The organism is Flexivirga aerilata (assembly GCF_013002715.1).
GTDB lineage: Bacteria > Actinomycetota > Actinomycetes > Actinomycetales > Dermatophilaceae > Flexivirga > Flexivirga aerilata.
Window position 1 is genome coordinate 622083 of the sequence record NZ_JABENB010000001.1, and the last position, 228485, is coordinate 850567.

Below are 228485 nucleotides of genomic sequence, written 5' to 3' on the forward strand. Positions count from 1 at the left end.
GGACCTCGGCGTGAACTTCCTCGACACCGCCGACATGTATGCCGCGGGCGCCAACGAGCAACTGCTCGCGAAAGTGCTGGCCGACCGGCGCGAGGAGGTGGTGCTGGCGACGAAGTTCGGGATCACCACGGGTCCCGACGGGATGCCGAACGGCACGAACGGCTCTGCGTCATACGTGAAGGAGAGTGCGGAGGGGTCGCTGCGACGCCTGGGCGTCGACACGATCGACCTCTACTACCTGCACCGGGTCGACCCGCAGGTGCCGATCGAGGAGACGGTCGGTGCGATGGCGGAGCTGGTGACCGCCGGAAAGGTGCGCCACCTGGGCCTTTCCGAGGCGTCGGCGGAGTCCTTGCGCCGGGCGAGCGCGGTGCACCCGATCGCGGCGCTCCAGTCGGAGTGGTCGATCTTCAGCCGCGACATCGAGGCCGAGGACGTGCCGGCCGCGCGTGAGCTGGGGGTCGCGATCGTGCCCTACAGCCCGCTCGGCCGCGGCCTGCTGACCGGCTCCGCGGCGGCGGCGACACCGGGCAGTGGCGACTTCCGCAGCACTCTGCCCCGCTGGCAGGGCGACAACCTGACCGCGAATCTCGCTCTGGTGGCACGCATTCGGCAGATCGCGGACGACCTGGACGCCACCCCCGGGCAGGTCGCGCTGGCCTGGCTGCTCGCCCAGGGCGACGACGTCGTGCCGATCCCGGGCACCAAGCGCCGCACCTACCTGCGCGAGAACGCCGCCGCCACCACGCTCGCCCTGCCGGCCGACGTGATCGCCGAGTTGTCGGCGATGCAGGCAACCGGCGACCGCTACCCCGACATGTCCTGGGTCGCCGGCGACTCCGCGCGCGCCTGAGACGCGCCTGAGACTCCGCGCGCCTGAGCGCTGCACTCCCGCGCCTCTCACCGAGAGGCACACTCCCGCATCGAGGGGTACACACATTTCGGCCCAGCGTCTGTACCTCTCGATGCGCGGGTGGGCCTGTCGGCGCATCGCCTTCGCCGGGCAGCGCCGGCAGCCGCGTCGACCCGAGTGATGCTCAGGCCTGCAGCAACTCGGTGACCACGGTGACGTCGTGGAACGGCACGTCCCCGGTCGGCAGGTGCTGCACGCGCTCGTGGCCCTTGCCGGCGACCACGACGACATCACCCGGGCGTGCCTCGGCGAGCGCGGCGGCGATGGCGGCGCGACGGTCGAGCACGACCTGGGTGTTCGCGGGGTCGGCGCCGGCGAAGACCTCGTCGGCGATCTGCTGCGGGTCCTCGTGGTAGGCGTCGTCGGTGGTGACGATCGCGGAGTCGGCGAGTTCCGAGGCGACCGCGCCCATCTTGGGTCGCTTGGCGGCGTCGCGGGCGCCGGCTGCGCCATACACACAGATGAGGCGGCCGCCGGCAGCCACTTCCCGGGCCACCTCGAGCACCAGCCGCAGGCCGACGTCGGTGTGCGCGTAGTCGACGACGACCTCGAAGCCACGGTCGACGGCCGCGGGCACACGCTCGAATCGCCCTGGCACCTGGGCCATTTCGCGCACCGCACTCACAAGAGTCTCGGGCGGCATGCCCATCTCGAGGGCGATGCCTGCCGCACCGGCCACGTTGTGCACGTTGTAGTCACCGAGCAGCGGGATGGTCAGCGTGAGGCGACCGTGGCCGGGAGTGTCCAGCTCGAAGACCGTGCTCGTGCCCTCGGTGCGCTCCCCGCTGATCCGGTATGCCGCGTCGTCCGCGGTCCCGAAGCCGAGGCTGCCCTCGATCTCCCCCACCAGCCGGCGGCCCCAGTCGTCGTCGACGTTGGCGAGCTTGGGCCCGGCGGTCCATTCGAAGAGCCTGCGCTTGGTGAGGTAGTAGTCCTCCATCGTGCCGTGCAGGTCGAGGTGATCGCGCGTTAGGTTGGTGAAAAGCGCTGCGGCATAACGGGTTCCGTCAACACGATGCAGGTGTATGCCGTGGGAGCTCGTCTCGAGCACCACGTGCTGCACCCCCGCGTCCCGCATCCGCGCGAGGTTGGCCTGCACCTGGGTCGCCTCGCCCGTGGTGCGGATCGCCGCCTCATGCTCGGAGCCGACGATGATCTCCGCCGTGGTCATCAGACCCGTGGCCTGTTCGCCATACGCAGCGCTCAGGATCGCGTGCAGCACATAGGAACTCGTGGTCTTGCCGTTGGTGCCGGTGATCCCGTAGACGGTCAGGTCGTGCGACGGATGCCCGGCGAGCTCGGTCGCGAGCGCCGCTAGCGCCACCCGGTCGCTCGGCACGACCGCGGTCGGCGCACCGTCGGCCGGCTCCTCGGCGACGATCAGCGCCGCCCCCTTCTCGAGCGCCTGGGGCACGAAGTCGGCGCCGCGGGAGGTGAAGCCGTTGATCGCCACGAACGCGCCGCCGGGCACGACCGCCCGGGAGTCGTGGGTGACCGCGACGATCGGTGCGGGCAGCGGCGGGACGTCGACGCCGAGCACACGGGCGACGGTTTGCTGGTCCAGGGGCACCGCAGGAGCGTACCCGCGCGCGACGCGATCCACGCGCCGGGGCACGCCGCTCGATGACCCCTACGATGACCCCTTCTATCGATATCTAACACCAACCACATACATCGTTAGAAGCGCCGATCGACGATGAGCGACCAGACTGTCGGGCGTGCCCACTCCCGCCATCCTCTGGCTGCGCCGCGACCTGCGTCGCCACGACCATCCCGCCCTCGGGGCAGCAACCGCCGCCGCGGGCCGCGCCGGCGTGCTGCCCGTCTTCGTGATCGACCCGACCCTGTGGGAGGGCTGCGGCCCGGTGCGCCGGCGCTGGCTCGCCGACACCCTCCGCGTCACCTCCGCCCTGTATGACGACAAGCTCGCGATCCGGGTCGGCGACCCCCGGGACGTGTTGCCCGCGCTCGCGGCCGAGACCGGCGCCGGCAGCGTGCACGTCACCCGGGAGACCACTCCCTTCGGCGCGCGGCGGGACGCCGAGGTGGCCGAGCGGCTGCGCTCGGCGGGCGTCGACTTCACCGCGACCGGCACGCCCTATGCGATCGGCCCGGGCATCGTGCGCACCCAGGGCGGCACCCCCTTCCAGGTCTTCACGCCCTTCAGCCGCGCCTGGCGCGACCACGGCCGGCCGGCACCCGCGCAGGACCCGAAGCCCACCCTGCACGATGCCGGCAGCCACCCCCACGCCGACGAACTCCTCTCTGCCGCAACGGAGTTCGAGCTCGCCGAGCCGCTCCCCGATGCCGGGGAGCCGGGCGCGCTGGCCAGGTGGTCGGACTTCCTCGAACGACTCGACGACTACGACACCGACCGCGACCGGCCGGACCTGGACGGCACGTCGCGACTCTCGCCATACCTCAAACTGGGCGCGATCCACCCGCGCACACTGCTGGCCGACCTCGCCGGGAGGCAGGGGCCCGGCGCGGAGAAGTTCGAGACGGAGCTGGCCTGGCGGGAGTTCTACGCCGACGTGCTGCACCACCACCCGCGGTCGGCCTGGCACGACCTGCGCGACGGCCTCGCCGTGCTCGCCTACGACGATCCGGGCGAGCAGGTCGACGCGTGGCGGGCCGGGCGCACCGGCTTCCCGATCGTCGACGCAGGCATGCGCCAACTGGCCCGCACCGGCTGGATGGCCGGGCGGGTGCGGATGATCACCGCGAGCTTCCTCACCAAGGACCTGCACGTGTGGTGGCCGGTCGGCGCACGGCACTTCCTGGACCACCTGATCGACGGGGACCTCGCCTCCAACAACCACGGCTGGCAATGGGTCGCCGGCACCGGCACGGACGCCGCGCCCTACTTCCGGGTCTTCAACCCGATCACCCAGGGCATCCGCTTCGACCCCGACGGCGCCTACGTGCGGCGCTGGGTGCCCGAGCTCGCGCACCTGCCGGGCCGCGCCGCACACGAGCCGTGGAAGCACGACGACGGCTACGACCACGGCTATCCGGAGCCGATCGTCGACCACGCCGCCGAACGCCGCGAGGCGCTCGCCCGGTATGACGCGGCGAAGCGCTCGCCTCAGCCGCGCAACCCCAGATAGTCCGTCATCAGCAGCAACTGCTGCCGCCACAGGTCGTCCTTGTGCTCGAACGCGCCCTGGAACCGCCCGAACAGGTCGAAACTCAGCGCCCCGAAGAGCTGCTCCCAGGCGATCAGGCCACGCAACAGCAGCGCCTCCGGCACGTCGTCTGAGCCGAGCGCGGCGAGCACCCCCCGCAGCTCGACGGCTACCGGCCCACCGATCTCGACGTCGGGCACGGAGCGCCCGGCGGCCACCGCGTCGCCGAGGATCGTCACCATCGTGACCACCGGCCGGCTCGCCGGCTCGATCGTCGCGGGCGGTGCGGCATACCCGGGGACGGGACTGCCGTAGAGCAGTGCGTACTCGTGCGGGTGCGCCACGGCCCAGCCGCGGATGCCGTCGGCGAGCGCGATCCAGCGCCCGGCGAAGTCGTCCCGCGGGGCGGTCGCCTCGGCAGCGTCCGCGGCGTCGGCGAGCGCCTCGTAGGCGTCCACGATCAGCGCGGTGAGCAGCGCGTCGCGGCTGTCGAAGTAGCGGTAGACCGCGGAGGACACCATGCCCACGTCGCGGGCGACCGCGCGCAGCGACAGGTCGGCACCGTGCTCGGCGAGGTGCCGGCGGGCGACGTCCTTGATGCGCGCCGTCGTCTCGACACGGGCCCGGGCACGGATCCCGGTGGCTCGTGCGTTCGTCATACGCGACACCGTGCCACAGCACTGGCTGAGCACGCCGCCCAGCTGGCGACCGTTTATCTCAAGTCGGTAGCGATGACGGAGATCCGACGAAACGCGCCGTACTCTGGCGGGCGGCAGTTCACCAGTGCTCGGACAGCGCCGTCCGGCCGGTGAGCCCGACCACGCAAGCCCGACCACGGAAGCACGATGACGAACGATGAGATGGCCGCCCGCGGCGTGCCGGCGCAGCCGACCTATGTGCTGAGCGTCCGCAGCGACGCCGACGGCACCGAGTCGGGCTGGCTGGACGGCGAACGCGTCATGGTGCCGCCCGGCGTCGGCCTCCACCGCGCGCTGATCCAGGCCGCACGCCGGCGCGCCGACGTCGACCTGCCCGGACAGACCGTGCGCGTGGTCGGCACCACGCCGGACGGCCGCAGCTTCCACATGGCCATCGACCCGGACGGACGCGCCTTCGAGGTGCCCGCGCCGCAGCAGCCGTATGCCGAGCCGGGTCCCTCCCAACCGGGTCTCTCCCAGCCGAAACCCTCCCGGCCTGTGGCCGCCGAACCCGAGTCCGCACCCGAGCCGGAACCCGACCCCGACGCCCGCCCCGGCCGGCCACCGGCCGCCACACCACGTCCTGGTGCGGTCTCGGCGTTCACGCCGATGCAGCCCGAGGCCGAGCAGCCGGTCCCCGACGATGTGTCCCACGTCGCCGAACTGCGCGAGATCGACGGCAAACTGGTCGGCGTCGTCGACGACGACCGCCTCACGCTGATGCCCGGCGACGACCCCTACGAGCAGTTGCTGCGCGCGGCCCGGCGCAAGGCCGACACCCACGCCGCCGGCGAGACCGTGCGGGTGGTCGGCCGCACCCCCGACGGCCGGGTCTGGCACATCGCGCTCGCGCCGGACGGGACGCCGCGCATCGTGCCGCCGATCGGCGGGCAGCCGGCGCCGACGACATCGGCGCCCGTGACACCAGCGAGCCCGACACCAACGACCCCGACGCCAACGACCCCGACGCCAACGAGCCCGGCAGCACCGACCCCCACAGCAGCAACCCCGGCAGCCGCGACCACGCCACTGCCGGCCACGGCGGCACTGACGCCGGCCGAGCAGGAGCCGCTGACCGACGAGGCCGGCCGCGTCATACCGACCACCACGACGCACGCCTCGACCGCGCACGACTACCGCCCGGACACCACCGAGTCGATCCCCCGCGAGCCGGACGAGAACACCGCGCAACCCGCCTCGGCAGAAGCTGATGCCCGAGTCTCCCGTCGCGGCCTGCTCGTCGGCGGGGCCGGCGCCGGGGTGCTGGTGCTCGGCGGCGTCGCGGCCTTCCTCGCCACCCGCGGCGACGACAAGCCCAAGCCGACGCCGGCCCCGACCGGCACGGCCATGCCCGCGGGGGTCAACGCCCCCGCGGGCCTGCCCAACAGCTATCTCTGGTCGGTCGTCGGCATGTCCGACGTCGCGCCGGAGATCGTGGTCAACGGCAACCAGCTCGTCTGCACCACCAATAACGACGCGACCGGCGGCATACAGCTGGTGTCTCTCGAGGCCGCGACCGGCAAACAGCAGTGGAAGTCGGACCTGCCGGTGGACGCGGTCGTCACCCGCGGCCCGGCGCAGGCCACGATCGACGGGGTGCAGTCGGTCGTCGTCGTCACCCAGTCGCAGATCCTCGCCTGGCCGATGACCGGCGGCAACCCCAAGACCTGGCCGGTCGAACAGAACTGGAGCACGTCGATCCTGCGCAGCGGCGTCATCCTGACCAAGCCGAGCGACAAGGCGAGCGCCTTCGTGCTGCACGGCGGCCAGATCACCCAGCGCGCGCTGCCCGACACCGCCAACCCGGTGGCGCTGCTGCCGGACGGCACGATGGTCGCCACCAACGCCCGGGGCCAGGTATGGCGGGTCACCGACGCCAGGACCGCCCCGAAGCCGACCACCCTGGCCGCTCCCGCGGGCAGCAGCCCCGGCACGTTCGTGGCGGCGACGGCGAGCCAGCTGATCACCGCGTTCGTGCCGACTGACGACCCGCAGGCGTCGATGCTGCGGTCGTTCGCGTTGCCGACCCTGCAGCCGCGGATCACCACCAGGCCGTTCCGGCCGGCGATCTTCCCGACCAACTTCATGCTCGCGCCCGATCAGAGCTGGGCGGTCGCCGGCAACGCCTGGGTGGACATGACCAACGGCCAGTCCCACGTCATCGCCGCGCAGTGGTCGCCGATCGCGGTCTCGCAGTACAACTCCTGGAGCAAATCCGGCGACAACGTGCTGACCGCGGACAGCAAGGGCAAGTCGCTCGGCGCGGCCGTCGAGCGCGGCGGCCAGGTGGCGCTGCCGCACGGCGGCACCGACAAGCTCGCCTACTGCGTCGCGTCGGTCGGCAGTGACACCACGATGTATGCCGTGCCGCTCACCCGCTGACGCAGACGCGCTGACCCGCTGACCCGCTGACCACCGTCCTCCCACCCCCGGCGAGTGACGGCTCCCTCGCCGACTGACCCCGCGATCGGACCGTCACTCGTCGAGGGAGCCGTCAGTCGACGAGAGGGCGCCCGGGACAATGGCCGGGTGCTGACCGTCCTGCTGCTGGTGGTCGCGGTGCTGCTCACCTGGCCGGTGCCGCGGCTGCTGCCTCGGCTGCACGCGCTGGAGCGGGTGCCGGGGCCGGCTCTCGTGCTGTGGCAGGCGGTTTCGCTCTCGGCGGTGTTCGCCGCGATCTGCCTCGCCCCGCTCGCCGTGCTGCAGGTGGTGCGCGACGGGCCGGCGATCCCGCACCCGGCCGCCAACCTGCCGATGCTCGTGCTCGGCCTCGCGATCTCCGGGCTCGTGCTCGGCCGGCTCCTCGTGCAGGGCCACCGCATCGGCCGCAACCTGCGCACCGCACGCCGCGAACACGCCGAGCTCGTCGACGTGCTCGGTGAGCCCGCCCTCCCGGTCGCCGCGGGCGGGCACGGACCGCTCACCGTGCTGGCCCACCCGACGCCGACCGCCTATTGCATCCCGGGCCGCCGCACCCGGGTAGTGCTCACCGACGGCACGATCCGGGCGCTGCCGGACGACGAACTCGCGGCCGTCCTCGCCCACGAACGCGCCCACCTGCGGCACCGGCACGATCTGGTGCTGGAGTTCTTCACCGTCCTGCACACGGCAGTGCCGCGCGCGGTGCGCAGCGACCGCGGGCTCGTCGAGGTCCGGTTGCTGATCGAGCTACTCGCCGACCGTATGGCGGCGCGCGCGGTCGGCCCGGTGCCGGTCGCGCGAGCGCTGGTCGAGCTGGCCGGTGGTGCTCACCCGGACGCGACGCTCGGCGTGGGTGGCGGCGCCGGCGGCGTCAGCACGGCAGGCCGCCGCCTGGAGTTGCTGGCCGATCCCCGCCCGCACCGGTTGCTCGCCGCGGCGACACTCGCGGCCGCGGCGCTCGTCATCGTCATACCCGGTGCGCTGGCGTGGGGCGCGCTGTTGGGTGCCGGCTGACCGACGCCGGCGATCAGGCCCAGATCGAGCACAGATCAGGCACAGCTCAAGCGCGGTTGCGCCGCTCGACCTCGTCGAGCCCCGCGCGCAGCGCGTCACGGTCCTCGGCCGAGGCGTCCTCCAGGAAGTGCAGCAGCACCGCGCGGCGGTCGTCCGGGGTGAGGGAGTCCAGCCCTGCATGCAGGGTGTCGGCGGTCAGCTGTTCGCGGGAGGCCGCCGGCCGGTAGTGCCAGGCGCGGCCCACGCGCTCACGACTCACCAGCTGCTTCTTGGAGAGCCGATCGAGCACGGTCATCACCGTCGTGTAGGCGAGGTCGCGGCCGGCGAGTCGCTCCTGCACCTCGCGCACGGACAGCGAGCCGTCGGTCGGCAGCTGCCACAACTGATCCATCACGGCGCTCTCCAGCTCGCCCAGCGAGGGCATCGGTCGCCGCTTCACGACGTCACCGTAGCCGGTGTCATTGCGGCGCCCGCGGGCTGGATGGCGACGACTCGGTCAGCGCCGAATTCGCCTGTCGCCTGGTGTGTTACGGCGATCACAGTCGCGCCTTCGGTCGCTGCGTGCAGGTCGCGCATGACCGCGCGGGCAGTGGGCGAGTCCAGGTGCGCGACCGGCTCGTCGAGCAACACCACCGGGCGGCCGGAGACGATCGCGCGGGCGATCGCGAACCGGGCACGCTCGCCACCGCTCAGGCTGCGCTCCGGCCCGACCTCGGTGTCGAGGCCCACGGGCAGCCCGGCCAGCCACCGGCCGAGCCCGGCGTCGACCAGAGCGGTGCCGAGCTGCGCGTCCGTCGCGTCCGGCCGCGCGAGCAGCAGGTTGGCGCGGACGGTGCCGGTGAAGACGTGTGGCTCGTCGTCGACGAGCGCGATGGCCGAGCGCACCGGGGTGAGACCGAGCAGGCGCACGTCCTCGGTGCCGAAGCGGTAGCTGCCGCCGGTCGGGTCGAGGTGCCGGGCGAGCACCGCCAACAGGGTCGACTTGCCGGCGCCGTTCGGTCCGGTGACCGCGACTCGCTCCCCCGGGTCGACCCGCAGCTCGTCAACCCGCAGATCCTCGGCATCGCCGTCCCATGACGCCCGAATCCCCTTCAGTGCCAACGCCGGTCGTGCCGGTATGACGTCGGCGTCCGCCGCGGACGGCAGCGGGTGCACCGCCGGCTCCTGGTCCGTCAGCGCCTCCAGCCTGGCCCGCGCGTGCCGGCCGCGAGCCGCCGCACCGACCGCGTCCGGCAGGGTGCCGAGCAGGTCGGCGAGCGCGAGCGGACCGAGCACGAGCAGCGCGGCGACGGGCGCGTTGATACGCCCCGCGTCATACGCGACTGCGGCGACGACGGCCATCACGACCGCGGCGGCGCCGGTCAGCAGGGTGCTCAGCCCGATGCCGACAGCCCGGCCCCGAGCCTGGCGTCCGGCGGCGGAAATTGCCGCGCCTTCGGCGTCGCCGAGCTCTCGCAGGTAGCCACCCTCGGCCGAAATCGCTTGTATGGCAGGCAGGTTCGACACGATCAGCTGCGTCGCGCGGTTGACGTCGCCGCGGGCCCGCAGGGCGCGGCGCTGCCCGTCATACTCCAGGCGGTGATCGAGCAGGGCGATGGCACACCCGGCCGCCACGACCGCGGCGAGCACGAGACCGCCGACCGGCAGCAGCGCGGTGGCGACGCCGACGGCGAGCAGTGAGGTCAGCGCGGCGCCGAGCAGCGGCACGATCGCGCGCACCTGCACGTCGACCTCGTCGTCCAGGTCGCCCACCGCACCGGTCAGCACGTCGGCCCGGCGGCGCCGGCCCAGCCGGGCCGGAGTGAGCGGGATAAGGCGGGCGAAGAGCGCGGCCCGGCGCCGTGTGAGGTCGCCGAGTGCGGCGTCGTGCGACCGGATGCGTTCGTAGTAGCGCAGGACCGGCCGGCCGATGCCGAAGGCCCGCACGCAAACGATCGCGACGAGCAGGCTGAGCACCGGGGGCCGGGTGCTCGCCTGCACGATCAGCCAGCCGGAGGTCGCGGTGAGCGCGACCCCGCAGGTGGAGGCGAGCGCACCAACGACGGCCGCGCGCAGCACGCCCGGCGCGGGGCGCCACAGCGATCCGCGCGCGGTCTGCGGTTGCGCTCCGTCCGGTTGCGTGACGGCGGTGACGGCCGGGGGCGCGGCGGGCGATGTCGGGGCCGGCAGTGCGGCGGTGGCCAGCACGTCGCGCGGCGACAACTCCACGACGTCGGTCGCGAGCGCCTGCAACGACTCGCTGTGCGTCGCGACCACGACGATGCGATCGGCGGCCAGGCGCGTGATCAGCTCGTGCGCCGCGGCCGTGGACGCCGCGTCCAGGTGCGCCGTCGGCTCGTCGAGCAGTATGACGGGGGCCCCGGCCAGCTCGGCCCGCACGAGCGCGAGCAGCGCCCGCTGACCGGCCGACAGCCCGAATCCGTCGTCACCGAGCGGGGTTTCGAGCCCGAGCGGCAACTCCCGCAACGGCGCCGGCAGCCAGCCAGTGCCGGCCGGGACGTCACCCACGCCTTCGGCGGCGGTCAGGTTGTCGCGCAGCGTGCCCGGTGCGACGAAGGGACGCTGGGTGACGTAATGGACTCGCCCGGGACGGGAGACGGTGCCGTCCGTCGGGCGGCGGGTGCCGGCGAGCAGCTCCAGCAGGGTGGTCTTGCCGGCACCGGACGGGCCGCGCAACACCGTGAGCCCGGTGCCGAACCGGTGAGTCAGGTCGTCGATGACCGGCGTCGTGGCGCCCGGGTAGCGGTAACCGGCGGCGGTCAGCTGCAGCGCCCGCCGGCCAGTGTCCGCGGCTGCTGAGTGTGCAGCTGCTGGGTCGGCTGCTGCTGCGTCAGCGGGTGCTGGGTCGGCTGCTGCGCCACCGGATCCGACCAGCAGGTCATCGAGCGCCTGCGCCCCGTCGGCCGCCGAGTGAAACTCCTGACCGACCCGGCGGATCGGCCAATACGCCTCCGGTGCAAGCAAGATCGCGACCAGCCCGACCTGCAGGTCGATGCCGCCGTGTACCAGCCGCAGGCCGACCGCGACCGCGACGATCGCCACCGAGATGGTGGCGAGCAGCTCGAGCGCGGCCGAGCTGAGAAATGCGGTGCGCAGCGTGCGCACGGTCGCCCGCCGGTGCCGCTCCCCCACCGCGCGCACCACGCCGACCTGGTGCTCGGCCCGCTGGTAGCCGACCAGCGTCGGCAGCCCACGCATGACGTCGAGGAAATGCCCTGTCAGCCGGTCGGATTCGTGCTGCTTGCGAGCGGTCTCGTCCTGCGTGTGCTGCCCGATCAGCGCGGCGAAGAGCGGCAGCAACGGCAGGGTGAGCAGCACGATCAGCGCGCTGACCCAGTCGGTCACGGCCAGCGCGATCAGCGCGAGCACTGGCACCACCGACGCCGACACGAGTGTCGGCAGGTAGCGGGACACGTAGGGTTCGACCGCCGCCGCGCCGCCGGTCGCCCGGGCGAGCATCTGCTGCTCGGCGGGCCGGTCGTCCGCCGGAGCGCGCAGCCAGGCGGTCACGGCGCGCCGCCGGAGCAGTGCCGCAACCCGCGAAGCCGCCCAGGCGGCAACGCGTTCCGCCATACCGGCCGCGAGGCCGCGCGCACCGAAGAGCGCGACGACCGCAACCGCGGGCGCGACGAGCGACTCGTGCCGCACCACCGCGACGACCAGGGCGGCCACCGCGAAGGCCTGCGCGACGGCGAGGGCCCCCTGGACGACCCCCAGCGCGCCGAGCACGGCCAGCGGCCGCCGCGCGCCGGGTTCGGCGCGCAGCAGCCGCGGATCGAACGGCCTCATGCGTGCTGCTGTGCCTCGACCGGGCCCAGCGGGTCGCCCTGCGGCTCGATGTTGGCTGGCGACAGGCGCTTCCGGAAAACCCAGTAGTTCCAGGCGCTGTAGAGGAGCGTGATCGGCAGGAACACCACGGCCGCCCCGGTCATGATCTGCAGCGTCAGGTGGGTGCTGGCCGCCTCGTGCACCGACAGGCTGTATGCCGGGTTGGTGGTGCTCGGCATGACATCCGGGTAGACGGCCAGGAAGTAGGTCGCCGCGGTCAGCCCGATGGCGAAGAACGTGCCGAGGAAGGCCCAGCCGTCCCGGCCGGCGCGGTCGGCAATGGCCGACGAGCCGAGCGCGACCAGCGCGACCACCGAGGCCGCCCAGGACCAGGCGGTGCCGGTGTGCACGTTGGTCCAGATGAGCAGCACGGCCAGCAGCACCCACGCGATCGCCCCGAAGCGACCGGCGAATTTCCTTGCCGCTTCCCGGATCTCACCGGTCGTCTTGAGCGCGAGGAAGAACGCGCCGTGGGTGAGCGACATTGCGACGAACGTGATGCCGCCCAGGATGCTCATCGGGTTGAGCAGGCTGAAGAAGTTGCCGGTGAAGTCGCCCTGGGCGTTGATCGGGACGCCGTGCACCAGGTTGGTGAGGGCGATGCCGACCAGCAGCGGCGCGAGCAGCGAGCCGCCGATGATCGCCGCGTCCCACGAGCCGCGCCACCGGGCGCTGTCCCGCTTGTAGCGGTATTCGAGGCCCATGTTGCGCAGGATCAGCACGACCAGCAACACCAGCATCGCCAGGTAGAAGCCGCTGAACATCGTTGCGTACCAAGCCGGGAAGGCCGCGAACATCGCACCGGCAGCGGTGATCAGCCACACCTCGTTGCCGTCCCAGAACGGTCCGATGGTGGTCAGCATGAGCCGGCGCTTGTCATTGGTCTCGGCCTCGGTCTCGCCGCGGCCGATCACCGCGAGCAACATGCCGACACCGAAGTCGAAGCCCTCCAGGATCAGGTACCCCGACCAGAGGAAGGCGATCGCGATGAACCAGAGCGTCTCAAGAGACATGGTGAATCTCCTGGTTTCTCAGTAGGAGAAGGCCAACGGCTCGTCCTCGGCCGTCTGCTTCGTCGGGTGGTAGGAGTCGGCGCCGCGGCGCGTGTAGTCGAGGAAGAGCTTGACCTCGACGACGGCCAGCGCGGCATACAGCACGGTGAAGACGACCATGGAGGTGAGCACCGCGCCGGCGGAGTTGCCGGACACTCCGGTGGCGGTCGTCATGACGCCGTAGACCAGCCACGGCTGCCGTCCCGTCTCGGTGAAGATCCAGCCGAAACTGTTGCCCAGCAACGGAAGGAACGGGGTGGCGATCGCCGCCCAGACCATCCAGCGCGGGATCGTGTCGCGGCCCTTGCGGGTGAACCAGAGGGCGAGGACCGCGACGCCGCAGGCGGCCATGCCGACGCCGATCATCAGCCGGAACGACCAGTAGGCGAGCGGGATGTTCGGGGTGAACACCGCGTCCGGCGGCTGCACGTAGCGCAGCGGCTCCTGCCTGGCCTGCGCCTCCTGGGTGATCTGCGCGGGCAACTCACGTTTGAGGTCGTTGATGCCCTCGACCTTGCCCTGGAACGAGCCGGTGCCGAGGAAGCTCAGCAGACACGGGACGGTGATCGCGTAGCGCTCCTGCTCACCGTTGAGCGACCCGATGGTGAAGATCGAGAACTCCGCGCAGCTGTCGCGGGTGGTGTAAAGCGCTTCTGCCGCAGCCATTTTCATCGGCTGCACCTCGGTCATCACCTTGCCCTGCGCGTCGCCGGTGATCGCGACGCCGGCACCGGCGATCAGGGTGACGACCGCACCGACCCGCGCGGCCTTGCGATACATCCCGCGGTCATGCGGGTGCTTGCGCATCAGCCACAGGCCGATGCCGAGCACCACCGCGCCGCCGACCAGGTAGGCCGAGGTCAGCACGTGCGGGAAGGCGACCATCTGCACCTTGTTGGTCAGCACCGCCATGAAGTCGGTGAGCTCCGCGCGGCCGGACTGCGGGTTGTAGCGCCAGCCGACCGGGTGCTGCATGAAGGAGTTGGCCGCGAGGATGAAGTATGCCGAGAGCACCGTGCCGATGTGCACGATCCAGATGCAGGCGACGTGGATCTTCTCGGGCAGCCGGCCCCAGCCGAAGAGCCAGAGGCCGAGGAAGGTCGACTCCAGGAAGAAGGCGAGCAGCGCCTCGAAGGCCAGCGGCGCGCCGAAGATGTCTCCGACGAACTTGCTGTATGCCGACCAGTTCATCCCGAACTGGAACTCCTGCACGATGCCGGTGACCAGGCCGAGCGCGAAGTTGATCGTGAACAACTTGCCGAAAAACTTTGCCAGCCGGAGTAATTCGGGCGTGCGCTTGACGAGGTACCACGTGTGCAGTCCGGCGACGATCGCCGACAGCCCGATGGTGATCGGCACGAACAGGAAGTGGTACACGGTCGTGATGGCGAACTGCCATCGCGCCAGATCCAAGGCGTCCACGCTGGCTCCTTTCATCTACTACTGGTCGTCGTAGTAGATGCTACTACCCGCAGTAGTAGTGCGGGTGCGCACGGGCCTGAAATGGTTCGCGAACGCGCGGCGCGCCCGGGCCGGCGGGCGGCCCGGGCACGCTGCGAAGGTGAGCCGGGGCGCGGCTCCCGTCATACGGCTCTAGAGCACGTCGTGCCCCGGGTGCGGCTCGGACGGGACGGTGCCGAGCTTGCCGGCCTGGAAGTCCTCGAACGCCTGCACCAGCTCGTCGCGGGTGTTCATCACGAACGGCCCGTATGCCGCAACCGGCTCGCGGATCGGCCGGCCGCCCATGATGTAGAGCTCGAGACTCGGGCTGCGCGACTCCTGGTTGTCGTCGGCGGCGAACTCGATGACGTCGCCGGCGCCGAAGACCGCGAGCTGACCGGACTCGATCGGGCGTCGCTCGGCGCCGACGCTGCCGCGGCCGGCGAGCGCGTAGACGAGTGCGTTGAAGTCCTTGCGCCAGGGCAGCTGCACCCGCGCGCCGGGCGCGACGGTCGCGTGGAGCACCGAGATCGGCGTGTGGGTGATGCCGGGTCCGGCGTGGCCGTCGACCTCACCGGCGATGACGCGCAGCAGGGCGCCGCCGTCGGTGCTCGACAGCAGGGACACCTCGCGGCCGCGGATGTCCTGGTAGCGCGGGTCGGACATCTTCTGGGTGCTCGGGAGGTTGACCCACAGCTGAAGTCCGTGGAAGAGACCGCCGGACATGACCAGCTGCTCCGGCGGCTTCTCGATGTGCAGCAGCCCGGAGCCGGCGGTCATCCACTGGGTGTCGCCGTCGGTGATGCTGCCACCGCCGCCGTGGCTGTCCTGGTGCTCGAAGACGCCGTCGATCATGTAGGTGACGGTCTCGAAGCCGCGGTGCGGGTGCCAGGGAGTGCCCTTGGGCTCGCCCGGGGCGTACTCGACCTCACCCATCTGGTCCATGTGGATGAACGGGTCGAGGTCGGCCATCGAAACACCGGCGAAGGCACGCCGCACGGGGAAGCCCTCGCCCTCGAAACCCTTGGGGGCGGTGGTGATCGAGCGCACGCGCCGATCGACTGCGGTCAGCGCGGGCGTCGACACGCGGGGCAGGGTCAGGATGTTCTCGACTGTGACAGCAGGCATGTCCGTCCCAACTTCTTTCAGATTTTAATTATTCCCGAAGCTCCCCGAGCAATCGCGTGAAGACGCGGTCCAGGACCGCCAGCTCGTCGTCGGACAGGTCGTCGAGGAAGAGGCTGCGCACCAGCGCCAGGTGCGGGCGGCCGGCCTTCTGGAACGCCCGGTGCCCCTCCGCGGTGATACACGCCCAGTTGACCCGGGCATCGTGCTCGTCGCGCTGCCGGCTCACCCAGCCGCGCCGCTCCAGCACGCCCACCTGGTACGTGAGTCGGCTGCTGGAGAAAACCATGGCCCGGGCCAGGTCGCCCATCCGCATCCGGCCATCGGCCTGCACGAGGAGTAGCAGCAGGTGGTATTCGAACAACGACATCCCCGCGTCGGCGCGCAACTCGTCGTCCAGCCGGGTCTGCAGCAGGATGCTGGACTCGAAGTACGACCGCCAGGTGCGGGTGCGCGACTGTGCCATCGGACACCAGCCTAACTTCAAATTTGAGGGTTAACCTGTATGTCGTGACGTCTCTCGAGCGCCTGGAAGCGCGCGAGGTGCCGCTCGGCGGCCTTCGCGCGATCTTCGTGCAGCGGACCCTGCCGCACCGCGACCGCACACTCGTCGGCGCGTGGTGCTTCGCCGATCACTTCGGCCCGTCGACGACCCCGATGGACGTGCCACCGCACCCACACTGCGGATTGCAAACGGTGACCTGGCTTTTCGAGGGCGAGGTCGAGCACCGCGACAGTGCGGGCAACACGCAGATCGTGCGTCCGGGCGAGGTCAACCTGATGACCGCGGGCAACGGCATCAGCCACTCGGAGGTGTCGCGCGCGGAGTCGCTACGCGGCGTGCAGCTGTGGGTGGCCCAGCCGGATGCGAGCCGCGAGGCCGACAACGGCTTCGACCATTTCGTCACCGCGGCCACCGAGTTGCCGGTGCTGGCCGGCGGGGCGACGGCCCGCGTGTTCGTGGGATCGCTCTGCGGTGCGTCGTCGCCGGTGCGCACGTTCAGCCCGCTCGTCGCCGCGGAGTTGCAGCTCGACCCCCGCACCGTGCTCGACCTGGAGGTCGACCCGGATTTCGAGCACGGCGTGATCGTCGACGACGGCGAGGTCACGCTCGCGCCGGGTGATGCGAGCGAGGACGAGGCGCTGCTGCTGGAGCGGACCGAGCTCGGCGTGGTCGAGACCGGTCAGACGCTGCTGCGGCTGACCTCGGGCGACGACAGTGCCCGGGTGATCCTGATCGGCGGCACGCCGCTCGACGAGGACATCATGATGTGGTGGAGCTTCGTGGCTCGCACGCACGAGGAGATCGTCGCTGCTCGTGACGAATGGCAAGCAGACACAGGGCGTTTCGGCACGGTCGAGGGGTATGTCGGCGAGGTCGCCCGCATCCCCGCACCCGACCTGCCCGCGGTGCGCCTGAAGCCGCGCAAGGGCCGCCGGCGTTCGGCGTGATCTCGATACGGCCAGCCCCGTTGTGCTGGTCGAGTAGCCGGCCGCCGGCGAGCCTGCGAGCCGACGGCCGCCGCTGCGCTGGTCGAGTAGCCGGGCGCCGGCGAGCCTGCGAGCCGACGGCCGGCGTATCGAGACCCCCGCCATACCTCCCAAGCCAGCCGGCCACCGGGATTCGGCTGATCTCGATACGGCCAGCCCGGCTCGCACGCTCGCCGCGCTGCCCTACTCGATCAGCATCGGGAACGGCCGAGCAGCTGACAGGCGCCGTTGCGCTGGTCGAGTAGCTGACAGGCGCCCGTTGCGCTGGTCGAGTAGCCGGCCGCCGGCGAGCCTGCGAGCCGACGGCCGGCGTATCGAGACCCCCGCCATACGTCTCAGGTCAGCCGGTGCTCCGGCGACTTGGTTTGCTCCGGGTCGCGTTGTGCGAGGCCACCGATCGCGTCGTCGATGCGGCGCATGGTCTCCTCGTCCAGTTTCACGCCCGAGGCCTTGACGTTGTCGGTGACCTGCTCGGGGCGGGAGGCGCCGATGATCGCGCTGGCGACGTTCTTGTTCTGCAGGACCCACGCGACCGCGAGCTGGGCCATCGTGAGGCCGAGGTCCTGCGCGATCGGCGCGAGTTTCTGCACGCCGGTGAGGGTTTCGTCGCTCATGAAGCGGGAGATCATGTCGGCGCCACCCTTCTCGTCCGTGGCGCGGCTCCCGGCGGGCGGCTGCTCGCCCGGCTTGTACTTCCCGGTCAGGATGCCCTGGGCGACCGGTGACCAGACGATCTGGGAAATGCCGAGCTCCTCACTGGTCGGCACGACCTTCTCCTCGATGACCCGCCAGAGCATCGAGTACTGCGGCTGGTTCGAGATCAGCTGGAAACCAAGGTCTTTCGCCAGCGCGTGCCCGGCCTTGAGCTGATCGGCGGTCCACTCGCTGACCCCGACATACAGCACCTTGCCCTGCCTGACGAGGTCGGCGAAGGCCTGCATCGTCTCCTCGAGCGGGGTCTCGTAGTCGTAGCGGTGCGCCTGGTAGAGGTCGACGTGGTCGGTGCGCAACCTGCGAAGGGAGCCTTCGATCGACTCCATGATGTGTTTGCGGGACAGGCCGGTGTCGTTGGGGCCCTTGGGGCCGGTCGGGAAGTAGACCTTGGTGAAGATCTCCACGCTCTCCCGCCGCTCGCCGGCGAGTGCGCCGCCGAGCACGGTCTCGGCGGCGGTGTTGGCGTAGACATCGGCGGTGTCGAAGGTGGTGATGCCGGCGTCGAGCGCTGCGCGCACCGAGCGCACCGCCTGCTCGTTCTCCACCTGCGACCCGTGGGTCAGCCAGTTGCCGTAGGTGATCTCAGAGATTTTCAGACCTGAGTTGCCGAGGTATCGAAAGTCCATGCGTCGCACGTTACGCCGACGAGTGCGTCGATCGATCGTTGGCGTCCGCCGCTTCAGCGGTGGGCGGTCACAAATCGCACGTCTGCGTTGAACCGCGCTGTCAATGGGTCGAATTCGTGGCCGTATCCGTCCGCGACCGCAGTCGCCGACTGCGCCTCGGGTCGCCATCCGTGGTCGGCGAGCCACTTCGCAGGGTCGATGCGTTGACCCGTCGCGACCAACCGTCCGAGGTCGACGCCGACCGCCTCGCTCAGGTGAGTGAGTGCGGGGTCGCGCAGCTGGGCGCCGAGGTCAGCGAAGTCTTCGATCGCAAGGTGGGAGGAGCCCGGTGCCGCGAAGGTGTCGACCGACTCCAGCAGGGCACGCTGAGTGTCGGTCGGCAGGTAGGCGAGCGGGCCCTCGGCGAGCCAGGCTGACGGGAGCCGTGGGTCGAAACCGGCCGCCAGCAGTGCGCTCGGCCAGTCGTCGCGCAGGTCGGCCGGCACCGGGCGGCGCTCGCTGGCGGGCGTTGCGGCATACCGGTCGAAGACGAGGTCCTTGAAGTCCAGGACGCGGGGCAGGTCGATTTCGTACACCGTCGTGCCGCGCGGCCAGCGCAGTCGGTGGGCGCGGCTATCGAGTCCGGCAGCAACGATCACCACGTGGCGGATGCCGGTGTCGGCGGCGGCCAGCAGGACTTGGTCGAAGAATCGGGTCCGCACTCCGTGGTAGGCGGCCATCATCTGCCAGGTCGCGGCGAGGGAGGCGGCGCGTGAAGCGTCGGGCGGGGCGGCTGTTTCGGGCGCGGCCAGTGGTCTGGTCGGCAGCGGTTTCGGTGCTCGCGCCGCCTGCACGAACCGCTCCGCCCACGGGTCGTCGATGAGCCGGTCCGGACGATGCGACGCGATGGCTCGCGCTGCGGCCACGGCGAGTGCGGTGATGCCGACTCCGCTGACGATGTCCCACTCGTCGGGCTCGCTCCGCGTCATAGCTCGATGGTGCCGCGCTCAGCTATGCGGCGGCGTGGGTGTGGCTGGGCATGCGGCCGGGGGTGAGCTCCCAGGTGACGCCGTCGGGGCCGACTCGTGCCATGAACCCGCGGCGATGCACTTCCTGGTGATGCCGGCAGCACAGCATCGCCGAATTGGTCAGGCTGGTTTCTCCGCCGGCCCACCACGGGATCACATGATGGACCTCGCAGAAACCTGGTGGTCGATCACACCCGGGGAACGTGCACCCGCCATCGCGTATGAGCACAGCCGCGCGTAAACCCTTGGTGACCAGGCGTTCTCGCCGGCCCACATCCATCGGCTGACTCGGCCCACCGAGGACCGCGGGGATCAGATCGGCATCGCAGGCTGCCCTTCGGGCGGCTCCGGCGTCGAGGACGTCCCCGCCCGGGGTGGTCGCCGCGCCGATGCCGTCGGTCAGCGACGTGAGGTCCATGGTCAGCAGGATGGTGGCCGCCGACCCGACGGGTGCGACCTCACCGGCGGCAACCTTCGCGCCTGCAGTAATCAGCTCCATCAGCGCGTCCGCCCGGCGCTTGCCCGGAGTGCGTTCATCCCGCAAGGATTTGCCAGTGCCTTTGCCGCCCGACTCGCTGGCCCCGGTCGCGCCGCCCGCGTCGCCCGATCCGGCGAGACTGGAACCGCCGGCCTCGGCGGTGGCAGGCCGTGGTGCGGATCCTGCGGTGATCGCCGCCTTGAGCACGGCAGCATTGGCGGGCGCGAGTTCGGCCACGAGCCGGGTCATCCCGGTGGCAGTCGTACCCCACGTCAGCGTTTCGACCTGTTCGAGTTTCGCGTCCTGCACGGAGAGTGCTTCGGTGGCGTAAGTGGCGAGGATCTTCCGGGTCAATGCCTGCACACCCTTGGCGCCGAGTGCCGGGTCGAGTTGCAGGAACCACGCCAGCACTTCACCCCGGTCCGCCGAAGGGATGACCGGCGCGACCTTGTCCGCGTTGGTCAACGCGGCCCGCGCGGTCGACACCGTGCACGATCCACGTGCGACCGCGGCGGCGATGACCGCGTTCTTCCGCTCCCGGCACGCCTCGGCCACCACCGCGATCGACTTCGCCTCGCCCGGTTCGATCGGCACCCCGGACGCTTCGGCGTGACGGCATACCCACTGCGTCGTGTTTGCGGCCGTCGAGCCCGCGACCGTGCCCCGGTCCACCGCATCCGCAGTGACCACCGCAGCCACCTGCGCCGACCGCCCATGCAACCGCAGCAGCACCTGCGTCAACGACTCCACCTGCGCATCCCCGAGTTGATGGATCAGGGCAGGCAGCTCGTCAACGACCGCTACCAATGCCTCCAACTCCTGCAGAGCAGCTTGCCCACGACCCGGCTCAACCGGCACCAATGCCGCCCCGGCAGGCGCGCCCGGACACTCCGGCAACGGCACCGCAGAATCGAGAGACATGGCCCGAATCTCCTTCCGCCGCGGTGGTTTTCGTCGTGCTATCAGAATACCGCCAATCACCCCGGCTGTACATATGTTCGACACAAATACCTAGGCGTCACTTTGTCGCACGACATCGGAATGGCCCGCGGGCACAGCTACCCGGCGCACGTCGCCGCGGCCGGGGAAGGATCCTCGGGAGCACAGCCGTCCGCCTCGGCCAGCTCCTTGCGTCACCGCGCCACGAATTTGACGCCACCGGGCGCGGCCGGTCGCGAAGACGACTCTCAGGACGCCTGCGCGTCGGCGAACTCCAGGATCGGGTCGTGGTGATTGTGCTCGTACGCCTTGGCTTTCGTCTTCGCTGTCAGCGCGGCCCACTGCGCGGGAATGGTGTCGAAGCCGAACTTCCCGCGGGCTTCCGCCGGGGTGTAGACGACCTTCTCGACCGGGTCGATGTCGCGGAAGACGGGCGTCAGCACCGGACGCGTGCGGGGTGACAGGAAACCGATGACGGCGAGCTTCACGCGCGGGCTCCAGTTGGCCACGCGCACAACGGGTTTCGTCGCCGCGGTGACCACCGCATCGGTGACTCGGCTCTGCGGAGTGCCGCCGAGATCACGCGTCCAGCGCGGGAAGGTCGAGATGACCGCGCGGCTGATGAAGGCGTTGATCGTCCAGCGGATCGCGTAGGGCACGGAGTGCGGGATCGAGTGCAGCTCCATATTGGCGAGGAACTGGAACATGTCGCGCGCCAGCTCGGATCCGACCAGCTGCGGGCGGTAGTCCTCGAAGTATTGCGGGACGCCTTCCCGACTGCGCGGCACGCGCTCGGGGTCGATGGTCTGGAACTCGGCAGCGATCGCACACTCCCGCCAGTAGCGCGACTCCTCCTCGGCGGACAGCTTGCCCGGGCCGAAGCGCTCGTAGGTGTAAAGGATCGAGTGCCACGCGGTCAGGTGGATCCACAGCTGCGACTCGGGATCGTTGGCGTCATACCGCCTCCCGGTCACCGGGTCGGTGCCGATCGCCCGGGAGTGCACCTTGACGAGGATCTCAGACGCCTTGAGCACCGACTCCGCATCGCCGAAGATCACCGTCGCGAAGTACTGCAGGGTGCGGTCGTAACGGAGCGGGGTGCGCTGCTTGATCTGGCCGCTCTCCTGCACCGAGGCGACAGGCAGCGGGTCGAGCTCCTCGATCGTCACCGCACGGGAGAAGCCCAGCCAGAACGACGTCGGATAGGACCACACCTTCCCAGGACGCCGAGTCCGGCCCGAAGAAGTCCCAATCCTGCTGCTGCGCAGGTTTTTTCGCGTGCCGGGGGCGGCGCAGTCGGTGGGCGAGCGCGACGGGTCGTCGCATGATGATCTCCAGGGGTCGGCGCATCCAGCGTGACGCACCTTACACCGCCTGCTTTACAAAATGAAGGTGTTTGTAAAGTGACTCGGGCCCAAGCCGGTCAGCGCACCCGCGCCGGCAGGCTTTCCCAACCGCGCAACACCCGGGTCGGCCGCCGGTGCGCACCGGGCAGCAACTCGACTTCCGCAATCCGGTCATAGAGCGCCCGCAGACCGACCTCGCCCTCCATGCGCGCGAGCGCGGCACCGAGGCAGAAGTGGCGTCCGGCGGAGAACGACACGTGGTCACGCGCATTCTCCCGTCGTACGTCGAAGCGATCCGGCTCGGCAAAGACCTTCGGATCGCGGTTGGCCCCGGCGAGGACGGTCATGATCACCTGCTGGTCCTTGACCGGGACGCCGGCGATCGTGGAGTCCCGCACGACCTGCCGTCCGGTGAGCAGCACCGGCGGCGCGATGCGCAGCACCTCGTCGACGGCATTCGGCCAGAGCTGCGGCTCCGCACGCAGCGTCGCCAACTGCTCGGGATGCTCGTCGAAAAGCCGAATCGCGTTGCCCAGCAAGTTGACCGTCGTCTCGAAGCCGGCCGCGAGGACCAGCCCGGCCGTCGACTTCAGCTCCTTCTCGGTGAGCTGCTGGCCCTCGTCACTGGCCCGCACCAACTGGCTGAAGAGATCGTCACCGGGCTCGCGCCGCAGCCGCCCGAGATGTTCACCGAGCCAAGCGTCGAAGTCGTCCAACGCCGTTTCGACAGTGCGTAATTCGCGCCAGCCGAGTCCCATGTCGAGACTCGCGGCCGCGGCGGTGCCCATCTCGAGCACGTGCTGCCGATCGCTCTCCGGCACTCCGAGGATCTCGGCGATGACCTGCACCGGCAGCTGCGCGCAATAGGCCTCGACCAGGTCGACCTCACGGCCGGCCGGGATCGCGTCGAGCAACTCGGCGGCGAGCTTCTCGGTGCGGTCGCGCAACTGGTCCACCGCGCGCACCGTGAAGACCTTGGTCACCAGTTTGCGGTAGCGCGTGTGGTCCGGGGGCTCGGTCGCCAGCATCGACGGCGGTTCCACCGGATGTATGCCGGCACGCGCCGCCCAGTTGAGCGCGCGGGTCAGCATGCTCTCGTCGCCCAGGCCGATGCCCGCGCGAACGTCGTTGCTGGACAACACTTCTCGCACTGCAGCGTGATCGACCGTGGCATAGCCGATCCGGGATCGGGCCATCGGTCCCTCGGCCCGGATCTCCTCGAAGAGCGGGACGAGCTCGTCGGTGGAGTGCGTCTTGGCGCGCGTGGCCAGTTGCCCCTGCAGGTCGCCGCGTCGCGCCCCGAGCCGCATGAGCGTGCCGGGCAGGGCGTGCCCGATGCCCCAGCGAACGCTGCGGCGTACCTCGTCGATCGCGGTCATCAGATCTCCCAGCTTTACGACAGGTGTAGTTACCCGATTCAGGTTAGGTGATCTGGGTCACGACCGCCAGAGGGATCAGGATCCGGCGGCCCTCAGCTCGTCCTGCACGACCCACTTGTGGTTCTTCATCGTCATGCCGTTCATGTCGTAATCGACGACATACACCGGCTCGGTGGTGGACCCGGCGATTGTTGCCTTCGCGCCGTCCATGCCGGGCATGTGATCGGTGGCGAGGGTGACCTGCGTGCCGTCGGCGAGACGCTTGCCGCCGGCACCCTTGACCTCCTGCTGCACGACCCACTTGTGGTCCTTGACCGGCGCGCCACCGGTCGTGGGCGTGTAGTTCACGGCATAGGTCGTCGTCGCGTAGACGCCGACGACCTTGGCCTTGGCGTTCTTCATGCCCGGCATGTGGTCGGCGGTGAGCACGACCTCGCTGCCCACCGGAAACTCAGGATTGACAGCGGCTTTCATCCCGGCGGGCGCAGGCCCACCGTCCATCTCGTGGTGCATCCCTGACATCCCAGATTTCCCGGTCATGCCCGCCGCCGACGACGCGGACGTCGGTGCCGAGGCCGCGCCACCACCTCCGTCGCTCGAACATCCCGCGACGGCCAGCACCCCGGCAACACTCGCGATCGCACCAAACTTCGACCAGGTGGTCCTACGCACAGCAACTCCTCGGATCGTCGGACGGACCATCCGTGTATACCACTTACCCCTATGGGGTATGCCGGGAGCCGCTCGCATCCGGATGAGCGCCCGCGCCATACCCCGTGGGGCCGACGCTTCAGGCGCGACGACGGCCCGCGGTCGCGATGTCGGCGAGTCCGACCAGCAGCGACGCGCCGACGAAGGCGGCGACACTGATCAGCCCGTGCACGAGAGCGGTGGAGAAATCGGGCCGGCCGCCGGCCGCGAGGACGCCGTAGAAGACGCTTCCGGTGATCGCGATGCCGGCCGCCGAGCCGATGCGCTGACCCGTCTGCAGCACGCCACCGGCGACGCCGGCCTGCCGGACCGGCACCTCGGAGACAGTGAGCGTGAGGTTGGGGCTGATCACCAGGCCGCTGCTGAGACCGCCGATCAGCATCGGCAGCGCGCCCGCCCAGCCGAGGTCGCTGCCGTGCACCTGGTGCGCGACGATCGCGAGGGCGATCGTGCCGACGAGGATGCCGACCAGACCGACGACCACGAGCGGCCGCCCATACCTGGTCACCAGGCGGCCGCCGAGGGCCGCGGCGACTGCCGACCCGACCGCGAACGGCGTTGCCGCAAGCCCGGATTCGAGCGCGCTGTAGCCGAGCCCCTCCTGCAAGGTCTGCGCGTAGATGAAGAAGATCCCGGTGAAACCGGCGAAGTAGAGCGTGCCGAGCGCGACACCCATCGAGAAGCTCGAGCGTGTGAAGAGACGGAAGTCGACCACCGGCACGTGACCGGCGGCGGCATGGCGCCGCTCCCACCAGATGAAGGCACCGAGCATCAGCGCGGCCGCCGGGAAGAGCAGCAGGCGCAGGTTGGATTGCCACGACTCCTGCTCGATGAACGGCAGGATCACCAGCAGCACGGCCAGACCGAGCAGCACGACGCCGACCGGGTCGAGGTCGTCACGGGAGGCCTCGCCGCGCAGCCTCTTGTGGTGCGGCACCCAGCGCAGGGCCAGCAGGATCGCGAGCGCACCGATCGGCAGGTTGACGAAAAACACCGAACGCCAACCGTTCTCGGTGCCGAACACCTGGATCAGCACACCGCCCGCCAGCGGACCGATCGCCGTGGAGATGCCGACCGTCGCCCCGAAGAGACCGAACGCCTTGGCCCGCTCGGCGCCCTGGAACATCGACTGGATCAGTCCGCTGATCGTCGGGCTGACCAGTCCCCCACCCAGGCCCTGTATGACGCGGCCCGCGACCAAAAGGGTTGCGTTGGGGGCAAACCCGCACGCCGCGCTGGCCAGGGTGAAGACCGCCAGCCCGATGATCAGCGTCGGCCGCCGGCCGCGCGCGTCGCCGATGCGGCCGGCCGGCACGAGCAGCAACCCGAAGGCCAGCGCGTAGCCGGACACCACCCAGGAGAGGGCGTTCGGCCCGGCGCCGAGTCCTGCACGGATGCTCGGCAGCGCGACGTTGACGATGCTCACGTCGAGCAGGGTCATGAACCCGGCGACGAGGCAGACGGCGAGCGCCCGCCAGCGGTTGGGATCGGCGTGCCCGGTCGGTGTTCCCTGCGCGATGGTCATCGATCGACAGCCTATGACGGGCCGTCGCGCGGGGATCGCGCTCCTGCCGAAGCCCTGCCGGGCGACTGGCCCGGCCGGCGGTCAGCGCAGCTTGCGCACCCGGTGCTTCAGCTGCAGCACCCGCAGGTAGCCGGGGATCGCCACGAGCAGCACACCGGCGAGGAACGCCGCGACCAGCGCGACCGCGAGGGAGACGGTGCCCTCCCAGCCGAAGAAGCTGATCGTCGTGCTCGCGGAGTTCTGCGCCACGAAGATCAGCACGACGATCAGCAGGATGGCCGCGATCGCCAGGCCGGCGACGAAACCGCCGTGACCGCCGCGCTCGACCGGGCGCTCGTCGCGGACATCGCGGGTGTCACGCACATCGCGGGTGTCGCGGACGTCGCGGGTGTCGCGGCCGGCCAGGCGCTCGTCGGCACGGACGCGGTCGGCGTGCTGGGGATCGTTGTCGTAAGGGGCGGACATTGCCGAATTCCTTTCGTGTGCAACGCGGGTCAGATCTTTGGGGGCACCTTAACCAGGGATGCTCAGCGGTCGCGGGAACCGGCCCAATCGGGGTCGGTCGGGCGTGGCGCGAGCGGGTCGTCCGTCTGCTCAGGGTCACCGGTGCCGCCGGCGTCACCCCTGGCCCGGCGCAGCGCGTCGTCGAGCGTGGTGAGTGCGTGCCCCTCCGGCAGCAGGTCGGTGAGGAAGTCGTCCTCGTGGACGACCATGTCGTGGTGCAGGCTCTCCACCAGGGCCTCGACCGTCGGCGCGGGCACGTCGGTGATCAGGCCGGTGAGTTTGCCGACGACCGCGGTAGGCACCAGCGGCACCTTCAGCTGTTTGCGGTCGATGCCGGCGACGGCGGCAAACCGGTCGAGCAACTGGGCGTAGGTGAGCACCTCCGGACCGCCGATGTCGTAGGAGCGCGAATTGCCCTCGACCGACAGCGCGCCCACCAGTGCCCCGAGCGCGTCGTCGACGGCGATCGGCTGCACCCGGGAGTCCATCCACGTCGGAATCGCTTGCACGGGAAGGCGTTCGGAGACCTGCCGGACGATCTCGTATGACGTGGAAGCACTCCCCAACAGGATCGCGGCGCGGAGCGCGACGGTGTGGATCCCGGAGTCGGTCAGGATCTGTTCCACCTCACGACGCGAGGTGATGTGGTCGGACAGCTCGTCGGGGTCGTCGACGTCGGGGACGATGCCCGACAGGTAGATCAGCCGCTCGACCCCGGCAGCCCGCGCCGCCTGCGCCATGATCTGCGCGCTCTGCCGGTCCTTGGCGACGAAGTCGTCGCCGCCCATTCCGTGGATCAGGTAGTAGACGGCGCCGACGCCGTCGATGGCAGCGGCGACCGAGTCGGGGTCGAGGGCGTCCATCCGGACGATCTCGACCTGGTCGGACCACGGGAAGCGCTCGGCGTCCTCGTCGGGCAGGAAGGCGGCGCGCACCTGGTGGCCCTGCTCGAGCAGGTAGGGGATGAGTCGTCCACCCACATAGCCGCTCGCACCGGTCACCAGCACGCGCTGACGCGTCGGGGTAGTCACATCGAGCAAGCTACGGCACGGCGACAGCTCATGCCTCACCCGAACGGATGGCGTCGGACCCGTTGGCGGTGTGCCACAGTGACCGCGTGGCTCCGTTGGTCGAATCCGTGGCTCGCTGGGCGCTCCGTGCCCGCCCGGCGGCACACCTGCGCCGGGCGCGCTGGGCCAGCGCGGCAACCATCGCCGTCGGGACGCCGGTGCTGCGCACTGCGATCACCAGCCCCGCCGGTGGCCCGAAATTCCGGCGCTGGTCGCTCGTGCTCGCCGCGACCTGGTCGGCGGGCGCCGTCGCCGGGTCTCCCCGCCTGCTGTCGCGCCTGATCCGGCCGAACAGCCTGACCACGTCGGTCGTGCAGCCTGCCCTCATCGGCGCCGGCGCTGTCGCCGTCTTCTCCACCGGCGCAGTCGTGACCACCCGGATTCCGTTGCTACGAGACGAGATTCGAGCCGTTGTCGACCATGCGCGCCACGGCTCTCTCCCCGTGGTCATCGGGCTGGCACTGATCACCGGCGCCACCGAGGAGCTCTTCTTCCGTGGCCCCCTCTATGACGCGGTCGACGTGCGCGGTCTGCACCCGGTGGCCACGAGCACCGCGATCTACACGCTCGTCACCTGTGCCACCGGCAACCCGATGCTGGTCTTCGCCGCGTCGGTGCTCGGCACGATCACCGCTCTCGACCGCCGCGCGACCGGCGACGTCGTGGGCCCGGTCGTCATACATCTCACCTGGACGACGGGGATGTTGCTGGTGCTGCCGCCCATGGTGCATCGCTTCGATCGGTCGCCGGGCCGGCACCGGCCCGGGCATGCGGCACCACCATCGGGGTCCCCGTCTCCGGATCCGGTATGACGGTGCTCGCGAGCTCGAACACCTCCTGCACGAGGCCCGCGGTGAGCACCTCGCCCGGAGCGCCCTGCGCGACGACCTCCCCGGCCCTCATCACGACCAGCTGATCGGCGTAGCGCGCAGCCTGGTTGAGGTCGTGCAGCACCGCGACCACGGTGATGCCCAGGTCGCGCAGGTCACGGCACAGGTCGAGCACCTCATATTGGTGCGCGACGTCGAGGTAGGTCGTCGGTTCGTCGAGCAGCAGCACCGGGGTGCGCTGGGCGACCACCATGGCGAGCCACACGCGCTGCCGCTGCCCTCCGGACAGCTCGGCGACCGGACGCGCCGCGAGGCCCGCGACGCCGGCCCGTTCCATCGCGCCGTGCACCGCCTCGTCGTCGTCGGGCGACCACTGCCGCAGCAGCGAGTGATAGGGAAAACGCCCACGCCCCACCAGATCTCGCACGGTGATCTGCTCCGGGACGACCGGCGTCTGCGGCAGCATCGCGACGATCCGCGCCGCCTCCTTCGTCTTGTATGACGATGCCGGCCGCCCGCCCAGCAGCACCTGCCCGGAGGTCGGGGTCAGCACGCGGCCGAGCGCCTTGAGCAGCGTCGACTTGCCACAGCCGTTGGGGCCGATCACGGCGGTCACGGCAGCGTCCGGCAGGTCGATGGTCAAGTCGCGGCACACCACCCGGTTGCCGTAGGAGAGCGTGAGGTCCCGCGCGGCCAGCCTGTTCATGCGCTTCCCTTCTTCCATTCCTTCACGAGCAGGGCACCGAGGTAGACGCCGCCGAGCGCGGCGGTGAGGATGCCGACGGGCAGGTCGCCGAGCCAGCCCGCCTGCTGCACCCACAGGTCGGCTCCGGCGAGGATCACCGCGCCGGTCAGCGCCGAAATCACTACTGCGCCTTGTGGTCCGCCGACCAGCCGGCGGGCGATCTGCGGCGCGGTGAGCGCGACGAAAGCGATCGGCCCGGCGGCGCTGACCGCTGCGGCGCACAGCGCGACCGCGATCAGGATGGCGAGACTGCGCGTCGCGCCCGCGCGCGCTCCGAGCGAGTCGGTCATGGCGTCGCCGAGCTCCATGAGCCGCAGACGCGGGCCGAGCGCGAGCGCGCACGGCAGCAGCACGAGGCATGCCCACCCGACGAACTGCGCCTGCCCCCAGGTGCGCGCGGAGAGCGTGCCGGCGAGATAGCCTGCCAGCGAAAGGGATTCGTCCTGGTCCTTGATCATGACGACGTATTGGATGAAGGCCGTCGCCATCGCCGAGACGCCGACCCCCGCCAGGATGATGCGGCTGGGCACCGCGAAGCCGCTGCCGGTCGACAGATAGACCAGGCCCGCGGCGGCCGCAGCTCCGGCGAATGCGCCGACTCCCAGCGGTAGCAACGGGATCCATAGCGTTGCCACGACGGCTCCTGCGCCGGCGCCCGCCGTCATACCGACGACATCGGGGCTGGCCAGTGGGTTGCGGGTGCCGGACTGGAAGAGCAGGCCGGAGACGCCGAGCGCCGCGCCGGCGCCGATCGCCACGGACAGGCGCGGCCCGCGCAGCTCCTCAAAGACGAACTTCTCCTTGCCGTCGGCATGCCCGCTGAGCGCAGTCCACAACTCCCCCAACGGTATGCCGAGCCGACCCATCGTCAGGCTGAGCACTGCCAGGACGAGCAGCAGCGCCAGCGTGCACACGCCGACCAGGACGGCACGCGGGCGCACGTGCAGGACGAGCCGGCCCGGCATACCGACGCGACGGGTGGACAGCCCGTTGGCGGCGCTCACGACGACTCACCCGCCGTGCGGCGCACCAGCCACAGCAACACGGGCGCTCCGACGAAGGCCGTGACCACCCCGACCTGCAGCTCCTGCGGACGCAGCAGCAGGCGACCGGCGACGTCGGCCACCAGGAGCAGGCTCGGCCCGATGAGCAGTGCCGCGGGCAGCTGCCACCGGTGATCCGGGCCCACGACGGCCCGGGCCAGATGCGGCACGGCAAGACCGACGAAGGCGATCGGGCCGGCGGCGGAGGTGGCGGCCGCGGACAGCACCGTGGCCGCGGCGATGCCCGCCCAGCGGGTCACCGCCGGATTGGAGCCGAGCGACATCGCCATCTCCTCGCCCAGCGCGAGCGCGTTGAGCGACGTGGCGAGCAGGCCCGCGACCACCAGTCCGACGACCGCCCAGGGCAGGATCTCGACGACGTCTGCACCACCGCCGGCGAGCGAGCCGACGGCCCAATAGCGATAGTCGTCAAAGGCATTCGGGTGCGTGAGGGTGATCGCCTGGATGACCGCCGTCAGCACAGCGGTCACCACCGCGCCGGAGAGCACGAGCCGCACCGGCACCACCCCGCGGCGCCCGGACCCCATCGTGGTCATGATCAGCATGGCCAGGAACGCGCCGGGCAGCGCCGCCCAGGTGGGGCTGCCCGGCAGGTGCAGGAAGGCCGTCGAGACGACGATGCCGGTGGCGGCACCGGCGTTGACACCGAGCAGCCCCGGGTCGCCGAGGGGGTTGCGGGACAGACCCTGCATCACCACGCCGGCGACGGCCAGGCATGCGCCGACCAGGAGCCCGAGGACGGTGCGTGGGACGCGGCTGCCGAGCACGTCGCGCACGTGCTCGGGTCCGCCGCCACCGGCCGCGGTCCAGATCTGCCCGAACGACAAGGCTTTCGAGCCGACGGCGAGGCTGAGCAGCACCGCGACGAACAGCAGCCCGAGGAGTGCGGTGAGTGCGACGGGGGCGGGCACGCGCCACGGCAGGAAGCCCGTGGCCGGGGCTTCCTGCCGGGTGAGCGTGCGGGTGTCAGCCAACCTTCGCGATGGCCGCGTCGATCATCGGCGGGTAACGCTTGATCACCCACGGCACGGTGAGGGGGTTGATCATCGAGGAAGCCGTGACGAATGACGGGTCGTCGCTGGTCACCACCGAGCCCCGTTTGACGGCAGGGATTTTCGCGTAGAGCGGCTGCGCCTCGATGCTCTTCTTGGTCTTGGCGTCGGAGTAGAAGGTGAACATCAGGTCGGCGCTCGAGATCTTGTCGGCGTTCTCCAGGCCGATGACGGCGGAGTCGGTGCCGTCCTTCTCCTTCAAGGTCTTCACGACCGGGTCGACCTTGAGTCCCATCTTCGACAGCATCGCCGAGCGCTGCTCGGTCGGCAGGAAGACGCCGAGCGTGCCCGGTCCGTCGGTGTAGGTGTAGACGAAGCTGGTGTCGGCATACTTCGGGTGCTGCTTGGCGACGCCGGCGAGTTGGCTGTCGATCGTGCCGATCAGGCTCTTGGCCTTCTCCGGCTCACCGAGCGCCTTGCCGATGGTGGTGATCTGCTGATCCCAGTCGGTGCTCCACGCCTTGTCGGGGTAGGCCACCGTCGGCGCGATGTCCTTGAGCTTGTCGTATTGCGCCTGGGTGATGCCCGACCACGGGGCGAGGATCACGTCGGGGTCGAGCTCGAGGATCGACTCGATGTCGAGCTCGGTGCCGCCGGTGAACTGCTTCGGCAGCGTGCCGTTCTTCGCCTTGACCGCGTCGTAGATCCAGGGCAGGTAGCCGGTCTTCGGGTCGCTGCCCCACGGGTAGGACTCGATGCCGACCGGCGTCACGCCGAGCGCGATCGCGGTCTCGGCCGAGCCCTGCCCGAGGGTGACCACCCGCTTCGGCTTCGCTGCGATCGTGGCGTCGCCGAGCGCGCTCTTGATCGTGACGGGCGTGAACGACGCGCCGTTGCCGGCGGATCCGGCGGCCGATGCGCCGGCGCTCCCCCCGGATGACGAGCCGCAGGCGGTGAGTCCGCAGGCGATGAGCGCGGCGGTGCCGGCGAGGAGGGCGCGACGAGATGTACGAGCATGCAGCGGTGACATGTAGGTAAGGCTAACCTCACACGTCGCCCTCGCGGAAGCGGGTGCCCGTCAGGCGTCCTGCGGCCAGGTCTTTGCGACGAGGGTGAGCACGTCATACGTCGCTACGGGGTCACCGTCGGCGTTGCTCACGACCGCGTCCCACCGCACCTCGCCGTAGTCGGCACTGAGCCGCGGGGTGATCTGCTTGACCGACAGCGTCACCGCGATGCTGTCGCCGGCCTTCACCGGGGTGAGGAAGCGCAGGTTGTCGACGCCGAAGTTGGCGAGCACGGGTCCCGGGTGCGGCTCGACGAAGAGGCCTGCGGCGAGCGAGACGACGAGGTAGCCGTGGGCGACGATGCCACCGAAGAGCGGGTTGGCGGCGGCTGCCTCGGGGTCGGTGTGCGCATAGAAGGTGTCGCCGGTGAAGTCGGCGAAGGTGGCGATGTCCTCCCGCGTCACCTCTCGGGCGTCGCTGCTGATCGTGTCGCCGATCTTCAACTCCGCCAGGCTCTTTCGGAAGGGATGTATGCCGTCTTCGCGCCGCTGAGCACCGGTGGTCCAGCGACCGCCGATCGCGGTGACCATGTCGGGCGACCCCTGGATCGCGGTGCGCTGCATGTGGTGCAGCACCCCGCGGATGCCGCCGAGCTCCTCGCCGCCGCCCGCGCGACCGGGGCCGCCGTGCACCAGCATCGGCAACGGCGACCCGTGCCCGGTCGATTCGCCGGCGTCGTCCCGGTCGAGCACCAGGATGCGGCCGTGCCACGGGGTGAGGCCGAGCACGATCGTGCGCGCGACCTCCGGGTCGTGGGTGATCACCGACCCGGCGAGGCTGCCCTTGCCGCGAGCCGCGAGATCGATTGCCTCGTCAAGGGTTTCGTAACTGATGACGGTGCTGACCGGGCCGAACGGCTCGACGTCGTGCACCTCGCGGGCGCCCTCGTGCGCGCGGAGCAGCACCGGCGAGATGAACGCGCCGGACTCGGCGTCGGCGCCGACCACGTCGACCCGGTCGGGGTCGCCGAAGACGATGTCGGCGGACGTGCGCAGTGCCTCGACGGCCTTGCGCACCTCGTCGCGCTGGGCGAGCGAGGCGAGCGCGCCCATGCGCACGCCGTCGGCGTCCGGCTTGCCGACCGTGACCTTCGCGAGGCGGTCGCTGATCGCGGCGACGACGTCGTCGGCGATCGCGGCCGGCACGATCGCCCGTCGTATGGCGGTGCACTTCTGCCCGGCCTTGACGGTCATCTCGGTGACGACGCCCTTCACGAACAGCTCGAACTCGGGGTCGTCCACGGACACGTCGGTGCCGAGCACCGAGCAGTTGAGCGAGTCGGCCTCGACACCGAGCCGCACTCCCCCGTGCAGCACCGACGGGTGCTGCCGCAGGATGTCGGCGGTGTGCGCGGAGCCGGTGAAGGCGACCGAGTCCTGCGGCCCGAGGTGGTCGAGCAGGTTGCCGGCCGAGCCACTGACCAACTGCAGAGACCCTGCCGGCAGCAGACCGAAGTCGATGATCTGCCGCACGACGGCCTCGGTGAGGTAGGCGGTCTGGCTCGCGGGCTTGACGATGGACGGCAGTCCGGCGAGGAAGGCCGGCGCGAGCTTCTCGAGCATCCCCCAGACGGGAAAGTTGAAGGCGTTGATCTGCACGGCCACTCCGGGTCGCGACACGAAGACGTGCTGACCGACGAAACTGCCTCCCTTTCCTAGAGGTTCGACCGGACCGTCGAGCACGACCTTGCCGTCGGGCAGCTCCCGCGTGCCCTTGCTGGCATAGGCGAACAAGGTGCCGATGCCACCGTCGATGTCGACCATCGAGTCGCGCTGCGTGGCGCCGGTCCGGAAGGACAGATCGTAGAAGGCGTCCTTGACGGCTCGCTCCGAGAGCGCCTTGGCGAGCGCCTTGAGTCGCGCTGCGCGCTCGTGGAAGGTGAGCGCCCGGATCGCCGGTCCCCCGATCTGACGCGCGTAGTCGACCATCGCAGCGAAGTCGAGGCCGGAGCTGGAGACGCGCACGATCTCCTCGCCGGTGCTCGCGTCGAGGAGCGGCACGCCGTCGTCGGGTGCGAACCAACGGCCCGCGACGTAACTCGGCAGGACTGCACTCATGGGAGATCTCCGTTGCGGGTCGGGTGCCTGGCCCGCCATACGGTAATACAGACCGCTCGGTCAGTAAATAGCCAGCTCAGCGCTTGTAGAGCAGGTACTGCCGTCGGGTGCGATCGAACGCGCGCAGTTCGGGCTGCCACGCGGCGACGATCTGAGCCGCGCTGTCGCCGGCGGCGAACATCCGCAGGAAGCGGACCGATCCGGTGAGCAGGTTGATCCAGCGGCCGGCGTCACCGCGCCAATCGAACTCGGCGTAGAGGTCGCGCAAGGTCGTCATCATCGTCGTCGCGGTGCGTATGGCGTCGACCCGCTGCGGATCAGCGATGTGCACCTGAACACCGCCACACACCTTGCCCTCGTTCTTGGAGAACGTCGGATTGAAGTAGGCCTCCCGGAACTCAACCCCCGGCAGTTGCTCGCCCGAAAGTCGTTGCGCCCAGCGGTAATCCACGTATGGCGCACCAATCAACTCGAACGGCCTGGTGGTGCCGCGGCCCTCCGACAGATTGGTCGCCTCGAACATGCCAAGTCCCGGATAGAGCAGGGCAGTGTCCGGCGTCGGCAGGTTGGGTGACGGCATGATCCACGGTGCACCGGTGTCGGCGAACAACTCGCCCGGCGACCAACCCTGCACCTGCACCACGGCCAGGTCCTGCACGGGACGGCCGGCAACCCGCGGCATGAACTCACCGTTGTAGAAGCGGGCCAGCTCACCCGCAGTCATCCCGTGCTGCTGGGCGATCTTGTCCAGGCCGACGCCCGAGGTGAAACCGTCCTTGTCTTCGGCCTCGCCGGCCTGCGCGGTGCCACGGAAACCGTGCTCCGGGCCGAAAACGCCTCCTATCTCGACCTTTCCGGACTCGACCATCACATCGACGATGCTGCGCAGTCCGTCCCGGACCACCCAGGTCGGGTTGGTGATCACGCCAATGCGCTGGCCGGAGAAGACCTTCCAGCCTCCGCCGCGGCGACATCGGCACCGTATCGGAAGCGGCCGCCGTGATCCTTCGTCGCCGGTGCCGCCGTCGCGGGCTGCGTCATACCTCCGATCGAGAGTGCTCCCGCACCGATCGCGGCCGCCCCGAGGAAGCCCCGTCGGCCAAGTCGTCCGTCCCTCTGCTCACTGGAGTTGTCCATGCGCGCGAGCCTGCCGCAGACGGAGACCGAATGGGCCCCTCGCTATCCCTAGACTTAGGGGCCTCGACAACCATTCGGAGGTGCGATGAGTGACGACTTCCGCGTGGGCGACCACGTGCGGTGGAACTCCGAGGCCGGTGAGGTCAGCGGGGTGATCATCGAAAAGCACACACATGACACGGAATACAAGGGTCATCTGCGCCGCTGCAGCCCGGATAACCCACAGTATTCGATCCAGAGCGACAAGACCGATCACATCGCGATGCACAAGGGCAGCGCGTTGCACCGGATCGACTGACCCGCTCCGTATGACGTGAGCTGCTCACACATCTGGACGATCGGGCACTGGACTCAGCCGATCCCCGCCTTCCTCGCGACGCTGCGCCGGCACGACATCGACCTTGTCGCGGACGTGCGCGCCCAGGCGGGCTCGCGGCGCAGCCCACAGTTCGACAGCGACACCATGGCACAGTGGCTTGCCGATGCCGGCATCGGTTACCTACATCTGCCGACCCTCGGCGGACGACGGCCCCGCCAGGACGTCGACCCCGAAATCAACGCCGGCTGGCAGAACCCCAGCTTCAAGAACTACGCCGACTACACGCTGAGCGACGAATATGCCTCAGGCATAGCAGAACTCATCGACCTGGCGAGCACTCATCGGGTCGCGATCATGTGCGGCGAACCCATGCCGTGGCGTTGTCATCGGTCCCTGATCGCGAATACGCTCGCCGCCGCCGGCTGGACCGTGCACGACCTGATGCCCGACGGCTCGAGTCGTGACCACGAGCTCGGCGCCTGGGGTGCGACGCCGGTCGTCGGCGCGGACGGACGGATCACCTATCCGGCGTAGCCACGCTCAATCGACCACCGGCACGGTGAGCTTCGAGCCGAGCACGTGGAGCACATGATGTGAAGTGCGCGCAGTCTCGGACGTGCCGACCGGCTCGCCGGTGCCGAGGTTGCGAGCGACGATGGGGTGGGCGCCGCTGCTGACCTGAAGCCGGATCGCGTGTCCGGCGCGGAAGCAGTGCGCGGTGGGCGCCAGCGTCAACCGGATGGTTGCGGCGCCGTCCCCTTCGTCCAGCGGACTGCTCGGACAGCGCCGGATGAGGCCGTCGGTGATGTTCCGCGATCTACCTCGCGGCGACACGTCGCACAACCGAACGAAGTAGTCGACGTCCGCGAGGTCGGAGGCGATTCGCAACTCGACCTCGACGGTGCCGATGACCGTGTGATCGCTGGTCATGGGTGGGCTTGTCCAGATCAGCACATCGTCACGTTGCTCGCGTATGCGCTGGTCCTTCGCGGCTCCGTTGAACGAATTCAGGGTCCTGCCACCGCAATTGGGCGTCGGGTCCAGCGGGTTGTAGTCGTAGGTGGTCGTGGCATCGTGCGACGGTGGCTGCAACCGCAGCCTTTCGTCCCCGTGCAGGAACCACGTCTGACCCGCGAACGGTGGCGGCCACTGTGAGTACTCCCGACGTTCGCCAGAGCCCATCACTTGCACGGTGAAACACGTCTCCGGCTCGGGTGCTGGCTCCGAACCCAGTCTCGCCCGTGCGAAGTCGAGCCACTGCCTGATCGTCTCGGCAGCCAGCCCAGGGCTGCTGTGCTGCCAGGGTCCGACCGCCATCCGCACCGGGACTCCGGCTGCCTGCAACGCAACGACGTCCCGCAGCTGTGCCTCGAGGAAGAGGTCATACCAGCCGGAGGTCATCACCAGTGGGCGCATTCCCTCAAGCGCCGGGGTGAAATCCAACGGCCGCCACCACGGATCGTCGGCATCGGGGTGCGCCAACCAGTCCTGATAGCAGTCGATTTGGTGACCCACCAACTTGCGGTCAGCCCCGCCGATCGGCAGGACGGAAGCTGCCCGTCGGACGAGCGGCGCGGTGATCGTGAAGCCGCGCGCCAGCCGCAGCCAACGGTTGGTCTCCTGATGCTCGATGCCGTAGAGCCAGGTCAGCGCGGTGTCGAGACTGAACGCGCCGCGCGGATAGATCACTCCGTCATACATGCTGCGGGTGGTGACCGCCATGCAGTAGCCCACGACCCACTCCGGCGCGTCAGACGCGACTGCCCACTGCGTGATCCCGGAGTAGCTGGCGCCGGCGAGCACCGCGGCGCCGGGGAACCATGGCTGTTGCTCGATCCAGCCAAGGGTGTCCCGCCCGTCACCTGCCTCGTCGACGAAGGGCGCCCAGGTGCCTTCGGAGCCGAATGTGCCGCGACAGCTGACGACGAGCATCTGCATGCCGCGTTCGGCGAAGAGGGCGGCCTCGCGCGGCTCGGGATAGCGGCCGTATGGCGTGCGGCAGATCACCAGCGGTGCTCGCTCATCATCGACCGGATACCAGCGATCGGCGAGCAGGACGGCGCCGTCGCGCATCGGGATGCGTAGGTCACGCTCGGTGCGGATCGCATTCTCGGCCGCCGGCAGACCCAACCGGCTTGCGAATCGGTCCCTCAGCCACGACATGCGCACATCATGCGCCCGCCGATCCACTTTGCAAAGTGCTTTAGGTGAAACTCTTGACACGCCGCCGCCGGGCGCGTCACATTGGGGGCACTGTGGCCCCGGTCACATCCTTCAGAGCAGCAGGGAGGTCGGCAGATGTCGACACGACTCGTTCACCGCCGGACAGTGTTGGTCGCCGCTGCCGGCCTCGCGGCATCCATGACAGTCGCCGCTTGCACGAGCAGCGGCAGCACCTCGGGGGGCGCGAGCGGGAGCGGTGCCGGCAAGGTTGGCGACACTCTCACCGTCGCGGTCCAGGCTCCGGCCACCGGGATGAACCCGGCCACCGTGGACACCGCGTTCGTCACCTATACGACGCTCGCCTACGAACCGCTCATCTATCGGGACTCCTCCGGCAAGCTGCAACCGGCGCTGGCTTCGGAGTGGAAGCTGGCCGACGGCAACACCACGATGAACATCACCCTGCGCTCGGGCGTCAAGTTCGCCGACGGCGACCCGGTGACTGCCGACGCGGTCAAGAAGTCACTGGAATACATCAAGGGCGCCAAGTCCAACCAGGCGCAGTATCTCGCGACGGTCTCGTCGATCACTGTCACCGATCCGACCCACCTGACGATCAAACTGAGCGCACCGAACCCAATGCTGCCGAACATGCTCACCCAGGACTACGGCGTCGGCGAGATCATCAGCCCAAAGGGCCTGTCGAAGATCGGCTCCCTGACCACGGGAAGCCAGAGTGCCGGTGCGGGCGCGTATATCTACGACCCGAAGGCCAGTGTGCCTGGTGACCACTACGCATACACCGCCAATCCGAACTACTACGCCAAATCTGAGCGACAGCACTACAAAAAGATCGTCGTCAAGGTGATGACGAACCCGCAGGCAGCGTTGAACGCGTTGAAAACAAAGCAGGTTCAGGTTGCGGCAGGCGACTTCAGCACGGCCAAGCAGGCCAAGGCGGCAAGCCTCGACGTCAGCTGGGTGCCATTCGTCTGGGCCGGGCTGAACCTGATCGATCGCGGTGGCCAGGTGAGCAAGCCGCTCGGCGACGTCCGGGTCCGGCAAGCCATCAACTACGCGATCGACCGCAAGTCGATCACCTCCGCGCTACTCGGTGACTACGGGATCCCGACGGACCAGCCCTCGGTCAAGGGCATGGACGGATACTCCGAAAAGGCTGCAGGACGCTACCCGTTCGACCCCGCCAAGGCCAAGCAATTGCTTGCCCAGGCCGGCTATCCGAACGGTTTCGACCTGCCGGTGCTGTCGGTCCACTTCGCCGGAATCGACTCGCTGACCGAGGCACTGGTGCCCCAACTTGCCAAGGTGGGCATCCGGCTCAAGCCCAACTACGTCTCCGACTCTCAGTCGTACATCACCGGGGCAACCAACAAGAAGTGGCCGGCGGTCGCTGTCGGATACGGCTCCCAGCCGATGTACATCATGGGGCAGGGCCTCTTCCTGCCGCAGGCCAAGGTGTTCAACGGTTTCGCAACCAAGTCCCCGGAGCTGATTTCGCTCTACGACAAGGCAGCGGCCGCTGCTCCCGCCGACCGCGGCAAGCTCAACGTGCAGATGGAGGACTGGCTGGTCGAGAACGCCTGGTTCGCGCCGGTCGCGCACACCCCGGTCTTCTATTACTCACAGCCGACGATCGGCGGTGTGCAGGTGAGTGGAGCGTCCCCAGTGGCGACGGTGCTCGACTGGTACGACAAGTAGTTCACGATCAATGCGACGTTTGCTCCTGCGTTGGCTGTTGACCTCCATACCTCTGGTGCTCGCGGTGTCGATGCTGACCTTTGCGCTGACCGCGTTCGTACCCGGTGACGCCGCGCGCAGCATCCTGGGTCCGAATGCGACACCTGAGCTCGTGGCGCAGCTTCGTGCGCAGCTCGGCCTCGACCAGCCGCTGTGGAAGCAGTATTGGAACTGGCTCACCGGAGCCGTCCACGGCGACTTCGGCACGTCGATCGCGTCCGGGTCGAGCGTCGCGTCCGACCTCGGCAGCCGGTTGCCGGTGACGCTCAGCCTGATGATCGGCGCAGTGCTCGTCGCCGGGTTGGTCGGTGTGGGACTCGGTGTGCTCGGTGCGCTACGCGGCGGGTGGTTGGGGAAGGTCGTCGACATCGTGTCACTTGTCGGCGCTGCCGTCCCGAGCTTCTGGTTCGGGCTGATCCTGGTCACCCTGTTCGCGGTTCAGTTCAAGGTCTTTCCAGCGACCGGCTATGTCTCATTCGGAGACGATCCGCGAATGTGGCTGTCGTCATTGGTTCTTCCCGTGCTGACCCTCGGACTGACCAGTAGCGCACCGGTCGCCAAACAGACCCGTGACGGAGTGCGCGGGGAGTTGGAGCGCGACTACGTGATGATGCTGCGTGCACGCGGCACCTCCGAGCGGTCGATCATCTTCCGGCATGTGCTGCGCAACGCAGCAGCGCCAGTGGTCACTGTGCTCGGGCTCGTGCTGATCGCCATGCTCAGCGGCACCGTGCTGGCCGAGACAGTCTTCGTCATGCCCGGCCTGGGCGGGCTGGCCGTGTCGGCGACCCAAGCCCACGACATCCCCGAGATCCAGGGCGTAGCAGTGGTTTTCAGCATCATTGTGGTGATCGTGAACCTGATCGTCGAGTTGCTGTATGCCGCCCTCAACCCGCGGGTGCGCACATGACCGACAACCAATCGAGAGGTTTCGCAGCACGTTTCATGCGCAAGCCGCTGGCCGTCGCATCGCTGGCCTACGTGACGCTGATCGTCATCTGCGTCGTCTTCGCCGGGGTGCTTGCGCCATACGGGCCGGAGGACCAGGACCTCGGCTCCGCACTGTCCGGACCCTCCTCGCAGCATCTGCTCGGCGCGGGCGAGCTCGGCAAGGACGTCCTGAGTCGGATGTTGTACGGCGGCCGAATCACGTTGCTGGGCGTGCTGATCAGCGTCGTTGTCTTCATCGCCGTGGGCGTGCCGGCGGGGATGGTCGCCGGTTACAAAGGCGGCCTGATCGACAAGGTTGTGCTGCGGCTGGCCGACGCGGCATACGCGATCCCGGTCGTGATCATTCTGCTGGTCGTGCTGGCCATCTTCCCCGGCAACGAGAGCATCGCGATGGTGGTCCTCGGACTGCTCGGGGCACCGGGTCTGGCGCGAGTCGTCCGATCGGTCACCCTCGGGGTGCGCGGCGAGCTCTACATCCGTGCCGCGAAGGTCAGCGGCCTCAGCGACGCGGTGATCCTGCGCCGGCACGTGTTGCCGCGACTGGCCGGCCCGGTGATCGTGCAGTTGTCGCTGTTCGGCGCGGCCGCAGTCGGGTTGGAGACCGGGCTCGGCTTCCTGGGCCTGGGCGTCAACCAGGCGACCTGGGGCACCCTCGTCGCGGAAGCATCGACCAACATCGGCAATCAGCCGTGGCTGCTGGTCCCGTCGGGTCTGCTCATCGCCAGTTACATCCTGGCGCTGGGGCTGATCGGTGACGGCGTGCGCGACGCGACCGCGGAGCGCTACTCGCTCACCCGGCCGAGCAAGAACCGCCAGGTGGCGAATGCCCCGGTTGTCACTGGATCAGTCGCTCCCGATCAACGATCCGCCGCCCCGGCGGATGCCCTGTTGTCGGTGCGCAACTTGCACGTCGCCTTCGACATCGACGGCGCGGAGACTGAGGTGGTCACTGGCGTCGGCTTCGACCTGCGGGCCGGGGAGGCGCTCGGCATCGTCGGCGAGTCCGGCAGCGGAAAGACCGTCACGGCGACCGCACTCGTGCGATTGCTGCGCGGATCTGGTCGAATCACCGCAGGCAGTGTGGTTTTCGACGGGACCGACTTGATGGACGCCGACGGCGACACACTTCGCCGCGTGCGTGGCGGGGGCGTCGGCTTCATCGGCCAGGACCCGATCTCCGGACTCGATCCGTCCTTCACGATCGGTGCGCAGATCGCCGAGGTGATCCGCACCCACCGCCGGTGCAGCCGATCACAAGCCAGGGCAGCTGCGCTCGATCTGCTCGGCAGAGTCAAACTGCCTGATCCCGAACGTGCCGCACGCAGCTACGTCCATCAGTTGTCGGGCGGTATGGCGCAGCGCGCGGGCATCGCGGCCGCGCTGGCCGGCGAACCGAGCCTGGTGATCGCCGACGAGCCGACGACGGCACTCGACGTGACCGTCCAGGCGGACATCCTCGACCTGCTGCGCGAGCTGCAGGACTCCGGCGTCGCGGTCATTCTCGTCACGCACGACTGGGGCGTGCTGGCAGACCTCTGCGAGCGGGCAATCGTCATGTATGCCGGGCAAGTCGTCGAAACCGCTTCTGTCCGAATGCTTCTGGACAATCCCGGCCATCCTTACACCGCCGGTCTGCTCGGTGCCAATCCGCAGCACGCGGTCCGCGGCAAACCGTTGCCGTCGATCGAGGGATCGGTGCCGCCGCCGCGCGACTGGCCGACCGGGTGCCGGTTCGCGAGCCGGTGTCCGCTCGTGGTGGCCGCATGCCGCGCCGAGCCCGTCACGCTCGAGCCGGTCGGCTCCGCGCCCGATCATGCGGCGCGGTGCATCCGGCAGGAGGACGTTGTTGCGCCATACCGGACGAGCGAGCGTGTCGTGACGTTGATGAAGGGGGTGTCCCGTGGCGACTGATCCGGCCACACCACTGGTCGACGTCTCCGGGTTGCACGTCAGCTATCCCGGCACCGGTCGGCGACCTGCCGTGCACGCCGTCGACGATGTCTCGTTCACCATCGCGGCCGGTCAGATCGTCGGGTTGGTCGGCGAGTCCGGGTCCGGCAAGTCCAGCATCGGCTCAGTGTTGCTCGGGCTTGTCGAGCCGGACGCCGGGCGCCTCATCTTCGCCGGTCAGGACATCACACGGTCACGGCGTCGGGATCGGCGACTGATTGCGCGGCAGCTCCAGGCGGTCTTTCAGGATCCGTTCGGATCGATGAATCCGACTCTCACCGTTGGCGACACGCTCGCAGAGACACTGCGCTACAACCTCGGTCTGTCCCACGAGCAGATCCACAACCGGCTTGGCGACGCACTGACCGAGGTCGGGCTGGACGAATCGGTGCTGGGTCGCTACCCGGCGCAGTTCTCCGGCGGGCAGCGGCAGCGGCTGGCGATCGCCCGCGCCATCGCCGTCGAACCGTCGTTCCTGATCTGCGACGAGGCGGTGAGTGCGCTCGATCTGTCCGTGCAGGCTCAGGTGCTGAATCTGTTGATGCGACTGCGGACTCGACGCAACCTCAGCTACCTCTTCATCAGCCACGACCTTGCCGTGGTCCGCTATCTCAGCGATCAGATCGTCGTGCTGTATGCCGGGCGCATTGTCGAGCGCGGCCCCGCAGAGATCGTCGGTGAGCGACCCAGCCATCCCTACACGCAGGCGTTGCTCGCCGCCGCTCCGGTCGCCGATCCGGACGAGCAAACGGAGCGACGTGCCCGCCGTACGACGCTGACAGTGCGATCCGAGCGGCCGGCCACCGGGTGCAGTTTTGCTGACCGGTGCCCTTTCGCGATCGACCGCTGCCGGGTCGAACGCCCAGAGCTGATCGCGCACGCCTCCGGCGCCTTTGTCGCGTGCCACCGCGCAGATGAACTCACCGCGACCACGGCGCCGGCGCCCTCGAGTCGGCCATGACGCTGGATGCTGCGGTGCAGGCACACCTCGATGCGGAGCGTGCGGTCGACTGGTCGGCCCTGTCCCCGGCGGCAGCCCGTGCAGAGCTACGGGCCCAGATCGACCGCAACTTCCGTCGTTTCGCGACTCCTCGCGAAGCGCTCCCACTCGAGTCAGAGATCGCGCTGCGACACGCCGGGCGCGTGGTGCGCGTGCGACTCTTCCGGCCCCGCACCGGCACGCTGCCGGTCTCGATGCTCCTGCACGGCGGCGGCTGGACCAGCGGGTCGATCGACGAGCTCGTCACCGTCGCCGAAGCCCGCCACCGCGCGGCCGGTGCTGACGTCGTGGTCGCGACGGTTGACTACGCTCTTGCACCGGAGCACCCCTTCCCGGCAGCTCTGGAAGACGTTCGTGTGGTGGTCGACCACTTGATCGAGCGGGCGCGAGACCTGGACCTCGACATCTCGAACTTCTCGATCGGCGGCAGCTCCGCTGGGGCGAATCTTGCTGCAGCCACGGTGCTTTCGCTGCCGACCACCTTCACCGGGTTGCTGCTCGAGGTGCCCGCGCTGGATCTCACCGGAGCGACGATGCGGGTAGGATTGAGCACGGACCCGCAGCTGCCCGACATCGACGTGGATGCGCTGATCGAGACAGTCCTGGCCTATGTCGGCGACCTGTCGCGCACGACTCTGCCGTCGGTGTCGCCGCTGCTCGCGTCTCAGGTGAGCACATTCCCGTCGACGGTCATCCACACCGCGGCGCTCGATCCGTTGAAGTATGACGGTGCTGCATTTGCCGAACGTCTCACTGCCGCAGGTGTTCCCGTCACCTTGCGCACTTACGACGGAGCGTTGCATGGCTCGGCCATCCTGACCAAAAGCTGGCCGACGGCCGCTCGCTGGCAGGCCGATCTGGTCGCGTCCCTGCGAGCGATCCACCGGGTGCGTGGCAGCGCAGCAGCTTCCGGCGGGACGATGCGAGGATGAACCAGGACGAACGCAAGGCACTCGGCGGACCGCGCACCCCCAAGGACCGGGTCACCATCTACGAGGTCGCGCAGCGCGCCGGAGTCTCCATCGCGACCGTGTCGCACGCGATGAACCGACCGGAGAAGGTCAACGCGGCGACCCGCGATCGCGTCCTGGAAGCCGTCGACGCATTGGGTTTCACACCCAAGGCAAGCGCAGTCTCTTTGGCCCGCAAGGGTGTTGGGCGCATCGGTGTGCTTGCGGCGTTCAGCGCCTACCCGTCCTACCTGACGCGGCTCACGGGGGTGATGGATGCTTGCCGCGATCAGGCGATCGATGTCGTCGTGTACGACGAGGAGCCGCAGCAGGCCGGGACCTCGCCCTGGCTCAGCTCCCTTCCCGCGACGGGCCGACTCGACGGTCTGCTCGTGATGGGAGCCACGATCGAAGGCCGCACTGCGGAGCGTCTTCTCGAGCGTGGACTGCCGACCGTCCTCGTCGACGCGTTCCACCCGTCGTTCACGTCGGTGACGATGGACGATGAACTCGGCGGTTACCTGCTCGGCCAGCATTTGGTCGGTCGTGGCTACCAAACCTTCGGATTCGTCACTCCCGCACCGCCGTCCAGGGATTTCGTATCACCGGGTGAGCACCGCTTGGAGGGACTGACTCGCGCGATCCGAGAGGCCGGACTGCCCACCTCGAAGTCGTCCTGGCTGATCACTGAGGACGATTTTCAGGGTGGCCTCGATGCGGCTGCGGACCTGCTCGAACTCGACGAGTTGCCAGAGGTGATCGTCGCCAATCACGATGCGCTCGCCGCGGGAGTGCTTGGCGGTCTGCGGGCGCGACACGTCGCGGTGCCCGATGACGTCGCGATCGCCGGTTACGACGGCCTGGAGTTGGCTCGCGTCGTCGGTCTGACCACTGTGCGACAGCCCTTCGCGGAGACGGGGCAGATCGCTGCGCAGTTGTTGCTGGAGCAGTTGTCCGCCAAGAAGGCTCGCCCGGTGCAGCACATCAAACTCAGCCCGGAACTCGTGCCGGGGGACACGGCCTGAGGAGGCACGCAGATGGATGGTTCAGCGACAGAGGAGTTCGCCCCCGTCATACGGTCGGTGATCTCACATCCGGCGGATGCTGTCGCGCGTGAGCGTCAGCTTCAGGAGCTAGAGAGGCTGGTGGCCCAGGCGACGGCTGCCGTCACCCCACCGCCAGCGGTGCCCGCGCCTGGGCTTGCTGGCGTGCGTCCGGAGTGGGTCGCCGAGGTCGGTCGGTATCGAGCCATCCACGACGCCGCGGCTTTGGAAGGCGGGCGACTGCTGAGAACCCTGACAAAACAGTCATTTCAGGCTGTCGGTGCTGTCGGTTTCCACAGGATTCCGGTCGCTGGAGGTGTCGTCACCGCGAAGGCGTACCTCCCTCCAGGTGAGGTGCGCGGTCCGCGCCCGGCGGTCCTCCTCCTGCACGGCGGCGCATGGTGGATGGGCGGTGGTGCTGCGGGATTCGAGCTCAACGACTTCCTGTGCCGCGAGCTGTGTGTGGGCGCCGATGCGGTCGTGGTCAACCTCGACTACCGGCTTGCCCCCGAGCATCCCTACCCGACGCAGCGGGACGACGTCGTCGAGGCGATCGGGTGGCTGGCCGACGACCCCGACGGCTTGGGAGTGGACCCGAATCGCCTGGCACTGTTAGGGATTAGTTCGGGAGGCAACCTGTCAGCATCCGCAGCCCGGCTGCTGCGGAACCGCTCGGCACCCCCGCTGGCGCTGCAACTGCTGCTGTGTCCGTCGCTCGACATGTCGATGACGAGCCGGGCCACCCACCTCGATCCGACGTTGCTCGCGGGTGCGGAGCGGCTGCGGGACATGTACCTGCAGGGTCGGGTCGAACCGGAAGACCCGGCTGCCTCGCCCGCGCTCGACTCCGCGTTCGCCGGCCTGCCACCGACGACGATCGTGATCGGCACCGATGACCCACTACGCGACGACGGCCTGCGCTATGCCGCCGGGCTCGCCGCCGCCGGCATACCGGTGACGGTGCACGAGTTCGTGATGACCCACACAGTCGCGACGCCCGAAGTGGCCGCCGACTATGCGGCCACCGTGGTCGCGGCCGCGCGAGACGGCTTGACGTCGTAACCGAGTCCGGCGGGACTCCAGCGCTCCTCCGTCAAAGACACGCAGGCTGGATCGGACTCCACTGATCGATCCAACCCGACAGGACTTCATGCACTCACACCAGACCAGCCGGAGACGTCTGCTCGCCGGGGCCGCCGCGGCGGCCACCGCGGCACCTTTGGACTATGCGGCCGCCACCCGGCAGCACGCGCGCGCGTCGCAACCGGCAGCGAGGTCATCAAGCCGCATGACCGCCGCTACGCCGACTTTCTCCGCGGGAGCAACTACCGCTTCCGCGGAGCGCCGGCTCAGGTGACGTTACCCGCGGACGCGCCGGGCGTGGCTCACGCCGTGCAGGACGCCGTTTCATCGCAATCACGCGTCGCGGTGCGCAGTGGAGGCCATTGTCTGGAAGGCTTCGTCGCCGATCCAGCAGTACGGTCGCTGATCGACATGACCCGGCTGCGTGGCGTGGAGTTCGACGAACGACGCCGGTCGTTCGCGGTAGGCGCGGGCACCGATCTCGGCACTCTGTACGAAATGCTCTTCAAACGATGGGGAGTTACCGTGCCGGGCGGGGTGTGCCCTCAGGTCGGAGCTGGCGGCCATATCAGCGGTGGGGGATACGGCGCGCTGTCACGCAGGTTCGGCTTGGTCGTCGACCACCTCGAAGCCGTCGAAGTCGTGACTGTGGACCACTCGGGTCGGGCTCGCGTCGTGATCGCCGAGGCCGATCCGAGCGGTCGCAATCACGACCTCTGGTGGGCGCACACCGGTGGGGGCGGCGGCAACTTCGGTGTCGTTACTCGGTATTGGTTGCGCGATCCAGCCGCAAGCAGGCTGGCGGCACCAGACGAGCTGCTACCGATCCCGCCCCGGACACTGACCATCCGGCACGCATCGTGGCCGTGGACCGTTCTCGACACAGCAGCCTACGGCCGGGTCGTCGACAACTTCGTCCGCTGGCATGAACAGCACAGCAAGGCGGGCACACCGGAAACCGGGGTGTTCGCGACCTTGTGGCTGAACAGCGTTACCACGGGCGACCTCGTCCTGATCGCCCAGGCCGATGATGCGGCACTGCTCGACGATTTCGTGGCTGCAGTGGGCGATGGCGTGCCCGCCCCCACGGTCACGCCGGACCGCACGCTGCCATGGTGGGATGCGTTCCGCTACAGCAGTTTCGCCGACTTCGGCAGATCGATCGGGCAGCGGATCAAAGACAAATCGTCATACCTGCGCGCTGGCTTCCGTCCCGCGCAGCTCATCGCATTGGTCGACCGACTGGCTGACGGAACCCCCGGGGGAGTAGGGGCAACCGTTCTATTGGCCGGCCACGGCGGCGCGGTGAATCAAATGGCGCCCGCATCACGGGCGATCCCTCATCGCGACTCAGTCGTCAAGGTGCAGTACTCGGTTTCCTGGGCCGACCCGGCGGACGACGCCATACACCTGGACTGGATTCGCCGGCTGTACCGCGATGTATTCGCTTCGACCGGCGGCGTGCCAGTGCCCGATGCAGTCTCGGACGGCGCCTATATCAACTACCCGGACACGGATCTGGCCGATGCTACCTGGAACACCTCAGCGGTCGCGTGGTCGCACCTGTACTACAAGGACAACTACCGTCGGCTGCAGAAGGTGAAGCGCGCGCACGATCCGCTGGACATCTTTCACCACGCGCTCTCGGTGCGCCCCCGGTAAAATCTCTATCGCAAGATTCATGGAATACATCATCTTGCGTTATGTTTGGCGCAAGCGTTGAACTGCCGGGCGAGGTCCCCGGAGCGACAGTGCAACTGCCCATCGGGGGGTCGGATAACCATGGAGGGGCTGGATGGATCATCAGCGGACGCCGATGTCCCGCGCACTCCAATCCTCCGCGACCAGCTTTTGACGCAGTCCGTGGCGCCGCATCCGCACCCGACGTCGCCAACCCAGGACAACGATCCGTGAAACCCGGCAGCCCGAGCACGGCCTGACCGGTTCGGGTGCTCCCCTTGTGAGGAGATCGAATGGTTAACTACCGAGTCCTCGGGCCGCTGACGATCGTCGACGGAGACGTCCACAGCATCCCCTCCGCCACCCGCCAACGACAGTTGCTTGCCCTGTTGTTGCTCAATGCCAACAACTCGGTCCCGGTCGAGACCTGCGTCGCGGAGTTGTGGGAGGACGACCCGCCGAAGACGGCAACCACCACGCTGCAGACGTATGTCCTCCAGTTGCGCCGGATTCTTGCCGCCCTGCCGAGCATCGGCAGTCAGCACGAAGCGAAGAAGCGACTCACGACCCAGCCGGGTAGCTACCAACTGCGACTCGCCGAAGATGACACTGTCGACGCACACACCTTCCGGACCCTGGTCGACAGTGCGCGCACTGCAATCGATCAGCGCAACGACATCTGCGCCGCGGTGTTGCTCCGTCGGGCGCTGGAGTTGTGGGAAGGAGAACCGTTGCTCGGCGTCCAGACCGGCCCGCGCCTGCGGGCCTGGGCAGTCGGCCTGGCGGCCCAACGGCTCACGACGATCGAGCAACGGGTGGAAGCCGATCTGCGGATCGGCATGCACCACGAACTGATCGGTGATCTCAGTTCATTGATCGTCGAGTACCCCACCAACGAGAACCTGCACGCTCAACTGATGATCGCGCTGTACCGGTCGGGTCGGCCGGCCCAGGCGTTGAGCGTGATGGCCCGCCTGCACGACACCTTGGACGTGGAGCTTGGTCTCGACCCATCCCCCCGGATGCGTGACCTGCACCAGGCCGTCCTCAGCTCCAGTCCGACGCTGGATGTCGAGGTTGAGTGGGCGGGCGCACCGCTGTCCCTCAACCTCATGTCAGGCACCCGTCGTACGCCGATCGGTGCGAGTGTGTACGACTGTGAGCCCGCGTTGCGGGAAGCGCTCGCCGGGTGACGACGCGATTGACGCCGGCCCGGGCGTGCGCCCGGGTCGGCGTCACGTGCCGGAGTCACACACCGGCGTTGACCCGCTCCACCAGTTCACGGGGGGTCTCGATCTGCTCGAGGTCATCATCGCTGAGCACGACTCCGTAGTTGCGGGAGATCTGTCCGGCTGTCTCCAGCAGGACAAGCGAGTCATACCCCAGATCGGTGAATGTGGTGTCGGCGAAGTGTTCAGCCGCCTCGAGGTCGGCTTCCCCCGTGGCCTGCCGCAGCAGGGTGACGAGGTTGTCGAGAGTGAATGAGCTCATAGTTGTCGGTCTCCATTTCGGGTTCGGTCGGACAGGTCAGTCGGAGTGGGCGTCCGGCGCGCTGACCACGAGCGCGGCGTTGAATCCGCCGCTCCCCCGCGCCAGCACCAGCGCGTGACGCACGCGGGTCGCGCGCGGTTCGGTCACCAGATCGAGTCCCTCGTGCGGCGGCAGGTGTGTTGCGGCGGGCGGGATCACCGAGGACTCGATGGCCAGCAGCGCGCTCGCAGCGTCGAGCGTGCCCGCGCCGGCCAGCAGTCGGCCGGTCCCCGTCTTGGGGATGCTGATCGGCACGCCGCCCGGTCCGAACAACCCGATGATCGCGGCCGCTTCGGCACGATCGGCCGGGGCGTGGCCGGCAGCGTCCGGGAACACGACATCGATGTCGGTCGTGTCCACCCCGGCGTCGTCGAGCGCCAGCACCGCGGCACGCGACAGGCCATCGGCGACCGGGTCCTCAGGGTCCGGGTCGAAGGTGGCCGCGTAACCGGTGATCGTGCCGAGCACATGCGCACCGCGCGCCGCGGCGTGCTCACTGTCCTCGACGATCAGATAGGCACCTCCCTCGCCTGGCACGTGTCCATCGGCGCTCGCCGCGAACGGGGTGTACGCACTCGCCGGGTCCGCGTCTCGACTCAGCCGGCCGGCGCTCTGGAACCCCGCCCAGCCGAGCGGACACAATCCGCCGTCGACCGCTCCGGCGACGACAACCGGGGTGCCGCCGCGAACCTGGCGGCGCGCCGCGCCGAGCGCATCCAACCCGCCGGCCTGGTCGGTCACCACGGTCGACCCGGGCCCGCGAAGTCCGTGCCTGATCGACACCTGCCCGGTGTTGACTGCGTAGAACCAGGCAAAGGACTGGTAGGCGCTGACGTGCTCGCGCCCGAGCCCCCACAGGTGCTCGAGTTCGCGCTGGCCGAACTCGAAGCCGCCGAGGGTCGAGGCCGTGGAGATACCGATCCCGAACTCGGCGACCGACTCCGCGTGAAGACCACTCGAGGACAGTGCCTCTGACGCTGCGACCAGGGACAGTCGGGTGACGTGATCCGTCTGCGGGAGCAGCCGCGCGGGGATGTGATCCGCCGCGGTGAAACCCGGCACCTCGCCGGCGAGGCCACCGACGTAACCCGAGGCGTCGAACCGCGTCACCGGGTGGATTCCGGACCGGCCCGACGTCGTCGCCTGCCAATACTCCGGAACACCGATGCCCGTCGGTGCGACAACGCCCAGCCCCGTGATGGCACAACCGGCCACTCGGGTGGCGCTCACAGTGCTGCCGCCAGGGGTGAGGACAGCACGGCCGCCGACTGGAATCCACCGAATCCGCTGCCCACGCTGAGCACGGTGTCGACCCGTTGACGGCGAGCGTGCAGCGGCACGTAGTCGAGGTCGAGGGCCGGATCCGGCTGGGTCAGGTTCGCGGTGGGCGGGACCAGGTCGTGGTGGAGCGCAAGAGTTGATGCCACGAGCTCCAGGGCGCCGATCGCGCCAAGAGAGTGCCCGATCATTGACTTGATCGAACTGACCGGCACCTGGTGAGCGTGACGCCCGAGGCTTCGTTTGAAAGCCGCAGTCTCGTGCCGGTCGTTCTGTTTGGTGCTTGAGCCATGAGCGTTGACGTAGTCGACCGTGCTCGGCGCCACGCCAGCCTGGCGCAGGGCCACACCGATCGCCTCCGCCATCTCGATGCCGTCCTCACGTAGACCGGTCATGTGGAAGGCGTTGCACCGCGACGCGAATCCGGAGACCTCGGCGTAAATGGGGGCGCCGCGCCGGAGCGCGTGATCCAGATCCTCGACCACCAGAGCGGCGGCGCCCTCGCCGAGGACCAGGCCGTTGCGTGTCGCGTCGAAGGGCCGGGACGCATGCTCCGGGTCGTCGTTGCGGGGCGTGGTTGCCTTGATTGCATCGAAACAGGCCAGCGTGATCGGCGAGATCGGCGCGTCGGTGCCACCGGTGAGCACCACATCGGCCGAGCCTTCCCGGATCAGGTCGACCGCGTGTCCTACAGCGTCCAGACCCGACGTGCAGCCATCCGAGATCAACGCAACCGGTCCGCGAGCACCGATTGTCCGCGCGAGTTCGGCGACGATGGAGCTCGGCACAAAGTGCTCGTACAACTCGCAGACCGCGCGGTCCGGGTCCACCAACCATCGGCTCCCAGCCTCGCTCAGCACGGTGTACTCGCGTTCCATGCTGGTGGTGCAGCCCACCGCGCTGCCGAAGGCCACCGCGACTCTGGTGCCGTCCAGCTCCGCACCGGACCGATCCGCAGGAGCACCGAGACCACTGTCGTTGATCGCCTCGCCCGCTGCGACCACCGCAAACTGTGTCGCCCGGTCGAGCCGGTCAGCCTGTCGCGGAGTCAGTCCCACCTCGTGCGGCACGAAGTCGACTTCGGCCGCCACCTGCGACCGGAACCCGCTCGCGTCGAAGGAGGTGATCGTGCGAGTGGCCGAACGACCGTCGCTCAACAACTCCCAAAACTGTTTAATGCCAACGCCGCCGGGCGCCACAGCGCCCAGTCCGGTGATGACAGCTCGTCGTGGCATCGGATCTTCACTCGCTTCCGTGGACTGATGTGTGAACTGGCGAGAGGAGTTCGCGCACTGTGCCGAACGCCCGAGCCAGGTGAGTCTCGTCGTCACGGACCCGCGATCGGCCCGAGCTCAGAGGTATGACGGGATGTCGCGCCGCACGAACCTGCGCGTGCGCGCGCACCAGCGTGCTCAGCGTCTGGCCGGGGCCGGCTTCGACGAACAACGGTTCGGGCGTTCGGCCGAGCAGGTCTTCGAGGGCATGCGCAAACAACACCGGCGCCGCCGGTTGGCCGGCCCAGAAAGCCGGATCCATGGCGGTCCGCGGATCCAGTGCTCGCCCGGTGTACGCCGACGTGATCGGGATGTTCGGCGGCTGCAGCGGGAGCGCCGAGAACAACGGCAAGGAGGCGGTGACCGCCCGGCCGAGCACCGAGCTGTGGAACGGGCTGGTCGCCCGCACCGGCCGCCACGTCACCTCATCGTCGGTCAGGGCCTTCGCTACCCGATCCAGCGGGTCTGCGGGACCGGCGAGCATGAGCTGACGAGGACCGTTGACTGCCGCGATCTCCACACCGTCGCCGAGGTATGGCGTGGCAGCCTCCGCAGCAAGGGCCACGGCCAGCATTCCACCGGCGGGAGTATCGGCCAGCAGCGGTATGCGCGCGTCAAGCACCCGGACGGCATCGTCCAACGTGATTGTGCCGGCGAGCGCCGCCGCCGCGAACTCGCCGATGCTGTGGCCGAGGTATTCGTCCGCCGATACTCCGGCCTCCTGCGCTCTGCGGCTCAGCGCGTAGTCGAGCGCGAACAACAGCGGTTGGGACCGCGTGGTGCGGTGGATGTCCGCCGGGTGCGATGTCGCCAACCAGTCCGTCCGGATGCGCCGGCCGTCGTGGAACCGGTCGAGGACGTCGTCCAGCAACGCGGCGAAGAGTGAGTCGCCGCGGTAGAGGTCCACGCACATTCCCGGATATTGCGCCCCCTGTCCGGGGAGCAGAACCACGACGTGACGTTTCGGCATGTGCCGAGGGTGTCCTCCACCCCTCGTGATCGGCTGGAGGATCGCGGCTCGGGTCGTTCACGCTGCCTCCACCGGATGTCCAGCACGCTCGCGGACCGTGGGTGATGGCGGCGAGGCCGCCGCCCATCACCCACGTCGAGAGGCGCCCGATGCAGACCCCCGCCCTGTTCGTGGCGTCGACGGCCGCCAACCTCGGTGCCAGGTTGCGCCTCGCCGACGCCGTCCGCGCCGGGCGGTGTCCACCGCAGGTCGAGTCCAGCACCGGCGTCGTCTCGGTCGCGGTGTCAGATGACCGCAGTGCGGCGGAGTTGGGTGCGCAGTCCGCGGACCGCGCCATGGACCTGGCAGGGTCGACCTGCCCGCCGATCCGCCTGAGCGTGCATGCCGGTGTCGGCTACCAGGGCCACGACCTGTGGGCCACGGCTTCGTACGTGCAGCGGTGCGCGGCACCAGAAGCGAACGCCCCGGCATACGAGATCCGACAGCAGTCGAACGGTGGCCTCGGCGCAGTGCATCTCGCCGCCTGGGCGCTACACGCGGACGCCGAACCGGGTGCGGCGCTGATCTCCACCGCCGACACGTTCGGACCGCCTTCGTTCGATCGGTTTGCCAGCGACACCGGGACCGTCTACGGCGACGCCGGGACCGCCGCAGTGCTGACCAAGGGCGGCGGTTGGGGGCAGATTCTCAGCGTCGCCACCGCGTCGGCACCGCAACTGGAGGGGATGCATCGCGGCCACGACCCTTTCGCGCGGGTGCCCTTCACTCATCGATCTCCGATGGATCTGACGAAACTGCAGCGAGAGTTCGTGGCCGACTTCGGTCTGGCCGGAGTGCTCTCGGCTGTGGTGGCGGGCACCCAGGAGTCCCTCGACCGGGCCTTGAAGGACGCCGGTGTATGTCGGGAGGACATTGCGTGGTGGGTGCTGCCCAACCTCGGCCGACGCCGCCTGGAGGCGGGGTACCTGCGGCCCTGGGAACTCGAGCCCGAGCGCACCACCTGGCCGTGGGGCCGGACGGTGGGGCATCTGGGCGCCGGTGATCAGCTCGCCGGCCTGAACCACCTGGCCGTCGAGGGCCGGCTTCGGCCCGGACAGTTGTGTGTGCTCGCGGGGGTCGGTGCCGGCTTCGGTTGGACCACGGCGGTGGTGCGAATCACGGCAGACCCGATCCGGGCAGCCGAGACGTGACCCGCCGGGCCGACATCGCGTCGCCGAGCCTGGCCGGGGTGTCGCTTCACCTCGGGCGCACCTCGCGGGCGTTGACCACCTGGCAGCGAGACGCGCTCACCGCGAGCGACCACGACCGCGCTGCCCGTTACCGGCGATCGGCCGACGCGTTGCGGTGGGCGTCCCGACGCGCGGTGCTACGACGTCTGCTGGCGGCCCGGGTCGGGACCGCACCGAATCGGCTGGAATTCGGGCGGGCACCGTGCCCACGATGCGGCCGCACATCCCACGGCCGTCCGGTCGTCGTCACCGCGCCCTGGCTGCACTTCAGTGTCTCGGGGTCGGGCGACCACTGGCTCATCGGCATATCCTCCGCGCACGTGTTGGGGGTCGATCTGGAGCGCGCCCGGCCGGTGGATGTCGACGCGATTTCGCGTCTGGCCTGCTCCTCTACCGAACAACGAGTGTTGCGGTTGAGCCCCGGGAGCGGGCTGCGCCTCTGGGTGCGCAAGGAGGCGGCGCTCAAGGCTCGGGGCTGCGGCCTCGGCAGCGGCATACGAACCGTGCTCGAGGACCCCACCCTCAGCGTCGCGGATGTCAACTTCGGACCGACGCTGCTCGCCGCGTGTGCCGTGGTCGCGGCCGACGGCAGTGCTGCGAGGGTCGGTCAGACGGGGTGATTGCCGTGCTTGCGATCCGGCACCGCTCGATGCTTGGTGCGCAGTAGCGTCAGGGCCTCGGCGAGCACGGCACGGGTGTCTGCGGGATCGATGACATCGTCGACGAGCCCGCGTTCCGCAGCGTGGTAGGGCCCCATCAGTTCGCCGCGGTATTCCTCGATCCGGGCACGACGAGTGGCCTCCGGGTCGTCGGCGGCCGCGATCTCCCGCCGGAAAACGATGTTGGCAGCACCCTCGGCACCCATCACGGCCACCTCGTTGGTGGGCCAGGCGAAGGAGAGGTCCGCGCCGATGCCACGAGAGTCCATGACTATGTAGGCACCGCCATACGCCTTGCGAACGATCACCTGGACCCGCGGCACGGTCGCGTTGCAGTAGGCGTACAGCAGCTTCGCGCCGTGACGAATGATGCCCGCATGCTCCTGCGCCACACCTGGCAAGAACCCGGGGACGTCCACGAGACTGACCAGCGGGATGTTGAACGCGTCACACAACGAGACGAAGCGCGCTGCCTTCTCGGAGGCCTGGATGTCGAGGGCTCCCGCGAGAACCAGGGGCTGGTTGGCGACGATGCCCACCACCTGCCCGCGGATTCGACCAAGCACGCACAGCACGTTCTGTGCCCAGTTCTCGTGCAGTTCGAACAGGTCGTCATCATCGACCAACGACCTGACGATCACCCGCATGTCATACGGCAGGCGCGGGTCGGTCGGCACGAGGCGCCGTAGCTCCTCAGCACGCGCCGGCAGCTCCGCGCCCGGCTCCATCATCGGTGGCAGCTCCCGGTTATTCGGGGGCAGGTGGGCCAGCAGGTAGCGCACCTCCTCAAGGCAGGTTGGCTCGTCATCGGTCACGAATGTCGCCACGCCGCTGACTGAGGAGTGCACATCCGCGCCGCCGAGTTCGTCCAACGTCACGGTCTCGCCGGTAACCGCCGCGACGACATCGGGTCCGGTGATGAACATCTGGGAGGTCCCCCGCACGCAGAACACCACATCGGCCAGTGCCGGTGAATAGGCGGCTCCGCCCGCGCACGGACCGACCATGACGCTGATCTGCGGGATGACACCGGAGGCCGCGACCTGCCGCCGGAAGATGCCGCCGTACCCGGCCAGTGCGGTGACTCCTTCTTGAATGCGTGCCCCGCCGCCGTCGTTGATCGCAACGATCGGGCATCCGGTCTCAAGTGCGAGGTCCTGCACCTTGTGGATCTTCTGCGCATGCGCCTCACCCAACGCACCACCGAAAATCCGGGAATCATGCGCGTAGACGAAGGTCCGCTGCCCGTGCACCGTGCCCCACCCAGCCACCACTCCATCAGTCGCCGGTCGGTGCTTCTCCAGGCCGAACCCGGTCGCGCGGTGCCGACGGAACGGCTCGACCTCGTGGAAGCTGCCCTCGTCCAGCAACAGATCCAGGCGCTCCCGGACAGTCAGCTTGCCCTTGGCGCGGTGTCGACGGGTCGCGGCCTGGTCACCCTCGACGATGTCCGTGCGCGCGTCGAACAACTCGCGCAGCCGGTAACCCATCGGGTCGTCGCTCACCTGGTCGTGCGGACCAGCCGCGCCGGGAGGGTGCTGCCTGCCGAAGGTGGCGGCCGAGTCACGCCAGATCGTGCTGGCACGCTCACTTGCGGTCATGCCGACATCGTGGATCGGCTCGCTGGTGGATGCCTCGAAGGCCGCTGCAGCCAGTGGGGTCCGACACGTCCCCTTCCGCCGGCGTTACGGTGATGCGGTGCCGGACACACGCGGGCGGTATGCCGAGAGCCTCCGCAACGACAAGGTGCTGCTGGCCGGTGCCCGACGAGCCGTCGCCCGCCGAGGGGCCGACGTGTCGGTTGCGGACATCGCCGCCGAGTCCGGGCTTGGGGTCGGCAGCATCTACCGCCGGTTCGCCAGCAAGGAAGCGGTCCTGCAGTACCTGTGCACGCTCGCGTTGGAGCAGGTGGCCACCGCCGCCGAACAGGCCCTCGCCATACCGCCGAGCTGGTCCACGTTCGCCGGATTCGTCGAATCGGTGGTCGAATTCGAGCCGGGCTCCCTCGCGACGGTTGCCGCGGTGGTCACGGTGACCGACGACATGTGGTCATCCGCGCTGCGCGTGCGGGCCCTCCTGGCCGACGTTCTGCGTCGGGCGCAAGAGGCGGGGCTAGTGCGTGTCGACATCACCGTGCTGGACCTGCAGGCGATCATCGTGCAGTTGGGACGTCCATCCCCGGGGTTGTCGCCCCAAGCACAGGCCGACGTCCGCAGCCGACTGGTCACAGTCACCCTCGACGGTTTGCGTCCGCAGTCGTACAGCACGTTGCCGGGGGAGCCCCCGACCGAAGCAGGCTTCGACGACATCTGGCGGCCGAGCAGCGACCAACCGGGCAGGTGAACGAGGTGAACGGCGCGGGCTCCTTCGCCTGTCGAGCGATCCTCCAGTGCGGCGAGCCACGCTTGCCCGCATGTCCGTTTTCCGAGCTCGCCCGGTAGTCTCCGCGATCGCCATCACCGGACTCGTCGCGGCGTGCTCGACGGGAAGCGGCAGCGACACCGGCAAAACCGGCCCGGTCAAGCAGGGCGGAACCCTGCGGTACGCGCTGTTCTACGCACCGTCCTGCCTGGACCCCCAACAGGCCGGTGAGGGCCCGGACCTGGGAGTACTGGAGTCGTTGACCGCCCAGCATCCAGAGACCGGGGCGGTCGTGGGCTCGCTCGCGACGAAGTGGACGGTCGACGCGAAAGCGACCACGTTCACCTTCCAACTGCGGCCGGGGGTTACGTTCAGTGACGGAACGGCGCTGACCGCCTCCGTCGTCAAGCAGAACTTCGACACCATCCGCAAACTCGGCTCGACTGCCAGTCACGGTGGGGCATACCTGGCGGCACTGAAGTCGGTCGACACTCCGGGCCCCCGCACCGTCGTCATCCGGTTCACCGAGCCCAATGCGCAGTTCCTGCAGGCCACATCGTCGTCGGCGCTGGCGATACAGAGCCCGGCATCACTGCGGCGTTCCGCGGGTGAGCGTTGTGGCGGCAAAGTCATCGGGACCGGGCCGTTCGTGGTGGACTCCTACCAGCCCAACCAGCGGATCGTGGTACGCAAACGGCCCGCATACAACTGGGCACCGGCCTTCACGGCCCACCGTGGCCCTGCTCGGCTGGACAAGATCGAAGCCACGATCGTCACGAACGACACCACCCGCACCGGCAGTCTGCTGTCGAAACAGTTCGATGTCGTCAGCAAGGTCACGCCGCAGGACGAGCCACGAGTGAGCTCCGCCGGTTACGTGATCCGCAGCCGCACCGACCCCGGCGTGGTGCTCAGCCTATGGCCCAACGAGAAGCGGCCTGTCCTGCGCGACCCGGCGGTTCGGGTGGCGATCTCCAAGGCCATCGATCGCAAGCAACTCGTTGACACGCTCTACACCGAGCACTACAAGCCGGCCACCAGTGTGTTGTCGTCGACAACTCCCGGGTACGTCGATCTGTCCGCCGCGCTGCGATACGACCCCCAGGGCGCGATGCGGGATCTGGACGCGGCCGGTTGGAAGCCAGGCCCGGACGGCATTCGGCGCAAGGATGGTCGGCCGTTGACCGTTGATGTGATCTTCGGCCTCCCGCAGGGCCTGGAACTGGTGCAGCAGCAACTGAAGAAGGTCGGGATCGGGCTCACCCTCCGGCAACTGTCGATCTCCGAACTGCAGGCCCAGTTCGCGTCCGGCAACTACGACTTCTTCCTCGGCAACTCCACCCGCGCGGACCCCGACATACTGCGGACCTTGTTTGGTGGATTCACCCTCAGCGGCGCCGACGCGACGTCGCTGCGCCAGCAGCTGCGTACCCAGGCGGCCACCCTGGAGAAGGCCCCCCGCCAGCGAGCGGTGACCGCTGCGCAACGGGGACTGGTCGACCAGGCGCACGACATCCCGATCACCGAACTGGCGGAAGTCGTCGGCGCGTCGCCCTCAGTGCACGGTCTGGCCTTCGACGCGGACGCGTCGTTGTCCTTCTATGACGCCTGGCTGTCGTGACGACGTTGCCGGACACCAGGACCGCGCGCGCGTCGGCCGCCGCCCGGTCACGGCTTGCGGCGATCGCGCGTCGCGTCGCGCAGGTGCTTTTCGTGTTGTGGGGCGCCTTCACCGGCGCCTTCCTCGCGCTTTACCGGATGCCGAGCGACCCGGTGACGCTGATGCTCGCGCAGCGCTCGGGGGGCAGCACCGTCGTCGATCCGGAGCAGGCCGCACAGCTGCGTGCCGAATACGGTTTCGACCAGCCCGTATGGCGGCAGTACCTCGGACTGCTCGGACGCGCGCTGCACGGCGACCTGGGCCGGTCGGTCCAGACCGGCGAGCCGGTGATCGGGCTGATCGGACAGGCGCTGCCGCAGACGGTGGAGATCGCGGTGTTCGCGCTCATCGTCGCCGTCCCACTCGGCGTGGCGCTGCCCGTCCTCAGCGCGCTGACCGGCAACTCACTGTTGCGCGGACTGTTGGACAGCATCCCGGCGTTCGGGGTCGCCATGCCGTCCTTCTGGGTCGGCATCTTGCTGTTGCAGTTGTTCTCCTTCCACTGGGCGGTGTTCCCCTCCACCGGCAATCAGGGCTTTGCCGCGTTGGTGCTGCCCTCGCTGACCCTGGCAGTGCCGACCGCAGCGGTGCTCGCGCAGATCGTCGGACGCGGGATCCGGGAGAACCTGCGGCGTAATTACGTGGAGCTGGTCCGCGCCAAGGGTGCGGGTCGCGTCCGGGTGGTGCTGCGTCATCTGTTGCGCAACGCAAGCCTGCCCGCTCTCACCGTCACCGGTCTGCTGGTGGCAAATCTCCTGGGCGGCGCAGTGGTGGTGGAGACGGTGTTCGCGCGCGCAGGGCTCGGGCAGCTGACGGTCACGGCGGTGACCAACGAGGATCTACCGGTCATCCTCGGCTTGGTGGTGCTGTCGGCAGCGGTTTACGCAGCCGTGAGTCTGCTTCTCGAGGTGGTCTACCCACTGGTTGATCCTCGCGCGGCGGGGGCGCGGCGGGCAGCGGGTCGGGCATGACGGCCGCGGATCTGCTCACTCGTGCCGACCGCGGCCGCCCCCGTCCGGCGGTGGCCTGGACGGTGCGGTTCCGACGCCCCGGCGTGCTCGTCGCGCTTGCGATCCTGTTGATCGCCGTGGCCTGCGCGTTGGTCCCGTCCTGGTTCACGACGGCCGACCCGATCAACGGTTCGCCGGCAGACCGCCTGCAACCGCCGGGAGCGGCGCACCCGTTCGGCACCGACTATCTCGGCCGGGACCAGCTCTCCCGCGTGGTGCACGGCGCCCGTCTGTCCCTGGAGGCGACCGGGGCCGCGGTCCTCATCGCGGCCGTCGCAGGCGGCCTCATCGGTGTCGTCGCGGGTTATGTCGGCGGTCTGCTGGACTCGCTGCTGATGCGGCTGATGGACGTGCTGCTCGCGATCCCCGGCCTGCTTCTCGCCCTCGCCGTCGTGTCGGCGATCGGGTTCGGCGTGGTGAACGTCGCCGTGGCCGTCGGAGTAGTCAGCGTGGCCGGGTACGCACGGCTGGTGCGATCGCAGGTGCTCGTGGTTCGCGAAGCGGGTTATGTCACTGCTGCCCGAGGCAGCGGTGCGCGTACGGGGCGCATCCTGCTCACCCATGTGCTGCCGAACTCGACCGGACCGCTGATCGCCCTCGCCACAGTCGACATCGGGGCGGTCCTACTCACCGTGTCTGCACTGAGCTTCCTCGGCTTCGGCGCCGCACCACCGACCCCTGAATGGGGTGCGCTGGTTGCCTCCGGACAGCAGTACCTCTACGCCGCATGGTGGCTGACGACCTTCCCGGGATTGGCCATCGCCGCCGTCGTGGTCTCGGCGAACCGGGTCGCCCGCGCACTGGAGGGGCGATGATGGGCGCCCTGCTCGAGGTGGACGGGTTACGCGTGAGCTACCGGAGCCGATCGGCAGAGACCGCGGCGCTGCGCGGTGCGAGTCTGACGGTCGATCGCGGCGAAGTGGTAGCCCTGGTCGGCGAATCCGGTTCGGGTAAGAGCACCCTCGCCCACGCCATACTGCGACTGCTCCCGCCAGGGGGCGTCGTGCTCGCAGGCCGTGTCGACTTCGAGGGTGAGGACGTCCTCGCCCTCGACCGGAAGCGGTTGGGGCGCCTGCTGGGCAGGGGTATGGCGCTGGTCCCGCAGGACGCGGCGACGTTTCTCGACCCGACCAAGCGCATCGGTTGGCAGGTGGCAGAGGTGCGCCGGGTCCACGGTCTGGCCGATCGACGCACGGCGGCGGTCGAGGCGGTCCGGCTGCTGGCGACCGCCGGATTGCCAGACCCCGAAGTGGTCGCCCACCGATACCCGCACGAACTGTCCGGCGGCATGCGTCAACGGGTGCTGATCGCCGTCGCGCTTGCTGGGGAACCGTCGTTGATTATCGCCGACGAGCCAACCAGCTCGCTCGACGTCACGGTGCAAAAGGAGGTGCTGGACCACCTGCAATCGCTCGTGCAGCAGTTGGACATCGCGCTGCTGCTGGTCACTCACGACCTCGAAGTGGCTGCCGAGCGCGCCGACCGCGTCGTGGTGATGCATGCCGGAGAGGTGGTCGAGACCGGCACCGCGAGCGACCTCCTGGCAGCTCCCGCGGAGCCCTACACGCGGGAGCTGGTGGCGGCCGTGCCTCGTTTGACCGACCCACCTCTCGTTTCCCCGGCCGCTGCGGACGACCGGGTGCCCGCGCTCCGGTTGGCGTCGGTGTCCCGCAGCTATTCGTCACCCGGGCGGGGCACGCACCGGGCGGTCGCCGATGTCGATCTCGCCGTTCCATCCGGGCGGTCCGTCGGCCTGGTAGGCGAGTCCGGCAGCGGCAAATCCACCCTTGCGCGCATCGCCGCCCTACTCGACCGGCCCGACGCCGGGTCGGTCGAGCTCGCCGGCGTGGATACCGCACGGCTGCGGCATACGGACCGAAGACGGTTGCGGCGGTCGGTGCAGCTGATCCATCAAAGCCCGCACGACAGCCTCGACCCGCGCTTCACCATCGCGCGCAGCATCGCCGAGCCGTTGCGCGCCTTCGGGATCGGCGAACGGAGTTCGCGACGCGACGCCATACCCGACTTGCTCACCATGGTCGGCCTCGACCCGGGGCTCGGCTCCCGACGGCCCGGTGAGTTGTCCGGCGGACAACTGCAGCGGGTGGCGATCGCGCGTGCCCTGGCGCTGCAACCGTCGCTGCTGATCTGCGACGAACCGGTCTCAGCGCTCGACGTCTCCACGCAGGCTCAGATTCTTCAACTCCTCGCCGGTCTCAACCGCGATCACCGGATCGGCATGGTGTTCGTCTCGCACGACCTCGCCGTGGTGCGCCAGATCTGCACGGATGTTGTGGTGCTGCGGCACGGCACCGTGGTGGAAGCGGGCACGGTCGATGACGTCTTCGGCGCTCCTAGGCACCCCTACACCCGCCGCCTGCTCGACTCGGTGCCGAGGGCGCGGACCGGTGACGGTGTCCGGGCGAGCGCGCCGTGAAGCGGTCCTCCAGGGAGCCTCCACGACCCTCGACGAGCATCGGCCGGGTGGACCCCGCTCACCCCCGATCCGGGAGCCGGCACAGACAACCCCAAGGAGCTGACGAGATGACGGAGAGTTACCGCCCGAAGGTGGCGTTCGTATCCGGCGCCACCAGCGGCATCGGACTGGCGATCGCCCGACGGGTCGCCTCCACCGGCGCAGCGGTGTTCGGTATTGCCAGGCACCAGGAGGCACTCGACCAGGTCGCCGAGGAGTTCGCGACCGACGATCTGCGCTTCGTCGGCCGGGCCGCCGACGTCCGTTCGGTGACCGACCTGGAGTCCGCGGTCGAGAGCGCGGTCGAGCAATTCGGCCGGGTGGACGTGCTGGTCAACAACGCCGGCCGCAGCGGCGGCGGCGAAACCGCCGCCATCGACGACGACCTGTGGACCGATGTCATCGACACCAACCTGACCAGCGTTTTCCGGCTCACCAAACAGGTGCTCACGACCGGCCGCCTGGCCGAGGACGCGGGGCGGATCATCAACATTGCCTCGACCGGTGGCAAACAGGGCGTGGTGTTCGGGGCGCCGTACTCGGCGTCCAAACACGGTGTAGTCGGCTTCACCAAGGCGCTCGGCCTCGAGCTGGCCAAGACCGGGGTGACGGTGAACGCGGTCTGCCCGGGGTATGTCGAGACACCGCTGGCGGAGCGGGTGCGCGCCGGTTATGCCGCGCATTGGGACACCAGCGAGGCTGACGTGCTCGAGCGCTTCAACGCCAAGATCCCGCTGGGGCGGTATTCCACCGCCGACGAGGTCGCCGCCCTGGTCGGCTACCTGCTCACCGATGCCGCTGCCCCCGTCACCGCGCAGGCAATCAACGTCTGCGGCGGACTCGGCAACTACTGATGCACACCAACTCCGTCGACCCAGAGAGAAGCTGATCCACGTGTCCCAGCAGCAGCTCGACCACGTCACCGAGCACCGAATCGGCGTCGCGGCCCCGCCGTCCGCGGTGTATGCCGTCATCGCCGACGCGACCACATGGCCGCATACCTTCGGACCCACGGTGCACGCGATCTCCGAATCCGCCGACGACGGCAGCGAGACCCTGCAACTATGGGCGCTGGCCGGCGGTGAAGTCCGCAACTGGACCTCACGCCGGGTCCACGACCCGGCCGCTCGGACCATCGTCTTCAGCCAGCTCGTCACATCCCCTCCGGTCACCGCGATGACCGGGACCTGGATCGTCGATCCGGTGCAGGGCGACCCGAACACTTCCGCCGTGCGGTTGCTGCACGAGTTCAGCGTCGAGGATGACGATCCCGCGCACGTGGAGTGGGTTGAGACGGCTGTCGAACGCAACAGCACCGACGAACTGCACGCTCTGCGTGTTGCGGCCGAACTCGACGCGAACCAGATCAACGCCACGGTTCACTTCGCCGATTCGGTGACGATCGACGCGCAGGTGGCCGATGTCTTCGCGTTCCTGGACCGGGCCGATGCGTGGGCCGAACACCTGCCGCACGTCGAACGAGTGGGTTTCGACGAGCCGTCTCCCGGAGTGCAATGGCTGACGCTCGACACACGTGCCGAGGACGGCTCGGTGCACACCACCAGCTCTGTCCGAGTGACCTTCCCTGCGACCTCGATCGTCTACAAGCAGACCCAGGTGCCGGCCGTGCTCAGCGCGCACACCGGCGCCTGGACGCTGCGACCGTTGGAGGGTGGTGTCGAGGTGACGTCGAGCCACACGATCGTGGTCGATCCGGACAAGGTCCACCTGCTCGGCGCGGAGGCGACCGTCGCCACCGCTCGCGACTACGTGCAGGCCGCGCTGAGCCGCAACAGCCGAGCGACGCTGGCGGTCGCCAAGGACCGGATCGAGGCGGCCCGTGTCTGAGCCCACCAACCCGCAGGCTGTGCGGACCGCCCAGTTGGAGGCAGAGTGGCAGTTGTTCCGCGCAACGTGGCTGCCGATCATCTCCTCGCCATACGGTCTGCTCTCCCCGACCGCGCTGCATTGGCTGGACGTAGAACCGCAGACCTTCGACGACGTGCCGGGCAGCTGGCGACTGGAGCCGATCGACGGAACTGCGGAGCACCGCATCGTCGTCCGGCTGGACGCCGCGGACGGGATCACGGTCGACGGCGCGCCGGCCGAAGGCGACGTCATCGTGCTCGACCCGGTGAGCGGGTCCCTGCGCGACGTGCGTCATGGGGCTCGCGTGCTGACCCCGACGGTGTTCCCACCGCAGACTGGTCAGCCCGCACAGTATGGCGTGCAGGTCCGCGACCCGGAGGCCACCGCGGAACGGGTGCGCCAGGGGATCCCGACCTACCCTTACGATCCGCGCTGGCGCGGGCCGGCTCATTTCGAACGGTATGACGAGCGCCGTCCGGCGCAACTGCACTCCATTGTCGAGGGTCTGGTGAAGGATCTGAGCCTGTTCGGCGAGGTGCGCTTCGAGCTGCTCGGGCAGCAGCACACCTTGCAGGTCTACGCCGGCCCGCCGCACGAACTGCACATACCGTTTCGGGACGCGACCAACGGGGACACCACATTCGCCGGATCGCGCCTGGTGTTCGCGCCGCGACCCGCCTCCGCGGGCGGCGGAGCCTTCGACTTCGAGATCGACTTCAACAACTCGGTGAACGGGCCGTGCGGGCTCACGCCACACACCACGTGTGCGCTCCCGCCGCCCGGCAATACCCTGCCGATCGCGATCGAGGCCGGCGAACAGCTGCCGCCCTGGATGAAGCAGCCGTCCGACTGGGCGCGCTGAACGAAAGCACCCCGTCGGCTCCACATCAGGATCCGACGGGGTGCTTCGTGGTTCGAGGTCAGCGACGTCCCGGGGCGAGCAGCGCAAACAGTGCAGCAACTGCAGCGATCGCCGCACCGACCGCGAGCGCGGCGGAGTACCCGGCTGCCTGGGCATGCGCGGCGCCACCGGAGGTATGCGCGATGCGATTGGTGCTCACGGTCGCCAGCACAGCGAGCCCGAGTGCGCCACCGAGTTGGCGCGTGGCGTTGATCAGGCCGGATGCCACCCCGGCGCGCTCCGGCGGTAGACCGGAAGTGCCGGCGAGCGTTGCGCAGGTCATGACCAGCCCCTGTCCGACGCCGACCAGAATCGTCGGGCCGAGCACGCCGAGCGCATACGTCGAGGTGTCGCTGAGCAGACCTAGCAGCCCAAGGCCCGCCGCGGTCAGCACCAGGCCGGTGGTGAGCAGCACACGCAGTCCGATCGGCTCGACCAGCCGCGCACCGAATCGCGCGGTCAGCGCCAGGGCGATCGCAAGCGGCAGGTATGCCAGACCGGCGCGGATCGGACTGTAACCCAGCACGCCTTGCAGGTAGAGCGTCAGAAAATAGAACATGCCGAACAGCGCCGCCCCGCTGGCGAACACCAGAACATTGGCGACCCAGACCGGTCGCACCCGGAACAACGAGAAGGACAACAGCGGTTCGGGCGAAAGGCGCACCTGGTCGATCACGAAGAAGATGAGCGCGACCACCGCGACGGCCGCGGTGATCACGGTGCGCGCCGACGTCCATCCGTACTGCTCGGTGCCGATGATCGCGTAGACGAGAGCAGCGGTCCCGACGGTGACCGACAATGCACCAGGCAGGTCGACGTTGCGGGGGCGGCGCAGAGCGGGCAGATCGGTCACGAATTTCACTGCGGCAGCTACCAATACGACGCCGATCGGCACATTGACCAAGAGTATCCATCGCCAGGAGAGCCACTCGGTGAGCACGCCGCCGGCGAGCGCGCCAATGGCCCCGCCGGCCCCGGCGACGGCACCCCAGACGCTGAAGGCGCGCGCTCGCGCTGCCGGGTCGACGAACGTCGTGGCGAGCAAGGTCAAGGTGGCCGGCGCGACCACTGCCGCGGCCAGTCCCTGCACCGCACGCGCCGCGATCAAGGTCTCGGGGTTGGACGCCAGACCTCCGAGCAGGCTGGCGAGGGTGAAGAGGGTGATGCCGATCAGGAATGCCTGCCGCCGACCTCGCAGGTCGGCCAGGCGGCCGCCGGCGAGTAGAAACCCGGCGAACGGCACGGTGTAGGCGTTGACCACCCATTGCAGGTCGGCCGGTGTGAATCCCAGCCCCGACCGGATCGACGGAAGCGCGACGTTCACGATCGACACGTCGAGCACGACCATGAACTGCGCGACGCAGGCGATCGCGAGGATCGCCGCGGTCGGCGCAGCGGTGTCCTTCCCCTCGGGGGTTTGCGTCTGACGGTCGTCGGTGTCGGAGATGGAAGAGCGGCTGGTCGTCATCGCGTCACTGGTCCTTTCGGCTCGAGAATTTGAACGGAATAAAACGCTCCGGTTTGACCATACCGGAGGTTCGGCCGTCCGTCAGCGGGGTCCCGCGCCGCTCCACCGCCCGTCCACCGTTGCTCGAGAACCGGACCGCAGACTCGCATCAGGCCCGGGCCGACCGGCAGCCAACCGACCGCGACGGGAGCGTGATGTCTGCTCAGCTCGACACGCAGCGCCTGGCCGGCACCGCGGCCGCCACAGCTGCCGCCGCCGACCGCAACCGTGCGCTGGACGACCTCGTGGTCCGAGAGATGGTCGATGCGGGGATCACCCGCCACTTCGTGCCGGCTGAGTATGGCGGCACGGCGGGCAGCCACGAAGCGCTCCTCGATGCCGTGCTGGAGGTGTCCTCTCGGTGCGCCTCCGCAGGCTGGGTCGCGTCGGTGCTGGCCTACTCGGCACGCTTCGGCCGGTTCCTGCCACCTGAGGGACAGGCCGAGCTGTGGACGGCCGGACCGGACTCGCTGGTGGCCGGCGCTCTGGTGCCGGGTGGAACTGCCGTGGCAACGGGCGACACGTGGCATGTCGCCGGCCGATGGTCCTACGTCAGTGCGGCACCGTGGGCGCAGTGGGTGTTCGCCTGTGTGAACGATGGCGACGACCCATTGTTCGCGTTGCTCCCCCGAGACCAGTTCCGGGTTGAGACCGACTGGGACACAGTCGGCATGCGGGGCACCGCCAGCCACACGATTGTCGTCGCGGACTCGACGGTGCCGTCCTATCGCACCTTTCGGCGCAGTGTGCTCCTGGCCGGCGCGACCCCCTCCAGGCCAATCGCACCTCTTCGCGCCGTCAGCGGCCTGACGTTCGCTGCCCCGGTCGCCGGCGCCGGCCGAGGCGCTCTCGCAGACCTGCTGGACTCCGCCAAGCGGCCGCCTTCGCCACAGGTCGCGTGGGCAGCCGGCGAGTTGGATGCCGCCGACCTGCTCCTGCGTCGAGCGGCAACCGTTGCCGACCACAGCCAAGACGGCACCGTTCAGCCGGGGCTCGCGGCGCGGTCCCTGCGCGACACGGCGCTCGCTGCTCAGTTCGTCGCTGCCGCGATCGCCCGGATCTCCGCCGCAGCCGGCAGCAGTGGCCAACACGCCGCTCGACCCATCGCCCGTTTCACCCGCGACGTACAGACCGCAGTAACCCACGTCGCGCTCCGCTTCGACACGGCGGCGGCGCCATACCTGAGCTCGCTGCACGAGGCGCCGTACGACACCAAGGAGAGGACGCCATGACCACCGCACCGGCAACCGAGGAAGCAACACCTCAGCACGACCGAGAGCCTCGACGGTATGACGTGGCGATCCTCGGCGGTGGAGTCATCGGGTCGGGTTGGGCCGCGCTACTGCTACCCACCGGCAACCGGGTCACCGTGATCACGCTCCGAGCGGATGGCGACGACCGCCTGCGCGCCGCCATACGGCAACAGATCGCGGCGAGCCCACGGACCGGCAGTTGCGACAACATGGGCCGGCTGACCATCACCCAGTCCCAGGACGCGATCGCCGGGGCGGCTGTCGTCATCGAGGCGGTCTCCGAGGACCTGCAGCTGAAGCAGCAGCTGTTCGCCGACGTCGCCGACCGCGCTCGTGCCGACGCCCTGCTGCTGTCCTCGACCTCGACGCTGCTGCCCGAAGATCTCGGTGCCGCTCTCCCGTCGCCGTCTCGGGTCGTGGTCGCCCACCCGTTCAATCCGGTGCACACCATCCCCCTTGTCGAGGTGGTGACCGGCGAGACCGCCACTGACGACATCACCTCCCGAGCGCGCGACTTCCTCACCGACGTCGGCCTGGTGCCGGTCGCACTCGGCAAACCGATCGCCGGCTTCGTGGCCAATCGGTTGCAGACGGCACTGCTGCGAGAGAGCATCCACCTGATCCAGGAGGGCGTGGCCACTGCCCGCGATATCGACGAGGCGATCACCGAGTCGATCGGTCTGCGGTGGGCGGCGATCGGACCGTTCCTCGCGCTACATCTGGCCGGTGGAACCAACGGGGTGCGCGGTTGGTTCGACCACATCGGGCGCGGCCTCGGCGCCGGATGGACTCAGCTCGGCAACCCCGAGCTCGACGAGCAGACGATCGAGACGGTGATCAGGCAGACCGAGACGGGCTATCCGCAGGATCTCGGCGAGCTGACGGCGTACCGCGACGAGCGGCAATTGCGCATCCTGGCCGCCCGCGGCACCGCCACCCAACACCACCCGGAGGAGAAGCCATGAGTGAGCCGACAACCATGATCAATCCGATCCAGGTCGTGGGCGAGTTGGACCGGTTCCGCGAGATCATCGAATTGATCAGCGACTACATGGCCGACCAGGAGGGTTTCGCCGGGCTGAGGTTCTTCGGGTCGCAACACCACCCGGACCGGTTCTACATGGTGGCGGAGTGGACCTCGCTCGAGGCGCACCAGACCGCGGCCGACAACCGGCCGGCGGAGGTGCTGTCCTGGTTCGCAGAGTTGAAGGACCTCACTCGCGTCGAGCCCGACTTCTTCGCCACCCTGGACGCCCGCGAGCCGCGCTCCACCGCCTGATCGGGATCCCGTCCACGCCTACGCCGCGCTGGCCGGCGGGCCGCCGTTGAAGTCGATGAGCTGACCGAAGACGCTGCCCAGATCGAGTGGCCCACCCGGTTCCAGGCCCTCCAACTCCGCAACCGCGCGCGCCACGTTGGCGACAAGGCGTTCGGCGTCCAGCCATTCGGCAAACGGGTTGGCCTCGACATCACGGGCGAACTGCAACGGGCTCAGTCCGGCGAGGTGACCGGTCTCGGCCAGTCGGGCCACCCAACGGAAATAGGCCAGATTCGCCTCGATGAGTTCCGGGCCGCCCGGGGCTCCATGGCCGGGCACCACGACCTGCGGTCGCCGAGCCAGCAGGTCGGTCAGCACCTCGATCGAGCCACTGACCGAACCCATCATCGCGAACGGCGTCACTCCAGACATCACGACATCACCGGCAAAGAGCACGTCCCGCGCGGGCACCCACGCCACGACGTCACTGCGGGTGTGCGCAGGTGTGCAGGCCTGCAACCGCACGTCGAGCGGGCCGGCTTGCACCGTGAGTTCAGTGGTGAAAGTGACGCTCGGTGCCCGCACCCCGACGTCACCCCAGTCGACGTCGGGGAACAACATGGTCAGCCCGAGACCGTTGGCAATGATGTCATCCCTCGTGCTCTCGTGCGCAATCACCGGGACGGTGCGGGGAAAGAAGACGTTGCCGAACGTGTGGTCGCTGTGGTGATGGGTGTTGACCAACACGTGCAGCCCGCTGGCGGACACCCGGTCTATGGCACGCTGCAACGCGCGGGTCCGCCGTTCGGTCGCTGCCGTGTCGATGACGACCGCGCCTTCTGGACCGGGTATCACGCCGGCGTTGTTGACACACCAGCCCCCGGGAGGCTGGACGAACGCATGGACGCCGTCCGCGACCTCCTGCAGGTGTCCGGGTTCGCTGTCGGTCGGTGTGTTCATCGCGCTATCCCTCGGCTCGGCAGACGTGAGCACATCCTCAATCGACCACCTGGAGGACCTACCGAGACCGAATCGCGCTGCCATCCAGCATGATTCGAGGTTTGCTCCACCTCTCGACGTCACTGTGTCGACGATGAGAGGAAGGTTGCCATGCCCGATACGACGAGGACGCCTGCCGCAACGAGTGCGGACCGCGCAACACTGCGCGCCGAAGTGGACCACTTCTATGCGATCCAGTTGCGGCGACTCGACGCGCGCGATGCTCGCGGTTTCGCCGCGACCTTCGCCCAGGACGGATTCCTGCGACACGAGACTCGCGACGAGGAGGTGGTCGGCGTCGCCGCCATTGCAGACACCATTGAGGAGTCGTTTCGCGGCACCGATGGCTGGGTGGCGCGACATTGGTTCGACAAGCTGCTCATCGAACCCATCGACGACGAGACGGTCCACGTTGACTACTACGCACTTGTCAGCCTCACCGATGCCGGCGGCGAAGTCCGGTTCCTGCCGACATGCACCGTGAAGGACGTCCTCGTCCGCGCGGGCGAGACGTACCTGACCGCGCGAAGGACGATCTACCGGGACACCCCGGGATGATCGTACGTCCGTCAGTGTGCCCGGCCGGCCATCACGCGATGCGGTCCAGATCATCCACGGTGATCTCGTGCTGCAACGGCTCGCCCGATGCGAGGCGACGGACCTCCTCAACTGCTGCGTCGCCGAGTCGCCGCACCTCGCTACCCATCGCTCCGGCGATGTGCGGAGTGACAACGACATTCGGCAGCCGGAAGAGCGGACTGTCCGCCGGCAGTGGCTCGGGATCGGTAACGTCCAGGTAGGAGTCAAGCCGGCCGGTGGTCCGCAGTAGTGCTCGACTTCGAGATCCTCAACATGCCGGACCAGGGGATCATCGGCTGGCCGCACGTCTCCGTCGCGACGCTGCGCAAGAGCTTCGGCTGAGCGCGGCCGGCGCGGGAATCTGCCTGCCACGCTTGCTGTTGAGGCGGTCGATCGGCCACCGCGGCCGCGCCGGAAGTGTTAGGGATGACGCATGCGCCCATATCTCGACAAGGCCGCTCCGGACGTATGGCGCGCCGCCCGCGCCTACTCGGCGTCGGTGCTGACGGAGGCGACCGCGCGGGGGCTGGAGCCGGTCGAGACCGAGCTGATCAAGCTGCGCGCGTCGCAGCTCAACGGCTGCGCGTTCTGTCTGGACCTGCATGCGCGCGAGGCGCGGGCTGCCGGCATACCGCAGCAGCGGCTCGATCTGCTGCCGGCCTGGCGCGAGACGGCGATCTTCACCGAGCGTGAGCGGGCGGTGCTGGCGATCGCGGAGGCCGCGACGCAGCTGCCGCTGAGCGAGGAAAGTCGCGCCGACCTGGCCGGGGCCCTCGCCGTACTCGGTGACGAGGTGTTCGTCGCCGCCGAGTGGGTTGCAGTCACGATCAACACGTTCAACCGGGTGTCGATCCTCAGCGAGCACGCGGTGCAGCCGCGCGGTGCCGACGGACGACTCGCCCGATGAGTTCAGCCCAGCAGTTCAGCTCAAAGTTCAGGTCACAGGTCAGCTCACAAGGAGGAAGCGCATGGCACAGGAACGGTTCGAGGTCCGCAACATCCCGGAGCAGTCGCGGTATGTCCTGATCGACCACGGCGAGGACGGGTCGGCGCAGGACGAGATCGGTGTCGAGCAGTATGTCGACTTCGACGGCGACGCCAAACCCGAGCGAATCCTTTACCACACAGCGGTTTCCGAGGATTACGCCGGACAGGGGCTCGCGTCGGTGCTGGTGCAGACGGTCGTCGACGACGTCATCGCCGGCGGCCGCGAGATCGTCCCCGTCTGCCCGTATGTCGCCAAGTGGCTGCCCAAGCACCCGCAGTATGACGAGCACGTCGTCAAGGTGAAGCCTGCTCACCTCGATGCGGTGCGGGAGGCCGCCCGCTGATCCGGATCGACTGCGCGGGGGCTGTGCCGCGGCTACCGTCGAGAGCATGGACATGCTCAGGGGCGAGCAGATCGCCGCGGCGGAGCTGACCGACTGGCGCAAGCTGGCCCAGGGGCTGCACGCGCGTTACCTGATCGACGGCTTCACTGCCGGCGCGCGATTCGTCACCGCCGTGGGCGAGGCGGGCGACGAGATCGGGCACCACCCGACCGTGCGGATCGGCGACGGGTATGTCGACCTCGAGCTCGTCACCGACGACGCGATCTACCGCGGCGACGACGGCACCGAACTCGTCATCGAATGGGTCACCCAGCAGGATGTCGACCTCGCCCGACGGATCACCGAGATCGCCGCCGAGCACGGGCTGACCGCTGACCCGGCAGCTGTCAGCGAGCTCGAAATCGGTGTGGACACAACCGATTCCACAGCTATCGCCCCGATGTGGGCGGCCTTGCTGACGGGTGACCCCGGGGCGCAGGGGCGAGGCACGCCCGGTGATGAGATCCGCGACCTGACCCGCCGGTTGCCGAACCTGTGGTTCGGCGACTCCGACGGCTCAGCCGCGCAGCGCTTCCACGTCGAGGTCTACGTCGCGCCGGAGGTGGTCGAGCAACGGATCGCCGCCGCGGTCGCAGCCGGCGGGAAGGTCGTCGACGACAGCGAGTCACCAGGTTTGACCGTGATCGCCGATGCCGAGGGCAACCGGGGCGTCATCTGCGCCGACACGTCGGCGCAGCGCGACTAAATGCTGACCGAGGTCAGATCGGCAGTACCTTGACGTCGGTGCCGTGCAGAAGCGACTCCATATCGGGCAGGTCCGCGGTCACGACGATCTGGGGCTCGGGCAGGCCTGCCGCCGTCGCGGCGACCAGCGCGTCGACTGTCAGGTCACGCGCCTTCCTCCGTTGCTTGGCGGCGCCGGCGCGCATGGCACCGGCCCGGAAGCCGATGACGTCGCCGACGTCGATGAACCGGATTGCATTTGCCACGTGCCGGATTCGGGCGTCGCGTTGCGTCCCGTCACCTACCTCGGCGAGGGTTGCCGTGGAGGCGTAGAGCGTCGAGTCTGTACGCCGAGCGACCTCCGTCCACGCCTGCATCCGGCGTTCACCGTGTGCAAGCGCGGACAACGCTTCCGCGTCGAGCAGGATCGACTGCGGCCGGACGATCACGCAGTAAGCCGGCTCATGATGGCGGCGACCTCCGCCTCGTCGACGGGACCGTGCTCTGCGGTCATCTCGGCGAGTAGATCGTCCAGCGCGTCACGTTCCAGTTGGCGTGCAACCGCGTCTGCGACATACGCCGAAAAGCCGCGAGCGCCAACGCGAGAGCGCACGCCTTCGGACGTCTCGGCGGGCATGGTGACGGAGTGCTTCTCGGCCCCGGCTGGAGTGGACATGAGAATTATCCTACTCGAAGTAGGACAAAGGGCGCGTTATGGCCCGACCGAGGTGGCACATTGCCGCCGCGTGATAGCGCACCATTGCTCATGCTCAGAGACGGTTCACGGAGATGTACGGATCGCCTTGGATCGACGCCGCCCGGACCTTGGCTCTCAGCGCGTCGGTGAAATCGAACCGGCCTTCAAGGACCCACGCGAGGTCTGCTCCGTCGAACAGCACGAGCCGGTTCTCCTTCGCCTGTCGGTATCTATCGACTGCAGCCGGTCGGAAGCCCGCCATCGAGATGAACAGACCGCGCGTGGCGTCGATACGACGTTCGACCTTGTCGGCGAATGCTGCGAGGTCTGTTGCCATTGCGACCTCGTCGCGCCAGCGAGCTTCGATGAGGTAGGTGAATGAGTCGAGTGTGATCGCTCCATCGATCTGGTCGGTCTCAGTTTTGTATGAGCCGTGGTAGTCGAGCTCAGCCCACCGGAACAGGGCCGAAAGTAGCTTCTCAAGATCGTAGCCGCGCCGTTGCTTGTCCGCCTGGCGGTGGAGAATCTGGAATGCGTCGTTAAGAGCGGCGAGTTGCTCCCGCTTCGAGGTTGAGTCGGCCGCTTCGGCTGCCGCGGCCTTCCGCCGTTCCGCACGCGCGAGGTCTGCCGGCGTGACGAGGAGCTGCGCTTGTTGGGCCAAGCGGCGTAGCTCGGCGATGCTACGTCGGCCAGCGGCCACATCGGGCACGTTCGGATCAGGCTTGTCGAGGTTGGCTAGGGCGGTGACGAGCCTGTGCTGCACTTTGCGGCCTGAAACCCCGTCACGGTCGAGGTCACCCCAGGTGTTGCGGAAGATCTGGTACTTGGTCAGATCGGAATACCGCTCCGCTCCGTTTTCGCTGACGCCGCAATTGCGTAGGAGTTGCTTGAGGGAACTCTTGTAGTGCAGCGCCGATCCAGCGACTTGCACGGCAGCTTCAAAGACTGAGAGGGGTATCGGCTCCACCGACCCATTCTCCTCGAAGCGACCCCGATGTGGACAGCGCGAGCGTTGCTTTTGGCCGGCTGCGCCCCGGCCGTACATCTAGCCAAGGAGACTTGCGTCTATCCGCCGCCAGTGACACTTCTACGCAGTAGATCGTCATTGCACCGGGTCAAAACCGTTGCTCAGCGCGCGGGGCAGGGACGGTCTCAGGAAACTCGCCATGCGACTCTCAAAATCTCACCGTACTCACGAGTAAGTCTCATCGTGTCGCATGAGCAATGCGAAGGTCGCATCTCTGCTCCCCCAGACAGCGCGTCCAGTCAGCTCACACTCCGCAGATACCTCCCGAAGTGCGGGACCGTGAACGCGATCCGCCCGCGCTCACCGGAGTAGATGAGGCCCTTCTTCAGCAGCGCGTCCCGCGCGGGCGAGAGCGACTGCGGCTTCCGGCCCAAGACCGACGCCACCGCGGAGGTGGGCACCGACTCGACGTCGTCCAGCTCGTCGGCGTCGAGCTCACCCGCGGCGTCGGCCATGGCGCGCAGATATTCGCGCTCGCCGGGAGTCGCTCTCTCATAACGAGATCCGAAGAATCCGACCGCCAGCTCCGCCTCGGCTGCCGGGGCTGCGACCTCGATGTCAGCGGCCGTCACCGGTGAGCCCGGAGCCACGTCCCAGGCGACCTTGCCGTAGGCCTGGATGAAGTAGGGGTAGCCGCCGGTGGCGGCATACATCGCATCGAGCGCGGCCGCCTCGAAGTCGGCCTCCTCGTCACGCGCCGGCGTCTGCAGCGCCTTGTCCGCCGCCTCCCGCGGCAGTCGGTCGATGCGGGAATAGCGAAACAGCCTCTCGCTGTAGGACTTCGACGCCGACAACACCGCCGGCAGGTGCGGCAGTCCGGCGCCCACCACGATCACCGGCAGCGACGCCTGACTGATCTCATGGCACGCCGCGCACAGCGCCGACACGTCGTCGGCGTGCAGATCCTGCATTTCGTCGATGAAGATCGCAATGCCTCGTCCCATGTCGGCCGCCAATCCGCCTGCGTCCGAGAGCAATTCGACCAGGTCGATCTCGATGTCGCCCGAGTCGGCCCGGCCCGAAACAGCCGGTGCGTCGATGCCCGGGCTCCACTTGTCGCGCAGCTTCGCATTGGGACCCGCATCCCGCTGCGCGAACGACTTGATCACGCCGAGCACCTGGTCGACGTCGCCCTGCTGCGAATGCCCCAGCTCGCGCACCGCCTGGTGCAGCGCCGACGACAGCGGCCGGCGCAACCGCTGATCCGGCCGCGCCTCCAGCTTGCCGGTGCCCCACTTCGCCCGAACTGCCGCCGACCGCAACGCATTCAGCAGCACGGTCTTGCCGACACCGCGCAGCCCGGTCAGCACCACCGACCGCTCGGGGCGCCCTTTCGCGATGCGCTCCAGCACCACGTCGAAGGTGCGCAACTCGTCGTCACGGCCGGCCAACTCCGGTGGGCGCTGGCCGGCACCGGGCGCATAGGGATTGCGTATCGGGTCCACGCGAGGACTGTATGGCGCAATCTACGAAAACCCGGATATTTGGCTATCGGAGCACATCGTGTCGCGCGGCCGGTCAGCTCGCCGAGCCCTCGTCACCGACGGTGAGGACCACGCGGAAGCGCGCCTCGCCACTCATCATCCGGTCGTATGCCGCCTGCGCCTGCTCCAGCGGCATCGTCTCGATCGAGGGTCGCACCCCGACCAGCGTGCTGAACGCCATCGTGTCCTGGGAGTCCTGCGACGTGCCCGACGCGTGCCCCTGCACCGCGAGCGAACCCGGGATCAGATCGAACGGCGCAACCTCCATCGGGTCGCCGGACGCCCCGACCACCAGCAGCTCCCCGCGCGGGTGCAGCCCGCCGATCGTCGCCGCCATCGCCGGCGGCGCGGTGACCGTGGCCAGCACGACCTTCGCGCCGCCGAGCTTCTGCAACTCCTTCGCCACGTCCGTCGCGGTTGAGTCGATGTAGTGGTGGGCGCCGAGTTTCCTTGCCAGCGGCTCCTTTTCGGTGCCACGGGCGATCGCCACCGTCTCAAAGCCCATCTTCGCGGCGAACTGCACGCCGAGGTGCCCGAGGCCGCCGATGCCGAGGATCGCGACCAGGTCGCCGGCCCGCGCCACCGAACGGCGCAGCGCGTTGAACGTCGTCACGCCCGCACACATCAGCGGCGCCGCGTCGACCGCCGACAGGTCGTCCGGGATCGACGCCAGCGCCTCCTGGGGCGCGACCAGGTATTCGGCATACCCACCGTCGTAGCTGATCCCGCAGACCTGGCCGTTCACGCACGAGATGAAGTCACCGCGCCGGCACGGGTCACACGTGAAGTCGCAGCCGCCGAACCAGCCGACCCCGACCCGCTGCCCGACCTGCCACGCGGTCACGTCGTCGCCGACGGCGTCGATCACACCCGCGACCTCGTGCCCCGGCGTGCGCGGGAACGAGTTGCCCATCGCGCCCGCCACCGTCAGCGCGTCGGAGTGACACACCCCGCACGCCTGCACCTTCACCCGCACCTGCCGGGCGTCCGGCTCCGGCACCGGCACCTCGCGCAGCTCGAAAGCCGCTCCGCGAGCAGGGACTTGGACTGCCTTCATCGTGGCCATGCCGGCAGGCTACGACACCTGTCGCACCACGAGTCGATCGGTGTATGGCGATCTCTAGCCCTCGTCCGAGAGTGCCCTAGCCCGTCATACAGAGCCGGACGAAGCGGCCCACGTCCGCACTTCTTCAAGACTGGTTAAAGACTCGATCAAGCCCGCCCGCACCGGCGCAGTCCCGTGATCTGCTGTGCGACACCCCAATTCACCACCGTCACGGGAGATCCTCCATGCGCACGTCTGCCCTCGTCGGCACGCTCACCACCGCCGCCACCCTCACGGCCGGCACGATCGCCTTCGCCCAGCCCGCGGCACACGCGGTCGGGCCGACCGTGCCGAGCGACGTCACCCAGGTGCGCGTCAAACACTCGCTGCTCGGCACGCACACCTGGTATCAGCAGCGGGCCGGCGGCCTGCCGGTCGTCGGCGGCTACTACGCCGTGCACGACCTCAAGGGCAAGACCACCACCGACGACCGCCGCGTCGCCGTCAAGAACCTCGCCGTCGGCAAGGGCCGGATCAGCCCGGCCGCCGCCACTCAGGCCGCCGCACCGCACGGCGTCGCCCGCGGGCAACAGCTCGTCGTGCTGCCCGGTGCCACCGCGAAGGTCGCCTACGAGGTGCGCACCACCGGCGGCAAGAAGGTGTATGTCGGGGCATCCGACGGGAAGGTCCTCAAGGTCGTCGACGAGCGCCGCTTCGCCGACGCCACGGGCAAGGTCTTCGACCCGAATCCCGTTGTGTCCGGCCAGAATCAGGCGCTCACGGACAACAACAACGCCGCCTCGGCGGTGCCGGCCTCGGCATACAAGACCGTGACGCTGCAGCGTCTGGACGCCAGCGGTTACCTGCGTGGCAGCTTCGCGACGGTGATCAACAAGACCTCCGGCAGCAATCCGGCGGTCAAGGCAACGAACGGCGCGTTCAACTTCGACCGCAGCCAGCAGGGCTTCGAGCAGGTCAACGCCTACTACGCGATCGATCAGGCGCAGGCCACCATCCAGGGCCTCGGCTTCAACGACGTCAACAACGAGGCGCAGGACCTGTCGGTCGACACCAGCACCGACGACAACTCCTGGTACACCCCGAGCGCCGACACCATCACCTTCGGCACCGGCGGCGTCGACGACGCCGAGGACCAGGAAGTCGTCTGGCACGAATACGGTCACGCCGTGCAGGACGACCAGGTGCCCGGCTTCGGCAGCACCGAGGAGGGCGGCGCGATCGGCGAGGGCTTCGGCGACTACCTGGCGTTCTTCATGTCGCAGCACACCAGCCCGAACACCGCGACCACGCCGTGGGCGTGCGTGATGGACTGGGACAGCACGGCATTCACCACCACGACGCCGCACTGCGTCCGTCGCCTCGACACGGGCAAGACCGTCGCCGACAAGACCGGCGAGGTGCACGACGACGGCGAGATCTGGTCGCGCGCGCTCTTCGACATCGACAAGAACCTCGGCCGGGACAAGGCCGCCAAGGTGATCTTCGAGGGTCAGTTCAGTTACGCGCCGAACGCCGACTTCGCGCAGGCCGCGAATGCCACCGTCTCCGCCGCCCAGGGCCTGTATGGCGCAGCCGACGCCGCGACGGTGAAGGCCGCGTTCCAGGCCCGCGGGATCCTCTGACGCGTCCGGGGGAGCGTTGGTTTCGATACGCGCTCCCCCGCTTCGCTCCTCCGCGCTACTCAACCAGCATGTTCCGGCCACACCCGCTGGTCGAGTAGGCCGAGCCCCCCAGGGCGAGGCCGTATCGAGACCACCGACCGAGCGGGGGAGCGCTGGTTTCGATACGCGCTCCCCCGCTTCGCTCCTCCGCGCTACTCAACCAGCGTGGCCGCTCCTCCGCGCTACTTGGGCCAGCAAGGTCCGTCCACACCCGCTGGTCGAGTAGGCGAGGTCAGCGCAGGACCGAGATCGCGATGCTCAGGATGATGCTGTTGTAGAAGAACGCCAGCACCGAGTGGGTGAGCACGACGTAGCGGGTGCGCCGGTCCTGCACGTTGACGTCGGAGGTCGCGAACGACGTGCCGAGGGTGAACGCGAAGTAGGCGAAGTCGGACTCGTCCGGGTCGTCGGTCTCCGGGAACGCGAGCGTGTGCGGCTGCTGCTGACCCTCGTAGTAGAGCCGGGCGTAGCGGTCGGCATACGCAAATTGCAGGAGCGCCCAACCGGCGAAAACCGCTGGCACTGCGATGATCCGGATCGCGGTGACCAGGTCCGGGTTGACCCCGCCGTCGAAGATCAGCTCGGGTTTGGCGATCAGCAGGCCGCCTGCCATGCCGGTCAGGCTGGCGAGCAGAGCGCTGAGGAAGGCGACCCGGTGGCCGGACACCTGGTGGATCCAGCCGGTTTCGTGCCCGCGGGCGGCTCGCCGCACCGCCAGCCAGCGGGTGACGATGATCGCCAGCGCGAGCACGTCCCAGGCCACCAGGATGATCAGGTTGAGCATGTCGTCGGGCGCAACCGCGAACGCAATCCCGAGCAGCACCAGCACGATCTCGGCAAGTCGCCGGGTGCTGCGCCACCAGACGTCGCGAGGGTCCCTCATGCCGGTCACCGTAGTGCGCGACATGGCCGGCAGGTGAAATCTGCTCACCTGCGCTACCGATGCCAGGGCCGGTGCGCGAGACTCGGAGGGATGGACGAGAAGCAGGCCGCCGACGCACCGGGCCAGGGCGCCCCCAGTGAGACCGCGTATGCCGCGCGCGAGCACACCGCCCACCTCGAGCGCGACCACGGTTTCGACGACGAGCACGACTATGACGAGCACGACGAGCAGGACGAAGACGGCCCGTCGGAGTCGCCGGGGTCCACCGGCTCGACCGGAGCGCGCGCCGCGAAATCCCCTCTGGCGATTGCCAGTTGGGCCGGTGCGCAGGAGATCGAGCTGCCCGACCTGCACGCCGACGTCTGGAAGTCGGGATATCCCTACGACACCAAGATGACCCGCAAGGAGTACGAGCGGATCAAGCGCAGCCTGCAGATCGAGATGCTCAAGATGCAGGCGTGGGTGAAGGAGACCGGGCAGAAGGTCGTCATCGTCTTCGAGGGCCGTGACGCGGCCGGCAAGGGCGGGGCGATCAAGCGCTTCACCGAGCACCTCAACCCTCGTGGCGCGAGCGTCGTCGCGCTCGAAAAGCCCTCGGAACGCGAGCAATCCGAGTGGTACTTCCAGCGGTATGTCGCACACCTGCCCGCGGCCGGAGAGATCGTCTTCTTCGACCGGTCCTGGTACAACCGGGCGGGCGTCGAACGCGTCATGGGCTACTGCACCAACAGCCAGTATCAGGAGTTCATGCGCTCCTGCCCGCAGATCGAGCAGATGTGGGTCAACGCCGGGATCACCCTCATCAAATTCTGGTTCTCGGTCGGCCGCAAGGAGCAGATCGCCCGCTTCGAACGCCGCGCCACCGACCCGGTCAAGCAGTGGAAGCTCAGCCCGACCGACCTCGCCAGCCTGGACAAGTGGGACGCCTACACCCAGGCCAAGGAGGCGATGTTCGCGCACACCGACACCGACTGGGCGCCGTGGACCGTCATCAAGTCCAACGACAAGAAGCGCGGCCGCATCGAGGCGATGCGCTACGTGCTCGACAAGCTCCCCTACCCCGGCAAGGACCGCGCGATCATCGGCTTCCCCGACCCCAAGATCGTCGGGTCCGCCAAGCAGATCCTCGACGAGGGCGAGGACGGCTTCCAGGGCGGATATCGCTCGGGTCGTTGACTATTCGCGCTCGCGGTGCACATCGAGCACCCGCAGCAGCGCCTCCACAGCAGGTATGCCGCGAGCTGCCTGCGTCGACACCACGCTCATCCGCCAACGGAGCTGCGCGGTGAGCGGCCGCACGACCACCCCGGCACCGGTGATCCCCTGATCGGGCACGACCGCGACGCCGAGGCCCGCCCCGACATACTCCGGCACGGTGGCGAGGTCGGGCACCTCGACCACGACGCGACGCCGCAGCTTCCGCTCGCGCAGGTGTCGCTCGACGGCCAGCCGGTTGCCGAATCCGGGTGGCATGTCGACGAACGGCTCGTCGGCGAGGTCGGCCAGCTCGATCCGCGGCCGTCCGGCGAGCCGGTGGTCGCGCGGCAGCACGGCGACGAGTGGGCTGTCGTCGATCACGACCGGCGCCAGGTCGCCGAGCTCCTCGGTCGCGAGCCCGACCAGCCCGACGTCCAGCCGGCCGGCGCGCAGGTCGCGCACGATGTCGGTCGAGCCACGCGGCCGGTGCACCATCGACAGCTGCACGCCCGGATGTTCGCGGTGGAACTCCCCCAGCCGGCCGGGCAGGTCGAGCCAGCCGAGGTTGGAGATCGTGCCCATCCGGATCCGGCCGGTCAGCCCGGAGCCGGACTCCCCCGCGAGCGCGCGCATCCGCTCCTCGCCGTTGATCATCTGCTCGGCCATCGGCAGCAGTTCGGCCCCGAGGGCGGTGAGCTCGACCTTGCGGGTGGACCGGACGAAGACGCTGTAGCGCAGCTCCTTCTCCAGCGCGGCGATGCCGGCGCTGACCGTCGACTGCACCGCGTTGAGCCGCTCGGCTGCCCGGGTGAAGCTGCGCTCCCCCGCGACGGCCACGAAGTACTCCAACTGCCGGGTCTCCATGAGCTCATATTAATCGGCAACACCAATGGATCTATCCATGATTGTTCGTTGGACACGATGAGCAGTGCGGCCGCACCATGGAGGACATGACGGCTACCGCAGGGGCTTCGGCGCACCCCGCAACGAGCCCGGCGCACGGCAGCGCCACGCACCGCCGCGCCTTCTGGCTCGTCGCGGCGGCGTTCGCCGCGACGATGGCGTTCACCACCGTGCCGACCCCGCTCTACTCGCTCTACATGGCGCGCGATCACTTCCCGACCGTGATGGTCACGGTCATCTTCGCGGCCTACGGCTTCGGGGTGATGGCCGGCCTCTTCCTCGGCGGCCACGTCTCGGACTACCTCGGCCGGCGCCGGGTGCTGCTCGCCGCGGTCGCGCTCGAGCTGGTCTCCTGCCTGATCTTCGTGGCCTTCAAGGACGTCGGCCCGCTGCTCGTCGCGCGGTTCATCTGCGGCGTGGGCATCGGCGCGCTGACCTCCACCGCGACCGCGCACCTGGCCGAGCTGCGCGGCATCGGCGCTCCGCACGAGGACGGCCGGCTCGCGAGCGCCGTTGCCAGTGCAGTGAATACGGGCGGCCTCGCGCTCGGCCCGCTGGTCGGCGGCATCCTCGCGCAGTGGCTGCCCGACCCGTTGACGCTGCCGTTCGTCGCGTTCCTGGTCGTGCTCGGACTCGCGGGGGTGATCGCGCTGCTCGCTCCGGAGACGGTCGACCGGCCGGCGCAACTGCCGTCATACCGCCCGCAGCGAGTGAGTGTGGAGCCGCACCGCCGGCACGAGTTCATCGCCGCCGGGCTGGCCGCCGGTGGCGCGTTCTCGGTGATGGGCTTCTTCACCGCGCTCAGCGGCAGCGTGCTCGGGACGGTCATGCACGAACACTCGCTGCTGCTCACCGGCCTGGTCGTCTTCGTCGCGCTCGGTACCTGCTCGCTCGCGCAGGTCGCGCTCTTCGCGGTCAAGCCGCGGCCGAAGCTGCGGGCCGGGCTGGTGCTGATCGTGTCCGGGTTGGTGCTGATCGCGGTCGCCACGCTCGTCGCCTCGCTCTGGCTCCTCTTCGTCGCGGGCGCGATCACCGGCGCCGGCATCGGGCTGGTCTTCGCCTCCAGCATCGCGGCCGCCAACCGGATGGCCGACCCGGCCCGCCGCGGCGAGACCGTCGCCGGGATGTTCCTCGCGGCATACGCCGGCATCACGATCCCGGTCATCCTCTGCGGGGTGCTGCTCACCTGGGTGCCGACCACCACGCTCGTGGTCAGCTTCGCGGCGCTCATCATCGTGGTCGCCGGGGCGTCGACGCTGCGGATGCTGCAGCACACGGACTGACCCACCCGCACCCCACTCCCACCCGCGAGTGACGGCTCCCTCGCCGAGTGACGGCCCCATGCGACCGTCAGTCGTCGAGGGAGCCGTCAGTCGGCGACAGCGGGGGGCGACAAGGGGACGCAGTAGCGCCCGCCTCAGCGCAGGCGGGTGACCTCGAACCGCCCCTGCGGGTGCGCGATCTCGTCCTGCGAGGCGATCAGCTGGATCTCGCGCGTGCCGGCGTCGTGGGTGCGCTCCATGATCGAGTAGACCGAATCCGCAGTGTCGGCAAGCGCTTTCGCCGGCTCCTCGCGCAGCCAGTGCGCCAGGAAGATCGCGGCGGTCGCGTCGCCGGCGCCGGAGACATACATCGGCAGCAGCGGCGTCGTCACCATCCACGCGCCGGCGTCGGTGACGACCGCGAGTTGCACTGAGTCCGCTGGGGTTTGGTCGGTCTGCACCGACGTGACCAGCACCGTGCGCGGCCCGCGCTCGCGCAGCGCGTCGGCCGACTCCAGCAGGTCGGCGACCGTGTGCACCTCGCGGCCGGTCAGGAAGTCCAGCTCGAACTGGTTCGGCGTCACGATGTCCGCCGCGGGAATCACCTTGTCCCGCATGAATTCCGGGATGCCCGGTCGCACGAAGAAGCCGCGACCGACGTCGCCCATCACCGGGTCCGCGCAATAGATCGCCTTCGGATTGGCCGCCTTGACCCGGGCCACGGCGTCGAGGATCACCTCACCGACCCGCTCGCCGCCCTGGTAGCCGGACAGCACCGCGTCGCACTCGCCGAGCACGCCCCGCTCGTCGATGCCGGTGATGACGTCGGCGATCGTCTCGGGGTCGAAGACCGGGCCGCGCCACTCGCCATACCCGGTGTGGTTGGAGAAGTGGACGGTGTAGACCGGCCACACCTCGTAGCCGAGCCGCTGCAGCGGGAAGACCGCCGAGCTGTTGCCCGCATGCCCGTAGGCCACCGACGACTGGATCGACAGGATGTTCAGCACCAGCGCAGTGTATGGCGGCAGCCGCCCCCGGTCAGATGACCTGCGCGTCCCCGGCCTCGGACGTGAGCGGCTTGCCCGCCGCAGCCCACTGCTTCATGCCGCCCTCGACGTTGACCACGTCGAAGCCCTGCTGCGCGAGCCAGGCGACCGCGCGGCCGGATCGGCCGCCGCTGCGGCAGACGATCGGCAACGGGTGCGCCTCGTCCGCCTCGGGCAGCTCGCCGAGGCGAGCAGGCAGATCACCGAGCGGGATGTGGACCGCGGTCGGCGCGTGGCCGGCGTCCCACTCGTCCTGCTCGCGCACGTCCAGCAGGACCGCGTCGTCGGGCAGTTGTTCCGGAGTCGTCGCGTTGCTCATGCCACCATCCTCGCCGAGAGCGAAATCATTTCAGCAGCCGGGACATCCGGCGGTCGGCGAGCGGCTTGCCGCCGGTCTGGCAGGTCGCGCAATACTGCATCGACCGGTTCGCGAAGGACACCTCGCGGATCACGTCGCCGCACACCGGGCACGCCTCGCCGGTGCGGCCATGCACCCGCATGCCGGCGCGCTTGGCGTCCTTCAGGTCCTTCGCCGGCTTGCCCGACGCGGCTGCGATCGCCTCGGTGAGGATGTCGCGCATGGCGTCATACAGCCGGGTCACTTGCTCCTCGTCCAGCGACGCCGCCGCCGCGTATGGCGCGAGTTTCGCCGCGTGCAGCACCTCGTCGGAGTAGGCGTTGCCCACCCCGGCCAGCACCGACTGGTCGCGCAGGAGTCCTTTGATCTGCGTCCGTCGCCCGGCGAGCAGTGCGGCGAAGTCGTCGCGACTGATCTCGAGCGGGTCCGGCCCGAGCGAGGCGATGCCGGGCACCTGCTGCGGATCGGTCACCAGGTAGACCGCGAGCCGCTTCTGCGTGCCGGCCTCGGTCAGGTCGAAGCCGGAGTCGTCGGCAAACCTGCAGCGCAACGCGATCGGCGACTTGCCGGGCCGCAGCACGGTCTGCGGGAGCTTGTCCGACCAGCGCAGCCAGCCGGCGCGGGACAGGTGGAAGACCAGGTGGATGCCGTCGACATCGATGTCGACGAACTTGCCGTGCCGGGTGACGTCGGTGACGCTCAGCCCACCGAGCGCCTGCGGCGCCGGGTCGTAGGTCTTCAGCACCGAGAACGACCCCAGCTCCACGGACGCGACCGGCAGGTCGATGATCCGCGAGCGGAGGACGTCGACAAGACCCTGCACCTCGGGCATCTCAGGCATCGGCGCTCTTCACCTCTTCGGGCTCGATCGGGTTGCCGGCCAACACTTTTCGCACCAGCCGGTGCAGTGTGAAGCCGTCCGGGCCCTCGCAGACCATCACCTGCACCTGCCGCCCGCGGAACTCGTCACGGGCGAGCGGGTGGCCGTGCGACAGCACCTGCTGGGTCGGGGTCAGCTGGCGGATCGCGATGCAGGCGACATGCTCGGGGTGCTCGACCGCGAAGTCCTCGTAGATCACCGGGTCGTGCTGCCCGTCGTCGCCGACCAGCAGCCACCGGATGTTGGGGAACTCCTCGGCGAGCCGCCGCAGCGTCGACTCCTTGTGCGCGCGCCCACTGCGGAACGCGCGATCCTCCGTCGGGCCCCAGTCGGTCAGCAGCATCGGGCCGGCCGGGAAGCCGTGGCGCCGGAAGAAGCGGGTCAGGATCGGCTGGGTGTTCCAGGCGCCGGTCGACAGGTAGATGATCGGGGCACCCGGCTCCCCGGCGAGCAGCGAGCGGAACATCGCCGGCATGCCGGGCACCACCTTGCGGGCGGTCTCCTCCAGCACGAACGTGTTCCACGCGGCGATCATCGGCCGCGGCAGCGCGGTGATCAGGCAGGTGTCGTCGATGTCGCTGACGATCCCGAAGGTCGCGTCCGGGGAGATGATCTGCACCGGCGCCTCGGCCTGCACGTCGCCCACGCCGATGGTCGCGGTGTGCCAGCCGGGCGCGAAGCCGTGGTCGCGCACGTCGACGTCGAGATAGCCGCCGCGGTCGGTCCTCGCCTGCACGGTCGCCGCCCCGCACCTGATCTCGACGTCCACCTCGGGCTGCGGCGCGGAGAAGAAGACCTTGAAGCCGCGCCGGGCCTTGGCCTCCTCGGCGGTCGGGGCCGTCGCGGGCTGCCCGTCGCGGGCGAGCACCACCCGGGCCATGATGCGGGCGAAGCCGACCCCGCCATACCCGGTGAAGGGCATCACCTGCAGCTGCCACCCGCGCTTGCGCAACCGGCGCGCCACGACGGCGTTGAGCGCGTCCTCGGCGCGTGAGGCGGGGTGCGGCTTGGCCATAACCGCCAGACTAGGGCGCGCCGGTGAGAGTCCGGCCGAAGGAGGACAAAACGACTCCGCGCCCGTCGCTCACTCCTGCGGACGTTCGCTCGTGTCGACCACGCGCAGGATGATCTCGGTGGCGCTGCGCAGCGCCGCCCGCTCCTCCGGCGAGAGCCGCTCCAGCTCCGGCGCGAGCGCCCGGGCCCGCGAGGCGCGCAGGCTGGCGAGCATCTGACGGCCTTCGTCGGTCAGCTCGATCAGCGCGACGCGGGCGTCCTTGGAGTCGGTGGATCGCCTTGCCCAGCCTGCGGATTCGACTCGCTGCACCTGAGTGGTCATCGTCGGCTGGCTGCAGTGGTCGGCGACCGCCAGCTCGCCGATGCGGGCCGGTCCGAGGTCGTCGATCAGCGACAGCAGACGCCCCTGGGCCGGCGGGATGCTCAACTCGGCGTGCCGGGTGGCCCAGCGGTTGAGGCGCGCGACCGCTCCGAGCAGTCGCGAGCCGGTCTCATTGACGGAGGTGTCGTTCATGGCCGAATGTTACATAGTTTATCTATGTGCCGTCAACTCTCGGGTGGCGCTGCGCCGTCAGCTCTGCGTCGTGCGCAGCTCGCGCTTGAGAATCTTGCCCGTCGCGCCCTTGGGCAACGCCTCGATGAAGGTGATGGTGCGCGGATACTTGTAGGCCGCGACGCGTTCCTTCACCCAGTCGGTCAACGTGTCAGCCTCGAGATTCGATCCCGGCGCGCGGACCACGTATGCCGCAACCTCCTCGCCGTAGTGCTCGTGGGGTATGCCGATGACCGCGGCCTCGACGACCTCGGGGTGCTCGTAGAGGACTTCCTCGACCTCACGCGGGTAGACGTTGTAGCCGCCGCGGATGATCATGTCCTTGGCCCGGTCGACGATGAAGAAGTAGCCGTCGTCGTCCTTGGTGGCGAGGTCACCGGAGAAGAACCAGCCGTCCCGGATCGCCTCGGCCGTCGCCTCCGGCTTGTTCCAATAGCCCTTCATGATCAGGTCGCCCTTGATGGCGATCTCGCCGACCTCGCCCTCCGGGGTGTCGGAGCCGTCCCGCTCGGCGAGCCGCATCTGGACCCCCTTGAGCGGCACACCGATCGAGCCCACCTTGCGCGGGCGGTCGGGCAGGTTGAAGGACGCGACCGGCGAGGTCTCGGACAGCCCGTAGCCCTCGAGGATCTTGGCGCCGAAGCGCTCCTCGAACTGCCGCATGACCTCACCGGGCAGCGCCGCGCCGCCCGAGCAGCAGGTGCGCAGGGACGCCAGGTCGATCTCGCCGTCGCCGGCGGCCGTCAGCATCGCGTTGTACATCGTCGGGACGCCCTGGAAGATCGTCGCCTTGTCGCGCTGCATGACCTCCAGCACCTTGGCCGGGTCGAAGCGCGGCACCAGCGTGAGCGTCGCGCCGCTCAGCACGCCGGCGTTGAGACCGCAGGTCAGCCCGAAAACGTGAAAGAGCGGCAGGCAGCCCATGATCACGTCGCCCGGCTCGGTGCCGATCAGCTGGTCGACGACCATGTGGCAGTTGTCGTCGAGGTTGTGGTGGGTGAGCTCGGCACCCTTCGGCCGGCCGGTCGTGCCGGAGGTGTAGAGGATGACCGCGGTGTCGTCGGGGGCACGGTCGACCGGCTCCGGGAGCGGGTCGGCGTCACCGACGAGCGCCGCCGGGTTGGCCGGGTCGACCACCTCGAAGTCGACACCTGCCTCCTGCGCGCCGGCCTCGCCGTCGCCCGCCATGCCGAACATGATCGACGCACCGGAGTCGGACAGGTAGTACTCGATCTCCCGCGGCTTGAACAACGGGTTCATCGGTATGACGGTGGCCCCGGCCCAGAGCGCCCCGTAGAAGATCACCGGGAACGTCGGCAGGTTGGGCTGCGACAGCGCGACCCGGTCACCCGGCTTGATGCCGCGCGCGACCAGCTTGCCCGCGAACTTCGCTGCGGCGTCGCGCAACTGGGCATAGGTCAGCTCGAAGTCGTCGAGTTTGATCGCGACCGCGTCGGGGTGCTTCTCCGCGGTCGCTGCAAGGTTGGCCGCCAGATTCGTCATGGCCAAACTGTAAGCGGGATCACTGCGCGGTGGGAGGGCCTTGGGTGAAGTCTGTTACCCGCCGGTCAGTCGGTCCGGTCACCGAGCAGCGGGAAGCGCTCGACGATCTCGTAGCGTGGCCGGCCGCGCGGGCCTTCGCCGAGGTGCGACTCGATCAGCGCGAAATCCGTTGCCTGCCAGGGGCTCCCGTCATACGTGCTGAGGACGTCGAGCCAATCGAGTTGCTGGCCGGGGCGTTTCAGCCGGCTGACGGTCAGGTGCGGGCGAAAGTCCTTGCCGTCCGGGGGCGCACCCGCATGCGCCGCGGTGCGGCGCACGTTGGTCGACAACCGGTGCAGCTCCTCCCGGTCCGCGGCCGATGCGGCGATGTCCAGCCAGAGCACCTTGGCCTGCACCGGGTCCGGGAAGGCACCGGCCCCGTGCAACCGCAACGTCATCGGCGACCGCCGTCGCCCGGCCGCGCGGAGTCCGTCGAGCAGTTCGTCGAGGCGGGCGTCGTTGACCTGCGCCAGGAAGGCCAGCGTGATGTGCCACTGCTCGGGGTCGATCCACGGATGCTCGGCACGGGGCTGCAGGAACTCCGCGAGATCTTCCTTGACCGGCTCGGGCGGCAGCACGGCCGCAAACATGCGCGTCATCGGACTGGCAATGATAGGCGGCCGCTCTCACGGCTGTATGGCGCTCGACACGCTCCCGCGACCGCGACGCAACAACTCGCCGGCCTCGTCCTGACCGACTCCGGCGAGCAGCATCACGATCGCGACCTTGGTGCGGCCACCCGCGGCGTCCAGCGCGCGCGCCGCGGTGTCGTCGTCCACGTCGGTCGCCGCGGCCACCATGCGACGCGCGCGGTCGACGAGCTTGGCGTTGGTGGGCCGCATGTCGACCATGAGGTTGCCGTAGGCCTTGCCGATGCGCACCATCGCCGCGGTCGACAGCATGTTGCAGACCATCTTCTGCGCAGTGCCGGCCTTCAGCCGGGTCGATCCGGTGAGCACCTCCGGCCCGGTCGGCACCTCGATCGCGACCCGCGCCTCGCGGCCGATCGCGGATCCCGGATTGCAGGCAACCGCAACGGTGTGCGCGCCGAGCTCGCGGGCGCGCCGCAGTCCGGCGACCACATAGGGAGTGCGGCCGCTCGCCGCGAGCCCGACGACGGTGTCGCGCGGCCCGACGGCCAGTCGCTCCAGATCGCGTATGGCGGCATCGGTGTCGTCCTCGGCACCCTCGACCGCCTGGACGAACGCCCCGTCCCCGCCGGCGAGCAACGCGGTCACCTGCCCGGGATCGGTGTCGAAGGTCGGCGGGCACTCGACGGCGTCGAGCAGTCCGAGGCGGCCGCTGGTGCCGGCGCCGAGATAGATCAGCCGTCCGCCTTCGCGCAGCGAATCAGCGATCAGCTCAACGGCTTTGGCGATCTCCGGGAGCATCGTGCGCACGGCGGCCGCGACGGTGCCGTCCTCGTCGTTCATCAGCTCGAGCACCTCGTGGGTGCTCATCAGGTCCATGCCGGCGCTGCGCGGGTTGCGTGTCTCGGTGCCCAGATCACCGATGTTCACGAGCGAGTTTCCTTGGAGTTGCGCCCTTTTCGAGTGCGTTGCGGCTGACGGCGTCCGCTGACCGCCTGATGGGTGCGGGCGAGCGCCTCGGTCGCGTCGTCCAGCGCCGTGCGGGCGACGCCGACGAAGAGGAAGTCGACCAGCGCCAGCTGCGCGGTGCGACTGGCGAGCGCGCCAGACCGGAAGCTCGTCTCACGGGCCGCGGTGGTCAGCACGATGTCGGCGTGATCGACGATCGGCGACGTCGCGAAGTTGGTCAGCGCGATCGTCGTGGCACCCGCCTCCTTCGCCGCCGCGAGCGTCTCGACGACGTCCGTCGTGCTCCCCGAGTGCGAGATGCCGATCGCGACGTCATGCTCGCCGAGCAGCACCGCAGCGGTCATCGCCGCGTGAAACTCGTTCCAGGCGAAGGCAATGCGGCCGATGCGGTGCAGCTTGTAACGCAGGTCCTCGGCGACCATGCCGCTCGCCCCGACGCCGAAGACGTCGACCCGGCCGGCACCCGCCACCGCCTGGATCGCCGCGTCCAGCGCCGCGAGATCGAGGTGCTCGGCCGTCTCCTGCAGCGCGCGCACCTCATGGTGCACGATCGTGGCGACGATGTCCTCGGTGGTCGCCGCCTCGTCGAGGTCGGCCGGGGGCTGACGCCGCGGACCGCCGAGTGCCGACTCGCGGGCGGCCGCCCCGGCGAGCGCGAGCCGCAGCTGCGGATAGCCGCCGAAGCCGACGCTGTGGCTGAAGCGCGCCACGGTCGCCACGGAGGTCGAGGCGCTCTCGGCGAGGTCGGTGATCGACAGTTGCGCCGCGGCCGCAGGGTCGCGCAGCACGACCTCGGCGACGCGGTGCTCGGCCGGCTGCAACGACGGCATCGCGGCACGCATCCGCACCAGCACGTCACGCGTCGGATCCGCGGACGACGACTCGCGGGACTGGTCATCCATCGTGCGCCTCCCTCGGCTCTGCGGGGACAGATGTCGACCACTCACAGCTGTCAACGCGGCCACTCTAACCGTCGGATGAAAAGCAACCCACAGTATTGCGACACAAGGCGGAAACGATTCACATACCCTGTGCGCGTGATTCGGGTTCTCGCCGTCGAGGTCGCGCCGATGGCGAGCATCGGTCGCAGCTTCCAGGTGCCGCGTGCGCGGCCCGGCCCGCACGAGCTGCATCCGGCGCCCGGCACGCACGACCTCGACGGCGGCGGCGCGACGTCGTATGTCGCGGCGTCCCGCGTCGTCTCGGACGTTCTTCACCACCGGGACGCCGGGCACAGCGACGTGCTGGCGGTCGCCGCCCGCAGCCCGCTGGAGCCGGAGCGGACCGCGCAGCAGCTGGCGGAGGTGGCCCTCGACCGCGCCGAGGTCGTCGTCGCGGCGTCCGCGGTGGCGGCCCACGCCGGTGCGCTGGCGGGCCGCCCCGGCGCCCTGCTGGTGGCCGGTGCCGGCGCGATCGGGGTCGGCGTCGACGCAGACGGCGGGCTCAAGCTGCGCGACGGCCGTGGTCCGGCGACCGGCGACCTGGGCAGCGCGCACTGGATGGGCCGCCAGGGCCTGCTGCTCGCGATGACCCACGGCGGCGCGCTGGCCGACGCGGCGCAGGCCCGCTTCGGCGAGGAGTGGGAGGGCCTGGCGACCGAGGAGGGCCCGGAGGTGACCGCGCAACGCGTGGACTTCGCATCCGACATCGCCGCAGCCGCGGCGGCCGGCAGTGGAGAGGCCTATCACGTCGTCAGGTCGGCGGCCGCGTTGCTCGGACGGACCCTCGCGGACGCGTCGGTCACCCTCGACCTCGCCGAGGTGCCGTGCGCCATCCGCGGGCGCCTGACCTCCCTCGGACCGACCTTCGTGCGCCAGATCCTCTCCGCCGCAACGTCACTCGACCCGCGACTGCGGCTGGTCGACCCGGAGGGCGACACCCTCGCCGGTGCCGCGCGACTGGCAATCGACCGCTCCACCCCGCACGAGGCCCACGTGGTGCGGCTGCCCGATCGAGCGGCCTCGTGATCGTCGCCGGCGCGATCTCTGGCACCTCGGTCGACGGGATCGACGTCGCAGTGGGCGAATTCGCCGGTGCGGCCGACGGTCGGCTGACCCTGCGCCCACTGGGTGCGCGCACCTTCGACTGGTCGCCGCAGGTGCGGCGCGAGCTGCTCGAGCTGCTGCCACCGGCGGCCACGACCGTCGAGCAGGTATGCCGCCTCGACGTCCTCACCGGCCGCGAGATCGCCGATGCGGTGGCCAGCGCCATCCACGAATTCGCCGGCGGGTCAGCCGATCTCGTGGTCAGCCATGGGCAAACGGTCTTTCACTGGGTGGAGGACGGCCGCGCGCAGGGCGGCCTGCAGCTCGGCCAGCCGGCAGCCATCGTCGAGCGCACCGGTCTGCCCGTGGTCAGCGACGTGCGCAGCCGCGACATCGCCGCGGGCGGTCAGGGTGCGCCGCTCGCGGGCACCCTCGACGTGCTGCTGCTCCAGGCGATGAGCCCCGTCATACCTCGTGCGCTGCTCAACCTCGGGGGCATTGCCAACGTCACCGTCACCGGCGGCGACGGCCCGCTCGCGTTCGACACCGGACCCGCCAACTGCCTGATCGACGCGGCGATCGCGACCGCCACCCGCTCCGAGCAGTCGTATGACGCAGGCGGTCGCCTGGCCGCTACCGGGAGCGTCGACCAGCCGCTGCTGGATCGGCTGCTCGCCGAGCCCTACTACCGGCTGACGCCTCCGAAATCCACTGGGCGAGAGCTGTTTTCGCGTGACTATGTCCCATCCGACACTGGGCTGAGCCTGCCGGACCTGATCGCGACCCTCACCGAGCTCACCGCGGTCACGGTCGCCGACACGCTCCGGCCGCACGGCGTTCGCGAGGTCTATGCCTCCGGGGGCGGCGTGCACAACCCGGCGCTCATGCGCCGGTTGCGACACCATCTCGGTGCGGCCGCGTTGCTCACCAGCGACCGGCTGGGTCTGCCGGTCGACGCGAAGGAGGGCTACCTGATGGCGCTGCTGGGCTACCTCACCTGGCACGGCATCCCCGGCGTGCTGAGCGGCGGGGACGGCGTCCTGACCGGCGCCGGCCGGCCGCGGGTGCTCGGCCGGATCAGCCCTGGTGACGCCCCGCTGCGCCTGCCCGAGCCGGGGGTTCGCCCGCTCGGGCTGCGCGTCGTGCGCTGAGGTCAGTCCACCCTTGCCGGCGCGAAACGCGCTGCGGCGCGGGCATATCCGATGGCGAGCAGCAACAGTCCGGCGAGGACCGCGGTGCTCGCACCGAGCGTCATGCCGAAGCCCGCGGCGAGCGCCAGGATCGCCGGGTGCATCGCCCACAGCGCGCCGGCACCGCGCCCCGGCCCGGTGAGCAGGAGTCCTCCGGAGAGCGGCTCCTTGTGGGCGTAGAGCAGTTGGCTGCCGGCGAGCGCGGCCGCCACCGCCACGCCGTATGCCGCAGCGGCCGCCCCGACGCCGGTCGCCAGGCCGGCAGCGGTCACTGCGACGCACTGCACCACCGCGAGCGGCACCAGGTGCAGGACCGCCTCGTGCTGCCACGGCAGTCCGAGCAGCGACGGCTCGCCGACCGAGGCCGCCTGGTGCTGCAGGCCGCGGGTGAGGCCGGTCGCAGCGAGATGCGCGACCAGGACGAGGACCGGCAGGACGAGAGGCGAGTCGGCAGCAAGGACCGCGTGCGATCCGAGCACCAGCAACGCGGCGAGCTCGGCGAGCGTCCACGCCACGACCGACCAGCCACTGCGCAGCAGACCGGTCAGGTCGGCCAGGACCACGGTCGCCCAGCGTCCGGCTGTCGGGATGCGAGCAGGCTTGCGGCGTAACGCGATCGGGAAGGCCTGCGCCCGCGCGCGCCGCGTGTCGGCGATCAGCAGCGACGAGGTGACCGCCTCCGAGAGGAGCGACTGACGCAGCAGCAGCGCCGCGGGAAGCGCCTCGATCAATGACCCGGACGAGGCACGCAGGCTGGGCACCTGCCCGAAGGCCTGGCCGCGCAGCCATGCCTGCACGATGGCGACGCCGCCGACGATGCCGAGCAGCACACCGGCCGCCAGCGACCACCCCGGTCCGCCGCTCAGCGCGAGACCGGCGGGCACCGCCACCCCCAGGCAGACGCAGCTGACGAGCACCACCAATTGCGCGCCGCGCCAGGCGTCCCGCAGGGTGAGGCGCCGTGGCAGGTCGGTGGCGACGACGAGCTCGATGTGGCCGGGTTCGGGCAGCACCGGGCCGCGCGTGCGGCCGACGCGAAAGGCGATCGCGGCCGCCGCCACGATCAGCGCGAGGATGACGCCGATCGACGCGGCAGGCCGGTGCTCGACCCAGCGGGCGACGCCGGGCCACTGGTCGAAGACGTAGTGCGCCAGCACCGACCCGTAGACGATCCCGAGCAGTCCGGCCAGGTAAGCGCCGAACAGCGCCCCCGACAGTGGGCCGCCCTCTCCGTGGAAGCGCAATTCGTAGGCGTCCGAGAGGCGTTCGCGCTCCTCGGGGGTGCCGAGTCCAGCCCTGGACCGGGAGGGCATCACTGCGCGCCCGGGAAGTGCACGGTGCGTGTGGCGGTCGCCTCCGCGAGCGCCCGGTCGTGGCAGGCCCAGACCACCGAGGCACCGGTCGCGACCCGCTCGCGCAGCACCTCACCGAGCAGCGCGCGCCGTCCCTCGTCGAGACGTTGCTCGGGTTCGTCGAGCACGAGCAACGCCGACGGCCGCAACAGCACCATCGACAGCTCCACGAGTTGCCGCTGACCGGAGGACAGTTCGGCGAGGAAGCGGTTGCCGAAGCGCATGATGTCGAGGCGTTCGAGCACGGTGGCGATGCGCTCACCCGCGCCGTCCCGGTCGCCGCCCCAGGTCTGGTCGATCAGGATGAGGTGGTCGGCGACGGTGAGGTCCCGGTAGCCGGCGACGGGACCGATGAGCGGGGCGATGACGCGTCGGGTGGCCGGGTCGCGCTCGTCGATCGGCCGGCCGTCGAGGGTGATGGAGCCCGCGCTCGGTGTGAGGTTGCCGGTCAGCACCCGCAGGAAGGTGGTCTTGCCGCTGCCGTTCTCACCGGTGATGACGACGTTCTCGGCCGGCGCGACGGTCATGGACGTGGGCGGCAGCATCGTGACCTCGCCGCGGCGGCAGGTCACCTCGTCGGCCGAGATCTGCTGGAAGCCGGGGGTGTTCACGACAGCCAGCCGACGTGATCGTGCAACAGCGCATAGCCCACGAATGCGACGATATCGAGGATCGCGTGGGTGATGATCAGCGGCAGCACCCGCCGCGTGCGCAGGTAGACGGTGCCGAGGATCAGCCCCATCACGATGTTGCCGACGAAGCCGCCGAAGCCCTGATAGAGGTGGTAGCTGCCGCGGATGACGGCGGACACCACGATGATCACCGGCAACCGCCAGCGGGCCTGGGTCCACCGGGTGAAGAGGTAGCCGACCATCACGACTTCCTCGGCGATCGCGTTCTGGATCGCCGAGAGGATGAGGACCGGTGTCGTCCACCAGTATTCGCCGAGGTCGGTGGCGACGACGGTGGTGTTGAAGCCGAGGTCGCGGGCCACGACATACAGCACCAGGCCGGGGACGCCGATGACCGCGGCGAGTCCGGCGCCGAGCAGGAGATCGCGCCCCGGCATACGGCCGTCGACGCCGAGATAGCGCACCGGGGAAGGGATCTGGAGGCCGAGCAGGTAGATCGCGAGCAACGCCGGCACCAGGCCGAGTCCGATGTCGACGACCTGATAGGCGAGGTCGAGCCACGACTGCGTCGACTGGGTGGCGTTGAGGGTCGAGGTCTGCTGATTGAGCGCGGTGGTGGACTCCAGGCGCTTGATGATCGACAGGATCGAGTAGATCGCCGACGCGCCGAGCCCGACGAGCAGCACCAGCACGGTCTCGGTGTTGAGCGTGCGCGGTGACAGCCGCGTCGGCGGCACCTCGAGCGGGCCGCGCCACAGTCTGCGCAACTCGCTGATCACCGCCGGCACCGGGCCATTGAAACACCCCCGCCTACGAATGCCCACGGATCGCACGCGCCCTTCCCGCCCGTATGCCGAGTGGCGCCTCTCCGCCCCGAGTGATGTCGCACGCATCGAGTGACGTCGGTGCAAGGACGTCACTCGACGCGAGCGACGTCAGTCGGCGTGCGCGCACGGGTCGGACGACAAGCGAGCCCGCACCCCAGGTGGGATGCGGGCTCGCTGCGGTGAGCTCTGCGATCAGCGCTTGCGGTGATCCCAGTGCTTGAAGCCGGCCTGCTTGGCGGCGTCCTCGTCGACGAACCAGATCTCGGCGACCGTCGCCTGGTAGCTCGGGCTGTCGCTGGTGTGGAACAGCATCGAGTCGGCGTTGCCCTTGATCGTGTACTCCGCCGACGGTGCGCTGCCGTCCTCACGGGGCGAGGCGGCACCCTTGCCGAACTGCTCCTGGATCGGGTCCGGCTCGGCCGCCGCGGAGGCATCCGCCGGAGCCGGCGTCGCACCCTGAGCAGTCGAACCCTGAGCCGCCGAACCTTGGGCAGTCGAACCCTGAGCAGCCGACGAACCACCGTGCGAGGCATCGGGTTTCGTCTCCGACGCGCGCGAGGTGGCCGCGCCGGTCAGCCCAGCGGCTCCGGCGGCACCGGCTCCGGCAACGCCGGCAGCACCCGCTGCGCCGGCCGCCGGCCCGGCTGCCCCGGTCCGCCCTGCAGCGCCGCTGCCCTTGCCAGCAGCGTCGCCGGACGTGTCGACTGGCTGCGTCGTGTCGAAGTTCTCACCCGACTTCGACGGCCGGCGGTTGTGGTCCCAGCGCTTGAATCCGGCTGCGGTTGCTGCCTGCTCGTCGGTGAACCAGACCTCGGCACGCGTCGCCTTGTAGTAGGGCGAGTCCGCGGTGTGGAACAACATCGAGTCGGCGTTGCCCTTGACGGTGTAGCTGCCCGAGGGAGCGTCACCGCCGTCCTTCGGGGAAGCCGCGCCGAGGCCGTAGCGCTGCGCCATCGGGTCGGACACCGACGAGGACGAGCCGCGCGAGTCACCCGCGGCGCCCTGCGTGGTCGTGTCCGACTTCGCAGCGTCCGACTTCGCGGTCCCGGGCGTGGCGGCACCGGCGGTGTCGCTGTCCCGGCCGCCCGTGGCCGCGGCACCTGCCGCACCCGCGCCCGCAGCACCGGCCGCACCAGCGGCGAGCGGTGCGGCGGACCCGGAGCTGCCAGTCGTCGAGCCACCCGTCGAGCCACCGGTCGGGCCACCAGGCGCCCCGGCAGTCGGCGCGCCGGTCGTCCCGGTCGCGCGGCCGTCGGTCCCGGTCGTCCCGGTCGTCGAACTTCCCGCGACCGGCGCAGCGCCACCGTCGGCCGAACCGGCGGCCCTCTGCTTGTGGTTCCACGCCTTGAACCCGGCGGCCTCGGCCACCGTGACGTCCACGAACCACACCTCGGCGCGGGTCTGCCGGTAGGACGGCGAGGTCTCGTCGTGATAGAGCCCCGAGTCCTCGTTGCCCTTCACCGTGTATGACGAGTCCGGCCCCGCACCATCCGCCTTCGGCGACGCGGCACCCTTGCCGTACTTCGCGGTCAGCGGGTCGCCACCGGCCGCGGACGACCCGGCAGGACCGGAGCCATCGGCGCTGCCCGTGGTGCCGGTGCTACCCGTGCTACCCGTGGTGCCGGTGCCGGCAGTGCCGCTGGGGGCGCCGGCCTGCGGAGCAGCCGTCGTCGAAGCAGCTGCCTGCTGCGCGCGCGACGCCGGAGCACCCGCCGAACCGTCGGTCCTGGCCGCACCCGTGGTGCCGGCACCGCCGGAGTCCCGGCCCGCGACGAACGCCGCGCCGCCGACAGCGGCCGCACCGCCGGCCGCACCCGCGGCTGCCGCACCGGTGGAGCCACCCGTGCCGGCCGTGCCGCTCGTGCCGCTCGACGTGTGCGCCGGGCCGGCCGGGCCGGAGCCGGTCGTGCCGGCGCTGGTCGTGCCAGTGCCGGTCGTCCCTGCCGTGCCGGTCGTCCCGGAACTCGTCGTGCCCGGCGTACCGGTCGACGCAGGAGTGCCCGCCGTGCCGGTCGTCCCACTCACGGCTGTCCCGGCCCCGGTCGTCCCGGTCGTGCCGGTCGCCGAAGTGCCGGCAGTGCTCGCCCCACCGGACGGCGCACTCGTGCCGCGCGAGGCCGCGCCGCCGCGCTTGCTCCGGTCCCAGTGCGCGAAACCGGCTGCGGTTGCTGCGGCTTCGTCCTTGAACCAGACCTCGGGCTGGGTAGCTTCATAACGCGGGCTGTCCGGGGTGTGGAACAGCATCGAGTCGGCGTTGCCCTTGATCGCGTAACCGGCCGGCGCGCTGCCGTCGGCGGTCGGCGACGCGGCACCCGCACCAAAGCGGGCGGCCATCGGGTCGCCCCCGTCCGCGGCGGATCCGGCACCGGCGGCGCCGTCCTTGCCGCCCGACTTCTTGGCGACCTCGTAGCCGGCCACTGCACCGGCTCCGGCGACCGCACCGCCCGCGACGGCGGCACCCGCGCCGCTGCCGGCGCCACGCGTGCCGGACTGGTCAGACTTGTCGGACTTGTCAGTCTTGTCAGTTCCGTCGGACGTGTCCGTCCCGCCGGTCCTGTCCGTCCTGTCAGTCCCGCCGGTCTTATCGGCCGTGCCGGACGCCGGCGCTGTCGTGGACGCGTTGCCCGCCGCACCCGTCGTGCCGACCGCCGGCACCGCGGTGGTCGGCGCGTCGTGGCCGTCCGCGGCCGCACCGGTCTTCGGGTCGGTAGTGCGCGCCGTCGCCGGCGTCGCGGCGGCGCCGCCCACGGTGCCGACGTCCGACTTCTCGACGTCGGTGCGGGCGTTCTGCTTGTCCTCGTGGCGGTGCGCGGCAGCGGCGCCGGCAACCCCGGCCGCACCCGCGGCCGCTCCGGCGAGGCCGACCTTCGCGCCGGTGCTCAGGCCCTCGTCGTCCTTGCGGGCGAGCGCCGGGTCCGGCTTCTTGGCACCGGTCGCCGGCGCATCCGGCTCCGTCGCACGACCCGCGGGCTCGACCGCGCTGGTGCGCTCACTTGCGTCGGCGGTCTTCGACTCGGCAGCCTTCGCGTCGGTCGCCGTACGGTCGGCATCCCGGTCGCGCAGCCGCGCGTCGTCGTCGGCCTTGTCACGGTCGCGCTTGCCGGCCACTGCAGCGGCACCAGCACCGGCCGCAGCGGTGCCGGCCGCGGCTGCGCCGGCGACGTTCCCGCTCACCCCCGAACGGTCGCCCTTGGCCTCGGCGCTGTCGGCCTTGGCAGTGTCGACCTTCGACGTGTCGGCCCTGACGTCGCGCTTGTCAGCGTCGGCCTTCTTAGCGTCTGCCCTGTCAGCGTCGGCCTTGTCACGGTCCCGCTTGCCGGCGAGCGACGCGGCGCCGGCACCGACGGCGGCCGCGCCACCGGCAGCGGCGGCTCCGGTCGCCGCGGTCTTGCCACGTATGCCGCCGCTCTCGCCGCGGCGCTCACGCACCTCGACCTCACGGCTCACCTTGCGCACCACCAGGAACCAGGTGATGAGGAAACCCAGGATCAGGGCCAGCAGGATCCAGATCCACTCTTGCGTGAACAGCCAACCCATCAGGACCGACCTCCTTCGAGAACGTCCTTGAATGCGTCACGTTCATTGGGGAACAACAGATATGCGAGCAGCAGGGCAATCACCGCTCCGACCACGAATGCCACGAGCAACCAGATCCAGGTCTGGAAGAAAAGCCAACCCATTTCAGCCTCCCACCACGGTGATTTCGACGCGACGGTTCTGCGAACGCCCCGCCTCGGTGTTGTTGTCGCCGACCGGGTTCGCCGAGCCGTAACCCTTCGCGCTGAGGTTCGCCTTGTTGTCACCCTTGCCGACCAGGTAGTCGACGACGGACTGTGCGCGGCCCTGCGACAGGGTCTTGTTGAAGGCCTCGGCCCCGGTGTTGTCGGTGTAGCCGCCGACCTGGAACTTGGTGGTCGGGCAGCCCTTGATCAGCTCGGCGACCTTGTCCAGCGTCGGGTCGGTCGCGGTCTGCAGCTTGGTGGAGGCCGTCGCGAACTTCGGCTCGTTGCCCTTCAGCAGGGCGGTCAGGTCGGTGCCGAGCGTCGCGCACTTGTCGGCCGCGCTCGAGGACGCGCTCGGCGCCGGGCTCGACTCGGTGGCCGACGGCGACGTGGCGGAGGGAGCGGGAGCGGCTGCGGCGCCGCCGCCCTTCACGTCGGCGACCCGCACGCCGTCGACACCCTTGGCGAGGCTCTTGGCCTTCGCGGCGTCGGCTCCCGCCGGCAGCGTGATGGTGCCGTCCCGGCCGTCGAACTTCACACCCGCGTCGGACACCCCACCCGCCTTCAGCGCCTCGGTCGTGCGGCCCTTCAGGTCCTTTTCGATCGCGTTGTGCCGCACCAGACCGGTGATCAGCGCGAGCACTGCGGGTACGAGAATCAGGCCGAGCAACCAGGGCAGCCAGGCGGGTTTGCGCACCCGCTTGGTGATCGTCTCGCGACGAACGACAGCGCCGTCCCTGTCGCGACTTTGCGAGGTGTTGCCGTCAGCGGGGTCCATGCGGATCTCCTGTTCAGACAAAGGTGCAAGCCCAGCGGAAACTAGCCGCTTCGTGCCGCGATGGGAATGGCGACAAGCATCCATTCGCCGTTCTTGTCAGCACATTTACCAAACCGTTACCAACACTTGATATCCGGTATGCCGGGTGCTATGCGGCCCTCGTCACGGGCATCCGGCCCGCGCTGCTTAGGCTGTCCGCCGTGCCCGCTCTCTTCCGTCATCCCCGCGTCCACACCGGCGACAACCGGCCCGGCGTCACCGGAATCCTGGTCACCGACGGAGTGATCACCGCGACCGGCGACGCCAACCAACTCGCCGCGCTGCACACCGGCCTCGACGTCGTCGACCTGCCCGGCGAGCTCGTCCTGCCGGGCATGCACGACGCGCACATCCACACCGCGGCGGTGGCCCGGTCACTGGTGGGCCTCGACCTGCGGGCGGCGACGTCGCTGGCGGACGCGCTCGCTCTCGTCCGCGCCCACGTCGACACGATGCCCGACGGGGCGTGGATCTTCGGCGGCCGCTGGGACAGCAACAAGTGGCAGGTGCCGGTCCAGCCGACCGCGGCCGACCTGGACCAGGTGAGCAACGGACACCCGATCGCCCTGTCCAGCATCGACGGCCACACCATGTGGGCCAACACCGAGGCGCTGCGCCTCGCCGGCATCACCGCCGACTGGGCGGACCCGCCGGGCGGTGAGGCCGTCCGCGACGCCGACGGCAACCCCACCGGCATCCTGCGCGAGGAGGCGCAGGGCCCGATCGAATCCCTTTACGAGGGGCCCGCATCCGGCGATCTGGCGAGCCTGTTGCTGCTCGCCCAGGACGAGCTCCTCTCGGTCGGCCTCACCAGCGTGACCGATCTCAACGGTGAGGATGCCCGCGCGGCATACCTGCGCCTCAAGGCCGAGGGCAATCTGAAAATCCGTGTCACCAAAGGCATTCCGCGTGACTCACTCGCTGCCGCGATCGCCGAGGGACGACGCAGTGGCATCGGCGACGACTGGATGCGAGTCGGTGCGGTCAAGCTCTTCAGCGACGGCGCGCTCGGCTCGCGCACCAGCCACATGAGCCGCGACTTCCACGGTTACCCGGGCAACCACGGGATGCCGGTGATGACCACCGCCCAGCTGTATGACGCAGCTCGCACCGCGGTCGACGCCGGCATCGCGGTGGCAACCCACGCGATCGGCGACCAGGCCAACCACCTGGTGCTGGACGTCTACGAGCGCATCCGCGCCGAGACCGGCACCCGGCTGCCGCTCAGCATCGAGCACACGCAGTTTCTGCAGCCGGCCGACGTCGAGCGGCTGGTCCGCCTCGGTGTGACGGCGTCGATGCAGCCGACCCACTGCACCAGCGACATCGCGCTGGTCGACGCCTTGCTGCCGGACACCGACCTCGTCGCCTACGGCTGGCGGAGCCTGATCGACGCCGGGGCGATGGTGGCATTCGGCTCGGATGCGCCTGTGGAGGAAGCGAATCCGTTCTTCGGGCTGCACGCGGCGGTCACCCGGCAGCGGCCGGACGGCACCCCCGACGGGGGCTGGCGGCCGGACGAACGCATCGCGATCGACGAGGCGATTGCGGCATACACCTCCGGATCTGCCCGTCTCGCAGGCGATTTCGACCGCAAGGGTCGCATCACGCCCGGCCGGCTCGCCGACTTCATCGCGGTCGACACGGACATCACCGGTGACGCGGTCGCGACGGATCCGGGCCGCATCCGGGACACCCGGGTCTTGCAGACCGTCGTCGGTGGCCGGACGCGCTGGTCACGGGATTAGCCAGAGCAGCTGGTTCAGCTGAGTGGCATGGTGCGGCCGATGCCGCGCGCGGCGACCTGCAGGGCGGTGACCAGGCGCGCACGGTCACGCCGCAGATTGGGCACCACGACGCCGACCGCGGCGACGACTTCCGGTGCGGCGTCGAACCTTTCGCGCATGATCGGCACCGCCACCGAGCACCCGCCGAGGCTCATCTCCTCGATCGTGGTGGCGAAACCGTCCCGGCGCACCGCCTCGAGCTGCTCGAACAGTCGCGCCGGCTGGGTGATCGTGTATGGCGTGACGCGCCGCAGGTTACGCATCGCCCGGGCGCGGACCTCCTCTGGTGCATGCGCAAGCAGCACCTTGCCAACTCCGGTGGCGTGCAACGGAAGTCGGGTGCCGACCGTGCTCACGATGGGCACCGAGGCATTGCCGGAGAGCCGCTCCAGATAGAGCGCGCGCAACCCATCGCGCACCGCAAGATGGACCGTCGCCCGGGTCGCCGCGTGGATGTCACTGAGGAACGGCCGGGCCAGCTCCCGGATCCCGCGCTCGACGGGCGCGAGCAGGCCGAGGTCCCAGACTGTGCGGCCTACCACGTAACAACCGTCCGGCTCGCGGACCAAAGCCTTGCCCAGCACCAGCTCGGCGACCAACCGGTGGGTGGTGCTGAGCGGCAGCCCGGACCGGTCGGCCAGCTCACTCAGCGACAGCCGAGAGTGCGCGGTGTCGAAGGCGAACAGGACCGCGAGGGCTCGCGACACCACCGTCGCTCCGGGTGCACCGTTGCCCGCCACGCGCCCACCTCTTCCGCTCAGTGGAAGGCTAGCGTGGCCGCGGCTGATCCGAGTTCCTAGGGTGGGCAGATGCTCGCACCCCGCTCCCGACTCGACAGCCAGTCGCAGATCAGCGATGAGATGGCGCAGCGTCACGAGACGACGCGAGCGCCCGACGGGTCGCTGCCCGACTCGACGCTGCTGGACTTCGCGCCCTATCGCAGCTCTGTCCTGCGGCACCCGACGCAGCCGTTGCAGCCGGTCGACCCGGAAGCGGCCGAGCTCTTCGCCCCCTGCTTCGGTAGCACCGACGTGTGGGCCGGCGAGTCCGACCTGACCACTCAGCATCGCGGCGAACCCATCGGCGAGCGGATGGTCGTCACCGGCCGAATCCTGGACAGCGCCGGGCGGCCGGTGCGCCGCCAACTGGTCGAGATCTGGCAGGCCAACTCGGCCGGCCGCTATATCCACCAGAACGATCAGCACCCGGCACCGCTCGATCCCAACTTCAGTGGCATCGGCCGCTGCCTCACCGACGACGACGGCGGCTACCGGTTCACCACGATCCGGCCCGGCCCCTACCCGTGGCGCAATCACCTCAACGCTTGGCGGCCCGCGCACATCCACTTCTCGTTGTTCGGCACCGCATTCACCCAGCGTCTGGTGACGCAGATGTACTTCCCGAACGATCCGCTGCTGTCGCTGGACCCGATCGCGCAGGCGATCCCCGACGACAGTGCCCGCGCGCGGCTCGTCGCGTCATACGACCACGGAGTGACCACCCACGAATGGGCGACCGGCTACCGCTTCGACGTCATCCTCGGCGGCGGTTCGGCGACCCCGCTCGAGTCGCCAGAGGAGCACGATGCTTGAGCCGACCCCGGCCCAGACCGTAGGCCCGTTCTTCCACAACGCGCTGCCGACCAACGGCGGGGCCCAGCTGGTGCCACCGGGGCGCCCCAACCTGGTGCGCCTGCACGGCACGGTGTATGACGGGGCCGGCTCGCCGGTGCCGGACGCCCTGGTAGAGATCCGGCAGGCCGACCGCAGCGGGATCGTGCCTCAGCTGGCCGGATCCCTGCATGCCCGAACGGCTTTCACCGGCTGGGGTCGTGCCGCCACCGACGAGGACGGCCGCTACGAGTTCACCACCGAGGAGCCTGGCGCGGTGGCCGACTCCGCCGCGTTCTTCGCGGTCGCGGTCTTCGCCCGTGGTCTGCTGGACCGGCTCTTCACCCGCGCCTACCTGCCGGACGCACGGGATGGCCTGCTCGCCCAACTGCCCGCCGAGCGCGCCGCCACTCTGCTGACCGTGCGCGAGGTCGACGGCTCACTACGCTTCGACATCCGGTTGCAGGGCGAGCAGGAGACGGTCTTCCTGGAGCACCGGAGCGCGCGGTGAGCGGCCTGCTCTCCCCCGGGTCGCAAGTCGCGGCCGACCTGCTCGGCGACCAGGCGCTCATCGCCGCCCTGCTACAGACGGAGGTCGCCTGGGCGCACGCATTGGCTGCTGCCGGCGCGGTCTCGACCGCGCAGGCCGAGGCGGTCGCCGCCGCGGCAGACACGGTGGTCATCGATCCGCATTCGACCGCCGAATTCACCGCGGCGGCGGGCAATCCCGCGGCGCCGGTAGCGGCGGCCCTGCGGGCGCAGGCGGATGCCGCCGCGCCAGCCGTGCATCGCGGCCTGACCAGCCAGGACGCACTGGACACCGCGCTGATGCTATTGACGCGCAACGCCTTCCGGCAGATCGCGACCGACCTCAGCACGACCGCCGACGCGCTCGCCGACCTCGCCCGCGAGCATCGCGACACGGTCGCCGCTGGTCGGACCCTGACTCAATGGGCGGTGCCGGTCACCGTCGGGCTGCGCGCGGCACAGTGGCTCACCGGTGTGCTCGACGCCCGCCAGCTGATCCTCGACCGCATCGAGGAGTTGCCCGTGCAGTATGGCGGGGCCGCCGGCACCCGGGCCCTGGGTGCACACCTCGCTCCGGGCGAATCCGACGTGCTGCCAACAGAATTCGCCCGCCGGCTGCAGCTGCGCTCACCGCAGCTCCCGTGGCACACCAGGCGCTCTCCGGTGACCGGGGTCGGCGACGCAGCGGTCACCGTCACCGACGCACTCGGGGTGCTCGCCGCCGACGTCGCGCTGCTCGGCAGACCCGAGATCGACGAACTGCGAGAGCGCGGCGCTCCAGGGCACGGCACCTCGTCCACCATGCCGCACAAGCAGAACCCGGTGCGGTCGGTGTTGATTCGCTCGTTGGCGGCACAGACCCCACTGCTGGCGGCACAACTCCACCTGGCCGCCGCCACCGCCGTCGACGAGCGGCCTGACGGCGCATGGCACAGCGAATGGCGCGCGTTCGTTCAACTGCTGGAGTCGACCGTCACCACTGCGTCGCTGGCGGCGCCGCTGGCCACCGGGCTCGAGGTGCACACCGACGCGACAGCCGCCCGCGTCGAGGCCGCCGCGCCAGACCTCACCGCGGAGGGCGGTTCGTCGGTGGGCGACCCCGCGTCATACCTGGGCGATGCGGGACGGTTCGTCGACCTTGTCCTGGAGCGCCATGCCACGGGGACGCGCCCATGATTGAGCTCGCCTTCACCCGGATCTCCGCAGTTGGCGACAGTGGCCGCCTACTGGTCGTCGGCCCGTCGCTCGGCACCAGCGTGCGGGCCCTGTGGTCGGCGGTCGCCGGTCTGCTGGACGACGTCGAGGTGGTCGGCTGGGACCTTCCCGGCCACGGCGGCGGCCCGGTCTCCGCACAGGCGTTCACCATCGAAGATCTTGCGGCAGCTGTCAGTTCATATGCCGGCAGCTCCGCCGCAGGCCGAACGGTCTACTACGCGGGGGTGTCGCTCGGCGGCGCGGTCGGGTTGCAGCTGGCGCTGGCCGGACAGCCGTTCGCGGCGATCGGGGTGTTCGCCTCCGACCTGCGGATCGGGCAGCCCGCCGGCTGGTTCGAGCGGGCCGCGCTGGTGCGCGCCGACGGCACGGCGGCGGTCGTCGCGGGTTCACGAGAGCGGTGGTTCGCCCCCGGGTTCGTCGACCGGGCACCGGGACCCGCCGACCAGTTGCTGGCCGACCTGCCCGAGATCGACCGCGACTCATACGCGTTCGCGTGCGAAGCACTCGCCGGGCACGACCTCACGGCCGCTGCTGCCGGCGGGTTCGCCACCCCGACATTGCTGGTCGCCGGGGAGGCGGACGAGGTCGTCACTCCCGCTGCTGTTCGGGCGACGGCCGAGCTTACCCGAGCACCGCACCTGGTGCTGTCGGGCGTCGGGCACCAGGCCCCGGTCGAGGCTCCGGAACGCACGGCCACCGCCATACAGCATCTGATGGAAGACCCGAGCTGAGCAGGAGTGTGACGATGACCGACACTTACGACGACGGCACGGCGGTGCGCCGCGAGGTACTCGGCGACGCGCACGTCGACCGCGCGATCGCGGCCACGACCGAGTTCACCCACGACTTCCAGGAGTTCATCACCCGCTACGCCTGGGGCAGCGTGTGGACCCGGCCCGGCCTGGACCGTCCCACGCGGTCGGTCGTGACGCTCACCGCCCTGCTCGCTCACGGGCACTGGGAGGAGTTCGCGATGCACGTGCGGGCCGCCCTCCGCAACGGGCTGACCGCGGGAGAGATCGCCGAGGTGATCCTGCACGCGGGCGTCTATTGCGGCGTCTCGGCGGCAAACCGCGCCTTCGCCATCGCTCGAGAAGTGTTGGAGGACGACGAAGTCGACCTGCCCGACATGCCCGACATGCCCGACATGGACGACGCGCATCCGGGCGATCGGACGTGAGCGCCGCGAGCCGGATCGACACCGAGGTCGGGATCATCGGCGCGGGTCCCGCCGGCCTCTTGCTGTCGCACCTGCTGGACCGGGCGAGCATCGACTCGGTCGTGGTCGAGCGACGCACCCGTGCCGAGATCGAGCAGACTCACCGGGCGGGCATCCTCGAGCAGGGGTCGGTGCAGCTGCTGGTCGAAACCGGCGTGAGCAACCGGGTGCTGACCGATGGGCGCGAACATCATGGGATCGACCTGCGCTTCGGCGGCGTCAGTCACCGCCTCGACTTCGGCCAGCTGGTCGACGCGTCCAGCTGGCTCTACCCTCAGACCGACGTCTTCCGTGATCTGGCCGCCGCGCGTGACCGGGACGGCGGGGACGTGCGCTACGGGGTGGCCGACGCTGTCGTGGACGACCCGACCCTGGATCGGCCGACGATCCACACCACCACCGCTGAGGGTGAGCCGCAGGCGATCCGCTGCCGCACGGTGGTCGGCGCCGACGGGGCGCACAGCCAGACCCGGCAGCTGATCGCCGGGCGGGCGCAGTACTTCCGCCAATACCCATTCGCCTGGTTCGGCATCCTCTGCGAGGCACCACCGGCCGCGGCGGAACTCGTCTACTGCCGCTCCGACCGGGGCTTCGCACTGATCTCGCAACGGACCGAGACGCTGCAACGCATGTATTTCCAGTGCGATCCGGCAATCGACGCCAGCACCTGGTCCGACGACCGCATTTGGTCCGAGCTGCAGTCGCGGGTCGCCGGCGAAGACGATTTCCGGCTGCCGGAGGGCCCGATCGTGCAGCGCACGGTGCTGCCCTTCCGCTCATTCGTGTGCGAACCGATGCGGCACGCCAACCTGCTGTTGGTCGGCGACGCGGCGCACACGGTGCCGCCCACCGGTGCCAAGGGCCTCAACCTCGCGCTGGCCGACGCGGCGCTGGCCGCCGACATGCTGACCCGCGCACACCACGGCGACCGGACCGCGCTGGACGGCTACTCCGCCCGGGCGCAGGACCGGGTATGGCGCGCGCAGCACTTCTCCTACTGGATGACCACCTTGCTGCACGACGCGCCGAACGAGCAGGAGTTCGACCGACGCCGGCAGTTGGCCGAGCTGCGCTTGCTGACGCGGTCGGCAGCGGGCGCACGACTGCTCGCGGAGGGTTACACCGGCTGGCCGCACGAACCGCTGACCGACGGCACTCCCTCCGGCGCGGCTCACGCACGAGTTCGGTGGCCCCTTTCACTCAGTGGAAGGTGATGGTGGTCACAGCTACCACGGCCAGGAGACGCTGCTGCCTCATCGAGGAGGCAGCATGACAGCATCCACATCCGTTTCGGCCGCGCCGGGCGCGTGGCGGTCCGGCGCGGGCAACTGGCCCTACATCTTGTGTTGGCTGGCCGTAGCACTCGACGGCTACGACCTGGTGGTGCTGGGTGCCGTCATACCGACCCTCACCCACTCCGGCGATCTCGGCTTCACCAGCGAATCCCTCACGACCGCAGCCACCCTCGGCCTGGCCGGCGTCGGCATCGGTGCGGTACTGACCGGGCCACTGGCCGACCGCTTCGGCCGGCGAAACAACCTGATCGCCAGCATCGCGTGGTTCTCGGTGTTGACGATCGCGCTGGTCTTCGCGCCCAACGTCACAGTCTTCATCGTGCTGCGCTTCCTCGCCGGCCTCGGCCTGGGCGCCTGTCTGCCCACGGCGCTGGCGCTGATCAGCGAACACGCCGGCAATGCCCGCCCGAGCGGAGCGATGACCCGGATGATGACCGGCTACCACGTCGGTGCCGTCATCACGGCACTGCTCGGCCTGTTCGTGATCGACCAATTCGGCTGGCGGGCAATGTTTCTCATCGGCGGTGCGGCCGGCCTGCTCGTCGTGCCGGTGATGTGGGTCAAACTGCCCGAGTCCGAGGCCTACCAGCAGCGCAAACGCGCCGACGCGGTGCGGGTGCGGCCGAGCGAAGTCGTGCGGGGGCGGCTGCTCTGGGTGAGTCTCGGCCTGTGGGTCGCCTCGTTCATGGGCCTGCTCCTGGTCTACGGGCTCAACACCTGGCTGCCCAAGATCATGGAATCGGCCGGGTATTCGGTGCAGGCCGGGATCGGCCTGCTGCTGACCCTCAACCTCGGCGGGGTGCTCGGCCTCCTGATCGCCGGTCGCATCGCCGACGCGCGCGGCCAGAAGCAGACCGTGCTGCTGTGGTTCGGCACCGCGGCGGTCGTGCTCGCGCTGCTGTCGATCAAGCTGCAGGCGTCGGCCCTGGTGTATGCCGCGGTGCTGCTCGCCGGCATCTTCGTCTTCAGCGCACAGGTGCTGGTCTATGCGTGGGTGAGTCAGCTCTACCCGACGGCCGTGCGCGGCACCGCCCTCGGCATGTCCGCGGGTATCGGCCGCATCGGCGCCATCGTCGGCCCGTCGCTCGGTGGTGCGCTGGTCAGCGCGGGGATCGCCTACCCCTGGGGGTTCTACGCGTTCGGCACGGCCGCCGCCATCGCGGTCGGTGCGCTGGCGCTGGTGCCGTCCCGGGTGCCGCATCCCGTCAGCTAGAGCAACTGCCGGTCAGTCCTGGATCCGCCGCCACGGCTTGGCCTGCTCGAGCTGCAGCGCCAGCCGCAGCAGCAGCGACTCGGCGCCGTGGTTGGCGCTGAGCATCGCGCCGATCGGCAGCCCCTGGTCGGTCTGACCGGCCGGCACCGACAGCGCCGGCCCACCCGTCGCGTTGTGCAGCGGGGTGAAGCCCGCGTAGTCGACCAGCCGGCGGAAGTGCTCATCGGCCGGCAGATCCGCCGCGAGATAGCCGAGTTCGGGGGTGGTGTGGGTCAGCACCGGGCTGAGCACGACGTCCGGGCCGCGGGCGAAGGCGACACGCGAGGCGACCGAGGTCGCAAGCAGCCGGCTCAGGTAGACCGGCGCCTTCCAGAGCCGGCGCCGGCCCTGCGCCGCCAGCCCGAGGGTCAGCGGCTCGAGCTTGGCGCGGTCGAAGTCCTTGCCGAACATCGCCGGACCGGCCGCCTGGATGAGCGCCGACAGGAAGCGCCAGTAGTCGACGAAGTCGGACTTGAAGAACTCCGGCACCGGCAACTCGTAGGGCTCGACCTCGTGGCCGAGGGACTCCAGCAGGTGCGCGAGCTCGAGCGTTGCGGTCCGCGTGGGCAGATCGGTCGCCGGGCCGACGGGCGAGTCGAGCAGCAGACCGATGCGCAGCGTGCGGTCGATCGGCCGGTCGACGCCCTCGATCGGCGGCAGCAACCGGTTACGGTGCTGGCGCTGCGCCGCGAGGTAGAACCCGGCCACGTCGCGCACCGAACGCGCGAGCACCGAGTCGGTGACGACCCGCACCGGCATCGCCTCGCCGCCGTCTGTCAGCCGCAGCCGGCCGCGGGTCGGCTTCAGCCCGATCAGGCCGCACGCGGCCGCCGGGATGCGGATCGACCCGCCGCCGTCGTTGCCGTGCGCGATCGGCACGACCCCGGACGCCACCCAGGCCGCCGAACCGCCCGAGCTGCCACCGCTGGAATAGCCCAGATGCCAAGGGTTGTGGGTGTCGCGGGTGACCGTCTCCGTCGTCGCGGTCCAGCCGAACTCCGGCATCGTGGTGGTGCCGATCGGGATGATGCCGGTCGCGCGGAACTGCGCTGCGACCCGGCCGTCCTTCTTCTGCGGCACGGGAGGTACGGCGGCAGACCCCTCCGTCATCGGCATCCCACCGACCCGGATGTTGTCCTTGAATGCCGCTGGCACACCGGCGAATTCGGCATCTCCCGGCTCGGCAGCGCGGTCCCGCGCGCGGGCGAAGTCGTCATACGCCATGGCCTGCAGCTGCGGCTCGAGTCGCTCGGCGCGGGCGATCGCGGCATCGACCGCCTCGCGGGCGCTGATCTGCTTGGTGCGAATGCGTTCGGCGACACCGGTCGCGTCGAGGTCACCCAACGCGTCGTCGGTGAACGCATGCACCCTGGTCGTCGTCTCCTGGGTCGTCACCTACGTCAACGTACCCTCGGCACCCAGTCCGGACCGGGCGGATCACCGAATGTCACGTGGGAGCGCAGGGTCAGCCGACGCCGGCCCCCATCGTGCGGTCGATGTCGGCAAGCGCCGCGTCCCAGGTGCGCACCCGGTCCGCATAGGCGGAAACGCCTGCCAGACCATCGAATTCGATCGCACGGCTCAGCCAGCCGCGCAGCTCCGGAGCGGCGGCACGCAGGAAGGCTGACAGCTGGTCGGGCGGCAACGCGAGGACACGGCGGCAGAAGCGCGCGTTGGGCACGAAGCGCGGCCCGGCAGCGATCGCGAGCAGGTCATCGGGGCCGCCGATCGCCGCCTCGTTGAGCACCGACTCGATCCGTGGCGACCCGGCGAAGCGGTGCGCGTCGACGATGTAGAGGTGGCGCACCTGCGCGACCCCGGCCGACAGCAGGCACTGATCCATCGCCAGCTCATGGGTGCCGGTGACCCGGATGTCGTCCAGCGCGAGCACGAGCGCGCCGCGCACGTCGCGCTCCGGAGTGAGGTTGTCCGCCCCGACGGCCGACCGACGATCGGCGAGCGCCATGCGCGAGTAGTCGCCGTTGCTCACCCCGCGCCGCACGACCCGGAACGCGGTGACGGTGAGATCCGGTCGCAGGGTGCACAGCTGCTGCACGAACGGCGCGAGCAGGCTGTGCGCGGCCGGCGGCACCCGGTCGAACGCCGAGGTCGTGACCCGCACCGGCGCGTCGCCGAGCCTGCGGGCCGCGAGCGCGGCGAGTGCCATGGCGTAGCGGCGGGCGACCGCCGCGTCGCCGTGCTTGAAACGCGAGTAGCCGGTGGCGTCGACGAGTCCGGTGTGCGGCAGGCCGGCATCGCTGGTGAGCCTGGTCAGCCGGATCCGTCGCCGTGGCGTGAGTTGGTGGTCGTGCATCGAGCCCCTCCTTGCATCGCTGCCTGCGACGCCGCGCCGAGCGCGGCCGTTCCCCGCGGATAACCGGCCAGGAAGTCCGGGCCGGTGGCCTGTGCGTAATCGTGGAAGCGAGTCACCAGGTCCGGCGGGCACCGGTCCAGGAACTCGCCGAGCTGCGGGTCGCCGAGCATCCGCTTCAGGAAGCGGATGGTGATCGCGAACTCGCCACGCTCGATGCTCGGCAGCAGATCGGTGATCGACCGCACGCGTGCGTGGTTGAGCGCCGACTCGATGCTCGGGTCGGCGGCGAGGGACTCGTCACAGTCGGCGACGTATGCCGCAACGAGTCGCGCCGCGCCGGCCCCGGCGAGGGCGTCGAGGATCACCTGCTCGGCGAGCCCGGTCACCCGGATGTCGTCGACGACGATCGCGATCGCGTCGTCGATCGGCTCGGTCAGCCGGAAACCGATGCTCTGCAGGTCTTTTCGCCGATCGGCCGCCGACGATGCGGCGTAGTCGATGTGGGTGACCGAGTCCTTGTGCACGTGGACGATGCGGGCCGCGGGCAGGTCCGGGCGCCGCTCGTCGAGCCGTGCCGCCACCACCGCGGCGAGGTGGTAGCAGGCCGGCGGTGCCGCCAGGTAGGCGACCGGCAGCACGATCGGGCGCGGGTCGGTGGCGAGGGACGGGCACTGCTCCAGCAGCGCCTCGGCGAGCTCGTCGCCGAGCGCCCGGATCGACGGCAGGTCGCCGTGCTTCATCAGCGAGTAGGTCGCGGTGTCGAAGTCGTCGCCGGTGCGGGCGTCGACCGGACGCTCGGCGGTGCCGGTGAGCGGGTGTGCGACGACCCGGGTCAGGCCGCTCACGCGATGCCCCGCAATGCGTCGAGCGTCGACTCGCCGTCGGGGCGGACGAGCGCCGCGGACATCCCGGCGGCTTCGGCCCCATGCACGTCGGCGATCGGGTTGTCCCCGACGTGCAGCACCTGCGACGCCGGCACGCCCAGCGTCGAGCACGCCTCGGCGAAGATCTCCGGTCGAGGCTTGGCCACCCCGACCTCGTTGGAGAAGACACCGGGAAGGCCGCCGAAACCGGCCAGTGCCAACAGCTTTCGCATCAGCTCGCCGGGCAGCATGCCGGTGTTGCTGGTCAGCACGACCGGCACCGGCAGCGCCGACACCGCAGCGGGCAGGCCCGGGACCAGTGGCCGCGGCGGGTGCGCGAGCGCGAGCGTCTCCTGGCGGGCCATCAGCTCGGGCGCCCGCTCGGCGACCGCGGCTGCCGTCATACCCAACCGGAGGAGGGTCTGCTCGACCCGGCCGGCGAAGCCGACGTCGACGCCGTCGACGACCACGCGGTCGTCGACGTCGCGGTCGGCCTGCCGCATGGCGGCGTCGAAGACGTCGGTGGCGACGTCAGGGGCGAGCGCGTCGCGCAGCATCGCATTGCGCGCCGGCTTGAAGGCCGGGTCACTGCCGAGCAGCGTGCCCCAGATGTCGAGGCTGACGGCGCTGACGGCAGGTGGCCGCGAAGGAGTCGTCATCGTGGGGCGACCCGTCGGTCTGCCGTCAGACGGCGCTCATCGCGAGCGGTTCGAGGTCGCGCGCGGTGCGGCCGTTGCCGGGGGTGCCGATCGCGGTGAACTGCCAGCCGCCGCCGACGCGCGACACCTTCGCCATCACCAGGGCGGTGTGCGGCCCCGAGCCGGTCAGCTGGAATCGCGCCAGCTCGGTGTCGCCGGACATCGAGTCGACCACCCGGACGAAGGCGTTGTCGACCTCGGTGAAGTTCTCGCCGCTGTAGGAGTTGACCACGAAGACGATGTGTTCGACCGAGCCGTGCACCTGGGACAGGTCGACGACGATCGACTCGTCGTCGCCATCGCCCTCACCGGTCAGGTTGTCGCCGGTGTGCTGGATCGCGCCGTCACCCGAGCGCAGCTTGCCGAAGTAGACGGTGTCGAGCACCCGGCCGCCGCCGATCACGATCGCCGACGCGTCGAGGTCGATGGCCCGCTGCACCTGCTTGCTGCCGCCGAACAGGCCCTTTTTGGTGACCACCTTGGTGTCCCAGCCGAGGCCCATCCGGACCCGGCTCAGCGCGCCGCCGTCGTTCTTGGCCAGGTTGACCGACTGACCTTTGGAGAGATTAATGCTCATGCTCGGGCTCCTTGATCCTCGTTGATCGTGTCGTCGGCCCCCTCGGCCGCGGCGTCACGCTTGTTGGCGGCGATCGAGCTGAGCCAGGCCGCCAGGATGAAGGCGATGCCGACCCCACCGATGACGAACTCGCCGAGTTCATACTTGATGCTGAGGATCAGCATGACGGCGAGCGCACCGATTGCCCAGTGCGCGCCGTGCTCCAGGAAGCGGTATTCGGCGAGCGTGCCCTGGCGGACCAGGTAGATCGTCATCGACCGCACGTAGAGGGCACCGACACCGAGGCCCATCATGATGATCAGCGGGTCGGGGGTGATCGCGAACGCGCCGATGACGCCGTCGAAGGAGAACGTCGCGTCGAGCACCTCGAGGAAGAGGAACATCGAGAGTGCGGCCTTGCCGGCGAGCAGCGCAGTGTGCCCGGTGGAGGAGTGCGCGTCGGCATCCTCGAACTCCCGGTCCATACGCGCCTCGCGCGCCTCCATCATCGAGGACAGGCCGTTGACCGCGAGATAGAGCACGATGCCGAGCAAGCCGGAGAACAGCACGATCGAGCGCATCTGCACCTCGGTGTGCACCGGTGTGGAGTGCACCAGGGTCTCGCTCGCGACCAGCAGGAAGAGGCCGGCGATCACGACGGACAGCACGTCGAGCTTGCCCAGCTTCTGCAGCGGCTTCTCGATCCAGGACAGCCAGGTGATCTCCCGCTCCGGGTCGAACATGAAGTCCAGGAAGAGCAGCAGCAGGAACATGCCACCGAAGGCGGCGATCGCCGGGTGCGCCTCGTTGAGGATGTAGCCGTAGGTGCCCGGCACCGACGGGTCACCCTTCTCCAGGGCGAGGTCGAGCGCCTTCATCGGGCTGATGCCGCCCGAGATCGTCACGATCGCGAACGGGAAGACCAGCCGCATGCCGAAGACCGCGATCAGGATGCCGACCGTCAGGAACATCTTCTGCCAGAACTCGTTGAGCCGCACCAGGTATTTGGCGTTGACCGCGGCGTTGTCGAAGGAGAAGACGATCTCGACCAGGATCAGGATCGCGCAGAGCGTGACACCGGTCCAGCTGTCGTAGAGGAATGCGACGACCAGAACGAGCGCCGTGATGACGAAGTCGATCCGGAAGTGTTTGAGGGCGGTCAAAGTGTGGCTCTTCTCGCGTGACGGCGGGACAAGGGCGATGCGCCGGGCGCGGGCCCGGCGTGTGGTGGGACGAGCGGCGACGTCGCCGAGTTCCCACACGGGAGCCAACGGCGGGGTCGGGACGGGGGTTCCCGATCGTCGTCAGCCGCGGGTCGCCGGTCCGACGGGCTCGGCGACGACCACGCGGTTGCGATCGTAATGACCGGTCGCCCGGTCGAACGTGCCGGTGCAGGTGATGAGCACCAGCCGCAGCGGCACCGCCTGGTCGAAGGGGTCGGCGTCCGCGGTCAGATCGAGCTTGCGGACGTCCCGCACCTCGCGCACCACGAACTCCTGCCGCCCGGCGCCTGCCTCGACCCGCACCCGGTCGCCGCGGTGCGCGGTGAGCAGCGCCGCGAAGACGCCGATGCCACTGGTCGCCGAGTCGATGTGACCGGCCAGCACCACGCTGCCGTATGCCGCGCCCGCCTGCGCGCCCCCGGACCACCAGCCGACGACCCGCGAGTCGTCCGGTGGCAGCAGCACTCCGCCCGCGCCGGGCGCGATCGGCTGCACGCGGGCGCTCGACCCGCTCCGCGCGAGGCGCACCGCGGTCGGTGCGAAGGTCAGCCGTTGCGTGGGCCCGGGCCGGGCGCTCGCCGCGGGCGGGGCGAGCGTCGACGGGGCGGCCGAGGACGGCTGCCCGCCGGTGGCGCCGTCGCGCGCGTCATCCCCGTCGCTCGCGGGCGCCTGCGGGACGGCTGGGGTGAGGGTGCGAGCGGGCCGGTCCGCGCCGCCGGCCGCGACCGGGGCGGACGGGGCTTTCGTCATACCCCCGGAGCCGCAGGCGGTGAGCAGGAGTGCGACGACGAGCGCGGCGAGCCCGCGCACCATCAGGACGAGCGGGTATGACGCAGCTTGCGCCGGGACGCGAGCACGCCCCCGCCGAGCACACCCGCGCCGAGAAGGGCTGCGGTGGCCGCGAATTCACCGGTCGAGGACTGCTGTGACTGCGACTGACGGATCAGCGCCTGCGCCTGACCGCCGTTGCCCGAGTCGACCTTGACCGGCGGCGCGGCGGCGGCACCGGCCAGCGGGAGCACCTGCACGATCGCGTCCATGGTGCCCTTGGCGGCGTCGCCAATCGCGATCACGCGGGTCAGCTTGCCCGCGGCGATGGGCAGCGCGACCGGACCCAGCACCGTCGGACCGGACTTGCCGACCGGGACGATCTGCACCGAGTAGGTCGCGGCGGGGACAGCGAGGGTGAGCTCCTCACCGTTGCCGATGTTGGCGAAGAGCGTCTTGCCGTTGACCTGCACGTCCGCGGCGCCGACGACCGCGTCGTGCGCGACCGTGACCCGGCCGGTGCCCGCCGCCGTCGGGGCCAGGTTGTTGGTGCTGGTGGTCACCGTCGGCGAACCCTTGGCGTCGTTGCGCCGGTGCACGATGACGTCGAGGCTCGTGCCGCGCGTCACGGTGAACGACGCCTTGGTGTCGTCGGCTTCGCCCGGCGCGTCGACGGCGACCTCGTGCTTGCCGGCGCCCAGTTGCAACGGTCCGATGACGGTCTTGCCGGCGGCCTTCGCCGAGACGGTGCGGCCGTCGATGCGCACCGCGGCGTCGACACCGGCGAGACCTTGGACGACGTAGACGGTGCCGTCGCCCGCCGCGGCAGCCGGCGCCGCCGTGGCGCTCGACAACGCGGCGACGATCCCGATGCCCGTGGTGGCGGTCGCGACGGCCGCCGCCCGCAGCAGGTTGGTGCGCATGAATGTTTCCCCTCGCGGATGAATTGGACGGCTGACTAGTCCGACCTCTGGAGAAACTACACCCAGACGGGGCCGAAGTGGCGGCGGATCATTGATTCCGCGAAGATGCCGACCGGAAGCGATATTGGACGGGCGTCCGGAGGGCGGGAGGTGGGAGCGTGCGACAGCACGTGCGGCGTATGACGGGGCTGCTTCTCGCGGCCGCGTGCGCGGCCGCCGCGGTCGCCGCCGGCCGCACCCCGGAGCCGGCGAGTTCGGCACCCGCGTCGGCGAGTTCGGCGCCGGCCACCGCCACCGGCCCCTCCGGCACGACGTCGTCGCCGGACCAGCGTGCCGGCTCCGCCTCGCCCCCGGCCGCCCGGCCGAGCAGCCCGAGCGCCAAGCAGTTCCCGAAGACCGGTCCGGGGCGTTCGGTCCCGGGCAGTTTCGTGGTCGCGTCCCTCGACAGCATGGGTGCGCTGCTGATCTGGCAGCGGGTGCTGCTGCCCGCGCAGGAGACGTCGGTCGAGGTGCAGGTGCCCGACCCGCGCAACCTGCCCGGGCTGGCCGGCCTCGAACCGGTGATCCGTGACGTCCAGGTGCAGGTCGGCGACCAGCCGGTGCTGCTCACCCAACCCCTTCAGATCGGCCGCGCGGTGCGCGTCACGCTGCCCGAGCCGACCCGTTCGATCGCGCTCGGCTACCGGCTGACCGGGGTGGCGCAGCGCAGTTCCCCCGCACCGGTGGGCCGCGCGCTCGTCGGCCTGGCGCCGGCCCGGGTGACCGGATCGGGCACGAGCGGCCCGACCGTCATCGGCGTCACCGGCGCCGGCGTGCTGAGCGCGCAGTGCCCGCAGCAGGGCACCAAGGGCCAGTTCTGCGCCGTCGGCGCGACCGGCAGCTTCCTCACCCTCCCTCTTGCGGCGGAGGACGCCGCCCTGGTCGTGCAGGCCACGCTGCCCGCCCCCAACGGTGGTGCCGGATGATCGCCGGTGTGACCGCGGTGGCAGCCGACGCGGCGACCTCGGGCTTCGGCACCGTGCTGCTCGGCGGCGTCCGGGTGCTCGGCTACCTCGGCTTCGTGCTGCTCATCGGGACGACGTTCTTCCTGACCTGGCTGTGGCCGGAGGGGCGGGTGCTGCCGACCTTCCGGCGGCTCATCGCCCTCGGCACGGCGCTGACCGTGATCGCGACTCTCGTCATACCGATGATCGCGTCGGGGGTCGCCTGGTCGAGTTATGCCGGGCGCGAAGGCGTGTGCGCGTTCGCGCGAATCAGCCTGGTAGCGCTCGGGATCGGCTTCGCCGCCGACGTCAGTGGATCGACCCGGCGGCACCGTCTGGTGATCACCCTCTGGCAGCTGGCGATGATCGAGACCTACGTGCTCAGCTCGGACGCCTGGGGCGGGCAGCTCGCGGCGCTGAAGATCGCCGCGACCACCGGCCACCTGGCCGCGACCGCGGCCTGGCTGGGTGGCCTGCTCGCGCTCGCGTCGGTGCTCATCCCGAGCGACGGGCTCGACGCGCTGCACGACGTGCTGCCGCGCTTCTCAGTCGTGGCGATCGTCAGCGTGATCACCCTCGTGGTGAGCGGCACCCTGCACGCGCTCGCGGTCGCGGGCGGCCTGCACGACCTGATCGACTCGCGCTTCGGCACATCGCTCATGGTCAAGGTCGTGGTCTTCGGCGCGATGCTGCTGCTCGGCAACGTCGGCCGGCAGTATGCCGGGCACGCCGCCCGCCGCAACGCGCTCGAGATCGACGAAACCGCCTCCCCGCACAGCATCCAGGCGCTCGGCGTCGCGATCGGGATGGAGTTCACCCTCGCCGCCGGCGTGCTGGTCGCGACTGCCGTGCTGGTGCAGTTCGCGCCGGGGTGAGGGTGATGGCGGGCGCCCACGCGCATCTCGTAAGCGGAAGTGCGGCTGACGTCACCATCGCTTACGAGACCAGCGGCTGCTCGCCGGTTTCGCGTGCACAGCCCGCGACCGTCGCGACTTCTGCACGCGCCCAGCCCCGAGCGCGTGCACACCCCGCGACCGTCGCGACTTGTGCACGCGCCGACCCCGCCGCGACCCGCCGCGCCCGGACTCAGCCGACCTGCAGGCCGAACTCGGTGATCACGCTCGCCAGACCCCCGGCATACCCCTGACCGATCGCGCGGAACTTCCACTCGGCGCCGTGCCGGTAGAGCTCGCCGAAGATGAGCGCGGTCTCGGTCGAGGCGTCCTCGCCGAGGTCGAAGCGCACGCCTTTGTCGGTGTTGTGCGGGTCGTCGGCGTCGTAGATGCGGATGTAGGCGTCGGCGACCTGGCCGAAGTTCTGCCGGCGCTGGTCGGCCTGATCGATCGACGCGACCACCACGATGCGCGCGACGTCGGGCGACACCTGCCCGAGCGCGACGTTGATCGACTCGTCGTCGCCCTCGCCCTCACCGGTGCGGTTGTCGCCCTGGTGCTGCACCGAGCCGTTGTCGCCGCTGAGGTTGTTGTAGAAGACGAAGTCGAGGTCGCCGCGGACCTTGCCGTTCTCGCCGAGCAGCAGCACGGAGGCGTCCAGGTCGAAGGGCGCGCCGTCGGTGGTGCGCGGGTCCCAGCCGAGCCCGATGACTGCGTTGGTCATGCCGGGCGCGGCCTTCTCGAGGGAGATGTTGCCGCCCTTGCTCAGGCTGACTGCCATGTCGGATTTCCTTTCGTTGGAACGCTTTTCGTCATACAAGCGGGGTGTAGGGGTCGCGCCAGGACAGCTCGCGATAGCCGTATGCCGCAGTCACCTGCTGCAACGTGCCGGAGTAGGGGTCGTGTTCCGCACGCAGCACCAGCCGGCCCTCCACGACGTATGCCGTGAGCAGCGCCTGCGCGCCGAGACTCGGCCCGGCGACCAGTGGCAGCTCGAGCCGCGCGTGCCCGTAGGTGGTGACCGCGACGGTGCCGCCGGGCATCTGCTTGGTGGGGCGGGTCGGCACCGCGAAGATGAGGAAGCGGTTGATCTGCCGGATGTGCCGCAGGTTGACCGCGACCCCGCTGGACGTCGCCCGGAAGATCGGCGAGCGCGGGTCGGGACCCTGCTGAGCGAGCCCGGGCAGCACGAGCGACTCCCGGCCGTCGGAGGTCTCGAAGACCGTGCCGAGCACCACCTCCGACGGGTTCGCGACGGCCACCCGCGCCTCGAGGGCGCCGGCGGCGGACTGCAGGCGGGTGAGTTCGACGACCGGCTCGTGCTCGGACATCAGGCGGCGCTCGTCGGCGCGGATCGTCGGCAGCCCGAGGTCGTGCTTCGGCGGCAGGGTATGCCGGGAGCTGCGCGCCGGCGGGGTGGCTGAGCCCGCCGGGGCGTCCAGGCTGAGCGAGGTGCCGCCCTCGCTGGTCGAGTAAGCCGGAGCGTCAGCCGAACTGCCCAGGTCGAGCGAAGTCTCGCTGGTCTCGCTGGTCGAGTAGGCCGGAGCGCCAGCGGAGGCCGTATCGAGACCACCACCCAAATCCAACGACGTCCCCCCTGATCTCGATACGGGCTCGCCCTGGGGGGCTCGCCCTACTCGATCAGCATCCGTTCCGGGGGCTCGCCCTACTCGATCAGCATCCTCGCTGGTCGAGTAGGCCGGAGCGCCAGCGGAGGCCGTATCGAGACCAGCGGGCTGCGTCATACCGCGCAAGGTGCGCCGCCGCAGGAACGGCAGGTCGGTGCGGGCGCTCATAGCGGAACGCCGAATTCCTTTGCGACACCGGCCAATCCGGCCGAATAGCCGAGGCCCAGCGCGCGGATCTTCCAGTCGCCGTTGTGTTTGTAGAGCTCCACCAGCTTCAGCGCGGTCTCATTGCCGAGGCCGTCGGCGAAGTCGACGGTGGAGATGATCGACGCGCCGCCGTCGAGGTTGAGGAGCCGGACGACGAGGCTGCGCAGCTGGCCGAGGGTGCGACTGCTACCGCCGCCCTCGGACAGGTAGAGCACGAAGACGATCTTGGCGACGTCGTCGGGCACGGCGTCGAGCTCGACCTCGACCTGCTCGTCGTCGCCGCCGAGCGCCTGCTCCAGCTGCGCGGTGGACAGGTCGGCGGAGACCAGCTGGTTGAAGTAGACAACGTGTTCGGGTGAGAGGGCCCGGCCGTCGGCACCGACGAGCACGGTCAGCAGCGCCAGGTTGTCGTCGAGCGACCGCTCGCCGCCGGTGTTCCAGGACACCCCGACGACGACACCCTTGAGGTCGGGCAACTCCCGGCGCAGCGCGATGTTCGCACCCTTGGCCATGGGGCTCACGATGGCTTGTCCTCCCGTGACGTCTCGTCGTATGGCGTCATCACAGGTCGAGTTCCGACCCGCCGAACTTGTCCTGCAGGAACCGTCCGTGCACCTGCAGCGCACTCAGGTCGCGCTGCCGCCCCGCCGCGGCGAGCTCCTCGACGCTGCGCCGCAGCGTGGTCAGCTGCTCGACGAGCGCGTCGGTCGCGGCCGCCTCACCCTGGGGTCCGGCGGCGCGGACCGCACCGACATACGCCCGGATCGAGCCGGGCAGATAGTCGGTCAGCGTGCCGTTGATCGCGACCCGGACCCCGATGTCGAGCCGGGACGCGTCGCCGCCGGTGAGCACCTCACGGATCGTGTCGGTGACCGCGCGGGCCAGCACGACGCCGATCGTCGGCAGGTCGGCGGCGCTGCTGTTGATCTCCAGGACCAGGGACCGCACTTTGGCGAGCAGCGCCTCGACGGAGTCGCTGTCGGCGGCGGCACGCTGCTCCACCGGCGCGACCGCGTGCGCCGCGCGCGACGACCCGTCGGGGTCGAAGAGTCGAGACAGCAATCCCACGTTCGCGACCCTACTCGTGCCTCAGGTATGACGTGGCGCGCCCCGGAGCGGACGCCCACGTCATACGGTCGCTCACTGCTGGCCGGGACGGAGCTGCTGCTGACCGGGTCCCGGCTGGAACGACCCCGCGGTGGTCGCGTCGATGCCCTGCTGGCGCATCGAGCGCTCGAGGTAGGGCTTGGCGCGCTGCACCTGGCCCTCCAGGGCGCCGATGGTTTGGGCCATGGATTGCGTTGCCTGCGAACGGAACTGGTCGATCGCGTCCATGGTCTGGAAGACGTTGTCGAAGGCCGCCTGCAGCTTGTCGATCTCGATCGTGCTGCTCGCCGCCTGCTGGTTGATCTCGGCGCCCTGGGTCTTCAACTGCTGCGAGGTCTGCTCGATCAGGTTGGAGGTGGTGCTGTTGAGCGCGGTGATCTGGTCGAGGACGACCTTCTGCTGGGCGAGCGCCTGGCTGACGATGACCGCGGTGCGCAGTGCCGCGACGGTCGTGGTCTGGGCGCGGTCGACGCCGCGGATCAGCTCCTGGTTGTTCTTGCGCACCAGGTCCAGCGCGAGGTAACCCTGCACCGACACGGCCATCTGGGTCATGATGTCCTGCCGCCGCTGCCGCACCGCGAAGAGCACGTCCGACTTCATGATGTTGGCGTCCTCGGTGCGTCCTGCCGCCTCCAACTCGCCGACCTTGTTGGCGACCGCGGTGTCGAGAGCAGTGGCGAGCTGGTTGTACTCACCGAGCTTCTGCATCGCCTGCCACATGTTGTTGCGCTCGACCTCGATCGAGGCGTTGTCCTTGCGCAACTCGTCCTGACCGGCGGCGAGCGAGCGGATGATCGCGTCCAGGTGGCTCTGCGCCGACTGGTACTTCATGAAGTAGTTCTCGATCTTGTTGCCGCCGGGCAGCCACTTCAGCATCTTCTTGGGGCCCTTGAGGTCGGCCCGGTTGGGGTCGAGATCGGTGATCGTGCGGCGCAGGTCGATCAGCGTGCCGCCGACCTTGCTCTGTGCGGAGTCCTTGCCGGCCTGCGCGGCGGGGCGCTGCAGCATCCGGTTGGACACGTCGGAGGAGCGGCGGATCTCCGTGTCGCCCATGTTGACGATCGAGTTGACCTTCTCGGCGAAGGACGGCGCCTTCATGTCCATCGCGGTCAGCTCATTGACGAACGCCTGCGCCTTCCGGTCCAGCTCGGTCTGCGCTTCGGGCGCGACCGGGATCGCCTGCACGGCCTGCTGCTCCTGGACGACGGCGACCGGCTGCGGCGCCTCGAGCACCAGCGAGGTGTCGTTCGGCGCGGCGACCGGCGGCAGGTTCGGCGCCGGCGGCGGCGCCGTCTGGGTGGGCGGGGCCTGTGTCGGTGGGGCCTGCTGGGGAGCAGGCGCCGGGGGCGCCTGCTGCGGCTGGGGTGCCGGCTGGCCGGGCTGCGGCTGCTGGGGCCCGCCCTGCTGGCCGTTGTTCTGCTGCCACTGGTCGCCGAGCCCGCCGCTCAGGTCGAGGTTGGACATCTCTGCAAGCCTCCTGTTGTCGCTCGCGAACTCCGCCAGAGCGCGTCGCCGCGGCCGTTCCGCGGACCCCCGAGTTCGCTCATCACCTTACGGACCCCCGACGGGGTCGGGAACACCCCGCCGCTGGGACCTGGACCGGCGTATGACGCACGGCCGCTCCACCCGGCTCCAACGTGTGAGGAGCGCGTGGAGTTCACGCGGCTGCCGTCATACGGCTCCGTCAGTGGATGAGCTCCTGCCAGTTCGGCGGCACGGCGCCCTGCGGGCCGGGCACCGGCTGGTCGACCGGGTGCGCGTGCGGCGGCGCCAGCTGCGGCGCGGGCCCGACCTGCTGGGTGGAGTAGTCGAAGGCCCAGTCCTCGCCGGGTTCGAAACTGACGATGATCGGGTGGCCGGTCTCGGCGTTGTGCTGGGTGGCGTGCTGCGACGGGGAGGTGTCGCAGCAGCCGATGTGCCCGCAGGCGGCGCAGCGGCGCAGGTGCACCCACCACCCGCCGGTCGCGAGGCATTCCTGGCAGCCGGTGCCGGACGGCGGCACGTTGGGGTCGATGTCCTCAGCCATGCTTCGACCCTGGCACAAGAGCGGCACCCCCGGGGCGGTCAACGATGGATCTGGCAGCGGATCTGCGGCAGGCCGATCCCCCACGGGGACCTGCAGGAAGGGGTCTCGCGAGAGGCAGCTCTGGGATCATGTCCCCCATGGTCACCCGCGCCGCACCCTCCGACCAGCGCTCGCGCAACGCCCGGCGCTCCGTCGCCGCCCGCGGCGACGGCGGGCGGCTGCGGGAGGAGATCCTGGACGCCGCGATCGCGCTGGTCGAGGAGCTGGACGACCCGTGGCGGCTCTCGCTGCGGGCTGTCGCCCGGGAGGTCGGGGTCGCGGCAACGTCGATCTACCTGCACTTCGACTCACTCGAATCCCTTTTGCAGGCAGTCAAATCGCGGCTGTGGAGTCGCTTCGGCGACGAGATGGTCGAGGCCGACGAGCAGGCCGGCCCCAACCCGTTCGACCGGATCGTCGGCTTCGGCCGGGCCTACGTGCGGTTCGCCGCGGAGCAACCCGGCGCATTCCGCACGCTCTTCGCCACGACCTGGAACCTCGAGCTGCCGCACGGCGACTCGTTCGTCGGGGAGTCGCAGTTCGAGCTGATCGTCGATGCGCTCGCCGAGGTCAGCAGCGACCGCGAGGACGCCGTCCGGCGCGCGACCCAGCTGTGGTGCGGGCTGCACGGGATGGTCGTGCTGCGCACGCCGCTCAGCAGATTTCCCTGAGCCGGACTCCGACCAGCAGCTGGTCGCGCTGGCCCGCCAGTGGGTGACCGCGCCCCCGCCGCACGGCTCCGGCCCGCGGGCTCACCGGTAGCCGGCCGCCTGCAGACCGTAGAGCTCGGCGTAGTGACCGCCCTTGGCCATGAGTTCGGCGTGCGTGCCCTCCTCGGCGACCCGCCCACCCGCGAGCACCACGACACGATCCGCGGACGCCACGGTCGAGAAGCGGTGGGTCACCACGATCGTCACTCCGCCGGCGCGGCTGGTTTCGCGGGCCGCTGCGGCATACCGGTCGAAGAGCGCGTGCTCGGTCGCCGGGTCGAGCGCGGACGTCGGTTCGTCGAGCACCAGCAGCAGCGGCGCCTCCCGCAGCATCGCGCGACCGATCGCGAGGCGCTGCCACTGGCCGCCGGACAGGTCGACGCCGCCCGGCCAGGACGGCCCGAGCTGGGTGTCGAGCCCGGCCGGGAGCGCCCGGAGGACGTCGGAGGCGGCGGCATCCTCGAGCGCGGCGTGGATGGCGTCGTCACCCGGCAGCTCCCCGTCCCGTATGCCGCCCACCCCGATCGACTCGCGCGCGGTCAGCTCCAGCCGCAGGTGGTCCTGGAACGCGCCCGCGCACCGCGCGCGCCAGTCGTCCAGCGAGAGCTCGGTCAGGTCGGTGCCGTCGACCAGCACGCGGCCGTCCGTCACGTCGTACATGCCGGTGAGCAGGCCTATCAACGTTGACTTTCCGGCACCGTTCTCGCCCACGACGGCGACGACCTCGCCCGCCGGCAGGTGCAGGCTCACGTCGCGCAGCGCGTCGCGCTCGGCGCCCGGGTAGCGGAAGGTGACGTGGTCGAGAGTCAGACCATCGGTGAGCGCGGCCGGCGCCGCGGCCGAGCCCGGATGGGCCGCGGTCACGCGCTCGCCATACGCACCGAGCCAGCGGAAGCGCCCGACGGTGCGCAGCGTCTGAGCCAGGAAGTGCACGCCGTGCTGCAGGTTGCTCACCGCCTCCCGCAGCTGCCCGACGACGAGCACGGCGGTCGCGACCCGGCCGGGTCCGACGCGCCCGTCGAGCGCGTCGCGCACCAGCCAGGCGAGCACCGCGACCGACCCCGCGACGTAGACGGCAGTGATCACGGTCTGCAGCACCGATCCGTGGATCACCGCGCGGGTGAACGGTTTTCGCCACTGCCCGGACTGTATGGCGAGCAGCCCGCGCACCAGCCGGCGCGCCCCGAAGACGCGCAGCTCCGACGCGGGCACCGGCGACACCGTCAGATCGGCGAGGTGCTTGCTGCGCCGGCCCGCCTCCGCGGACTCGTCCTCGGCCTGCTGCTCCCACCGCACGGTCGCACGGGCCCCGAAAGACGCGGGCACCGCGATCAGCAGCAACAGCAGGAGGCGCAGGTCGGCGGTCGCGGCGACGACCAGCGTGGTGATCGGCCCGACCAGGTTGTTGACCGTGTTGACGAGTGAGTTGTACGCCATACCAAGGGCGCCCATGCGTTCGCGGAGTGCGTGCATCTGGTCCTGGTATTGCGGGTCCTGCAGGTGATCGAGGGTCGGGGCGCCACCGCTGATCCCGGCGATCTCGGCGTCGAGCCGGTGACCGATCCGCTCGTTGAGCCCGACGCGGGCCTGCACCCCGGCGATGCCGAGCAGCGCGCTGAACGCCTGGCCACCGATCGCGCCGAGCAGGCCGAGGACGAGCAGCGACTGCCGGTGGTCGACCAGGCCGGTGACGGCCAGGCCGACGAAGAGGGGCATGAGGTATTCGAAGACCCGGCCGAGTGCCTCGACGAAGGCGACGACGGTCGCTCCTCGGTTGACCTGCCACGACGTGCGCAGGATCAACGCGATGGACTGCAGGTGATAGCGCATCAGCTGCTCACCTCGACGAATTCGTCGTCACCCGAGGCCTTTTCGAAGCGCGAGGCCTGGAGCCGGAACATCTCTGCGTAGGCTCCCCCGGAGTTGAGCAACTCGTCGTGTGATCCGTCCTGCACCACGCCCTCCGGCCCGAGCACGACGATGCGATCGGCGTGACGCACGCTGGACAGCCGGTGGCTGACGAGGATCGTGGTCACGCCCCGCGTCACCTCCAGGAAGCGGCTGAAGATCTCGGCCTCGGCCCGCACGTCCAGCGCGGCGGTCGGCTCGTCCAGCACCAGCACGCCGGCACCCGCGTCGACCGCGAGGAGGGCACGCGCGATCGCCACCCGCTGCCACTGGCCGCCGGAAAGCTCTGTGCCACCGTCATATCCGGGCTCGAGGATGGTGTCCCAGTCACCGCCGACCCGGCCGAGCACATCGGCGCCGGCGGCGGCGTGCAGGGCGCGGTCGGCTGCCGGCGTGGGATCGCCCGCGGCGTCGGCAGCGGGTTCGGCTCCGGCGTTCGCGGCGAGCAGCGGCAGGGCGACGTTCTCCCGCAGGGTCAGGTGATAGCGGACGAACTCCTGGAAGATCGTCGCGACCTTGCGGCGCGCTGCCTCGTCCGTCGCCGGGTCCCTCCCGTCCACCCGCACCGTGCCGTGGTCCGCCGGATAGAGCCCGCACAGCAGCTTGATCAGCGTCGACTTGCCGACGCCGTTGACGCCGACGATCGCCACGGACTGGCCAGCCGGGACGTGCAGGTCGAGACCGGTGAAGACCGGCTCGGCGCGCGACGGGTAGGTGAAGCCGACGTCGGTGAAGTCGACCGCCACCGCGCCGGTCGCGGGCACGACGGCCGTGGAGTCCGGGTCGTCGTGCAGCGTTGGCGGCAGCCCGTATGACGTCCGCAACTCACGGATCTCGTTCTCGTAGAAGCGCGCCCGGATCGCCTGCACGTTGTAGTCGCCCAGGGGCCCGAGGCCGGCCAGCTGCACCAGCCCCTGCATGACCACGACCAGTGTTGCGGCCGACATCGTGCCGCTCCAGGCGTCGCGGCCGGCCCAGACGTAGCAGGCGGCGAGCAGCACCATCGCCGCTACCGAGCCGGCCAGCGCCGGTCGCAGTGCTTTCGACCGCCGCTGCCAGATGCCGACGAAGGCGGCCGCCCACACCTCGTGGTAGCGGCGCAGGATCCACGGAGTCAGCCCGAAGAGCCGGATCTCCTTGCCGCCGGCACGTTCCAGCGGCAAGGAGCGCAGGTAGTCAGCCTGCCGCCGGCCGAGGCTGCCGTCCTCGACGAGGTCCCGCAGGAGCACGTCCAGGTATGCCGTCCAGGTCACGGCCGTCGCGCGATAGGCGACCAGCGCGATCAGCGCGGCCCACCAGGACCATTGCGCTACGGCGACGAAACCGGCGACGCCGATGCTGCCGTAGCCGATGACCGACCAGACCGCGTTCATCGCATTGACCCCGAACATGCCGCGCAGGTAATCCTCGATATCGCTGAATCGTGCTGCCTTCTCCGGGTTTTCCAGATGCTCGATGCCGTGCGGGGCGAGCGCTGCATCGGCCACGAGCAGCACCTGCTGCCGGCTGAATCGCTCCTGGATGCCCGCGACGACGCTCTCCAGCCAGGCGGCGGCCAGCGGCTCGAGCGCGATGCCCATACCGAGCAGCGCCAGCCAGACCCAGACGTCGCCGGAGCGGTCACCGAGCTGCTGGACGAGCCGCCCGCTGGCGTAGATCGTCAACCAGACACCGACGCCGCGCAGGACGACGAGCAGGACGCCCACCGCGGTCAGCCACGGTGCGGCGTGCCAGGTCATCCGCCAGAAGTGCAGCTGCCATCGGGTCCAGCGCATCAGCCGGCCGACGACGGCCTGCGGCATACGCGATATATCGAGAATCCCCACGAACGAGAAAGCTAGACGGCGACCTACTTCGATCACTACCCCATATTCTGAGTAGGTGCGAGTCACCGATCCGGACATGGTGCGCGCGTTGGTCCGTGACCGCGCTGCCGATTTCCTGGCCCCCTTCATCCACGGCGAGCACTCGGTGTCCGAAGCCGCGGCCAGGCTGGACGAGTCGGTGCAGCGCACGCACTACTGGGTGCGTTCGTTGTATGACGCAGGCGTGCTCGAGATCGCGTCCGAGACGCCGCGCAAGGGCCGGGCGATCAAGCGATACCGAGCGATCGCAACCGAATTCGTCATACCGGCGCAGGCACTGCCCTACGACTACTTCGCACGCGGCATGCACCGGGTGAATGACGAACTCACGCGCGCATTGGTCGCCGCCGCGCCCGCCTGGGTGGTCAGCGGCGATCTGCGGATCCACGCTCCGACACCCGAGCGCGGCACGCGCGCCCTGGGGGACGCCAGCCCCGGCCCACCCAAGGTGCCCGCCCACCAGTCCTCCGCCGGATTACGCCTGACCAGGGCCGACGCGCTGCAGCTGGTCACCGAGATCCGGCAGCTGCAGGACCGCTGGATCGCCCGCAGCGACGACGAGTCAGGAGAGCAGCTCTACCTGGCCAGCTTGTCGTTCGCGCCGATCCCGTCGGACGACTGACTGCGCTGTCGCAGCGCCTCGTGCAGCACGATCGACCCGGCGGTCGCGGCGTTGAGCGAGCTGGCGGTGCCGACCATCGGGATGCTGACGACGCCGTCGACGGCGTCGCGCCAGGCTCGGCTGAGACCGCGGGTCTCGTTGCCGATCACCAGCACCGTCGGACCGGTCAGGTCGACCTTGCGCAGATCGCTCTCGCCGCCCTCATCGGTGCCGTAGATCGTGTATGCCGTGCCTGAATCTCGTTGTGCTGCAACCCAGTCGAGCACTTCAGCGGCCGCACTCACCCGCACCGTCGGCACCGCGAAGATCGAACCGGTGCTGGCTCGCACGGTGCGCGGGTCATAGGGGTCCGCGGCGTGCCCGGACACGACGAGACCCGTGCCGCCGAACGCGTCGATCGACCGCAGCAGCGTGCCGAGGTTGCCCGGTTGCGTGGGCCGGTCGAACACGGTGATCAGCGGGTCCGGCACCGCGAGGCGATCGAGGTCGTCGGGCGGCATCCGGACGATCGCGACCAGCTCGGGAGGTTCGTCGGAGTCGCGTTCGGCGAGCTCGGCGAGCAGGTCCGGCGCGAGCTCGTAGCGGTCGCCCGGAGCGTCCCGCCATACCTGATCGGCCCAGTCGCTCGGCCGGGCGCCGGTCGGGCGCAGCAGAGCCGCGAAGTCCCAACCTTGTTGCAGCGCAATGGAAATCGGCCTCACGCCCTGCACGACGAACTGCGCCGAGCGGTGCCGCTTGGTGCGGTTGTCGAGCAGCGCCTGCCACTGCTGGAAGGTCGCATTACGACTACCGATGCGCTGCACTCGTCCGGTCACCCCGCCATCCTGCTGCATCCGCCGCGGCCGAGTGGGAGGCTGCAGGTATGGCGACCAACCCCGGCGTACCCGATCAGGACGAGGCGACCCTGCGACTGGCGCGCGAGGCGGTGGCCGCCGGCGACCCGACCGGCTGGTTCGAGCCGTTGTATGACGCCGCCAGTCGCGGCGAAGCAGTCGTCCCATGGGCCCGCGGGGGTCCGCATCCGATGCTGCTGGATTGGGCGGAGGACTGGGAGCTCGAGCGCGGGGGGTCGCCCGACGGTGCGGGCAGGTCGGCGATGGTGCCCGGCGTCGGGCCGGGCTGGGACTCGGAGTTGCTGGCGTCATACGGTTATGCCACAACGGGTTTCGACGTTTCGCCGACGGCGGTGCGGGCGGTTCGTGAGGCGCACCCGAAGAGCGCGGTCGACTACCGGGTGGCGGACCTCTTCGAGTTGCCGGCCGAGTGGATCGGCGCCTTCGATCTCGTCGCCGAGGTGATGACCGTGCAGTCGATGCCGCGCGGGCAGGTGCGCGCTCGTGCAACGGCGGCGGTGAGGTCACTGGTTGCGCCCGGCGGGACGCTGCTGGTGATCGGTGTCAACCTGCCCACCGGCACCCCGCTCGACCAAGGGCCGCCCTGGTGCCTCACGCCCGCGGAGATCGAGGCGTTCGCGGCGGATGACGTCGCGCTGCGGCGGATTGTCGAGTCGGAGGACCACGTGCGTTATCGGGCGGAGTTCGTGCGGGCGGAGTAGGGCACGGGGAGCTTCTGACGGTGGTCGAGTAGGGCGAGGGAGCGAAGCCCTCTGGGCTGGTCGAGTAGGGCGGAGGAGCGAAGCGGAGGAGCCCCTATCGAGACCACCCCACGCGGACATAACCCTGGGCGCTGGTCGAGTAGGGCGGAGGAGCGAAGCGGGGGAGCCCGTATCGAGACCACCCCGGGTCGTCCCGCTCGGTGATGGCGCCACGCACCTGATTGTGCTGTGCGACCCCGGGTGGGACCGCGGGACGAGGGACCGCCCTCGCGGCCTCACTCCGCTTCGCTCCGCTAGCGCTCCGCTTCGCTTCATAGGGCCGCTCACGCGGCCCCTCGCCCCGCTCAGTGATCTCGCCACTCACCTGATCGTGCCGACCGCGACCGAACAGATACAGCCCCCTGACGCTGGTCGAGTAGGGCAAAGCAGCGAAGTCCCTTTCGGTGGTCGAGTAGGGCGGAGGAGCGAAGCGGGGGAGCCCGTATCGAGACCACCCACCCCGCCACGCAACACCATCCCACCCACCCTGACAACCTGCCGAATCCCACGAATCACACTGAAAACACTGAACATTCGGCACCTTGAACCCTTCCCAGTTCATTCGAACAGGTGTATGGTATTGGTATGTCGCACCTGCAGCGAGCACTCACCGATCAGGTGATCGCCGCTGCCACCACGAGAGAACTCCTGGAGGCAGCGCAGACGCTGCTGCGCGCCGCGTTCGACAAGGCCCGCGACGACACCGCCAGCGCACGAGGTGATGCGTCGGGTCTCTCAGACGACCAACTCCTCGACCAGGTGCTGGCCACGCAGCGGGTGCAGAACTCCGCCTGGGCCACCCAAACCCTGCGGCTGGAGCAACTCGCGCGGCGTGAATACGACAAGCACCCGGAAAGCCCCGACACGTGGACACCGTTAGAAGTCGGTGCCCGGTTGGGGTGGACCGACCGGCAAACCAGCCTGCGACTGACCCAAGCTGTCGAGAGTGTGCGTCACACGCCGCTGCTGCTCCACCACGCCGGGACCGGCGAGTTGGAGTCGCGGAAGGTGGTCGCGGTCAGCGACGCCCTGGCCGACGCAATCCCCGCAACCGACATACCCGGAGCACCCGGCACACCTGAGGCACCCGATACGGCCGAGGCGGCTGATTGTCCGGGCGACCTCGCCGCGATCGTCGAGGCCGAGATCCTGGCCAGTGCCCCGGAGACATCCACCTCGACGAAACTCCGGCGGCGCACCCAACGTTTGCTGGTGCGGCACGCACCCATCGCAGCCGATCAAGCGGCAACGGCGCGGCGGCGCGACTGCACCAACGTGACCGTCGAACCCCATTGGGAGCCGGGCATGTCCATGCTCACCGCCGTCCTGCCGTCGTTGGACGCGGCGAAAGTCATGGCCGCGGTGAACACCCACGCCCGCGTGCTCCACGGCTCGACTACTGCCAGCAAGAGCCTCGGCGAGTGCCGCGTCGACGCCCTGACGGACCTGCTCCTGTCCGACGCGCAGGTGACCACCGAACTGGTCTTGCACGTCCCCTTCCATGCCGACGCCATCACTGCCGCAAACACGAGCGCCGGAAACGGCGCTGGCGCGGGCGTGACCGAACCGCACGGCCCGCACGACGCCACGGGCACGAGTGACGCGACGGGCACGGATAACAGCACCGGCACGGGTGATGCGACGGGCGCGGGCGGTGGCGTTGGCGTGCTCGACCGGCCGAGCACCATCAACGACCCAGCAGCGAACGGCGCGACACCCGAGACCGTCGGCGCGTGGACGTCGAAGGTGCGACCGCCCGATCCGCCTGAGTACACGCTCTCGCCCCACCGAACAGTCGTCGACCTCGGCAGCTACCGCCCGATCAGTGAGGCCGAACGCCAACTCCAAGCGATGCTCCTCGAAGCCGCACTCCGCACTGGCACCCGGCCACCGCCCGATCCAGCGCCATCGGCGGATCCTGCACACTCCACCGATCCTGCACGCTCCACTGATTCGGTGCGCTCCACTGACCCACCGCGAATCCATCGGCGGGGAATCGTGCCCGTCTTTGCCGAGGACCCAGTGCCGGCGCGCTATCACCTTGGCGACGTCCAGGTGCCCGGCGTCGGCGTCATCCCCGCCGATGCCATCCGCGAACTCACCAGCCTGCTCGGCACCAAGATCACCCGTGCCCTCGTGGATGCCGAGACCGGCACGGTCGCCGAAACCGCCAATCAGACGTACACCCCGGGCGCCCGGTTAGCGCGGTTCGTGCGCGCCCGCGACCAGCACTGCCGGTTCCCCGGCTGCACCCGACCGGCAAAGCTCACCGACCTCGACCACGTCACCGCCTATCCGAACGGGCCGACCGCGGCACACAACCTGCAGTGCCTGTGCCGGCACCACCACCGCGCGAAACACGAAGCCGGCTGGGCCGTCACCATGACCCCCGACGGTGTGTGCGCTTGGACCAGCCCCGCCGGACACACCTACACCACCCAACCCGCCGACTGAAGGACAGCTGATCTCGATACGGCCTCGCCTAGCGGCTCGGCCTACTCGATCAGCATGAGGAAACGGCTCGGCTATTCGACCAGCGTGGCAAGGGCTTGGCCTACTCGAACAGCGTGGAGAGAGGTCGGGCTACTCGAACAGCGTGGGGTGGGGCTCGGCCTACTCGATCAGCGTGAGGACACGGCTCGACCTACTCGAACAGCGGGCAAGCGGCGCCTCGGGCTACTCCGACCAGCACTCGGAGCGGCTCGGCGCCGATCGAAGCGCCGACCGGCCGGCGCTAGTGGGCCGGATGACCTCCGATGAGCACTAGTGAGCCCCGTCAGATGGGGCCACCGACGGAGAAGTCCGCCGCTACGCGCCGCCCGGCCGGCGGCCCTCCATGCCGAAGAGCACGGCGTGATCGCCACTCGCGGCATACTCGATCTGCCGACGCATCCGCGGTGACGTGACGGGCAACTCCGTCACCGGGAACCACCCGACAGCGGTCGACTCCGCGTCACCGATCCGCGCCTCCCCACCGGTCACCCGGCAAAGCACGGTCGTGTCGAGGAACTGGCAGACGTCACCGTTCGGGTAGGTCGTGACCGGCAGCGCGAGCACCCAGACAACCCGCTCGACCACCGCGGACAGGGTTGTCTCCTCACGAATCTCGCGCACCGCGGCAGTGTCGACATCCTCGCCCGGGTCGACGATCCCGGTGACCGGCGTCCACGCGCCGTTGTCGGCCCGGCGCACCAACAGCACCTCCGGCCCGGCCGCGCCGTCCCGCAACACCACCGCCGTCACCCCCGACAGCCAGAGCAGGTCCTGACCGACCTTGTCGCGCAGGCCTTGCAGGTAGGGATCGAGCGGTGCGGTCATCGGGTCCTCTCGGGTCGCGTGCCCACTCCGAACCGCCGGGGTGTGAACCGGACCGGAACGGGTAGGCACCCAGCATGTCTGCCAGTTCGTCCATCCTGCCGATGCCGGACGACCCGTTGCCGCCCGACCCGTTGCCGCAGGACCCGCCCGCGGTCGCACCCCCCGCGACCACCGAGGCGATCCGCGACGCCGCCCGGTCCGCTGCCGACAGCCCCGACCGGGTGGCCGCGGCACTCGATCTCGCCGAGCAGCTCGGCCACACCCTTCCGGTCCCCGGCGACGGACGCACCGCGGAGCTGTGGGGTGCGCTGGCCGTGCTCGGCGAGACCGACCTGACCGTCGCCCGCACCGTCGAGCCCCACCTCGACGCCGCGGCGATCCTCGTGCAGGCCCGTCGGGACGGCTATCTCACCGACGACTTCGACGCCACCGGCAGCTGGGGCGTCTTCGCCGCCGAAGGACCCGGCGGCAGGCTGTGCGCCTCCCGCTCCGCCAGTGGCGACGCCTGGGTGCTCGACGGCCACAAGCCGTGGTGCTCGCTCGCCGACCGACTCGACCGCGCCCTCGTCACCGCCTGGCTGGACGACGACACCCGCGGACTCTTCGCGATCGACCTGCGCGACGAGCGCGTCACGCCGGCTGACGGATCCGGCTGGGTCGCGCACGGCCTGCCGGAGGTGACGAGCGTCGCGATCGAGGCCCGCGGCCTGCCGGCCCGGCCGGTCGGCCCCGCGCACTGGTATCTCGACCGCCCCGGATTTGCCTGGGGCGGCATGGGAGTGGCGGTCATCTGGTTCGGCGCCGCCCGCGCCATCGCCGATCAGGTACGACGACGCCGCCGCGCACCCGACCAAATCGCCCAGCTCCACCTCGGGCAGCTCGACCTGCTGATCTGGTCGGGCGACACGATGCTGCAGGCCGCCGCCACCCAGGTCGACGGCAGCATGGAAACCACGCCGGAGATGCTGGCCCTGCGGGTGCGAGCGCAGTGCGCACAGATCGCCGAGGAAGTGCTCCGCATCGCCGATCACGCGATGGGACCCGCCCCGCTGGCGCTCGACCGCGACTACGCGCAGCGCGTCAGCGATCTGCGCCTCTACGTGCGGCAGCACCATGCCGAGCGGGACCTCGCCGCCCTCGGCGCCGCCGTGCACGCCAGCACCGCGCCGGCCGACCGAGGCGGCCAACCATGACCGCGACCTTCCGGCACGACGAACCCGGCACACCCGCCGCCCACTGGTCGACCGACCCCGACGAGCAGGTCGACTTCGACGGGATCGACCGGGTGCTGGTCGTTGCCGCCCATCCGGACGACGAGAGCCTCGGCGCCGGCGGCCTCATCGCAACCGCCGCAGCGCGCCGGCTGCCGGTCGAGGTGGTGATCCTGACGGCCGGCGAGGGCTCGCATCCGCACTCGTCCACCCACGACCGGTCGATCCTCGCGACGCTGCGCCGGGTGGAGGCCCGCCACGCCGCATCCGCGCTCGGACTGCCCTACGGCGCGGTCACCGTCGGTCAGATCCCGGACGGCGAGGTCCGGCAGGCGTCGGACGAGATCGTCACCGCCCTCGTACGCCGGCTCGGCGACCCACGTGACCCCCGCCGGACGCTGATCGTCGCGCCCTACCGGCACGACGGCCACCCCGACCATGAAGCCGCGGGGCGAGCCGCCGCAATCGCCGCCCACCGCACCGACAGCCAGCTGCTGGAATATCCGATCTGGTTCCGCCACGTCGGGCTGCCGAGCACCCTGCCCGAAGGCAAACTGGTCGGCCTCGACCTCGAAACCGACGCGCACTCAGCCAAATTGGCCGCCATCGCCGCGCACTGCAGCCAGCTCCAACCGTTGTCCAAGGAGCCCGGTGACGAGCCGATCCTGCTGCCGGACTTCCTCGAGCACTTCACCGGTATGACGGAGCTCTTCATCCGGTCGGAGCTCGGGACCGACGACCGCCTCGAGCAACTGCATCGCGACGCCGGCGAACCCTGGGGCGCGGACACCCGCTGGTACGAAGCGCGCAAACGGCAGATCCTGCTGGGCATGCTGCCGCGAGCACGCTTCGCTCGGACCCTCGAAATCGGTTGTTCCACAGGCGTGCTCACTGGCGAGCTCGCCAGGCGCTCCGACGCACTCGAGGCGCTCGACAGCGCACAGACCGCGGTCGCCGCGGCCCGCGCCCGCGTGACCGACGCACACGTGCGCGTCAGATATGGCAGCACCCCGGCCGACCTCCCGGACGGGGAGACCTTCGACCTCGTCGTGTGCTCGGAGATCGGCTACTTCCTCAGTCCCGACGCGCTCCGCGGCACGATCGATCGCATCGGCGAGCTGCTCACCGACGACGGCGTCGTGGCGTTGGCGCACTGGCGGCACCCGATCGACGGGTGGCCGCTCGACGCGGACGCCGTGCACGCGGCGTTCGCGGCCGCGCAGCTGCCGCCGGTTTCGGCCGTCTATCGCGACCGCGACGTCGAGATCGTCATCCACTGCGCCGCCGAGTGCCTGCCGGATCCCACGGCATGACCGTCGCCGAGGCGCTGATCGTGATCCCCGCCCGCGACGAATCCGCTTTGGTGGCAAGGGCGATCGCGGCATTGAACGTCGCCCGCCGAGACGCCGAACGACGGCACGGCGTGCGCACCGTCTGTGTCGTCGTCGCCGACGCGTGCACCGACGACACCGCCGCGATCGCCATCTCCGCCGGGGCGCAGGTCGTCGAATCCGCGAGCGGCTCGGTCGGTCACGCGCGCCGGCTCGGCGTCGCACGAGCCCGGGCGGCGGCCACGGCCGAGCCGTCCCAGGTCTGGGTCGCCTGCACCGACGCCGACAGCGTCGTGCCGGCAGGCTGGCTCACCCGCCAGCTGGACCACGCCCGGGACGGCGCCGACCTCGTGCTCGGCCGGGTCGAACCCGACGCGGCCGACCTCCCCGCCGACCTGCTCCGCGCCTGGCGCGAGCGCCACGACGACCACGACGGCCACCGGCACGTGCACGGCGCAAACCTCGGCTTCCGGGCATCGGCCTACGACGCGGTCGGCGGCTTCCCCTCGGTGGCACACGACGAGGACGTGCTCCTGGTGCGCAGACTGAGGAGTGCCGGATTCGTCATACACGCCGACGGGTCGGACCCGGTGATCACCTCCGGGCGCCGAATCGGCCGGGCACCAGGCGGATTCGCCGACTACCTGAGTGCGTTGTCCAGCGCCGAGGCCGCCTGCGGCCAGACCGTGACGCTGTCCGCACGGAAGTCGACCGACACCGGGGCACCGGCCGCAAGTCGGGCCGCCGGGGAGTTCGTCGCGCACCGCGCACGCAGGGCGGGGCCGCCCTCGAGCTCCACGTCGACCAGCACCGACGTGCCCACGTCCGCGACGTCCACGACGGTCGCCGCCACCCCTGAGGTGCCGAGCAGCACGTCCTGAGGTGCGACGCACCACGTCAACGGAGTGCCCGCGGGCAGCCAGGTCCGCACCGGCAACTGCACCGCACCGGCCACCAGCTCGCCGCCGTCCGCGACACCTTCGAGGACGTTCTCGATGCCCAGCAGACGGGCCACCTGCGGGGATGCCGGAGCGTCGAAAACCTCACGCACCGAACCCGATTGGACGATGCGGCCGTCGGCGACGACCAGCAACTCGTCGGCGAGCATGGCCGCCTCCTGCGGGTCGTGCGTGACGACGACGGTCGAGAGCGCGTCGCGTCGCTGCAGCCTGCGCAGCTCGGTCACCAGCTCCTGCCGGACGGGGGCGTCCAATGCCGTGAACGGCTCGTCGAGCAGCACCAGACGCGGGGTCTGGCTGAGCGCGGCCGCCAGGCCGACCCGCTGCCGCTGACCGCCCGACAACTGGTCGGGCAGCCGGGAGTGCAGGCCCTGCAGTCGCAGCGTCTCGAACCACCACGCGGCGACACCCCCGTCGGCGCGCACCCCGAAAGTCGCCTGCTGCCAAGCTGTTCGGTCCGGCAACAGGCCGTGCCGCTGAGGGACATAACCCAGCTGGCGCTGCTCGACCGGCACCCGCGACAGATCGTCGGGGCCGCAGCGCACCGTGCCGACGTCCGGGCCCAGCAACCCGGCGAGTGCCCGCAGCAGCATCGATTTCCCGGCCCCCGAGGCACCGAGCACCGCCACCCGGCTGCTCCGCGCCTGGTGCGCCATCCGCAGGTGGAAGTCGCCGACGCGCGTGTCGAGATCGAAGCTGAGCGCAGCCGGCGCGACCGCGGGCGGATGGGTCGGCTCCGGCACGGACGCGGCCTGCGTCATACGGCCCCGGAGTCGGCGTGGCAGCCGAAAACCGGCCGCCAGCAACACGATTGCGGCCGTGCCCAACGCGACCGCGGTCGGCGCCTGCGTGGAGGGGATCCCGGTCGACTGAAACTGCACCGCGGTGAAGACCGGCAGCGTGTAGGGGTGGTAGGCGAGCAGCACCGTCGCGCCGTACTCGCCGATCGCGCGCAGCCAAGTCAGCAACAGCCCCGCTCGTATGGCGGGGGCCGCGATCCGCAGGTCGACCCGCGCGAAACGGGCGAGCGGGCGGTGCCCGAGCGTCGCGGCGATGTCGTCCAGCTCCGGATCGACCGCTGCGAACGCCGACCGGGCAGCGATCACCAGGAACGGCGCGGCCACAAACGTCTGCGCGATGATCACCCCGGCGAGGGAGTCGGTGAGCCTGCCGCCGAAGCGCTCGCCGAGCCAGGTGTAGGGCCCGACAAGGTAGATCAGCACGATGCCGCTCATCACCGGCGGCAGCGCGAGCGGCAGTTGCACGAGCATGCCGACGACGCGCTGCAGCGGCCCGCGGGCGTGCGCCAGCCAGTAGCCGAGTGGCACCCCGAGCACGAGCACGATCGCCGCGGAGATGGTCGCGGAGACCGCCGACGTGCGCGCGGCGTCCCAGAGGCCAGGCTCGCCGAACCCGCGGTCGTCGCCGGTGGTGGCGAAGCGCAGCAGGAAGGCCCCGAGTGGCACGGCCAGGTAGAGCGCGAGCAGCGCGCCGAGCCAGCCGAGCGGGCGAGCATCAAGCGCGCGAGCGCGGCGACCGGTCATGGGACGGGAGGATGGCACGGCGGGCGGCTCAGGCGCCGATGACCTTGCGGATCGCCGCCGGCACGCCGGTGCCGGTCACCTTCGGCGGGGTGGTCAGCTCGTAACCGTCCTGCCGCAGCACGGTGGTGCCGGCCGGGCCGAGCAGGTAGGTCACGAACGCCTCCGCCCCGGCGGCGTTCGGCGCGTCCTTCAGCACGGTGACGGTGTAGGTCGCCTGCAACGAGACGCCGGCGAGCGGAACCGTCGGGATCCCGGCCGCCTTGGCCTCGCTGGAGTAGAAGAAGCCTGCGTCCAGCTGACCCGACTGCAGGTCGGCGACGAGCGTCTCCTCGGGGAAGATCGTCTTGTCGTCCCGCGCGATGTCGAGCAGCTTCGGGTGCTGCTTCCCGGTGTCGGCGAGCGCCTGCGCGGCGAGCTTGCCCTTCGGGTCGGTCTTGGGGTCGGTCGTCCCGACGCGGACGCCGTCGCGGGTGATCGCGTCATACCATGGACCGGTCTTGATCTCGTCGACGAACGTGCTGCGGGGGTTGTAGCCGAGCACGAGCGGCGAGTTGGCGTAGGTGACGTACCAGCGCACCCAGTCGCCGTTGCCCGCACCCATGAGCGCCTCGTCCGCCTTCGGGCTGGCGCTGACGAAGACGTCGGCCTTGCGCACCTTGCCCTTGATCTGGGCCGCGAGCGCCGTCGAGCCGGCCCCGAATCCGGCGAACGTGTAGCCGGTCGCCGTGGCAAAGGCGGGGCCGAGTTGCTTCTCCATCAGGTTGACGAGCGACCCGGCGTACAGCACGTTGACCCGGCCGGAGCCGGTCGGACCACCCGACGCACCGGCTGCGGCCGGGGCGGACGGCGACGCCCCCGATCCGTCGCTGCCGGACGACCCGCAGGCCGTCAGCGCCGACACACCGCCGAGCACGGTCAGTCCGAACAGGCCGCGACGGGTGAGGGCGCTCATGTGGGACGAACCTATCAGCCAACTAGTCGCAGTGTTACTACTCGCCCTCATGTCGTATGACGGGAGCCCCGACTGCGGCGAGAAAGTCCAGCGCCGACCGCGTCGACGCGAGCCGCCAGAGCAGCAGCGTGCGCTCGAAGTCGTCGGCCGGTGCGGCGTCGACCGCCTCCTCCAGGGCCCGCACCCGGTCCTCGAAGACCGCGCGCTGCCCGGCGAGCAACGGGCCGGGGTCGCTGCCGCGACGGTGCAGGAGCGCGAGCTTGAGCAGCAGGGCGTCCCGCACCTCCCGGGCGCGGTGCACCGGTTGCAGCAGCCACCGGTCGAGCGCCTCCCGGCCTGCGGGCGTGATCTCCACGACGACCCGGCTCGGGCCGGGGCCGCCGGTCTCGACGCCGACCTCGCGCACCAGACCGGCCTCGCCGAGGCGCGCCAGCTCCCGGTAGATGACCGGGCGCGGCAACCGCCATACGCGCCCGAGCTCGCCGCCCGCGGCGAAGAGGGCGGCGGCGGCGAAGCCGTGGGTCGGGCCCTCCGCGACGACTCCGAGCACCGCAAAGGCCACCGGCCGCAACTCGACCTCACCCGTCACGCCATCGCACCCTAGTGCGGTCCGGCGAGGCGTGATCGCGCCGGTGCGGAGCGGCCGGCGCGGAGATCTGAAGGGAACTGAAGGGATATGAAAGGCCTCCGCGAAAATCTTGACACATGGCCTGCTAAATCGCGGCAATTTCGTTGCACCGCAGTACACGATCCACCCAGGCGTGCGTGCAAAACTATGAAGGTGACCTCGACGAGCGCCCCCCATTTCCCTCGAAACTTCCGTCGACTCGGAAAGCCAGCCGCACGACAGCGCCACCCACCGTGGGCGTCGGCACGACCTGGCCGTCGCCGCGTTGCAGACCTGGAGCGAGCACGGCTATTCGCACGTCTCCGTGCGCAACGTCGCGCGACGCACCCGCTTCTCGCACGGGATGGTGCACTACTACTTCAGCAGCAAGGACGCGCTCGTCGCCGAGTGTGTGCGGATGCTCTCCAGCAACCACACCTTCGCCGCCGCGGACCTGGAGGGGGCCCACGACCTCACCAGTTACTCCGAACGCCTGGCCGCCGCGATCGCGGGCAGCTTCCGGGAGAACCGGCAGATGCACCGCATCCGTTACGACCTGCGCAACCAGAGCCAGTTCGACCCGGCGCTGCGATCGTACGCCGACGAGCTGGAGAAGATCCGCTTCGAGCGCAACGAACAGATCGAGCGTCGCTACCGGGAGTTCGGCTGGACCTTCGACCCGCCGTTCTCGCTGCTGGCGGCCCAGATCGACGCGCTCATCGAGCGTGCGGTGCGCGAGGACAGCTTCGGCGCCCTGGACGCCGCGGCCGACCTGCACCGCGACCTGCTGCAGATCCTGCCGAAGAACGACTGACCCGCACCACCGACCGTGGCCCGGGACGGACTCGTGGGGCGGCGAGTCCCTCCCGGTTGGCGGGCGGTGGGCGGCAGTAGTGGGCGGCGCCGGTGGGTGTCGACGGCCGGTGTCGACAGTGACTGTCGGCGGCCGGCGGTGCTAGACGCGAGAGGGCGCCTCGCCATACGTCGTGGTCCGCTCGCGCGCGGGCCGGCCGATGTCGCCGGCGATCTGCCGCAGCTGCGCCACCGTGAGCTCGGACCCGTGCTGTGACCCGGCCATCCGGGAGATCGTCTCCTCCATCAGCGTGCCGCCGAGGTCGTTGGCGCCGCCGCGCAACATCATCTGGGTGCCGGCGACGCCGAGCTTGACCCAGCTGGTCTGGATGTTGCGGATCCGCCCGTGCAGCATCACCCGGGCGAGCGCGTGCACGGCCCGGTTGTCCCGCTTGGTGGGCCCGGGCCGGGCGGCGCCGGCGAGGTAGATCGGCGAGCTCTGGTGCACGAAGGGCAGCGGCACAAACTCGGTGAATCCGCCTGTGCGGTCTTGGATCTCGGCGATCAGCCGCAGGTGCCCGACCCAGTGGCGCGGCTGGTCGACGTGGCCGTACATCATCGTCGAGCTCGATCGGATGCCGACCTCGTGGGCGGTGCTGATCACCTCGACCCACGTCTTCGTCGGCAGCTTGCCCTTGGTGAGAATCCAGCGCACCTCGTCGTCGAGGATCTCGGCCGCGGTGCCGGGGATGGTGTCGAGGCCGGCGTCCTTGAGCTCGATCAGCCAGTCCCGCACGGGTATGCCGCGGCGCGACGCGCCGTTGACGATCTCCATCGGGCTGAATGCGTGCACATGCAGCTGCGGCACGCGCGCCTTCACCGCGCGCACCAGGTCGGCATACCCGGTCGCCGGCAGCTCCGGGTCGATGCCGCCCTGCATGCACACCTCGGTGGCGCCCGCGGCGACGGCTTCCTCCGCGCGGTCGGCCACCTCGGTCATCGACAGGGTGAACGCGTCGGCGTCGCCCTTGCGCTGCGCGAACGCGCAGAAGCGGCAGCCGGTGTAGCAGATGTTGGTGAAGTTGATGTTGCGGTTGACGACATAGGTCACGTCGTCGCCGGCGGCCTCCTTGCGCAGCGAATCCGCAAGTGACACAAGGGCTTCCAGACCATCGCCGGCCGCGTGGGCGAGCGCCAGATAGTCGGCCTCCGACGCGCCGCCGGGGTCCTTCTCGACGGCCGCGAGCGCAGACTTCACGTCCGAGTCGAGCCTGGCCGGTCCGGCCACGGCAAGCACCTGCTCGCGCACCGTCTCCCAGTCGCCGAACGCACTGCCGAGGTCGCTGCGAGTCCGGGTGTTGCGGCCCTCGGTGTCGATCGAGGTCGCCAGGTCGGTGCGGCCGCTGGACTCCCACTCGGGGTCGGGCTCCTGCCACGGCAGTCCGGCCGGTATGGCGTCGGCCCGCGCCAGCCCGGTCTCCTCGTCGGTGAGCGCCGCCACGTGCGGGCGCACCCGCGGGTCGATCCAGGGTGCGCCGGCGAGGACGTACTCCGGTTGCGCCGCGGAGCGCTCGGTGGGGGTGAAGCCGGCGGCGGCCGAGATCTCGGCGAGCGCGTCGAGGTTGGGCCACGGCCGCTCGGGGTTGACGTGGTCGGGGGTCAGCGGGGACACGCCGCCCCAGTCGTCGACGCCCGCCGCGAGCAGCGCGGCGCATTCGCCCGCGTCGACCAGGTTGGGCGGCGCCTGCACCCGCATGGCGGGGCCGAGCACGAGCCGGGTGACCGCGATCGCGGCGCGGTATTCGTCGAGGCCGGCGTCGGGCGTGTACCGCATGGCGGTGTCGGGCTTGGCACGGAAGTTTTGCACGATCACTTCCTGCACGTGCCCAAATGCCTTGTGCGCCTTGCGGATCGCGAGGATCGAATCGGCCCGCTCGGCGCGCGTCTCGCCGATGCCGACGAGGATGCCGGTGGTGAACGGCACGGTGAGGCGGCCGGCGTCGGTGATGACCCGCAGCCGCACCTCGGGGTCCTTGTCGGGGCTGCCGTAGTGAGCCTCGCCCTTGTCGGTGAACAGGCGCGTCGAGGTGGTTTCGAGCATCATCCCCATCGACGCCGACACCGGCTTGAGGCGGCCGATCTCCTCCCAGCTGAGCACGCCGGGGTTGAGGTGCGGCAGCAGTCCGGTCTCCTCGAGCACCCGGATCGCCATGGCCCGCACGTAGTCCAGGGTCGAGTCGTAGCCGCGCTCGTCCAGCCACTGCGCGGCCTCCGGCCAGCGGTCCTCGGGCCGGTCGCCGAGGGTGAAGAGCGCCTCCTTGCAGCCGAGCTCGGCGCCGCGCCGCGCGATCTCCAGCACCTCGTCGGGCTCGAGATAGGCGCCGTGACCGGCGGCGGCGAGCTTGCCGGGCACAGTGACGAACGTGCAGTAGTGGCACCGGTCCCGGCACAGCCGGGTCAGCGGGATGAAGACCTTCTTGGAGTAGGTGACGACCCCGGGCCGGCCCGCGGCCTCGAGCCCGGCGTCGCGCACCCGCGCAGCGCTCGCGCACAGGTCGTCGAGGTCGGCACCGCGCGCGGCGAGCAGCGTCGCCGCCTCGTCGGTGTTGAGGGTCGCTCCGTCACGGGCTCGCCGCAGTGCACGGCGCATGGCGGACTCGGTGGGCAGCACGTCGAGTGGTCGCACCGGACAACCCTAAACAGGAAGGGACGCATCGCACAGAGCGGAGGTTGCTGAGACTTGGGCTGAGATCTGCCCGGGCCCAATTTCGGTCTCGGTCCCATAGCGACCCCGGCCGCCCCGCTCCTAAGGTTGCTGGTGTCGGACAAACCGGTCGGGGCCGGTGCAGACCGGCAGGGCGCTCGAGGTGGCCACTGGGGGGTGGGCCACGCGGGATGCGGCGGACTCGGGGTTCGCACTGCACATCGTCGCGAGCGTCGGAGGGGGATCGCTGGTGCGGTGTCCGTGGCACTTGGGGAGGTGCTTCGGGCGCCGCATCAGTTCGTCCGGGAGTCAGTGGGCCCCCGTGATGCCACCGTCCACGGGCAAGTTGACCCCGTTGATGTATGACGCCTCAGTCCCGCACAAGAAGCTCACTGCGGCGGCAATGTCCTCCGGCCGGCCGAGTCGGCCCATCGGGTTGGGCGCGTAGTCACGGGTCACCTCCGGTTCGATGTCCTCCCAGGTCCGCCCTGCGTTCTCCGGCCGGTCGGCGAACATCGCCCGCAGGCTCGGCGTCAGGACCACGCCAGGGCTGACCATGTTGACGGTGACACCGGGCGCGGTCGCCGACCGGGCCAGGCTGATCGTCGCGTTCGCGAGCGCGGCCTTGGCCGCCGAGTAGTCGATCATCGTCGGGATCGGCGTGCGGGTGGCCCGCGTGCCGAGGAAGATCACCCGCCCGAAACCTTCGGATCGCATGTGCGGCAACGCGATTCGCGCCAACTCGACTGCACCGACCACGTTGCCGCGGTAGGCATCCAGCCAATCCTCCGGTCGTGCCGACTCGACGTCGTGCTCGGCGAACGGCCCGAGCGCATTGACCAGCATGTCGACCGGGTGCGCCCGCAGCCAGTCACCCAGGACGTCGAGCCCCGCGCTGGTGGTCGCGTCGGCGGCGACGGCACCAACGGCGCCCAGCTCGCTGGCGGTGGCCGCGGCGCCTTCGGGATCACGTCCGTGCACGGTCACCGACACGCCATCGGTGATGAGGCGCTGTGCGATCGCGCGTCCGATGCCGGCCGTGCTCGCGGTGACCAGTGCGGTGCGCGGGGCTGCCGTCATACTCCGACCGTAGGGGGATGCCCCGACACTGCAGCGCCCACAGGATGCTGGGTATGACGCAGGCCGGCGCGGAACCCGCGAGGACTGAGCTCAATCGCTCGGCAACTAACCGCCGCTCGGCACCGCGAAGTCCCTATCGTTCGAATATGGGGACATTTGCAGCACTGGTCAGCGCGGGGGCGTCAGTAGGGGCGCTCGTTGCCGCGATAGCAGCGGCGGTTGTCGCGCGACGCCTGTACGCCATCGAGGTCGGCCGAGACGTCGCCTCGGCCGAAGCTGCCCGACGCGAGGAGCCGAGCAAGGTGTGCGCCTGGGTGGCGACCTGGCTGGACGACGAGGGCCGGGATGATGGCATGGAACTCGTCAATGGCGCCAGCACACCTGTCTATGACGTGCTGGTGCACAGCACCTCGAAGACGGGCCGCGAAGAGCCGGTCTTGAGAATGAACGTTGTGCCACCGGGCCGCTACTTCGTCAGGCGCACCAACACGCAATACCACTGGGACTTCCCACGACCGGTTCGGCATCTCGTCGGCGAAATCCGGCCGATCATGAAGAAGCCTGACTGGACGGTGACTGAGCTGACCTTCGCGGATGCAGCGGGTCGTCGTTGGCGACGTGACGAGCACGGCACGCTGCACGCGCACTAACCGGGCGGGATGAGGCCGCTCAGCTGGTCCTTGCCAAGTTCGCCCTTGCCGGACTTCTCGATCACCTCGCGCGCCTTCTCGACGCTGTCCCAGGTGTTCCAGAGCAGTACGCCGCGGACCGTGCCGTCGGCCAGGTAGTAGACGACCGCAGCGGTGTGCTCGCCATTCCAGTCCTCGACCGTGTCCATCGCGGACGACAGCTCGCCGATCGCCTCGTAACCGTTGTCGAACAGGTCCGACCAGAAGAACGGCGTGTGGTCGTAGGGCTGGTCGGCGCCGGCCATGTTCTCGCCGGCGACCTTGCCCATCGTCTCGGCGTTGTCGACGTGCTCGACCCGCCGCTGCCCGAGCAGCGGGTCGGGAAAGCTGGTGTCGTCGCCCGCGGCATACACGTCCGCGGCGCTGGTGCGCAGCCGGTCGTCGACCACGATGCCGCCCTCGACGGTGAGCCCGGAGTCCTGCGCGAGCTTGGTGCGCGGTTCGACGCCGATGCCGACGACCGCGGCGACGCCCTCGACCATCTTGCCGTCCTGGGTGCGCACCGCGACGGTGTCGCCGGTGACCTCACCGGACACGACCTTGGTGCCGGTCAGCAACTCGACGCCGTGGTCGCGGAAGTCCTTGGTCACCAGCTCGGCGATCGACGCGGGGAACATGTGCTGCTGCACGAGTTCGCCCTCGATGATCATCGTGACCTTGACGTCGTTCTGGGCCAGGGCGGAGGTGAGTTCGGCGCCGATGTAGCCGCCGCCGACCACGGTGACCGCCGACCCGGCCGTCGCCAGCTCCCGCAGCCGGCGGTAGTCGGCGACCGTGCGGTAGTAGACGATCCGGTCGGACTCGGGCAGGTCGAGGTGGCGCGGCTGCGCGCCGGTCGCGATCAGCAGCGTGCCGTAGCCGACCTTCGCGCCGCCGTCGATCTCCACCTCGTGCGCCTCGGTGTCGATCGCGGTGACCGGCAGGCTGGTGTGCAGCTCGGCACCCTTGCCGTCCATCAGCCAGATGTCGGCGAGCTTGGTCTGATCGCTCAGCCACAGGCCCTTCGACAGGTCGGGGCGGTAGACCGGCGGGTCGGGTTCGAGCCCGAGCACCAGCACCGAGCCCTCCGCGTCGCGCTCGCGGATCGCCTTCGCGGCCGACGCGCCGGCGACCCCGCCGCCCACGATCACGTAGTCGTACTTGCTTCCGTCCAGACTCGCCATCACCGCTCCTCGTGAGGTGGATGCTCGTGGATCTTCGTGGATGCTCCCGGCCCGATCGTATGACGGCAGGCCCGCCCGCGACTGGTCCGCGTTCGATGGACTTGTCACGTGCTGTAGCACGTGACAAGTCCCACTCTGACGTGACAAGTCGCCCCTGACGTGACAAGCGGGCCGGCACGTGACAAGTCGCCCCAGCGCGGACGAGTCACGCCGTGAGGAGCGTCACTCCCGTCATACAAAGGGGTGAAAGTCAGGGTGAATGTCGTTGGCTACCAACGCGATCGGCTGATTTCACCAACGCTCCCGCCAGGAGTATTGTCTTTGGTTATGCCAACCACAACACCCGCATTGTCCGTGCCTGCCGCTGGAAAGCCGTTCGGTGCGATCGAGCTGGAGCGCCGCGATCTGCGCGACGACGACGTGCGCATCGACATCAAGTGGGCGGGCATCTGCCACTCCGACATCCACACCATCCGCGAGGAGTGGGGCCTGACCCCGTTCCCGCTCACGCCGGGTCACGAGATCGCCGGCATCGTCACCGAGGTCGGCCCCGCCGTCACCCGCCACAAGGTCGGCGACCGCGTCGGCATCGGCTGCATGGTCGACTCGTGCGGCGAGTGCGAGCAGTGCAAGAACGGCAACGAGCAATACTGCGAGAAGGGCGCCGTCTTCACCTACGCCAGTGAGGGGTATGACGGCGAACTCACCCAGGGCGGCTACGCCCAGGCGATCGTCGCCTCCGAGCGGTTCGTGCTGTCGATCCCGGAGGGCATCGAGCTCGACGAGGCGGCCCCGCTGCTCTGCGCCGGCATCACCACCTACGCCCCGCTGAAGCGCTGGGGCGCCGACAAGGGCGCGAAGGTCGCGGTCGTCGGCATGGGCGGCCTCGGCCACCTGGGCGTGAAGATCGCCGCGGCGATGGGCGCCGAGGTCACCGTGCTCTCCCGCAGCACCGACAAGTCCGCCGACGCCAAGTCCTACGGCGCCGTCGACCACCTGTCGACCAAGGACGAGAAGACCTTCGACAAGCTCGCCGGCACCTTCGACCTGATCCTCAACACGGTGAGCGCCGACCTGCCGATGGAGGACTACCTGCGGCTGCTCAAGCCGTTCGGTGCGATGGTCAACGTCGGGCTGCCCACCAAGCCCTACTCGATCACGCCCGGGTCGCTCGTGCACGGCGACAAGGCGATTGCCGGCTCGCTGATCGGCGGCATCCCGGCCACCCAGGAGATGCTCGACTTCTGCGCGGAGCACGGCATCGGCGCGACCATCGAGCGGATCTCCGCCGACGAGGTCGACGACGCCTACGACAAGGTCGTGGCCGGGGACGTGCGCTACCGCTACGTCATCGACACCGCGACGATCGGCAAGTAGCCCCGGCATACGCCGATCTGGTCCGCACAAAGGGGACTTGTCACGTGTTCCAGCACGTGACAAGTCCCCTTTTCGTGGCACAAGTCCACCCGGCCACCGCCGGTCAGGCGAAGCGGATGATGCTCGCGATCCCCGCGATCAGGCAGTAGACGACGAACGGCCACAGCGTGTGCGTGCGCACGAAGCGGGTCAGGAACTTCGTCGCCACGAACGCCGCGACGAACGCCACGAGCATGCCGACGATCACCTGGCCGTGTATGCCGGAGGCCTCCGGCCCGGCGAGCTCCGGCATCTTCAGCACGCCCGCCGCGAGGATCACCGGCGTGGCGAGCATCAGCGCAAACTTGGTCGCCTTCTCGTGACTGAAGCCGCGCAGCAGCCCGGTCGAGATGGTCACACCGGACCGCGAGATGCCGGGCATCAGCGCGAGGATCTGCGAGCTGCCGATGATCAGCGCGTCGCTCCACGGCATCGTCGACAGGTTGCGTTCGTGGTCCGCGCGACGCCGGTATGACGCCTCGCTCGCCCGCGTCAGCAGCTCCGCGATGGCGAGCACGCCGCCGTTGACGGTCAGGAAGATCGCGGCGACCAACGGCGTCGAAAACGCTGTGCGCAAAGGCTTTTCGAAGATCAGGCCGACGATGCCGACCGGGATGGTCGCGACAATCAGCAGCAGCGCGTAGCGCGACCGCGCGGTGTGCAGGTCGCGGCGGCGCACGATGTCGAGCAGGCCCTGGACGACCCGCAGCCAGTCACGCCAGAAGCAGACGATCAGCGCGAGCGCGGTCGCCACGTGCAGCGCGACGATGAACGCCAGGAACGGCGTGTGCCCCGACTGTTGCTGCTGGGTGACCAGGTCCTTCCAGGACCCGCCGATCCAGGCCGGCACGAGGATCGAGTGGCCGAGGCTGGAGACCGGGAAGAGTTCGGTGACGCCCTGCAGGGCTCCGATGGTGACCGACTGGAGGTAGGAGAGATCGCTCATCGGGGCCCCCGCAAAGCACCGGAGCGACGAAGGAGCGGAGGACTTTGTGGGGTGATCATCGGGCGGTCACCTCCACGGAGGGCTCGAGCTGGTCGCGGGTCTGGGCGACATACACCCGCTGCGCGACGGCGATCAGCACGGCGAGGACGATGCCGAGGTCGAGGGTGACCGGGAAGTCACCGATGCCGAGCCCGTGCGGGCCGGACGTCGGCTTGGCGAAGCCGTCGGCGATCGATGCGCCGAGCGGCCGGGTCAGCACGTAGGCGAACCAGAACCAGAACACCTCGTGGCGCCCGGTGACCCGCCAGCCGATCGCGGGCACGGCGATCGCGACCGCGAAGAGCACCACCGACGGCCAGTAACCGAGCTTCAGGGTCGCGGCGGTGAGGTCACCGACCGCGGTGCCGAGCGCGAAGGTGCACATGACCGCGGCCCAGTAGAAGAGCTCGCGGCGGGTGGTGTTGATGTCGTGCATCGACAGCGTGCCCTCGGTGCGGTGCCAGAGCCAGAAGACGGCGGCGGTGGCCGCGGCATACAGGACGCTGGTGAGGGGGTAGCTGAAGCCGAGCACGACGTGCACGCCGTCGGCCAGCACGGTCCCGAAGACCGCGACCGCCGCCACGGCCGTCCAGTAGCGCACCGGCACGAAGCCGCGGGTGCGCAGCTGCCACAGCAGCGCCGCGACGAGCAGCAGACCGCCGACGGCGACCGCGAGCACGGGGCTCTGCTTGGCCAGCCCGTCGGAGGCGGCCTCGCCGAACGCGGTCGAGACGAGTTTGATGATCCAGAAGAGGGCGCCGACCGGAGCCACCCAGGAGGCGGCTGTCGCGAAGTCGGCGCGGGCAGGGTGATGTGACACAACCGGCATGCTGCCCGCACGTCGCTGAGCGGACGCTGAGACGCGAATCCGGTGCAAGAGCAGGCAGTATGGCGGGGTGCTTGCCTCCCTCGTGCGTCTCGCCCGCAGTCTGCGGGTGCGCATCGCCCTGGTCACCGCGCTCGCGGTGGTGGTGCCGCTCGTCATCGGGGTGTTCGTGCTGGCCACGCTTCTGCAGCATTCGTTGACCGGTTCGCTGGTGGGGCGGGTCAGCGACCAGGCGGCCGGGGTGGCCAATGCGGTGCAGCAGCAGGGGCCGACGGAGGCTGCGGTGAGCAACGTCGACCCGTCGCTACGGGCGGTGGTGCTCGACCGGACCGGCGCGGTGGTGGCGTCCTCGGCACCTGGCGACCAGGCACCGTTGTCCGCCGATCGTCCGCGGCCGAACACCAGTTCCGTTCGGGGAGAACGCCGTTGGTATCGGCCCGGTGACGTCGAGACACCGCTGATCGTCTCGCAGGGGGTGCGCTCGGGAGGGCGCGATTTCGTCATACAGGTGTCGTCGTCGCAGCAGGCGCAGCACGAGGCGATCAGCACCGACGTCAAGATCCTCCTGCTCGGCACGCCGGTGCTGACCGCGCTGGCGGCGCTGCTCGCCTGGTGGGTGTCAGGGCTGGCGCTCGGTCCGGTGCAGCGGATGCGGCGGGAGGTGGACGAGATCGAGGCGCGCAGCCTGGACACCCGGGTCGAGGTGCCGCCACAGCAGGACGAAATCGCCGCTCTCGCAACGACTTTGAACCGCATGCTTGACCGGCTCGAGCATGCGCACGGGGAGCAGCGGCGCTTCGTCGCCGACGCGAGTCACGAGCTGCGGTCGCCGTTGGCGACCTTGCAGGCGGCGGTCGAGCTCGCGACCGACGACGACGAGTGGCGGCAGGTGGCGCCGACCGTGCGCGACGAGATCGGCCGCATGACGGGCTTGGTCAATGACCTGCTGCTGCTGGCCCAGCTCGACGAGCGACCGGCGACCGGCGCCGAGGAGGTCGACCTCGACGACATCGCGCAAGCGGAAGTGCAACGGTGGCGCGGTGATTCGACCATCCGGGTGCGGTATGACGGGAGTCCCGCCCGCGGCCGGGGCCGGCAGCGCGCGGTCGAGCGCATCGCCCGCAACCTGGTCGACAACGCTGTGCGGCACGCCAGGTCGGAGGTGGTCGTGTCGACCACGACCGGCCGGGGCGGGGCCGCGGTGCTCACGGTCGACGACGACGGCCCGGGCATTCCGGTGGCGGATCGAGCGCGCGTCTTCGACCGCTTCGTGCGGTTGGACTCCTCGCGCAGCCGCGGCCAGGGCGGTTTCGGGCTGGGGCTGGCGATCGTGCGCGACCTGGCGCGCAGCTCGGGTGGTGACGTCACCGTTGCCGAATCTCCTTCGGGTGGAGCGAGATTCGAGGTGACGCTGCCCGGGCAGGTCAGCGATGCGGCGGGTGAGGGTCAGGCCGGCAGGGGTCTGGCCGGCAGGGTCAGGCCGGAGGGTCGTCGAGCCGGTAGCCGATGCCGCGCACGGTGCTGATCGTGTCGGTGCCGAAGGGCTTGTCGATCTTGCGCCGCAGGTAGCCGACGTAGACCTCGACGACGTTGTCGTCGCCGGTGAACGCGGGATCCCAGACGGCCTGCAGGATCTCACCCTTGCTGACCGTGCTGCCGGCGTGTTGCATGAGGAAGAGCAGCAGGCTGAATTCCCTTGGTGTCAGGTCGATCTCGGTCTCGCCGCGAAACACCTGGGTGGCTGCCGGGTCGAGCCGCAGGTCACCGACGGCCAGCACCGCTGGCCGCGCGACGGGGGTGCGGCGCATCACCGCGCGCAGCCGGGCGACCAGCACCGGGAAGCTGAACGGTTTGGTGAGGTAGTCGTCGGCGCCGAGGTCGAGCGCGTCCACCTGGTCGTACTCGCCGTCCTTGGCGGTCAGCATGACCACCGGCGTCCACACCTCACGCTCCCGCAGGCGTCGCACCACGTCATACCCGTGCATGCCGGGCAGCATGATGTCGAGCACGATCGCGTCGAACTGCTCCTCGGTCGCCTGCCACAGCCCGTCGACGCCGTTGTGCGCGACCTCGACCACGAACCCCGCCTTGGAGAGGCCGCGCCGGATCAGCTCAGCGAGTGGGACCTCGTCCTCCACCACCAGTACGCGCACGGGACAGGCTTATCACCCGCGCGGGCTCTGCGCTGCGCGAGTCAGCCCGCTGTGGTTGCCGGACAACCGGCGGGGCCGTCTCCGCGGTGCAGATCGCGGGCTATTCGACGCGCTGTGCACCGCGCCGGGGACTGGGTCAGGTCGGTTCTTGGAATTCACGACCGGTGTCGAAGTGCCGGTCGAGGTAACCATCGGTCGACAACTCGCTCCGTCGGATCAACGAGAACACCTCGGCCCCGTCACCCGCTGCGTCAGCCAGCTCGTACGACTGGCTGAAGCCCACATACTCCCCGTCAACGATCCTCGCGTATCCAACCGCGTCCGCCTCGGCTCGCGCGATCGCCGTGGCAGCATCGGCCGCCTGCCACAGGGTGATCCGTTCCTCGAAGTCACTCCCCCCAGGGCCGAGCGGCGCCGTCGTTGGCGGGCCGGTTTGCGACATCCGGATCACAGTGCGGACCGCGAACCAGCGAGCAGGGTCGTCCATGGGCTGTGGAGCTTACGGGGTCGAGGCATCACTCAGCGGGTCGCGAGCGCTGGGCGGATCGTGCGCCATACCGCACGATCCGTCCAGCGCTGATGCCGAAACTTTCCGTGCTCTATGCGGCGTCAGGTGAGCTGGGACTCCGCGTCAGCCCGAACTGTGGCGCCAGGGTCGTCCAGCCGGTGACGGCGTAGAGCGCCCGTCCGTCCTGCGACGCGTCGAGCACTGCGTGACGGACGCCGCAGTCGTATGCCGCAGTCAGAAGCGCGTCCATGATCGCTCGGCCGAACCCGCGACGCCGATGAGCGTTGGCGGTCCGAACGCGATCCGGCACACACCAGTCGCCGGCCAAACCCGTTCTGCCCGTTGCAATCACATCGCCGTCGCCCCGGACCTCGGCCGTGATCAGGGCACCCGTGCGCCGGACCCGCACTCGGTCGGTCACAGTGACCTGCGGCGCGGCGCGAAGCTCGCGTGTCATGAACCAGCCGACCGGGTTGTCCTCCCACTCGGTGCCGAAATGCGGCCTCCAGTCGTCATACCGCCCGGCGAATTTGAGGCAGGCGAGCGGTGTCCGGAGCCCGTCTGCGATGCCGCGGACATCATCGACGCTCCCGCGCACCGGCACATAGCGCTCGGACTCGTGCGCCTGCCCGGTCGCCACATGCCACCCGAACTCGACCCGGGTCGGCGACGGCGCCTCCCGTGAGACCGCCCATCCGGCAACGTATGCCGACACCGCCTCGCTGGTGCGCGGATCGATCCTCAGCATGCGGCCACCGTAGGACCCCACGGCGGGCCTGACAGCCGAATACCGCCTCCGCGGGGTGCTGATCGCTAGCGCTGGACGGATCGTGCGCCATACCGCACGATCCGTCCAGCGCGGATGCGGAAACTTTTCCCTGCTTATGCGGCGGTCGGGGCGTTTCGGCGGCTGAGCCAGGGGCCATACCGACGCAGCGCCTTGCGCTGCACTCGCTGATCGGCGAGGAACGCAGTCGCGGGTCGGGTTCCGAGGCGGGGTTCCCTGCCGGCGGCGACGCGGCGCATCTGGTGGCGCACGAGCGACATGCCGGCCAGCGATGCCAGCGCCTTGTTCGACCAGGTCACCGGGCGCAGCGTCCTGGTCACTTCTTGTCCCTGCTGCCAACGCTGCGGCAGATCCGGCGTCACCGCGAGCGCTGTGGCCATGCCGACGACCGCCACGTGGTGGTCGAGCACACGGCGGGCGGTGTCGAGCCGCGAGATGCCACCGGTCAGCATGAGCGGCAACGCACTGGTGCGAGCCAGGTCCGCGGCAAGGTCCAGGAAGTAGGCCTCGCGGGCGCTCGTGCGGTCGTCGGCGGGACGCCCCGACATCGCGGGGCTCTCGTAACTGCCGCCGGACAGCTCGACCAGGTCGACACCGAGCGGCTCGAGGAGCTCGATCACGGCGCGGGCGTCACCAGCATCGAATCCGCCGCGCTGGAAGTCGGCGGAGTTGAGCTTGACGGCGACACCGAAGTCCGGCCTCACCTCGGCCCGTATGCCGGCGACGATCTCCAACAGGATCCGAGCTCTGTTCTGCAGGGGCCCGCCCCACTCGTCGGTGCGGTTATTCACCAACGGCGAGAGAAACTGCGACAGCAGGTAGCCGTGTGCGGCGTGCACCTCCACACCGTCGAAGCCGGCCTCTTCGGCCCGGCGTGCGGTCGTCACGAACCGGGCGATCGTGTCGGTGATCTGATCCGCTGTCATCGCGGTGGGCCGAGCGAACCGCTTCGACAGCCGAGGACCGACGTCGACCGGGATGTCCGACGGGCCCCAGGTGACACCGGGCATGTGCACCTGCACCTGACGACCCGGGTGACTGATCTGCATCCACATCGACGCACCGCCGGATTTACCAGCTTCTGCCCACCGGCGGAATGGTTCGAGTGGTGCGCTCTCGTCGAGCACGACACCGCCCGGACCGGTGAGCGCGTCGGCGTGGACCATCACGTTGCCGGTGATGAGCATGCCGGCGCCGCCTGCGCCCCAACGGCGATAGAGCTCGATCAATTGCTCGTCGGGCAGCTGCCCGTCCCCCGCCATACCTTCCTCCATGGCGGCCTTGGCGATCCGGTTGCGCAGCCGCGTCCCCGATCGCAGCCGCAGTTCGGAGAAGACGTCGGTCGATGCGTCGACAGTCATAGGAGTAACCCCTTCGCAGGTGTCAACAGTGATTACTACAACCGTAGAAGCCAATGTAAGCGCTGTCAACATGAGCGTGGTGACGAGCGTCCGGGTCGTAGGAACATCGTGAAGCCGTCTCGGTGCGGTGCAGATCGCGGGCTATCCGGCGCGATGTGAACCGCGCCGGCATTGCGTGTACTACCTGCTTGCGGACGTCCTAAGGCAACGCGGCAAACGTCACGTAGACGTGGCCGAGGTAGCTGGCACCTTCACGTACCGCATCCTCGACGTATTGCCGGCCAGACTGCGCGCCCACTTACTCCGTCAGTGGGCGCGTCATAGAGCGGTCGCACGAACACACCCCGGCGTTCCGCATGTTGGTCCGCCGCCTGGGCGGCCTTTGCCCCTCCATCCGATTGCGATCCTCACGAGAATCCAGCCGGTTCATACCCAGCAGTAAAATCATATCGGTATTGGGCCCCGGGGGGAGGTAATGTGTTCGATGTCCACGGCTTGAAACACGTGGCTGATCCACCGCATCACCTCGGGAACTGACGGCGGTGAAACCCCACGGTCTTCGGCCATCTCTCGAAGGCTGGTCATCGTCTCTCCGGCCAGTCCACAGGGCGAGAATCGACGAAACTCTGCGAGGTCTGTTTCGACATTCAAGGCGAATCCGTGCCGACTCACACCGCGCTCTATTCGCATTCCTATAGAAGCAATCTTTCGATTTCGTTCCGTCCACACTCCGGACAGTTGTGGAGGAAGGCGGAGGTCCGTGTGCGCATGGGCGTCGAATCCGTGGCGTTGAAGTGCGGCAGCTACCGTGCGACATACCCCGCTGACGACATCAGCGGGCCTGTGCCGACTTACGTCAGCGACGAGGTACCCGATAATTTGACCAGGCCCATGGTAGGTAGCCGATCCACCACGATCTGTGGAAAGCACCGGCCGGCTCACAGTTGACGTCGGCAATGTTGTGGGGTCAACGCGTCGTCCGTGCGTGATCGTCGGCGGATGCGTGAGCAGGAACAGGCGATCAGGTTGATGACCGGCGCACCGCTCCGCGTGCCAGGACGCCATGCAGGACATTGCATGGCAATAAGGCGTCTCCCCGACTTGAAGCACGCGTACCATGTGGCTTAACTGTTACCTTTCGAAAGTGACTCTAGGCCGACGACATCCACCGCATCAAGAATTTCCGCAAGGTCGCTCACTATTTTTATCGCCTCTGCAACTGCCTTTCTATCCTCATCCGTCATCTGCGAATCCTGGAGACTCATAATTCCCTCCTACATTCCGCTGGGGCGTTTCTCGTGGTGCCCGGTTGCCTGCTGGAACGCATCAGCCACCCCGATAATGAGCGGCTCTGCCCAGTGCGGCCCGACGATTGACATGGACAGCGGCAATCCCGCTTCTGTGAACCCGATAGGCACGACGGCTACCGGGTGACCAGTGACGCTCCACGCCGTAGTGTGCATTGATCCCAAATAGGTTGACGGATCGAGTGGGTGCATATCGTCCAGACGCGGAGCACCTAAATGGCATGTTGGAGTAACAAGGAGGTCACATGTCTCGAATATCCGATCGACGGCCCTAGTCAACGTCGTCCGCAAACGCTGCGCGCGAAGGTATTGATGCGCCGCGAGTGATTGCGCCGCGCTGAAAACCCACCTGGCGCCCCTGCCGTATTCCGACCACCTGGATTCCAGAGTGTCGCGGTGAATTTCGTGAGCTTCCGCCAGCATGATGATGTTGCCCACGACGTTCAGAATTGCGTAGTTCGGCACTGACGTGGTTTCGACTGCTGTACCGAGTTGCCGCAGCGTTTGAAGAGCCTTGTCGAACACGTCTGGCTGTGCCGGGTCCACTCCGGCGTCGGCATGCTCAGTAAGGCGATCGACGCCAATGCGGAGACCACCGACTTCTTGCCCCAGCGCACCGATGAGGTCAGCCGGGCCTGTCTCGCTGCTGCTGTCCGTCACCATAACCTGCAGCACACGAGCGCACGTCTCGACGCTTCTGGCGATTGGGCCGAGGGTGTCGAGCGAAGGAGCAAGTGGATAGATGCCGTCTGTCGGAACCAAACCTGATGTTGGCTTGATTCCCGTAGCACCGGTGTAGGCGGCTGGGATGCGCAGGCTTCCGGTCGTGTCAGTGGCGAGAGCTGCGTCGAAGCAACCGGCGACAACTCCGCTGCCCGAACCGGAACTTGATCCGCCCGCCCAATGGTCCAGCGCCCAGGGGTTTCGGCTTATCGGTCCGGGACCGGTGCCATCTTGGACACCGAGGGCGTACTCCATCGTGGCGGTTTTCCCGACGACGGAGGCACCCGCTGCCTTAAGTCTCTTCAGGGCCTGCCCTTCCGGTTGCCCCTCTGGCCACTTGGCCAATGACACATTGCTCTGGGCCGTCGCCGGCCCCGAACTTTCAAAGACGACGTCTTTGACCCCCAGTGTCAATGGCGCGAGTAAACCCGACGGCTCGGCGCGGACTTGGTCGTAGAGCGGTCGCACGAACACACCCAGGTGTTCCGCATGTTTGTCCGCCGCTGCGCGCGCCTTGGCGAGGTTGTTGAAGGTAGTGCTAGTCATCGGTGTCCCCCTTACGGCTAAACGGACGCAGTTGGCGACGCATCCCGATCGACAGCCCGATCGCCATCGCTGCGCAGATGGCAACAGCCAGGAATGCGCGTGCGACTCCAACCGAGGCAGCGTCCGTTGGTGCATCGCCTCCATCGAGATGGTTGGCGGTGACGACGGCCATGACGGTCCCGATGACGGCGATTCCTAACGCCGCGCCCGTTTGGTTGAACGTGTTGAGAAGCCCGGACCCCACGCCTGAGTCTTCTGCTCGCACGTGCGAGGTTCCGACTCCGTACAGAGGAACGAAGCAGCTCGGCAGTCCAGCGCCAACCACTGCTAGAGCAATGATTGCGACAGGTGTCGACGAAATGTTACTGGCGAGGACTACTGACCCCACAAGCTGTGCGAAAGCGCCAAGTGTGTATACGCCAGCGGGACCAAGTCTGGCGATCAGCTTGGGAATCGTGAATGCTACGACAAGGGAAGCCAACCCCATGGGGAGGAGGGCGAGTCCGGTCTGCAGGGCAGACATTCCGTGCACTCGCTGGAAGTACAAACTCCCCAAATACGAGCCACTGATCATCACGGCCGCTGCAAGTAAGAGTCCCACACTGCTCAGAACGTACGTTGGTAGACGCAGGAGCTTAAGAGGGAGGAGAGGGTCTGAGCTGCCTAGCTCAAACGATGCGAGTGCACCCAGCAGTACCAAGGCCGCGACGATGCTGATCCAGGCGGCGGCCGTTCCAAAGCCGTCCTGCAGGCGGATCAGCCCATAAGACAGGCATGCCAAACCCAGGGTCGCGAGGATCGCGCTGGGTAGCCGCAGTGAACGCCGAATGTGCGACGACAGCGGTGACACGCTGCGCAATGTGCCAATCAGAGTTACGAGCGATATGGGCAGGTTGATGATGAACGCCCACCGCCAGCTGAACGCCGAAACAATGACGCCTCCCAGGACAACGCCGATAGTGGCGCCAAGAACGCCGAGGCTGCTCCAAGCAGTCAGTGCCACCTTGCGCTGGTTCGCGTCCTGATACGTCGAGATCACGATCGACAGCGCGGCTGCGGACAGCAGCGCGGCACCTAGCCCTTGCACGGCGCGCGCGCCGATCAGGGTCTGCTCATTCGTGGCGATCCCGCATCCAGCGGACGCGGCCGCGAAGACACACAGCCCGATAAGGAAGCCCCTCCTTCTGCCGATTACATCTGCCAGGCGCCCGCCGAAGAGCAACAGGCTCCCGTACACCAGCACATAGGCGCTGATCGCCCACTGCAACGCTGCGCTGTCTGCAGGCAGCTGATGACCGATCGATGGCAGGGCGACGTTCACCACGGTCGAATCAAGCATGACCATGAGCTGCGCGATGCCGACGAAGGACATCGGTGCCCACGAGGCTTTCGCGGCGACGGCCGTTGGGCTCGTCGCGGACTGGGTTTGACTCATGACGCTCCTTTCATGGTGGCTAAACACTACATGCGTGCGCACGCATATACAATGGGTTACAGTGACGCCGTGGGTGAGCGATTGGTGGAACAGTGGCTGGAGCTGGTCCGCACAGCCGAATCAACAAGCCATGCCGTCGAGCGGGGGCTGGCGACACGACATGGCCTGTGTATTGCTGCGTACGAGATTCTGCAAATGCTGGACACCATGGACGTGGCCGTGCGCTTGAACCACGTCGGCGCGCGCGTATCACGGAGTCAGTCCCGCGTCTCTCGACTGCTGGCGCAGATGGTCGATGAGGGATACGTCACTCGCGAGCAGTCGCCCGACGACGCACGATCAGCCAGGGTCCGCATCACCCCGAAGGGAACGCGCGAGTTCCGCGCGGCCACGCAGACAGTCCAAGCACTCCTGGAGAAGTCCTTGGAGGACACGCCGAAAGGCCTCCGCCTCCTGACGGATCCTGCCAGTCACGCGCGCTCGAGTTGATCGGGCTGCTGGACCACTCAGCGCGACACACCGACATGCGGAGTACGAAACACCCCGGGCCACTCGACGCGACCCAGGAGGCATTCTTTCTCAGGTCTGTCGGTCTGGTATGCCGGACACACCCAACTTGGAACACCAGGTCAGGCTGTGATTGGCGCGTGCTGACGGCCGTTCAGATTCTGGCGGGCCGGTCGCAGGTCAGCCAACGCGAATGACCGCCTCAACCACCTGTCCTTACCGTCGAACGTCGGTCGAAACGCGGTACGCCCATGCACAGCACGGCGATTATCGATGATCACCATGTCACCCGGCTCCAGAACGGTGCCATACAGATGACTCCTCATCACAATTTCCAGCTCGTCAAGAGCGCGTTGTGCGGTCGAGTCCAAACAGTGAACGGCATGAAAGTCCACGCACAAATCGGGTGACGTTGGGCAACCGCTCAGGATGGGGCCCGGCTCCGTTAGGACCTCACGTCCGTCAGATCCCACGAACGAAGTGCTGTATTTCGTCTGAAATGCTGGGCGACGTAGTTCAACTTTCGCGTTGGACGAAAGGTGCGGTAAAACGTCTTCAATTCCCGCAGTCACCGTCACGGCTTCGCCGTCAGCATCAGAACGAAGGCCGAGCAAGCTCAAGAAATGCGGTGCGCTCGGATGAAATCCGTCCTCCGTATGCAATTCTAGAAGCACCGATCCACTGTTTTCCTGAAGACTCTCCGAGCCTTCCTTAGGATAGATATCCTGCAACAGCAGGCCGTTCTTCTCGTCTTCATATGAGATTACCCTGCCCAAGAGCGACATGAGCATGAGCTGGGTCACTGACGACAGGGCCACGTCAGACCAGTCAGGCTCTTCGGCAAAATTTTTCGGCGTCGCCGGAATATCGCCCACAGGAAGTCCCGTAATCAACATCGCACCGTGGGTGTTGCTGTGGTCACGGAATGCGGCAAGTTCGCGGCGAAGAGACGGTGGCAGCCCTCCGGTCGCTATTTCAATCTCGTACAGAACGTCGTCGTCGTTCAAGGAGGTACCGTGATGGCGGTCGACAAAACCCTGCGCGATTTCTCCTATTACCTTCCGCTCCTCAGAATCAATTCGCAAAGCGAATGGTTTGAGCTCCGTGTAGTTGAAGGTCATGACAGTTCTCCTTTGCGTGTCAGATGATGAGCGACCTGATAGACGCTCTTCGGGGCGAACCCGGACAAAGCTTGAGCTATCGGAAGGGTTCGGAGAAAGCGATAGGCAGACATGGGGCGGCGCAGCGAAATCTGAGAGCGACGGGCTAACGGGACGGTCACACGATGGACATCGACTGGCACTGCGCGCCGAGGGTGTTGCCCATCGACAACTAGATTGGTCATGTGCACCGCCAATGCGCCGAACTGCGCGGCCGCCTCTGTCAGCTGGGGAACGTTGTAGTCGCTTTGACGCAATCCTCTGGACAGTTCGTCGAACATTTCAGCCGGTATCCATCTGCGAGGTGCTATACGAAATATTGTGGGCCATGTTCCAAGTCGATCCTCATCGCCCGGGACAAGTTCACCGTCGAATGGCTGAGTGATGCTCCGATAATCGAAATACTGAGCCGTCAACATCCCCGCCATGTCCCACGCCGTGATGAGCGGTATACGCAGTCTGCACGCATGCTGATGCAGCAGCACTTTGGCACGGAGCCCAGAACTCGTTGTTACGTCAATACCATCGACAATGACATCCACACCGCTGACGAGGTCGCGGACGTTCTCGCAGGTTATCCCGTCGACATGAGCCGACACTATTGCGGTCGGGTTTATCGCTTTGACGTGTTCTGCCATCACGACGGCCTTGTTCTTGCCGAGGTCACCAACGGTCGCATGCTGCCGGTTCAGGTTATTGAGCTCGTAGGCTCCAACATCTGCTAGTTCAAACTGCGTATATCCCATCCGCGCTAGCGGTTGCACGGTTGCACCGCCGATCGAACCGCAGCCCGCGATTAATAGGCGAGACGCACGGATTCGGCGCTGAAGCGACGCGGAGATGAGCCCACGGTTGCGCGCAACCAAATGCCGATAGTAGTCGTCAGATGACAGTTCATAAGCTGCCGAAGGAGTGTCAATTTCCTCAGTCACAGGTCCCCCTGAAATCTTTAAGAAGTTGGCTTATTGACGTGTCGGACGCGCTGAGCAAAACTTCATGGAGGTACTCGCGCGTGGAACTGAGCCTGCGTTCCTCGTCGGTGAGGATGAAGGGGTGTGACTGATCCTCCTGTGTCCACATTGGCGCGAAGATGTCGTCTTTGCCTGGCGCGAGCGCATCGCATTCAAGCGAGCGTACTGAAAATCCGATGAGTGCCAGTTGGTAAGTCGCTCCTCGTTCTTTCGCGTCACCTACAATGGCAGCGCCGTTGGAGGTTGAAAGAACCGAAACGCACCCCGTAGTCCACGCCAGATATACCCACCACGGTACTGAAGCTCCGGCCCTTGATCGCGGCATTCCGTAATCACGGATTAGTCGCTTTCCCTCCTTGACTGCCTCTGTAGGCGTACGTGGATCAAGAATTTCCGCGAGATCGATCCCGTAATCGCGCTCAATGACGTAGTGGTTGCGGTCGGTGTCGCCGAGCTTCTGACCCGGGAGGATTGGTGGTGATGCCAATGTCCCGTAGCCGCGAACGATGGCGGTCTGCTGCTCAATCACCAGCGTATGAAGATCCGTCAGAGCTGCCGCGCCATACGGCTCGGCGGTCAGTCCCAGCTTGGCGAGTGCTTCTTCGGACACCCATCCCCTGTAGCGATACTGCTGGAGGCGAAATCGGTATACCGCATCCAAGTCCCTGGCGCTTAGCTGATCGCCCTGGACGGTCAGAACTACCAGGCCCTCCGGGGTTACTTCGTGAAACCGTGGAGTGCCGGCGAGGTTCTCGACGTCTTGCAGGTGTGTCGGCACCATTGCTTGAGCTTCGACGCTCATGGCTGAACTGCTCCCGCAAACATGTCCCCAGTGATCACCAGAGCCAACGCTTCCGGAGTCCCCTCGTAGATGCGCGGTCCATACGCGTCACGCAGCACGCGGTCCATGCCGTCATCTCGCTGAAAGGCTTGCGCCCCAATGAGACTCATAGCCGAGTCAGCATTTTCGATTGCTGCGCGATCGGCGAAGAGCTTGGCGGCCGCTGGTTCGTATGCCGGGGTCGGAATCACGTTGTCAGACAGGATCGCCGCCTCGCTGTATAGGGCCCGTGAAGCACTGACCCGAGTCGCCATGTCCGCGAGCTTTCGCGCCGACATCTGGTGCTGGTAGAGAAGGTGGCCGCTTTGCTGCCGTTCGGCGCACCACGCCATCGCACGCGACAAGGCGTGCCTGGCAATCCCGGTAGACACAGCCGCGCAAGTAACACGCGTGAGGTTTCCGATTGCTTCATTCAGGTCCCAACCGCCTTTAACGCCGTTGATGACTTGTGATTTTGGGATTCGGACGTCATCGAAGACGAGCTCTCCGGCCGGAGCCGTACGGTATCCGACCTTGTCGTGAATCTCACCACGTCGCACCCCATCCTGTTCAAGATCAACGATGAAACATGTCAAACCTGTGGATCCCGGACTGCCAGCCAAGTTTGCCATTACGGTGGCGTACTTAGCGAAAGGGGCGTTCGTGATGTATTTCTTCGTCCCAGAGAGGCTGAAATGGTCACCGTCAGGTATTGCTGTAGTCATGTTCTGCGCGTATGGCTTGTGTTGTGGGAGGACAAGGTCCGTGCCGTTCTTGTCTTCTGCCACTGCGTTACACGCAAGCACCAAGTCATCGCCAAGAAACGGCGGGAGGAACTCGGACTGAAGGTCGGGATCACCGCATACCAGAAGCGGTGTTTGGAATAATCCCGTCGCACCAAAGACGAGTGCCATACCAGGATCAGCGGCCGCTAGCTCTTCCAGGACGAAGGAGACAGCCAGGTTGGTGAGCCCCAGTCCTCCCATTTCCCGGGGGACCGCCATAGTAAGCAACCCGATACTCTTGCCAGCTTTTATTGTTTCTGTGTCGAGATTGCCTACCGGGCAAGCATCTCGCTCCGCCGCACCTTTGGCGACAAGATCGCGTGCGAATTCTGTCGCTTGCTGGACGACGACCTTCTCCTGGGAGTCGAGTAGGGCATGCGTCGACAAGTCAGTGGCGTTCATATATTTGATGCCTCCTATGTCAGGCGTTTCTTGAAAGAGATGGCAGTAGTTGAGCAATGGCGATTGTTTGCACCACCGGCCCGTACACTCGGACGCGTCCCGAGGTGAACGACGCGAGGAATGTGCTGCGGCCGCAAAGAAGGTCACTCAAGTCGTCCCACGAAATCTCAACGACATGCGTCGGCTCGTCCGTAGTGACCAATCCGTCCGCCCCGATGGTCACTTCCATGTCTGGAGCAGAGATGTTGAAGCGAACAGTGGCTCCCACGTTTGCCCACTCCTCCCTCACTGGGCCTTGCGGGGAAAGTCGAGCTTCGATCTGTTCTAGCGTCGTCATGGCTTCTCCTGAGCACGGCGGGTAGGAAGTTGCGGAGAACGTACTGAGTAGTAGCCCGCGGCCGCTACGGAACTATGTAACCTTCGGGTCGTATGGTTACTCAGGGGTAACAAGCATCAGGGGAAGGTGTCGGGCATGTCAGATGGCTGTCAGGTGCGAGGGGTTTTCGCTCGGATGGGGGAGCGGTGGAGCCTGCTGATCTGTCGAGAGTTGAACGGGCGCGCGATGAGGTTCAGCGAGCTGCGGACCGCTCTGCCTGGGGTGAGTTCGAAGGTGTTGTCCAGCGCACTGCAGCGATTGGAGGAGGACCGATTGGTGCGCAGAGACGTCACGTGCTCGCGACCCCCGCGGGTCAGATACGCGCTGACTCCGGCTGGCGAGAGTCTGTACCAGCAAGTCACGGCGATGGCGGAGTGGATCAAGATCTACGGCACACTGATTGGCCCGGAGACTTGACGCCGGCGGGGAGATGTTCACGTTAACGCCGGAAGATGTGCGCGGAATTTGTGACTGATCTCACTATGGCCGAAGGCTGAGGTCCCGCAAAGCCCTTCGATCACTTGCTCCTGCGGGCGGCCTTGGAGCCGGTGAGATGCTGCTCGCCTAACGCAGGGCTGGTGGTGGCAATGCGCTCCCATCTGACCCGGACACTTCGTCACTCCTGTTCAGGTTGCCTTACGCGCTGGTTGGTGAAGTCCAGGAGTTGACGCATCGTGCCGCCCGAGTGCCGGCGGATATCCCCGCCACCCTGGCCGCATACGCTGCCAATCACCAGCACTCGTCGTCCGCCCAGGTCTCGCCAGGCTTCCGCATACTGCGCGCCTTGACCTGCCACGAACTGGCCGGACGTGAGGTGACCGGCGCGCCGCTTGCCTCTACTTCCAGCCGTTGATCGATGCGCCACCCGCTGACAAATCCCGGCCAGGCGCTCTGCGGCCCGATCCGCCCTATGTTGAACTGCAGTTCGCTCTGGTCGCGTTTGGCCTGCCAGCGACCGGCCACGGTGATCTCAGTGCCGGGGATCAACGAGTCTGCGAGGGCTCGTGCGCCGATCTCTTCGGTGATGGAACGCAGCGCGCTCGGGCGGATCACGGCATCGATGTCGGCGAACTGGTATTGGGCTAGGGATACCATCAGCTTTGGATATCGGATGGCTCCGTCGTCACTTGACGAGTTCGACCACCAACGTCTGTGTCCCCATCCGATCCAAGTGACCCCGGACGTCATCGAGCACAGCCCGGCAACGGGAACGGCCTGCCACCATTCGCTCATGGGCATCACCGTAGGTCGGCGACGCGAGCGTGTGGCGGATGACGACAACCGGGATGGTTTAGCGGACTCCTGCCGGTCGGTCAGCGCCCGACCACGCCACCTACCGCGCGGCCCTGCGAACACAAGCGCGCTCTTGACCAGCTGCGACAGCATCTCAGTGATGTCCGGACCGACACACCAACGGCGGATGACCCGCGCGGGTCACCGACGAGCAGCTTCTCGTCGCGGGGCTGGTCGCTGACATGTCCGGCACAGTGATGCACGGCAAGGAAAATGGCCGCTCGGCTGTGGGAACAACTCGGCCCCCAGTCTCGTGAACTGCTCGGCCTTCCGCAGCAACACACCGGCAGTTTTATCAGCTACTACGACGCAGTGAACCGACGGCACCACCTGTGTGACCTCATCGATCCGGTCGAAACTGGGCTCCCACAGGGCACGCCAAAGAGGTCGAATACTTCGCTGAGTTGGATCCCGAGTTACTCGCCCGCATCAACAGCGACTGCGCGCTGTCACCAACGCGTTACTGGGGGCGACATGGCAACTGCTGCCAAAGCAACTTCGGTTGCAGATGTCATGAGGCATCACACCCGTGGGTCGACCTCATGCGCTCCGTCAGCGCGAGCCGCCTCATCGGGCGAACGATACTCAACGTCGTCCAAGAGGATCTCGGCGTCCTCAGCGATTGAGCCGCCGTGACCATCGGTAGGGATGAGGTACGTACCGGGCGGGATGGTCATGGTTCGGACCATCTGCTCGAAAGTGGGCAGGGCAGCCTCGACGGCTGGCGCAGTGACTACGGCGGGGCTTGGGCGGTAGTTCGGGTCCGACAACTTACGGAATCCTTCACGGGTCACCTGGGCCAGCAGCCGCCGCCTCTGATCCAAGAACTCCTCGTATGACAGTTCCGTCCAACCGTCCGGCAGTCCGTGCCACCAACGTTGGCGCGCAAGCCGGTCTTCACCCATGGCCTTGTCATCTACTTGCTGAGTCCAGTACTCGTTGGGGGCGTCGCTGGAGATGTCGATGTTGTCGGACCACTCGACCAGCGCCTGATTCGCGACCTGATTGATCTGCCGCGTGCTGGTATACCCAAGTTGCTGCTTCAGGTAGTCCTTCGGAAAGAGGTGATGCTTCTCGACGCCCTTGACGGGTCGCCGCGACGGGTCGAGCCAATCCTTGACAGTGAGAGTGGACAGCAGCACCTCGGCATCGAGGATCGTCAGAGCTGCGAGGTACCCCGTGTAGGCGGGCCCTGTGGTGTTGGAGGTGTGCAAGTCCTCGGGGAGGGTGACCCGCCACCAGTCATCGGTCAGGTTGGTCTCGATCTGGCTCGTGATCGCATCGCGGAACTGCTCCGGGGTGCGCTCCAGCGCGTCGAGACGATTGATGTCTTCCTGCCCCCTCGTCTCCGCGCTACCGGAGTAGCGGGCGGTGATCTGCGCCATGAAGTACCACCGCGCCATCAGTTCTCGAAGTTCGTCCACAGGCACCCCGAACTCGACCCGCCCGAGCAGCCAGATGGCGTACCCGAAGAGAACGGCGTTCTTCGAGGTGATCATGGCGCTCGTGCGCATGCCTGCGCGCTCGATCACCTTCAAGTACTCGTCCCAGTGGTGCGGTTTCAGCACGTGCGCCTGCCCCGTCTTCAGCAGGGCAAGTTGCCGCTCCCGCTCTTCCGGCACGATCTGTCTGGTGCGCCTGTCACGTCCACGCAGAGCGTTGTAGGCGTCCTGCAACTGTGCCCGCTTGTTGCCTACGGCAACGACGACACGGAGCACATGACCGGGGTCGAGCGTCAGGAAGGCATTCTTCGGCGTCCACGCGACCCGCTCGCCCTGAATCCGGGTCAACTCCTGCGGGGTGAACCGCGACGCCTTGGCGAAGTCTTCGAGTTCTTGGCGTCCCTGCTCCCAGAAGACCGACAGCCAGGTCAGGATGAAGTCGGTGGAGGAGAGTTTGACGCCCTCGGAGTTGATCCGCACGAAGATGTCCGCGACTGTCTCGCGGCTGACGTTGGGTTTGAGTTGCACGACCTGGAACCCGTAGGCGAGCACCTGATTGAGCCGATTGATCGCCTCCTCGATCTCTCGCTCGGCGCTCCTCTCCAGCCGCTTGCCGCCGCGAGCCCGCTCCAGACGCTCGATGTAGTCGGATCGCGCGTCGATGGGTGACTCGAAGACGGTGCGGATGTCGTGCACCCAATCGCTGGAACGTCGGATCGCGTTGTCCGGCACAGCGAAACGTTCGGTCAGCGGGTTGAACGAGATGACCACTCGTTCCTCGGAGTAGTCCTCGCGTAGGACGGCCACCCCCTTGACCACGGCGTACAGCGAAGTCAGCCGTTGCTGTCCGTCGATGACCTGCATCGAGGCGCCCTGCGTCTTCGCATCAACACCGATGCTGCGGGCGTGCGACTCGTCTGCGTTCTCCCAGAACATCAGTTGCCCGACCGGGAATCCTCGATACATCGAGTCCACCAGGTCGCGAATCTTCGCGTTTGACCAAACGAAAGGGCGCTGGATGTCTGGCAGCCTGACACGACCCGAGTCCACCCCGGCAACGAGATCGCTGACCGCCCAAGGATGATGGCCGAAGGTCTCAGGCATCATGGAATCCGATCAGATATTGTGGGCCCGGGGCGCCTGCTGTAGGGGGAGAGCATAGCCTCCCGCTCCCTTATTATCCGGTCTGACTCGCTGATCCCCAGGGCCCTTCGCGATCTGTGCGACCAGTTTCGCACGACCCGGCGCCAACTCCACGGCACGCTGCCGAAACTGGGGGACTTCGGTTCAGGCCATCTCACAGCTCCGTTCCGAGACGATCATCGCCCTAGTCCAGGTGTCCGAGAAGGCGGGTACAGGTCACATCGGCCGGCCATGGAACGGCCACCGCGTCATCCTGCTCGTCCAAGACCTCAAATCACCATCATCGACGCCGTCACCGGCGAAGTGATCCGCCAACTCACCCTCGACCCCAGCCGCGACTACCATCCCCAAAACAACAAGGACCGAACCCTCCCTGAGGGTTCGGTCCTTGCAGATGTCGTTGAGACATCACACGCGTGCGCGAGGGGGGATTTGAACCCCCACGCCCTTTCGGACACTGGCACCTGAAGCCAGCGCGTCTGCCGTTCCGCCACTCGCGCGAGTGCCGGACCAGTGTGCCTTGTCTGGCCGCCAAACGCCAATCGAGCGGTGGCGCGGCCCATCGCCGCGTCGAGTGACGGCGAGATCGCCGAGTGACGGCCGGTTGCGGGCGTCACTCGGCGAGGGAGCCGTCAGTGGCGGGAGGGGGTGGGGGCGCGAGCGACCTGAGCGGATGACGCGCAACTCATTGCAGGGAGCCGGGCGCGTATGACGGGACGTCACACACGGCGCAGTTACCATGACGCAGGCGGTGGACTGCCCTGCGGCGCACCCGGGTCGGCGGCAGCCATCTGTCTGTCCCGGGGCAAGCGCCGGGACAGACATCGAGACAGGTAGCGGGACAGTACCGAGGCAGGCATCGGGGCAGGCGGAGTGCGGGCCCGACGAGCAGACGAGACGAGCACACCAGGGAGGCGACACGTGGGCATCTTCGACAAGCTGGAGCGACGACTCGAGCGCGGTGTCAACGGCGCCTTCGCGCGCGCGTTCCGCTCGGAGGTGCAGCCGGTCGAGATCGCGAGCGCGATGCGCCGCGCGATGGACGACCGGGCGGCGAGCGCCGGCAAGGGCAAGCGGATGATCGTGCCCAACCTCTTCACCATCGAGCTGTCCACCACCGACTACGAGGCGCTCGTCACCGAGCACGAGGCCGACCTCGCCGACGACCTGATCGCCACCGCCGCCGAGCATGCCGAGAGCCAGCGCTACCAGCCGGGCGGACCCGTCAGCGTGCAGTTCAGCGAGGACGACTCGCTGGAGACCGGCGTCTTCCGGCTGCGCCCCTCGACCGCCCGCCAGGTGAAGTCGGGTGCCGTTCCCCGCCGTATGCCGCCCGCCCGCGACCACGACCACCCGCGTGCGCCGGCCGGCCACGAACCGGGCGGCCGGGGTTTTCCGCAGCAGCCGGGGGGTCTCGATACGGGCTCGCCTAGCGGCTCGCCCTACTCGACCAACCACAGCAGCTCGCCTAGCGGCTCGCCGTACCCGACCAGTCACGACAGCGCGCCGAGCCGAGGGCCGTACCCGACCAACCAGCCCAGCGACCGTGCCGAGACCGGTGACGCCAGCCGCCACTACGTCGAGACCTCGGACGCCGGCGCGGCATACAACGCGGTGAAGCCGGAGCGCGAGGACTACCGCCCGTCACCCGCGGCGCCGCGCAGGCTGAAGCAGCGGCCGTGGCTGGAGATCGACGGCGACCGCTACCCGCTGATCGGTGCCATCACCGTGATCGGGCGCGACGACGACGCCGACATCGTGCTCGACGACCCGGGCATCTCCAGGCGGCACAGCGAGATCCGGCTCACCTATGACGGCCCGCACCAGGTCCTGCGCATCCGCGACCTCGGCTCGACCAACGGCACCTACGTCAACGGCGACCCGATCAGCAGCACCCACCTGCACGAGGGCGACCGGCTGACGGTCGGCCGGACGAAGATGGTCGTCCATGAAGGCGGCAGCCGGTGAGCGAACTGACCATGACAGCGATCCGTCTCGGCTTGCTGGCTCTGCTCTGGGCTTTCATCTTCAGCATCGTGAGCGTGCTGCGCGGCGACATCTACGGCACCCGCGTGGTGACCCGCACCGCCGACCGACGCACCACCACGCCGACGCCGCCGCCCGCCCGGCAGCCGCGCGCGATCCGCCGCGGGCCGACCCACCTGGCGATCACCGAGGGCTCCATGCGCGGCAGCACCGTGCCGCTCACCGACGGCGGTGTGCTGATCGGCCGCAACCCCGAGTGCACGCTGGTGCTCTCCGACGACTTCGCGAGCGGCCGCCACGCCCGCATCTACCGCGACGGTGACCAATGGCTGATCGACGACCTCGGCTCCACCAACGGCACGTATGTCGGGGGCGAGCGCATCGGCGAGCGCGTCCCGCTCGGCGAGGGCAGCCGGATCCGCATCGGGCAGACCGTGCTCGAAGTCAGGAAGTGATCGCCGCATGACGATCTCGCTGCGCTACGCGGCCCGCTCCGACCTCGGACTCGGCAGCAAGAACCGCAACGAGGACTCCGGGTATGCCGGGCCCGACCTGCTCGTCCTCGCCGACGGCATGGGCGGGCACGCGGCCGGCGACATGGCCAGCTCCACCGTCGTCGCCGAACTCGTCGGCCTCGACGGCGAGTCCTACGGGTCGGACGAGGCCCTGCGCCGGCTCAGCTCCGCGGTCGACCACGCCAACGCGCGACTGCGCGAGGAGATGGACCACGAGCCCGACCTCGAGGGCATGGGCACCACGCTGATCGCCTTCCTGCGCAGCGGCAGCATGCTGGCGATGGCCAACATCGGCGACTCGCGTGCCTACCTGGTCCGCGACGGCGTCTTCACCCAGATCACCAAGGACCACAGCTTCGTCCAGGCACTGCTCGACGACGGCCGGATCACCGCGGAGGAGGCCGAGCACCACCCGCAGCGGTCGCTCGTCACCCGGGTGCTCACCGGCCGGGAGGAGGACGAGCCCGACCTGTCGCTGCGCGAGGCGAAGGTCGGCGACCGTTACCTCCTCTGCTCCGACGGCCTGCCCGACTACGTCGCCGCCGGCACGATCGAGAGCATCCTCACCGGCGACGGCACCCCCGGCGAGATCGCCGACCGGCTGATCGCGATCGCCCTCAAGGCGGCCACCCGCGACAACGTCACCGTCATCGTCGCCGAAGTCGTCGACGAGAAGTCGCCGGTCTCCACCTCCCCGCAGGTGGTCGGCGCCGCCGCCGCGCACCACGTGGTGCCGGACGCCGACGACACCCAGCCGCGCACCCCGGCCGAGAAGGCCGCCGCGCTCCGCCGCGAGGCCAACGCCCCTGCCAGCACCGGCGACACCGGCGGCGACGGGGGCGACGACGCCCCCGCGACCCCGATGCTCGCCGAGGAGGGCGACCGCGGCCGCTTCACCTGGCTGCGCCGCTCGCTGCTCGGGCTGCTGGTGCTCGCCGTGCTGGTGGTCGCCGGCGTCCTCGGCTACGCCGCCACCCAGCGCCAGTACTACATCGCCCAGCACAACGGGAAAGTCACGATCTACCAAGGCATTTCGCAGAATCTCGGTCCGATCAGGCTGCACTCCGCCGACACCGTGACCGACATCTGGGTCGCCGACCTGCCGAGTTACGACCGCGGCAAAGTCACCTCCAAGACGATGACCTCGGGCAGCCGCGAAGGCGCGATCAGCATCGTGGAGAACCTCCGCTCCGACATGGTCGCCTGCCAGCTGCAACTCGACGGGAGCAGTTGCTGAGTGAGCACCGTCGACGCCACCGCACCCAAGACGCGACGCAACACCGAGCTGGTCCTGCTCATCGTTGCCGTCGCGATCGTGCTGGTCGCCTACGCCAACGTCGGCCTGGCGATCGACAACGCGCTGCCGGTCGACCTGGTGACGCTCGGCGGGGGTTTCGCGGTCGTCGCGTTCGCCTTCCACCTGGTGCTGCGCTGGAAGGCGCCGTACGCCGACCCGGTGCTGCTGCCGATCGTGACCCTGCTCAACGGTCTCGGGCTGGTGATGGTCCACCGGATCGACCTCAGCCCCGGCGGCCCCAACGCGGCACCGAAACAGCTCATGTGGACCGCCGTCGGAGTGATCGCGGCCGTCGCGCTGCTCTTCGTCGTGCCCGACCACCGGCGGCTACGGCGCTACACCTTCAGCTTCGGGCTCGCCGGTTTCGTGCTGCTGCTCACACCGCTGCTGCCGCTGATCGGTAAGAACATCAACGGTTCTCGCGTCTGGATCGGCTTCGGCGGCTTCTCCTTCCAGCCCAGCGAGATCGCCAAGATCCTGATCACCATCTTCTTCGCCAGCTACCTGGTGCAGACCCGCGACGCGCTGTCGCTGGTCGGCCGGCGGATGCTCGGCCTGCCGCTGCCCCGGGCCCGCGACATGGGCCCGATCATGATCGCCTGGCTCGCCTCGCTCGGCGTGCTCGTCTTCGAGTCCGACCTCGGCACCTCGCTGCTGTTCTTCGGGTTGTTCGTCGGGATGCTCTACGTGGCGACCGAGCGCCGCTCCTGGATCATCATCGGCCTCGGCCTCTTCCTCGCCGGGTCCTACCTGGCCTACCTGCTCTTCGCGCACTTCCAGGAGCGCGTCTCGCTGTGGCTCGACCCGTTCCAGCCCGGCCTGTCCGACCAGATCGCCAAGGGCCTGATGGGTATGGCGGCCGGCGGCATGTTCGGCACCGGCCTCGGCCAGGGCCACCCCGAACTCACCTACTTCGCCAACTCCGACTTCATCATCCCCTCCTTCGGCGAGGAGCTCGGCCTCGTCGGGCTCTTCGCGATCCTGATGCTCTACGGGCTGATCGTCGAGCGCGGCCTGCGCGCCGGCATCGCCAGCCGCGACGGCTTCGGCAAGCTGCTCGCCACCGGGCTCGCCTTCTCGATGGCGCTGCAGGTCTTCGTGGTCGTCGGCGGCGTCACCCGGGTCATCCCGCTGACCGGCCTCACCACGCCCTTCCTCTCCGCGGGCGGCTCCTCGCTGCTCGCCAACTGGGTGATCGTCGCGCTCCTGCTGCGCATCAGCGACCAGGCCCGCCGGCCCAGCGAGCCCGAACGGCCCGAGCGCCTCTCCACCGACGACACCCAAGTGGTGAAAACTAGATGAACGCTCCGATCCGCCGACTCGGCCTCGTCGTGGCCGCGATGTTCTGCTCGCTGCTGGTGGCCGCGACGATCATCCAGTTCGCCCAGGCCCGCTCGCTCGACAACAAGCCCGGCAACCGGCGCACGCTGCTGGCGTCATACAGCAAGGAGCGGGGGTCGATCCTCGTCGGCGGCAACGCCGTCGCCTACTCCTCGCCGACCGACGACCAGCTGAAGTGGCTGCGCAAGTATCCGCAGGGCCCGATGTATGCCGCGGCGACCGGCTACTACTCGTTCACCTACGGCAGCAGCGCGGTCGAGCGGCACTACAACGACTTCCTCTCCGGCAGCTCCGACAAGCTGTTCTACCGGCGGCTGGTCGACATCGTCACCGGCAAGTCCGCGCAGGGCGCCAGCGTGCAACTGACCCTCAACGCCAAGGCGCAGCAGGCCGCCACCAACGCACTCAAGGGCCAGCGCGGCGCGATCGTCGCGCTCGACCCCAAGACCGGCGCGATCCTCGCGATGGCGACCAGCCCGTCATACGACCCGAACCTGCTCGCCAGCCACGACCTCAACGCGGTGCAGTCCGCCTTCACCCGGCTGTCGAAAGACCCCGCGCAGCCGCTGCTCAACCGGGCCATCAACGGCAACCTCTACCCGCCGGGCTCGACGTTCAAGATCATCGACGCCGCCGCGGCGCTCGAGTCGGGCAAGTACACCCCCGAGTCGACGCTGCCCGGCCCGGCGTCGCTGCGGCTGCCCGGCACCAACAGCTACCTGCCCAACGACTTCCCCGGCAACTGCGGGGCCGGCGACAAGGTCAGCCTGACCCGGGCCCTCGCGATCAGCTGCAACACCGCCTTCGCCCAGCTCGGCATGGACCTCGGCCAGAACTCCGTGCGGAGCATGGCCACCAAGTTCGGCTTCGGCAAGTCGGTGGACATCCCGATGACGGTCACCCCGAGCGTCTTCCCGTCCGACCTCAACAAGCCGCAGCTCGCCCAGTCGGCGATCGGCCAGTTCGAGGTGCGGGCGACCCCGCTGCAGATCGCGATGGTGAGCGCGGCGGTCGCCAACGGCGGCACGGAGATGACGCCATACCTCGTGCAGTCGGTGCGGGACAAGAACCTCGACGTCATCCAGACCACCGACCCCAAGACCTTCGCCAAGCCGATCTCGGGCGACACCGCGAGCCAGCTCAACACGATGATGCAGTCGGTCGTCACGGACGGCTCGGGAACCGGAGCGGCGATCCCCGGCATCAAGGTGGCGGGTAAGACGGGCACGGCCGAGCACGGCTCGGGCGCCAACGCCGACGTGTGGTTCACCGGTTTCGCACCGGCGGACAACCCGAAGGTCGCGGTCGCGGTGCTGGTCGAGAACGGCGGAACGGTCGGGCAGGAAGCAACCGGCGGTCTGGTGGCAGCACCGATCGCCAAGCAGGTGATGGAAGCGGTGATCGGCAAATGACCGAGCGGAGCGAGTCAGGATCCACCCGGGCCGAAGACGTCACCCGACCGGGGAGGGAGATGCCATGAGCAGCACCGGAGACCTGATGGGCGGTCGCTACCGGCTGACCGAGCGCATCGCGGCCGGCGGCATGGGCGAGGTCTGGCAGGCGCGCGACGAGATCCTCGGTCGCACGGTGGCGGTCAAGCTGCTCAAGGAAGGGCTGACCGACGAGGAGGGCTTCACCGAGCGCTTCCGCAACGAGGCCCGGCTGTCCGCCGCGCTGGCGCACGGCAACATCGCCCAGGTCTACGACTACGGCGAGGACGGCAACCTGGCCTTCCTGGTGATGGAGTATGTGCCCGGCAAGCCGCTGTCGAAGATCCTCTCCGAGCGCGGCCCGATCTCGGCGGCCGACACCGTCGGGCTCATCGGTCAGGCCGCCGCGGCGCTGCACGCCGCGCACCGCGCCGGTCTCATCCACCGCGACGTGAAGCCGGCCAACATGCTCGTCACCCCCGACGGCGTGGTGAAGCTGACCGACTTCGGCATCGCGCGCGCGGTCGGCTCGACGGCGATGACCAAGACCGGCGAGGTCATGGGCACCGCGCAATATCTCGCCCCCGAGGCGGCGATGGGCAGGGACACCACCGCGCTCACCGACGTCTACTCACTCGCCGTGGTCACCTACGAAATGCTCGGGGGCAGAAGGCCGTTCAACGCCGACAGTGCCGTCGCGCTCGCGCTGCAGCACGTCAACGACGCACCGCCGCCGCTGCCCGCGGAGGTCCCGCCGCCGGTGCGGGCCGTGGTGCACGTCGGGCTCGAGAAGGACCCCGCGCTGCGGCCCGACTCCGCCCAGGAGTACGGCCGGGCGCTGCGCCAGGCGGTCTCCGACAGCCAGCAGCTCGGCTACAACCCCTATGCCGCCCCGCCGCGCCCCGTGCCGGCGAGCGCACAGGGTGGCGTGGGTGGCGGGTCCGGCCCGCAGTCCGGCCCGCAGTCCGGCCCCCCGGCAGGCTCGCAGGCGGGCTCGCAGTCCGGGCCGCACTCCGGGACACATCCGGGGCCCCCGTCGGGACCGCAGTCCGGGTCGCAGTCGGGTGTGCAATCCGGGCCGCAGGCGACCGGCGCGTCCGGCGGCCGCCGGTTGCCGTCGTCGTCCGGCCGATCGTCCAGTTCGCCGGGCGGCGAAGCGTCTCCGCACGCCACCGGGTCGCAGGTGACCGGGACAAGGTCGCGTCGGTTGTCGCCGCTCGCGATCGGGCTCGGCATACTCGCCCTTGTGGTCGTGATCGGGATCGTCATCGGCGTCGCCGTCGTCAACTCCGGCGGCGGCAACAAGGTGCCGAGCCCGCCCAACACCGGCCCGTTCAACTCACCCCTCGTGACCTACACCCCGCAGGCATCCTCGTGACCGAGACCGATTCCCCCCGCATCCTCGGCGGCCGCTACGAAGTCGGCGAACTCATCGGCCGCGGCGGTATGGCGGAGGTCCACCTCGGGCACGACACCCGGCTCGGCCGCACGGTCGCGATCAAGATGCTGCGCGTCGACCTGGCGCGCGACTCCTCGTTCCTCACGCGGTTCCGCCGCGAGGCGCAGTCGGCGGCCGGCCTCTCGCACCACTCGATCGTCGCCGTCTACGACTCCGGCGAGGAGACGTTCACCGAGACCGGCGGCGCGACCGTCGACGTGCCCTACATCGTGATGGAGTATGTCGACGGGCAGACGCTGCGCGAGATCCTCAACGAGGAGGGCAAGCTCTCCCCGGACGAGGCGGCCCGCGTCACGATGGGCATCCTGTCGGCGCTGGAGTATTCCCACGACAAGGGCATCGTGCACCGCGACATCAAGCCCGCCAACGTGATGCTGACCAAGGGCGGCAGCGTCAAGGTGATGGACTTCGGCATCGCCCGGGCGCTCGCCGACACCGGCGCGACGATGACGTCCGCGCAGGCCGTGGTCGGGACCGCGCGCTATCTCTCGCCGGAGCAGGCGCAGGGCGAGACCGTCGACGCCCGCTCCGACCTCTACTCCGCCGGCTGTGTGTTCTACGAACTCCTCACCGGCCGCACGCCGTTCGTCGGCGAACCGGTGTCGCTGGTCTACCAGCACATCACCGACCCGCCGAAGCCGCCGTCGTTCTACGAGCCGTCGGTGCCCAAGGCGATGGACGCGGTCGCCCTGCGCTCGCTGGAGAAGAAGCGCGACGACCGCTACCAGACCGCCGCGGCCTTCCGGGGCGACCTGCAGGCCGCGCGCACCGGGGCGCCGCTCAGCGAGGAGACCACCGCGCTGCTCGCCGGCGCCGGAGCCGGGGCGGGCGCGACCTCGATGATGCGGCGCACGCCGCCCGCGGCCGACCCGCCGGCACCTCGCCGGCGCGACTACACCCGCGAGTTCGACGACCAGGACCGGCCGGCTCGCCGTCATACGGGCCTGTGGGTGGCGGCCGCGGTCGTGGCGTTGCTCGCCATCCTCGGGATCGGCTACCTGGTGATGAACAACGGCAGCGACACCACGACGATCCGGGTGCCGAGTGTCGTGCAGCAGCCGCAGGCATCCGCCGAACGCACCCTGAAGGACGCGGGCTTCACCGACATCCGGGTCAACCCGGTCAAGAGCAGCGACGTGTCCAAGGGGTATGTCGCAAGCACCGACCCGACGGGTGGCACCGAGGTCAATCCGTCGAGCCAGATCGTGCTCAACGTCAGTGACGGTCCGGGGCTGGTCGCAGTGCCGAACGTGGCGGGCAAGACCGAGCAACAGGCTCGAGATGCCTTGCAACAGGCGGGTTTCCTCAACGTCAACGTCGGCAACTCCGACGTCTCGGACAGCCAGTACGCCAAGGGTCAGGTCGCCTCGACCAACCCCAGCATCGGCACCCAGGCCGACCCGAGCCAGACCGTCTCGCTCAACCTCAGCAACGGCAAGGTGCACGTGCCGGGCGGCCTGGTCGGGATGGACGTCGGCGACGCGCAGAGCGCGCTGTCCGACGCGCACCTGCGCTACCGCAGCGAGAGCGTGCCGGTGAACGACCAGAGCCAGGTCGGCAAGGTGCTGAGCGCCTCGCCGGAGAGCGGGTCGGTGGCCGACGTCAACTCCACGGTCGTGTTGCGCGTCGGGGCGTATGCCGCGCCGACCGTCTCGGTGACGGTGACGCAGACGCCGCCCCCGCAGCCGACGCCGTCCACGCAGTCCAGCTCGCCGTCCCCGACGTCCTCGAGCAGCGCGCCGAGCTCGTCGTCGCCGAGCCCGACCTCGCCGTCACCGACGAGCAGCGGCAAGGGCAATGGCAACGGCAATGGCAACGGCAAGTGAGGTGCGGGCGGCGGCGTCACCGACGGGGCGGTGAGGAGCGCGCCAGGTAGGACGAAGCCAGCTGCTCGGCCGCCGCGAGCGAGCGCACCAGCGGGTGCTGCCCGAGCGCGGCGGCGAGCAGCCGCTCGTCGGCGGCGGCGACCGCGGCGATGACCTGCTGCTCGACCCCCTTGAGCTGGGTCATCAGCCCGAGGGCGGCGGGCGGCGGGGCGGTGGTCGCGAACGGACGCACGCCCCCGCCGTCGACCAGTGACGGCACCTCGATCACCGCCTCGGGCGACAGCTGCGGCAGCGTGGATCCGTTGCGAACGTTGAGGATCATCGTGCGTGACTGTCCGGTCGCCAGGCAGCGCATCACGTCCAGCGCGACACCCTCGTAACCGCCGCCGCCGGTGTCCGGGCGCTCCTCGTCGGCCTCCCGCGCCTCGCTCATGTAGGTCGTCTCGCGGTCGGCCCGCGCCGCGGCCCAGAGGTCGAGGGCGGTCGCCGGGTCGGCACCGGTCGCGGCCCGGTAGAAGCCGGTCTGCTGCCGCACCAGGTATTCGCCGCGGGTCTGCTCGGCGCTCTCCAGCGCGGCGACGGCGTCGAGGTTGCGGTAGTAGTAATAGAGGTATTCGTTCGGCAGCATGCCGAGGCCGCGCAGGAAGTCGGCGCCGAACAGCCGCCCCTCCTCGAGCTCTTGCAGCCGGTCGTCGTCGGCGAGCACCTGCGCCACCAGGTCGCGGCCGCCGGTCCAGGCGTGCCGCAGCCAGCCGAGGTGGTTGAGCCCGACGTAGTCGAGCCGCACCTGGTCGGGGCTCACGTCATACAGCCTGGCGAGGCGGATGCCGAGCCCGCTCGGGGTGTCACAGATGCCGACGACCCGGTCGCCGAGCACCTGCTGCATGCCCTCGGTGATGATGCCCGCGGGGTTGGTGAAGTTGATGACGTATGCCGAAGGGGCCACCGCCGCAACGGTTTTCGCGATCTGCCAGGCGACCGGCAGCGTGCGCACCGCGTAGCCGATGCCGCCCGGGCCGGTCGTCTCCTGGCCGAGCACACCGAGCGCGAGCGCAGAGCGTTCGTCGGTGACCCGTCCCTCCAGCCCACCGACGCGGATCGCCGAGAAGACGAAATCGGTTGCCCGCAGGGCGGATTGGAGATCTGACGTCGCGGTCACCCGGACCTGACCGGCGCCCCGGGCGCCCGCCGACTGCCCGGCGAGCACCTGCTCGATCACCGTCAGCCGGGCCGGATCGGTGTCGTGCAGCACGAGTTCGTCGATCAGGTGCTCCGGGTCGTCCAGCAGCGCCTGGTGCACCTGCGGCACCCGGAAGCCACCGCCGCCGAGGATCGTCAGCCTCATAGGGTGATCACCTCGCCGCCCGCTCGGCGGCAGAGCTCGAGCGTGGCCGGGTCCGAGGCTTTGGTCGTGATGACCGTGTCGACCTCGGTCAGGTCGGTCACCTTGAAGGTCCCGGTGCCGGGAAACTTCGCGTCGGTCGCGAGCAGCACGAGCGCTTGGGCGAATTCGGCCGCGCCACGCTTGATCGCGGCCTCGGCCGAGATGTCGTCGAGCACCGCGCCGTCGGGGCGCACGCCGGTGCACGACAGGAAGGTGATGTCCGGCCGGACGGCCCGCAGCGCGTCCGTCGTCAGCGGCCCGACGAACGACTCGAAGTTGCGCCGCAGGCTCCCGCCGAGCAACAGCACCTCGGCGCGCCCGGTGCGCACCTGGTCGAGCACGGCGAGGCTGCTGGTCACGACCAGCACGTCGCGGTCGCGCAGCCGGCGCGCGACCCGCATGGTCGTGGTGCCGATGTCGAGATAGACCACGTCGCCGTCGCGCACGAGCGAGGCGGCCGTCGCGGCGACCGTCTCCTTCTCGTCGGCCCGGTCGAGCGCGACGTCGGCGAAGGGCCGCTCCTCGTCCGGGGTCTCGACCGACTGCACGTAGGCGCCGCCGTGCACCCGGTGCAGGCGGCCGTCGTCGGCGAGCCGGCCGAGGTCACGGCGGATGGTCGACGGGCTGACCTGCAACATGCTGGCGAGTTGTTGCGCGGAGACGGTGCCGTCGGCGCGCAGTGCCGCGAGGATCCGGTCGTCCCGTTGCCGGGCGATCATCCGGGCAGCGGGTGGGGAGTGGGTTTCCGGCTCTGCCACAACAGCGGACGATATGCGCAAAAACGCGCACGGTCCACCCCTGCCGTGAGCGCAGGTGACGCGAGATGACCGGGATGCGGCGGAAGTACGGCCGAGACGTGAACGCCGATCGACCAGATCCGCGCAATTGTTGCCAAGCTCGATCAGCCGTGCCACGGTTACCAACCGTGAGCAGCGTGCCCGCCGCACCCGCCATCGACCCCGCCGACCGGGTCGATGTGCTGGTCGTCGGCACGGTCTTCCTCGACGTGATCTTCTCCGGCGTGGCCGCCGCGCCCGAGCCCGGCACCGAGACCTGGGCGACCGAGTCGGTGCTCTGCCCGGGCGGCATCGCCAACAACGCGGTTGCTGCCGCGCGGCTCGGCGCGGCCACCTGCCTGGTCGCACCGGTCGGGCCGGACCCGGCCGGCGACTTCCTGCTGCGCTCTCTGCGCGGTGAGGCGCACCTGGACGTGCGGGTGCCGGCCCTGCCGGGCGTGCGCACCCCGGTCACCGCCGCCTTCGGCAACGGCGCCGACCGCGCGATGATCAGTCACGGCCGGCTCGACCCGGTGCCGGTCGGCGAGCTCGCGCCACGACTGCCGCAGGCCCGCGCCTGCTTCGTCAGCCTGCAGCCCGGCGGGGACGACTGGTTCGCCGCGCAGCGGGCCGGCGGAGCACGCGTCTACGCCGGCGTCGGGTATGACGAGCGCCACGACTGGTCCGGCGAGGTGCTCGGGCGACTGGCCGGCGTGGATGCGTTGGTGCTCAACGAGATCGAGGCTCTCGCCTACTCCGGCCGGGACGATGTGCCCTCAGCCGCAGCCGCGCTCACCGATCACGTCGAGCGGGTCGTGGTGACCTGTGGCCGGGGCGGGGTGCACTCCGCGTCCGCATCGGCCTCCGCCGCGGCACATCCCCCGCTGACCCTGCCCGGCGAACGCGTCGCCGCGGTCGACGCGACCGGTGCGGGCGACGTCTTCACCAGCGGCCTGATGTGCGCCGACCTGCTCGGCCTGCCCACCGAGGACGCGCTGCGCTTTGCCCAGGTGTGCGCGGCCCTCTCGGTGCGCGGCCTCGGTGGCGCGGCGAGCGCGCCGACGCTGACCGACGTCCGCACCTGGTGCCGCGACTCCGAGGTGCCCGGGCTGCGCCGGATCGCGGCCGACCTCGACGCGCGACCTGCGCCATACAGCTGATCAGACGAAACTGCTTCGACCGCAAAGGAATGCCTGCCATCCACACTGCGCAAGACGCTGGTGCCGTGATGGATCCGGTGCAGCTGCAGCAACGGCTCGACACCGCGCGAGCGATCGCCCGCGACGCCGCCGACCGGGTGCGCGAGTCGCCGCCCGGGCTCGTCGACGCCAAGCACGACGCCGCAGATCTCGTCACCGAGGTCGACCGCGCGGTCGAGCTGCAGGTCCGGCTCGCGCTGCGCGAGCACTTCCCGGACGACGCGGTCGCCGGGGAGGAGTTGCAGGACACGTCCGGGACCAGTGGCTTCACCTGGCTGATCGACCCCATCGACGGCACGACCAACTTCGCGTCCGGCGTGCCGTGGTGCTCGGTCAGCATCGGCGGCGCCGACCGCTCAGGGCCGCTGCTGGGCGTGGTCGCCGACCCGTGGCGCCGCGAGATCCTCAGCGCGGCAAGGGGATTGGGGTCATGGGTCGACGATCGACCTGTCGAGCGACCGGCGCACGCGGAGCTGGCGGGCGGCGTGGTCTTCACCGAGTGGCTCAACCACGTGCCGTGGCTCGGCATGACCGAGACCCTCGCGGCCCTCGCGGGCGACTTCGCGACCGTGCGCATCATGGGCTCGTCAGCGCTGTCACTCGCCGCGACCGCGGTCGGTCGCGGCTGCGCCTTCCTCAACGGCAGCTATTCGCCGGTCGACACTCTCGGTGCGATCGTCATCGCACGCGAATCCGGACTCGTGGTGCGTGATTTCGCCGGCAGCGATCCGCAGGTCGGGCGGCCGTTCTACGCGGCGTGGCCGCAGGTCGCTCCGCGCATCACCGAGCTGACGGCAGCGGCTGACGCTGCGGGTGCCACCGTCGACAGGAAGCGCGGCTGAGCCGCTCAGGCCGTGTGCACCAGCGGCGCCAGACCGGCCGACCGGTCGACGGCGTCCGGCATCCCGCACAGCTCCAGCCAGTTGGCGAGCATCCGGTGGCCGCCCTCGGTGAGCACCGACTCGGGGTGAAACTGCACGCCGTGCAACGGCAGCTCGCGGTGCTGCACCGCCATGATCACGCCGCTGTCGGTGCGCGCGGTGACCTCCAACTCGTCCGGCACAGTGGCGTTTTCGATGGCGAGCGAGTGGTAGCGGGTGGCGGTGAACGGGCTGGGCAGCCCCGCCAGCACACCCGCGCCGTCGTGCACGACCTGCGAGGTCTTGCCGTGCAGCAGCTCCGGGGCTCGGTCGACGGTCGCGCCGTAGACGACACCGAGCGCCTGGTGGCCGAGGCAGACGCCGAACATCGGCTGCGCGCGGTCGGCGCAGGTCCGGATCATCGCGGTCGAGACGCCGGCCTCCTCCGGGGTGCCGGGGCCGGGGGAGATCAGCACCCCGTCATACCCGGCACCCTCGGCGGGGGTGACGGCGTCATTGCGCACGACCGTGGTCTCGGCGCCGAGCTGCTGGAGGTAGCCGACGATCGTGAAAACGAAACTGTCGTAGTTGTCGACCACCAGAATGCTTGTCATTTCTTCACTTTCGCGAACTTGAGGTCGGTGCCGCCGACGTATGCCGGGAAGGTCGCCTTGGTCTCGGTCTTGACGTCGTAGCCGAGGCCGACGGCATCGACGTAGGCGCGGTAGTTGGCGACGGCCGGGTCGTCGGTGAGGGCCTGCCGCAGCTTCGCCGGGTCACCCATCGCCCGGATCACGAACGGCGGGGAGTAGACCCGCCCCTGCAGCAACAGGGTGTTGCCGACGCATCGCACCGCCGAGGTGCTGATCACCCGCTGGTCCATCAGCATCATCGACGTGGCGCCGCCCGCCCAGAGCGCGTTGACCACGGCCTGCACGTCCTGCTGGTGCACCACGAGCCAGTCGAGGTTGGCGCCGTCGGGCAGCGTGGACGGGTCGCGCTTGGAGTCGTTGAGCGACACGCTCACCACCTGGCCGGTGACGCTGGTCAGGCCGGCGCTCGCGGCATACCCGTCGGCCTGCTGCTGGGTGCTGGCCAGTTTGCCCGAGCCCGGAGCGTCCTTCTTGGACAGCGAGTCGACCTCGCCCTGCAGGCCTTTGACGCCGGCCGCCTGATCGGCCACCCGCCGGTTGCCGGCCTGCACGACCTGCACCAGGTCGCGCGTGCCCGGACGCAGATCGGAACCCTGGGACGTGCTGGCGCTGACGCCGAAGAGGCTGCCCGCAGCGAGCGCGACGACCGGCACGGCATACGCCCATCGACTGCGTGGTCTGCGCACCGGCCCGCACCTTCCCTGAATTACGCTGTACCGCAATTCTGTCATCCAGACCGATTGCAGGGAGAAGCGCCGTGAGCAAGTCCGACAAGCCGTCGACCGACGACCAGGACGGAGCCGCAACCGAGCGCGAGATCCTCGAGGCCGAGGCGGCGGACGACGCCCCCGCCAAGGCCGCCGCCAACCGGGCCGGCGCCGCCGAGGAGAAGACCGACGCGCAGCAGGCGACAGTGAAGAAGAAGGCGGCCGCCAAGGCCGACGCCGAGGACGCCGAGGCCTCCCGCGACTCCCGCGAGGCCGCGCAGCTCTCGGCGCAGGCCAAGGACGAGCGATCGTCCGACTCCTCCGACGCCAAGACGCTCGCCGCGCAGGCCAAGCAGAAGAAGGCCGAGGCGAAGGCGGAGGCCAAGCAGGCCCGCGCCGACCGGCGCGCCGCGGGCATCGCCGACGGCCCGAACCCGAGCTGGTGGGTGCCGACGATGTGCGCCCTGATGATCGTCGGTCTCTTCTGGCTGGTGACCTACTACCTGTCGTCCGAGAAATACCCGATCCCCGGCATCGGCCTCGGCAACATGGCGATCGGCTTCGGTCTCATCCTGGTCGGTTTCGCGATGACGACCCGCTGGCGATAGCCCTCCGCCACAGCCCAGCAGCAGACACGCCGCCGCCCGGACATCCCGGGCGGCGGCGTGCTCTATTCAATGTCCCTCGTCCATGCGCTGTCCACAGGGTTGTCCACAGTCCGTGGATAACTACATCGATGTGACTTCGCATCTTCGTTCGTATGACGGCAGCCGCGTCCGCCCACTTGTCCACAGGGTTGTCCACAGCAGGTGGATAACTACATGGATGTGATTCGTCAGGCGGTCGGCAGGTGCACCGACTCGAAGCGCACCGCGGCCAGCACCGCGAGCACCACGACGATCCCGGCGAGCGCGACCCACTGCCACTGCCGGCGCTCGCGACCCAGCAGGGCGATCGCGCCGGCGCATACGCCGCCGGTGATGGCGCCACCGAGGTGGGCCTGCCAGGCGACGTTGGGCACCACGAAGCCGATGACCGCATTGATCGCGATCAGCGTGACCATCGGCCCGATCTCCCGGCCGAGGCGCCGGTTGAGCACGACCACCGCGAGGAAGAGCCCGAAGACCGCACCGGACGCGCCGACGGTCGGGGTGTTCCAGCCGGTCACCTGGTCCGACACCGAGCTCGGCGTCGAGGCCAGCAGCTCGTAGCCGACCGAGCCGCCGATCGCCGAGATGAGGTAGAGGGCGAGGAACCGCGCGCGACCGAGCAGGGGCTCGAGGTACTGCCCGCAGATCCAGAGGGCGTACATGTTGAACAGCAGGTGGAACGGCGAGTAGGGCGAGTGCACGAACGCCGCCGTGAGGAAGCGCCAGGGGTCCTCCTTGGAGAGGATCGGCGCGTAGAGCAGGTTGTCGGTGACGGTCGGGTCGAGCCGTTGCGCGACCCAGACGACCGCGCAGATCGCGATCAGGCCGATCGTGACGACCGGCCGGCCCTGCGCCAGGCCTCCGCCGAAAACGGAGACCTGGCGCGGGGTTTCGCGCTTGCCCTGGTTGACGCAGTCGACGCACTGGACGCCCACCGCGGCGGGCCGCTGGCACTCGGCGCAGGCCGGTCGGCCGCAGCGCTGGCACGACACCATCGCCACCCGGTCGGGATGACGAGGGCAGGTCGGTGCCTGCATGGCGGGCTGGTTCACGTCGGGTTCCTGCGTCATACCGTCATGCCGAGGTCAGTCCGGTCACTTCTCGACGGTGACCTTCTCGATCACGACCGGCTCGACCGGCTTGTCCTGCGCACCGGTCTGCACGCCCGCGATCTGGTCGACCACGTCGCGGCTGGCCTGGTCGGCGACCTCACCGAAGATGGTGTGCTTGCCCTGCAGCCAGGTGGTCGGGCCGACGGTGATGAAGAACTGCGAGCCGTTGGTGCCCTTGCCGCCGCGCTTGCCGGCGTTGGCCATCGCGAGCATGTAGGGGGCCGAGAAGTTCTTGTCCGGCGAGATCTCGTCGTCGAACTCGTAGCCCGGGCCGCCGATGCCAATGCCCTGTGGGCAGCCGCCCTGGATCATGAAGCCGGGGATGATGCGGTGGAAGGTCAGGCCGTCGTAGAACGGCGTCGGGCTGGTGCGCCCGGCGTCGTCGCGGTAGTCCTTGGTGCCCTCCGCGAGGCCGACGAAGTTGTCGACCGTCTTGGGCGCGTCGTGGGGGAAGAGGTTCAGCTTGATGTCGCCATGATTGGTGTGCAGCGTTGCGATCATGCGTCAAGTCTCGCATTTCGTATGGCGGGAGCGACGCGCGAGCCGGAAGGTCGGTGCGAAGTTCCGCCACCGGCCTGCTGCGGGCCGGTGGCGTCGCCTGGCAGGATGAGCCGAAGCGCCATACCCAAGGCTTCTTTTCATAGGAGGGCACCAGTGCTTCGCAGGACCTCGCGCACCGACGCGGTCAAGGACAAGGCTTCCGACCTGCTGTCGGCCGCTTCCGACGCGGTCGAGGACGTCGCCGGCACCGTCAAGGAGAAGGTCGCCCCGGTGGTGGACGACCTCGCCGAGAAGCTCGACGACGCCAAGGGCTCGGCGGCCGACGCTGCGGCCCCGCACGCCAAGGACCTCGGCAAGCGGGCCAAGAAGGTCAACAAGCAGGCCAACAAGCAGCTCAAGAAGGCCAACAAGCGGGCCCAGCAGGCGGCCGCTCCGCACCTCGCACGGGTGCAGGATGCCGGCCTCACCCGCGAGCAGGCGCACAGCCTGTTCTCCGAGGAGTGGATGCCGCGCATCCAGCAGGCGATCCAGTCGGCCTCCGCGACCGGTCAGCAGGCATATGCCGCGCTGCCCGCGCAGGCCCGCGAGACCGTCGAGACCGTGGCCCCGGCGGTGAAGAAGAAAAAGAAGAAGGGCGGGCTGCTGATCGCGCTCGGCCTGCTCGCCGGTGCCGGCGCGGTGGCGCTGATCGTGTCGAGCAAGAAGGGCGGCGCCGCGCCGGCCGGCCCGGGCACCCCGGAGCAGCTGGTCGAGGTGGAGCAGGTCGACATCACCGAGGTGCGCGGCGCCAACTCCTCCGCGGACCTGGTCGGCGAGGTCGAGACCACCGTCGACAAGACCATCGCCGGCGGCAGCCGTCCGGCCGGCAAGGACCAGCCCCGCGGGCGGCACGCCGCGCGCGACTGACCCGAGCGACTAGACGGAGGGACGTGCTCACCGGGCACGTCCCTTCGGCGTGTCCGGCAGGAGCGGCGCCTCGAAGCCGCGGTCGCGCCCGACCAGCACGCCGCGGGTGATCGACGCGCTGCCGAATTTGTCGCGCACGGCGTCGAGCGCGCCGTCGAGCCGGGACGGTTCGACGGTGTCGAAGGGCAACTCGAGCTGCTCGGTGTCGCTCTCGTCGAGCCCGCTGATGCTGATGCCGAGCAGGGTGAGCCCGCGGTCGGCGATCAGCGGCGCCGTCTCGGCGAGCAGCTCCCGGCCGGTGGCCAGCCACGCGTCGGTGCCGGCACCCGATCGGCGCACGGTGCGCGACCGGGTCGCCCGTGTCATGTCCTCGAAGCGCAGCCGCAGGGTGAACGTGCGCCCGACCCGCTCACCCGCCCGCAGCCGCCGGGTCACCCGGTCGACCAGGCTGATCAGCGTCGCGTCCAGCTCTTCGGCGGTATGCCGGCCGCGGCCGATCGCCCGTTGGGATCCGATCGACCGCCGCCGCCTGCCGACCTCGACGCGTCGCGGGTCGCGGGCGTGGGACACCTCGTGCAGGTGCCGGCCCCCGGGTCCGACGATCGCGACGAGCGTCTCGCGATCCAGCCGGGCCAGCTCGCCGACCGTCCCGATGCCGCGGTCGTGCAGCTTGCCCGCGGTCACCTTGCCGACACCCCAGAGCGCCTCGATCGGCAGCGGGTGCAGGAAGTCGAGCTCGGCGCCGATCGGCACACTGAGCAGGCCGTCGGGTTTGCTCGCCGCGCTCGCGATCTTGGCCAGGAACTTGCTGGCCGCGATGCCGACCGAGATCGGCAGGCCCACCTCGACCTTGACCCGGCGGCGCAGCTCGGCCCCGATCTGACTGGGGGTGCGACCGGTCCGCCGCAGCCCGCCGACGTCCAGGAACGCCTCATCGATCGAGATGCCCTCGACGAGCGGCGTGATGTCCCCGAAAACCTCGAACACGGCGTGACTGGCATCGACATACGCGGTGAAGGTGGGCGGCACCTCGATCAGGTCCGGGCACAGGCGGCGGGCGACGCGGGTGGAGATGGCGGTGCGCACCCCGTAGGCCTTGGCCTCGTAGCTCGCGGCGAGCACGATCCCGCCGCCGACCACGACCGGCTTCCCGCGCAGGCTCGGGTCGTCGCGCTGCGCCACGCTGGCGAAGAACGAGTCGAGATCGGCGTGCAGGAAGTTGCCCTCTTCCACGAACATATGTTCGCATATCCGGCAGGCGAATTCTGCCCGTCCGCGAGGCGTTACCCGGTGGTACGCCGTTAGCCTGGCGACCCATGAACGTCGTCTTCGTCGAGCCTAACTTCCCGCGCAATCAGCGCGAGTTCGTGCGGGCGCTCAGCCAGGTCGGCGCCACGGTCTTCGCGGTCGGGGAGACGCCGTGGGAGTGGCTCGACGACGAGCTGCAGTCCTGGATCTCCCACTACTACCAGGTCGGTTCGGTGACCGACGTCGACCAGTTGCGCACCGCGGTGCAGCATTTCCAGTCGCTCGCCTGGATCGACGGCATGGAGGCGACGATCGAGTCGCACACGCTGCCCGCGGCGGTGGTCCGGGAGGAGCTCGGCATCCCCGGCACCTCGGTGCACACCACCTGGCTGTGCCGGGACAAGCCGGCGATGAAGGAGGCGCTGCGCGCGGCCGGCGTGCCGACGGCCGCCTCGGCGGCCGCGCACGACCTCGACGACCTGCGCGACTTCGTCGACGAGCACGGCTACCCGGTGATCCTCAAACCCCGCGACGGCGCCGGGGCGTCGGGCACCGTCCGTGTCGACTCCTATGCCGAATTGCGAGCAGCAGCAGAGTCTTTCGGTGGTGTCGACTCGATCGCGGTCGAGGAGTTCATCGAGGGGCATGAGGGTTTCTACGACACGCTGAGCGTCGACGGCCGCATTGCGCTCGACTTCGCGTCGCACTACTACCCGGGTGTGCTCGAGGCGATGCGCACCCGCTGGATCAGCCCCGAGTACATCTCGACCAACCGGGTGGACGAGGCGCCGTTCTACGCGGAGCTGCGCGAGATGGGCGAGCGGGTCAACGAGGTGCTCGGCATCCACACCTCGGCGACGCACATGGAGTATTTCGTCAGCCCGAAAGGCTTGCGTTTCAGTGAGATCGGCGCCCGGCCGCCCGGTGTCGGCTGCTGGGACCTCTATGCCGCCGGCAACGATCTCGACATCTACCGCGCCTGGGCGGACGCGATCGTGCACCGTCACGTCTGGCACGTGCCGTCCCGGGCGTATGCCGCGGGCATCGTCGCGCTGCGCCCGGACCGCGACGGGCGCATCGTGGCGATCGACGGCATCGACGAGATCCAGCAGCGCTATGGCGAGTGGGTGCTCGACTCCCACTTGCCGGTCGGCGTGGACACCCAGCCGGTCGAGGCGGGCTACATGGCCAACGCGTGGATCCGGATGCGGCACCCCGACTACGACGTGCTGCGCGAGATGCTCGACGACGTCGGACGGACGGTCCAGGTGCGCGCCGAGTGAGAATCGCGTGAATTCTACTGTCAATGCTGACAGCCCGTCGATGGTGCTGCTCGGCCCGCAGCGTCGTCCCGGGCTCGACAAGGTGGTGGCCGCGCTGGGGCTGGACGGCCCCTTCGCGACGATCACCGCAGGCTGGCAGGAGCGCGAGTCCGCCGACGACGAACTGACCCAGCACCTCGGCGGCGCCGCGGTCAACCTGCGGTTGTGGGAGCGGCGTCAGGACGTGCTCGACCGTGACCCGGAGTTCGCCGCGGCCTGGCGCCACCGGCGCGCGGTCATCGACGAGATGCAGGAGCTCTACCTGCTCGGCGTGGGTCACACCGTCGCGGCGCTGGACGACATACGGGCTCAGGGTGAGGCGTCGGATCGGGTGCGGGACCTGGCGATTCGCGATGCGGAGGAGGTGTTGCGGTCGCTCGACCGGCGACACCTGGAGCGGGTGCGTGAGGTGCACGCGGACTTCTACGCGGCGGTCCGACCGCACGAACGCGACCTCATCGCCGGCCACCGGGCGGAGGTCGCCCAGATCCTCGGGCAGGCACAGGCGGTGGTGATCGCCGGAGGGCACGTCGCGGAGCTGCTCGACTCGCAGCACCTCTTCAACGTGGTGCCCGCCGGGCTGGACCGGCTGCCGATCATCGCCTGGTCGGCGGGCGCGATGGCCCTCACCGAACGCGTGGTTCTCTTCAACGACAACGCTTCTCGCGGACCTCGGTCGCCGGAGATCTACGACGACGGGCTCGGCCTTCTGCGCGAGACCGTGGTCTTCCCGTCGGCGCACCAGCGCCTGCACATGCACGACCTGCCCCGGATGGCGACGATGACCCGGCGGTTCGCGCCGGCGTGGTGCGTGCCGCTCGACCCCGGCACGCGCGTCACGGTCGACGCCGGCGGCCGGTTGGAGGCCGGCACCACGGTGATCGGCCCGGCCGGGTCGGTCGCCACTCTCGGACGGGGAGATGACGAGGGCGACCGCGATGGCTAGACAATTGGCGATCCACCGCCTCCGCGCTCGGAAACCCTTGGACGAGAACGCCGTCGACCGTTTCCTCGAGCGACACGACGTGCCGATCGTCGAGGGCGAGAAGTGCACCTTCCTCTTTCGCGGTGCGGCGGACGAGGTGTGGGTGCGCCGCCGCATCGTCGGCCAGCCGCAGCGGGTCCCCATGCGCCGCCTCGGCGACACCTCGCTCTGGTACGTCATCCTCGAGCTGCCGGCCGGTTCGCGCGTCGAATACCAGCTGGAGGTACGCCGCGGCGACCACTACGAGCAGGGCAACGACCCGCTCAACCCCCGGGTCGCCAACAGCCCGGTGGGGTCTTCGTCGGTGTGCCAGGCGACCGGTTACGTCGTGCCCGACTGGATCCATCCCGACCCCGACGCGCGGCCCGGCGAGATCGTCGACCTGGCCGTGCAGTCACGCGCGCTGCGCCGCGAAAACGTCTGTCGGGTCTACCTTCCCGCGAGGTTCCGCAGCACGCACAGCTATCCGTTGCTGATCGTGCACGACGGCGACGATTACCTGGGCTACGCGTCGATGAAGCCGGTCCTGGACAACCTGATCCACCGGCTCGACGTCGCCGAGACGGTCGTGGTCTTCACCAGTCCCGGTGACCGCAACCGCGAATACGCCAACTCGGCCCAGCACGCCCGGTTCGTCGCCAAGGAGCTGGTCCCGCGCCTGGAGTCCGAATTTCCTTTGCTGTCAAGGCCATCCGGCCGATGTCTGATGGGTGCGTCGTTCGGCGCGGTGGCGAGCCTCACCACGGCATACCGCTATCCGGACGTGTTCGGGTCGCTGCTGCTGCAGTCGGGGTCCTTCGTCTTCACCGACATCGGCAACGAGCACGGCGGAGGTGAGGTCTTCGATCCGGTCGTGCGCTTCATGAACCGCTACCGCGCGGCACCGCGCAAGGTCGCCGACCGGCTCTTCGTCTCGTGCGGCATCTACGAGCCGCTGATCGTGCCGAACCGGTCGATGATCCCGGTCTTCGAGGGCGCCGGCATGCAGGTGCGCTATGTCGAGGCCCGCGACGGCCACTCCTGGGAGGACTGGCGCGACCGGCTCCGGGACGGGCTGTCCTGGATCTACCCCGGTCCGCAGAAGTACGTCTACGAGTAGCGCGCGAGCGGCGCCCCGCACCCGGGGTCCCGGCAACCGCGAAAACTCACCGACAGGGGGAGCTGGCCGCCGCGGTGCTGATCGCGGCGACCCTCCGCCCGTGTCGGTGAGTCTCGTCGCCGCCCTGGGCTTTTCGGGGCTCAGCCCTCCAGCGCGGCGTCGAGGGTGATCTCGACCCCGGTGAGCGCCTTGCTGACCGGGCAGCCCGCCTTGGCGTCCGCGGCCGCCTTGGCGAAGCCGTCGGCGTCGAGGCCGTCGACCTCACCGCGCACCTTGAGGGTGATGCCGGTCAGGCGGAAGCCGCCGGCCGGGTCGGCGCCGAGCGAGACGTCGGCCTGCACGTCGAGCGCCTGCGGGGTGCCGCCGGCCTCGGCGATCAGCGCGGACAGCTGCATCGCGTAGCAGGCGCTGTGCGCAGCCGCGAGGAGCTCCTCCGGGCTGGTCGTGCCGTTCGCGTCCTCGGCGGCGCGCTTGGGGAAGGACACGTCGAACGTCGCCAGCTTGGAGCTGGTCAGCTCCACCTTGCCCGCGCCCTCCTCCAGGCTGCCGGTCCAGTCGGTGCGTGCGGTGCGTGTGGGCATGCGAATCTCCTTGTTTTTCAGGGCTATTCAGGGCTATTCAGGGGTTACTACTGCGCTCTCGGTGCTCTCGGTGCTCTCGGTGTACCGGCATTCTCGGCCGGTATGGCGCTGCGCACCCGATCGGCGATGCCCTGCACCTCGTCGCGCAACTGCATCAGGTGCGCGTTGTCCAGGCCGGTCGCCTCGGAGACGACCGCCGGCACCGGCACCGCCTGGGCGCGCAGCGACCAGCCACGCGTCGTCAGCGCGACGAGCACGACCCGCTCGTCGTCGGTCGCGCGCTCCCGGGTGACCAGACCGAGCAGCTCCAGCCGCTTCAGCAGCGGCGAGAGGGTGCCCGAGTCGAGCTGGAGCTGAGCGCCGAGCTCGCTGACGGTCTGCGGGGACTGCTCCCACAGGGCGAGCAGCACCAGGTATTGCGGGTAGGTCACCCCGAGCGGTGCCAGCAGCTCCCGATAGAGCGCTGTCAACGCCCGGGAGGCGCTGTAGAGCGAGAAGCAGAGCTGGTTGTTCAGCCGCAGGCTCTCCGATGAGTCCGTCACGTCATACAACGTATCAGGTTGTGCGCGATTGTATTGTGCCCAACCTAAAAGCGTGTCGTAGTCTGCGTCACATAGCATCTGGGGGAACGGATCGGGCGGCAGCACTACGGCGCACCTACCTGAGTCTTGGCCTGGGCGAGTTGTGCGCGACGGCGGTGTTCGTCGGCGTCCCCCTCACCGGCGTGGTCCCGTCAAGCGCCGCGCTCTGGTCCGCGCTCATCCCGTTGGTGCTGGTCCTGCTGCAGGGCGGCGTCTACTGGCTGCTGGCACGCCGATGGCTGGCGCGGGGTGTGATGCCGCGTGCGGTGGCCTCCGCCTACCGCAGCTTTCGGCTGCTCGACCCGCTGGTCATCGCAGCCGGACTCGTCGGCGTGCTCGTCACCCAGGTCTCAGCCGAGCAGCGCGTGCTGGCGCTGATGGTCTGGTTGCTCGCGGTCGTCGAATACGTCAACTATTTCGTGGTTCGGCTTGCCTACCCGGCCACAAGCTGGCTCAGCAAGGTCGGTGAGCGCCGAATCCCTCGACTGGTCATGGACATTCGGGCGAGCGGCAGCTGAACCGGCGGCGCGCTGACGCTCGGACGTCACCCGATCGACCAGCCACCAGGCAAGACCCACGATGACCCAGCCGACGAGCACGTCGAGCACCCAGTGGTTGGCGGTGCCGACCACGACGAGGGCGGTGACCGCGGCATACGCAAAGCCGAGCGTGCGCAGCCACCACGCACCGCTGACCGCTGCGACCGCGAGCGCCACCCAGAGCGCCCAGCCGGCGTGCATCGACGGGAACGCGGCGAGTTCGTTGGTGCTGCCCGCGAAGGCGCGCGGCGCCGACGCGTCCCCGCCCCACCAGCCGTCGTCGGAGTGCACGCTCAGCACATCGGTGAGGCCGGCCATCCGGGGCGGCGCGGTCGGCATCGTGAGATAGAAGCCCAGCGCGACGAAGGTGGCGAGCGCGAGCGCGTTGCGGGCGCGCCGGTAGACCTCGCGGTGGCGGGCGAAGAGCCAGCCGAGCACCGCGAGCGTCACCACGTAGTGCGCCGTCGCATACCAATAGCTGCCGAAGAGCCCGAGCCAGTCGTGCTCGACGAAGAGTTCGTTGAGCGACTGCTCCAGGTCCAGGTCCAGCACCGTCTCGACGTGCAGCAGGTCGGCGGCGCGGCCCACCGCAACGTCCAACCGGTCGCTGGCGAGCAGCCGGCTGCCGGTGTAGGCGACATACAGCGCCGCCACCAGCAGCAGCTCCCTTATGACGGGGCTCGCGTGCGCGAACAGCCGCGAGTGCGAGCCGGGCCGCTGCGAACCGGCCCGCTGCGAACCGCGCCGCGGCCGGTCTGCCGCGGGCCGCAGTCGCGCGCCGCCGTGGGGGTGAAGGGTGTGTCCGATGCTCATCGTTCTCGCTCAACGCACTAAGTGGAGGTTTTCTTCCAGATAACCTCCAGCCTACCGCGCTATCCGGAAGGAAAACTCCAGTTAGCTCGTTAGACTGTGTGACATGCCGAACACCTCGCACCCGGAAGCCTGCGCGCCACTGCGCGCCGACGCCGCGCGCAACCGCACCAAGGTGATCGAGGCGGCCTGCGAACAGTTCCGGCAAGGCGGCCTGGACATCCCGCTCGAGGACGTCGCGAAGGCGGCCGGCGTCGGCATCGCGACGCTCTACCGCCGGTTCCCGACCCGCGAGGAGTTGATCGCGGCCGTCTTCGAGGAGCTGTTCGCGTCATACCGCCCGGTGCTGGAGGACGCGGTCGGGCAGGACGATCCGTGGACCGGAGTCGTGCGGCTGGTCAACGGCCTCTGCGCGCTGCAGGCCGCCGGCGCCGGGCTCGGGGACCTGGTGGCGCTGCGCTTTCCCTCGAGCCCCGCGATGGAGCAGTTGCGCCTGCACGTCGAGAGCCAGCTGGAGGGGCTGCTCGACCGGGCGCGTGCGTCGGGGCAGCTGCGGCCCGACGCCGACCTGTCCGACCTCATGCTGATCTTCCTCGGCAACGCCGAGGTGGTGCGCCGCACGGCGCAGCACGCGCCTGACGCCTGGCAGCGCTACGCGGCACTGCAGCTGGAGTCGCTGCGCGCCCGCCCCGACGCCGCGCCGCTGCCCGCACCGCTGACCGCGGAGCAGCGGGTCGCGGTGCTCAAGCGCTGAGCGCAGTCAGCAGAAAAATCTTCCGCACGCGATGTCGAGCAGGCCGCCGGCCGTTCGACGTACGGGTGGCAAGCAACCGACAACCAACGAAAAGCAGGAGTGATCGCGATGCCACGGTTCATGGGATTCGTGCGGATGGAAGAAGGCGTCGGCACCCCGCCGAAGGCGCTCTTCGAGGCGATGGACAAGTACATCAGCGAGCTGGCGGCCAAGGGCGTGTTCGTCGACGGAGGCGGGCTCTACGGCACCGAGGACGCGGTCAACTTCGTCGCGCGCCAGGGTGAGGTGAGCCGGGTCGACGGCCCGTATGCCGAGGCCAAGGAGGTCGTCGGAGGCTGGGCGATCCTGCAGTACGACACAGTCGAGGAGGCGGTCGCCGGCCAGCAGGAGTTCGCCGAGCTGCATGCCAAGCACTGGCCGGAGGTGACGGTGGTCGCCACGCTGCGGCAGATCTCCGACGGCCCCGAGAACCCCGAAAACCCTGAGAGCTCAGACGCGCCCACCGGCTGAGCCGGAGTCACTACGCTGCCCCCGTGCCGGCGCCTTCCAGTGCGGATGATCCGAACGGGGCGATAGTCGCCGCGTGGCGGGCCGAATCGGCCCGCCTCGTCGGCGCACTCACCCGGATGACGCGGGACGTGGCGCTCGCCGAAGACCTGGCGCAGGACGCCCTGGTCGCGGCTCTCGAGCAATGGCCGGTCACCGGCATCCCGGGCAACCCGAGTGCGTGGCTGATGACCACCGCGAAGCGGCGCGGCATCGACCACTTCCGCCGCGCGGAGGTGCTGCGCCGCAAGGTCACCGAGTTGGCGCACGCCGACCGGGAGAGCGAGACCCAGATGCCCGATCTCGACGCGCAGGTCGACCACATCGAGGACGACGTCCTGCGCCTGATCTTCCTGTCCTGCCACCCGTCGCTCACCCCGGAGTCGCGCGCCGCACTGACCCTGCGGCTGGTCGGCGGCCTCACCACCGCGGAGATCGCGCGCGGCTTCCTGGTGCCGGAATCCACCATGGCACAACGCATTTCGCGCGCCAAGAAGACGTTGTCGTCGCGTCGTGCGGAGTTCGAGCTGCCGACCGGGCCCGCACGCACGGAGCGGCTCGACGACGTGATGGCGGTCGTCTACCTGATCTTCAACGAGGGGTATGCCGCCACCTCCGGCGCCGACTGGATGCGGCCCGACCTGGCGCACGAGGCGATGCGCCTGGCGCGGATGCTCGCCGCGCTCGCACCGGACGAGGTCGAGGTGCTCGGGCTGCAGGCGCTGCTGGAGCTCCAGGGATCCCGGATCCCGGCGCGCCTCGACGCCGACGGCACGCCGGTGCTGCTGGAGGCACAGGACCGGACGCGCTGGGACCAGTTGCTCATCCGGCGCGGCCTCGCGGCGCTCGCCCGGGCCGAGACGATCGCGGAGCGGGGCACACCGGTCGGGCGCTACTTCCTGCAGGCGTCGATCGCCGCGCAACACGCCCGCGCCGGGCGGCCGGAGGACACCAACTGGCGACGCATCGCCGCGCTGTATGACGTGCTCGCCTCCGCCGCGCCGGGGCCCGTCGTCGAGGTCAACCGGGCGGTCGCGCACGGTCGCGCGTTCGGTGCGGACGCGGGTCTCGTCATACTCGACGAGCTGGGGGAGGACGCGCTCGGCGACTCACCGCTCATGCCGAGTGTCCGCGGCGACCTGCTGGAGCGGGCCGGGCGCCGCGACGAGGCACGGGCGGCGTTCACCGAGGCGGCGGCCCGCACTCGCAACGACGGCGAGCGTGCGATCCTGCGCCGCAGGGCGGGCGCGCTCGGTTAGCTGCCCGCCGGCAGCTGCACGATCTGGATCAGGTTGCCGCAGGTGTCGTCGAAGACCGCGATCGTCACGCCGCCCATGTCGGTCGGGGGCTGGGTGAAGCGAACACCCTTGTCCTGCAAGCGATCGCACTCCGCCCGCACGTCGTCGACCGCGAACGACGCCGCCGGTATGCCGTCGGCCACCAGCGCCCTCGTGTAGGGACCGACGGCCGGGTGGCCGTTCGGCTCGAGCAGGAGCTCGGTGCCGTCCGGTGCGTCGGGCGAGACCACGGTCAGCCACCGCGCGTCACCGAGCGGGATGTCGTGCTTGACCCGGAAGCCGAGCACCTCGGTGTAGAACTTCTCGGCCGCGGCCTGGTCCTCGACGAAGACCTGGGTCAGGTAGATCCGCATGCGTTCACCTCGTGGTGGAGTCGGTCGATGTGGTGGAGTCGGTCGATGGCGTGTGCCCGGTCGATGGCGTGGGCTGATCGATGAAGGACAGGATCTCGGTCACCAGCCGCCCCGGCGGGATCGCCGCGGTGATCCTCGTCGGCGTCGCGGTCTTCGCGGGAATCACGCTGCGCGGTGTCTCCGCCCAGGCCGACCTCTCCGACGCGGAGCACTGAACCGCGCGCACTGAGCTCGACCCCCGAGACCGAACACCGAAGATCCCGAGCCCCCCATGCGGCTCGGGATCTTCTGTCGGTGGCTCCGGTGCTGACCGCGGTCACCTCGCGGACTTCACCCGAGCCTATTTCCGTACTATCGTACTGAAAGATTGGGAGCGCCCACCGCCGGCGTCGATGTGCTTGTCGGTGTGGTTATCGGTGTGGTTGTCGTGTTCGGGAGGCACAGTGTCCAAATACCTTGCAAACATTGCCCGTTGGTGTTTTCGCCACCGCAAGACGGTCGTCGCGCTCTGGATCCTCGTCGCTGCTGCGGTGATCGCCACCGCCCAGCTGAGCGGCGGCAAGACCAACGACAACTTCACGATCCCGGGCACCGAGTCCCAGCAGATGCAGGACCTGCTGGCCAAGGACCTGCCTGCGGCCGGCGGCGCCCAGACCCGGGTGGTGTTCGCCACCCACGGCAGTCAGAAGCTGACATCCCCGACCAACGTGCAGGCGGTCAAGGAGACGATGGCCCAGCTGGCCAAGGTCCCGGGGGTGGTCGCGGTGACCGATCCCTTCTCGACAAAGCAGGTGTCGCCGTCCGGCCAGGTCGGGCTCGGCACCATCCAGTACAAGGACGCCGCGCAGGACGTCAGCAGCTCGACTCTCGACCGGGTGAATGCGGTCTCCGACACCGCTCGCAACGCGGGCGTCCAGGTCGAGTACGCCGGATCGGTCTATCCCGGCTCGGAATTCACCATCAGTGAGATCCCCGAGATCATCGGCATCGTCGTCGCGTTCATCGTGCTGCTGGTGACCTTCGCGGCATTCGTCGCGGCCGGCCTGCCGATCATCAACGCGATTCTCGGCGTGATCGTAACGGTCATGTCGGTCACCGCGCTGGCCGCTGTCGTCGACATCGCGTCGACGTCGACCACCGTCGCACTCATGCTCGGCCTGTCCTGCGGCATCGACTACGGGGTCTTCATCCTCTCCAGGCATCGCAACAACCTCATCGCCGGACTCGACGTGGAGGACTCGGTCTACCTCGCCGTCGGGACGGCGGGCAGCTCGGTGGTGTTCGCCGGCCTGACGGTCATCGTCGCCCTCTGCGGTATGGCGGTTGTCGGCATCCCGTTCCTCACGGTGATGGGGCTGGCCGCCGCCGGCGCCGTCCTGATCGCACTGCTGATCGCGCTCACCCTGCTGCCCGCGTCGTTGGGGTTCGCCGGCCGCAAGGTCATCAGCTTCATCCCGTCGCCCGGGATGCCCGGGCACCACGAGGCGATCGCCCGGCAGGCGGTCGAGGCTCCGGAGAAGAGCGCCGGCGGCGTCTGGGCGCGGTTCGTCGTCCGCTTCCGGGTGCCCGTGCTGATCGTCGGTGTGCTGGGTCTGCTCGTCATGGCGTCGCCGGCGCTCGACATGCAGCTCGGCCTGCCGAGCGGGTCGTCGCAGTCCAAGGACAACACCGCCCGCAAGGCGTACGACCTGACCACCGAGGGCTTCGGTGTCGGGTTCAACGGCCCGCTGCTGGTCACCGCGCAGAACGTCGACAGCCCCGCCGACGTGCAGCAGCTCGTCGGCGCCCTGCAGAAGCAGGACAACGTGGTGACCGCGGTCCCGACGGTGAGTCAGGGCAAGCTCGCGATCATCTCGGTGATCCCCAAGACCGGGCCCAACGATCCGAAGACCGCTGATCTGGTCACCCACCTGCGCGACAACCGCAGTCAGATCGAGGGCACGACGGGCACCAAGATCCTGGTGGGCGGCCAGACCGCCTCCAACATCGACGTCTCGACCAAGCTCACCGATGCGCTGCCGATCTTCCTGATCGTGGTGGCGGCGCTGGCGTTCGTGCTGCTGACGTTCGCGTTCCGGACCATCCTGATCCCGATCAAGTCGATCGTCGGCTTCCTGCTGTCGGTCGGAGCGGCGTTCGGCCTCGAGGTCGCGATCTTCCAATGGGGTTGGGGTGCAAGCCTGTTGGGCGTCACCAAGGGCGAGATCATCAGCTTCCTGCCGCTGATCATGCTCGCGATCATCTTCGGCCTCTCCAGCGACTACGAGGTTTTCGTCGTCTCGCGCATCAAGGAGGACTACACCAAGACCGGTGACGGTCGGGGCGCCGTCGAGCGCGGCACCACCTCCTCCGCCCGCGTGGTCACCGCGGCGGCGCTCATCATGTTCTCGATCTTCGTCGCGTTCATGGTCACCGACGACCCGACCATCAAGGCGATCGGATTCGGTTTCGCCGCAGGCGTTTTCATCGATGCCTTCGTCGTACGGCTGACGCTCGTGCCGGCCCTGATGGCGATCGTCGGCTCGAAGGTCTGGTATCACCCGCAGTGGTTCGCCCGGCACATTCCGGACCCCGACATCGAGGGTGAGAAACTCAGCAAGGAGTTCGAGGACCGCCTCCACCCCGCCGAAGCACCGCAGACCTAGCAACGACCCCCCGAAGACCCAGCAAGGACCGACCTCTCATGATCGACGGCCGCCGCGCCCGCAGCGCACGCACCCGGGCCGCGCTCATCGACGCTGCTCTGGAGCTCATCGTGCGCGAGGGCGCGGGGTCGGTCACCCAGCGGAAGGTGGCAGCGGCGGCGGGCACCTCGCTCGCCTCGACGACCTACCACTTCCGCACCGCCGAGGACCTGGTCATCGCGGCATTCGAGGAGAGTGCGCGGCGCACCAGCGACCAGCTGGAGACGATGGCCGAGAACGTCGTGTCCGGGCGCAGCGACCTCATCGACGCGGCGATGGCGTTCGCGGCCAGGGCGCCGTACGGCGTGGACTTCCCGTCCGACGCGATCCCGCAACTGGTCGCCGCCGCGGCCCACAACCCTCGACTGCGCGCGGTCAGCGAGAGCTACTTCGCCGGTATGGCGCAGCTCTTCGCCCCGTGGACCACGCCGCCGGACGCCGGCAGCACGGTTGCGCATGCCCTCACCGGACTGCTGCTGCACGAGCTCGAACGCGGCGAGCACCGCCCGACGGCCGCCTTCCGCACCGACGTCACGCGGTTGTTCGACGCGTTCGGGATCACCGAGCGGGTGGCCGACGCCGCCCGCCGGTCGCGCGCCGCAGCCGAGTGACGGCGAGCGCGCCGCGATCAGCGGCCGGTCGCACGCAAAAGTCGACCCTCGGCATACGAACACGCCGACGATCCGCGCAGACGCGGCGCGTTGCTCTGCCGAGGGTCGACTTTTGCCGGCAACCCGCCGCGCTACGACGACGGCCGCCTCACCACGACGAAGGCCGCCTCCCACGGATGGGAGGCGGCCTTCGATCACACACCAGTGGAGCCAAGGGGACTCGAACCCCTAACCCCCTGCTTGCAAAGCAGGTGCGCTACCAATTGCGCCATGGCCCCTGGACCACCAGCGCCGCGTGTTCGCGGCGGTGGGTCAGCCCTGCTTGGGCTGGTCGGCGGCCTGCGCCCAGAGGTCCTTGGTCGACTTCTGCTGCTGCATCTTCTGCTTAACGACGGCAGCACCGGCGGCGACGCCGACGAGCAACAAGAGCTTCTTGACCATGTGCGGGCTCCGATCCGACGAGGACGGTGCGGTGGTGGGCCTAACTGGACTTGAACCAGTGACCTCTTCCTTATCAGGGAAGCGCTCTAACCGACTGAGCTATAGGCCCGTGCACCGTTCGAACGCCCCGGCAGAAATCCGCCGTGGGCGCCGAACGAGGCTACCTCACCGAGGGGCGCCACACCAAAACGAGCCGGTATGACGGGAGCCCCGGTGGGGCGAGGTGTCGCTACTCGTCCGACAGCGTCATCTGCACGCCGCCGACGAGCGAGGCGCAGATGTTGTAGAGGAACGCGACCAGCGTGGCCAGCGCGGTCATCAGCACCACGTCGATCACCGCGATCACCACCGACAGGGAGACGACCCGGCCGAAGCCGATGTAGTCCATGATGTCGAAGGTCGAGCCGTTCTTGTCGAGCGTGCGCAGCACGTCGTTGAGGTTGCCCCAGACGCCCATGCCCTGCAGCACCGTCCACAGCACGGCGACCATCACGACCATCGCGATGCCGAGCGCCACCGACAGCAGGAAGGCGATCTTCATCACCGACCACGGGTCGACCCGGGAGAGGGTCAGCCGCACGCGGCGCGGGGTCGAGCGGGCCGGGCGCCGGCCCTGCGGACCACCCGGTCGCGGGGCGGGACGCCGCGGCTGACCGGGTCGTCCCGGCGTACGGACCGGAGCCTGCTTGCCACCGGGCCGGGGAGCGGTGCGCGTCGACGAACCGCCCTTGCCGTCACCGGACCCGCTGGATCCGGCTGCGCCCGGCAGCTTGGCTGCGGGCACTTCCGCGGTGCGGGCGGAACCGCCCTCGCCGCGGCCGTCGGATGCGTCGCTGCTCACTCGTCGTCTCCCGGCTCGTCGGTCTGCTCTGTCTCTGCCTGGTCAGGGTCTGCCTGGTCGGCGGTGGGCGCGTCGACGCCGTCGGTCACACCCTCGGCGTCGGAGGCCTCCGCCTCGCCCGACGGTACGCCATCAACCTCGGCATCCTCGACTTCCCGCTCGGCGTTCCGGGCAACGGCCACGATCGAGTCGCCCTTGCCCGGCACGGCGAACCGCACGCCCTGCGTGGAGCGACCGGTGCGGCGCACCTCGTCGACGCGGGAGCGCACGATCTTGCCCTTCTCCATCACCACGAGCACCTCGTCGGTGTCGTCGACGGTGAGCGCGCCGACCAGGTCGCCGCCGCGTTCGGAGATCGCGGCCACCTTCACCCCGAGGGTCGCCCGACCCTTGACCGGGTAGTCGGACGCCGCGGTGCGCTTGGCCAGGCCGTTCTCGAAGACCACGAACACGTCGGGGTCGGTGCCGTCGCGCACGATGTTGAGCGACAGCAGGTCGTCGCCGTCGCGGAACTTCATGCCGGTGACGCCCGAGGTCGAGCGACCCATCGGCCGCAGTGTCGCGTCGGAGGCGGTGAAGCGCACCGCCTGACCCTTGTGCGACACCAGCAGCACGTCGTCCTCGCCGCTCGCCAGCTGGGCGCCGACGAGCTCGTCGCCGTCGCGCAGATTGCCCGCGATCAGGCCGCCGGTGCGCGGGGAGTCGTACTCGGACAGGCGGGTCTTCTTCACCAGGCCGCGCTTGGTGGCGAGCAACAGGTATGGCGACTGCTCATAGTCGCGCAACGCCATCACCTGGGCGATCTCCTCGCCCGGCTGGAACGCCATCAGGTTGGCCACGTGCTGACCCTTGGCGTCGCGGCTGCCCTCGGGCAGCTCGTACGCCTTCGCCCGGTAGACCCGGCCGGCGTTGGTGAAGAACAGCAGCCAGTGGTGGGTGGAGGTGGTGAAGAAGTGCGACACCACGTCGTCGCCACGCAGGTTGGCCCCGCGCACGCCCTTGCCGCCGCGCCGCTGCGCGCGATATTCGCCGAGCTTGGTGCGCTTGGCGTAACCGCCCCGGGTGATCGTGACGACCACGTCCTCCTCGGGGATCAGGTCCTCCATCGACATGTCACCGTCGAACGGCACGATCTGGGTGCGCCGGTCGTCGCCGTAGTGGTCGACGATCTCAGCCAGCTCGTCGCTGACGATCTGCCGCTGCCGCTCCGGCTTGGCGAGGATGTCCTGGTAGTCCTCGATCGCCCGCTGCAGCTCGTCGTGCTGGTCGATGATCTTCTGCCGCTCGAGGGCGGCGAGGCGGCGCAGCTGCATGTTGAGGATCGCCGTCGCCTGGATCTCGTCGACGTCGAGCAACTGCATCAGGCCGGTGCGGGCCTCGTCGACCGACGGGCTGCGCCGGATCAACGCGATAACCTCGTCCAGCGCGTCCAGCGCCTTGAGCAGGCCGCGCAGGATGTGGATCTCTTCCTCGGCCTTGCGCAGCAGGTATGCCGTGCGTCGCTGGATGACGTCGATCTGGTGGTCGACCCAGTGCCGCACGAAGGCCGAGATCGGCAGCGTGCGCGGCACGCCCTCGACCAGGGCGAGCATGTTGGCGCCGAAGTTCTGCTGCAGCTGGGTGTGCTTGTAGAGGTTGTTCAGCACTACCTTGGCGACCGCGTCGCGCTTGAGCACGATGACGAGGCGCTGGCCGGTGCGGCCCGAGGTCTCGTCACGCAGGTCGGCGATGCCGGCGATGCGGCCGTCCCGGACCAGGCTCGCGATCTTCTCGGCGAGCGCGTCCGGGTTGACCTGGTAGGGCAGCTCGGTGACGACCAGGCACTGCCGGCCCTGGATCTCCTCGACGTTGACGACCGCGCGCATCACGATCGAGCCGCGACCGGTGCGGTAGGCGTCCTCGATGCCCTTGCGGCCCATGATCAGCGCGCCGGACGGGAAGTCCGGGCCGGGGATCAGCTCGATGAGCTTCTCCAACAGCTCCTCACGCGACGCCTCCGGGTGGTCCAGCAGCCACTGGGCGCCGGTCGCCACCTCGCGCAGGTTGTGCGGGGGGATCTGGGTCGCCATACCGACGGCGATGCCGCCGGAGCCGTTGACCAGCAGGTTGGGGAAACGCGACGGCAGCACGGTCGGCTGCATCGTCTTGCCGTCGTAGTTGGGCTCGAAGTCGACGGTCTCCTTGTCGATGTCGCGCACCAGCTCCATCGCCAGCGGCGCCATCCGGCACTCGGTGTATCTGGGCGCGGCCGCGCCGTCGTTGCCCGGGGAACCGAAGTTGCCCTGGCCGTCGATCAGCGGGTAGCGCAGCGCCCACGGCTGGGCGAGCCGCACCAACGCGTCGTAGATCGCGCTGTCGCCGTGCGGGTGGTACTGACCCATCACGTCACCGACGACGCGGCTGCACTTGTTGTAGCCGCGGTCGGGCCGGTAGCCCCCGTCGAACATGGCGTAGACGATGCGGCGGTGCACCGGCTTCAGGCCGTCGCGCACGTCGGGCAGCGCGCGGCTGACGATCACGGCCATCGCGTAATCGATGTAGCTTCGCTGCATCTCGGTGTTGAGGTCGACCGGGTCGATGTTCGTCCCGGTGCCGGTGCTCGTGATCGCCGTGTCGCCGACCTGGTCCGAGGTGCCGAGGATCTCGTGCGGGGTGTCGCCGGGAGGAGTCTGGCCGTCGTCGTCAGTCATCAATGTCCTTGTCGATCAGCATGTTTCACGTGAATCGCTTGGCTGGTTGAGTTGCGGAGTCGCTCCGCTGGTTGAGTAGCCGGAATCGCTTCGCTGGTTGAGTAGCCGGAGGAGCGCAGCGGGGGAGGCGTATCGAAACCAGCCCCTCCTCGGTGAAGCCTTCGCACCTCGCACTCCGCTGCGCGCATCATCAGATGTCAAGCCCTCGGACCTCTTCCTCGCACTCCGCTTCGGCCGGCGGCTCGCTACGCTTCGCCGCCAACCTCCGCTGCGCGCTTCGTCAGATGTCAAGGAACCTGACGTCCTTGGCGTTGCGCTGGATGAACCCGCGCCGGCTCTCGACGTCCTCGCCCATGAGTACGGCGAAGATCTCGTCCGCCGCGGCCGCGTCGTCGAGGGTCACCTGCAACAGCGTGCGGTGGTCGGGATCCATGGTGGTCTCCCACAGCTCCTGGTAGTTCATCTCGCCGAGACCCTTGTAACGCTGCACCGCGTTGTCCTTCGGCAGCCGCCAGCCGTTCGCCTGGCCGACCCTGATCAGGCCGTCGCGCTCCTTGTCGGAGAAGGCGAACTCGTGCTCGTGGTTGCTCCACTTGATGCGGTAGAGCGGCGGCTGCGCCAGGTAGACGTAACCGGCCTCGATCAGCGGCCGCATGAAGCGGAAGAGCAGCGTCAGCAGCAGCGTGCGGATGTGCATGCCGTCGACATCGGCGTCGGCCATGAGCACGATCTTGTGGTAGCGCGCCTTGCTGATGTCGAAGTCCTCGCCGATGCCGGTGCCGAAGCCGGAGATCAGCGCCTGGACCTCGTTGTTGGCCAGCACCTTGTCGATGCGGGCCTTCTCGACGTTGAGGATCTTGCCGCGGATCGGCAGGATCGCCTGGTTGAACGGGTTGCGGCCCTGCACCGCCGACCCGCCGGCGGAGTCGCCCTCGACGATGAAGATCTCCGACACCGTCGGGTCGTTGCTCTGGCAGTCCTTGAGCTTGCCGGGCAGGCCGCCGGACTCCAGCAGGCCCTTGCGGCGGGTGGCCTCGCGCGCCTTGCGGGCGGCGAGGCGCGCGGCCGCGGCCTGGATCGCCTTGCGGACGATGCCCTGACCCTCCTTCGGGTGCTGCTGCAGCCAGTGGTCGAACTCGTCGCGCACCGCGCCCTGCACGAAGCCCTTGACCTCGGAGTTGCCGAGCTTGGTCTTGGTCTGGCCCTCGAACTGCGGCTCGCCGAGCTTGACCGAGATGACCGCGGTGAGGCCCTCGCGGATGTCGTCACCGGTGAGGTTGTCGTCCTTCTCCTTCAGCAACTTCTGCGCGCGGGCGAAGGTGTTGATCAGCGAGGTCATCGCGGCCCGGAAGCCTTCCTCGTGGGTGCCGCCCTCGTGCGTGTTGATCGCGTTGGCGTAGGTGTGCACCGACTCACTGAATGCCGTGGTCCACTGCATCGCGACCTCGACCGACAGCAGACGGTCGGTGTCCTCGTGCTCGAAGGCGATGATGTCCTCGTTGACCGGCTCGTTGCGCTTGGAGGAATTGAGGTGCTTGACGTAGTCGATCAGCCCGTCGTCGTAGCGGTAGGTGATCGTGCGCGCCTCGCCGCTCGCCACCGACTCCTCGCCCTCGGCGGTGGCGCCGGCCATCGCCTCTTCCTCCGCGCCCTCGTCGACCTGCTGGGGCCGCTCGTCGGTCAGCGTGATCGCCAGGCCCTTGTTGAGGAAGGCGTACTGCTGGAAGCGGGCGCGGATTGTCTCGAAGTCGTAGTCGGTGGTGTCGAAGATCGCCGCGTCGGCCCAGAAGGTGATCGTGGTGCCGGAGTCCTCGGGGTCGGCCGAGCCGACCTCCTTCAGCGGCTCGACGCGAGCGCCGTGGTCGAACTCCATGTAGTAGACGATGCCGTCGCGTCGTACCTCGACGGTCAGCTTGGTCGACAGTGCGTTGACCACGGATGAGCCGACGCCGTGCAGGCCGCCGGACACCTTGTAACCGCCGCCGCCGAACTTGCCGCCAGCGTGCAGCTGGGTGAGCACCAGCTCGACCGTGGACACGCCATACGCCTTGTTGATGTCGGTCGGGATGCCGCGCGCGTGGTCACGCACCCGCACGCCACCGTCGGCGAGCAGGGTGACCTCGATGCTGTCGCCGTAGCCGGCCATCGCCTCGTCGACCGCGTTGTCCACGATCTCCCAGATCAGGTGGTGCAGGCCGCGGGCGCCGGTCGAGCCGATGTACATGCCGGGTCGCTTGCGGACCGCCTCCAGGCCTTCCAGCACCTGGATGTCATCGGCGCCGTAGGACGCGCTGCCGTTGCTCGCAGTCTTGGCCGCCGACGTCTTCTTCGGCTGCTCCTCGTCGGGGGAACCCTGGGGCGCAGGTGTCTCGGGCACAGTGCTCCTTCACGCAGCATGGTGGTCGCATCCGGGCACACAGGCGGCCCGCCGACGTCGCGGCGAGCCGTCAATCGATCGTGTATGCCGAATCAGACTTCCATGATAGCTGTTGGTAGCCCGTCAGTGGCGCGTGGCACGCCCTGAACGCCGATGTGAGCCGCGAACCCACCCTCCGCCGACTCCCCACACCTGACCTGGTCCGGAAATCGGCTCACGCAACGCTCAGCGCACCCGTCCGGTGCCGGTCCACTTGTCCATCTTCTGCGCACTTGTCCACGGTTGGCCGACTTGTCCGCTGGGTGCGGACTTGTCCACGGTTGGCCGACTTGTCCGCTGGGTGCGGACTTGTCCACGTTTGGCGGACTTGTCACGTGCTACAGCACGTGACAAGTCCACCCACTACGTGACAAGTCGACGTCAACGTGACAAGTGCGGGTCCGACGTGACAAGTCCGCCCGCAACGTGACAAGTCCGCGCCGGTATGGCGGCTACTTGCGCAGCATGTAGACCGTGGCGTTGGTGGTCGTCACGCAGGTGACGATCTGGCCGGCGGTGCAGGTGACGTCGTAGCTCTGGTGCGTCTCGGGCGAGGTCGCCGAGAACGACGCGTTGCCGTCGGCGTCCTTGGCCGACTGGTAGCGGGACGCGACGACGCCGGCGAAGGCGCAGGTGGTGCGCGGGCCGGTGCCGTAGTCGGCGCCGCCCGGGCACGGACTCGCCGACGCGGGCAGGTCGGTGGCGTAGCTGGTGCTGGGGGACGCCGAGCTCGACTCCGACGACGGCGACGAGGATGCGGAGGACTCCGACGAGGACGACGGCTGTGACTCGGACTGTGTCGGCGACTGCTCGGTCGGCGAGTGGGTCTGGGTCTTGGTCACCGTCTGGGTCGGCAGCGGGGAGTTGGCCTGCGAGCTGCCGTTGTTGTTCGACCGGGTCAGCGCGATCGCGGCGACCACGCCGACGACCAGCAGCGAGGCCACGATGACCAGCACCGGCGCCCACGCATTGCCGCGCCGCCGCTGCTCCTGCTCCTGCCCGTAGTAGGGGCCGCCGCCCTGCTCGTAGCCGTAGTAGTCCTCGTCCGGGCGCGGCGGCTGCACGTAACTGTGCTGGTCGCCATACCCCTGCCCGCCCGCACCGTATGACGGGGGCTGCGCCGCCTGGGTGCGGTCGTCATAGGGGTCGGTGCCGGCCCGGTCGTCGTAGGGCGCCTCGCCCCACGCCGTGGCGTCCGGATCGCGCTGCTCGGGCCGTCGGGCGTTCCGGTCGGTGAAGAAATGGTCGAACTCGTCCCGGCCCCCGCGCGGGTCTTTCCCGTCCTGACCAGGCTGGTCATGACTCACGTGTCTACTGCTTCCTGCCGGTGCCGGTGTGCAAAAACGCCTTCACTGTAAGCGCATCACGCGGTGCCCGGCCAAATGTTCGCGGTCGTCCTCAGCGACTTCTCATCGACTTCTCATCCGTAGGTGTCGCGCGGTCCGCGGCCACCGTGCGCCTTGCGCGGACCCTTCGCCCAACTCGGCGCGTTGGGTCCGACGACCCGCAGTTCCTGCACCACGTCGGGTCCGACGGCCTGTTCCATCTTGCCGAGGAGCGTCGAGCTGAGCAGCCGCAGCTGGGTGGCCCACGCGGTGGATTCGGCGCGCACGGTCAGCACCCCGTCGGTGAAGGTCACCGGCCGGGCGTGGGCCGCGACGTCGGGCCCGACGATCTCCTCCCACCGGCCCATGACCGAGCCGGCCGCGACGTCGACCTGCCAGCCGCGGTCGACCAGCAGCTTGTCGAGTTGGTCGCCGAGCACTCCGGGGTCGCGGCCGTCGTCGCGGGCGCGTCCGGTGCCGAGGTCGCCGGCCTTGCGGGCCCGGCGCCGCACGGGCGCGCCGGGCCGAAAACCCTTGTCCCGTGCGCTCAGTCGGGCGCGGCGCAGCGCATCGCGTGCCGCGTCGAGCGCGTCGGTGCCGTCGTTCTCCGAGGCATCGTCCGCAAGATTCCCCGGCGTGTCCGGCTCCTGCCCGTTCCGGCCGTCCTCAGTCGTCATCGGCCTTCACCTGCCCGAGAGTGACGGTGAAGGTGCGGCCGGTCAGCGAGTCGGGCACGTCGTCGCCGACCGCTGCGGTGATCAGCACCTGTTCGCAGTCGGCGACCATCAGCGCGAGGCGGCGCCGGCGGCCGGCGTCGAGCTCGGCGAAGACGTCGTCCAGCACCAGCACCGGGTCGGTGCCGAGGTCGTGCCGCAAGAGTTGGAAGGCCGCGATCCGCAGGCCGAGCGCGAAGGACCACGACTCGCCGTGACTGGCATACCCCTTGGCCGGCAACGAGCCGAGCTGCAGCACGACGTCGTCGCGGTGCGGGCCGACCAGCGTCTGGCCGCGCTCGACCTCGGCGCGGTGCTGCTGCTCGAACGTCTTGGCAAATCCCGCCTCGAGCTCGCCGACGTCCGGCACCTCCCCGGCGGCGAGCTGGTCGGCCAGTTCGTCATACATCGAGCTCTTGTATGACGTCCGCGCGTCCGACTGGCCGGCGCTGACCTCGTCATACGCCAGCTGGAGGTAGGGCTGCAGGTCGCGCAACAGCCGCAACCGGGCGTAGACGAGGTTGGCACCCACCTTCGCCAGATGGCTGTCCCAGACCGGCAGGGTCGCGAGCGCGGCCTGCCGATCCGCAGCGGTACGAGCGGTTTTCAGCAACGCGTTGCGTTGCTTCAGGATCTTGTCGTAGTCGGCGCGCGCCCCCGCCCAGCGCGGTTGCCGGGCGACGAGCAGATCGTCGAGGAACCGGCGGCGTTCGCTCGGGTCGCCCTTGACCAGGGCAAGGTCCTCCGGCGCGAAGAGCACGGTGCGCAGCTTGCCGAGCAGGTCGCGCGGGCGGGTGAGCGGCGACCGGCCGAGGCGCGCCCGGTTGGCGCGGCCGGGGTTGATCTCGAGCTCCAGCTGCTGCTCGCGGCCGTCGCGCAGGACCGCGGCCCGCACGATCGCCTGCCCTGCGCCGGCGCGCACCAGCGGCGCGTCCTGCGCGACCCGGTGCGAGGAGAGGCTCGCCAGGTAGCCGAGCGCCTCGACGATGTTGGTCTTGCCCTGCCCGTTCAGGCCGACGAACGTCGTGACGCCGCTCGTGAGTTCGAGGTCGGCCGACTCGTAGGACCGGAAGTCCTGCAAGGTCAGGTGACGCACGAACACGTCCGCAAGTCTAGGAGCCGTTTCGCCGGGGGCCGCCCGCACGCGGCATACAGCAAACGTCCAGCAGACGTTCGGCGGCGGTGCCTAGCGTGCGGCGGGTGAGCCTGACGGGGGACGCGTTCTACTACGCCTTGATCGCGGGCACGGTGCTGATGGCCGTGCTGTCGCTGCTGCTGTGGGGCCGGGTGCGGGGCCCGGGAGTGGTGCGCGTCGCCCAGCGACTGGTGCTGCTGGTGCTCTGTCAGGTGTGTGCGATCGCGGTCGCCGGCACGTGGGTCAACAACCACTACGGCCTCTATGCCTCGTGGTCGGACCTGCTCGGCACCAACTCCTCGTCGCACCTGGTGATGTCCGGACCGCCCCCGCAGACCGCCGACTTCACCCGTTACGAGGGCGGCACGGTCAGCACCTTCTTCCGCGGTCCGCACTCACGGCTGGCCGGTCAGGTGATCGTCTGGACGCCGCCGCAGTATGCCGAAAAGGCCTACCGCCACACGAATTTCCCGGTCATCGAGTTGCTGCACGGTGACCCGGGCGAGCCGCAGGACTGGATCACCCGGGGCGGCATGCCGGGCCGCCTGGCGCAGTTCATGGCCGACGGGAGGATAAAACCCGCGCTTGTGGTGATGCCGCAGATCTATCCCGGCGGCGTCGAGACCGACTGCTCGGACACCTCGCAGTCGAAGGTCGCGACCTGGATGGCGCAGGACGTCCCGGCACTGCTCGACCGGCACTTCCGGGTCGAGCACACGCCGCGGGCGTGGGCGCTGGTCGGCATCTCCACCGGCGGCCTGTGCGCGATCAAGCTGCCCATGCAATATCCGAAGGTGTTCGGGATCGGGGCCGGCATGGACGCCGACCCGTTCGCCGGGGACCCGTCGGTGCTGACCGACACCGCCGAGCGGGTGCGCAACGCGCCGCTGGAGCTGGCCACGAAGCGTCCGCCGGTGCAGCTCTACGCGGCGACTAGCGCACAGGACACGTGGAGTCCGCCGTCCAACATCGCGGCGCTCGCCGCGGCGGTGCGGCCGCCCACCGTGCTCGCCCCGGCATACATCGAGCGCGACGGTGGGCACAACTGGCAGACCTGGGCCCGCATGGAACCGGCGTTGTTCAGCTGGCTGGACGGGGTGCTCGCCCCACCGGCGCAGTGAGTCGCGCGAGGTGCACGATCAGGTCGGCCCGCAGCGTCACCCGCGCGGGCAGGACAGCGCGGACCTGTTCGAGGACCTCGGCCCGATCACGTTGGGGCAGTTGCAGATAGGCCGAGATCGTGCCGAGGTGTCCGATGAAATCGTCGCGGCTCAGCGGCACCGCTCGCGCGATCGTCTCCTGCCGTATGTCGGTGAACCCGCTCACCGTCAGCAGCTCGCTGCCGGGCCACTGCATCGCACTGTCGGCCGCGGTGCCGTCCGGCGCGGGGATGTGGTGGTCGCCGCCGAGGTAGGGGCGGGTGATGTCCGCAACCGTGGCGTCGAGGTCGGGGTCGGCGAGATCCATCGGTCCACCGAAGGACGCGAAAACTCCTCTGCTGCCAAGCAATCGGGAAATTCTGCTCCACCGGGTCGCCGGATCGGTCCAGTGCAACGCCGCGGCGGCGAAAACCAGATCGAAGCCGCCGGCCGGGTCCAGGTCGTCGGGTTGGTCCAGCTGTTCGAGCGTGCCCTGCCGGACCGTGACGGTGTCCGGCACGTGCCGACGCAGCTCGGTCAGCATGGCGGCGTCGGGATCCGTTGCGGTGACAGCGATTCCGCGGGCGGCGAAGGCGCGGGTGGCCTTGCCGGTGCCCGCCCCGATCTCCAGCGCGGTGCGCACCGGTTGTCCGGCGTAGTCGAGCACCAGGTCGACCAGCTCATCCGGATAGCCCGGCCGAAACCGCTCGTATGCCGCGGCGACCGCGCCGAAACTGGTGGCCCGGCTCGTCATACGCTCACCGGCTGTCGTGGGGGTGGGTCATCCGGCGATGGATGCGTCCCCGGATCATCCGCATGCCGCACCAGGTGAGGGCGATCACGACCGGCACGCAACAGGCGAGCACCCAGGCCTTGTTCAGCCCGTGCTCCTCGGCGAACGGCGCGAGGACATAGGAGAGCAGCGCGATCGCGTAGTAGCTGATCGCGATGACCGACAGGCCCTCGACCGTCGTCTGCAGTTGCAGCTGCATCTCGCCGCGTTCGTCGAGCGATCGCAGCAGCTCCTGGTTCTGGGCGGTGCGGGAGACGTCGACGCGGGTGCGCAGCAGGTCGCCGGCGCGGCTCGCGCGGCTCAGCATCCGGTCCAGCCGCGCCTCGCCGGCGAAGGCGGTCCGGATCGAGGGTTCGTAGCGCCGGGCGAGGAAGTCGCGCAGCGTCTGCCGGCCGCGGAAGCGCTCGTCGCCGAGGGCGTCCAGCCTGCTCTCGACGATGGCGGCATACGCCTGGGTGGCACCGAGGCGGAAGTCGTTCTGCATCGCGAGGGCTTCCAATTCGCCGGTGAGAGTGAGCAATTCGTGCAGCACCTCCTCGGCGTTGCGCTCCTCGGAGTCGACGTGCTCGACGAGGGTGCGCAGTTTCGGGTCGAGCTGGTTGAGCCGCGAGGTCAGCTCCCGGGAGCTGAGGAAGCCGATCATCGCCAGCGCCCGGTAGGTCTCGAGGTCGAGCAGCCGCTGGACGGTGTAACCGGTGCGGCCGGGGCCGGTCTCGGGGGAGACGAAGACGACGAAACGGGTGTACCCGTACTCGTCGCGGCGGAAGTCGCCGGCAATGACCGCGCCGCCGTCGAGCACCCGCATGACGATGGTGCGACGCGGATCGAGCCACTGCTCGAGTTGCGCGACGAGCTGCGCGTCGTCGGCCGGCATAGGCAGCACCTCGATGACGACCGCGGCGATGCGCCGGGCGTTGCCTGACGCCTCCCATTCGGGCGGGAAGAGCGCGGCCGGGTCGGCCGAGAACGGCGCGGACCGGTTGTTGCGCAGCAGCGCGGTGTACCCGGCGTACTCGGTGTGGTTCTCCCAGTCGATGGTGTAGCCGCGCCGCTCGAACTCGAAGCTGCGCCGGTCCGGCACCGGCTCGCCGGCGAGCTCCGACAGCATCCGCCGGTCCTCGGCACGGTCGCGCGCGACGGAGTCGCCGGGGTCCTTCAGGGCCAGGTGCACCACCCGCGCCGGCGCGCTGAAGCGCGGCGCCGCCCGGGCGTGGAGCTCATCGAGCAGTGGCCGCCGCAGCGGGTGTTCGACCTCGGTAGTCACGGCGAAACCCTAGCGACGATCACGTCCCCCGGCGGCTCAAGCCGCCGACCCGATCACCACACATCGAGCGGCCCACAACGGCATCGAGAGGTACACGAAAGCGGGCCGCTCTCGTGTGCCTCTCGATGCGGGAGTGTGCCTCTCGGTGAGGGGCGGCGCGGAGACGACCTGCGAGGAGTCGGAGCAGAAGGCGTGGTGATGACAACCAACGGTGGGCGGCGCGAGGAATGCCACAGAGGACCGCTGCGACGACGACCAGGTCACGCAGGGACTCGAGCGAACGTAGTGAGCCGGGTCCCTGCGTGACCTGCGAGGAGTCGGAGCAGAAGGCTCCGTGGCGATGACAACCAACGGTGGGCGGCGCCGATGGAGGACGAAGTCCGATCTCGGCCCCGCCCACCGTTGCGAGGAATGCCACAGAAGATTCAGCTCAGTGGTCGGTGACGATGCCCTTCTCGCCCTTCTTGGTGACCGCGTGGCCGCCGAACTCGTTGCGCATGGCGGCGACGGCCTTCATCGCGGGGGAGTCGGTGCCCTGGCGGGAGAAGAAGCGCTGGTAGAGCGAGCCGGAGATGACCGGCATCGGGACGCCGTACTCGACGCCCTCCTGCACCGTCCAGCGGCCCTCGCCGGAGTCGTTGACGAAGCCTTCGATGCCGCTGAGGTTGCCGTCCTTGGCGAGCGCGGCCGCGGTGAGCTCCTGCAGCCAGGACCGCACCACGGTGCCGCGGGTCCAGGCCTTGAACGCGGCGGGGACGTCCTTGACGATCTCCTTGGCCTCGAGGAGCTCGTAGCCCTCGGCATACGCCTGCATCATCCCGTACTCGATGCCGTTGTGGACCATCTTGACGTAGTGACCGGCGCCGACGTCGCCGGCGTGCACGAAGCTCTCGTCGCGCGGGCCCTCGGGGCGGAGCGCGTCGAAGACCGGCATCAGGCGCTCGACGTTCTCGGGCGAGCCGCCGACCATGAGCGCGTAGCCGTTCTCCTTGCCCCAGACGCCGCCGGAGACGCCGCAGTCGACGAAGCCGATGCCCTTCTCGGCGAGCTCCTTCTCGTGCTTGGCGTCGTCGGTGAACTTGCTGTTGCCGCCGTCGATCACCAGGTCGCCCTTGTCGAGCAGGCCGCCGAGTTCGTCGATCACCGACTGGGTGACCTTGCCGGCCGGCACCATCACCCACACGTTGCGGGGGGCCTCGAGCTTGCCGACGAGCTCCTTGAGGTCCTTGACGTCGGAAATCTCCGGGTTGGTGTCATAGCCGATCACGTCGATGCCCGCGGCCTTCAGGCGGTCACGCATGTTGCCGCCCATCTTGCCCAGGCCGATCAATCCGAGTTGCATGCCGCGCCTTTCCTTGATGCCCAAAAGTTCGTCGCCCTGACGCTACTCGCGCTGCCCGGACCTGCGCTGCCCGGGCCGGGCAAATCATTCGGTCGCCGGCTCCTGCTCCGGTATGCCGGGCCGGCGGCGCCTGCGGTAGCGGTCGAACAGCAACGCCGCGAGCAGGCTGCCGGGCCCGTGCAGCAGCAGGCTCAGCACGACGGTCGCCACGGTCAGCTGCAGCGCGACCGACGCCTCCTCGCCGGACATCCCGTTGAACGCGAGCAGCCCGAAGACGATCGTGGCGATGCCCCGCGGCCCGAGCAGCCCGGCGAGCACGCGCTCGGGCAGCGTGACGTCGGTGCGCCACAGCGCGATGAGCACCGGCACGACCCGGACCACGGTGAGCATCAGCAGCGCGAAGAGCACGCTGCGCCATTCCAGGAGGGCGAAGCCCACCACGACCGCCACCCCGCCGAGCACGAACCACAGGAAGTTACCGGCCGTGGTGGCCACGTCCTCCAGCAACTGCGCCCGGTGATGGGTGGCGTCCGGGCCGCGGGCGAGGCGGAACGCGATGCCGCAGACGAAGGCGGCCACGAAGCCGTTGCCGTGGATCAGCACGGTGGCGGTGTAGGCGAGGATCGGCACCGCGACGATGCCGATGCGCTCGGCCCGATCGGTGGTCAGGCCGCGGGCGTCGGCGCCGCGCAGCAGGTAACCGGCGAGCACGCCGATGACGATCCCGCCGAGCACCGCCTTCACCGACGCGGGTATGGCGTCACCGAGCGCGGCCCCGGCCGACTCCTCGCTCCCGCCGGTGGCGATCCACGCCATCCCGAAGGCGAAGATCGGCGCGACGATGCCGTCGTTGTAGCCGCTCTCCAGGTTGAGGATGCCGCGCAGCCGGTGTGGCACCCGCTCGTCGCGCATCATGTCGGTCGCGGGCGCCATGTCCGTCGGGCTGACCGCGCAGACGATGACCAGCACGGCGGCCAGTTGCAGGTCCGGGAAGAGCCCGACCCCGACGACGACGCCGGCGAGGATGGTGAGCGGCAGGCCGATCAGCAGCAGCCGGGTGGCCGGCCGCGAGCGCCGCCCGAGCAGCCCGTCGCGCACCTCGAGCGCGTCGACGAAGAGCACCAGCGACAGGACGTATTCGGCCGCCTTCTCGGCGATCTCGGTGTTGAGATCGTCGGTGAGGCCGTATGCCGGCGTCACCAACAACGCCACCGCACCGGCCAGCGCGAAGAAGACCGGCGCGGTGATCCAGGACCGCAGCAGCCACCGGTCGATCAACGACCACAGGACGAAGACGCTCGCGACGACGAGCAGGGTGGCCGTCATACCGGCGCTAGCTGGCGAACCGCACCGGCATCAGCACGTAGCGGTAGGACTCGTCGGCATCGCCGTCGGCCTCGGCCTGCCCGGAGAGCACCGCCGGCCGGGACGGCTGGGTGAACGACATGCGGGCGTAGGACGTGCCGAGCGCGCCCAGCCCGTCGAGCAGGAACTGCGGGTTGAACGCGATCTCCAGCTCCGGGCCGGTGAGCGTCGCCTCGACCGCTTCCGACGCCTGCGCATCGTCGCCCTGGCCGGCCTCGATCGCGACCTGGCCCTCGGAGAAGCGCAACCGGACGGGGGTGTTGCGCTCGGCGACGAGCGAGACGCGCTTGACCGCCTCGGTGAGCGCCGCGGTCTCGATCACCGACACGCTGTCGACGCTGGTCGGGAAGATCGAGGTGACCTTCGGATATTCGCCGTCCAGCAACCGGGTCGTCGTACGACGCTGACCGGCCTCGAAACCGACGAGGCCCTCACCGCCGGCGGCCGAGCCGAGCGCGATCTGCACCGCGCCCGAGGCGCCGAGTGCCTTGGCGGTGTCGGACAGCGTGCGCGCCGGGATCAGCGCGACCTGGGAGGCGTCGGACGCGGTGGGGTTCCAGGTGAGTTCGCGCAGGGCGAGCCGGTAGCGGTCGGTGGCGAGCAGGCTCAGCTTGTCGCCCTCGATCTGCATCCGGACGCCGGTGAGGATCGGCAGGGTGTCGCTCTTGTCGGCGGCGATTGCCACCTGCGAGACGGCCTGGGTGAAGACGTCACCGGCGATGGAGCCGGTGGGTTCGGGGGCGGTCGGCAGCGTCGGATAGTCGGCGGTCGGCATCTGCTGCAGCGAGAACCGGCTCGAACCACACGTGACCTCGACCTTGTGGCCGTCGGCGTTGACGGTGACCGGCTTGTTCGGCAGCGACCGGGAGATCTCGGCGAGCAACCGGCCGAGCACCAGCACCTGACCGGGCTCGTCGACCTGCGCGTCGACGGTGACCTTGGCCGACACCTCGTAGTCGAAGGCGCTGAGGGTCAGTCCCTCGTCGTTCGCGTCGAGCAGCACACCGGCCAGCACCGGCACCGGCGGCCGGTTGGACAGGCCGCGCACCGCCCAGGTGACGGCCTCGGCCAGGACATCGCGATCGACGACGAGCTTCACGTGCAAACCATCCTTGTAGCTGGGGGCTTCGCGGTATGACGAGCCGGCCGTCTCGCGCGACGGCGCGGGGTGACGGCAGGACGACCCTAATGCCCCGAGTCGGCAATAGGCGAGCGGGACGGCAGTGGGCAATGCGCGAAACGCATCGTTTTCTTGGTTGGTAGGAGTAGTAGCACCTGTGGATTCTGTGGATAACCCCGTCGGGCGCCGGGTTCGAGCCGAAGAGGGTTGTGCACAGCCGGTGGGTTGCGCTGTGGACAACCTGGCGGGGTTGGGGACGTGCCGCGGCCGTCCCCAGGTCGTGCACCGTCGCGGCCTGCGTCATACCGCGGAATGCACAGGTGCGGGCGGCGAAACCACAACCGGCGTGTGGAGGACCGACCGGACGGGTGTGCGTGACGCGGGCTCATCGAACGCACGTTGCACACAGGGTTATCCACAGGCTGGGGACAACGCGGGGCCTCCGCAGGCGCGGCACCGTCGGTGAACGACTCGTGAACGCGGCGGATCCGGCGCGCTGCCGCGGATGGTACGGGGTCCGGCGGGCACCTGTGGACGACGTCATCCGTCACATCCGCCACAGCAGTTGTCCACAGATTTCTGTGGGGGACGCTGTGGAAACGACAAACCCCCGCGGCGACGGATCGCGCGCGAGGGCTTGTGAAGGACGTGCCGGCAGCCGCCCCGGGGTCAGGTGGTCGCCCGGCGGATCTGGGTGGTGAGCTCGCTGATCTGCTCGTAGAGGTTGGCCCGTTCGCCCATCAGCTGCTTGATCTTGCGCTCGGCGTGCATGACCGTCGTGTGGTCGCGTCCGCCGAACTGCTGACCGATCTTGGGCAGCGACAGGTCGGTGAGTTCGCGGCACAGGTACATCGCGATCTGGCGGGCGTTGACGAGCGTGCGCGAGCGGGACGACCCGCACAGCTCCTCGACCGACAGGTCGAAGTACTTGGCGGTCTGGCTCATGATCGTCGCCACGGTGATCTGGCCGGCGCTCGCGCTCGGCACCAGGTCCTTCAGCACGTGCGCGGCAAGCTCCTCGGTCACCCGCTGGTTGGACACCGAGGCGTATGCCGTCACCCGGATCAGCGCTCCCTCGAGCTCGCGGATGTTGCTCGGCACCTTGCTGGCGATGAGGCTCAGCACCTCGTCCGGGGTCTGCATCGAGTCGGCGATCGACTTCTTGCGCAGGATCGCGATGCGGGTCTCGAGGTCCGGCGGCTTCACGTCGGTCGTCAGCCCCCACTCGAACCGGGACCGCATGCGGTCCTCGAGTCCGGAGAGCATCTTCGGCGGCTGGTCGGAGGTCAGCACGATCTGCTTGTCGCTGTTGTGCAGCGCGTTGAAGGTGTGGAAGAACTCCTCCTGCGTGCCGTCCTTGCCCTGCAGGAACTGCACGTCGTCGATCAACAGCACGTCGACGTTGTCGCGGTAGCGCTTCTGGAAACTCAGCGCGTTGTCGTCGCGGATGGAGTTGATGAAGTCGTTGGTGAACTCCTCGGAGTTCACGTAGCGGACCCGCATGTGCGGGTAGTAGTTGCGCACGTAATTGCCGATCGCGTGCAGCAGGTGGGTCTTGCCGAGACCGCTGTCGCCATACACGAAGAGCGGGTTGTAGGAGCGGGCCGGCGTCTCGGCGACCGCCTGGGCGGCGGCACACGCGAAGCGGTTGCCGGCGCCGATGACGAACGTGTCGAAGGTGTACTTCGGGTTGAGCCGGGCGTCCTGCAGGTTGACCACCGATGCGGGCGCGGTCTGCTCGGCCGGGCGCGGCCGGGGCGTCTGCGACGCGGCGAAGAGATCGTCGCCCGCGTCGTCGGGGGCCGGCGCCGTCGGTGCCGGGCGGGCCGGTTCGGCCGGTTCGTCCTCGGGCGGGCGCAGGCTCTCGTCGACGGTGACCGCGAGGCGCACGTCCTTGCCGAGGCCGTGGCCGAGGGCACGGCACACCGGCTCGTTCAAGGTGGTCTCGACGAACACCTTGGTGTGGTCGAACGGCACGGCGAGCAGCGCGGTGTCGCCGACCAGGCCGACCAGCCGGGTGAGGCGCAGATAGGCGCGGTCCCGCGCGGGTATGCCGGAATCCTCGATCGCGAGCAATGCTCCGTGCCAGACGTGGGCCAGGTCGATCTCGGAGTCGCTCACGGGGCTTGGTCCTCCTGCTGCAGGCGGTGGGTCGTGCGGTGGAGGGTCGCTCCGAAGAGACATGCTAAGCCGTTCGTCCACAGAGTTATCCACAGCCTGTGTATAGAGGGAGGCCAAAGAAGTCGCCGGGGCAGCGGCCCGGCGCGGAAGATGCGACGCTAACAACTTCCCGCCGCCGTCGGCAAGCCGAGGCGTGAGGAAATTCGTGCCGGCCCGGCGTGTCGAGTGGCGGTGGTGCCGGATGTGACTCTTGAATCGTCGATTCGGTACCGGCGTCCGAGCGTCGGCCGGTCGTCGGCCGGAGCGGCGCGCTCAGTTTGACCCTGCCACGCCGCCGCCCGTATCGTGGATCGGAACTTCCTTGCTTCCGCCTGCCCTGGCGCAGCCGCTGACCGGTCGAAAATCCGGTCGAGTCGAGTCGACTCGAGTCCGGCGGGCGGCGAGGACCCATGACCCTGCACCACCGGGCGATGTGCCCGGAGAAGTTTCGACGGAGACGACCAGTGAGCAAGCGCACCTTCCAGCCGAACACCCGCCGCCGCGCCAAGACGCACGGCTTCCGTCTGCGTATGCGGACCCGCGCCGGCCGCAGCATCCTGTCGGCCCGTCGCGCCAAGGGCCGCGCCAAGCTCTCGGCCTGAGGGCCACCGGCCACGCTGCGGCTTCGAGCATGCTGCCGGTCGACCACCGACTGCGCGACAGCGCGGATTTTTCCGCGGTGTTGCGCAGTCGTCGTTCCGGCCGGGCCGCCAGCAAGCTGCTGGTGGTGACGGTTTCGGGGAGCGGATCGAGCACCAGCCGCGCCGGTTTCGTGGTCTCCAAGGCCGTCGGCAACGCGGTGTTGCGTAACCGCACCAAGCGGATCCTGCGGCACCTCATGGCCACCCGCCTCGCCGCGCTGCCCGCGGGCACCGACGTCGTCGTCCGGGCCAATCCCGCCGCGGCCGGGCAGTCGTCGGCCCTGCTCGGTGCCGAACTCGACCGCCTGCTCGCGCAGGCGGTGCGCACCGCCGGACGGCGCCGATGACTGCCGGCGGGCTTTTCGCGCTGCCGCTGATCCTGCTGGTGCGCGCCTACCAGTTGGTGTTGTCACCGCTACTGCCGCAGACCTGCCGGTTCACCCCGAGTTGCTCGGCCTACGCGATCACCGCCCTCACCCGCTTCGGCCCGCTGAAGGGCAGCTGGCTCGCCATACGCCGCTTGGCCCGGTGCCACCCCTGGAACCCTGGCGGCGTCGATCACGTTCCGCCTAAGGCCCCCGCGGGCTCCGCCGGCACGCACACGCCGGCCCCGCTCAACTGAGAAGGACAGCGCCATCTTCGACTTCTTCGACACGATCCTCTACCCACTCGAATGGTTCGTCGCATTCGTCATGGTGGGGTTCCACAAGGTCTTCACCGCCATCGGCATGCCGTCCGACGGCGGCTGGACCTGGGCGCTGTCCATCGTCGGACTGGTGATCGTCCTCCGCATCCTGCTCATCCCGCTCTTCTTCAAGCAGATCAAGTCCTCCCGGCGGATGCAGCTGATCCAGCCGGAGATCCAGAAGATCCAGCAGAAGTACAAGGGCAAGAAGGACGCCGAGTCTCGTCAGAAGATGTCTGAGGAGACGATGGAGCTCTACCGGCGCACGGGCACCAACCCGTTCTCGTCGTGTATGCCGATCCTGTTGCAGTCCCCGTTCTTCTTCGCGCTCTTCCGGGTGCTCAACCGGCTGAAGGACATCGGCTCGGGCAAGCACGACGCGATCGGCTGGATGACGCAGGATCTGGCCAGTCAGGCCGAGAAGTCGACGCTCTTCGGCGCGCAGCTGTCGTCGTCCTTCATGCACCCGGGCGACTCGCCGATCGGCGCGGTCCGCGTGCTCACCGTCGTGCTGATCATCATCATGTCGGTCACGGTGTTCACCACTCAGCACCAGCTGATGCGCAAGAACATGCCCGCCTCGGCGCTGGACAACCCGCTGGCGAAGCAGCAGAAGTACATCATGTACATCATGCCGGTCTTCTTCGCGATTTCCGGTGTGAACTTCCCGATCGGTGTGCTGCTCTACTGGGTCACCACCAACCTGTGGACGATGGGCCAGCAGTTCTACACGATCCGCCGCATGCCGGCGCCCGGCTCCGAGGCCGAGAAGGCGCTCGAGGCGCGCCGCGCCGCCAAGGGCAAGCCGATCACCAAGCTCAGCATCCCGGGCCTGCACAAGGACGACAACGCCACCGACGACGCCACGGGTGATGCCAAGAACGGCGCCAAGAGCGACGCAGTCGACCTCAGCAAGGCCAAGACGCCCGCGGGCTCGCCCGGCCTGGTGACCGCCGACGGCGGCACCGCGGGCAAGGCGGGCGGCCAGCGGGTGCAGCCCAAGCGCAACAACAAGAAGCGCAAGCGCTAGCGCTCGCGCGACACCGGCGGATGGGCGGGCACGACGGCCTGCACCGTCGCCGGGAGACTTCTGATCCACCCTGATGCAACTGGAGAAGTGAATGACTGACGTGACCACCGAGCCGACCGGCGAGGACACGACGACGGACATCGCCGAGGCGCCGGCCGTCGATCTGGACCGCGAGGGCGAGATCGCCGCCGACTTCCTGGAGACGCTGCTCGACATCGCCGACCTGGACGGCGACATCGACGTCGACGTCGACGGTGACCGCGCGTCGGTGTCGATCGTCGACTCCGACGAGGGTCGCGTCCCGCGCCGCCTGGTCGGCACCGACGGCAAGGTGCTCGACGCCCTCCAGGAGTTGACCCGGCTCGCCGTACAGGCCGAGACCGGTGTGCGCACCCGGCTCATGCTGGACATCGCCGGCTTCCGCGCCGAGCGGCGCGCCGCGCTGGTCATGCAGGCCGAGGAAGCCGTGGCGTCGGTCAAGGAGACCGGCGAGCGGGTCGAACTCGAGCCGATGAGCGCGTTCGAGCGGAAGGTCGTGCACGACGCCGTTCTCGCCGGTGGCCTGACCTCGGAGTCCGAGGGCGCCGAACCGCGCCGCTACGTCGTCGTCCTGCCGGTCGGCTGAGGCGTTTCACGTGAAACCGGAGCCCGCGGCGGCGCCGGAACCACCACCCGCGTCGCCGGCTGTTGCCGCCGAGATCTTCGGTGACCGTCTGCCCGTCGCGGTGCGGTATGCCGAACTACTCGCGGATTCAGGGGTGGTGCGAGGCTTGATCGGCCCGCGCGAGACGCCGCGCCTGTGGGACCGGCACATCCTCAACTGCGCGGTGCTCACCGAACTCCTCGAGTCGTCGGCGACCGTGACCGATGTCGGTAGCGGCGCGGGGCTCCCCGGCCTGGTCGTCGCCATCCGTCGCCCGGACCTGGAGGTGACGCTGGTCGAGCCGCTGCTGCGCCGGGTCACCTGGCTGACCGAGGTCATCGAGGAGCTCGAACTCCCCAACGTCACCGTGGCGCGCGGCCGCGCGGAAGAATTGTGGGACAAGCTCCCGCCGTCGGACGTGGTGACGTCGCGCGCGGTGTCCGCACTCGATAACCTCGCCAAGTGGTCGGTGCCGCTGCTGCGACCGGGCGGGGTCTGGCTGCCGATGAAGGGCGCCTCGGTCGGCGAGGAGATCGAGCAGAGCATGACCGTGCTGCGTGCGGTCGGCGTCGACCGGATCGACGTGGTGGAGTGCGGTGTCGGCCTGCTGGCCGAACCGACTACCGTGGCCAGGTTGCAGGTCGGCACCCCGCGACGGGTCCGCGGTCGCAGCGGCGCGAAGTCGAAGGCGAAGGCACAGCGAGCGCGCGGCAAGGCCCGGCCCTGATCGCGCTCCCGCCCATCCGAACGAAGAAGGAAACGACAACCCGTGACCAGCACTTCGCAGCCCACTGGGTGGCCCGCCCAGCAGCAACAGGCCTCGCCCGAGCCGGTGGGTTGGCGTAACGCGGCCACCCGGGAACCGACGGTGACGATCGGGCCGTTGGCGCCGGTGCCGGCGGATGAGGCCGGTGCGGTCGACCACGATGTTTCACGGGAAACAGCGGCCGACGGCGAGTCCTCAGACGACGTGTCGCGGGAAACAGCCGGCGCGAGTGAACCGTCGGCTGAGGTTTCACGGGAAACAGTGGATGCTGTCGAGCCCCATGGGGATCCGGCGGATCCGGCCCCGGGTCAGGATGGTCCGCCCGACAGCGCGCCACTCGCGGCGGCACTGCTCGCCGAGGCGCAGCGCCGCGACCGGGTGCAGCAGACCGAGGTGCGACCGCCGCAGCAGCCTCGGGTGCTGACCGTCGCCAACCAGAAGGGCGGTGTCGGCAAGACCACGACCACCGTCAATGTCGCCGCCGCGCTCGCCCAGTCTGGTTTGCGGGTGCTGGTGATCGACATCGACCCGCAGGGCAATGCCAGCACCGCCCTCGGCATCGACCATCACGCCGAGGTGCCGAGCATCTACGACGTCGTGGTCGAAGGCGACGAGCTGGCCACGGTGCTGCAGGAGTGCCCGGACGTGCCGGGCCTCTGGTGTGCGCCGGCGACCATCGACCTGGCCGGCGCCGAGATCGAACTCGTCTCGCTGGTTGCCCGCGAATCCCGCCTAAAGCGCGCCATCGATCACTACCAGCAGACCCCGGGCGCACCCGGCGTCTTCGACTACATCCTCGTCGACTGCCCGCCGAGCCTCGGGCTGCTCACGGTCAACGCATTCGTGGCCGCCACCGAGGTCTTCATCCCGATCCAGTGCGAGTACTACGCACTGGAAGGGCTCAGCCAGCTGCTCAACAACATCGAGCTGATCAAGGCACATCTCAACCCGGTGCTGCACGTCTCCACCATCCTGATGACCATGTATGACGCCCGGACGCGCCTGTCCGCGCAGGTGGCTGATGAAGTGCGCACCCATTTCCCGGACCAGGTGCTGAAGACCTCCGTGCCGCGGTCGGTGCGCATCTCCGAGGCACCGAGTCACGGCCAGACCGTGCTCACCTACGACCCATCGTCCAGCGGTGCGCTGTCCTACCTCGAGGCGGCGAAAGAACTGGCGAGCAGAGTGCCTAAGATCGAGGATGCACAGTCCGGCAGCCCCGCCGGCCGGCCGTAGACGAAAGGCATGACCACTGATGAGTGACAAACGGCGGGGACTGGGACGCGGACTGGGCGCACTGATCCCGACCGCTCCTCCTCCCGACGGCGCGGCACGCCCCTCGGACGTGTTCTTCCCCGACGGCAGCCGCAAACCGGACGCGTCGCAACCGGAGCCGGACGGTTTCACGGGAAACACGCCCTCCGATGCCGGGACGTCGGAACCGGCGACCGCTCGAGCTGGGCAGACGCCGGCCGAGACTGACGGATCTGCGGCTACGACGACTGCCGGTGCCACCAGCAGCTCTGCGGATGGCACGGACACAACGCACGCCGCGGACCCCTCCCCGACGGGCAGTGTCGGCGCCGCGACAGGCGATGCAACCGGCAAGACGGCGGACGAGAAGTTCGACGGTCAGGCCGCGCCCGGTGACGCCGCCGACCCCGACGAGGGCTCGGGCCTGCGCGCGGTGCCGGGGGCCGCGTTCGCCGAGCTGGACGTCACCGAGATCCGCCCGAACCCGCGGCAGCCACGCACCGTCTTCGACGAGGACGAGCTTGCCGAGCTGGTGCACAGCATCTCCACGATCGGCGTCCTCCAGCCGATCGTCGTCCGGCCGCTCGACGCCGACGCCGCCGCCGAGGCCGGGGTTGCCTACGAGCTGATCATGGGCGAGCGCCGGCTGCGCGCCAGCCGCGAGGCCGGGAAGCAGACGATCCCCGCGATCGTGCGCAGCACCAACGACGACGACATGCTGCGTGACGCGCTCCTGGAGAACCTGCACCGGGCGCAACTGAACCCGTTGGAGGAAGCCGCGGCATACCAGCAGTTGCTCGACGATTTCTCCTGCACTCACGACGAGCTCGCCGGCCGCATCGGGCGGTCGCGGCCGCAGATCACCAACACCATGCGGCTGCTGAAGCTGCCTGCGCTGGTGCAGCGGCGGGTCGCCGCGGGTGTGCTGTCGGCGGGTCACGCGCGGGCCCTGCTCGGTCTGCCCGACGCCGCCGCCATGGAGCGACTCGCTCAGCGCATCGTCGCCGAGGGCCTGTCGGTGCGCAGCACCGAGGAGATCGTCGCGCTCGGCGGTGACAAGGAGAAGGTGTCGCGCCGTCGCGCCGGCTCGGCCGCGGCGCACCCGCAGCTGGACGACTGGGCGGCGTCGCTCTCGGATCGGCTGGACACCCGCGTGAAGATCGCGATGGGCAAGCACCGAGGCAAGGTGACGGTGGAGTTCGCCGGGGTCGACGACCTCAACCGCATCATGGACCAGCTCGGCGTTCAGCGTGACTGACCGACGCGAGTGACCGACGCGACCGAGCTGCCGGCCGAGAAGAGCGACCGGGCAACGCCCCCGAAGAACTAACGCCGAAGCCCGGCGTGTTTCCCGTGAAACACGCCGGGCTTCAGTGTTGGCAGCGGCTCAGGCGGGCAGGATCAGCCCGCGCGTCTGCTGCCGCGCACGGTCGAACCGCTCCTGGACGTCGGCCCAGTTGGCGATGTTCCACCACGCCGTGACGAACGACGCCTTGTCGTTCTTGTAGTCCAGGTAGTAGCTGTGCTCCCACATGTCGAGCATCAGCAGCGGCGCGATGCCGGTCGGCAGGTTGCCCTGGTGGTCGTAGAACTGGAAGATGAACGGCCGGCCACCGATCGAGTCCCAGCCGAGCACGGACCAGCCGGAGCCCTGGATCGCCAGCGCGTTCGCCTCGAACTGCGCCCGGAAGGCATCGAACGAGCCGAAGTATTCGTCGATCGCGGCGGCGAGCTCGCCGGTGGGCTTGTCCCCGCCGTCCGGGGACATGTTCGGCCAGAACACGCTGTGGTTCACGTGTCCGCCGAGGTGGAAGGCCAGGTTCTTCTCCAGCGTGCCGATCGCACCGAACGAGCTCTTGTCGCGCGCATCCGCGAGCTGTTCGACGGCGGTGTTGGCGCCGGTGACGTAGGCCTGGTGGTGCTTGTCGTGGTGCAACTCCATGATCGCGCCGCTGATGTGCGGCTCGAGCGCGGCGTAGTCGTACGGAAGGTCCGGGAGCGTGTAGTCAGCCATGCCGTCAGCCTATATGCGACTACGTCGCATATAAAGCAGGCGGCCGAATTCGGTTGTGGGGAAACGAAATAGGCGCCCCGCCATACCGAGTTGGTATGACGGGGCGTCCGATGAAGCGACAGGGTCAGCCGATGAACGGCTCCAGCTCCTTGACCAGCTTCGGCTTCGGCATCACGCCGACGATGGTCTTGACGACCTCGCCGCCGGAGTAGACGTTGAGCGTCGGGATGCCGGTGATGCCGTACTTGGCGGAGGTCTGCGGGTTGTCGTCGGTGTTGAGCTTGACGACCTTCAGCTTGTCGGCGTTGGCGGCCGCGATCTCGTCGATGATCGGGGCGATCGCCTTGCACGGACCGCACCACGGAGCCCAGAAGTCGACCAGCACCGGCTTGTCGCTCTTGAGAACGTCGGCCTCGAAGGTCGCGTCGGAGGTGTCGGTGGTGTTTGCGCTCATGACTGGAGTCCTTTCGTCATACTTTTGGGCGCTGAATTGCGTTGGTATCTCTTGGAATTGACGATCAGGCGTCGACAGTTTGTGCAGCGTCGACGGCCGGGCGGCCGGCGGCTTCCTGGCTGGCCAGGAAGCGTTCGGCGTCGAGAGCGGCCGCGCACCCGGTGCCGGCAGCGGTGATCGCCTGCCGGTAGGTGTGGTCGACCAGGTCGCCGCACGCGAAGACGCCTTCGACGTTGGTCGCGGTGGTGCCGTCACCGGTCAGCACGTAGCCCTCGGCGTCAGTCTTCACCTGACCCACGACAAGCTCGCTGCGCGGGATGTGCCCGATCGCGACGAACACCGCGGAGGTGTCCTGCTCGCGGGTGTCGCCGGTGCGGGTGTCGCGCAGCGTCACCGAGGAGACCTTCGGGTCACCCTGGATGCCGGCGATCTCGCTGTTCCAGGCGAAGTCGATCTTGTCGTTGGCAAGGGCGCGGTCGGCCATGATCTTGGAGGCGCGCAGCTCGTCGCGGCGGTGCACCAGCGTGACGTTGCGGGCGAAGCGGGTGAGGAAGGTCGCCTCCTCGATCGCGGAGTCGCCGCCGCCGACGACGATGATGTCCTGGTCGCGGAAGAACGCGCCGTCGCAGGTGGCGCACCAGGAGACGCCGTGCCCGGAGAGGCGCTTCTCGTCCTCCAGGCCGAGCTCGCGGTAGGCCGAGCCCATCGCGAGGATGACCGCGCGGGCCTCGTGCACGTTGCCTTCGCCGTCGGTGACCTTCTTGATCGGGCCGTCCAGCTCAACCTCGGTGACGTCGTCGCGGACCAGGTCGGCGCCGAACCGCTCGGCCTGCTCCCGCATCTGCATCATCAGCTCGGGGCCCATGATGCCGTCGGCGAAACCGGGGTAGTTCTCCACCTCGGTGGTGTTCATCAGGGCACCACCCGCGGTGACCGAACCCTCGAAGACCAAGGGGTGCAGGTTGGCTCGCGCGGCATACACGGCCGCGGTGTAACCGGCCGGGCCGGAGCCGATGATGATCAGGTTGCGAGGCTCGCTCACAGAATGTCCTTCGAGGTCGACCGATAGGGCCCGCTCCTCGGGCCTCATGCAGCACAACAGATCGTAGGCGGCAGATGTTCCGTGGGCGAGCGGCGGCTCGCGCGGCCCGCCTCAGGCGGGTTTGGTGTCAGACGGCGCTCTCTCAGACGGTGCGCGGGGCGGCGTAGGGCGCGGTGTCCTTGCTGCAGGTGGTCGAGACGGCGAACGCGGTCTCGGTGGCGCCCTTGCGGACGACGACGATGACGGCCGTCTTGCCCTCGAAGCTCGCCAGGTCGACCTTGACGTCGTCGGGGTCGTCGAGCAGCGAGCCGCCGATCGACCGCGCGCAGGCGGCGATGCCGTCGGGCGTGGCGAGCGACCCCAGCTGGGTGACCTTCGCCGGGTCGGGCGTGCCGGACGCGGAGCTCGATGCCAGACCGGCCGCCTGGGCGTTGAACGAGGCGCCGGTGTAGTCGGTGCCGGTGGAGGTGACGTGCACCTTCCCGGCGAGCTGGGTGGTGCTGAGCGAGGTGGTGGCGCCCGCGGACGGCACCGCCGAGGTCGGCGCCTTGTCGTCGCGCAGAGAGTCGATGCCGACCACCGCGACGGCGGCGACGGCGGCTGCGGCGACCAGGCCGCCGACGACCTGCATCGGACGGCGTGAGCCCCGCGTGCGGGGGGCTCCCGTCATACCCGACGAGGTGGGGCGGGCGAGCGGCGTCACGTTGGTGTGGTCGTCGCCGGCGCGGGCCTGTTGCTCGCGGGCGAGCGCGGCGGAGATCCGGTCGGTGACGGCAGGCGGCATCGGCCCGGGGTCGGGCAGGGAGCGCAGCAGGTCGCGCATGCCGGTCGGGTCTTGGTCGAAGTCCTCAGGCGGCGGTGTCGTCACGGCATTCCTCCGATCGAGTCAGGAAGTGGGACGACAAATGCCAGGCGTGGGTTCCGCATCGCCGTGCGGCGATCCGGTGTCAGGGGGTCCAACATCAGTCGTGGGTAGGACGACCCGGGGCGCACCGAGGTTCCATGGGTTGCGGCGGTCACCGAAAACTCAGTCCTCGACGGCCGGCGCGTAGCCGTCGCCGTGCTTGTCGCGCAGGAGTTCGGCGAGCGCGGCGCGGCCGCGGGCGCACCGGGACTTGATCGTGCCCTCGGCGACACCGAGCACCTGGGCGGCCTCGGAGACGGGCAGGCCCTGCATGTCGACGAGGGTGAGGGCGAGTCGCTGGCCCTCGGGGATCTTGCCGAGGGCTTCCTGGACGTCGAGGCGTACGACGGTGCTGCCGTGCACGTCGTGCCGGTCGGCTAGGTCGTACTCGGGCAGCTCGGAGGTCGGCTTGATCCGGCGCAGCCGGTCCAGGCAGGCGTTGAC

Annotated in this window: 213 protein-coding genes, 3 tRNA genes and 2 pseudogenes (2 of these 218 cut by a window edge); 91 read left to right on the forward strand and 127 right to left on the reverse strand. The window is 69.2% G+C overall.

All coding sequences use genetic code 11. The features are described 5' to 3' along the window. Nucleotides 1-853: the 3' portion of an aldo/keto reductase gene (locus tag HJ588_RS02955; RefSeq protein WP_171151787.1), read on the forward strand. It extends 161 nt beyond the left edge of the window; only the last 853 of its 1014 coding nucleotides appear in the window; its start codon lies off the left edge, out of view; its stop codon occupies nt 851-853. A 184-nt stretch (nt 854-1037) separates the two neighbouring features. Here the strand turns inward: HJ588_RS02955 and HJ588_RS02960 are convergent, their stop codons facing one another. After that, nucleotides 1038-2483 carry a UDP-N-acetylmuramoyl-L-alanyl-D-glutamate--2,6-diaminopimelate ligase gene (locus HJ588_RS02960; RefSeq protein ID WP_171151789.1) on the reverse strand — a complete coding sequence of 482 codons (1446 nt, stop codon included), beginning with the start codon at nt 2481-2483 and terminating at the stop codon, nt 1038-1040. Nucleotides 2484-2631: 148 nt separating this feature from the next. Between HJ588_RS02960 and HJ588_RS02965 the strand changes: the two genes are divergently transcribed. Continuing rightward, nucleotides 2632-4023: an FAD-binding domain-containing protein gene (locus tag HJ588_RS02965; protein ID WP_171151791.1), complete on the forward strand. Its 1392-nt coding sequence runs from the start codon at nt 2632-2634 to the stop codon at nt 4021-4023. Here HJ588_RS02965 and HJ588_RS02970 read toward each other — a convergent pair. Continuing rightward, the gene (locus tag HJ588_RS02970; RefSeq protein ID WP_171151793.1) at nt 4002-4700 is read right to left on the reverse strand and encodes a TetR/AcrR family transcriptional regulator; all 699 of its coding nucleotides are present in this window, start codon (nt 4698-4700) and stop codon (nt 4002-4004) included. The genes HJ588_RS02965 and HJ588_RS02970 overlap by 22 nt on opposite strands. Before the next feature lie 186 nt (nt 4701-4886). Between HJ588_RS02970 and HJ588_RS02975 the strand changes: the two genes are divergently transcribed. Then, nucleotides 4887-7121 (forward strand): hypothetical protein, encoded by a 2235-nt coding sequence (locus tag HJ588_RS02975; protein ID WP_171151795.1) that lies wholly within the window; start codon nt 4887-4889, stop codon nt 7119-7121. A 147-nt stretch (nt 7122-7268) separates the two neighbouring features. Further along, nucleotides 7269-8174, forward strand: coding sequence for a M48 family metalloprotease (locus HJ588_RS02980; RefSeq protein WP_171151797.1), 906 nt, complete (start codon nt 7269-7271; stop codon nt 8172-8174). A 46-nt stretch (nt 8175-8220) separates the two neighbouring features. Here HJ588_RS02980 and HJ588_RS02985 read toward each other — a convergent pair whose 3' ends face one another. From HJ588_RS02985 to HJ588_RS03010, 6 genes are all read right to left on the reverse strand, one after another. Beyond that, on the reverse strand, nt 8221-8613 hold the full coding sequence (locus HJ588_RS02985) for a BlaI/MecI/CopY family transcriptional regulator (protein ID WP_343036570.1): 393 nt from the start codon (nt 8611-8613) through the stop codon (nt 8221-8223). Further along, complete coding sequence (cydC, locus tag HJ588_RS02990; RefSeq protein WP_171151799.1) at nt 8610-11963, reverse strand: thiol reductant ABC exporter subunit CydC; 3354 nt, start codon at nt 11961-11963, stop codon at nt 8610-8612. Before cydC ends, HJ588_RS02985 begins: the two co-directional genes overlap by 4 nt. Next, nucleotides 11960-13015 carry a cytochrome d ubiquinol oxidase subunit II gene (gene cydB, locus HJ588_RS02995; protein ID WP_171151801.1) on the reverse strand — a complete coding sequence of 352 codons (1056 nt, stop codon included), beginning with the start codon at nt 13013-13015 and terminating at the stop codon, nt 11960-11962. Before cydB ends, cydC begins: the two co-directional genes overlap by 4 nt. An 18-nt stretch (nt 13016-13033) precedes the next feature. Next, nucleotides 13034-14476: a cytochrome ubiquinol oxidase subunit I gene (locus HJ588_RS03000; RefSeq protein ID WP_171151803.1), complete on the reverse strand. Its 1443-nt coding sequence runs from the start codon at nt 14474-14476 to the stop codon at nt 13034-13036. 171 nt (nt 14477-14647) lie between these two features. After that, on the reverse strand, nt 14648-15622 hold the full coding sequence (locus HJ588_RS03005) for a pirin family protein (protein WP_171151806.1): 975 nt from the start codon (nt 15620-15622) through the stop codon (nt 14648-14650). 28 nt (nt 15623-15650) lie between these two features. Further along, complete coding sequence (locus tag HJ588_RS03010; RefSeq protein WP_171151808.1) at nt 15651-16085, reverse strand: MarR family winged helix-turn-helix transcriptional regulator; 435 nt, start codon at nt 16083-16085, stop codon at nt 15651-15653. A gap of 44 nt (nt 16086-16129) precedes the next feature. Between HJ588_RS03010 and HJ588_RS03015 the strand changes: the two genes are divergently transcribed. After that, entirely contained in the window at nt 16130-17071 is a 942-nt protein-coding gene (locus HJ588_RS03015; RefSeq protein ID WP_343036571.1) for a pirin family protein, read from the forward strand. Nucleotides 17072-17445: 374 nt separating this feature from the next. Here HJ588_RS03015 and HJ588_RS03020 read toward each other — a convergent pair whose 3' ends face one another. The 9 genes from HJ588_RS03020 to HJ588_RS03060 form a co-directional block, all read right to left on the reverse strand. After that, nucleotides 17446-18450, reverse strand: a complete 1005-nt coding sequence (locus tag HJ588_RS03020; RefSeq protein WP_171151810.1) for an aldo/keto reductase family protein — start codon at nt 18448-18450, stop codon at nt 17446-17448. Nucleotides 18451-18503: 53 nt separating this feature from the next. Then, the gene (locus tag HJ588_RS03025; protein WP_171151812.1) at nt 18504-19418 is read right to left on the reverse strand and encodes an SAM-dependent methyltransferase; all 915 of its coding nucleotides are present in this window, start codon (nt 19416-19418) and stop codon (nt 18504-18506) included. A gap of 22 nt (nt 19419-19440) precedes the next feature. Next, a complete protein-coding gene (locus HJ588_RS03030) occupies nt 19441-20856 on the reverse strand; it encodes an HNH endonuclease signature motif containing protein (protein ID WP_171151814.1) in 1416 nt (471 codons plus the stop codon). Nucleotides 20857-21122: 266 nt separating this feature from the next. Beyond that, nucleotides 21123-22088, reverse strand: a complete 966-nt coding sequence (locus tag HJ588_RS03035; protein WP_171151816.1) for an oxygenase MpaB family protein — start codon at nt 22086-22088, stop codon at nt 21123-21125. Between the two features lie 209 nt (nt 22089-22297). Beyond that, nucleotides 22298-23599: a cytochrome P450 gene (locus HJ588_RS03040; RefSeq protein WP_171151817.1), complete on the reverse strand. Its 1302-nt coding sequence runs from the start codon at nt 23597-23599 to the stop codon at nt 22298-22300. Between the two features lie 75 nt (nt 23600-23674). Next, nucleotides 23675-24043, reverse strand: a complete 369-nt coding sequence (locus tag HJ588_RS19905; protein ID WP_343036572.1) for a YdhK family protein — start codon at nt 24041-24043, stop codon at nt 23675-23677. Between the two features lie 346 nt (nt 24044-24389). Further along, complete coding sequence (locus HJ588_RS03050) at nt 24390-25835, reverse strand: MFS transporter (RefSeq protein WP_171151820.1); 1446 nt, start codon at nt 25833-25835, stop codon at nt 24390-24392. An 81-nt stretch (nt 25836-25916) separates the two neighbouring features. Next, nucleotides 25917-26300: a LapA family protein gene (locus HJ588_RS03055; RefSeq protein ID WP_171151822.1), complete on the reverse strand. Its 384-nt coding sequence runs from the start codon at nt 26298-26300 to the stop codon at nt 25917-25919. 62 nt (nt 26301-26362) lie between these two features. Then, nucleotides 26363-27370, reverse strand: a complete 1008-nt coding sequence (locus tag HJ588_RS03060; RefSeq protein WP_171151824.1) for an NAD(P)H-binding protein — start codon at nt 27368-27370, stop codon at nt 26363-26365. Between the two features lie 47 nt (nt 27371-27417). Here HJ588_RS03060 and HJ588_RS19215 point away from each other — a divergent pair. Beyond that, nucleotides 27418-28044, forward strand: a pseudogene (locus tag HJ588_RS19215) (CPBP family glutamic-type intramembrane protease); the annotation flags it as partial. 49 nt (nt 28045-28093) lie between these two features. On the opposite strand, the gene HJ588_RS03065 reads toward HJ588_RS19215, so the two are convergent. Genes HJ588_RS03065 through HJ588_RS20115 form a run of 7 tightly spaced genes read right to left on the reverse strand, consistent with a single transcriptional unit; the run spans nt 28094 to nt 35301 of the window. Continuing rightward, nucleotides 28094-28945 carry an ABC transporter ATP-binding protein gene (locus HJ588_RS03065; protein WP_171151826.1) on the reverse strand — a complete coding sequence of 284 codons (852 nt, stop codon included), beginning with the start codon at nt 28943-28945 and terminating at the stop codon, nt 28094-28096. Continuing rightward, nucleotides 28942-29988 carry a FecCD family ABC transporter permease gene (locus HJ588_RS03070; RefSeq protein ID WP_343036573.1) on the reverse strand — a complete coding sequence of 349 codons (1047 nt, stop codon included), beginning with the start codon at nt 29986-29988 and terminating at the stop codon, nt 28942-28944. The genes HJ588_RS03065 and HJ588_RS03070 overlap by 4 nt, the downstream gene beginning before the upstream one ends. Further along, nucleotides 29985-31022, reverse strand: coding sequence for a FecCD family ABC transporter permease (locus HJ588_RS03075; RefSeq protein ID WP_212755263.1), 1038 nt, complete (start codon nt 31020-31022; stop codon nt 29985-29987). Before HJ588_RS03075 ends, HJ588_RS03070 begins: the two co-directional genes overlap by 4 nt. Next, a complete protein-coding gene (locus tag HJ588_RS03080) occupies nt 31015-32070 on the reverse strand; it encodes an iron-siderophore ABC transporter substrate-binding protein (RefSeq protein WP_171151828.1) in 1056 nt (351 codons plus the stop codon). Before HJ588_RS03080 ends, HJ588_RS03075 begins: the two co-directional genes overlap by 8 nt. Nucleotides 32071-32118: 48 nt before the next feature. Continuing rightward, complete coding sequence (paaZ, locus tag HJ588_RS03085; RefSeq protein ID WP_425483527.1) at nt 32119-34203, reverse strand: phenylacetic acid degradation bifunctional protein PaaZ; 2085 nt, start codon at nt 34201-34203, stop codon at nt 32119-32121. A 37-nt stretch (nt 34204-34240) separates the two neighbouring features. After that, nucleotides 34241-35089, reverse strand: a complete 849-nt coding sequence (locus HJ588_RS03090) for an exo-beta-N-acetylmuramidase NamZ family protein (RefSeq protein ID WP_212755264.1) — start codon at nt 35087-35089, stop codon at nt 34241-34243. Then, nucleotides 35086-35301, reverse strand: coding sequence for a twin-arginine translocation signal domain-containing protein (locus HJ588_RS20115; RefSeq protein ID WP_212755265.1), 216 nt, complete (start codon nt 35299-35301; stop codon nt 35086-35088). Before HJ588_RS20115 ends, HJ588_RS03090 begins: the two co-directional genes overlap by 4 nt. Before the next feature lie 85 nt (nt 35302-35386). Here HJ588_RS20115 and HJ588_RS03095 point away from each other — a divergent pair, with 85 nt between their 5' ends. Together HJ588_RS03095 and HJ588_RS03100 are read left to right on the forward strand one after the other, a co-directional pair. Next, a complete protein-coding gene (locus HJ588_RS03095; protein ID WP_171151832.1) occupies nt 35387-35599 on the forward strand; it encodes a hypervirulence associated TUDOR domain-containing protein in 213 nt (70 codons plus the stop codon). Between the two features lie 15 nt (nt 35600-35614). Then, nucleotides 35615-36154, forward strand: a complete 540-nt coding sequence (locus tag HJ588_RS03100) for a DUF488 family protein (RefSeq protein ID WP_171151834.1) — start codon at nt 35615-35617, stop codon at nt 36152-36154. Between the two features lie 6 nt (nt 36155-36160). On the opposite strand, the gene HJ588_RS03105 is transcribed toward HJ588_RS03100, so the two are convergent. Continuing rightward, entirely contained in the window at nt 36161-37783 is a 1623-nt protein-coding gene (locus HJ588_RS03105; protein ID WP_171151836.1) for a CocE/NonD family hydrolase, read from the reverse strand. 135 nt (nt 37784-37918) lie between these two features. On the opposite strand from HJ588_RS03105, the gene HJ588_RS03110 reads away from it, so the two are divergent. The 9 genes from HJ588_RS03110 to HJ588_RS03150 all read left to right on the forward strand — a co-directional run bounded on the left by HJ588_RS03110 (nt 37919) and on the right by HJ588_RS03150 (nt 49391). Continuing rightward, a complete protein-coding gene (locus tag HJ588_RS03110) occupies nt 37919-39502 on the forward strand; it encodes an ABC transporter substrate-binding protein (RefSeq protein ID WP_171151838.1) in 1584 nt (527 codons plus the stop codon). A gap of 10 nt (nt 39503-39512) precedes the next feature. Further along, nucleotides 39513-40451: an ABC transporter permease gene (locus HJ588_RS03115; protein ID WP_171151840.1), complete on the forward strand. Its 939-nt coding sequence runs from the start codon at nt 39513-39515 to the stop codon at nt 40449-40451. Further along, complete coding sequence (locus HJ588_RS03120; protein WP_171151842.1) at nt 40448-42403, forward strand: dipeptide/oligopeptide/nickel ABC transporter permease/ATP-binding protein; 1956 nt, start codon at nt 40448-40450, stop codon at nt 42401-42403. The genes HJ588_RS03115 and HJ588_RS03120 overlap by 4 nt, the downstream gene beginning before the upstream one ends. Next, on the forward strand, nt 42393-43403 hold the full coding sequence (locus HJ588_RS03125) for an oligopeptide/dipeptide ABC transporter ATP-binding protein (RefSeq protein ID WP_171151844.1): 1011 nt from the start codon (nt 42393-42395) through the stop codon (nt 43401-43403). The genes HJ588_RS03120 and HJ588_RS03125 overlap by 11 nt, the downstream gene beginning before the upstream one ends. Next, complete coding sequence (locus tag HJ588_RS03130) at nt 43400-44374, forward strand: alpha/beta hydrolase fold domain-containing protein (protein ID WP_171151846.1); 975 nt, start codon at nt 43400-43402, stop codon at nt 44372-44374. Before HJ588_RS03125 ends, HJ588_RS03130 begins: the two co-directional genes overlap by 4 nt. After that, complete coding sequence (locus HJ588_RS03135; RefSeq protein ID WP_171151848.1) at nt 44371-45417, forward strand: LacI family DNA-binding transcriptional regulator; 1047 nt, start codon at nt 44371-44373, stop codon at nt 45415-45417. The genes HJ588_RS03130 and HJ588_RS03135 overlap by 4 nt, the downstream gene beginning before the upstream one ends. Nucleotides 45418-45429: 12 nt before the next feature. After that, nucleotides 45430-46497, forward strand: a complete 1068-nt coding sequence (locus tag HJ588_RS03140) for an alpha/beta hydrolase (protein WP_171151850.1) — start codon at nt 45430-45432, stop codon at nt 46495-46497. A 291-nt stretch (nt 46498-46788) separates the two neighbouring features. Next, nucleotides 46789-48180, forward strand: coding sequence for an FAD-binding oxidoreductase (locus HJ588_RS19910; protein WP_343036574.1), 1392 nt, complete (start codon nt 46789-46791; stop codon nt 48178-48180). A 311-nt stretch (nt 48181-48491) separates the two neighbouring features. Next, the gene (locus HJ588_RS03150; RefSeq protein ID WP_171151854.1) at nt 48492-49391 is read left to right on the forward strand and encodes an AfsR/SARP family transcriptional regulator; all 900 of its coding nucleotides are present in this window, start codon (nt 48492-48494) and stop codon (nt 49389-49391) included. A gap of 55 nt (nt 49392-49446) precedes the next feature. Here the strand turns inward: HJ588_RS03150 and HJ588_RS03155 are convergent, their stop codons facing one another. Genes HJ588_RS03155 through HJ588_RS03170 form a run of 4 tightly spaced genes read right to left on the reverse strand, consistent with a single transcriptional unit; the run spans nt 49447 to nt 53250 of the window. Beyond that, the gene (locus tag HJ588_RS03155) at nt 49447-49689 is read right to left on the reverse strand and encodes an acyl carrier protein (RefSeq protein WP_171151856.1); all 243 of its coding nucleotides are present in this window, start codon (nt 49687-49689) and stop codon (nt 49447-49449) included. Between the two features lie 36 nt (nt 49690-49725). Continuing rightward, nucleotides 49726-50958, reverse strand: coding sequence for a beta-ketoacyl synthase N-terminal-like domain-containing protein (locus tag HJ588_RS03160; RefSeq protein ID WP_343036575.1), 1233 nt, complete (start codon nt 50956-50958; stop codon nt 49726-49728). Then, on the reverse strand, nt 50955-52241 hold the full coding sequence (locus tag HJ588_RS03165) for a beta-ketoacyl-[acyl-carrier-protein] synthase family protein (protein ID WP_171155320.1): 1287 nt from the start codon (nt 52239-52241) through the stop codon (nt 50955-50957). Before HJ588_RS03165 ends, HJ588_RS03160 begins: the two co-directional genes overlap by 4 nt. Before the next feature lie 7 nt (nt 52242-52248). Then, a complete protein-coding gene (locus HJ588_RS03170) occupies nt 52249-53250 on the reverse strand; it encodes an acyltransferase domain-containing protein (protein WP_171151858.1) in 1002 nt (333 codons plus the stop codon). A 149-nt stretch (nt 53251-53399) separates the two neighbouring features. On the opposite strand from HJ588_RS03170, the gene HJ588_RS03175 reads away from it, so the two are divergent. Beyond that, complete coding sequence (locus tag HJ588_RS03175) at nt 53400-54440, forward strand: ketoacyl-ACP synthase III family protein (protein ID WP_171151860.1); 1041 nt, start codon at nt 53400-53402, stop codon at nt 54438-54440. Next, nucleotides 54437-55099, forward strand: coding sequence for a 4'-phosphopantetheinyl transferase superfamily protein (locus HJ588_RS19915; protein WP_171151862.1), 663 nt, complete (start codon nt 54437-54439; stop codon nt 55097-55099). Before HJ588_RS03175 ends, HJ588_RS19915 begins: the two co-directional genes overlap by 4 nt. On the opposite strand, the gene HJ588_RS03185 is transcribed toward HJ588_RS19915, so the two are convergent. Continuing rightward, complete coding sequence (locus HJ588_RS03185) at nt 55087-56643, reverse strand: acyl-CoA carboxylase subunit beta (RefSeq protein ID WP_212755266.1); 1557 nt, start codon at nt 56641-56643, stop codon at nt 55087-55089. The two genes, HJ588_RS19915 and HJ588_RS03185, sit on opposite strands and share 13 nt — an antisense overlap. Nucleotides 56644-56836: 193 nt before the next feature. On the opposite strand from HJ588_RS03185, the gene HJ588_RS03190 reads away from it, so the two are divergent. The 8 genes from HJ588_RS03190 (at nt 56837) to HJ588_RS03225 (ending at nt 65376) form a co-directional block, all read left to right on the forward strand. Then, entirely contained in the window at nt 56837-57481 is a 645-nt protein-coding gene (locus HJ588_RS03190) for an SbtR family transcriptional regulator (protein WP_171151866.1), read from the forward strand. 70 nt (nt 57482-57551) lie between these two features. Then, on the forward strand, nt 57552-59120 hold the full coding sequence (locus tag HJ588_RS03195; RefSeq protein ID WP_171151868.1) for an ABC transporter substrate-binding protein: 1569 nt from the start codon (nt 57552-57554) through the stop codon (nt 59118-59120). Continuing rightward, nucleotides 59117-60130, forward strand: a complete 1014-nt coding sequence (locus HJ588_RS03200) for an ABC transporter permease (protein ID WP_343036576.1) — start codon at nt 59117-59119, stop codon at nt 60128-60130. Before HJ588_RS03195 ends, HJ588_RS03200 begins: the two co-directional genes overlap by 4 nt. After that, nucleotides 60127-60984, forward strand: a complete 858-nt coding sequence (locus HJ588_RS03205) for an ABC transporter permease (RefSeq protein WP_171151871.1) — start codon at nt 60127-60129, stop codon at nt 60982-60984. Before HJ588_RS03200 ends, HJ588_RS03205 begins: the two co-directional genes overlap by 4 nt. Next, entirely contained in the window at nt 60981-62606 is a 1626-nt protein-coding gene (locus HJ588_RS03210) for a dipeptide ABC transporter ATP-binding protein (RefSeq protein ID WP_171151873.1), read from the forward strand. Before HJ588_RS03205 ends, HJ588_RS03210 begins: the two co-directional genes overlap by 4 nt. 107 nt (nt 62607-62713) lie before the next feature. Then, nucleotides 62714-63499: an SDR family NAD(P)-dependent oxidoreductase gene (locus tag HJ588_RS03215; RefSeq protein WP_171151875.1), complete on the forward strand. Its 786-nt coding sequence runs from the start codon at nt 62714-62716 to the stop codon at nt 63497-63499. Nucleotides 63500-63539: 40 nt separating this feature from the next. Next, nucleotides 63540-64493: an aromatase/cyclase gene (locus tag HJ588_RS03220; protein WP_212755267.1), complete on the forward strand. Its 954-nt coding sequence runs from the start codon at nt 63540-63542 to the stop codon at nt 64491-64493. Beyond that, a complete protein-coding gene (locus tag HJ588_RS03225) occupies nt 64486-65376 on the forward strand; it encodes a DUF1684 domain-containing protein (protein WP_171151879.1) in 891 nt (296 codons plus the stop codon). The genes HJ588_RS03220 and HJ588_RS03225 overlap by 8 nt, the downstream gene beginning before the upstream one ends. 58 nt (nt 65377-65434) lie before the next feature. On the opposite strand, the gene HJ588_RS03230 is transcribed toward HJ588_RS03225, so the two are convergent. Then, nucleotides 65435-66883, reverse strand: coding sequence for an MFS transporter (locus HJ588_RS03230; RefSeq protein WP_171151881.1), 1449 nt, complete (start codon nt 66881-66883; stop codon nt 65435-65437). Between the two features lie 194 nt (nt 66884-67077). On the opposite strand from HJ588_RS03230, the gene HJ588_RS03235 reads away from it, so the two are divergent. From HJ588_RS03235 to HJ588_RS03245, 3 genes are read left to right on the forward strand one after another with little or no spacing between them, the layout of a single operon-like run. After that, complete coding sequence (locus HJ588_RS03235) at nt 67078-68154, forward strand: acyl-CoA dehydrogenase family protein (protein WP_171151883.1); 1077 nt, start codon at nt 67078-67080, stop codon at nt 68152-68154. After that, entirely contained in the window at nt 68151-69140 is a 990-nt protein-coding gene (locus HJ588_RS03240; RefSeq protein WP_171151885.1) for a 3-hydroxyacyl-CoA dehydrogenase family protein, read from the forward strand. The genes HJ588_RS03235 and HJ588_RS03240 overlap by 4 nt, the downstream gene beginning before the upstream one ends. Then, entirely contained in the window at nt 69137-69454 is a 318-nt protein-coding gene (locus HJ588_RS03245) for an antibiotic biosynthesis monooxygenase family protein (RefSeq protein WP_171151887.1), read from the forward strand. Before HJ588_RS03240 ends, HJ588_RS03245 begins: the two co-directional genes overlap by 4 nt. Nucleotides 69455-69472: 18 nt before the next feature. Here HJ588_RS03245 and HJ588_RS03250 read toward each other — a convergent pair whose 3' ends face one another. Further along, nucleotides 69473-70393 (reverse strand): MBL fold metallo-hydrolase, encoded by a 921-nt coding sequence (locus HJ588_RS03250; RefSeq protein WP_171151889.1) that lies wholly within the window; start codon nt 70391-70393, stop codon nt 69473-69475. 150 nt (nt 70394-70543) lie between these two features. On the opposite strand from HJ588_RS03250, the gene HJ588_RS03255 reads away from it, so the two are divergent. Further along, complete coding sequence (locus tag HJ588_RS03255) at nt 70544-70990, forward strand: nuclear transport factor 2 family protein (RefSeq protein WP_171151891.1); 447 nt, start codon at nt 70544-70546, stop codon at nt 70988-70990. Nucleotides 70991-71021: 31 nt separating this feature from the next. Here HJ588_RS03255 and HJ588_RS19705 read toward each other — a convergent pair whose 3' ends face one another. Further along, on the reverse strand, nt 71022-71258 hold the full coding sequence (locus tag HJ588_RS19705) for an NAD(P)-dependent oxidoreductase (RefSeq protein WP_171155325.1): 237 nt from the start codon (nt 71256-71258) through the stop codon (nt 71022-71024). A gap of 186 nt (nt 71259-71444) precedes the next feature. On the opposite strand from HJ588_RS19705, the gene HJ588_RS03265 reads away from it, so the two are divergent. From HJ588_RS03265 to HJ588_RS03275, 3 genes are all read left to right on the forward strand, one after another. Next, nucleotides 71445-71918 carry a carboxymuconolactone decarboxylase family protein gene (locus HJ588_RS03265; RefSeq protein ID WP_171151893.1) on the forward strand — a complete coding sequence of 158 codons (474 nt, stop codon included), beginning with the start codon at nt 71445-71447 and terminating at the stop codon, nt 71916-71918. Between the two features lie 61 nt (nt 71919-71979). After that, the gene (locus HJ588_RS03270; RefSeq protein ID WP_171151895.1) at nt 71980-72342 is read left to right on the forward strand and encodes a GNAT family N-acetyltransferase; all 363 of its coding nucleotides are present in this window, start codon (nt 71980-71982) and stop codon (nt 72340-72342) included. 46 nt (nt 72343-72388) lie between these two features. After that, nucleotides 72389-73087: a 4a-hydroxytetrahydrobiopterin dehydratase gene (locus HJ588_RS03275; protein WP_171151897.1), complete on the forward strand. Its 699-nt coding sequence runs from the start codon at nt 72389-72391 to the stop codon at nt 73085-73087. A 13-nt stretch (nt 73088-73100) separates the two neighbouring features. Here the strand turns inward: HJ588_RS03275 and HJ588_RS03280 are convergent, their stop codons facing one another. From HJ588_RS03280 to HJ588_RS03300, 5 genes are all read right to left on the reverse strand, one after another. Next, nucleotides 73101-73514 (reverse strand): PIN domain-containing protein, encoded by a 414-nt coding sequence (locus tag HJ588_RS03280; protein ID WP_171151899.1) that lies wholly within the window; start codon nt 73512-73514, stop codon nt 73101-73103. Next, the gene (locus tag HJ588_RS03285; RefSeq protein WP_171151901.1) at nt 73511-73741 is read right to left on the reverse strand and encodes a CopG family transcriptional regulator; all 231 of its coding nucleotides are present in this window, start codon (nt 73739-73741) and stop codon (nt 73511-73513) included. The genes HJ588_RS03280 and HJ588_RS03285 overlap by 4 nt, the downstream gene beginning before the upstream one ends. A 94-nt stretch (nt 73742-73835) precedes the next feature. Then, entirely contained in the window at nt 73836-74729 is an 894-nt protein-coding gene (locus tag HJ588_RS03290) for a restriction endonuclease (protein ID WP_171151903.1), read from the reverse strand. A gap of 299 nt (nt 74730-75028) precedes the next feature. Beyond that, nucleotides 75029-76234, reverse strand: a complete 1206-nt coding sequence (locus HJ588_RS03295) for an ATP-binding protein (RefSeq protein WP_171151905.1) — start codon at nt 76232-76234, stop codon at nt 75029-75031. 73 nt (nt 76235-76307) lie between these two features. Next, nucleotides 76308-77339 carry an alcohol dehydrogenase gene (locus HJ588_RS03300; protein ID WP_171151908.1) on the reverse strand — a complete coding sequence of 344 codons (1032 nt, stop codon included), beginning with the start codon at nt 77337-77339 and terminating at the stop codon, nt 76308-76310. A 224-nt stretch (nt 77340-77563) separates the two neighbouring features. Between HJ588_RS03300 and HJ588_RS03305 the strand changes: the two genes are divergently transcribed. Further along, nucleotides 77564-78961 (forward strand): M4 family metallopeptidase, encoded by a 1398-nt coding sequence (locus HJ588_RS03305; RefSeq protein ID WP_171151910.1) that lies wholly within the window; start codon nt 77564-77566, stop codon nt 78959-78961. Between the two features lie 271 nt (nt 78962-79232). Here HJ588_RS03305 and HJ588_RS03310 read toward each other — a convergent pair whose 3' ends face one another. Continuing rightward, nucleotides 79233-79883, reverse strand: a complete 651-nt coding sequence (locus HJ588_RS03310; RefSeq protein WP_171151912.1) for a DUF1345 domain-containing protein — start codon at nt 79881-79883, stop codon at nt 79233-79235. A gap of 90 nt (nt 79884-79973) precedes the next feature. On the opposite strand from HJ588_RS03310, the gene ppk2 reads away from it, so the two are divergent. Beyond that, nucleotides 79974-81059, forward strand: coding sequence for a polyphosphate kinase 2 (gene ppk2, locus HJ588_RS03315; RefSeq protein ID WP_171151914.1), 1086 nt, complete (start codon nt 79974-79976; stop codon nt 81057-81059). On the opposite strand, the gene HJ588_RS03320 is transcribed toward ppk2, so the two are convergent. Further along, nucleotides 81060-81944, reverse strand: coding sequence for a LysR family transcriptional regulator (locus tag HJ588_RS03320; protein ID WP_171151916.1), 885 nt, complete (start codon nt 81942-81944; stop codon nt 81060-81062). Nucleotides 81945-82030: 86 nt separating this feature from the next. On the opposite strand from HJ588_RS03320, the gene HJ588_RS03325 reads away from it, so the two are divergent. Next, entirely contained in the window at nt 82031-83266 is a 1236-nt protein-coding gene (locus HJ588_RS03325; protein ID WP_171151918.1) for an MFS transporter, read from the forward strand. 134 nt (nt 83267-83400) lie between these two features. On the opposite strand, the gene pdxY is transcribed toward HJ588_RS03325, so the two are convergent. The 9 genes from pdxY to HJ588_RS03370 all read right to left on the reverse strand — a co-directional run bounded on the left by pdxY (nt 83401) and on the right by HJ588_RS03370 (nt 91099). Beyond that, a complete protein-coding gene (gene pdxY, locus HJ588_RS03330) occupies nt 83401-84249 on the reverse strand; it encodes a pyridoxal kinase PdxY (protein WP_171155327.1) in 849 nt (282 codons plus the stop codon). Nucleotides 84250-84283: 34 nt separating this feature from the next. Further along, the gene (locus HJ588_RS03335) at nt 84284-84610 is read right to left on the reverse strand and encodes a rhodanese-like domain-containing protein (protein ID WP_171151919.1); all 327 of its coding nucleotides are present in this window, start codon (nt 84608-84610) and stop codon (nt 84284-84286) included. Nucleotides 84611-84635: 25 nt separating this feature from the next. Continuing rightward, a complete protein-coding gene (locus HJ588_RS03340) occupies nt 84636-85490 on the reverse strand; it encodes a DNA-formamidopyrimidine glycosylase family protein (RefSeq protein ID WP_171151921.1) in 855 nt (284 codons plus the stop codon). Continuing rightward, a complete protein-coding gene (locus HJ588_RS03345) occupies nt 85483-86544 on the reverse strand; it encodes an App1 family protein phosphatidate phosphatase (RefSeq protein ID WP_171151923.1) in 1062 nt (353 codons plus the stop codon). Before HJ588_RS03345 ends, HJ588_RS03340 begins: the two co-directional genes overlap by 8 nt. A 69-nt stretch (nt 86545-86613) precedes the next feature. Then, entirely contained in the window at nt 86614-87057 is a 444-nt protein-coding gene (locus HJ588_RS03350; protein WP_171151925.1) for a MarR family winged helix-turn-helix transcriptional regulator, read from the reverse strand. A 57-nt stretch (nt 87058-87114) separates the two neighbouring features. Then, a complete protein-coding gene (locus HJ588_RS03355; RefSeq protein ID WP_171151928.1) occupies nt 87115-88599 on the reverse strand; it encodes a long-chain-fatty-acid--CoA ligase in 1485 nt (494 codons plus the stop codon). Between the two features lie 65 nt (nt 88600-88664). Further along, nucleotides 88665-89237, reverse strand: a complete 573-nt coding sequence (thpR, locus tag HJ588_RS03360; RefSeq protein WP_171151930.1) for an RNA 2',3'-cyclic phosphodiesterase — start codon at nt 89235-89237, stop codon at nt 88665-88667. A 27-nt stretch (nt 89238-89264) separates the two neighbouring features. Further along, nucleotides 89265-90158, reverse strand: coding sequence for an N-acetylmuramic acid 6-phosphate etherase (gene murQ / locus HJ588_RS03365; protein ID WP_171151932.1), 894 nt, complete (start codon nt 90156-90158; stop codon nt 89265-89267). Continuing rightward, the gene (locus HJ588_RS03370) at nt 90155-91099 is read right to left on the reverse strand and encodes a MurR/RpiR family transcriptional regulator (protein WP_171151934.1); all 945 of its coding nucleotides are present in this window, start codon (nt 91097-91099) and stop codon (nt 90155-90157) included. The genes murQ and HJ588_RS03370 overlap by 4 nt, the downstream gene beginning before the upstream one ends. A gap of 135 nt (nt 91100-91234) precedes the next feature. Here HJ588_RS03370 and HJ588_RS19235 point away from each other — a divergent pair, with 135 nt between their 5' ends. Both HJ588_RS19235 and HJ588_RS03380 read left to right on the forward strand, forming a co-directional pair. Continuing rightward, complete coding sequence (locus HJ588_RS19235) at nt 91235-92164, forward strand: hypothetical protein (protein ID WP_171151935.1); 930 nt, start codon at nt 91235-91237, stop codon at nt 92162-92164. Then, nucleotides 92161-93333, forward strand: a complete 1173-nt coding sequence (locus tag HJ588_RS03380; RefSeq protein WP_171151937.1) for an anhydro-N-acetylmuramic acid kinase — start codon at nt 92161-92163, stop codon at nt 93331-93333. Before HJ588_RS19235 ends, HJ588_RS03380 begins: the two co-directional genes overlap by 4 nt. Before the next feature lie 2 nt (nt 93334-93335). Here the strand turns inward: HJ588_RS03380 and HJ588_RS03385 are convergent, their stop codons facing one another. The 5 genes from HJ588_RS03385 to HJ588_RS18930 all read right to left on the reverse strand — a co-directional run bounded on the left by HJ588_RS03385 (nt 93336) and on the right by HJ588_RS18930 (nt 100683). Further along, nucleotides 93336-94685 carry a hypothetical protein gene (locus HJ588_RS03385; RefSeq protein WP_171151939.1) on the reverse strand — a complete coding sequence of 450 codons (1350 nt, stop codon included), beginning with the start codon at nt 94683-94685 and terminating at the stop codon, nt 93336-93338. Then, the gene (locus HJ588_RS03390) at nt 94685-95335 is read right to left on the reverse strand and encodes an ABC transporter ATP-binding protein (RefSeq protein ID WP_343036577.1); all 651 of its coding nucleotides are present in this window, start codon (nt 95333-95335) and stop codon (nt 94685-94687) included. The genes HJ588_RS03385 and HJ588_RS03390 overlap by 1 nt, the downstream gene beginning before the upstream one ends. Beyond that, a complete protein-coding gene (locus HJ588_RS03395) occupies nt 95332-96144 on the reverse strand; it encodes a CPBP family intramembrane glutamic endopeptidase (RefSeq protein ID WP_343036578.1) in 813 nt (270 codons plus the stop codon). Before HJ588_RS03395 ends, HJ588_RS03390 begins: the two co-directional genes overlap by 4 nt. Before the next feature lie 231 nt (nt 96145-96375). Continuing rightward, nucleotides 96376-99720, reverse strand: coding sequence for a sunset domain-containing protein (locus HJ588_RS03400; protein WP_171151942.1), 3345 nt, complete (start codon nt 99718-99720; stop codon nt 96376-96378). A 144-nt stretch (nt 99721-99864) separates the two neighbouring features. Beyond that, nucleotides 99865-100683 (reverse strand): OmpA family protein, encoded by an 819-nt coding sequence (locus HJ588_RS18930; protein WP_281358801.1) that lies wholly within the window; start codon nt 100681-100683, stop codon nt 99865-99867. A gap of 200 nt (nt 100684-100883) precedes the next feature. Here HJ588_RS18930 and HJ588_RS03410 point away from each other — a divergent pair, with 200 nt between their 5' ends. Continuing rightward, complete coding sequence (locus tag HJ588_RS03410; RefSeq protein ID WP_171151944.1) at nt 100884-102470, forward strand: amidohydrolase family protein; 1587 nt, start codon at nt 100884-100886, stop codon at nt 102468-102470. 14 nt (nt 102471-102484) lie between these two features. On the opposite strand, the gene HJ588_RS03415 is transcribed toward HJ588_RS03410, so the two are convergent. Continuing rightward, the gene (locus HJ588_RS03415; RefSeq protein ID WP_171151946.1) at nt 102485-103249 is read right to left on the reverse strand and encodes an IclR family transcriptional regulator domain-containing protein; all 765 of its coding nucleotides are present in this window, start codon (nt 103247-103249) and stop codon (nt 102485-102487) included. Nucleotides 103250-103318: 69 nt separating this feature from the next. On the opposite strand from HJ588_RS03415, the gene pcaH reads away from it, so the two are divergent. Genes pcaH through HJ588_RS03450 form a run of 7 tightly spaced genes read left to right on the forward strand, consistent with a single transcriptional unit; the run spans nt 103319 to nt 109589 of the window. Continuing rightward, on the forward strand, nt 103319-104101 hold the full coding sequence (pcaH, locus tag HJ588_RS03420; protein WP_171151948.1) for a protocatechuate 3,4-dioxygenase subunit beta: 783 nt from the start codon (nt 103319-103321) through the stop codon (nt 104099-104101). After that, on the forward strand, nt 104094-104630 hold the full coding sequence (gene pcaG / locus HJ588_RS03425) for a protocatechuate 3,4-dioxygenase subunit alpha (protein ID WP_171151950.1): 537 nt from the start codon (nt 104094-104096) through the stop codon (nt 104628-104630). Before pcaH ends, pcaG begins: the two co-directional genes overlap by 8 nt. Further along, the gene (locus HJ588_RS03430; RefSeq protein WP_171151952.1) at nt 104627-105823 is read left to right on the forward strand and encodes a lyase family protein; all 1197 of its coding nucleotides are present in this window, start codon (nt 104627-104629) and stop codon (nt 105821-105823) included. Before pcaG ends, HJ588_RS03430 begins: the two co-directional genes overlap by 4 nt. Continuing rightward, nucleotides 105820-106593, forward strand: a complete 774-nt coding sequence (locus HJ588_RS03435; RefSeq protein WP_171151953.1) for an alpha/beta fold hydrolase — start codon at nt 105820-105822, stop codon at nt 106591-106593. Before HJ588_RS03430 ends, HJ588_RS03435 begins: the two co-directional genes overlap by 4 nt. 14 nt (nt 106594-106607) lie before the next feature. Continuing rightward, the gene (pcaC, locus tag HJ588_RS03440) at nt 106608-107042 is read left to right on the forward strand and encodes a 4-carboxymuconolactone decarboxylase (RefSeq protein WP_171151955.1); all 435 of its coding nucleotides are present in this window, start codon (nt 106608-106610) and stop codon (nt 107040-107042) included. Next, complete coding sequence (locus tag HJ588_RS03445; protein WP_171151957.1) at nt 107039-108295, forward strand: 4-hydroxybenzoate 3-monooxygenase; 1257 nt, start codon at nt 107039-107041, stop codon at nt 108293-108295. Before pcaC ends, HJ588_RS03445 begins: the two co-directional genes overlap by 4 nt. 55 nt (nt 108296-108350) lie before the next feature. Next, nucleotides 108351-109589 carry an MFS transporter gene (locus HJ588_RS03450; RefSeq protein WP_171151959.1) on the forward strand — a complete coding sequence of 413 codons (1239 nt, stop codon included), beginning with the start codon at nt 108351-108353 and terminating at the stop codon, nt 109587-109589. A 12-nt stretch (nt 109590-109601) separates the two neighbouring features. Here HJ588_RS03450 and HJ588_RS03455 read toward each other — a convergent pair whose 3' ends face one another. The 8 genes from HJ588_RS03455 to HJ588_RS03490 all read right to left on the reverse strand — a co-directional run bounded on the left by HJ588_RS03455 (nt 109602) and on the right by HJ588_RS03490 (nt 116973). After that, complete coding sequence (locus HJ588_RS03455) at nt 109602-111023, reverse strand: amidase (RefSeq protein WP_171151961.1); 1422 nt, start codon at nt 111021-111023, stop codon at nt 109602-109604. Between the two features lie 70 nt (nt 111024-111093). Next, complete coding sequence (locus HJ588_RS03460) at nt 111094-111942, reverse strand: phosphoribosyltransferase family protein (RefSeq protein ID WP_171151962.1); 849 nt, start codon at nt 111940-111942, stop codon at nt 111094-111096. Next, entirely contained in the window at nt 111900-112787 is an 888-nt protein-coding gene (locus HJ588_RS03465) for a phosphoribosyltransferase family protein (RefSeq protein ID WP_171151964.1), read from the reverse strand. Before HJ588_RS03465 ends, HJ588_RS03460 begins: the two co-directional genes overlap by 43 nt. Then, a complete protein-coding gene (locus HJ588_RS03470; protein ID WP_171151966.1) occupies nt 112784-113464 on the reverse strand; it encodes an HAD family hydrolase in 681 nt (226 codons plus the stop codon). The genes HJ588_RS03465 and HJ588_RS03470 overlap by 4 nt, the downstream gene beginning before the upstream one ends. A gap of 25 nt (nt 113465-113489) precedes the next feature. Continuing rightward, nucleotides 113490-114080, reverse strand: coding sequence for a TerD family protein (locus HJ588_RS03475; RefSeq protein WP_171151968.1), 591 nt, complete (start codon nt 114078-114080; stop codon nt 113490-113492). Continuing rightward, nucleotides 114077-115222 carry a DUF475 domain-containing protein gene (locus HJ588_RS03480; protein ID WP_171151970.1) on the reverse strand — a complete coding sequence of 382 codons (1146 nt, stop codon included), beginning with the start codon at nt 115220-115222 and terminating at the stop codon, nt 114077-114079. Before HJ588_RS03480 ends, HJ588_RS03475 begins: the two co-directional genes overlap by 4 nt. Before the next feature lie 141 nt (nt 115223-115363). After that, nucleotides 115364-116095, reverse strand: a complete 732-nt coding sequence (locus HJ588_RS03485; protein WP_171151972.1) for a class F sortase — start codon at nt 116093-116095, stop codon at nt 115364-115366. Beyond that, entirely contained in the window at nt 116095-116973 is an 879-nt protein-coding gene (locus HJ588_RS03490; RefSeq protein ID WP_171151974.1) for a DUF4397 domain-containing protein, read from the reverse strand. Before HJ588_RS03490 ends, HJ588_RS03485 begins: the two co-directional genes overlap by 1 nt. Before the next feature lie 158 nt (nt 116974-117131). Between HJ588_RS03490 and HJ588_RS03495 the strand changes: the two genes are divergently transcribed. Continuing rightward, on the forward strand, nt 117132-117938 hold the full coding sequence (locus HJ588_RS03495) for a hypothetical protein (RefSeq protein ID WP_171151976.1): 807 nt from the start codon (nt 117132-117134) through the stop codon (nt 117936-117938). Then, complete coding sequence (locus tag HJ588_RS03500) at nt 117935-118831, forward strand: CopD family protein (protein WP_171151978.1); 897 nt, start codon at nt 117935-117937, stop codon at nt 118829-118831. Before HJ588_RS03495 ends, HJ588_RS03500 begins: the two co-directional genes overlap by 4 nt. Before the next feature lie 211 nt (nt 118832-119042). Here HJ588_RS03500 and HJ588_RS03505 read toward each other — a convergent pair whose 3' ends face one another. From HJ588_RS03505 to HJ588_RS03530, 6 genes are all read right to left on the reverse strand, one after another. After that, nucleotides 119043-119630 carry a TerD family protein gene (locus HJ588_RS03505; protein ID WP_171151980.1) on the reverse strand — a complete coding sequence of 196 codons (588 nt, stop codon included), beginning with the start codon at nt 119628-119630 and terminating at the stop codon, nt 119043-119045. Between the two features lie 31 nt (nt 119631-119661). After that, the gene (locus HJ588_RS03510; RefSeq protein ID WP_171151982.1) at nt 119662-120435 is read right to left on the reverse strand and encodes a hypothetical protein; all 774 of its coding nucleotides are present in this window, start codon (nt 120433-120435) and stop codon (nt 119662-119664) included. Nucleotides 120436-120641: 206 nt separating this feature from the next. Further along, complete coding sequence (locus HJ588_RS03515; RefSeq protein WP_171151984.1) at nt 120642-121196, reverse strand: TerD family protein; 555 nt, start codon at nt 121194-121196, stop codon at nt 120642-120644. Between the two features lie 49 nt (nt 121197-121245). Next, complete coding sequence (locus HJ588_RS03520; RefSeq protein ID WP_171151985.1) at nt 121246-121752, reverse strand: hypothetical protein; 507 nt, start codon at nt 121750-121752, stop codon at nt 121246-121248. Nucleotides 121753-121824: 72 nt separating this feature from the next. Next, nucleotides 121825-123255 carry a toxic anion resistance protein gene (locus HJ588_RS03525; RefSeq protein WP_171151987.1) on the reverse strand — a complete coding sequence of 477 codons (1431 nt, stop codon included), beginning with the start codon at nt 123253-123255 and terminating at the stop codon, nt 121825-121827. Nucleotides 123256-123475: 220 nt separating this feature from the next. Then, complete coding sequence (locus tag HJ588_RS03530) at nt 123476-123817, reverse strand: UBP-type zinc finger domain-containing protein (protein ID WP_171151989.1); 342 nt, start codon at nt 123815-123817, stop codon at nt 123476-123478. Nucleotides 123818-123954: 137 nt separating this feature from the next. On the opposite strand from HJ588_RS03530, the gene HJ588_RS03535 reads away from it, so the two are divergent. After that, nucleotides 123955-124527: a TetR/AcrR family transcriptional regulator gene (locus tag HJ588_RS03535; RefSeq protein WP_171151991.1), complete on the forward strand. Its 573-nt coding sequence runs from the start codon at nt 123955-123957 to the stop codon at nt 124525-124527. An 81-nt stretch (nt 124528-124608) separates the two neighbouring features. Here the strand turns inward: HJ588_RS03535 and HJ588_RS03540 are convergent, their stop codons facing one another. Together HJ588_RS03540 and HJ588_RS03545 are read right to left on the reverse strand one after the other, a co-directional pair. Next, on the reverse strand, nt 124609-126396 hold the full coding sequence (locus tag HJ588_RS03540; RefSeq protein ID WP_171151993.1) for an ABC transporter ATP-binding protein: 1788 nt from the start codon (nt 126394-126396) through the stop codon (nt 124609-124611). Beyond that, nucleotides 126396-128276: an ABC transporter ATP-binding protein gene (locus HJ588_RS03545; RefSeq protein ID WP_171151995.1), complete on the reverse strand. Its 1881-nt coding sequence runs from the start codon at nt 128274-128276 to the stop codon at nt 126396-126398. The genes HJ588_RS03540 and HJ588_RS03545 overlap by 1 nt, the downstream gene beginning before the upstream one ends. Before the next feature lie 79 nt (nt 128277-128355). Between HJ588_RS03545 and HJ588_RS03550 the strand changes: the two genes are divergently transcribed. Continuing rightward, on the forward strand, nt 128356-128961 hold the full coding sequence (locus HJ588_RS03550) for a hypothetical protein (protein ID WP_171151997.1): 606 nt from the start codon (nt 128356-128358) through the stop codon (nt 128959-128961). Here the strand turns inward: HJ588_RS03550 and HJ588_RS03555 are convergent. Then, nucleotides 128916-129776, reverse strand: coding sequence for a TrmH family RNA methyltransferase (locus HJ588_RS03555; protein ID WP_343036579.1), 861 nt, complete (start codon nt 129774-129776; stop codon nt 128916-128918). The genes HJ588_RS03550 and HJ588_RS03555 overlap by 46 nt on opposite strands. 47 nt (nt 129777-129823) lie before the next feature. Here HJ588_RS03555 and HJ588_RS03560 point away from each other — a divergent pair, with 47 nt between their 5' ends. Together HJ588_RS03560 and HJ588_RS03565 are read left to right on the forward strand one after the other, a co-directional pair. Continuing rightward, a complete protein-coding gene (locus HJ588_RS03560; protein ID WP_171152002.1) occupies nt 129824-130516 on the forward strand; it encodes a class I SAM-dependent methyltransferase in 693 nt (230 codons plus the stop codon). Between the two features lie 624 nt (nt 130517-131140). After that, on the forward strand, nt 131141-133009 hold the full coding sequence (locus HJ588_RS03565) for an HNH endonuclease signature motif containing protein (protein ID WP_171152005.1): 1869 nt from the start codon (nt 131141-131143) through the stop codon (nt 133007-133009). 354 nt (nt 133010-133363) lie between these two features. Here the strand turns inward: HJ588_RS03565 and HJ588_RS03570 are convergent, their stop codons facing one another. Continuing rightward, on the reverse strand, nt 133364-133873 hold the full coding sequence (locus HJ588_RS03570; RefSeq protein ID WP_171152007.1) for an NUDIX hydrolase: 510 nt from the start codon (nt 133871-133873) through the stop codon (nt 133364-133366). 74 nt (nt 133874-133947) lie between these two features. Here HJ588_RS03570 and HJ588_RS03575 point away from each other — a divergent pair, with 74 nt between their 5' ends. The 3 genes and pseudogenes from HJ588_RS03575 to HJ588_RS19240 all read left to right on the forward strand — a co-directional run. After that, nucleotides 133948-135066, forward strand: a complete 1119-nt coding sequence (locus HJ588_RS03575; RefSeq protein WP_171152009.1) for an acyl-CoA/acyl-ACP dehydrogenase — start codon at nt 133948-133950, stop codon at nt 135064-135066. Then, entirely contained in the window at nt 135063-136397 is a 1335-nt protein-coding gene (locus tag HJ588_RS03580) for a bifunctional PIG-L family deacetylase/class I SAM-dependent methyltransferase (RefSeq protein WP_171152011.1), read from the forward strand. Before HJ588_RS03575 ends, HJ588_RS03580 begins: the two co-directional genes overlap by 4 nt. Continuing rightward, nucleotides 136394-136771 (forward strand): annotated as a pseudogene (locus HJ588_RS19240) (glycosyltransferase); the annotation flags it as partial. The gene HJ588_RS03580 and the pseudogene HJ588_RS19240, both read left to right, overlap by 4 nt. A 284-nt stretch (nt 136772-137055) precedes the next feature. Here the strand turns inward: HJ588_RS19240 and HJ588_RS03585 are convergent. Genes HJ588_RS03585 through HJ588_RS03595 form a run of 3 tightly spaced genes read right to left on the reverse strand, consistent with a single transcriptional unit; the run spans nt 137056 to nt 140459 of the window. Continuing rightward, on the reverse strand, nt 137056-138918 hold the full coding sequence (locus tag HJ588_RS03585) for an ABC transporter ATP-binding protein/permease (protein WP_171152013.1): 1863 nt from the start codon (nt 138916-138918) through the stop codon (nt 137056-137058). A gap of 28 nt (nt 138919-138946) precedes the next feature. Further along, a complete protein-coding gene (locus HJ588_RS03590; protein WP_171152015.1) occupies nt 138947-139870 on the reverse strand; it encodes an extracellular solute-binding protein in 924 nt (307 codons plus the stop codon). 37 nt (nt 139871-139907) lie between these two features. Beyond that, on the reverse strand, nt 139908-140459 hold the full coding sequence (locus tag HJ588_RS03595; protein WP_212755269.1) for a PadR family transcriptional regulator: 552 nt from the start codon (nt 140457-140459) through the stop codon (nt 139908-139910). A gap of 304 nt (nt 140460-140763) precedes the next feature. On the opposite strand from HJ588_RS03595, the gene HJ588_RS03600 reads away from it, so the two are divergent. After that, a complete protein-coding gene (locus HJ588_RS03600) occupies nt 140764-141291 on the forward strand; it encodes a TetR/AcrR family transcriptional regulator (protein WP_171152019.1) in 528 nt (175 codons plus the stop codon). Nucleotides 141292-141432: 141 nt separating this feature from the next. On the opposite strand, the gene HJ588_RS03605 is transcribed toward HJ588_RS03600, so the two are convergent. Beyond that, complete coding sequence (locus HJ588_RS03605; RefSeq protein ID WP_343036580.1) at nt 141433-143955, reverse strand: bifunctional FO biosynthesis protein CofGH; 2523 nt, start codon at nt 143953-143955, stop codon at nt 141433-141435. A gap of 327 nt (nt 143956-144282) precedes the next feature. Next, entirely contained in the window at nt 144283-145053 is a 771-nt protein-coding gene (locus HJ588_RS03610) for an SDR family oxidoreductase (RefSeq protein WP_171152021.1), read from the reverse strand. 146 nt (nt 145054-145199) lie between these two features. Between HJ588_RS03610 and HJ588_RS03615 the strand changes: the two genes are divergently transcribed. Next, the gene (locus HJ588_RS03615; RefSeq protein ID WP_171152022.1) at nt 145200-145703 is read left to right on the forward strand and encodes a hypothetical protein; all 504 of its coding nucleotides are present in this window, start codon (nt 145200-145202) and stop codon (nt 145701-145703) included. On the opposite strand, the gene HJ588_RS03620 is transcribed toward HJ588_RS03615, so the two are convergent. Then, nucleotides 145700-146905 carry an NAD(P)/FAD-dependent oxidoreductase gene (locus HJ588_RS03620; RefSeq protein ID WP_171152024.1) on the reverse strand — a complete coding sequence of 402 codons (1206 nt, stop codon included), beginning with the start codon at nt 146903-146905 and terminating at the stop codon, nt 145700-145702. The two genes, HJ588_RS03615 and HJ588_RS03620, sit on opposite strands and share 4 nt — an antisense overlap. Before the next feature lie 327 nt (nt 146906-147232). On the opposite strand from HJ588_RS03620, the gene HJ588_RS03625 reads away from it, so the two are divergent. Further along, on the forward strand, nt 147233-148282 hold the full coding sequence (locus HJ588_RS03625; RefSeq protein ID WP_171152026.1) for an NAD(P)-dependent alcohol dehydrogenase: 1050 nt from the start codon (nt 147233-147235) through the stop codon (nt 148280-148282). 103 nt (nt 148283-148385) lie between these two features. On the opposite strand, the gene HJ588_RS03630 is transcribed toward HJ588_RS03625, so the two are convergent. Together HJ588_RS03630 and HJ588_RS03635 are read right to left on the reverse strand one after the other, a co-directional pair. After that, the gene (locus HJ588_RS03630) at nt 148386-149267 is read right to left on the reverse strand and encodes an undecaprenyl-diphosphate phosphatase (protein WP_171152028.1); all 882 of its coding nucleotides are present in this window, start codon (nt 149265-149267) and stop codon (nt 148386-148388) included. 55 nt (nt 149268-149322) lie between these two features. Then, complete coding sequence (locus tag HJ588_RS03635; protein ID WP_212755270.1) at nt 149323-150126, reverse strand: COG4705 family protein; 804 nt, start codon at nt 150124-150126, stop codon at nt 149323-149325. 76 nt (nt 150127-150202) lie between these two features. On the opposite strand from HJ588_RS03635, the gene HJ588_RS19245 reads away from it, so the two are divergent. Beyond that, nucleotides 150203-151657, forward strand: a complete 1455-nt coding sequence (locus HJ588_RS19245; RefSeq protein WP_171152032.1) for an ATP-binding protein — start codon at nt 150203-150205, stop codon at nt 151655-151657. Here the strand turns inward: HJ588_RS19245 and HJ588_RS03645 are convergent. The 7 genes from HJ588_RS03645 to HJ588_RS03675 all read right to left on the reverse strand — a co-directional run bounded on the left by HJ588_RS03645 (nt 151608) and on the right by HJ588_RS03675 (nt 158952). Continuing rightward, a complete protein-coding gene (locus tag HJ588_RS03645) occupies nt 151608-152285 on the reverse strand; it encodes a response regulator (protein WP_171152034.1) in 678 nt (225 codons plus the stop codon). The genes HJ588_RS19245 and HJ588_RS03645 overlap by 50 nt on opposite strands. 136 nt (nt 152286-152421) lie before the next feature. After that, nucleotides 152422-152772: a hypothetical protein gene (locus HJ588_RS03650; protein WP_171152036.1), complete on the reverse strand. Its 351-nt coding sequence runs from the start codon at nt 152770-152772 to the stop codon at nt 152422-152424. A 112-nt stretch (nt 152773-152884) separates the two neighbouring features. After that, nucleotides 152885-153541, reverse strand: a complete 657-nt coding sequence (locus HJ588_RS03655) for a GNAT family N-acetyltransferase (RefSeq protein ID WP_171152038.1) — start codon at nt 153539-153541, stop codon at nt 152885-152887. A gap of 134 nt (nt 153542-153675) precedes the next feature. After that, the gene (locus HJ588_RS03660; RefSeq protein WP_171152040.1) at nt 153676-154941 is read right to left on the reverse strand and encodes an NADH:flavin oxidoreductase/NADH oxidase family protein; all 1266 of its coding nucleotides are present in this window, start codon (nt 154939-154941) and stop codon (nt 153676-153678) included. A gap of 444 nt (nt 154942-155385) precedes the next feature. Continuing rightward, nucleotides 155386-156060 (reverse strand): lipoyl(octanoyl) transferase LipB, encoded by a 675-nt coding sequence (lipB, locus tag HJ588_RS20120; protein ID WP_171152042.1) that lies wholly within the window; start codon nt 156058-156060, stop codon nt 155386-155388. 155 nt (nt 156061-156215) lie between these two features. Continuing rightward, nucleotides 156216-157517: an amidase gene (locus HJ588_RS03670; protein WP_171152045.1), complete on the reverse strand. Its 1302-nt coding sequence runs from the start codon at nt 157515-157517 to the stop codon at nt 156216-156218. Next, a complete protein-coding gene (locus tag HJ588_RS03675; protein ID WP_212755272.1) occupies nt 157510-158952 on the reverse strand; it encodes an MFS transporter in 1443 nt (480 codons plus the stop codon). The genes HJ588_RS03670 and HJ588_RS03675 overlap by 8 nt, the downstream gene beginning before the upstream one ends. Before the next feature lie 69 nt (nt 158953-159021). On the opposite strand from HJ588_RS03675, the gene HJ588_RS19710 reads away from it, so the two are divergent. After that, nucleotides 159022-159441, forward strand: coding sequence for a winged helix DNA-binding protein (locus HJ588_RS19710; RefSeq protein ID WP_171152047.1), 420 nt, complete (start codon nt 159022-159024; stop codon nt 159439-159441). Nucleotides 159442-159581: 140 nt separating this feature from the next. On the opposite strand, the gene HJ588_RS03685 is transcribed toward HJ588_RS19710, so the two are convergent. The 5 genes from HJ588_RS03685 to HJ588_RS03705 are packed head-to-tail and all read right to left on the reverse strand — an operon-like array spanning nt 159582 to nt 163934. Further along, the gene (locus HJ588_RS03685; RefSeq protein WP_171152049.1) at nt 159582-160580 is read right to left on the reverse strand and encodes a TauD/TfdA family dioxygenase; all 999 of its coding nucleotides are present in this window, start codon (nt 160578-160580) and stop codon (nt 159582-159584) included. Next, nucleotides 160577-161551, reverse strand: a complete 975-nt coding sequence (locus HJ588_RS03690) for a ThiF family adenylyltransferase (RefSeq protein ID WP_171152051.1) — start codon at nt 161549-161551, stop codon at nt 160577-160579. Before HJ588_RS03690 ends, HJ588_RS03685 begins: the two co-directional genes overlap by 4 nt. Then, a complete protein-coding gene (locus HJ588_RS03695) occupies nt 161544-162392 on the reverse strand; it encodes a hypothetical protein (protein WP_171152053.1) in 849 nt (282 codons plus the stop codon). The genes HJ588_RS03690 and HJ588_RS03695 overlap by 8 nt, the downstream gene beginning before the upstream one ends. Next, the gene (locus tag HJ588_RS03700; protein WP_171152054.1) at nt 162389-163597 is read right to left on the reverse strand and encodes an acyl-CoA dehydrogenase family protein; all 1209 of its coding nucleotides are present in this window, start codon (nt 163595-163597) and stop codon (nt 162389-162391) included. Before HJ588_RS03700 ends, HJ588_RS03695 begins: the two co-directional genes overlap by 4 nt. A 19-nt stretch (nt 163598-163616) precedes the next feature. After that, nucleotides 163617-163934 (reverse strand): hypothetical protein, encoded by a 318-nt coding sequence (locus HJ588_RS03705; RefSeq protein ID WP_171152057.1) that lies wholly within the window; start codon nt 163932-163934, stop codon nt 163617-163619. Nucleotides 163935-164108: 174 nt separating this feature from the next. On the opposite strand from HJ588_RS03705, the gene HJ588_RS20125 reads away from it, so the two are divergent. Then, the gene (locus tag HJ588_RS20125; RefSeq protein ID WP_425483542.1) at nt 164109-164390 is read left to right on the forward strand and encodes a winged helix-turn-helix transcriptional regulator; all 282 of its coding nucleotides are present in this window, start codon (nt 164109-164111) and stop codon (nt 164388-164390) included. Between the two features lie 312 nt (nt 164391-164702). Here the strand turns inward: HJ588_RS20125 and HJ588_RS03715 are convergent, their stop codons facing one another. The 3 genes from HJ588_RS03715 to HJ588_RS03725 all read right to left on the reverse strand — a co-directional run bounded on the left by HJ588_RS03715 (nt 164703) and on the right by HJ588_RS03725 (nt 168351). Continuing rightward, the gene (locus HJ588_RS03715; RefSeq protein WP_171152060.1) at nt 164703-165206 is read right to left on the reverse strand and encodes a hypothetical protein; all 504 of its coding nucleotides are present in this window, start codon (nt 165204-165206) and stop codon (nt 164703-164705) included. A gap of 581 nt (nt 165207-165787) precedes the next feature. Further along, entirely contained in the window at nt 165788-167815 is a 2028-nt protein-coding gene (locus HJ588_RS03720; RefSeq protein ID WP_171152062.1) for a GmrSD restriction endonuclease domain-containing protein, read from the reverse strand. A gap of 453 nt (nt 167816-168268) precedes the next feature. Next, nucleotides 168269-168351: transfer RNA gene (locus HJ588_RS03725), tRNA-Leu, on the reverse strand. Between the two features lie 421 nt (nt 168352-168772). On the opposite strand from HJ588_RS03725, the gene HJ588_RS03730 reads away from it, so the two are divergent. The 7 genes from HJ588_RS03730 to pknB all read left to right on the forward strand — a co-directional run bounded on the left by HJ588_RS03730 (nt 168773) and on the right by pknB (nt 177705). Next, nucleotides 168773-169819 carry an FhaA domain-containing protein gene (locus tag HJ588_RS03730; RefSeq protein WP_171152064.1) on the forward strand — a complete coding sequence of 349 codons (1047 nt, stop codon included), beginning with the start codon at nt 168773-168775 and terminating at the stop codon, nt 169817-169819. Continuing rightward, nucleotides 169816-170292, forward strand: coding sequence for an FHA domain-containing protein FhaB/FipA (locus HJ588_RS03735; protein WP_171152066.1), 477 nt, complete (start codon nt 169816-169818; stop codon nt 170290-170292). The genes HJ588_RS03730 and HJ588_RS03735 overlap by 4 nt, the downstream gene beginning before the upstream one ends. 7 nt (nt 170293-170299) lie before the next feature. Beyond that, nucleotides 170300-171589 carry a PP2C family protein-serine/threonine phosphatase gene (locus tag HJ588_RS03740; protein ID WP_171152067.1) on the forward strand — a complete coding sequence of 430 codons (1290 nt, stop codon included), beginning with the start codon at nt 170300-170302 and terminating at the stop codon, nt 171587-171589. Beyond that, the gene (locus HJ588_RS03745; RefSeq protein ID WP_171152070.1) at nt 171590-172951 is read left to right on the forward strand and encodes an FtsW/RodA/SpoVE family cell cycle protein; all 1362 of its coding nucleotides are present in this window, start codon (nt 171590-171592) and stop codon (nt 172949-172951) included. It abuts the gene before it with no gap. After that, nucleotides 172948-174402, forward strand: a complete 1455-nt coding sequence (locus tag HJ588_RS03750; protein ID WP_171152072.1) for a peptidoglycan D,D-transpeptidase FtsI family protein — start codon at nt 172948-172950, stop codon at nt 174400-174402. Before HJ588_RS03745 ends, HJ588_RS03750 begins: the two co-directional genes overlap by 4 nt. Nucleotides 174403-174466: 64 nt before the next feature. Continuing rightward, the gene (locus tag HJ588_RS03755) at nt 174467-175798 is read left to right on the forward strand and encodes a protein kinase domain-containing protein (protein WP_171152073.1); all 1332 of its coding nucleotides are present in this window, start codon (nt 174467-174469) and stop codon (nt 175796-175798) included. After that, nucleotides 175795-177705, forward strand: coding sequence for a Stk1 family PASTA domain-containing Ser/Thr kinase (gene pknB, locus HJ588_RS03760; protein ID WP_343036581.1), 1911 nt, complete (start codon nt 175795-175797; stop codon nt 177703-177705). The genes HJ588_RS03755 and pknB overlap by 4 nt, the downstream gene beginning before the upstream one ends. A 16-nt stretch (nt 177706-177721) precedes the next feature. Here the strand turns inward: pknB and HJ588_RS03765 are convergent, their stop codons facing one another. Continuing rightward, nucleotides 177722-179050, reverse strand: a complete 1329-nt coding sequence (locus tag HJ588_RS03765) for a family 4 glycosyl hydrolase (RefSeq protein WP_171152075.1) — start codon at nt 179048-179050, stop codon at nt 177722-177724. Beyond that, nucleotides 179047-179847, reverse strand: coding sequence for a DeoR/GlpR family DNA-binding transcription regulator (locus tag HJ588_RS03770; protein ID WP_212755273.1), 801 nt, complete (start codon nt 179845-179847; stop codon nt 179047-179049). The genes HJ588_RS03765 and HJ588_RS03770 overlap by 4 nt, the downstream gene beginning before the upstream one ends. 167 nt (nt 179848-180014) lie before the next feature. Between HJ588_RS03770 and HJ588_RS03775 the strand changes: the two genes are divergently transcribed. Both HJ588_RS03775 and HJ588_RS03780 read left to right on the forward strand, forming a co-directional pair. Beyond that, entirely contained in the window at nt 180015-181025 is a 1011-nt protein-coding gene (locus HJ588_RS03775; protein ID WP_171152076.1) for a PfkB family carbohydrate kinase, read from the forward strand. 68 nt (nt 181026-181093) lie between these two features. After that, complete coding sequence (locus tag HJ588_RS03780) at nt 181094-181906, forward strand: inositol monophosphatase family protein (RefSeq protein WP_246241919.1); 813 nt, start codon at nt 181094-181096, stop codon at nt 181904-181906. 5 nt (nt 181907-181911) lie between these two features. Here HJ588_RS03780 and HJ588_RS03785 read toward each other — a convergent pair whose 3' ends face one another. Next, nucleotides 181912-182538, reverse strand: coding sequence for an aminodeoxychorismate/anthranilate synthase component II (locus HJ588_RS03785; RefSeq protein WP_171152080.1), 627 nt, complete (start codon nt 182536-182538; stop codon nt 181912-181914). Continuing rightward, the gene (locus tag HJ588_RS03790; RefSeq protein ID WP_343036582.1) at nt 182535-183263 is read right to left on the reverse strand and encodes a DUF881 domain-containing protein; all 729 of its coding nucleotides are present in this window, start codon (nt 183261-183263) and stop codon (nt 182535-182537) included. Before HJ588_RS03790 ends, HJ588_RS03785 begins: the two co-directional genes overlap by 4 nt. A gap of 71 nt (nt 183264-183334) precedes the next feature. Here HJ588_RS03790 and HJ588_RS19920 point away from each other — a divergent pair, with 71 nt between their 5' ends. Then, nucleotides 183335-183892 (forward strand): cell division protein CrgA, encoded by a 558-nt coding sequence (locus HJ588_RS19920; RefSeq protein WP_343036583.1) that lies wholly within the window; start codon nt 183335-183337, stop codon nt 183890-183892. 227 nt (nt 183893-184119) lie between these two features. Here HJ588_RS19920 and HJ588_RS03800 read toward each other — a convergent pair whose 3' ends face one another. Together HJ588_RS03800 and HJ588_RS03805 are read right to left on the reverse strand one after the other, a co-directional pair. Beyond that, the gene (locus HJ588_RS03800) at nt 184120-185004 is read right to left on the reverse strand and encodes a rhomboid family intramembrane serine protease (protein WP_171152084.1); all 885 of its coding nucleotides are present in this window, start codon (nt 185002-185004) and stop codon (nt 184120-184122) included. A gap of 24 nt (nt 185005-185028) precedes the next feature. Next, nucleotides 185029-185547: a peptidylprolyl isomerase gene (locus HJ588_RS03805; RefSeq protein ID WP_171152086.1), complete on the reverse strand. Its 519-nt coding sequence runs from the start codon at nt 185545-185547 to the stop codon at nt 185029-185031. 153 nt (nt 185548-185700) lie between these two features. Between HJ588_RS03805 and HJ588_RS03810 the strand changes: the two genes are divergently transcribed. Then, on the forward strand, nt 185701-186453 hold the full coding sequence (locus HJ588_RS03810) for a hypothetical protein (protein ID WP_171152088.1): 753 nt from the start codon (nt 185701-185703) through the stop codon (nt 186451-186453). Nucleotides 186454-186480: 27 nt separating this feature from the next. Here HJ588_RS03810 and dinB read toward each other — a convergent pair whose 3' ends face one another. Beyond that, nucleotides 186481-187692 (reverse strand): DNA polymerase IV, encoded by a 1212-nt coding sequence (dinB, locus tag HJ588_RS03815; protein ID WP_171152090.1) that lies wholly within the window; start codon nt 187690-187692, stop codon nt 186481-186483. A 77-nt stretch (nt 187693-187769) separates the two neighbouring features. Between dinB and HJ588_RS03820 the strand changes: the two genes are divergently transcribed. The 3 genes from HJ588_RS03820 to HJ588_RS03830 are packed head-to-tail and all read left to right on the forward strand — an operon-like array spanning nt 187770 to nt 191107. Next, nucleotides 187770-188984 carry an ATP-grasp domain-containing protein gene (locus tag HJ588_RS03820; protein WP_171152091.1) on the forward strand — a complete coding sequence of 405 codons (1215 nt, stop codon included), beginning with the start codon at nt 187770-187772 and terminating at the stop codon, nt 188982-188984. Nucleotides 188985-188991: 7 nt separating this feature from the next. Beyond that, entirely contained in the window at nt 188992-189969 is a 978-nt protein-coding gene (locus HJ588_RS03825; RefSeq protein WP_171152092.1) for a Type 1 glutamine amidotransferase-like domain-containing protein, read from the forward strand. Nucleotides 189970-190006: 37 nt separating this feature from the next. After that, nucleotides 190007-191107: an alpha/beta hydrolase-fold protein gene (locus HJ588_RS03830; RefSeq protein WP_246241749.1), complete on the forward strand. Its 1101-nt coding sequence runs from the start codon at nt 190007-190009 to the stop codon at nt 191105-191107. Nucleotides 191108-191247: 140 nt separating this feature from the next. On the opposite strand, the gene HJ588_RS03835 is transcribed toward HJ588_RS03830, so the two are convergent. From HJ588_RS03835 to HJ588_RS03845, 3 genes are all read right to left on the reverse strand, one after another. Then, a complete protein-coding gene (locus tag HJ588_RS03835) occupies nt 191248-191688 on the reverse strand; it encodes an OsmC family peroxiredoxin (protein ID WP_171152094.1) in 441 nt (146 codons plus the stop codon). Nucleotides 191689-191735: 47 nt separating this feature from the next. Beyond that, nucleotides 191736-192230 (reverse strand): MarR family winged helix-turn-helix transcriptional regulator, encoded by a 495-nt coding sequence (locus HJ588_RS03840; RefSeq protein ID WP_343036584.1) that lies wholly within the window; start codon nt 192228-192230, stop codon nt 191736-191738. Nucleotides 192231-192619: 389 nt separating this feature from the next. Next, nucleotides 192620-193621: a phosphatase PAP2 family protein gene (locus HJ588_RS03845; protein ID WP_171152097.1), complete on the reverse strand. Its 1002-nt coding sequence runs from the start codon at nt 193619-193621 to the stop codon at nt 192620-192622. A gap of 103 nt (nt 193622-193724) precedes the next feature. On the opposite strand from HJ588_RS03845, the gene HJ588_RS03850 reads away from it, so the two are divergent. From HJ588_RS03850 to HJ588_RS03860, 3 genes are all read left to right on the forward strand, one after another. Continuing rightward, nucleotides 193725-194372 carry a TetR/AcrR family transcriptional regulator gene (locus HJ588_RS03850; RefSeq protein ID WP_171152099.1) on the forward strand — a complete coding sequence of 216 codons (648 nt, stop codon included), beginning with the start codon at nt 193725-193727 and terminating at the stop codon, nt 194370-194372. 108 nt (nt 194373-194480) lie between these two features. Further along, entirely contained in the window at nt 194481-194882 is a 402-nt protein-coding gene (locus HJ588_RS03855; RefSeq protein WP_171152101.1) for a YciI family protein, read from the forward strand. A gap of 23 nt (nt 194883-194905) precedes the next feature. Continuing rightward, nucleotides 194906-196177: a sigma-70 family RNA polymerase sigma factor gene (locus tag HJ588_RS03860; protein WP_171152102.1), complete on the forward strand. Its 1272-nt coding sequence runs from the start codon at nt 194906-194908 to the stop codon at nt 196175-196177. Here the strand turns inward: HJ588_RS03860 and HJ588_RS03865 are convergent. Continuing rightward, a complete protein-coding gene (locus HJ588_RS03865) occupies nt 196174-196569 on the reverse strand; it encodes a VOC family protein (protein WP_171152104.1) in 396 nt (131 codons plus the stop codon). The genes HJ588_RS03860 and HJ588_RS03865 overlap by 4 nt on opposite strands. An 80-nt stretch (nt 196570-196649) precedes the next feature. Between HJ588_RS03865 and HJ588_RS19715 the strand changes: the two genes are divergently transcribed. The 3 genes from HJ588_RS19715 to HJ588_RS03875 all read left to right on the forward strand — a co-directional run bounded on the left by HJ588_RS19715 (nt 196650) and on the right by HJ588_RS03875 (nt 199864). Next, nucleotides 196650-196784, forward strand: coding sequence for a hypothetical protein (locus tag HJ588_RS19715; RefSeq protein WP_281358802.1), 135 nt, complete (start codon nt 196650-196652; stop codon nt 196782-196784). Nucleotides 196785-197012: 228 nt separating this feature from the next. After that, a complete protein-coding gene (locus HJ588_RS03870) occupies nt 197013-199214 on the forward strand; it encodes an MMPL family transporter (RefSeq protein WP_171152106.1) in 2202 nt (733 codons plus the stop codon). Between the two features lie 38 nt (nt 199215-199252). Further along, nucleotides 199253-199864, forward strand: coding sequence for a TetR/AcrR family transcriptional regulator (locus HJ588_RS03875; RefSeq protein WP_171152108.1), 612 nt, complete (start codon nt 199253-199255; stop codon nt 199862-199864). A gap of 205 nt (nt 199865-200069) precedes the next feature. Here the strand turns inward: HJ588_RS03875 and HJ588_RS03880 are convergent. The 9 genes from HJ588_RS03880 to recF form a co-directional block, all read right to left on the reverse strand. Further along, nucleotides 200070-200142: transfer RNA gene (locus tag HJ588_RS03880), tRNA-Ala, on the reverse strand. Between the two features lie 34 nt (nt 200143-200176). After that, nucleotides 200177-200305, reverse strand: coding sequence for a DLW-39 family protein (locus HJ588_RS18935; RefSeq protein ID WP_212755274.1), 129 nt, complete (start codon nt 200303-200305; stop codon nt 200177-200179). 32 nt (nt 200306-200337) lie between these two features. Continuing rightward, nucleotides 200338-200414: transfer RNA gene (locus HJ588_RS03885), tRNA-Ile, on the reverse strand. Nucleotides 200415-200534: 120 nt separating this feature from the next. Beyond that, the gene (locus HJ588_RS03890) at nt 200535-201146 is read right to left on the reverse strand and encodes a DUF3566 domain-containing protein (protein WP_343036585.1); all 612 of its coding nucleotides are present in this window, start codon (nt 201144-201146) and stop codon (nt 200535-200537) included. Further along, entirely contained in the window at nt 201143-203698 is a 2556-nt protein-coding gene (gene gyrA, locus HJ588_RS03895) for a DNA gyrase subunit A (protein ID WP_246241923.1), read from the reverse strand. Before gyrA ends, HJ588_RS03890 begins: the two co-directional genes overlap by 4 nt. Before the next feature lie 418 nt (nt 203699-204116). Beyond that, nucleotides 204117-206213 (reverse strand): DNA topoisomerase (ATP-hydrolyzing) subunit B, encoded by a 2097-nt coding sequence (gene gyrB, locus HJ588_RS03900; RefSeq protein ID WP_171152113.1) that lies wholly within the window; start codon nt 206211-206213, stop codon nt 204117-204119. A gap of 491 nt (nt 206214-206704) precedes the next feature. Beyond that, the gene (locus tag HJ588_RS03905) at nt 206705-207559 is read right to left on the reverse strand and encodes a hypothetical protein (RefSeq protein ID WP_171152115.1); all 855 of its coding nucleotides are present in this window, start codon (nt 207557-207559) and stop codon (nt 206705-206707) included. Nucleotides 207560-207672: 113 nt separating this feature from the next. Further along, nucleotides 207673-208254 (reverse strand): DciA family protein, encoded by a 582-nt coding sequence (locus tag HJ588_RS03910; RefSeq protein ID WP_171152117.1) that lies wholly within the window; start codon nt 208252-208254, stop codon nt 207673-207675. Further along, nucleotides 208244-209392 carry a DNA replication/repair protein RecF gene (recF, locus tag HJ588_RS03915; RefSeq protein WP_171152119.1) on the reverse strand — a complete coding sequence of 383 codons (1149 nt, stop codon included), beginning with the start codon at nt 209390-209392 and terminating at the stop codon, nt 208244-208246. Before recF ends, HJ588_RS03910 begins: the two co-directional genes overlap by 11 nt. 98 nt (nt 209393-209490) lie before the next feature. Between recF and HJ588_RS03920 the strand changes: the two genes are divergently transcribed. Continuing rightward, entirely contained in the window at nt 209491-210546 is a 1056-nt protein-coding gene (locus HJ588_RS03920) for an alpha/beta hydrolase-fold protein (RefSeq protein ID WP_171152121.1), read from the forward strand. Here the strand turns inward: HJ588_RS03920 and HJ588_RS03925 are convergent. From HJ588_RS03925 to dnaA, 6 genes are all read right to left on the reverse strand, one after another. Then, a complete protein-coding gene (locus HJ588_RS03925) occupies nt 210506-211318 on the reverse strand; it encodes a class I SAM-dependent methyltransferase (protein ID WP_171152123.1) in 813 nt (270 codons plus the stop codon). The two genes, HJ588_RS03920 and HJ588_RS03925, sit on opposite strands and share 41 nt — an antisense overlap. 4 nt (nt 211319-211322) lie before the next feature. Then, entirely contained in the window at nt 211323-212621 is a 1299-nt protein-coding gene (locus HJ588_RS03930; RefSeq protein ID WP_171152125.1) for a DUF3422 family protein, read from the reverse strand. 430 nt (nt 212622-213051) lie between these two features. Beyond that, the gene (gnd, locus tag HJ588_RS03935; RefSeq protein ID WP_343036687.1) at nt 213052-213981 is read right to left on the reverse strand and encodes a phosphogluconate dehydrogenase (NAD(+)-dependent, decarboxylating); all 930 of its coding nucleotides are present in this window, start codon (nt 213979-213981) and stop codon (nt 213052-213054) included. Nucleotides 213982-214047: 66 nt separating this feature from the next. Beyond that, nucleotides 214048-215289, reverse strand: a complete 1242-nt coding sequence (locus HJ588_RS03940; protein WP_171152128.1) for a cation:proton antiporter — start codon at nt 215287-215289, stop codon at nt 214048-214050. Between the two features lie 7 nt (nt 215290-215296). After that, the gene (gene dnaN / locus HJ588_RS03945) at nt 215297-216427 is read right to left on the reverse strand and encodes a DNA polymerase III subunit beta (protein WP_171152130.1); all 1131 of its coding nucleotides are present in this window, start codon (nt 216425-216427) and stop codon (nt 215297-215299) included. 690 nt (nt 216428-217117) lie between these two features. Continuing rightward, nucleotides 217118-218569 carry a chromosomal replication initiator protein DnaA gene (gene dnaA, locus HJ588_RS03950; RefSeq protein WP_343036586.1) on the reverse strand — a complete coding sequence of 484 codons (1452 nt, stop codon included), beginning with the start codon at nt 218567-218569 and terminating at the stop codon, nt 217118-217120. A gap of 503 nt (nt 218570-219072) precedes the next feature. Between dnaA and rpmH the strand changes: the two genes are divergently transcribed. From rpmH to HJ588_RS03990, 8 genes are all read left to right on the forward strand, one after another. Next, entirely contained in the window at nt 219073-219210 is a 138-nt protein-coding gene (gene rpmH / locus HJ588_RS03955; RefSeq protein WP_171152134.1) for a 50S ribosomal protein L34, read from the forward strand. A gap of 29 nt (nt 219211-219239) precedes the next feature. Continuing rightward, on the forward strand, nt 219240-219596 hold the full coding sequence (gene rnpA / locus HJ588_RS03960) for a ribonuclease P protein component (protein WP_171152136.1): 357 nt from the start codon (nt 219240-219242) through the stop codon (nt 219594-219596). After that, nucleotides 219593-219871, forward strand: a complete 279-nt coding sequence (gene yidD / locus HJ588_RS03965; protein WP_171152139.1) for a membrane protein insertion efficiency factor YidD — start codon at nt 219593-219595, stop codon at nt 219869-219871. The genes rnpA and yidD overlap by 4 nt, the downstream gene beginning before the upstream one ends. Nucleotides 219872-219941: 70 nt before the next feature. Further along, a complete protein-coding gene (yidC, locus tag HJ588_RS03970) occupies nt 219942-220964 on the forward strand; it encodes a membrane protein insertase YidC (RefSeq protein WP_246241750.1) in 1023 nt (340 codons plus the stop codon). A gap of 91 nt (nt 220965-221055) precedes the next feature. Next, complete coding sequence (locus HJ588_RS03975; protein ID WP_171152141.1) at nt 221056-221589, forward strand: Jag family protein; 534 nt, start codon at nt 221056-221058, stop codon at nt 221587-221589. 10 nt (nt 221590-221599) lie between these two features. Further along, a complete protein-coding gene (rsmG, locus tag HJ588_RS03980) occupies nt 221600-222334 on the forward strand; it encodes a 16S rRNA (guanine(527)-N(7))-methyltransferase RsmG (protein ID WP_171152143.1) in 735 nt (244 codons plus the stop codon). 105 nt (nt 222335-222439) lie between these two features. After that, nucleotides 222440-223609, forward strand: a complete 1170-nt coding sequence (locus HJ588_RS03985) for a ParA family protein (protein ID WP_171155348.1) — start codon at nt 222440-222442, stop codon at nt 223607-223609. Nucleotides 223610-223628: 19 nt separating this feature from the next. Next, nucleotides 223629-224885 carry a ParB/RepB/Spo0J family partition protein gene (locus HJ588_RS03990; RefSeq protein WP_171152144.1) on the forward strand — a complete coding sequence of 419 codons (1257 nt, stop codon included), beginning with the start codon at nt 223629-223631 and terminating at the stop codon, nt 224883-224885. Between the two features lie 129 nt (nt 224886-225014). Here the strand turns inward: HJ588_RS03990 and HJ588_RS03995 are convergent, their stop codons facing one another. From HJ588_RS03995 to sigM, 5 genes are all read right to left on the reverse strand, one after another. Continuing rightward, a complete protein-coding gene (locus tag HJ588_RS03995) occupies nt 225015-225641 on the reverse strand; it encodes a superoxide dismutase (protein WP_171152146.1) in 627 nt (208 codons plus the stop codon). Between the two features lie 124 nt (nt 225642-225765). Next, nucleotides 225766-226095 carry a thioredoxin gene (gene trxA / locus HJ588_RS04000; RefSeq protein ID WP_171152148.1) on the reverse strand — a complete coding sequence of 110 codons (330 nt, stop codon included), beginning with the start codon at nt 226093-226095 and terminating at the stop codon, nt 225766-225768. A gap of 64 nt (nt 226096-226159) precedes the next feature. Next, nucleotides 226160-227185: a thioredoxin-disulfide reductase gene (gene trxB / locus HJ588_RS04005; RefSeq protein WP_171152151.1), complete on the reverse strand. Its 1026-nt coding sequence runs from the start codon at nt 227183-227185 to the stop codon at nt 226160-226162. A 94-nt stretch (nt 227186-227279) separates the two neighbouring features. Further along, a complete protein-coding gene (locus HJ588_RS04010) occupies nt 227280-228005 on the reverse strand; it encodes a hypothetical protein (protein WP_171152153.1) in 726 nt (241 codons plus the stop codon). 159 nt (nt 228006-228164) lie between these two features. Continuing rightward, nucleotides 228165-228485: the 3' portion of an RNA polymerase sigma factor SigM gene (gene sigM, locus HJ588_RS04015; RefSeq protein ID WP_171152155.1), read on the reverse strand. Its footprint extends 243 nt past the window's final position; 321 of the gene's 564 nt are visible here — the last part of the coding sequence; the start codon falls outside the window, past its right edge — the gene reads right to left on this strand; its stop codon occupies nt 228165-228167.

Coding starts and splice junctions, on each gene's coding strand:
- HJ588_RS02970 (WP_171151793.1), bottom strand. CDS start 4,700: ATGACGAACGCACGAGCCACCGGGATCCGTGCCCGGGCCCGTGTCGAG.
- HJ588_RS02975 (WP_171151795.1), top strand. CDS start 4,887: ATGACGAACGATGAGATGGCCGCCCGCGGCGTGCCGGCGCAGCCGACC.
- cydC (WP_171151799.1), bottom strand. CDS start 11,963: ATGAGGCCGTTCGATCCGCGGCTGCTGCGCGCCGAACCCGGCGCGCGG.
- cydB (WP_171151801.1), bottom strand. CDS start 13,015: ATGTCTCTTGAGACGCTCTGGTTCATCGCGATCGCCTTCCTCTGGTCG.
- HJ588_RS03005 (WP_171151806.1), bottom strand. CDS start 15,622: ATGCCTGCTGTCACAGTCGAGAACATCCTGACCCTGCCCCGCGTGTCG.
- HJ588_RS03010 (WP_171151808.1), bottom strand. CDS start 16,085: ATGGCACAGTCGCGCACCCGCACCTGGCGGTCGTACTTCGAGTCCAGC.
- HJ588_RS03020 (WP_171151810.1), bottom strand. CDS start 18,450: ATGGACTTTCGATACCTCGGCAACTCAGGTCTGAAAATCTCTGAGATC.
- HJ588_RS03025 (WP_171151812.1), bottom strand. CDS start 19,418: ATGACGCGGAGCGAGCCCGACGAGTGGGACATCGTCAGCGGAGTCGGC.
- HJ588_RS03030 (WP_171151814.1), bottom strand. CDS start 20,856: ATGTCTCTCGATTCTGCGGTGCCGTTGCCGGAGTGTCCGGGCGCGCCT.
- HJ588_RS03040 (WP_171151817.1), bottom strand. CDS start 23,599: ATGACCGCGATCGACGAGGTACGCCGCAGCGTTCGCTGGGGCATCGGG.
- HJ588_RS03050 (WP_171151820.1), bottom strand. CDS start 25,835: ATGACCATCGCGCAGGGAACACCGACCGGGCACGCCGATCCCAACCGC.
- HJ588_RS03055 (WP_171151822.1), bottom strand. CDS start 26,300: ATGTCCGCCCCTTACGACAACGATCCCCAGCACGCCGACCGCGTCCGT.
- HJ588_RS03065 (WP_171151826.1), bottom strand. CDS start 28,945: ATGAACAGGCTGGCCGCGCGGGACCTCACGCTCTCCTACGGCAACCGG.
- HJ588_RS03080 (WP_171151828.1), bottom strand. CDS start 32,070: ATGTCACCGCTGCATGCTCGTACATCTCGTCGCGCCCTCCTCGCCGGC.
- paaZ (WP_425483527.1), bottom strand. CDS start 34,203: ATGGCGGGCCAGGCACCCGACCCGCAACGGAGATCTCCCATGAGTGCA.
- HJ588_RS20115 (WP_212755265.1), bottom strand. CDS start 35,301: ATGGACAACTCCAGTGAGCAGAGGGACGGACGACTTGGCCGACGGGGC.
- HJ588_RS03095 (WP_171151832.1), top strand. CDS start 35,387: ATGAGTGACGACTTCCGCGTGGGCGACCACGTGCGGTGGAACTCCGAG.
- HJ588_RS03105 (WP_171151836.1), bottom strand. CDS start 37,783: ATGTCGTGGCTGAGGGACCGATTCGCAAGCCGGTTGGGTCTGCCGGCG.
- HJ588_RS03110 (WP_171151838.1), top strand. CDS start 37,919: ATGTCGACACGACTCGTTCACCGCCGGACAGTGTTGGTCGCCGCTGCC.
- HJ588_RS03115 (WP_171151840.1), top strand. CDS start 39,513: ATGCGACGTTTGCTCCTGCGTTGGCTGTTGACCTCCATACCTCTGGTG.
- HJ588_RS03120 (WP_171151842.1), top strand. CDS start 40,448: ATGACCGACAACCAATCGAGAGGTTTCGCAGCACGTTTCATGCGCAAG.
- HJ588_RS03130 (WP_171151846.1), top strand. CDS start 43,400: ATGACGCTGGATGCTGCGGTGCAGGCACACCTCGATGCGGAGCGTGCG.
- HJ588_RS03135 (WP_171151848.1), top strand. CDS start 44,371: ATGAACCAGGACGAACGCAAGGCACTCGGCGGACCGCGCACCCCCAAG.
- HJ588_RS03140 (WP_171151850.1), top strand. CDS start 45,430: ATGGATGGTTCAGCGACAGAGGAGTTCGCCCCCGTCATACGGTCGGTG.
- HJ588_RS03150 (WP_171151854.1), top strand. CDS start 48,492: ATGGTTAACTACCGAGTCCTCGGGCCGCTGACGATCGTCGACGGAGAC.
- HJ588_RS03155 (WP_171151856.1), bottom strand. CDS start 49,689: ATGAGCTCATTCACTCTCGACAACCTCGTCACCCTGCTGCGGCAGGCC.
- HJ588_RS03165 (WP_171155320.1), bottom strand. CDS start 52,241: ATGCCACGACGAGCTGTCATCACCGGACTGGGCGCTGTGGCGCCCGGC.
- HJ588_RS03170 (WP_171151858.1), bottom strand. CDS start 53,250: ATGCCGAAACGTCACGTCGTGGTTCTGCTCCCCGGACAGGGGGCGCAA.
- HJ588_RS03175 (WP_171151860.1), top strand. CDS start 53,400: ATGCAGACCCCCGCCCTGTTCGTGGCGTCGACGGCCGCCAACCTCGGT.
- HJ588_RS03195 (WP_171151868.1), top strand. CDS start 57,552: ATGTCCGTTTTCCGAGCTCGCCCGGTAGTCTCCGCGATCGCCATCACC.
- HJ588_RS03205 (WP_171151871.1), top strand. CDS start 60,127: ATGACGGCCGCGGATCTGCTCACTCGTGCCGACCGCGGCCGCCCCCGT.
- HJ588_RS03210 (WP_171151873.1), top strand. CDS start 60,981: ATGATGGGCGCCCTGCTCGAGGTGGACGGGTTACGCGTGAGCTACCGG.
- HJ588_RS03215 (WP_171151875.1), top strand. CDS start 62,714: ATGACGGAGAGTTACCGCCCGAAGGTGGCGTTCGTATCCGGCGCCACC.
- HJ588_RS03230 (WP_171151881.1), bottom strand. CDS start 66,883: ATGACGACCAGCCGCTCTTCCATCTCCGACACCGACGACCGTCAGACG.
- HJ588_RS03235 (WP_171151883.1), top strand. CDS start 67,078: ATGTCTGCTCAGCTCGACACGCAGCGCCTGGCCGGCACCGCGGCCGCC.
- HJ588_RS03240 (WP_171151885.1), top strand. CDS start 68,151: ATGACCACCGCACCGGCAACCGAGGAAGCAACACCTCAGCACGACCGA.
- HJ588_RS03245 (WP_171151887.1), top strand. CDS start 69,137: ATGAGTGAGCCGACAACCATGATCAATCCGATCCAGGTCGTGGGCGAG.
- HJ588_RS03250 (WP_171151889.1), bottom strand. CDS start 70,393: ATGAACACACCGACCGACAGCGAACCCGGACACCTGCAGGAGGTCGCG.
- HJ588_RS03255 (WP_171151891.1), top strand. CDS start 70,544: ATGCCCGATACGACGAGGACGCCTGCCGCAACGAGTGCGGACCGCGCA.
- HJ588_RS03265 (WP_171151893.1), top strand. CDS start 71,445: ATGCGCCCATATCTCGACAAGGCCGCTCCGGACGTATGGCGCGCCGCC.
- HJ588_RS03270 (WP_171151895.1), top strand. CDS start 71,980: ATGGCACAGGAACGGTTCGAGGTCCGCAACATCCCGGAGCAGTCGCGG.
- HJ588_RS03275 (WP_171151897.1), top strand. CDS start 72,389: ATGGACATGCTCAGGGGCGAGCAGATCGCCGCGGCGGAGCTGACCGAC.
- HJ588_RS03285 (WP_171151901.1), bottom strand. CDS start 73,741: ATGTCCACTCCAGCCGGGGCCGAGAAGCACTCCGTCACCATGCCCGCC.
- HJ588_RS03300 (WP_171151908.1), bottom strand. CDS start 77,339: ATGGCCACGATGAAGGCAGTCCAAGTCCCTGCTCGCGGAGCGGCTTTC.
- HJ588_RS03305 (WP_171151910.1), top strand. CDS start 77,564: ATGCGCACGTCTGCCCTCGTCGGCACGCTCACCACCGCCGCCACCCTC.
- HJ588_RS03310 (WP_171151912.1), bottom strand. CDS start 79,883: ATGAGGGACCCTCGCGACGTCTGGTGGCGCAGCACCCGGCGACTTGCC.
- ppk2 (WP_171151914.1), top strand. CDS start 79,974: ATGGACGAGAAGCAGGCCGCCGACGCACCGGGCCAGGGCGCCCCCAGT.
- HJ588_RS03320 (WP_171151916.1), bottom strand. CDS start 81,944: ATGGAGACCCGGCAGTTGGAGTACTTCGTGGCCGTCGCGGGGGAGCGC.
- HJ588_RS03325 (WP_171151918.1), top strand. CDS start 82,031: ATGACGGCTACCGCAGGGGCTTCGGCGCACCCCGCAACGAGCCCGGCG.
- HJ588_RS03335 (WP_171151919.1), bottom strand. CDS start 84,610: ATGAGCAACGCGACGACTCCGGAACAACTGCCCGACGACGCGGTCCTG.
- HJ588_RS03340 (WP_171151921.1), bottom strand. CDS start 85,490: ATGCCTGAGATGCCCGAGGTGCAGGGTCTTGTCGACGTCCTCCGCTCG.
- HJ588_RS03345 (WP_171151923.1), bottom strand. CDS start 86,544: ATGGCCAAGCCGCACCCCGCCTCACGCGCCGAGGACGCGCTCAACGCC.
- HJ588_RS03350 (WP_171151925.1), bottom strand. CDS start 87,057: ATGAACGACACCTCCGTCAATGAGACCGGCTCGCGACTGCTCGGAGCG.
- HJ588_RS03355 (WP_171151928.1), bottom strand. CDS start 88,599: ATGACGAATCTGGCGGCCAACCTTGCAGCGACCGCGGAGAAGCACCCC.
- thpR (WP_171151930.1), bottom strand. CDS start 89,237: ATGACGCGCATGTTTGCGGCCGTGCTGCCGCCCGAGCCGGTCAAGGAA.
- HJ588_RS03370 (WP_171151934.1), bottom strand. CDS start 91,099: ATGGATGACCAGTCCCGCGAGTCGTCGTCCGCGGATCCGACGCGTGAC.
- HJ588_RS03385 (WP_171151939.1), bottom strand. CDS start 94,685: ATGCCCTCCCGGTCCAGGGCTGGACTCGGCACCCCCGAGGAGCGCGAA.
- HJ588_RS03400 (WP_171151942.1), bottom strand. CDS start 99,720: ATGGGTTGGCTGTTCACGCAAGAGTGGATCTGGATCCTGCTGGCCCTG.
- HJ588_RS18930 (WP_281358801.1), bottom strand. CDS start 100,683: ATGGACCCCGCTGACGGCAACACCTCGCAAAGTCGCGACAGGGACGGC.
- pcaH (WP_171151948.1), top strand. CDS start 103,319: ATGCTCGCACCCCGCTCCCGACTCGACAGCCAGTCGCAGATCAGCGAT.
- pcaG (WP_171151950.1), top strand. CDS start 104,094: ATGCTTGAGCCGACCCCGGCCCAGACCGTAGGCCCGTTCTTCCACAAC.
- HJ588_RS03435 (WP_171151953.1), top strand. CDS start 105,820: ATGATTGAGCTCGCCTTCACCCGGATCTCCGCAGTTGGCGACAGTGGC.
- pcaC (WP_171151955.1), top strand. CDS start 106,608: ATGACCGACACTTACGACGACGGCACGGCGGTGCGCCGCGAGGTACTC.
- HJ588_RS03450 (WP_171151959.1), top strand. CDS start 108,351: ATGACAGCATCCACATCCGTTTCGGCCGCGCCGGGCGCGTGGCGGTCC.
- HJ588_RS03460 (WP_171151962.1), bottom strand. CDS start 111,942: ATGCACGACCACCAACTCACGCCACGGCGACGGATCCGGCTGACCAGG.
- HJ588_RS03470 (WP_171151966.1), bottom strand. CDS start 113,464: ATGACGACTCCTTCGCGGCCACCTGCCGTCAGCGCCGTCAGCCTCGAC.
- HJ588_RS03475 (WP_171151968.1), bottom strand. CDS start 114,080: ATGAGCATTAATCTCTCCAAAGGTCAGTCGGTCAACCTGGCCAAGAAC.
- HJ588_RS03485 (WP_171151972.1), bottom strand. CDS start 116,095: ATGGTGCGCGGGCTCGCCGCGCTCGTCGTCGCACTCCTGCTCACCGCC.
- HJ588_RS03490 (WP_171151974.1), bottom strand. CDS start 116,973: ATGCGCACCAACCTGCTGCGGGCGGCGGCCGTCGCGACCGCCACCACG.
- HJ588_RS03500 (WP_171151978.1), top strand. CDS start 117,935: ATGATCGCCGGTGTGACCGCGGTGGCAGCCGACGCGGCGACCTCGGGC.
- HJ588_RS03505 (WP_171151980.1), bottom strand. CDS start 119,630: ATGGCAGTCAGCCTGAGCAAGGGCGGCAACATCTCCCTCGAGAAGGCC.
- HJ588_RS03515 (WP_171151984.1), bottom strand. CDS start 121,196: ATGGCCAAGGGTGCGAACATCGCGCTGCGCCGGGAGTTGCCCGACCTC.
- HJ588_RS03525 (WP_171151987.1), bottom strand. CDS start 123,255: ATGTCCAACCTCGACCTGAGCGGCGGGCTCGGCGACCAGTGGCAGCAG.
- HJ588_RS03530 (WP_171151989.1), bottom strand. CDS start 123,817: ATGGCTGAGGACATCGACCCCAACGTGCCGCCGTCCGGCACCGGCTGC.
- HJ588_RS03535 (WP_171151991.1), top strand. CDS start 123,955: ATGGTCACCCGCGCCGCACCCTCCGACCAGCGCTCGCGCAACGCCCGG.
- HJ588_RS03540 (WP_171151993.1), bottom strand. CDS start 126,396: ATGCGCTATCACCTGCAGTCCATCGCGTTGATCCTGCGCACGTCGTGG.
- HJ588_RS03545 (WP_171151995.1), bottom strand. CDS start 128,276: ATGCCGCAGGCCGTCGTCGGCCGGCTGATGCGCTGGACCCGATGGCAG.
- HJ588_RS03560 (WP_171152002.1), top strand. CDS start 129,824: ATGGCGACCAACCCCGGCGTACCCGATCAGGACGAGGCGACCCTGCGA.
- HJ588_RS03565 (WP_171152005.1), top strand. CDS start 131,141: ATGTCGCACCTGCAGCGAGCACTCACCGATCAGGTGATCGCCGCTGCC.
- HJ588_RS03570 (WP_171152007.1), bottom strand. CDS start 133,873: ATGACCGCACCGCTCGATCCCTACCTGCAAGGCCTGCGCGACAAGGTC.
- HJ588_RS03575 (WP_171152009.1), top strand. CDS start 133,948: ATGTCTGCCAGTTCGTCCATCCTGCCGATGCCGGACGACCCGTTGCCG.
- HJ588_RS03580 (WP_171152011.1), top strand. CDS start 135,063: ATGACCGCGACCTTCCGGCACGACGAACCCGGCACACCCGCCGCCCAC.
- HJ588_RS03585 (WP_171152013.1), bottom strand. CDS start 138,918: ATGACCGGTCGCCGCGCTCGCGCGCTTGATGCTCGCCCGCTCGGCTGG.
- HJ588_RS03590 (WP_171152015.1), bottom strand. CDS start 139,870: ATGAGCGCCCTCACCCGTCGCGGCCTGTTCGGACTGACCGTGCTCGGC.
- HJ588_RS03610 (WP_171152021.1), bottom strand. CDS start 145,053: ATGACGGCAGCCCCGCGCACCGCACTGGTCACCGCGAGCACGGCCGGC.
- HJ588_RS03615 (WP_171152022.1), top strand. CDS start 145,200: ATGGGGACATTTGCAGCACTGGTCAGCGCGGGGGCGTCAGTAGGGGCG.
- HJ588_RS03620 (WP_171152024.1), bottom strand. CDS start 146,905: ATGGCGAGTCTGGACGGAAGCAAGTACGACTACGTGATCGTGGGCGGC.
- HJ588_RS03625 (WP_171152026.1), top strand. CDS start 147,233: ATGCCAACCACAACACCCGCATTGTCCGTGCCTGCCGCTGGAAAGCCG.
- HJ588_RS03630 (WP_171152028.1), bottom strand. CDS start 149,267: ATGAGCGATCTCTCCTACCTCCAGTCGGTCACCATCGGAGCCCTGCAG.
- HJ588_RS03650 (WP_171152036.1), bottom strand. CDS start 152,772: ATGGACGACCCTGCTCGCTGGTTCGCGGTCCGCACTGTGATCCGGATG.
- HJ588_RS03655 (WP_171152038.1), bottom strand. CDS start 153,541: ATGCTGAGGATCGATCCGCGCACCAGCGAGGCGGTGTCGGCATACGTT.
- HJ588_RS03660 (WP_171152040.1), bottom strand. CDS start 154,941: ATGACTGTCGACGCATCGACCGACGTCTTCTCCGAACTGCGGCTGCGA.
- lipB (WP_171152042.1), bottom strand. CDS start 156,060: ATGGTACGCGTGCTTCAAGTCGGGGAGACGCCTTATTGCCATGCAATG.
- HJ588_RS03670 (WP_171152045.1), bottom strand. CDS start 157,517: ATGACTAGCACTACCTTCAACAACCTCGCCAAGGCGCGCGCAGCGGCG.
- HJ588_RS03675 (WP_212755272.1), bottom strand. CDS start 158,952: ATGAGTCAAACCCAGTCCGCGACGAGCCCAACGGCCGTCGCCGCGAAA.
- HJ588_RS03685 (WP_171152049.1), bottom strand. CDS start 160,580: ATGACCTTCAACTACACGGAGCTCAAACCATTCGCTTTGCGAATTGAT.
- HJ588_RS03695 (WP_171152053.1), bottom strand. CDS start 162,392: ATGAGCGTCGAAGCTCAAGCAATGGTGCCGACACACCTGCAAGACGTC.
- HJ588_RS03700 (WP_171152054.1), bottom strand. CDS start 163,597: ATGAACGCCACTGACTTGTCGACGCATGCCCTACTCGACTCCCAGGAG.
- HJ588_RS03705 (WP_171152057.1), bottom strand. CDS start 163,934: ATGACGACGCTAGAACAGATCGAAGCTCGACTTTCCCCGCAAGGCCCA.
- HJ588_RS20125 (WP_425483542.1), top strand. CDS start 164,109: ATGGGGGAGCGGTGGAGCCTGCTGATCTGTCGAGAGTTGAACGGGCGC.
- HJ588_RS03715 (WP_171152060.1), bottom strand. CDS start 165,206: ATGAGCGAATGGTGGCAGGCCGTTCCCGTTGCCGGGCTGTGCTCGATG.
- HJ588_RS03720 (WP_171152062.1), bottom strand. CDS start 167,815: ATGATGCCTGAGACCTTCGGCCATCATCCTTGGGCGGTCAGCGATCTC.
- HJ588_RS03740 (WP_171152067.1), top strand. CDS start 170,300: ATGACGATCTCGCTGCGCTACGCGGCCCGCTCCGACCTCGGACTCGGC.
- HJ588_RS03750 (WP_171152072.1), top strand. CDS start 172,948: ATGAACGCTCCGATCCGCCGACTCGGCCTCGTCGTGGCCGCGATGTTC.
- HJ588_RS03755 (WP_171152073.1), top strand. CDS start 174,467: ATGAGCAGCACCGGAGACCTGATGGGCGGTCGCTACCGGCTGACCGAG.
- HJ588_RS03765 (WP_171152075.1), bottom strand. CDS start 179,050: ATGAGGCTGACGATCCTCGGCGGCGGTGGCTTCCGGGTGCCGCAGGTG.
- HJ588_RS03780 (WP_246241919.1), top strand. CDS start 181,094: ATGGATCCGGTGCAGCTGCAGCAACGGCTCGACACCGCGCGAGCGATC.
- HJ588_RS03785 (WP_171152080.1), bottom strand. CDS start 182,538: ATGACAAGCATTCTGGTGGTCGACAACTACGACAGTTTCGTTTTCACG.
- HJ588_RS03800 (WP_171152084.1), bottom strand. CDS start 185,004: ATGACGCAGGAACCCGACGTGAACCAGCCCGCCATGCAGGCACCGACC.
- HJ588_RS03805 (WP_171152086.1), bottom strand. CDS start 185,547: ATGATCGCAACGCTGCACACCAATCATGGCGACATCAAGCTGAACCTC.
- dinB (WP_171152090.1), bottom strand. CDS start 187,692: ATGTTCGTGGAAGAGGGCAACTTCCTGCACGCCGATCTCGACTCGTTC.
- HJ588_RS03820 (WP_171152091.1), top strand. CDS start 187,770: ATGAACGTCGTCTTCGTCGAGCCTAACTTCCCGCGCAATCAGCGCGAG.
- HJ588_RS03835 (WP_171152094.1), bottom strand. CDS start 191,688: ATGCCCACACGCACCGCACGCACCGACTGGACCGGCAGCCTGGAGGAG.
- HJ588_RS03845 (WP_171152097.1), bottom strand. CDS start 193,621: ATGAGCATCGGACACACCCTTCACCCCCACGGCGGCGCGCGACTGCGG.
- HJ588_RS03850 (WP_171152099.1), top strand. CDS start 193,725: ATGCCGAACACCTCGCACCCGGAAGCCTGCGCGCCACTGCGCGCCGAC.
- HJ588_RS03855 (WP_171152101.1), top strand. CDS start 194,481: ATGCCACGGTTCATGGGATTCGTGCGGATGGAAGAAGGCGTCGGCACC.
- HJ588_RS03865 (WP_171152104.1), bottom strand. CDS start 196,569: ATGCGGATCTACCTGACCCAGGTCTTCGTCGAGGACCAGGCCGCGGCC.
- HJ588_RS19715 (WP_281358802.1), top strand. CDS start 196,650: ATGAAGGACAGGATCTCGGTCACCAGCCGCCCCGGCGGGATCGCCGCG.
- HJ588_RS03875 (WP_171152108.1), top strand. CDS start 199,253: ATGATCGACGGCCGCCGCGCCCGCAGCGCACGCACCCGGGCCGCGCTC.
- HJ588_RS18935 (WP_212755274.1), bottom strand. CDS start 200,305: ATGGTCAAGAAGCTCTTGTTGCTCGTCGGCGTCGCCGCCGGTGCTGCC.
- gyrA (WP_246241923.1), bottom strand. CDS start 203,698: ATGCAGCGAAGCTACATCGATTACGCGATGGCCGTGATCGTCAGCCGC.
- HJ588_RS03910 (WP_171152117.1), bottom strand. CDS start 208,254: ATGACGACTGAGGACGGCCGGAACGGGCAGGAGCCGGACACGCCGGGG.
- HJ588_RS03925 (WP_171152123.1), bottom strand. CDS start 211,318: ATGACGAGCCGGGCCACCAGTTTCGGCGCGGTCGCCGCGGCATACGAG.
- HJ588_RS03940 (WP_171152128.1), bottom strand. CDS start 215,289: ATGACGGCCACCCTGCTCGTCGTCGCGAGCGTCTTCGTCCTGTGGTCG.
- rnpA (WP_171152136.1), top strand. CDS start 219,240: ATGCTGCCGGTCGACCACCGACTGCGCGACAGCGCGGATTTTTCCGCG.
- yidD (WP_171152139.1), top strand. CDS start 219,593: ATGACTGCCGGCGGGCTTTTCGCGCTGCCGCTGATCCTGCTGGTGCGC.
- yidC (WP_246241750.1), top strand. CDS start 219,942: ATGGTGGGGTTCCACAAGGTCTTCACCGCCATCGGCATGCCGTCCGAC.
- HJ588_RS03975 (WP_171152141.1), top strand. CDS start 221,056: ATGACTGACGTGACCACCGAGCCGACCGGCGAGGACACGACGACGGAC.
- HJ588_RS03990 (WP_171152144.1), top strand. CDS start 223,629: ATGAGTGACAAACGGCGGGGACTGGGACGCGGACTGGGCGCACTGATC.
- HJ588_RS03995 (WP_171152146.1), bottom strand. CDS start 225,641: ATGGCTGACTACACGCTCCCGGACCTTCCGTACGACTACGCCGCGCTC.
- trxA (WP_171152148.1), bottom strand. CDS start 226,095: ATGAGCGCAAACACCACCGACACCTCCGACGCGACCTTCGAGGCCGAC.
- trxB (WP_171152151.1), bottom strand. CDS start 227,185: ATGAGGCCCGAGGAGCGGGCCCTATCGGTCGACCTCGAAGGACATTCT.